The 230,686-nt window shown below is 39.2% G+C and carries 221 protein-coding genes, 1 tRNA gene, 1 other RNA gene, 6 pseudogenes, 1 CRISPR repeat array, 1 riboswitch and 1 other annotated feature (1 of these 232 cut by a window edge); of the genes and pseudogenes, 182 read left to right on the plus strand and 47 right to left on the minus strand.

The annotated features are described in order from the left end of the window. Positions 1-107: 107 nt before the first annotated feature. Positions 108-2,060 carry a DNA topoisomerase (ATP-hydrolyzing) subunit B gene (gene gyrB / locus L6410_RS03485; RefSeq protein WP_160864571.1) on the plus strand — a complete coding sequence of 651 codons (1,953 nt, stop codon included), beginning with the start codon at positions 108-110 and terminating at the stop codon, positions 2,058-2,060. A gap of 88 nt (positions 2,061-2,148) precedes the next feature. Then, the gene (gene ezrA / locus L6410_RS03490) at positions 2,149-3,873 is read left to right on the plus strand and encodes a septation ring formation regulator EzrA (RefSeq protein ID WP_172075853.1); all 1,725 of its coding nucleotides are present in this window, start codon (positions 2,149-2,151) and stop codon (positions 3,871-3,873) included. Positions 3,874-3,937: 64 nt separating this feature from the next. Here the strand turns inward: ezrA and L6410_RS03495 are convergent, their stop codons facing one another. Beyond that, positions 3,938-4,681, minus strand: a complete 744-nt coding sequence (locus tag L6410_RS03495) for a PHP domain-containing protein (protein WP_237396088.1) — start codon at positions 4,679-4,681, stop codon at positions 3,938-3,940. 404 nt (positions 4,682-5,085) lie between these two features. Here L6410_RS03495 and hisC point away from each other — a divergent pair, with 404 nt between their 5' ends. The 11 genes from hisC to hisE are packed head-to-tail and all read left to right on the plus strand — an operon-like array spanning position 5,086 to position 12,999. Continuing rightward, positions 5,086-6,168: a histidinol-phosphate transaminase gene (gene hisC, locus L6410_RS03500; protein WP_172055701.1), complete on the plus strand. Its 1,083-nt coding sequence runs from the start codon at positions 5,086-5,088 to the stop codon at positions 6,166-6,168. Further along, positions 6,134-7,108, plus strand: a complete 975-nt coding sequence (locus L6410_RS03505) for an ATP phosphoribosyltransferase regulatory subunit (RefSeq protein WP_024404924.1) — start codon at positions 6,134-6,136, stop codon at positions 7,106-7,108. The genes hisC and L6410_RS03505 overlap by 35 nt, the downstream gene beginning before the upstream one ends. Before the next feature lies 1 nt (position 7,109). Next, on the plus strand, positions 7,110-7,757 hold the full coding sequence (hisG, locus tag L6410_RS03510) for an ATP phosphoribosyltransferase (protein ID WP_160864567.1): 648 nt from the start codon (positions 7,110-7,112) through the stop codon (positions 7,755-7,757). Continuing rightward, positions 7,754-9,037, plus strand: coding sequence for a histidinol dehydrogenase (gene hisD / locus L6410_RS03515; RefSeq protein WP_237396090.1), 1,284 nt, complete (start codon positions 7,754-7,756; stop codon positions 9,035-9,037). The genes hisG and hisD overlap by 4 nt, the downstream gene beginning before the upstream one ends. Further along, complete coding sequence (gene serB / locus L6410_RS03520; protein WP_024396300.1) at positions 9,024-9,671, plus strand: phosphoserine phosphatase SerB; 648 nt, start codon at positions 9,024-9,026, stop codon at positions 9,669-9,671. Before hisD ends, serB begins: the two co-directional genes overlap by 14 nt. Further along, positions 9,668-10,252, plus strand: a complete 585-nt coding sequence (gene hisB / locus L6410_RS03525; protein ID WP_237396099.1) for an imidazoleglycerol-phosphate dehydratase HisB — start codon at positions 9,668-9,670, stop codon at positions 10,250-10,252. The genes serB and hisB overlap by 4 nt, the downstream gene beginning before the upstream one ends. Before the next feature lies 1 nt (position 10,253). Next, complete coding sequence (gene hisH, locus L6410_RS03530) at positions 10,254-10,880, plus strand: imidazole glycerol phosphate synthase subunit HisH (RefSeq protein ID WP_172016723.1); 627 nt, start codon at positions 10,254-10,256, stop codon at positions 10,878-10,880. Next, positions 10,877-11,596 carry a 1-(5-phosphoribosyl)-5-[(5-phosphoribosylamino)methylideneamino]imidazole-4-carboxamide isomerase gene (gene hisA, locus L6410_RS03535; RefSeq protein ID WP_237396101.1) on the plus strand — a complete coding sequence of 240 codons (720 nt, stop codon included), beginning with the start codon at positions 10,877-10,879 and terminating at the stop codon, positions 11,594-11,596. Before hisH ends, hisA begins: the two co-directional genes overlap by 4 nt. Before the next feature lies 1 nt (position 11,597). After that, complete coding sequence (hisF, locus tag L6410_RS03540; RefSeq protein ID WP_024392398.1) at positions 11,598-12,356, plus strand: imidazole glycerol phosphate synthase subunit HisF; 759 nt, start codon at positions 11,598-11,600, stop codon at positions 12,354-12,356. Continuing rightward, on the plus strand, positions 12,356-12,670 hold the full coding sequence (hisI, locus tag L6410_RS03545; RefSeq protein ID WP_160864561.1) for a phosphoribosyl-AMP cyclohydrolase: 315 nt from the start codon (positions 12,356-12,358) through the stop codon (positions 12,668-12,670). Before hisF ends, hisI begins: the two co-directional genes overlap by 1 nt. A 14-nt stretch (positions 12,671-12,684) precedes the next feature. Continuing rightward, positions 12,685-12,999 (plus strand): phosphoribosyl-ATP diphosphatase, encoded by a 315-nt coding sequence (hisE, locus tag L6410_RS03550; protein WP_160864560.1) that lies wholly within the window; start codon positions 12,685-12,687, stop codon positions 12,997-12,999. 727 nt (positions 13,000-13,726) lie between these two features. Here hisE and gatD read toward each other — a convergent pair. Next, entirely contained in the window at positions 13,727-14,512 is a 786-nt protein-coding gene (gene gatD / locus L6410_RS03555) for a lipid II isoglutaminyl synthase subunit GatD (RefSeq protein WP_024392402.1), read from the minus strand. After that, a complete protein-coding gene (gene murT, locus L6410_RS03560) occupies positions 14,512-15,855 on the minus strand; it encodes a lipid II isoglutaminyl synthase subunit MurT (RefSeq protein WP_024396295.1) in 1,344 nt (447 codons plus the stop codon). Before murT ends, gatD begins: the two co-directional genes overlap by 1 nt. 172 nt (positions 15,856-16,027) lie before the next feature. Between murT and cdaA the strand changes: the two genes are divergently transcribed. Genes cdaA through L6410_RS03580 form a run of 4 tightly spaced genes read left to right on the plus strand, consistent with a single transcriptional unit; the run spans position 16,028 to position 20,537 of the window. Further along, the gene (gene cdaA / locus L6410_RS03565) at positions 16,028-16,879 is read left to right on the plus strand and encodes a diadenylate cyclase CdaA (protein ID WP_160864559.1); all 852 of its coding nucleotides are present in this window, start codon (positions 16,028-16,030) and stop codon (positions 16,877-16,879) included. Continuing rightward, positions 16,872-17,576 (plus strand): CdaR family protein, encoded by a 705-nt coding sequence (locus L6410_RS03570; protein WP_024396293.1) that lies wholly within the window; start codon positions 16,872-16,874, stop codon positions 17,574-17,576. Before cdaA ends, L6410_RS03570 begins: the two co-directional genes overlap by 8 nt. A 13-nt stretch (positions 17,577-17,589) precedes the next feature. Then, on the plus strand, positions 17,590-18,942 hold the full coding sequence (glmM, locus tag L6410_RS03575) for a phosphoglucosamine mutase (protein ID WP_024392406.1): 1,353 nt from the start codon (positions 17,590-17,592) through the stop codon (positions 18,940-18,942). Between the two features lie 50 nt (positions 18,943-18,992). Beyond that, the gene (locus tag L6410_RS03580) at positions 18,993-20,537 is read left to right on the plus strand and encodes an ABC-F family ATP-binding cassette domain-containing protein (RefSeq protein WP_237396103.1); all 1,545 of its coding nucleotides are present in this window, start codon (positions 18,993-18,995) and stop codon (positions 20,535-20,537) included. 98 nt (positions 20,538-20,635) lie between these two features. On the opposite strand, the gene L6410_RS03585 is transcribed toward L6410_RS03580, so the two are convergent. Then, entirely contained in the window at positions 20,636-22,387 is a 1,752-nt protein-coding gene (locus L6410_RS03585; protein ID WP_237395190.1) for an IS1634 family transposase, read from the minus strand. 118 nt (positions 22,388-22,505) lie between these two features. Here L6410_RS03585 and L6410_RS03590 point away from each other — a divergent pair. The 11 genes and pseudogenes from L6410_RS03590 to L6410_RS03640 all read left to right on the plus strand — a co-directional run. Then, positions 22,506-22,835: pseudogene (locus tag L6410_RS03590) on the plus strand (ATP-binding cassette domain-containing protein); the annotation flags it as partial. A gap of 212 nt (positions 22,836-23,047) precedes the next feature. Further along, a pseudogene (locus tag L6410_RS03595) lies at positions 23,048-23,707 on the plus strand (class I SAM-dependent methyltransferase); the annotation flags it as partial. Between the two features lie 151 nt (positions 23,708-23,858). Continuing rightward, positions 23,859-24,239, plus strand: coding sequence for a DUF4825 domain-containing protein (locus L6410_RS03600; RefSeq protein ID WP_024392409.1), 381 nt, complete (start codon positions 23,859-23,861; stop codon positions 24,237-24,239). A gap of 142 nt (positions 24,240-24,381) precedes the next feature. Continuing rightward, complete coding sequence (locus tag L6410_RS03605; RefSeq protein ID WP_202593196.1) at positions 24,382-24,816, plus strand: cupin domain-containing protein; 435 nt, start codon at positions 24,382-24,384, stop codon at positions 24,814-24,816. Beyond that, the gene (locus L6410_RS03610; RefSeq protein ID WP_029749919.1) at positions 24,806-25,456 is read left to right on the plus strand and encodes an ABC transporter ATP-binding protein; all 651 of its coding nucleotides are present in this window, start codon (positions 24,806-24,808) and stop codon (positions 25,454-25,456) included. Before L6410_RS03605 ends, L6410_RS03610 begins: the two co-directional genes overlap by 11 nt. Further along, positions 25,453-26,217, plus strand: a complete 765-nt coding sequence (locus tag L6410_RS03615; RefSeq protein WP_024396290.1) for an ABC transporter permease — start codon at positions 25,453-25,455, stop codon at positions 26,215-26,217. The genes L6410_RS03610 and L6410_RS03615 overlap by 4 nt, the downstream gene beginning before the upstream one ends. Positions 26,218-26,472: 255 nt before the next feature. Continuing rightward, a complete protein-coding gene (pepV, locus tag L6410_RS03620) occupies positions 26,473-27,873 on the plus strand; it encodes a dipeptidase PepV (protein ID WP_172040232.1) in 1,401 nt (466 codons plus the stop codon). A 519-nt stretch (positions 27,874-28,392) separates the two neighbouring features. Continuing rightward, entirely contained in the window at positions 28,393-28,851 is a 459-nt protein-coding gene (locus tag L6410_RS03625) for a GNAT family N-acetyltransferase (protein WP_172040233.1), read from the plus strand. Then, complete coding sequence (locus tag L6410_RS03630; protein WP_024392415.1) at positions 28,838-29,419, plus strand: uracil-DNA glycosylase family protein; 582 nt, start codon at positions 28,838-28,840, stop codon at positions 29,417-29,419. The genes L6410_RS03625 and L6410_RS03630 overlap by 14 nt, the downstream gene beginning before the upstream one ends. A 68-nt stretch (positions 29,420-29,487) precedes the next feature. Then, positions 29,488-30,267, plus strand: coding sequence for a TPM domain-containing protein (locus L6410_RS03635; RefSeq protein ID WP_237396114.1), 780 nt, complete (start codon positions 29,488-29,490; stop codon positions 30,265-30,267). 70 nt (positions 30,268-30,337) lie between these two features. After that, positions 30,338-30,919, plus strand: a complete 582-nt coding sequence (locus L6410_RS03640; RefSeq protein ID WP_024396286.1) for a LemA family protein — start codon at positions 30,338-30,340, stop codon at positions 30,917-30,919. Positions 30,920-30,989: 70 nt separating this feature from the next. On the opposite strand, the gene L6410_RS03645 is transcribed toward L6410_RS03640, so the two are convergent. Next, on the minus strand, positions 30,990-32,066 hold the full coding sequence (locus L6410_RS03645; protein ID WP_024396285.1) for a hypothetical protein: 1,077 nt from the start codon (positions 32,064-32,066) through the stop codon (positions 30,990-30,992). A 110-nt stretch (positions 32,067-32,176) separates the two neighbouring features. Next, positions 32,177-33,550 carry a tRNA uridine-5-carboxymethylaminomethyl(34) synthesis GTPase MnmE gene (gene mnmE, locus L6410_RS03650; RefSeq protein WP_172016685.1) on the minus strand — a complete coding sequence of 458 codons (1,374 nt, stop codon included), beginning with the start codon at positions 33,548-33,550 and terminating at the stop codon, positions 32,177-32,179. A 156-nt stretch (positions 33,551-33,706) separates the two neighbouring features. Between mnmE and cas9 the strand changes: the two genes are divergently transcribed. The 17 genes from cas9 to L6410_RS03735 all read left to right on the plus strand — a co-directional run bounded on the left by cas9 (position 33,707) and on the right by L6410_RS03735 (position 52,185). Beyond that, positions 33,707-37,078, plus strand: coding sequence for a type II CRISPR RNA-guided endonuclease Cas9 (gene cas9 / locus L6410_RS03655; RefSeq protein ID WP_237396129.1), 3,372 nt, complete (start codon positions 33,707-33,709; stop codon positions 37,076-37,078). Between the two features lie 166 nt (positions 37,079-37,244). Then, positions 37,245-38,159: a type II CRISPR-associated endonuclease Cas1 gene (cas1, locus tag L6410_RS03660; protein ID WP_237396136.1), complete on the plus strand. Its 915-nt coding sequence runs from the start codon at positions 37,245-37,247 to the stop codon at positions 38,157-38,159. Continuing rightward, positions 38,156-38,479 carry a CRISPR-associated endonuclease Cas2 gene (gene cas2 / locus L6410_RS03665; RefSeq protein ID WP_237396144.1) on the plus strand — a complete coding sequence of 108 codons (324 nt, stop codon included), beginning with the start codon at positions 38,156-38,158 and terminating at the stop codon, positions 38,477-38,479. Before cas1 ends, cas2 begins: the two co-directional genes overlap by 4 nt. Beyond that, a complete protein-coding gene (csn2-St, locus tag L6410_RS03670) occupies positions 38,476-39,522 on the plus strand; it encodes a CRISPR-associated protein Csn2-St (protein WP_237396145.1) in 1,047 nt (348 codons plus the stop codon). Before cas2 ends, csn2-St begins: the two co-directional genes overlap by 4 nt. Before the next feature lie 60 nt (positions 39,523-39,582). After that, positions 39,583-41,003: a CRISPR direct-repeat array (repeat unit 36 nt; unit sequence GTTTTTGTACTCTCAAGATTTAAGTAACAGTAAAAC). A gap of 73 nt (positions 41,004-41,076) precedes the next feature. After that, a complete protein-coding gene (locus L6410_RS03675; protein WP_237396146.1) occupies positions 41,077-41,862 on the plus strand; it encodes a hypothetical protein in 786 nt (261 codons plus the stop codon). Further along, a complete protein-coding gene (locus L6410_RS03680; protein ID WP_237396147.1) occupies positions 41,855-42,649 on the plus strand; it encodes a hypothetical protein in 795 nt (264 codons plus the stop codon). Before L6410_RS03675 ends, L6410_RS03680 begins: the two co-directional genes overlap by 8 nt. A gap of 11 nt (positions 42,650-42,660) precedes the next feature. Continuing rightward, positions 42,661-43,062: an HIRAN domain-containing protein gene (locus tag L6410_RS03685; protein ID WP_237396149.1), complete on the plus strand. Its 402-nt coding sequence runs from the start codon at positions 42,661-42,663 to the stop codon at positions 43,060-43,062. A 69-nt stretch (positions 43,063-43,131) separates the two neighbouring features. After that, on the plus strand, positions 43,132-43,803 hold the full coding sequence (rpiA, locus tag L6410_RS03690; protein WP_172130116.1) for a ribose-5-phosphate isomerase RpiA: 672 nt from the start codon (positions 43,132-43,134) through the stop codon (positions 43,801-43,803). Between the two features lie 314 nt (positions 43,804-44,117). Then, positions 44,118-45,329 carry a phosphopentomutase gene (locus L6410_RS03695; RefSeq protein ID WP_237396158.1) on the plus strand — a complete coding sequence of 404 codons (1,212 nt, stop codon included), beginning with the start codon at positions 44,118-44,120 and terminating at the stop codon, positions 45,327-45,329. Further along, positions 45,329-45,733 carry an arsenate reductase (glutaredoxin) gene (gene arsC / locus L6410_RS03700; protein ID WP_237396166.1) on the plus strand — a complete coding sequence of 135 codons (405 nt, stop codon included), beginning with the start codon at positions 45,329-45,331 and terminating at the stop codon, positions 45,731-45,733. The genes L6410_RS03695 and arsC overlap by 1 nt, the downstream gene beginning before the upstream one ends. A gap of 96 nt (positions 45,734-45,829) precedes the next feature. Continuing rightward, positions 45,830-46,639 (plus strand): purine-nucleoside phosphorylase, encoded by an 810-nt coding sequence (locus L6410_RS03705; RefSeq protein WP_237396169.1) that lies wholly within the window; start codon positions 45,830-45,832, stop codon positions 46,637-46,639. A gap of 109 nt (positions 46,640-46,748) precedes the next feature. Next, positions 46,749-47,465 carry a purine-nucleoside phosphorylase gene (deoD, locus tag L6410_RS03710; protein WP_024392431.1) on the plus strand — a complete coding sequence of 239 codons (717 nt, stop codon included), beginning with the start codon at positions 46,749-46,751 and terminating at the stop codon, positions 47,463-47,465. A 177-nt stretch (positions 47,466-47,642) separates the two neighbouring features. Continuing rightward, a complete protein-coding gene (gene glgP, locus L6410_RS03715; RefSeq protein ID WP_237396171.1) occupies positions 47,643-49,910 on the plus strand; it encodes a glycogen/starch/alpha-glucan family phosphorylase in 2,268 nt (755 codons plus the stop codon). 195 nt (positions 49,911-50,105) lie between these two features. Continuing rightward, entirely contained in the window at positions 50,106-50,291 is a 186-nt protein-coding gene (locus L6410_RS03720) for a hypothetical protein (RefSeq protein ID WP_024404060.1), read from the plus strand. Further along, positions 50,272-50,622 carry an IS66 family insertion sequence element accessory protein TnpB gene (gene tnpB, locus L6410_RS03725; RefSeq protein ID WP_024407179.1) on the plus strand — a complete coding sequence of 117 codons (351 nt, stop codon included), beginning with the start codon at positions 50,272-50,274 and terminating at the stop codon, positions 50,620-50,622. Before L6410_RS03720 ends, tnpB begins: the two co-directional genes overlap by 20 nt. A gap of 50 nt (positions 50,623-50,672) precedes the next feature. Then, positions 50,673-50,879, plus strand: coding sequence for an IS66 family transposase (locus tag L6410_RS03730; RefSeq protein WP_105126552.1), 207 nt, complete (start codon positions 50,673-50,675; stop codon positions 50,877-50,879). Continuing rightward, complete coding sequence (locus L6410_RS03735; RefSeq protein ID WP_172006064.1) at positions 50,833-52,185, plus strand: IS66-like element short variant transposase; 1,353 nt, start codon at positions 50,833-50,835, stop codon at positions 52,183-52,185. The genes L6410_RS03730 and L6410_RS03735 overlap by 47 nt, the downstream gene beginning before the upstream one ends. A 198-nt stretch (positions 52,186-52,383) precedes the next feature. On the opposite strand, the gene L6410_RS03740 is transcribed toward L6410_RS03735, so the two are convergent. Then, complete coding sequence (locus L6410_RS03740) at positions 52,384-52,956, minus strand: VanZ family protein (RefSeq protein ID WP_172090109.1); 573 nt, start codon at positions 52,954-52,956, stop codon at positions 52,384-52,386. A gap of 99 nt (positions 52,957-53,055) precedes the next feature. Here L6410_RS03740 and hemW point away from each other — a divergent pair, with 99 nt between their 5' ends. From hemW to galE, 7 genes are all read left to right on the plus strand, one after another. Then, positions 53,056-54,195: a radical SAM family heme chaperone HemW gene (gene hemW, locus L6410_RS03745; RefSeq protein WP_237396173.1), complete on the plus strand. Its 1,140-nt coding sequence runs from the start codon at positions 53,056-53,058 to the stop codon at positions 54,193-54,195. Between the two features lie 13 nt (positions 54,196-54,208). Beyond that, a complete protein-coding gene (locus L6410_RS03750) occupies positions 54,209-54,949 on the plus strand; it encodes an acyl-ACP thioesterase domain-containing protein (protein WP_172036639.1) in 741 nt (246 codons plus the stop codon). Further along, entirely contained in the window at positions 54,936-55,553 is a 618-nt protein-coding gene (locus tag L6410_RS03755; protein WP_237396180.1) for an NUDIX hydrolase N-terminal domain-containing protein, read from the plus strand. Before L6410_RS03750 ends, L6410_RS03755 begins: the two co-directional genes overlap by 14 nt. Before the next feature lie 9 nt (positions 55,554-55,562). Further along, on the plus strand, positions 55,563-56,336 hold the full coding sequence (locus L6410_RS03760; protein WP_024392437.1) for a TIGR01457 family HAD-type hydrolase: 774 nt from the start codon (positions 55,563-55,565) through the stop codon (positions 56,334-56,336). Next, a complete protein-coding gene (locus tag L6410_RS03765; protein ID WP_237396182.1) occupies positions 56,326-56,958 on the plus strand; it encodes a TIGR01906 family membrane protein in 633 nt (210 codons plus the stop codon). Before L6410_RS03760 ends, L6410_RS03765 begins: the two co-directional genes overlap by 11 nt. Before the next feature lie 100 nt (positions 56,959-57,058). Continuing rightward, a complete protein-coding gene (gene rpsU / locus L6410_RS03770; protein WP_000048054.1) occupies positions 57,059-57,235 on the plus strand; it encodes a 30S ribosomal protein S21 in 177 nt (58 codons plus the stop codon). Positions 57,236-57,349: 114 nt separating this feature from the next. Next, positions 57,350-58,363: a UDP-glucose 4-epimerase GalE gene (gene galE, locus L6410_RS03775; RefSeq protein ID WP_024392439.1), complete on the plus strand. Its 1,014-nt coding sequence runs from the start codon at positions 57,350-57,352 to the stop codon at positions 58,361-58,363. A 102-nt stretch (positions 58,364-58,465) separates the two neighbouring features. On the opposite strand, the gene mscL is transcribed toward galE, so the two are convergent. Then, entirely contained in the window at positions 58,466-58,831 is a 366-nt protein-coding gene (mscL, locus tag L6410_RS03780) for a large conductance mechanosensitive channel protein MscL (RefSeq protein WP_024392440.1), read from the minus strand. A gap of 161 nt (positions 58,832-58,992) precedes the next feature. Here mscL and dnaG point away from each other — a divergent pair, with 161 nt between their 5' ends. From dnaG to aguB, 9 genes are all read left to right on the plus strand, one after another. Further along, complete coding sequence (gene dnaG / locus L6410_RS03785) at positions 58,993-60,780, plus strand: DNA primase (protein WP_024392441.1); 1,788 nt, start codon at positions 58,993-58,995, stop codon at positions 60,778-60,780. A gap of 2 nt (positions 60,781-60,782) precedes the next feature. Then, positions 60,783-61,901, plus strand: coding sequence for an RNA polymerase sigma factor RpoD (gene rpoD / locus L6410_RS03790; RefSeq protein ID WP_024392442.1), 1,119 nt, complete (start codon positions 60,783-60,785; stop codon positions 61,899-61,901). 421 nt (positions 61,902-62,322) lie between these two features. Beyond that, positions 62,323-62,646, plus strand: coding sequence for a metal-sulfur cluster assembly factor (locus L6410_RS03795; protein ID WP_024392443.1), 324 nt, complete (start codon positions 62,323-62,325; stop codon positions 62,644-62,646). A gap of 528 nt (positions 62,647-63,174) precedes the next feature. Next, positions 63,175-64,623, plus strand: coding sequence for an aminotransferase class I/II-fold pyridoxal phosphate-dependent enzyme (locus L6410_RS03800; protein WP_172075632.1), 1,449 nt, complete (start codon positions 63,175-63,177; stop codon positions 64,621-64,623). 2 nt (positions 64,624-64,625) lie between these two features. Next, positions 64,626-65,486 carry a polyamine aminopropyltransferase gene (gene speE, locus L6410_RS03805; protein WP_024392685.1) on the plus strand — a complete coding sequence of 287 codons (861 nt, stop codon included), beginning with the start codon at positions 64,626-64,628 and terminating at the stop codon, positions 65,484-65,486. Beyond that, positions 65,483-66,742, plus strand: a complete 1,260-nt coding sequence (locus L6410_RS03810) for a saccharopine dehydrogenase family protein (RefSeq protein WP_170239141.1) — start codon at positions 65,483-65,485, stop codon at positions 66,740-66,742. Before speE ends, L6410_RS03810 begins: the two co-directional genes overlap by 4 nt. Then, the gene (nspC, locus tag L6410_RS03815; protein WP_172075631.1) at positions 66,743-67,870 is read left to right on the plus strand and encodes a carboxynorspermidine decarboxylase; all 1,128 of its coding nucleotides are present in this window, start codon (positions 66,743-66,745) and stop codon (positions 67,868-67,870) included. Then, positions 67,867-68,970 carry an agmatine deiminase gene (gene aguA, locus L6410_RS03820; protein ID WP_172040266.1) on the plus strand — a complete coding sequence of 368 codons (1,104 nt, stop codon included), beginning with the start codon at positions 67,867-67,869 and terminating at the stop codon, positions 68,968-68,970. Before nspC ends, aguA begins: the two co-directional genes overlap by 4 nt. Before the next feature lie 50 nt (positions 68,971-69,020). Then, complete coding sequence (aguB, locus tag L6410_RS03825) at positions 69,021-69,896, plus strand: N-carbamoylputrescine amidase (protein WP_237396677.1); 876 nt, start codon at positions 69,021-69,023, stop codon at positions 69,894-69,896. Positions 69,897-69,953: 57 nt separating this feature from the next. Here the strand turns inward: aguB and L6410_RS03830 are convergent, their stop codons facing one another. Next, positions 69,954-70,547 (minus strand): TVP38/TMEM64 family protein, encoded by a 594-nt coding sequence (locus L6410_RS03830; RefSeq protein WP_172085777.1) that lies wholly within the window; start codon positions 70,545-70,547, stop codon positions 69,954-69,956. Positions 70,548-70,655: 108 nt separating this feature from the next. Between L6410_RS03830 and ssrA the strand changes: the two genes are divergently transcribed. The 3 genes from ssrA to add all read left to right on the plus strand — a co-directional run bounded on the left by ssrA (position 70,656) and on the right by add (position 72,249). Continuing rightward, positions 70,656-71,003: a transfer-messenger RNA gene (ssrA, locus tag L6410_RS03835) on the plus strand. Between the two features lie 2 nt (positions 71,004-71,005). Further along, positions 71,006-71,093, plus strand: a tRNA-Ser gene (locus L6410_RS03840). A 139-nt stretch (positions 71,094-71,232) separates the two neighbouring features. Then, the gene (gene add, locus L6410_RS03845; RefSeq protein WP_419580010.1) at positions 71,233-72,249 is read left to right on the plus strand and encodes an adenosine deaminase; all 1,017 of its coding nucleotides are present in this window, start codon (positions 71,233-71,235) and stop codon (positions 72,247-72,249) included. Between the two features lie 54 nt (positions 72,250-72,303). On the opposite strand, the gene L6410_RS03850 is transcribed toward add, so the two are convergent. The 3 genes from L6410_RS03850 to L6410_RS03860 are packed head-to-tail and all read right to left on the minus strand — an operon-like array spanning position 72,304 to position 74,178. Then, positions 72,304-73,086 (minus strand): hypothetical protein, encoded by a 783-nt coding sequence (locus L6410_RS03850; protein ID WP_024396258.1) that lies wholly within the window; start codon positions 73,084-73,086, stop codon positions 72,304-72,306. Next, positions 73,086-73,811, minus strand: a complete 726-nt coding sequence (locus L6410_RS03855; protein WP_024392693.1) for an ABC transporter ATP-binding protein — start codon at positions 73,809-73,811, stop codon at positions 73,086-73,088. The genes L6410_RS03850 and L6410_RS03855 overlap by 1 nt, the downstream gene beginning before the upstream one ends. Then, positions 73,804-74,178, minus strand: coding sequence for a GntR family transcriptional regulator (locus L6410_RS03860; RefSeq protein ID WP_024396256.1), 375 nt, complete (start codon positions 74,176-74,178; stop codon positions 73,804-73,806). The genes L6410_RS03855 and L6410_RS03860 overlap by 8 nt, the downstream gene beginning before the upstream one ends. A gap of 263 nt (positions 74,179-74,441) precedes the next feature. On the opposite strand from L6410_RS03860, the gene L6410_RS03865 reads away from it, so the two are divergent. From L6410_RS03865 to pyk, 3 genes are all read left to right on the plus strand, one after another. Beyond that, on the plus strand, positions 74,442-77,552 hold the full coding sequence (locus tag L6410_RS03865; protein ID WP_237396191.1) for a DNA polymerase III subunit alpha: 3,111 nt from the start codon (positions 74,442-74,444) through the stop codon (positions 77,550-77,552). 84 nt (positions 77,553-77,636) lie between these two features. Next, entirely contained in the window at positions 77,637-78,647 is a 1,011-nt protein-coding gene (pfkA, locus tag L6410_RS03870) for a 6-phosphofructokinase (protein ID WP_172055473.1), read from the plus strand. A gap of 68 nt (positions 78,648-78,715) precedes the next feature. Further along, positions 78,716-80,221 carry a pyruvate kinase gene (gene pyk, locus L6410_RS03875; protein ID WP_172024567.1) on the plus strand — a complete coding sequence of 502 codons (1,506 nt, stop codon included), beginning with the start codon at positions 78,716-78,718 and terminating at the stop codon, positions 80,219-80,221. 135 nt (positions 80,222-80,356) lie between these two features. On the opposite strand, the gene L6410_RS03880 is transcribed toward pyk, so the two are convergent. Together L6410_RS03880 and L6410_RS03885 are read right to left on the minus strand one after the other, a co-directional pair. Next, a protein-coding gene (locus tag L6410_RS03880; RefSeq protein WP_237396194.1) for an IS630 family transposase occupies positions 80,357-81,204 on the minus strand; the annotation gives its coding sequence in 2 pieces (ribosomal slippage) (positions 80,357-80,901 and positions 80,901-81,204; 849 coding nt in all). Between the two features lie 60 nt (positions 81,205-81,264). Beyond that, positions 81,265-82,380, minus strand: coding sequence for an NAD(P)/FAD-dependent oxidoreductase (locus L6410_RS03885; RefSeq protein WP_237396196.1), 1,116 nt, complete (start codon positions 82,378-82,380; stop codon positions 81,265-81,267). Between the two features lie 84 nt (positions 82,381-82,464). Between L6410_RS03885 and L6410_RS03890 the strand changes: the two genes are divergently transcribed. The 6 genes from L6410_RS03890 to L6410_RS03915 all read left to right on the plus strand — a co-directional run bounded on the left by L6410_RS03890 (position 82,465) and on the right by L6410_RS03915 (position 87,932). Continuing rightward, positions 82,465-83,091: a GDSL-type esterase/lipase family protein gene (locus L6410_RS03890; RefSeq protein ID WP_024396252.1), complete on the plus strand. Its 627-nt coding sequence runs from the start codon at positions 82,465-82,467 to the stop codon at positions 83,089-83,091. A 34-nt stretch (positions 83,092-83,125) separates the two neighbouring features. Next, on the plus strand, positions 83,126-83,674 hold the full coding sequence (gene lepB, locus L6410_RS03895) for a signal peptidase I (RefSeq protein WP_237396198.1): 549 nt from the start codon (positions 83,126-83,128) through the stop codon (positions 83,672-83,674). Positions 83,675-83,837: 163 nt separating this feature from the next. After that, positions 83,838-85,649 carry a glutamine--fructose-6-phosphate transaminase (isomerizing) gene (glmS, locus tag L6410_RS03900; protein ID WP_237396200.1) on the plus strand — a complete coding sequence of 604 codons (1,812 nt, stop codon included), beginning with the start codon at positions 83,838-83,840 and terminating at the stop codon, positions 85,647-85,649. Positions 85,650-85,798: 149 nt separating this feature from the next. Further along, positions 85,799-86,440: an amino acid ABC transporter permease gene (locus L6410_RS03905; protein ID WP_024392702.1), complete on the plus strand. Its 642-nt coding sequence runs from the start codon at positions 85,799-85,801 to the stop codon at positions 86,438-86,440. Positions 86,441-86,449: 9 nt separating this feature from the next. Continuing rightward, on the plus strand, positions 86,450-87,082 hold the full coding sequence (locus tag L6410_RS03910; RefSeq protein WP_024396247.1) for an amino acid ABC transporter ATP-binding protein: 633 nt from the start codon (positions 86,450-86,452) through the stop codon (positions 87,080-87,082). 13 nt (positions 87,083-87,095) lie between these two features. After that, on the plus strand, positions 87,096-87,932 hold the full coding sequence (locus L6410_RS03915) for an amino acid ABC transporter substrate-binding protein (protein ID WP_237396679.1): 837 nt from the start codon (positions 87,096-87,098) through the stop codon (positions 87,930-87,932). A gap of 60 nt (positions 87,933-87,992) precedes the next feature. Here the strand turns inward: L6410_RS03915 and L6410_RS03920 are convergent, their stop codons facing one another. The 3 genes from L6410_RS03920 to L6410_RS03930 are packed head-to-tail and all read right to left on the minus strand — an operon-like array spanning position 87,993 to position 90,457. Then, positions 87,993-89,186 (minus strand): cation diffusion facilitator family transporter, encoded by a 1,194-nt coding sequence (locus L6410_RS03920; RefSeq protein WP_237396208.1) that lies wholly within the window; start codon positions 89,184-89,186, stop codon positions 87,993-87,995. A gap of 56 nt (positions 89,187-89,242) precedes the next feature. Further along, on the minus strand, positions 89,243-89,695 hold the full coding sequence (locus tag L6410_RS03925) for a threonine/serine exporter family protein (RefSeq protein WP_074391097.1): 453 nt from the start codon (positions 89,693-89,695) through the stop codon (positions 89,243-89,245). Between the two features lie 3 nt (positions 89,696-89,698). Further along, complete coding sequence (locus L6410_RS03930) at positions 89,699-90,457, minus strand: threonine/serine exporter family protein (RefSeq protein ID WP_202105951.1); 759 nt, start codon at positions 90,455-90,457, stop codon at positions 89,699-89,701. 161 nt (positions 90,458-90,618) lie between these two features. Here L6410_RS03930 and L6410_RS03935 point away from each other — a divergent pair, with 161 nt between their 5' ends. Together L6410_RS03935 and L6410_RS03940 are read left to right on the plus strand one after the other, a co-directional pair. Then, entirely contained in the window at positions 90,619-91,032 is a 414-nt protein-coding gene (locus L6410_RS03935) for a MarR family winged helix-turn-helix transcriptional regulator (RefSeq protein WP_044692590.1), read from the plus strand. Between the two features lie 18 nt (positions 91,033-91,050). Next, entirely contained in the window at positions 91,051-91,410 is a 360-nt protein-coding gene (locus tag L6410_RS03940) for a DUF1304 domain-containing protein (protein ID WP_014637833.1), read from the plus strand. Positions 91,411-91,445: 35 nt separating this feature from the next. Here L6410_RS03940 and L6410_RS03945 read toward each other — a convergent pair whose 3' ends face one another. The 4 genes from L6410_RS03945 to L6410_RS03960 are packed head-to-tail and all read right to left on the minus strand — an operon-like array spanning position 91,446 to position 94,315. Further along, positions 91,446-92,300, minus strand: a complete 855-nt coding sequence (locus L6410_RS03945; protein WP_237396210.1) for a DUF4097 family beta strand repeat-containing protein — start codon at positions 92,298-92,300, stop codon at positions 91,446-91,448. Next, positions 92,287-92,871 (minus strand): DUF1700 domain-containing protein, encoded by a 585-nt coding sequence (locus L6410_RS03950; protein WP_237396213.1) that lies wholly within the window; start codon positions 92,869-92,871, stop codon positions 92,287-92,289. Before L6410_RS03950 ends, L6410_RS03945 begins: the two co-directional genes overlap by 14 nt. An 11-nt stretch (positions 92,872-92,882) precedes the next feature. Further along, positions 92,883-94,001 (minus strand): DUF1700 domain-containing protein, encoded by a 1,119-nt coding sequence (locus tag L6410_RS03955; protein ID WP_237396215.1) that lies wholly within the window; start codon positions 93,999-94,001, stop codon positions 92,883-92,885. Next, entirely contained in the window at positions 93,998-94,315 is a 318-nt protein-coding gene (locus L6410_RS03960) for a PadR family transcriptional regulator (RefSeq protein ID WP_172006200.1), read from the minus strand. Before L6410_RS03960 ends, L6410_RS03955 begins: the two co-directional genes overlap by 4 nt. A 299-nt stretch (positions 94,316-94,614) precedes the next feature. On the opposite strand from L6410_RS03960, the gene L6410_RS03965 reads away from it, so the two are divergent. Continuing rightward, on the plus strand, positions 94,615-95,529 hold the full coding sequence (locus L6410_RS03965) for an AEC family transporter (RefSeq protein ID WP_237396216.1): 915 nt from the start codon (positions 94,615-94,617) through the stop codon (positions 95,527-95,529). 258 nt (positions 95,530-95,787) lie between these two features. Here the strand turns inward: L6410_RS03965 and L6410_RS03970 are convergent, their stop codons facing one another. From L6410_RS03970 to L6410_RS03980, 3 genes are all read right to left on the minus strand, one after another. Continuing rightward, a complete protein-coding gene (locus L6410_RS03970) occupies positions 95,788-96,186 on the minus strand; it encodes a DUF5684 domain-containing protein (protein WP_172024554.1) in 399 nt (132 codons plus the stop codon). Between the two features lie 134 nt (positions 96,187-96,320). Next, on the minus strand, positions 96,321-97,541 hold the full coding sequence (gene pepT / locus L6410_RS03975) for a peptidase T (protein ID WP_172089919.1): 1,221 nt from the start codon (positions 97,539-97,541) through the stop codon (positions 96,321-96,323). A gap of 9 nt (positions 97,542-97,550) precedes the next feature. Further along, on the minus strand, positions 97,551-98,366 hold the full coding sequence (locus L6410_RS03980; RefSeq protein ID WP_237396223.1) for a Cof-type HAD-IIB family hydrolase: 816 nt from the start codon (positions 98,364-98,366) through the stop codon (positions 97,551-97,553). 228 nt (positions 98,367-98,594) lie between these two features. Between L6410_RS03980 and L6410_RS03985 the strand changes: the two genes are divergently transcribed. From L6410_RS03985 to L6410_RS04025, 9 genes are all read left to right on the plus strand, one after another. Further along, on the plus strand, positions 98,595-99,038 hold the full coding sequence (locus tag L6410_RS03985; protein ID WP_237396225.1) for a DUF2798 domain-containing protein: 444 nt from the start codon (positions 98,595-98,597) through the stop codon (positions 99,036-99,038). Positions 99,039-99,353: 315 nt separating this feature from the next. Then, on the plus strand, positions 99,354-99,560 hold the full coding sequence (locus tag L6410_RS03990; protein WP_237396232.1) for a hypothetical protein: 207 nt from the start codon (positions 99,354-99,356) through the stop codon (positions 99,558-99,560). Positions 99,561-99,632: 72 nt separating this feature from the next. Continuing rightward, the gene (locus L6410_RS03995; RefSeq protein WP_237396234.1) at positions 99,633-99,824 is read left to right on the plus strand and encodes a hypothetical protein; all 192 of its coding nucleotides are present in this window, start codon (positions 99,633-99,635) and stop codon (positions 99,822-99,824) included. 15 nt (positions 99,825-99,839) lie between these two features. Beyond that, positions 99,840-101,099, plus strand: coding sequence for a DUF2130 domain-containing protein (locus tag L6410_RS04000; RefSeq protein ID WP_237396236.1), 1,260 nt, complete (start codon positions 99,840-99,842; stop codon positions 101,097-101,099). Between the two features lie 47 nt (positions 101,100-101,146). Beyond that, complete coding sequence (locus L6410_RS04005) at positions 101,147-101,761, plus strand: hypothetical protein (RefSeq protein WP_237396238.1); 615 nt, start codon at positions 101,147-101,149, stop codon at positions 101,759-101,761. After that, complete coding sequence (locus tag L6410_RS04010) at positions 101,758-101,991, plus strand: DUF1858 domain-containing protein (RefSeq protein WP_024392721.1); 234 nt, start codon at positions 101,758-101,760, stop codon at positions 101,989-101,991. Before L6410_RS04005 ends, L6410_RS04010 begins: the two co-directional genes overlap by 4 nt. Then, positions 101,988-103,313 (plus strand): DUF438 domain-containing protein, encoded by a 1,326-nt coding sequence (locus L6410_RS04015; RefSeq protein ID WP_172006193.1) that lies wholly within the window; start codon positions 101,988-101,990, stop codon positions 103,311-103,313. Before L6410_RS04010 ends, L6410_RS04015 begins: the two co-directional genes overlap by 4 nt. Before the next feature lie 48 nt (positions 103,314-103,361). Further along, positions 103,362-104,240 carry a tRNA pseudouridine(55) synthase TruB gene (gene truB, locus L6410_RS04020; protein WP_336512756.1) on the plus strand — a complete coding sequence of 293 codons (879 nt, stop codon included), beginning with the start codon at positions 103,362-103,364 and terminating at the stop codon, positions 104,238-104,240. A 34-nt stretch (positions 104,241-104,274) separates the two neighbouring features. Further along, positions 104,275-105,195, plus strand: coding sequence for a bifunctional riboflavin kinase/FAD synthetase (locus L6410_RS04025; RefSeq protein WP_237396240.1), 921 nt, complete (start codon positions 104,275-104,277; stop codon positions 105,193-105,195). Between the two features lie 168 nt (positions 105,196-105,363). Here the strand turns inward: L6410_RS04025 and L6410_RS04030 are convergent, their stop codons facing one another. Beyond that, positions 105,364-107,115 (minus strand): IS1634 family transposase, encoded by a 1,752-nt coding sequence (locus L6410_RS04030; RefSeq protein ID WP_237395190.1) that lies wholly within the window; start codon positions 107,113-107,115, stop codon positions 105,364-105,366. A gap of 207 nt (positions 107,116-107,322) precedes the next feature. On the opposite strand from L6410_RS04030, the pseudogene L6410_RS04035 reads away from it, so the two are divergent. The 11 genes and pseudogenes from L6410_RS04035 to phoU all read left to right on the plus strand — a co-directional run. Continuing rightward, positions 107,323-107,496 (plus strand): annotated as a pseudogene (locus L6410_RS04035) (riboflavin kinase); the annotation flags it as partial. Between the two features lie 156 nt (positions 107,497-107,652). Next, positions 107,653-108,054 (plus strand): Spx/MgsR family RNA polymerase-binding regulatory protein, encoded by a 402-nt coding sequence (locus L6410_RS04040; protein WP_024392725.1) that lies wholly within the window; start codon positions 107,653-107,655, stop codon positions 108,052-108,054. A 4-nt stretch (positions 108,055-108,058) separates the two neighbouring features. After that, positions 108,059-108,337 carry a UPF0223 family protein gene (locus L6410_RS04045; protein WP_172007061.1) on the plus strand — a complete coding sequence of 93 codons (279 nt, stop codon included), beginning with the start codon at positions 108,059-108,061 and terminating at the stop codon, positions 108,335-108,337. After that, the gene (locus L6410_RS04050) at positions 108,327-109,085 is read left to right on the plus strand and encodes an inositol monophosphatase family protein (protein ID WP_237396241.1); all 759 of its coding nucleotides are present in this window, start codon (positions 108,327-108,329) and stop codon (positions 109,083-109,085) included. Before L6410_RS04045 ends, L6410_RS04050 begins: the two co-directional genes overlap by 11 nt. Continuing rightward, on the plus strand, positions 109,085-110,386 hold the full coding sequence (locus tag L6410_RS04055; protein ID WP_172007076.1) for an RsmF rRNA methyltransferase first C-terminal domain-containing protein: 1,302 nt from the start codon (positions 109,085-109,087) through the stop codon (positions 110,384-110,386). The genes L6410_RS04050 and L6410_RS04055 overlap by 1 nt, the downstream gene beginning before the upstream one ends. 138 nt (positions 110,387-110,524) lie before the next feature. After that, entirely contained in the window at positions 110,525-111,394 is an 870-nt protein-coding gene (locus L6410_RS04060; RefSeq protein ID WP_172040283.1) for a phosphate ABC transporter substrate-binding protein PstS family protein, read from the plus strand. Between the two features lie 2 nt (positions 111,395-111,396). After that, on the plus strand, positions 111,397-112,314 hold the full coding sequence (gene pstC / locus L6410_RS04065) for a phosphate ABC transporter permease subunit PstC (RefSeq protein ID WP_172040284.1): 918 nt from the start codon (positions 111,397-111,399) through the stop codon (positions 112,312-112,314). Next, positions 112,304-113,191 (plus strand): phosphate ABC transporter permease PstA, encoded by an 888-nt coding sequence (gene pstA, locus L6410_RS04070; protein ID WP_105127565.1) that lies wholly within the window; start codon positions 112,304-112,306, stop codon positions 113,189-113,191. Before pstC ends, pstA begins: the two co-directional genes overlap by 11 nt. Before the next feature lie 24 nt (positions 113,192-113,215). Beyond that, positions 113,216-114,019, plus strand: a complete 804-nt coding sequence (gene pstB / locus L6410_RS04075; protein WP_172040285.1) for a phosphate ABC transporter ATP-binding protein PstB — start codon at positions 113,216-113,218, stop codon at positions 114,017-114,019. An 11-nt stretch (positions 114,020-114,030) separates the two neighbouring features. Then, complete coding sequence (gene pstB, locus L6410_RS04080) at positions 114,031-114,789, plus strand: phosphate ABC transporter ATP-binding protein PstB (protein WP_172075386.1); 759 nt, start codon at positions 114,031-114,033, stop codon at positions 114,787-114,789. Between the two features lie 45 nt (positions 114,790-114,834). Then, positions 114,835-115,491, plus strand: a complete 657-nt coding sequence (gene phoU / locus L6410_RS04085) for a phosphate signaling complex protein PhoU (protein WP_024392734.1) — start codon at positions 114,835-114,837, stop codon at positions 115,489-115,491. Between the two features lie 147 nt (positions 115,492-115,638). On the opposite strand, the gene L6410_RS04090 is transcribed toward phoU, so the two are convergent. Then, on the minus strand, positions 115,639-116,895 hold the full coding sequence (locus tag L6410_RS04090; RefSeq protein WP_237395183.1) for an ISL3 family transposase: 1,257 nt from the start codon (positions 116,893-116,895) through the stop codon (positions 115,639-115,641). 180 nt (positions 116,896-117,075) lie between these two features. Between L6410_RS04090 and L6410_RS04095 the strand changes: the two genes are divergently transcribed. Beyond that, positions 117,076-117,561, plus strand: a complete 486-nt coding sequence (locus tag L6410_RS04095; RefSeq protein WP_172075390.1) for an EbsA family protein — start codon at positions 117,076-117,078, stop codon at positions 117,559-117,561. Here the strand turns inward: L6410_RS04095 and L6410_RS04100 are convergent. Beyond that, complete coding sequence (locus L6410_RS04100; RefSeq protein WP_172075392.1) at positions 117,553-117,747, minus strand: ferredoxin; 195 nt, start codon at positions 117,745-117,747, stop codon at positions 117,553-117,555. The genes L6410_RS04095 and L6410_RS04100 overlap by 9 nt on opposite strands. 50 nt (positions 117,748-117,797) lie before the next feature. Here L6410_RS04100 and L6410_RS04105 point away from each other — a divergent pair, with 50 nt between their 5' ends. The 5 genes from L6410_RS04105 (at position 117,798) to rplT (ending at position 120,292) form a co-directional block, all read left to right on the plus strand. Beyond that, positions 117,798-118,277, plus strand: coding sequence for an SAG1386/EF1546 family surface-associated protein (locus L6410_RS04105; protein ID WP_172089927.1), 480 nt, complete (start codon positions 117,798-117,800; stop codon positions 118,275-118,277). Positions 118,278-118,285: 8 nt separating this feature from the next. Next, positions 118,286-118,963, plus strand: a complete 678-nt coding sequence (cmk, locus tag L6410_RS04110) for a (d)CMP kinase (RefSeq protein WP_172040286.1) — start codon at positions 118,286-118,288, stop codon at positions 118,961-118,963. A gap of 26 nt (positions 118,964-118,989) precedes the next feature. Next, positions 118,990-119,118, plus strand: a sequence feature (ribosomal protein L20 leader region). A 40-nt stretch (positions 119,119-119,158) separates the two neighbouring features. Continuing rightward, the gene (infC, locus tag L6410_RS04115) at positions 119,159-119,665 is read left to right on the plus strand and encodes a translation initiation factor IF-3 (protein WP_024392739.1); all 507 of its coding nucleotides are present in this window, start codon (positions 119,159-119,161) and stop codon (positions 119,663-119,665) included. 27 nt (positions 119,666-119,692) lie between these two features. Continuing rightward, on the plus strand, positions 119,693-119,893 hold the full coding sequence (gene rpmI / locus L6410_RS04120) for a 50S ribosomal protein L35 (protein WP_024392740.1): 201 nt from the start codon (positions 119,693-119,695) through the stop codon (positions 119,891-119,893). 39 nt (positions 119,894-119,932) lie between these two features. After that, complete coding sequence (gene rplT / locus L6410_RS04125; RefSeq protein WP_012028296.1) at positions 119,933-120,292, plus strand: 50S ribosomal protein L20; 360 nt, start codon at positions 119,933-119,935, stop codon at positions 120,290-120,292. A gap of 546 nt (positions 120,293-120,838) precedes the next feature. Here rplT and L6410_RS04130 read toward each other — a convergent pair. After that, positions 120,839-123,025: an LTA synthase family protein gene (locus tag L6410_RS04130; RefSeq protein ID WP_237396242.1), complete on the minus strand. Its 2,187-nt coding sequence runs from the start codon at positions 123,023-123,025 to the stop codon at positions 120,839-120,841. A gap of 122 nt (positions 123,026-123,147) precedes the next feature. Here L6410_RS04130 and L6410_RS04135 point away from each other — a divergent pair, with 122 nt between their 5' ends. The 9 genes from L6410_RS04135 (at position 123,148) to L6410_RS04175 (ending at position 131,770) form a co-directional block, all read left to right on the plus strand. Further along, on the plus strand, positions 123,148-124,311 hold the full coding sequence (locus L6410_RS04135; RefSeq protein WP_237396243.1) for a class I SAM-dependent rRNA methyltransferase: 1,164 nt from the start codon (positions 123,148-123,150) through the stop codon (positions 124,309-124,311). Next, positions 124,308-124,982 carry a type I 3-dehydroquinate dehydratase gene (gene aroD, locus L6410_RS04140; RefSeq protein WP_172038476.1) on the plus strand — a complete coding sequence of 225 codons (675 nt, stop codon included), beginning with the start codon at positions 124,308-124,310 and terminating at the stop codon, positions 124,980-124,982. Before L6410_RS04135 ends, aroD begins: the two co-directional genes overlap by 4 nt. 1 nt (position 124,983) lies before the next feature. Then, the gene (gene aroC / locus L6410_RS04145; RefSeq protein ID WP_237396244.1) at positions 124,984-126,150 is read left to right on the plus strand and encodes a chorismate synthase; all 1,167 of its coding nucleotides are present in this window, start codon (positions 124,984-124,986) and stop codon (positions 126,148-126,150) included. Between the two features lie 8 nt (positions 126,151-126,158). Then, the gene (locus L6410_RS04150) at positions 126,159-127,262 is read left to right on the plus strand and encodes a prephenate dehydrogenase (protein ID WP_237396253.1); all 1,104 of its coding nucleotides are present in this window, start codon (positions 126,159-126,161) and stop codon (positions 127,260-127,262) included. Positions 127,263-127,272: 10 nt separating this feature from the next. Next, positions 127,273-127,614: a YlbF/YmcA family competence regulator gene (locus tag L6410_RS04155; protein ID WP_172075402.1), complete on the plus strand. Its 342-nt coding sequence runs from the start codon at positions 127,273-127,275 to the stop codon at positions 127,612-127,614. 438 nt (positions 127,615-128,052) lie between these two features. Further along, the gene (locus tag L6410_RS04160) at positions 128,053-129,015 is read left to right on the plus strand and encodes an ABC transporter substrate-binding protein (protein ID WP_237396255.1); all 963 of its coding nucleotides are present in this window, start codon (positions 128,053-128,055) and stop codon (positions 129,013-129,015) included. A 27-nt stretch (positions 129,016-129,042) separates the two neighbouring features. After that, a complete protein-coding gene (locus L6410_RS04165) occupies positions 129,043-130,020 on the plus strand; it encodes an ABC transporter substrate-binding protein (RefSeq protein WP_237396681.1) in 978 nt (325 codons plus the stop codon). Between the two features lie 46 nt (positions 130,021-130,066). Beyond that, entirely contained in the window at positions 130,067-130,960 is an 894-nt protein-coding gene (locus L6410_RS04170; protein WP_024392749.1) for an ABC transporter permease, read from the plus strand. A 9-nt stretch (positions 130,961-130,969) separates the two neighbouring features. After that, positions 130,970-131,770 (plus strand): ABC transporter ATP-binding protein, encoded by an 801-nt coding sequence (locus L6410_RS04175; RefSeq protein ID WP_024396220.1) that lies wholly within the window; start codon positions 130,970-130,972, stop codon positions 131,768-131,770. A gap of 52 nt (positions 131,771-131,822) precedes the next feature. Here the strand turns inward: L6410_RS04175 and aroB are convergent, their stop codons facing one another. The 4 genes from aroB to L6410_RS04195 are packed head-to-tail and all read right to left on the minus strand — an operon-like array spanning position 131,823 to position 135,889. Beyond that, the gene (gene aroB, locus L6410_RS04180; RefSeq protein ID WP_024392751.1) at positions 131,823-132,887 is read right to left on the minus strand and encodes a 3-dehydroquinate synthase; all 1,065 of its coding nucleotides are present in this window, start codon (positions 132,885-132,887) and stop codon (positions 131,823-131,825) included. A gap of 12 nt (positions 132,888-132,899) precedes the next feature. Then, positions 132,900-133,769, minus strand: a complete 870-nt coding sequence (locus L6410_RS04185) for a shikimate dehydrogenase (RefSeq protein WP_237396257.1) — start codon at positions 133,767-133,769, stop codon at positions 132,900-132,902. Positions 133,770-133,816: 47 nt separating this feature from the next. Next, the gene (locus L6410_RS04190; RefSeq protein ID WP_237396683.1) at positions 133,817-134,842 is read right to left on the minus strand and encodes a 3-deoxy-7-phosphoheptulonate synthase; all 1,026 of its coding nucleotides are present in this window, start codon (positions 134,840-134,842) and stop codon (positions 133,817-133,819) included. 9 nt (positions 134,843-134,851) lie between these two features. Beyond that, on the minus strand, positions 134,852-135,889 hold the full coding sequence (locus L6410_RS04195) for a 3-deoxy-7-phosphoheptulonate synthase (RefSeq protein WP_024403539.1): 1,038 nt from the start codon (positions 135,887-135,889) through the stop codon (positions 134,852-134,854). 341 nt (positions 135,890-136,230) lie between these two features. Between L6410_RS04195 and aroA the strand changes: the two genes are divergently transcribed. The 10 genes from aroA (at position 136,231) to L6410_RS04245 (ending at position 145,570) form a co-directional block, all read left to right on the plus strand. Next, on the plus strand, positions 136,231-137,511 hold the full coding sequence (aroA, locus tag L6410_RS04200) for a 3-phosphoshikimate 1-carboxyvinyltransferase (RefSeq protein ID WP_237396258.1): 1,281 nt from the start codon (positions 136,231-136,233) through the stop codon (positions 137,509-137,511). 8 nt (positions 137,512-137,519) lie between these two features. Then, on the plus strand, positions 137,520-138,011 hold the full coding sequence (locus L6410_RS04205) for a shikimate kinase (RefSeq protein ID WP_237396259.1): 492 nt from the start codon (positions 137,520-137,522) through the stop codon (positions 138,009-138,011). Continuing rightward, entirely contained in the window at positions 138,002-138,829 is an 828-nt protein-coding gene (pheA, locus tag L6410_RS04210) for a prephenate dehydratase (RefSeq protein ID WP_237396261.1), read from the plus strand. Before L6410_RS04205 ends, pheA begins: the two co-directional genes overlap by 10 nt. A 15-nt stretch (positions 138,830-138,844) precedes the next feature. Next, positions 138,845-140,164 (plus strand): LCP family protein, encoded by a 1,320-nt coding sequence (locus L6410_RS04215; protein WP_237396269.1) that lies wholly within the window; start codon positions 138,845-138,847, stop codon positions 140,162-140,164. Between the two features lie 64 nt (positions 140,165-140,228). Next, positions 140,229-141,587 carry a 23S rRNA (uracil(1939)-C(5))-methyltransferase RlmD gene (rlmD, locus tag L6410_RS04220; RefSeq protein WP_237396271.1) on the plus strand — a complete coding sequence of 453 codons (1,359 nt, stop codon included), beginning with the start codon at positions 140,229-140,231 and terminating at the stop codon, positions 141,585-141,587. Between the two features lie 50 nt (positions 141,588-141,637). After that, positions 141,638-142,129, plus strand: a complete 492-nt coding sequence (locus L6410_RS04225) for a hypothetical protein (RefSeq protein ID WP_237396281.1) — start codon at positions 141,638-141,640, stop codon at positions 142,127-142,129. A 627-nt stretch (positions 142,130-142,756) separates the two neighbouring features. Continuing rightward, positions 142,757-144,034 carry a group II intron reverse transcriptase/maturase gene (gene ltrA, locus L6410_RS04230; protein WP_172006496.1) on the plus strand — a complete coding sequence of 426 codons (1,278 nt, stop codon included), beginning with the start codon at positions 142,757-142,759 and terminating at the stop codon, positions 144,032-144,034. Positions 144,035-144,160: 126 nt separating this feature from the next. Beyond that, entirely contained in the window at positions 144,161-144,643 is a 483-nt protein-coding gene (locus L6410_RS04235) for a MarR family winged helix-turn-helix transcriptional regulator (RefSeq protein WP_172090073.1), read from the plus strand. Next, the gene (locus L6410_RS04240) at positions 144,636-145,166 is read left to right on the plus strand and encodes a flavodoxin domain-containing protein (RefSeq protein WP_237396289.1); all 531 of its coding nucleotides are present in this window, start codon (positions 144,636-144,638) and stop codon (positions 145,164-145,166) included. Before L6410_RS04235 ends, L6410_RS04240 begins: the two co-directional genes overlap by 8 nt. Before the next feature lie 50 nt (positions 145,167-145,216). Then, positions 145,217-145,570, plus strand: coding sequence for a hypothetical protein (locus tag L6410_RS04245; RefSeq protein WP_172090071.1), 354 nt, complete (start codon positions 145,217-145,219; stop codon positions 145,568-145,570). A gap of 390 nt (positions 145,571-145,960) precedes the next feature. Here L6410_RS04245 and L6410_RS11080 read toward each other — a convergent pair whose 3' ends face one another. After that, a complete protein-coding gene (locus L6410_RS11080; RefSeq protein ID WP_172090070.1) occupies positions 145,961-146,305 on the minus strand; it encodes a helix-turn-helix domain-containing protein in 345 nt (114 codons plus the stop codon). Here L6410_RS11080 and L6410_RS04250 point away from each other — a divergent pair. The 4 genes from L6410_RS04250 (at position 146,187) to L6410_RS04265 (ending at position 149,317) form a co-directional block, all read left to right on the plus strand. Further along, positions 146,187-146,522, plus strand: a complete 336-nt coding sequence (locus tag L6410_RS04250; protein WP_237396291.1) for a DUF6040 family protein — start codon at positions 146,187-146,189, stop codon at positions 146,520-146,522. The genes L6410_RS11080 and L6410_RS04250 overlap by 119 nt on opposite strands. A gap of 375 nt (positions 146,523-146,897) precedes the next feature. After that, positions 146,898-147,479, plus strand: coding sequence for a TetR/AcrR family transcriptional regulator (locus L6410_RS04255; protein ID WP_237396292.1), 582 nt, complete (start codon positions 146,898-146,900; stop codon positions 147,477-147,479). Further along, positions 147,472-148,164, plus strand: coding sequence for an ABC transporter ATP-binding protein (locus tag L6410_RS04260; RefSeq protein ID WP_172089185.1), 693 nt, complete (start codon positions 147,472-147,474; stop codon positions 148,162-148,164). The genes L6410_RS04255 and L6410_RS04260 overlap by 8 nt, the downstream gene beginning before the upstream one ends. A 4-nt stretch (positions 148,165-148,168) precedes the next feature. Continuing rightward, the gene (locus tag L6410_RS04265) at positions 148,169-149,317 is read left to right on the plus strand and encodes an FtsX-like permease family protein (RefSeq protein ID WP_172089186.1); all 1,149 of its coding nucleotides are present in this window, start codon (positions 148,169-148,171) and stop codon (positions 149,315-149,317) included. Here L6410_RS04265 and L6410_RS04270 read toward each other — a convergent pair. Further along, positions 149,304-149,579 carry a hypothetical protein gene (locus tag L6410_RS04270; RefSeq protein WP_237396295.1) on the minus strand — a complete coding sequence of 92 codons (276 nt, stop codon included), beginning with the start codon at positions 149,577-149,579 and terminating at the stop codon, positions 149,304-149,306. The genes L6410_RS04265 and L6410_RS04270 overlap by 14 nt on opposite strands. A 54-nt stretch (positions 149,580-149,633) precedes the next feature. On the opposite strand from L6410_RS04270, the pseudogene L6410_RS04275 reads away from it, so the two are divergent. The 3 genes and pseudogenes from L6410_RS04275 to L6410_RS04285 all read left to right on the plus strand — a co-directional run. Beyond that, positions 149,634-149,714, plus strand: a pseudogene (locus tag L6410_RS04275) (IS200/IS605 family transposase); the annotation flags it as partial. A gap of 104 nt (positions 149,715-149,818) precedes the next feature. Continuing rightward, the gene (locus L6410_RS04280) at positions 149,819-150,385 is read left to right on the plus strand and encodes a hypothetical protein (protein ID WP_237396297.1); all 567 of its coding nucleotides are present in this window, start codon (positions 149,819-149,821) and stop codon (positions 150,383-150,385) included. Then, entirely contained in the window at positions 150,386-151,195 is an 810-nt protein-coding gene (locus L6410_RS04285; RefSeq protein WP_237396304.1) for an Nmad3 family putative nucleotide modification protein, read from the plus strand. A gap of 672 nt (positions 151,196-151,867) precedes the next feature. Here the strand turns inward: L6410_RS04285 and L6410_RS04290 are convergent. The 3 genes from L6410_RS04290 to L6410_RS04300 are packed head-to-tail and all read right to left on the minus strand — an operon-like array spanning position 151,868 to position 152,734. Beyond that, the gene (locus tag L6410_RS04290) at positions 151,868-152,167 is read right to left on the minus strand and encodes a DUF5960 family protein (protein ID WP_172089190.1); all 300 of its coding nucleotides are present in this window, start codon (positions 152,165-152,167) and stop codon (positions 151,868-151,870) included. After that, entirely contained in the window at positions 152,154-152,522 is a 369-nt protein-coding gene (locus L6410_RS04295) for a hypothetical protein (protein WP_237396306.1), read from the minus strand. Before L6410_RS04295 ends, L6410_RS04290 begins: the two co-directional genes overlap by 14 nt. Next, positions 152,519-152,734: a hypothetical protein gene (locus tag L6410_RS04300; RefSeq protein ID WP_237396308.1), complete on the minus strand. Its 216-nt coding sequence runs from the start codon at positions 152,732-152,734 to the stop codon at positions 152,519-152,521. The genes L6410_RS04295 and L6410_RS04300 overlap by 4 nt, the downstream gene beginning before the upstream one ends. 40 nt (positions 152,735-152,774) lie before the next feature. Between L6410_RS04300 and L6410_RS04305 the strand changes: the two genes are divergently transcribed. From L6410_RS04305 to L6410_RS04370, 14 genes and pseudogenes are all read left to right on the plus strand, one after another. After that, positions 152,775-152,996: a helix-turn-helix domain-containing protein gene (locus L6410_RS04305; RefSeq protein ID WP_172089191.1), complete on the plus strand. Its 222-nt coding sequence runs from the start codon at positions 152,775-152,777 to the stop codon at positions 152,994-152,996. A 21-nt stretch (positions 152,997-153,017) separates the two neighbouring features. After that, on the plus strand, positions 153,018-153,260 hold the full coding sequence (locus tag L6410_RS04310; RefSeq protein WP_237396310.1) for a hypothetical protein: 243 nt from the start codon (positions 153,018-153,020) through the stop codon (positions 153,258-153,260). 14 nt (positions 153,261-153,274) lie between these two features. Continuing rightward, a complete protein-coding gene (locus tag L6410_RS04315; RefSeq protein WP_419580014.1) occupies positions 153,275-154,021 on the plus strand; it encodes a Crp/Fnr family transcriptional regulator in 747 nt (248 codons plus the stop codon). 148 nt (positions 154,022-154,169) lie between these two features. Continuing rightward, the gene (locus L6410_RS04320; RefSeq protein ID WP_237396314.1) at positions 154,170-154,472 is read left to right on the plus strand and encodes an iron-sulfur cluster repair di-iron protein, ric; all 303 of its coding nucleotides are present in this window, start codon (positions 154,170-154,172) and stop codon (positions 154,470-154,472) included. Between the two features lie 58 nt (positions 154,473-154,530). Further along, positions 154,531-156,384 carry a heavy metal translocating P-type ATPase gene (locus L6410_RS04325; protein ID WP_237396316.1) on the plus strand — a complete coding sequence of 618 codons (1,854 nt, stop codon included), beginning with the start codon at positions 154,531-154,533 and terminating at the stop codon, positions 156,382-156,384. Positions 156,385-156,467: 83 nt separating this feature from the next. After that, positions 156,468-156,701, plus strand: a complete 234-nt coding sequence (locus L6410_RS04330; RefSeq protein ID WP_237396317.1) for a heavy-metal-associated domain-containing protein — start codon at positions 156,468-156,470, stop codon at positions 156,699-156,701. A gap of 422 nt (positions 156,702-157,123) precedes the next feature. Continuing rightward, positions 157,124-157,308: pseudogene (locus L6410_RS04335) on the plus strand (terminase large subunit); the annotation flags it as partial. A 65-nt stretch (positions 157,309-157,373) separates the two neighbouring features. After that, positions 157,374-157,667 (plus strand): type II toxin-antitoxin system RelB/ParD family antitoxin, encoded by a 294-nt coding sequence (gene relB / locus L6410_RS04340; RefSeq protein WP_024392798.1) that lies wholly within the window; start codon positions 157,374-157,376, stop codon positions 157,665-157,667. Continuing rightward, positions 157,660-157,998, plus strand: a complete 339-nt coding sequence (locus tag L6410_RS04345; protein WP_237396320.1) for a type II toxin-antitoxin system RelE/ParE family toxin — start codon at positions 157,660-157,662, stop codon at positions 157,996-157,998. The genes relB and L6410_RS04345 overlap by 8 nt, the downstream gene beginning before the upstream one ends. A gap of 788 nt (positions 157,999-158,786) precedes the next feature. Next, the gene (locus L6410_RS04350; RefSeq protein ID WP_237396331.1) at positions 158,787-160,406 is read left to right on the plus strand and encodes a PD-(D/E)XK nuclease family protein; all 1,620 of its coding nucleotides are present in this window, start codon (positions 158,787-158,789) and stop codon (positions 160,404-160,406) included. 404 nt (positions 160,407-160,810) lie between these two features. Next, positions 160,811-161,983: an IS110 family RNA-guided transposase gene (locus L6410_RS04355; protein WP_237395142.1), complete on the plus strand. Its 1,173-nt coding sequence runs from the start codon at positions 160,811-160,813 to the stop codon at positions 161,981-161,983. A gap of 561 nt (positions 161,984-162,544) precedes the next feature. Continuing rightward, positions 162,545-162,820 (plus strand): YciI family protein, encoded by a 276-nt coding sequence (locus L6410_RS04360; protein ID WP_172006647.1) that lies wholly within the window; start codon positions 162,545-162,547, stop codon positions 162,818-162,820. 298 nt (positions 162,821-163,118) lie between these two features. Then, a complete protein-coding gene (locus L6410_RS04365; RefSeq protein WP_237396333.1) occupies positions 163,119-164,081 on the plus strand; it encodes a DNA/RNA non-specific endonuclease in 963 nt (320 codons plus the stop codon). 514 nt (positions 164,082-164,595) lie between these two features. After that, positions 164,596-165,510, plus strand: a complete 915-nt coding sequence (locus tag L6410_RS04370) for a magnesium transporter CorA family protein (RefSeq protein WP_172089199.1) — start codon at positions 164,596-164,598, stop codon at positions 165,508-165,510. Positions 165,511-165,998: 488 nt separating this feature from the next. On the opposite strand, the gene L6410_RS04375 is transcribed toward L6410_RS04370, so the two are convergent. The 4 genes from L6410_RS04375 to L6410_RS04390 form a co-directional block, all read right to left on the minus strand. Next, positions 165,999-167,717 (minus strand): phospho-sugar mutase, encoded by a 1,719-nt coding sequence (locus L6410_RS04375; RefSeq protein ID WP_237396335.1) that lies wholly within the window; start codon positions 167,715-167,717, stop codon positions 165,999-166,001. Positions 167,718-167,808: 91 nt separating this feature from the next. Beyond that, positions 167,809-168,378 carry an ECF transporter S component gene (locus L6410_RS04380; RefSeq protein ID WP_024397095.1) on the minus strand — a complete coding sequence of 190 codons (570 nt, stop codon included), beginning with the start codon at positions 168,376-168,378 and terminating at the stop codon, positions 167,809-167,811. Beyond that, entirely contained in the window at positions 168,365-168,913 is a 549-nt protein-coding gene (gene coaC / locus L6410_RS04385) for a phosphopantothenoylcysteine decarboxylase (RefSeq protein ID WP_024397096.1), read from the minus strand. The genes L6410_RS04380 and coaC overlap by 14 nt, the downstream gene beginning before the upstream one ends. After that, entirely contained in the window at positions 168,906-169,601 is a 696-nt protein-coding gene (locus tag L6410_RS04390; RefSeq protein ID WP_172089202.1) for a phosphopantothenate--cysteine ligase, read from the minus strand. The genes coaC and L6410_RS04390 overlap by 8 nt, the downstream gene beginning before the upstream one ends. 198 nt (positions 169,602-169,799) lie before the next feature. Between L6410_RS04390 and L6410_RS04395 the strand changes: the two genes are divergently transcribed. Continuing rightward, a complete protein-coding gene (locus tag L6410_RS04395; protein ID WP_172054982.1) occupies positions 169,800-171,470 on the plus strand; it encodes a formate--tetrahydrofolate ligase in 1,671 nt (556 codons plus the stop codon). Between the two features lie 304 nt (positions 171,471-171,774). Here the strand turns inward: L6410_RS04395 and L6410_RS04400 are convergent, their stop codons facing one another. Beyond that, positions 171,775-172,599 (minus strand): PrsW family glutamic-type intramembrane protease, encoded by an 825-nt coding sequence (locus tag L6410_RS04400; protein WP_237396338.1) that lies wholly within the window; start codon positions 172,597-172,599, stop codon positions 171,775-171,777. Positions 172,600-172,793: 194 nt separating this feature from the next. Here L6410_RS04400 and L6410_RS04405 point away from each other — a divergent pair, with 194 nt between their 5' ends. The 14 genes from L6410_RS04405 (at position 172,794) to L6410_RS04470 (ending at position 188,789) form a co-directional block, all read left to right on the plus strand. Further along, on the plus strand, positions 172,794-174,110 hold the full coding sequence (locus L6410_RS04405) for an FAD-containing oxidoreductase (protein ID WP_237396340.1): 1,317 nt from the start codon (positions 172,794-172,796) through the stop codon (positions 174,108-174,110). 529 nt (positions 174,111-174,639) lie between these two features. After that, positions 174,640-175,257, plus strand: a complete 618-nt coding sequence (locus tag L6410_RS04410) for a DUF5052 family protein (protein ID WP_237396347.1) — start codon at positions 174,640-174,642, stop codon at positions 175,255-175,257. Next, positions 175,258-175,755 carry a GNAT family N-acetyltransferase gene (locus tag L6410_RS04415; RefSeq protein ID WP_237396349.1) on the plus strand — a complete coding sequence of 166 codons (498 nt, stop codon included), beginning with the start codon at positions 175,258-175,260 and terminating at the stop codon, positions 175,753-175,755. A 1-nt stretch (position 175,756) separates the two neighbouring features. Next, positions 175,757-176,410, plus strand: coding sequence for a DNA alkylation repair protein (locus L6410_RS04420; RefSeq protein ID WP_237396351.1), 654 nt, complete (start codon positions 175,757-175,759; stop codon positions 176,408-176,410). A gap of 8 nt (positions 176,411-176,418) precedes the next feature. Continuing rightward, entirely contained in the window at positions 176,419-176,706 is a 288-nt protein-coding gene (locus L6410_RS04425) for a DUF1905 domain-containing protein (protein WP_237396685.1), read from the plus strand. Positions 176,707-176,993: 287 nt separating this feature from the next. Then, the gene (locus L6410_RS04430) at positions 176,994-178,070 is read left to right on the plus strand and encodes an aspartate-semialdehyde dehydrogenase (RefSeq protein ID WP_237396354.1); all 1,077 of its coding nucleotides are present in this window, start codon (positions 176,994-176,996) and stop codon (positions 178,068-178,070) included. A 70-nt stretch (positions 178,071-178,140) separates the two neighbouring features. Continuing rightward, positions 178,141-179,076, plus strand: coding sequence for a 4-hydroxy-tetrahydrodipicolinate synthase (gene dapA / locus L6410_RS04435; RefSeq protein ID WP_024392817.1), 936 nt, complete (start codon positions 178,141-178,143; stop codon positions 179,074-179,076). A 488-nt stretch (positions 179,077-179,564) separates the two neighbouring features. After that, entirely contained in the window at positions 179,565-180,914 is a 1,350-nt protein-coding gene (locus L6410_RS04440; protein ID WP_172055712.1) for an NAD(P)/FAD-dependent oxidoreductase, read from the plus strand. Beyond that, positions 180,904-182,370 (plus strand): AcpB/EbpR/MafR family transcriptional regulator, encoded by a 1,467-nt coding sequence (locus L6410_RS04445; RefSeq protein WP_172055713.1) that lies wholly within the window; start codon positions 180,904-180,906, stop codon positions 182,368-182,370. Before L6410_RS04440 ends, L6410_RS04445 begins: the two co-directional genes overlap by 11 nt. A 211-nt stretch (positions 182,371-182,581) precedes the next feature. Continuing rightward, entirely contained in the window at positions 182,582-184,096 is a 1,515-nt protein-coding gene (gene glpK, locus L6410_RS04450; protein ID WP_172039091.1) for a glycerol kinase GlpK, read from the plus strand. A 75-nt stretch (positions 184,097-184,171) separates the two neighbouring features. Then, on the plus strand, positions 184,172-186,001 hold the full coding sequence (glpO, locus tag L6410_RS04455; protein WP_172025537.1) for a type 1 glycerol-3-phosphate oxidase: 1,830 nt from the start codon (positions 184,172-184,174) through the stop codon (positions 185,999-186,001). 13 nt (positions 186,002-186,014) lie between these two features. Then, positions 186,015-186,722 (plus strand): MIP/aquaporin family protein, encoded by a 708-nt coding sequence (locus L6410_RS04460; protein WP_160864177.1) that lies wholly within the window; start codon positions 186,015-186,017, stop codon positions 186,720-186,722. Positions 186,723-186,851: 129 nt separating this feature from the next. After that, complete coding sequence (locus L6410_RS04465) at positions 186,852-187,820, plus strand: VOC family protein (RefSeq protein WP_172040315.1); 969 nt, start codon at positions 186,852-186,854, stop codon at positions 187,818-187,820. Positions 187,821-188,186: 366 nt separating this feature from the next. Beyond that, a complete protein-coding gene (locus tag L6410_RS04470) occupies positions 188,187-188,789 on the plus strand; it encodes an alpha/beta hydrolase (RefSeq protein ID WP_237396355.1) in 603 nt (200 codons plus the stop codon). A 28-nt stretch (positions 188,790-188,817) separates the two neighbouring features. Here the strand turns inward: L6410_RS04470 and pepF are convergent, their stop codons facing one another. Further along, positions 188,818-190,608: an oligoendopeptidase F gene (gene pepF, locus L6410_RS04475; protein WP_172025539.1), complete on the minus strand. Its 1,791-nt coding sequence runs from the start codon at positions 190,606-190,608 to the stop codon at positions 188,818-188,820. A 128-nt stretch (positions 190,609-190,736) separates the two neighbouring features. On the opposite strand from pepF, the gene L6410_RS04480 reads away from it, so the two are divergent. Further along, entirely contained in the window at positions 190,737-191,075 is a 339-nt protein-coding gene (locus L6410_RS04480) for an ATP cone domain-containing protein (protein ID WP_024397113.1), read from the plus strand. A 120-nt stretch (positions 191,076-191,195) separates the two neighbouring features. Here the strand turns inward: L6410_RS04480 and L6410_RS04485 are convergent. After that, positions 191,196-192,753, minus strand: a pseudogene (locus tag L6410_RS04485) (IS1182 family transposase); the annotation flags it as partial. A gap of 268 nt (positions 192,754-193,021) precedes the next feature. Between L6410_RS04485 and nox the strand changes: the two are divergent. The 16 genes from nox (at position 193,022) to L6410_RS04565 (ending at position 217,269) form a co-directional block, all read left to right on the plus strand. Then, on the plus strand, positions 193,022-194,389 hold the full coding sequence (gene nox / locus L6410_RS04490; protein WP_024397114.1) for a H2O-forming NADH oxidase: 1,368 nt from the start codon (positions 193,022-193,024) through the stop codon (positions 194,387-194,389). 128 nt (positions 194,390-194,517) lie between these two features. Beyond that, positions 194,518-196,797: a DNA helicase PcrA gene (pcrA, locus tag L6410_RS04495; protein ID WP_237396356.1), complete on the plus strand. Its 2,280-nt coding sequence runs from the start codon at positions 194,518-194,520 to the stop codon at positions 196,795-196,797. Between the two features lie 62 nt (positions 196,798-196,859). Continuing rightward, a riboswitch (TPP riboswitch) is annotated at positions 196,860-196,949 on the plus strand. Positions 196,950-197,281: 332 nt separating this feature from the next. Next, positions 197,282-197,929: an HAD family hydrolase gene (locus tag L6410_RS04500; RefSeq protein ID WP_237396357.1), complete on the plus strand. Its 648-nt coding sequence runs from the start codon at positions 197,282-197,284 to the stop codon at positions 197,927-197,929. Beyond that, positions 197,926-198,723, plus strand: coding sequence for a bifunctional hydroxymethylpyrimidine kinase/phosphomethylpyrimidine kinase (gene thiD, locus L6410_RS04505; protein ID WP_024397173.1), 798 nt, complete (start codon positions 197,926-197,928; stop codon positions 198,721-198,723). The genes L6410_RS04500 and thiD overlap by 4 nt, the downstream gene beginning before the upstream one ends. 4 nt (positions 198,724-198,727) lie before the next feature. Continuing rightward, complete coding sequence (gene thiM, locus L6410_RS04510) at positions 198,728-199,510, plus strand: hydroxyethylthiazole kinase (RefSeq protein ID WP_237396358.1); 783 nt, start codon at positions 198,728-198,730, stop codon at positions 199,508-199,510. Continuing rightward, a complete protein-coding gene (thiE, locus tag L6410_RS04515) occupies positions 199,507-200,151 on the plus strand; it encodes a thiamine phosphate synthase (RefSeq protein WP_237396360.1) in 645 nt (214 codons plus the stop codon). Before thiM ends, thiE begins: the two co-directional genes overlap by 4 nt. Before the next feature lie 502 nt (positions 200,152-200,653). Further along, on the plus strand, positions 200,654-201,337 hold the full coding sequence (locus tag L6410_RS04520) for a class B sortase (protein WP_237396362.1): 684 nt from the start codon (positions 200,654-200,656) through the stop codon (positions 201,335-201,337). Position 201,338: 1 nt separating this feature from the next. Continuing rightward, a complete protein-coding gene (locus L6410_RS04525; RefSeq protein WP_237396365.1) occupies positions 201,339-201,938 on the plus strand; it encodes a hypothetical protein in 600 nt (199 codons plus the stop codon). 14 nt (positions 201,939-201,952) lie between these two features. After that, positions 201,953-211,342 (plus strand): DNRLRE domain-containing protein, encoded by a 9,390-nt coding sequence (locus L6410_RS04530; protein WP_237396366.1) that lies wholly within the window; start codon positions 201,953-201,955, stop codon positions 211,340-211,342. 77 nt (positions 211,343-211,419) lie between these two features. Then, positions 211,420-211,830 (plus strand): hypothetical protein, encoded by a 411-nt coding sequence (locus L6410_RS04535; RefSeq protein ID WP_153309016.1) that lies wholly within the window; start codon positions 211,420-211,422, stop codon positions 211,828-211,830. Positions 211,831-211,952: 122 nt separating this feature from the next. Then, the gene (locus L6410_RS04540; protein WP_024392644.1) at positions 211,953-212,540 is read left to right on the plus strand and encodes a TipC family immunity protein; all 588 of its coding nucleotides are present in this window, start codon (positions 211,953-211,955) and stop codon (positions 212,538-212,540) included. A gap of 234 nt (positions 212,541-212,774) precedes the next feature. Continuing rightward, a complete protein-coding gene (locus L6410_RS04545; protein WP_024392643.1) occupies positions 212,775-213,278 on the plus strand; it encodes a hypothetical protein in 504 nt (167 codons plus the stop codon). 302 nt (positions 213,279-213,580) lie between these two features. Continuing rightward, complete coding sequence (locus tag L6410_RS04550) at positions 213,581-214,306, plus strand: TipC family immunity protein (protein ID WP_024392642.1); 726 nt, start codon at positions 213,581-213,583, stop codon at positions 214,304-214,306. Between the two features lie 289 nt (positions 214,307-214,595). After that, positions 214,596-215,339: a hypothetical protein gene (locus L6410_RS04555; protein ID WP_024392641.1), complete on the plus strand. Its 744-nt coding sequence runs from the start codon at positions 214,596-214,598 to the stop codon at positions 215,337-215,339. 432 nt (positions 215,340-215,771) lie between these two features. Beyond that, the gene (pynA, locus tag L6410_RS04560; protein WP_024392640.1) at positions 215,772-216,455 is read left to right on the plus strand and encodes a pyrimidine 5'-nucleotidase PynA; all 684 of its coding nucleotides are present in this window, start codon (positions 215,772-215,774) and stop codon (positions 216,453-216,455) included. Between the two features lie 52 nt (positions 216,456-216,507). Next, positions 216,508-217,269, plus strand: a complete 762-nt coding sequence (locus tag L6410_RS04565) for a CPBP family intramembrane glutamic endopeptidase (protein ID WP_024392639.1) — start codon at positions 216,508-216,510, stop codon at positions 217,267-217,269. 245 nt (positions 217,270-217,514) lie between these two features. On the opposite strand, the gene L6410_RS04570 is transcribed toward L6410_RS04565, so the two are convergent. After that, positions 217,515-219,085, minus strand: a protein-coding gene (locus tag L6410_RS04570; protein WP_237396368.1) for an IS3 family transposase whose coding sequence is annotated in 2 segments (ribosomal slippage) — positions 217,515-218,440 and positions 218,440-219,085 — 1,572 coding nt in all. Because the reading frame shifts where the segments join, the coding sequence is not laid out codon by codon here. A gap of 96 nt (positions 219,086-219,181) precedes the next feature. Then, positions 219,182-220,330: a cobalamin-independent methionine synthase II family protein gene (locus L6410_RS04575; protein WP_024392636.1), complete on the minus strand. Its 1,149-nt coding sequence runs from the start codon at positions 220,328-220,330 to the stop codon at positions 219,182-219,184. Between the two features lie 202 nt (positions 220,331-220,532). On the opposite strand from L6410_RS04575, the gene L6410_RS04580 reads away from it, so the two are divergent. Then, a complete protein-coding gene (locus tag L6410_RS04580; RefSeq protein ID WP_024392635.1) occupies positions 220,533-221,699 on the plus strand; it encodes an MFS transporter in 1,167 nt (388 codons plus the stop codon). 75 nt (positions 221,700-221,774) lie between these two features. On the opposite strand, the gene L6410_RS04585 is transcribed toward L6410_RS04580, so the two are convergent. Beyond that, positions 221,775-221,945, minus strand: a complete 171-nt coding sequence (locus L6410_RS04585) for a DUF3042 family protein (RefSeq protein ID WP_032535785.1) — start codon at positions 221,943-221,945, stop codon at positions 221,775-221,777. 68 nt (positions 221,946-222,013) lie between these two features. On the opposite strand from L6410_RS04585, the gene miaA reads away from it, so the two are divergent. The 7 genes from miaA to recJ form a co-directional block, all read left to right on the plus strand. Then, positions 222,014-222,898, plus strand: coding sequence for a tRNA (adenosine(37)-N6)-dimethylallyltransferase MiaA (gene miaA, locus L6410_RS04590; protein ID WP_237396369.1), 885 nt, complete (start codon positions 222,014-222,016; stop codon positions 222,896-222,898). Beyond that, on the plus strand, positions 222,891-224,141 hold the full coding sequence (gene hflX / locus L6410_RS04595; RefSeq protein ID WP_237396370.1) for a GTPase HflX: 1,251 nt from the start codon (positions 222,891-222,893) through the stop codon (positions 224,139-224,141). The genes miaA and hflX overlap by 8 nt, the downstream gene beginning before the upstream one ends. Then, positions 224,125-224,760: a cystathionine beta-lyase gene (locus L6410_RS04600; protein ID WP_237396375.1), complete on the plus strand. Its 636-nt coding sequence runs from the start codon at positions 224,125-224,127 to the stop codon at positions 224,758-224,760. The genes hflX and L6410_RS04600 overlap by 17 nt, the downstream gene beginning before the upstream one ends. Beyond that, positions 224,760-225,689: a ribonuclease Z gene (gene rnz, locus L6410_RS04605; protein WP_105126649.1), complete on the plus strand. Its 930-nt coding sequence runs from the start codon at positions 224,760-224,762 to the stop codon at positions 225,687-225,689. Before L6410_RS04600 ends, rnz begins: the two co-directional genes overlap by 1 nt. Further along, positions 225,686-226,441: an SDR family NAD(P)-dependent oxidoreductase gene (locus L6410_RS04610; protein ID WP_237396377.1), complete on the plus strand. Its 756-nt coding sequence runs from the start codon at positions 225,686-225,688 to the stop codon at positions 226,439-226,441. The genes rnz and L6410_RS04610 overlap by 4 nt, the downstream gene beginning before the upstream one ends. Before the next feature lie 293 nt (positions 226,442-226,734). Further along, positions 226,735-228,282, plus strand: coding sequence for a cardiolipin synthase (gene cls / locus L6410_RS04615; RefSeq protein WP_024392058.1), 1,548 nt, complete (start codon positions 226,735-226,737; stop codon positions 228,280-228,282). 454 nt (positions 228,283-228,736) lie between these two features. Next, on the plus strand, positions 228,737-230,686 hold the 5' portion of the coding sequence (gene recJ, locus L6410_RS04620) for a single-stranded-DNA-specific exonuclease RecJ (protein WP_237396379.1). It continues 264 nt past the right edge of the window; the window shows 1,950 of its 2,214 coding nt (coding positions 1-1,950); its start codon is at positions 228,737-228,739; the stop codon falls past the right edge of the window.

The raw sequence follows: 230,686 nt of genomic DNA on the forward strand, positions 1-230,686 counted from the left end.
TAGAATGAGAGTCATCTACCTTTCTTTTTTACTGTTAAATTAGTAAAAAATATGCTATAATGAAAGGTATTCACTAGAATGTTTTTAATAGCGATAAAGGAAGAAAAATGACAGAAGAAATCAAAGATTTACAAGAAAAAGCTCAAGAGTATGATGCCAGTCAAATCCAAGTTCTAGAAGGTCTGGAAGCTGTTCGTATGCGTCCAGGGATGTATATTGGTTCTACATCTAAAGAAGGTCTACATCATTTGGTGTGGGAAATTGTCGATAACTCGATTGACGAGGCGTTAGCGGGATTTGCGAACAAAATTGAAGTTTTCATTGAGCCAGATAATTCTATTACCGTTATTGATAATGGACGCGGTATTCCTGTTGATATTCAGGAAAAAACGGGTCGTCCAGCTGTTGAGACTGTCTTCACAGTGCTCCATGCCGGAGGTAAGTTTGGCGGAGGTGGCTACAAGGTATCTGGTGGTTTGCACGGCGTTGGTTCTTCTGTTGTAAATGCCTTGTCTACTCAATTGGATGTACGAGTCTATAAAAATGGTCAAGTTTATTACCAAGAATACCGAAGAGGTGAAGTTGTTGCAGATTTGAAAGTAATAGGTGATACAGACCGTTCTGGTACAACTGTTCATTTCACACCAGACCCTGAGATTTTTACTGAAACAACTGAATTTGAATTTGCTAAATTAAACAAGCGGATTCAAGAACTTGCATTTCTAAACCGTGGTTTAAATCTTTCAATTACTGACAAACGGGAGGGCTTGGAACAAACCAAGGAATACCATTATGAAGGCGGGATTGCCTCTTATGTTGAATACCTCAATGAAAATAAAGATGTGATTTTTGAGACACCAATTTACACTGAGGGTGAGATGGAGGATATTACTGTTGAGGTTGCTATGCAATATACAACAAGTTACCATGAAAATGTCATCAGTTTCGCCAATAATATCCATACTCATGAAGGCGGTACTCACGAACAAGGTTTCCGTACAGCATTGACTCGTGTCATCAATGATTACGCTAAAAAGAATAAAATCCTAAAGGAAAATGAAGACAATCTAACTGGTGAAGATGTTCGAGAAGGTTTGACAGCAGTCATTTCTGTTAAGCATCCTGCACCGCAATTTGAAGGACAAACAAAGACAAAACTTGGAAATAGCGAAGTTGTAAAAATAACAAATCGCCTCTTTTCTGATGCTTTTGCAGAGTTTCTGTTGGAAAATCCACAGATTGCTCGACGGATTGTTGAGAAAGGGATTCTGGCAAGCAAGGCTCGTATTGCAGCCAAGCGTGCGCGTGAAGTCACTCGCAAGAAGTCAGGTCTTGAGATTTCCAACCTTCCCGGTAAGTTAGCTGATTGTTCATCGAATGATGCAACAAAGACAGAGTTGTTTATCGTTGAGGGGGATTCAGCTGGCGGATCAGCAAAATCTGGACGTAATCGTGAGTTTCAGGCAATCTTGCCAATTCGTGGTAAAATCTTGAACGTTGAAAAAGCGAGTATGGATAAGATTTTGGCTAATGAAGAAATCCGTAGCTTATTTACTGCTATGGGGACTGGGTTTGGAGCGGATTTTGATGTTACCAAGGCTCGTTACCAAAAATTAGTCATCATGACGGATGCCGATGTGGATGGTGCTCATATTCGTACTCTCCTTTTGACTTTATTCTACCGCTACATGCGTCCGATTGTTGAAGCAGGATATGTCTACATTGCACAACCACCTATCTATGGTGTTAAGGTTGGAAGCGATATTAAAGAGTATATTCAACCAGGTGTCAATCAAGAGCAGGAATTACAAGACGCTTTAGAGAGACATAGTACAGGACGCTCTAAGCCAACTATTCAGCGTTATAAAGGTTTGGGAGAGATGGATGATCATCAATTATGGGAGACAACCATGAATCCAGAAAACCGTTTAATGGCGCGTGTTTCAGTTGATGATGCTGCAGAAGCTGACAAGATATTTGATATGCTGATGGGGGATAAGGTTGAACCTCGTCGAGAGTTTATCGAAGAAAATGCCGTGTATTCAACACTAGATGTGTAAAAATGAAAAAAATAGTGCAATCGCTAGTAAGATATGGTATAATTAAGCGATATTTACTCGTAATCATTATGAAACTAAGGAGATTTACATGCCTACTGGAACAATCATTTTAATCATTTCGATTGTTATTATTTTAATCATTGCCTATGTAGCCTGTCTGATTGTTCGCAAACGTAATGATAACCTTTTGGTTGCATTAGAAGAGCGCAAGGAAGATTTATTTAATCTGCCAGTGAATCAGGAAGTGGAGGCCGTTAAGGCACTTCATTTGATTGGTCAAAGCCAAGTTACATTCCGTGAGTGGAATCAAAAATGGGTGGATTTATCACTCAATTCATTTGCTGATATTGAAAATCATATTTTTGAAGCTGAAGGTTTTAACAATTCTTTCCGATTCATTAGCGCAAAAAATGCAATTGATAGTATTGAAAGCCAGATTAATTTGGTTGAGGAAGATATTGAAGCTATTCGCCACGGACTGGTTGAGTTAAAAGAACAAGAGGAGAAAAATTCTGGTCGCGTGAAACATGCATTGAATCTCTTCGATAGTTTACAGGAAACAGTTCGAGATAATGCTGATAGTTTTGGTGAAACCTTGCCAGAATTAGAGAAACTGTTGAAGAATATTGAAGTCGAATTCTCTGAGTTTGTCATGTTAAATTCATCTGGTGACCCAATCGAGGCGTCTGAAATTCTTGATAAGACGGAAGAACATATGATTGCCCTGAATCAAATTATGGATCGTATTCCTAATTTGATTGAAAAGGTTGAAAAATCATTCCCAGATCAATTAGATGATTTGGAAACTGGGTATCGCAAGTTAGTGGAACAAAACTACCTGTTTACTGATAGTGATGTTGAGTCCCAATTCCAGAATATTCGTGTCTCTATTCGTGAAAATACAGCATTGGTTGTATCTTTTGATTTGGATGCAGCTGAAGTTGAAAATGAAGAGATTCAAGCTAAACTGGATAACCTTTATCAATTGTTCACTCGTGAAATCGAAGCTCATAAAGCAGTTGTGAAGATTAGTAATACCTTGCCAAAATTCTTGGCGCATGTCACAGAAAATACTGCGAAACTTGACGAAGAAGCTTCTCGTTTAAATGCAAGTTATTTGTTGGCAGAAAGTAAATTGTCTCGTATTAATCAATTGAAAAAACGTTTGGAGTCCATTGAAATAGTTGTGACTGAAAGTGTTGATGAGATTGAGACTCCACAAGTTGCTTATTCAATTGTAAAAGAGCGTCTAGAACATGCTTTATCAACATTGAAAGAAATCGAAGAAGAGCAATTGGTACTTGCAGAGTATCTGAAGTCACAAGAAATTTCAGAAAATGCAGCGCGTAAAAAAGCTACACTTTATATCAATAAGCTTCATACCTTGAAACGCTACATGGAAAAACGCAATATGCCAGGCATTCCTGGTGAGTTCTTAGCAAGTTTCTTCAGAACAAGCGATCATGTTGAGGCATTGATTTCTGAATTGGACTATAAACGAATTAACATCGAAGTGGTTAACCGTTTATTAGAAAATGCTACTTACGATATGAATCAACTGGAAGAGTTAGCTTATTTAATTGTACAAAATGCAACTTTGACAGAGCAACTCTTACAATATTCTAACCGTTACCGTTCATTCGATGAGAATGTTCAAAAAGCTTTTAATCGTTCTTTAGCTATTTTTGAAAAAGAGTTTGATTATCAAGCCTCTTTTGAAGAAATTTCATTTGCATTGGAGACAGTTGAGCCTGGTGTAACAGAACGTTTCGTTCGTTCATATGAAAAAACTCGCGAAGCCATTCGCTATTAAACAAAGACGAAAAGACCAGTATATCGCATTAGGAAAAGCGATGTACTGGTCTTTTTTGTAAGTCCTATTGGTAATTGATGACTTCTTCTCTAGAAATAGAGTATTCTTCTAATAAGGATTCGAGCTGATCAAAGCCTAATCTGAAGTGGGCCAGTTTATGACCATCAGATCCAATTGAGTAGCGCTGGCATCCCAATTGTTGAACCAGAGAAAGTGCATAACGGTAAAGGTCTTCGTGATGGTAGAGGTAGATACTCTTTGCATTTAATTCAAATGCAAGATTATTTTCGATCATTTTTTGAAAAATACGAATTAACTGTGGTTCATATTTCTGTAAATCCTTGACGGATAAGTCGAAGAGACGAAATCCATAGTCAAAATGGGCAAGAACATCAGCCTCAACGCGTCCGATAGCGTATTCTAGTCGATCTAAGTAGTCACTTATGATGGTATGCATATCCATGTCAGCTACTTCATCGTCTAAGTAGTCATTTACTCCATTATGGTGGACGGAGAGTAGTTTTAGATCAAACTCTTTATCAGCCAGATAAGAAAGAATATCTGCTTCGCGTGGCTGGAAGTAGCCAATTTCAATTCCTTTTTTGATGCGGTTATTGTATTGTTTGTTTAGCTCAGCTATTTCTTTAGAATAGGCTTCATAGTCGGGTACATCGTCCTGTTTGCTGTAAGGGTTGGATAAGTCAAAATGTTCTGTTGTCACAATTTCGCCATCGTACTGATCCAAATAATCTTTAAAATCTGTTTCTGAGTCATAGGAATGATGAGTGTGCAAATGGTTATCTCGCATGGCAAACCTCCTTTTTTCTATTGTAACAGAAGCTGGAATCTTGAGCAAGACTTACTTTAAAGGCGAAGGTTAGGATTATCATAAAAAATTCTGATAATTCTTGCAATTTCTTAAAAATTTGGTAAAATAGTACAAAATAGAAAATCGAAGATAGAAACAATCCCAAATCACTTGCAGAGAGTATCTAGTTGCTGAAAGGATACAATGATTAGGGCACACATTCTTGAGTGCAGTTGTGAACGGTTGAAAGACTCAATAGCAATTGACGTCTGCTCACGTTACGAGCTGAAGTCTTAGACTTCCTGAGGGATATGTGGCGACATATATCTGAATGAAGGTGGAACCACGTGCAAACGTCCTGATACAAGGACTTCGCATGTGGTTTTTTGATTTTGGAGGATAAAATGGAACTAAAAGGACTGAGAAAAATTGAACCTTACATAGCTGGAAAACAGCCAAAGGTAGAAAATATGATTAAGCTTAATACAAATGAAAATGCCTATGGTCCAAGTCCAGCTGTTATAGATGCATTGGCGAAATTTGAAGGAAAACACCTCCGGCGCTACTCTAGCTTAGATCAGGCTGAGTTGCGTCAGGCACTTGCGCATCAGCATGGGTTGGATCCGGAGCAGTTTGTGATAGGAAATGGTTCAGATGATATTCTTTCCATGGCTTTCCTTGCTTTTTTTCAAACTGAATCACCTGTGTTATTTCCAGATCTAACCTATGGGTTCTATAAGGTATGGGCTCAACTCTATGGTGTTCCTTATGAGGAGGTTCCTTTGAGAAATGATTTTAGTTGGCATGTAGCTGACTATCAGAGGGAATGTGGAGGTATTATTCTAACCAATCCAAATGCACCGACAGGGCGTTTTCAGACCTTAGATGAGATTGAGGCTGTATTGAAAGCCAACTCACAAGTAGTGGTTATAGTTGATGAAGCCTACGTCAATTTTGGTGGACAGTCAGCATTGGGGCTTCTTGATAAATATCCGAATTTATTTATTACTCGTACATTTTCTAAAGATGCTTCTCTAGCAGGATTGCGAGTTGGATACGGTGTAGGCTCTAAGCAACTCATAAGTGTGATTCAAGCTGTTCGCAATTCGATCAATCCCTATAATGTTGATGCAATTTCAGAAACACTTGCACTTGCAGCAGTGGAAGATTGGTCATATTATCAAGAATCTTGCCAAGCCATTATGGAAACACGTGATTGGTTTGCAAATGAATTAGGTGGCTTAAACTTCGATGTCTTACCTTCATCAACAAATTTTCTTTTAGTCAAACCCTCGTTGGTTAAGGCGGAGGAGCTGTTTGCCTATTTAGAAAAAGAAAATATTTATATACGCTATTTTCCTTCCCAGGAACGAATTCAGGATTGGCTTCGTATTTCCATTGGAACGCAGAAGGAAATGGAAACTGTCCTATTAAAAATAAAGGAATATTGTCATGAACAAACGAACATTGCCACAGGGCTTACATGATAAACTGTTTAAACGGGCCAAAGCAACTTATGAAATTGAAAGAACTGTTAGTGATCTCTTAATGGAACGAGGATTTCATCGGATTGAGACACCAACATTGGAACATTTTGAAGTATTTTCTGATCAAGTAAATAGAGATAATTACCATTTATTTGATAAAGAAGGTCAATTACTTAGCCTACGCCCAGATATTACCAGTCAAATTGCCAGAGTAATTGCCTCAACACGGGTGCACACACCAATTAAATTTTCATACTCTGGCAAGGTTTTTCAAAGTCAGGAGTTGATGCGGGGGTTGGAAAATGAGCGAACCCAGGCTGGTATCGAAATTATTGGCTTTCCTGCTCAAGTAGCATATCAGGATGCCATTTCTAGTGCGAAGGAAGCTCTTGATAAGCTTGGATTAAAGGGATATAAATTTGAGTTTTCTCATGCGGCAATTTTAAGGACCATCTTCGATCATCTTGAATTGACTGGTGAACTTGCAAATGAACTCTCCCTCCATATTCGAGATAAAAATATCACTAAGTTGAATGAATTTACCAAGCGACACCCTAGTGAATTTGATGGCTTTATTCGCAGGCTTCCTTATTTATTTGGAGTGAGTGGGACGGTCTTGAGACAAGCTCGGGAAGTAGTGACTAATTCTCAATTACTCAAGGCCTTTGATCAATTAGAAGAATTGATTGCCTTCATTGAGAAAGACTTAGGTATCGTAACTGTAGATTTAGCGCAACTGCCAACTGTTCCATACTATACCGGTATGATGTTTAAGGTTTTTGATCAGCAGGTACCGGATGCCTTCTTATCTGGAGGGCGATATGATAAATTATTTGAGCGATTTGGTGCTCAGAAACTGACAGCGGTTGGATGGGCTTTAGAGATTGATGCGGTTTATCAAGCAATCCGTAAGAATATTGATTATGAAGGAGGCCAGTAAGATGGTGGAACAAGTAACCATTGCTCTAACCAAAGGGCGGATTGAGAAAGAAACGCTTGCTTTACTTGAAAAAGCTGGATTTGATATGTCCTTTATGATGGAAAAAGGGAGAAACTTGATTTTTGAAAGTCCAGATGGGCAGTTTCGATTTTTATTGGTCAAGGCTCCTGATGTTACGACCTATGTTCGACATGGAGTTGCAGATTTAGGGATTGTTGGCAAGGATGTGCTGATTGAGCACCCAACTGGTTTTCTTGAAATGCTGGATTTAAATTTTGGACTTTGTAAATTTTCAGTAGCTTCCATTCCTACATACAATCCAAGTGACCATAAGCGCAAGCGTATTGCGACCAAATATCCAACTGTTGCCATGGAACATTTTAATAAAAAAGGTGAAGATGTTGAAATCATTTCTATACAAGGCAGTGTGGAAATTGCTCCAGTATTAGGGTTGGCAGATGCTATTGTGGATATTGTGGAAACTGGAAATACCTTAGTTGCTAATGGTCTTGTAGTTTTCGAAGATATTTGTCGCATTTCGACAAGATTGATTGTCAATAAGGCGAGTATAAAGAACAAACCCCAAATTCGAGAGTTTATTGAAAAATTAGAATCGATTGTTGGAAATGAGGAGGTACCCTTTACATGAAACGATTAAGTGGAAAAAGTCAAGAAATTGCACAGCTTCTCTATGAAGAACAGATTGCACTAAATGCAGAAACTGTATCTGTTGAAGAAGTTGTTAAAGACATCATGGCCGATGTTGCTCAAAATGGTGATGAGGCTCTTAGACGTTACAATCAACAGTTTGATGGTATTCATGTGGAACAACTGGCTGTTTCTGATGAGATGATTGATGAAGCCTTTGCGGCTATTGATCCGCAAATCTTTTCTGCCTTACAAAAAGCGAAGGCGAATATTGAATCCTACCATCTGCAACAGGTTGAAAGGGGATTTGAAGATCAACCATCAACTGGTGTTATCCGTGGTCAGTTGATTCGTCCATTGGAGAGGGTTGGAGTCTACGTCCCAGGTGGTACTGCTGCCTATCCTTCATCTGTCTTAATGAATGTTGTTCCAGCTAAAATTGCTGGTGTTTCAGAAATTGTAATGATTACTCCTCCACAGGAAACCTATCATCCAGCTATATTGGTTGCAGCAAAACTAGCTGGTGTAGACAAGATTTATCAGGTGGGTGGGGCTCATGGCATTGCTGCTCTTGCATATGGAACGGAGTCTATTCCCAAGGTAGATAAGATAACCGGTCCGGGCAATATTTATGTAGCAACGGCAAAAAAACTAGTTTATGGTTTGGTTGGAATTGATATGATAGCTGGACCATCCGAAATTGGGGTGATTGCGGATGAAACAGCTAACCCTGTCTATGTTGCTGCGGATTTATTATCACAAGCTGAACATGATAAGTTGGCACGAGCTATTTTAGTGACTAATTCGGCCAAACTGGCTCAAGAAGTAGAACAAGAAATTGAACGGCAGCTTGAATCACTACCTAGAAAGGAAATTGCAGCAGCATCAATTGCTGATAATGGACGGATTATCCTCACAGAAACAGTAGATGAAATGTTTGAGCTGATGAATTTGGTTGCTCCAGAACATTTGGAAATTGCAATGGAAAATGCCTATGAATATCTTCCATTTGTCAAACATGCAGGCTCTATCTTTTTAGGACATTTTACTAGCGAGCCTATTGGAGATTATTTTGCAGGGACCAATCACGTCCTTCCTACATCTGGAACCAGCCGTTTTTATTCAGCATTGGGAGTTCATGATTTTATCAAGCGTATTCAGTATACACAATATAGTAAGGAAGCTGTACAAGCAGCCAGTCAGGCCATTACAACCTTGGCATATTCAGAAGGTTTGGCTGCTCATGCACGTGCAATTGAGGTGAGAAATGAAGAAAGTTAAAGGATTATTGGTCATGGATGTGGATAGCACCTTGATCATGGAAGAAGGAATTGATTTATTAGGCGAGGAAGCAGGGGTAGGCGAACAGGTTGCAAGTATTACCGAGCGTGCCATGCGGGGAGAGTTAGATTTTGAAGAAGCACTTCGGGAACGTGTTGCCCTGTTAAAAGGCTTGCCAGAAACAGTTCTGGATACTATCTTAGGACGTATTCATTTCACACCTGGGGCAGAAGAACTGGTAGCAGAGTTGCATAAGCGAGGTTATAAGGTTGCAGTTGTTTCAGGCGGCTTCCATCAAACGGTGGATATTCTAGCGGAGCGACTCAATCTCGATTATGTTAAAGCTAACCACTTGGAAATTATCAATGGTAAATTAACAGGTCGTGTTCTTGGTGAAATTGTGACTAAGGATGTAAAAAAAACTCAGTTGAAAGCTTGGGCTTTAGACAATGACTTAGAACTGAAGGATACGGTTGCCATGGGAGACGGAGCCAATGACCTACCTATGATTCAGGTGGCGGGTATTGGAATTGCTTTTTGTGCTAAACCAATTGTTGAACAAGCCGCTCCTTACCGTATCACAGAGAAAAATTTGTATAAGGCGATTGAAATTATTGATGAGGTAACTGCATGAGACAAGCATGTATTGAACGTAACACTTTTGAAACAAAAATCAAGTTGACGGTAAATCTGGATCAGCAAGAACCTGTTGAGATTGCAACAGGTGTAGGTTTTTTTGACCATATGCTGACGCTTTTCGCCCGTCATAGTCGCATTTCACTCCTTGTTACTGTAGATGGAGATACTTGGGTGGATAGTCACCATACTGTTGAGGATGTGGGAATTGTTTTAGGACAAGCTATAAGAGAAGCCTTAGGTAAAAAAGAAGGCATCAACCGCTATGGAACTAGCTTTGTACCCATGGATGAAACGCTTGGAATGGCTAGTCTTGATCTTTCTGGTCGTTCTTACCTGGTTTTTGATGCTCATTTTGACAATCCAAAATTAGGAGATTTTGATACTGAATTAGTGGAAGAATTCTTTCAAGCGTTGGCCTTCAATCTACAAATGAATCTCCACTTAAAAATATTACATGGAAAGAATAGTCATCACAAATCAGAAAGTTTATTCAAGGCTACTGGTCGTGCTTTACGAGAAGCAATCACGATAAACCCTGAGATTCAAGGGGTTAACTCAACAAAAGGGATCTTGTAAGATGATGATTGTAATTGATTATGATGCTGGAAATACTGCAAATGTATTGCGAGCTTTAAAGAGTATTGGGGTAGAAGCAGTATTGTCTGCAAATCCAGAGAAAATTCGGAAGGCCCAAGGATTAATATTGCCTGGAGTAGGAGCCTTTCCTTCTGCAATGGCGGAGTTGGAAAAACGCCAACTCATCCCAGCCATTAAGGAGGCTGTAGCTGGTGGAACACCACTCTTGGGAATTTGTCTCGGGATGCAGTTGCTTCTTGAAGAAGGATTGGAACACCAGCCAACTCAAGGTTTAGGACTGATTCCTGGAACGTGTCGGCCAATCCTACCAGAGGCTGGATATCCTGTCCCCCACATGGGATGGAATGTTTTGCAAACGAGACAACAGAATCCACTCACTAGTGATTTAGATGGAAAATCTGTCTATTTTGTCCATAGTTATTTTACAGATATTCCCAATAAATATTTGGATGTAACGGCCTCTTATAGCCAAGAAATTCCAGCTATGATATCCAAAGAAAAAGTGTATGGTGCGCAATTTCACCCTGAAAAATCAGGTGAGATTGGCCTAGGTATTTTGCGGAATTTTGCTCAAGTTTGTCAACTAGAAAGTAGAGGTGGGATATGAAGATTTATCCAGCCATAGATATAAGAGAAGGTCGCGCTGTTCGTCTGTTCAAAGGAGACTTTCGTCAAGAGACAGTTGTTAATCCAGATGTGATTGGACAAGCTAAACTATTCAAAGAAGCTGGTATTGATTTTATCCATGTTGTGGATTTGGATGGAGCTTTGGAAGGGCGGGCTGCCAACCGTGATTTAATTGCTCAGTTAAAACAGGAGACCGATTTGAACATACAAGTTGGTGGGGGAATTCGCACCATTGAGCAGATTGCGGACTATTTGGAAGTTGGTATTGATCGTGTGATTATTGGTTCTATGGCTGTCAAAAATCCTTCTTTTGTGCAAGAGGCACTAGCTCAGTTTGGCAGTGATAGAATCGTTGTAGGGATTGATGCAAAATTTGGTCGTGTCGCAACGGAAGGGTGGCTTGAAACCAGTGATGTAGACTTTGTTCAGCTTGCTTTAGAAATGGAAAAAATTGGTGTCCGCTTATTTGTTTATACAGATGTAGATCGCGATGGAACGCTAGCAGGTCCCAACTTTGCTCATTACAAAGAGTTAATTGCAAAACTCACAAGTGCTAAAGTAATTGCTTCTGGTGGTATTCATGCTCTCAGTGATTTGGAACAATTAAAAGCAATTGGTGTTTACGGTACGATCGTAGGCAAGGCTTATTATAGTGGAAGAATTAGCCTTGCTGAACTGGTTGAAGTGGAGGAATAATATGTTAGCGAAACGCATTATTCCTTGCCTTGATGTCAAAGACGGCCGAGTGGTTAAAGGCGTTAATTTTGTCAATTTAACTGATGTGGGGGATCCTGTTGATGCTGCCAAAGCCTATTATGAAGCTGGTTGTGATGAACTAGTTTTCCTTGATATTACGGCAACCCATGAAGAACGAGATACGACTGTTGATATGGTACGCCGAGTTGCAGAGCAGGTTTTTATTCCTTTTACAGTTGGTGGAGGTATTCGGTCGGTCGAAGATATGAATAAGATGCTAAAGGCTGGTGCCGACAAGGTTTCTGTAAATTCATCAGCTGTTGCAAATCCACAACTCATTGCGGACTGTGCAGAAAAGTTTGGTAATCAATGTGTAGTGGTGGCAATAGATGCAAAAAAAGTAGAGGATGGTTCCTGGCATGTCTTTGTAGCAGGTGGTAGAAAAGATACAGGTATTGACCTACTTGACTGGGCCAAAAAGGTAGTTTCCCTTGGTGCTGGTGAAATCCTTTTAACCAGCATGGATAAGGATGGCACCAAGTCTGGTTTTGATATCGAAATGCTCAATGCTGTGGCTAATGTAGTGACGGTTCCGATCATTGCTTCAGGTGGTGCGGGCAATAGCCAACATATCTTAGAGGTTTTTGAACAAACTCCTGCTACTGGAGCGTTGGCTGCTTCTATATTTCACTATGGTGAAGTGAGCATTGCTGATACTAAGCAGGCTATGCGACAAAGTGGAATAGAGGTAAGAGTGTGATGGTACAGTTAAATTTTGAAAAGCAGGGGGGACTGATACCTGTGATTGTTACAGACTACCAAACAGGTCAGGTCCTCATGCTCGCTTACATGAATCAAGATGCCTATGAAAAAACACTAAGTACCAGGCAAATGCACTACTGGAGTCGTTCTCGCCAGGAGCTTTGGCATAAAGGCGCAACGAGTGGACATTTTCAAGAGGTAGTCTCCATAAAAACGGATTGTGACAATGATACTCTCCTGGTATCCGTTCGACAAACAGTTGCTGCCTGCCACACAGGTGCATACAGTTGTTTCTTTAATGATATTTTGTAAGGAAAGGAAAAAAGATGCTCAATACCCTATATCAAGAAGCTCTAGATCGTAAAACCAACCCCAGAGAGGGTTCTTATACCAATTACCTTTATACCAAAGGCTTGGATAAAATCTTGAAAAAAGTCGGAGAAGAATCGACAGAAGTTGTACTCGCTGCAAAAAATGCAGATAAAGATGAAATTTCTCAAGAAGTTGCTGATTTGCTCTACCATTTAGCAGTACTTTTAGTGGAAACAGAAGTATCACCTCAAGATGTAGAAGCTGTATTAATTGAACGTCAAGGAAAAATAAGTAAAACAACCGACAGAAAAGAAATCAGCAATTACTAGTGAATTTAGGGGAGCTAATTTAGGGGAACTAATCGAAAGAAATTAATATCTTTGATTTCCGTTACTTCCAGTTAACCAATATGTTTAAGTTAGGCTAGGGTAGGGTAGTAAATCTTTGACTTACACTCTTCGAAAATCAAAATTATCCGTTGACAAGAGCCTTGATGAGTGGAGTGGGAAAGACATTGACCAGGTCAAAAAGAGTTCCTCTCACTTCCAAATATGTAGGTTCGGGCTTCTGTGGTCACCTTCTAATTTTACGGTGACCAGCTGGAACAGTTCACTAAACAAGCCTCACTTTTCTTTTTTAGCTCGGGTTAAAACAGTCACTTCCCTGACTGTTTTAATCCACTCCACTGGACTATTTTGACACAAACTTCGCTTGTTTTATTTCCTACCGCTAATAATCTCCCAGATTGTAAGTGCAATCAGATATGTTGACACGAACTCTGAGAAGTGGCTCTGGGTTTGAGCCCAGCCTTAGCCTGTTATAGTCGAATGAGAAAGTAACAGAGTAATATCTTCGGTTTCATGTCCCGAAGACAGTTCGCAATATTTCCAGACTTCAACTGTCTACCAGATAGTTGAAACTAGGCTATTTTCGATTTTCATAGAATTAGATAGTTGATGGAAATAAAAATCAGATGTTCATTGTTATGAGCATCTGATTTTTTTGGCTGAAAAAATTTCTCGAGTATAATATCGAAAAATCAATCTCTGATTGAAATTACTTTTCAAATTCTGCTTTGCTTTTAACATCGCCGTATTCTTCAGCAACTTCTTTACTGAGAATGTCTGCGTAGCTTGCAAGTGGGATGTCTTGACCATATTTTTTACGGAGAGCTGTTGTGACTAACCGATACGCTAAGTTGGCATTGCGAGACAAGATGGGACCATGGAAGTAGCTACCAAAGGTATTTTTGTAATGCATACCCTCTCCTCCATCTTCCTTGTTGTTCCCATTACCATAGACAACATTACCTAGCGGTTTCTGATTATCAGCCAAGAAAGTTCGACCTTGGTGATTTTCAAATCCATAGTAGGTCTCATTAAATTCATCATTATGAATTTTGATATCCCCAATATAGCGATTATTAGTCTGGTTGAGTGTATAATGACCTAAAATGCCTAAACCGTCAATTTTACGTCCACCTGCTTCAATATAATATTGACCGAGTAATTGGAATCCTCCACATATGGCTAGCATGACACCATCGTTTTCGATGAAGTCTGCCAGGCTGTCTTTTTTAGTTGGTAAATCTTTTGCAAGAATAGATTGTTCATAGTCCTGTCCACCGCCGAAAAAGGCGATGTCGTAGAAATCCTTGTCAAATTCATCTGTCAGGGAAACGATGTCCACCTGAACTCGCGCCCCCAGCTTTTCAGCAACATATTTGAGCATAAGAATATTGCCATTATCACCATAGGTATTCATCAAGTCGCCGTAAAGGTGAGCGATATGGAGATCGTATTGATAGTCTTTATCAGGGCTTTTTAAAGAGGTATAGACCATTATTTCATCTCCTTTCCAACGGCTTGACGCTGAGCGAGTAGGTCACGAAATTCCAACATAGCTGTATATGTAGCCAATATATAGGCGTGTTGGCTACTAGATTGCTCTATTAAGCTCACGATGTCTTCCAGTTTAGGTGTTTCAGCAATCTGGTTTTCAGGAAAACCAGTCACACGTAGGCGACGGGCAATCTCTGATGAACGAACCCCACCAGCAAACACTTGTGGAATGTCCATTTGGGTTATTTGCTCAAAGTCTGCATCCCAAATCCAGCTGGTATCAATACCGTCAGCGTAGTTGGCGTTAAGTAGGACTGACAAACTAAAGTCATATGGGGCCAATTTCATCATTTCAATGGCTTGAGTTGCACCTACTGGATTTTTGATAAGGACAAGTGTGCAATCCTTATCTCCTAACTTAAAGGTTTCTTGGCGACCAAACACTGCCTTAGATTTATCAAAACCGGCCTTGATTTTTTCCGGTGCAACACCGAAAAATTCAGCGACACTGACTGCTGCAAGAGCATTATAAATATTGTATAAACCACCGATATTGATTTTATAGTCTTGACCATCAATCACGAACGTAGAAGAAGTATTGGTAATTTCCTTTAACTCAGTCAACTTGTAGTCCAGCTCAGGTCTGCTAAAGCCACAGTTGGTACAAATATAGTTTCCTAAGTTAGCATAGGTATTGAGCTTGTACTGGATAATCTGGTGGCAATGTGGGCAAAGAACGCCTTCAGTATTGTAATGGGCCAGTCGTGGCTCATGCTCTTCCGTTGCAAAACCGTAGTATTTAACTGGATTGATAACAGAAGTTGAATTGAAGAGCGGGCTATCACCATTTGCCAATATAGTTGCTTGAGGAGCCTTGGCTGCCCCGTCCAAAATCATCTGATAGGTTGTATAAATTTCACCGTAGCGATCCATTTGATCACGGAAGATATTGGTAAAAACGATTAAGCTTGGTTTAATAAAGTCTGTAACACGTGCAAGGCTGGCTTCGTCAATTTCCAAGACAGCAATTTTTTTGCCATTCTTATTTTTCTTAGCTGACAAAAAAGTGGCTGTAATCCCGGTAATCATATTGGCACCACTTGTGTTGGTTGTGATTTCTCCAAATGCTTCTTGGAGAATTCCAACTGTTAATGCGGTTGTCAACGTCTTGCCATTTGTTCCAGTAATGACGACAACTTCATAATCCTTAGCTAAACTATCTAAAATATGTTTATCGAATTTGAGGGCAATTTTGCCAGGAAGGGTCGTTCCACGTCCAAGTTTTTTTAAGATAAATTGACTGGATTTCCCTGCTGCAATCCCTAGTAATGTATTTATTTTCATGGGACTATTTTAACATAAAATATACTGTTTATCTATTATGGAACTATGAGATACTTCACAATGATATGTCACTTTTTTTATCAGTTAAAGAGAGCTCGGTCTCATATTTGTGACTAATTTGTGATATAATAGAAACACTACTGTGTTATACTTTAGAAAGTGTGAGGTATACATGATAAACTTAAACCAATTATTTGATTCAGGCTATTGGTCAAGTTTGATAGCAAGTCCATGGACTGCTCTTCTTCACCTAATAGATATTAGTATTGTTGCTTATTTGATTTATAATTTTAGTAAGGCCATCGCTGGAACTAAGATTATGACCCTCATTCGAGGAGTATTTCTTTTTATTATTGCTCAAATCGTAGCAAGTATTTTTGGCTTACAAACGATAGCTTGGTTGATTAACCAAGTTATCACTTATGGTGTCATTGCAGCGGTTGTTATCTTTGCTCCTGAATTTCGAGCTATGTTGGAAAAGCTTGGGCGAACAACTCAGATTTTTACGACAAATACCGTCAGTGCGGAAGAAAAATTAATAGTTGCCTTTCTTAAGTCGGTAGCTTACATGTCCCCACGGAAAATCGGAGCCTTAGTGGCGGTTGAGCAAGCGCAAACCTTGCAGGAGTATCGTTCTACCGGAATTCCATTAAATGCAGATGTGTCCAGGGAATTGTTAATTAATATTTTTATTCCCAATACACCTTTGCATGATGGGGCAGTTATCGTTAAGGAGGACAAAATCGCAGTAGCTTGTGCCTATTTGCCTCTGTCTGAAAGTGCAGGGATATCTAAGGAATTTGGGACGCGACACCGCGCTGCGATTGGATTATCGGAAGTGTCAGACGCCTTTGTCTTTATTGTTTCAGAGGAAACGGGCAGTATCTCTATTGCACATAATGGCATTTTCAAACATGATCTGACCTTAGAAGAGTTTGAAGCAGAGTTACGGGCTACTTTTATTCGAGAACCTGATGTCAAACAATCTGTATGGAAACGATTGAGGGGAGGCAAGAATGAATAAAAAGTTTAGAACAGTTGGCCATCTCGCCCTATCTATTTTTTTAGCCCTCTTACTCTTTTTCTATGCTACGACAACCAATTATAAAAATTCAGAGTCATCTGCGAGTAATACCGAATCAGAAACCTATGTTCATACTTTAAGTGGCGTCCCAATTGACATTGAATACGACACGAATAAGTATTTTATATCTGGTTTCTCCTCAACTGTAGCTGTCGAGTTACGAGGATCCAACCGTGTACTTCTACAACGAGAATCTGATGAATCGACTCGCACTTTTCAAGTTATTGCAGATTTAAGAGAGCTTACGGATGGCACGCAAACAGTTAAATTACAATTAGCTAATCTACCAGCGGGTGTCAGTGCCACCTTGGCACCAGATGCTATTACTGTTAAAATCGGGAAAAAAGTTAGTCAGAGTTTAGCCGTTGAAGGGGTCATTTATAGCAATCAATTGGCAAGTGGATATAGTGTGTCTAAAGTTACTATGGATGTCAGCTCTGTAAAGGTGACTACTGATGAAGAAACCATGGCAAAAATTGATCATGTGGAAGCAGTTGCGGTTGATATTAGTAATTTAGACTCAAATTATAGTGGTACAGCCAAGCTACAGGCAGTTGATAGTGATGGAAATGTCTTGCCAGTGGTTTTATCTGAAACAGAAGCAAATATGCAAGTCGTTGTTACACAAACAAAATAAGGAATGAATAAAAATGGGTAAATATTTTGGTACGGACGGTGTCCGTGGAGAAGCAAACGTAGAATTGACGCCAGAATTGGCATTTAAACTAGGTCGTTTTGGTGGCTATGTCCTTAGTCAACATGAAACGGATGTACCTCGAGTTTTCGTGGCGCGTGACACGCGTATTTCAGGACAAATGCTTGAGTCTGCTTTGGTTGCAGGTCTTTTATCAGTAGGTATTCATGTATATAAACTTGGTGTGCTCGCAACACCTGGTGTTGCCCACTTAGTCAAAGCAGAAAAAGCTAGCGCAGGGGTTATGATTTCTGCAAGCCACAATCCAGCACAGGATAATGGAATTAAGTTCTTTGCTGGTGATGGTTTCAAATTAGATGATGCATTGGAAGCAGAGATAGAAGCTCTTCTTGATGCGGAAGAAGATACATTACCTCGTCCATCTGCCCAAGGTTTGGGAGATGTAGTGGAGTATCCAGAAGGTCTACGCAAGTATCAACAATTTTTAGTGTCAACTGGTACTGAATTAGAAGGTATGAAAGTTGCTTTGGATACAGCTAACGGTGCAGCGGCAACATCTGCTCGCCAAATTTTTGCAGACCTAGGTGCAGATTTGACGGTTATGGCTGAAAATCCAGACGGTTTGAATATCAATGAGGGCGTTGGTTCTACGCATCCTGAAAAATTGCAAGAATTAGTTAAGGAAACAGGTAGTCAAATCGGTCTTGCTTTTGATGGTGATAGCGATCGCTTGATTGCTGTAGACGAAAATGGTGATTTAGTAGATGGCGATCGCATCATGTATATCATTGGTAAATACCTTGCTGATCGTGGTCTATTGGCTAAAAATACAATTGTGACCACAGTTATGTCCAATCTCGGATTCCATAAGGCCTTGGATCGCGAAGGAATAGAAAAAGCTGTGACAGCAGTTGGAGACCGTTATGTGGTTGAGGAAATGCGCAAAGAAGGTTACAATATTGGTGGTGAACAATCTGGTCACGTAATTCTTATGGATTATAACACCACAGGTGATGGCCAATTGACCGCTGTGCAACTGACTAAAATCATGAAAGAAACAGGTAAAACCTTGTCAGAATTGGCAGCAGAAGTTACGATTTATCCACAAAAATTAGTCAATATTCGTGTTGAAAACAGCATGAAGGATAAATCTATGGAGGTTCCTGCTATTGCAGCTATCATTGAAAAGATGGAGGCAGAGATGGCAGGGAATGGTCGTATTTTAGTTCGTCCAAGTGGGACTGAGCCACTATTGCGTGTTATGGCGGAAGCCCCAACAGATGCAGAGGTTGACTATTATGTAGATACAATCGCAGATGTGGTTCGTGCTGAAATCGGTTTAGATTAAAAGAGTAAACAGAGACTGGAAGAATTTCCAGCCTCTTTTGTGAGGAATTTATGAGTATTTTAGAAGTAAAGAATTTGAGCCATGGTTTTGGTGACCGTGCAATTTTTGAAAATGTCTCCTTTCGTCTCTTGAAAGGGGAACATATCGGACTCGTCGGTGCCAATGGTGAAGGAAAATCGACCTTCATGTCCATCGTGACAGGTCAAATGCAACCAGATGAAGGTAAGGTTGAATGGTCACGTTATGTAACGGCAGGTTATTTAGATCAGCATGCTAAATTAGAAAAGGGTCAATCAGTCCGTGACGTCTTACGCACAGCCTTTGATGAATTATTCAAAACCGAAGCTCGTATCAATGATATTTATATGTCAATGGCTGAAGACGGGGTTGATATTGATGCTCTTATGGAAGAGGTTGGAGAACTCCAAGATCGCTTGGAAAGTCGTGATTTCTATACTTTAGATGCCAAAATTGATGAAGTAGCTCGTGCTCTTGGTGTCATGGAATACGGTATGGACAAGGATGTGACGGAATTGTCTGGAGGTCAACGGACCAAGGTACTCTTGGCTAAGTTGCTTTTAGAGAAACCAGATATCTTGCTCTTAGATGAACCAACCAACTACTTGGATGCTGAACATATTGATTGGCTCAAACGATATTTGCAGAACTATGAAAATGCCTTTGTCTTGATTTCGCACGACATTCCTTTCTTGAATGATGTGATTAATATTGTCTACCATGTGGAAAATCAGCTTTTGACTCGCTACACAGGTGATTACTACCAATTCCAAGAAGTCCATGCCATGAAGCGGGCTCAGTTGGAGGCAGCTTATGAGCGCCAGCAGAAGGAAATTGCAGACTTGCAGGACTTCGTTAACCGTAACAAGGCACGTGTTGCAACTCGAAACATGGCCATGTCTCGCCAGAAGAAGTTGGATAAGATGGAGATTATCGAACTTCAGTCCGAAAAACCAAAGCCATCCTTCGACTTCAAAATGGCACGCACACCAAGTCGATTTATCTTCCAGACCAATAATTTGGAAATAGGATACGATCGCGTTTTAACACGTAAATCGCTCAATTTAACCTTTGAGCGTAACCAAAAGATTGCCATTGTCGGTGCCAACGGTATTGGTAAATCCACCCTTCTCAAAAGTCTTCTAGGCATTATTCCACCGCTCGGTGGCTCTGTGGAGCGCGGGGAGTATCTGGAACTAGGCTATTTCGAGCAAGAAGTAGCTGGCGGCAATCGTCAGACGCCACTTGAAGCGGTATGGGATGCCTTTCCTGCACTTAATCAAGCGGAAGTCCGTGCTGCCTTAGCTCGCTGCGGTTTAACCTCTAAACATATCGAAAGCCAGATTCAAGTCCTTTCAGGTGGAGAACAGGCTAAGGTTCGTTTCTGTTTGCTTATGAACCGTGAAAACAATGTACTTATCCTTGACGAGCCGACCAACCATTTAGATGTGGATGCCAAAGATGAACTTAAACGAGCTCTCAAAGCCTACAAGGGTTCTATTCTCATGGTCTGCCATGAGCCTGATTTCTATGAGGGCTGGGTTGACGATGTTTGGGATTTTAATGACCTGACTTAAGAAACAAGCTATCGAAAGGTAGCTTTTTCTTTATGCTTATACTATAATCTCGAGTTTATCAGTTAAAAAATGAAAAAAGCTCCCTAAACGCTGTCAAATCAACGTTTAGGGAGCTTTTTTGAGTCATAAATTGTGTTGTGTATGCAGTTTTTCCCTAACTTTTGAATATCTTCATGTCTGACAGTTCCACGATCCCAAGTGATTCCTAATAAATGAAGTAACTCACTTGCTTCATGGTTCTGCTTGACTCTATATATCCCTTGTCCCATATCTGCAGCTAACATACTGTTTAAGCCCTCTATCATTCGAGCAGGACTCATTTTCTTATCGGTAATGTAATACAATAAGCGTATCATCACTAAACTGATAAAGCAGGTTAGGAAATGGCCTTCAATATGTTCATTTTTTCGTACATAAACAGGTCTCGTTTCAAACTCTGTTTTTGTAATTCGGAAACAATTCTCAATCGCAGATAATTCTTGATAGGCCTCTAATATGGCATCATCTTCCATCTCAATCTCACTGGTCACAAGGACATGAACCCCATCAAATTGAGCATCAAATTCGACCTGTTCTTGGTCAATTCGGATAAGTGGCGAAAATGGTTTAACCTCTCCGGTTTCCTTATCCAAATAGCTCAACTCAAGGTATTTCTTTCCACCCTTCTTGCTCGTTTGTCGAAACAATTCCGCATCAGTTAGCTTATTGGCATAGTCAAGAGCCCCTTCACGTCGAATCCGTTCTCTATCTTCATATTTCTTTGACCAGGTCAGTAGTACTTTTTCTTTAACGGTTGGAGAATCCTTCTTGGTCCCAAGTTTTCTCTCTCGAATGTAAGACTTTTTAGCGAAAGTGATATCTTGATTAAACTGCCAACCAGATTCTTCCAATATTTTTTCTTGAATATCCTTCGGAGCACCTCGTTTCCCACGGTGCTTTTGCGAGAAGATCCAGCCGTCATTGTTCTTTATAGTGGCATTCAGGTTATTTGTGCTGTTCATCGCTTTGTCTGCGACCACTACCAACCGTTCAATCCCAAACTGTTTCTTTACTTGCTCAATTGCTGGAATATAAGTGATAGGGTCTGTAAGGTTTCCTCGAAATAGTTTATAAGCGATAGGAATACCGTTCATATCCATGAATAATCCCATTTGGATAATGGGGTCTTTCCTATATTCTTTACTAGCTCCTCTTCGACGAAGCCCCTCGACAAGAAGGTCTCCATTTTCATCACGGATATCTTCATCAGGAACATCAATTTCAAAAAAATAGTTGGTAACATCATAAAACACTAAGGTTCCAGTTCGATTCGTTAATTGGCTAACTTCTTGATGTAAGTGCTGTTGAATTTCTGATTGAAAGGTATTTAAGATATCTAGTGACCGATAAACTGAATTATATGGAACATTCCAATCTCCGAATAGGGAAGCTTGGTGGTAGAAAGTTTTATATTTACTTCCCGGATTAAGAATTCGTTGAAAAATCAGTAGTTTAACTGTTTCATCTAAGTCCATCGTCATTTTTGACGGCTTATTCTTTTTAAAGAATTGATGTAACTTAAGTGTAGTATAAAGATCTTCTAAAATCTTCCAACCAATGTTTTCGTCAGGTTTGTTCATTGGATCTTTCAAAGAAAGTTTTATCAGAAATTCCTCAGACTTAGCTTGTGAGTTTTCCTTTGCTTCACGTTTTAATCGCTCAAGAATGCCTGGTTCTTTCGCTTCCAATTCGTCCAACAAACCATATTTATAAAGAATCCGTTGTTTTGACTTTCCGTTCTCACGATATCCTTCAACAAGATAAACATGTTTACGGCCTTCTCTGTTTTTTGTAATTCGAATAAATGCCATAAATATATTATAACATACACCGCCGTTCACAACAACAAAAATATCAATAAAATGTTAAAAAAATACCGCTGTTATCGCAAAAACAGCGGTTGTGAAATGAATTAACTGATAAACTCGAGAAGCGGTATGGGATGCCTTTCCTGCACTTAATCAAGCGGAAGTCCGTGCTGCCTTAGCTCGCTGCGGTTTAACCTCTAAACATATCGAAAGCCAGATTCAAGTCCTTTCAGGTGGAGAACAGGCTAAGGTTCGTTTCTGTTTGCTTATGAACCGTGAAAACAATGTACTTATCCTTGACGAGCCGACCAACCATTTAGATGTGGATGCCAAAGATGAACTTAAACGAGCTCTCAAAGCCTACAAGGGTTCTATTCTCATGGTCTGCCATGAGCCTGATTTCTATGAGGGCTGGGTTGACGATGTTTGGGATTTTAATGACCTGACTTAAGAAACAAGCTATCGAAAGGTAGCTTTTTCTTTATGCTTATACTATAATAGAATGAGCATAGTAAAGGAGGTAAAAACATGAACAGAATAGAACGTGGTCACACTGGCTAGACCTCTCAGAGGAGTAAAACGGTCTGGGGATAGACCGTTTTAGCTCAACAACTAGAAATAAAGACTTGTTGACGAACTCTTTTTGACCAGTCGGGTTCTTTCCCCCTCACCGTCGCTCTGACAGTTGGAAAGACAGTTCCACTTGACTGGTTTGAAAAAGCTAGAGGAAAAAAATTATTGGGACTAGCTTGTGGTGGTGGTCAACAGGGGCCGATGTTTGCGGCTCATGGTTATGAAACGACTATAATGGATTTTTCTCTGAAACAGTTGGAAAAAGATAGGTTCGTTGCAGAGCGAGAGAATTTAGATTTACAGACGATTCAGGCAGATATGACACAAGCTTTTCCTTTTGAGGATGAAACTTTCGATATTATTTTTTGCCCTGTTTCAAATGTTTATATTGAAGATTTGACCAATATGTGGCAAGAATCCTTTCGTGTTTCGAAAAAGGGTGGCCTGCTTATGGTTGGCTATATGAATCCATGGATTTATGTCTTTGATGCTGATGATGTTTGGAAACATCCGGAAAATTCTTTGACCCCAAAATATAGCCTGCCATTCAATTCACGCCAATTAGAAGAAGAAGGCCAAATTACGATTGACCCAGAATATGGTTATGAATTTAGCCACACCTTAGAAGAACAGATTGCTGGACAATTAAGAGCTGGTTTTGCCATGATCGATTTTTATGAATCAAAGGATCAGCGCAATCGTCTATCCCGATTTGGTTCAGACTATCTGGCGAATTTGTCCATAAAATGATAGAGTTAAGCTACCGAAAGGTAGTTTTTTCTATAGTTGATTGAGTGTTTTACAATAGGATCTCAAATATTTTGACTAGTTAATTGAAATATATTAGTATATATTTGATAGTAATGTAACTGATAATAAAGGATTGAAAGGAAGATTTAACATGAAGCACCAATTTAAACGGATTATATTGATGATATTTCCAACTACCATATTCTTATTTGCATGCCAGCCAGCTAAAAACGAAATGGATTCTCTTGAGCAGTATAGGACCGAATATATCGGAGATAATAACAATGTAGTTAAGATTGCAAGTTTACAGGATTACCCAGCAGGTTACACCTATGATCATATTGAAATACGTTCAGATGAAGAACCATATGAGCTTATCATCTATTTGAAAGTAACTGAGATGCCTGACTCTGACTATTTAGATTTAGAGCAGAATAGTAATTCCATTTTTGACTTGATTGCTAATTTAGGAAAGGTAACCTTTATCAATGAAGAAACCCAGAAAGAAATAGTTTCATATAATAAAGAATGACCTGCCTTATGTAGGTCATTTCTCAATTATGAGTATCGTCTGAATTTTATCAGATACTTTCAAAATACTTGACATATTGATAGATAGGAGTATAATTAGAATTGTTCTAAAGAAAGTTTAGAATCATTATAAATTGGAGGCGATAACTATGACAATGAAAGATTATGGAAAAGATCCATTTGTAACCAATATTGAAACTGCTACGCTAGAAAATACAAACTATCGAACAGCAATTTGGACTGGTGAATTGCTTCAAGTGACCTTGATGTCCATTCCAGTCGGAGAAGATATTGGTGCGGAAGTGCACAATGAAAACGATCAGTTCCTCCGCATTGAACAAGGTCATGGCCGAGTTATCATGGGTAAATCTGCTGAACAGATTACCTTGGATAGAGAAGTTGGACCAGAAGATGTTATCTTGATTCCTAACGGTACCTACCATAATGTCATCAATATTGGCCAAGAAGACCTCAAAATCTATTCTATCTATGGACCAGCCCATCACGCTCATGGTACGGTTCATGAAACACAAGCTATTGCACTTGCTGCGGAAGAAGCTGAAGAACATGGTCACTAATACACCGATTTTTGAACTAAAATCCGTCGGCTTATCTGATAAAGGTAAGTCGATTTTGACTGATATTCATTTTTCTGTTAGTGAAGGTGAGCGTCTAACCTTGGTTGGGCCTTCGGGTAGCGGAAAAAGTAGCATCTTAAAATTATTGGCAGGGCTTACTTCAGCAACTCAAGGCCAGATTCTTTTTAGAGGAAAGGAAATAGAGAAGCTGGATATGCCCACCTATCGAAGAGAAGTTTCCTATTGCTTTCAACAACCAGTACTTTTTGGAAATACAGTCGAAGACAATCTGCGTTTTCCATTCACAGTGAGGCAGTTAGAATTTGATAAATCAAAAGCAATTACAGCCTTAAAAAATGTAAATTTAGGTGAAGATTTTCTTACCCAAGGGATTACAGAATTATCAGGTGGTGAAAAACAACGTGTCGCTCTTATACGCAATTTACTTTTTGAACCTCAAGTTTTGCTTTTAGACGAAGTTAGTGCAGGGTTAGATGCGGAGACCAAAGCTATTGTGAATCAACTACTTACTGATTACCACGCAACTGGAAAAACATTAATTGAAGTGACACATGACCAATCAGAAATTGATGGGGCTAAGCATATTTTGAGAATGAAAGATGGGAGGATGCAACAATGAACTCTGTTTCAGTAGATAATTTATCCCTAGTCTTAATTTTCGGCTTGGTTCTACTTGCGATGGGGATAAGTCAAAAAGAGAAACTAGGGCTGACGAAAGATATTTTAGTAGCGGTTGTCCGTACGATTGTTCAATTATTCGTTGTTGGCTATATTTTAAAATTTATTTTTCAAGTTTCGAATGTTTTCCTCAGTTTGGGTATGGTGTTGATTATTCTTTATAATGCCAGTGTACAAGCAAATAAACGCAATCCAAACAAGAACAAAAAGCTGATTTATCCTTTTCTTGCTTTGCTCACTTCCACCAGTATCACTTTAGGATTATTACTGTTATCAGGGGCCATTCAATTAATACCTTCTCAAGTCATTCCAATTTCAGGGATGTTGGCTAGTAATGCAATGACAGCAATCGGTCTATCCTATCGAGCAATGTACCGGTCCTTTACTGATAACCGCCAACAGGTGTTGGAAAAATTAAGTCTAGGGGCAACGAGTAAATTGGCTTCACAGGAAATTTTGCGAGAATCCATTCGGACTGGTATGCAACCGACAATTGACTCAGCCAAAACTGTTGGTTTAGTCAGTTTACCAGGAATGATGTCTGGGCTGATTTTTGCAGGAGTAGACCCTGTCCAAGCCATCCGCTATCAGATTATGGTAATGTTCATGCTGCTATCAGCAACCAGTCTCGCATCTGTTATAGCCTCATATGCGGCCTATAAGACTTACTTTACAGATAGGACTCAGTTAGATTTTGAATAAGGAAAATGATCTTTCTGTGTGAAAGGTCATTTTTTAACAGTGAAGTCTGCGAAAATATGATAAAATAGACTTACTTTGATATAGTCTTTTGGTTTACTTTTATTACTAGCTTCAAAGGTTCGGGGAACCTTTGAAGGTCGGAGATGAAACAAACGAAGTTTGTGTCAACAGCCGCAGGCATACCTGAAGTACGGCAAAACGAGTTAACGATGTAATAAAAGATAAACCAAATGACGATACTGAAAAGGAGAACACATGACAGTTAATTTTAGAGCAGAGTTTGATAAACGCAAAGATGAGTTTCTAGCGGACCTCTTTGACCTTTTACGCATCAATTCTGAGCGTGACGACAGCCAGGCAGATGCCCAGCATCCATTTGGACCTGGCCCAGTGCGTGCCTTGGATAAGTTTTTAGAAATCGCTCAGCGTGATGGCTATCCAACCAAGAACGTTGACAACTACGCAGGTCACTTTGAATTCGGCGAGGGCGACGAAGTCCTCGGTATCTTTGGTCACTTGGACGTGGTGCCAGCAGGAAGTGGCTGGAATACCGACCCATACGAGCCGCAAATCATCGACGGTAAGCTCTTTGCCCGCGGATCCTCTGACGACAAGGGACCGACCATGGCTTGCTACTATGGCTTGAAAATCATCAAGGAGTTGGGTCTTCCGACCTCTAAAAAAGTCCGTTTCATAGTTGGTACCGATGAAGAGTCAGGCTGGGCGGACATGGATTACTACTTCGAGCACGTCGGCCTTCCTTTGCCAGATTTCGGATTTTCTCCAGATGCTGAGTTCCCGATTATCAACGGCGAAAAGGGCAATATCACAGCTTATTTGCATTTTGCAGGGGAAAATAGCGGAGCTGCTAAACTGCATTCCTTCACAGGTGGTTTGCGTGAGAACATGGTGCCTGAGTCTGCGACAGCTATTATCTCTGGCGACCTAGCAGACTTGGACAGCAAGTTAGCAGCATTCACAGCCACTTATGGCCTAAAAGCTGACGCGGAAAACCTTGAAAACGGTCAAGTTCAAGTCACCGTCATCGGAAAATCAGCCCACGGTTCAACCCCAGAAGAAGGTGTCAATGGAGCAACCTATTTGGCAAAATTCCTCAGCCAATTCGCCTTTGATGGAGCAGCTAAAGCCTATCTTGATTTGGCTGGTCAAGTCCTTCTGGAAGACCACGATGGACAAAAACTTGGCGTAGCCATCTACGATGAACAAATGGGTGCCCTTTCTATGAACGCAGGTGTCTTTAAGTTTGATGAAAACTCATCTGACAACACCATTGCCCTCAACTTCCGTTATCCCAAAAATACTAACCCTGAAACCATCAAGGCTGATTTGGAAAAACTTGGCGTAGAAGCTGTGAGCTTGTCTGAGCATGGTCACACTCCACATTATTGCCCAATCGATGACCCAATGGTCGCAACTCTTTTGTCTGTTTATGAAAAACACACAGGTTTGAAAGGTCACGAACAAGTAATCGGTGGTGGTACATTCGGCCGCTTACTCAAACGTGGTGTTGCCTACGGAGCCATGTTCCCGGGCGATGTCAATACCATGCACCAAGCCAACGAATTTATCGAAGTTGAGCAACTCTACCGCGCCGCTGCCATTTACGCAGAAGCTATCTATGAATTAATCAAATAGTACGAACCCATATTTACAGTACAGCACTTTTATCTAAGGCTAGTTTTTCAGCTACTCATCGTTCGTTTTTTGGGAGTGAGAAAGAACTCGATTGGTCTCAAAACGAGTTCGTCAACAAATTTTCGTTTCAAGTTGTTGACCTGAAACAGTCTATCCCCAGACTGTTTCACTCCCACCCCCGCACAGCTCCAACAGTCAGAGTAGTGACTGTTGGAGGTTGGAAATGAAGCGAACTTGTTCGCAACAGTCGTAGAGGTCGGATTTGGAGTGTAAAACACGAATTGCAGAGATTTGCTTCACAAATCTTATCTCCAACCTTTAACAGTCCACTGGACTGTTAAACCCAATCAACCACTGCGCTGAGATGTTGATACAAACTCTGAGAAGTGGCGCTGGGCTTGAGCCCAGCCCCAAAAAACTGCCTTGATTAGCGAAAAACTATCTCTTATATCAAAGTACTTTACTTGTGAATACGGGTTCATATCAAGACGGGTTTGCCCGTCTTTTTTAGGAGGGAAAATGGAACTGAAAGAACTCACAGTTGCAGATATGGAAATGGTCAAAGAGTTGTTCTTATCTGTATTTAGTCAGGAGCCTTGGAATGACGACTGGTCGGATGAGGAACAATTAGACCGTTATATAGGTGATTTACTGGAGCACCCTAGAGCACTTTGTTTTGGATTGCTTGACCAAGGTAGCCTCATTGCCCTTTCTCTCGGTCATATTCGCTACTGGTATGAGGGGACCGAATACCGTATTGAAGAGCTCTGTATTGCTCGCAACTACCAGGGACGAGGAATCGGGCAAGACTTCCTAAAAAGAATTGAGGAGCAGCTGGTCGAGAGAAAGATTGTTCATATTCTCCTGCAAACTGAACGCACTCTTCCAGCCTTTTTCTTTTATAAAAAATGCGGTTTTCATGCTCTAGAAGCAGATGTAACAATGGTCAAGAAAGTAGGACATCATGGAACTTGCTGATATTCGTCAGGCGATTATGGAAGATTTACCCAATCAAGCTTTTACGAAAAATGGGATAAAGCCGCTTTTCCAAGCATCTTCTACCGCAAAAATCCTCATTATTGGACAGGCACCGGGATTAAAAACACAAGAAAAAGGTCGTTTATTTGATGATGCCAGTGGAGAGAATCTTCGCAAATGGTTGGGAGTAGATAGGGAATTCTTCTATGAATCTGGCTATTTTGCTATTCTTCCTATGGATTTCTATTATCCAGGAAAAGGGAAGTCTGGGGATTTGCCGCCTCGTAAGGATTTTGCGTCCAAATGGCACCCGCTCATTATGAAGCAACTACCCCAGATTGAGCTGACCTTGTTGATTGGTAAGTATGCCCAGGACTATTATTTAGGAGAATCCCACAGGACTGTAACTGAGAGAGTGGAGAATGCAGCTGATTACCTACCCACCTATTTTCCTCTACCTCATCCATCGCCAAGGAACAATATTTGGCAAGCTAAACATCCTTGGTTTGTTGAAGAGATTTTGCCATTGCTGAAAAACAACATAAATATATTGATAAAGCAAAACTAACATGATATAATTGTATATATATACCTAATAAATTTTTCTTATCTTTGTTCATCGAAGGAGGTGTTCTGATGAGAAAATGGAAAACACTGATTGTCACTTGTCTAACTATTTTAGCGGTTTGGTTGTTAATTCCACCTGCCTTAGTAAATGCAAATCAGATTCCTGACCGACCGATAGATACAACAGTAGTAGATGATACTCAATTACTTTCTAGTGAGACTATTGCTGAAATTGATCAGCTTAATCTCGATTGGTCAACAACGGAACAAGGTTTACAGGTCGGTGTCTATATGACGAATAGTCTTTGGACAGATATCGAAAGTTTGGCCAATGAGACATTCCGTCAGTGGCAAGTTGGATTTTCAGGCACAAATAATGGAATACTTCTGGTTATTGCAATAGAAGATAGGGAATTTCGGATTGAAACGTCAGATAATGCTGCGACAGTCTTGACAGATGTAGAAGCCAAAGAAATTCTCGAAAATGCAAGAGAATTATTTCGACAGGAAGACTACAATGGCGGTGTAACCTATATTGTTCAATCCATTGGTGATCAGTTTTATGGTACCAGCGTTGGTCAGAGCCAGTTAGCCACCTTAGATGAGGGAACATCGGAAGAGGATCAGGGCTTTTTCGCTTTCTTAACTGTTGTTGTAGTGATTATTATTTTTGTGATCATTGAAAAATCCAGTCGTGGTGGTGGACCAGGCAATTTGCTCTGGATGTTGGTGGATGATCAGCATCACTACCGCAATCATCACTCGTCTAATTCCTCATCGTCCAGCTTCGGTGGCGGTGGTTGGTCCGGTGGTGGCGGAGGAGGTGGAGGTGCCTCTTCCGGTTGGTAAGGAATCTTGTAAAGATTCTGATAGCTATTCTTTTTTTAGAATGTATAATCATTGTTAGAAAGGAAATCATATGAAAAAGAAATGGTTGGTTCTCCTCATTCCAGTCCTAGCTCTGCTATTTTTAGGAATGGGAGCAGTCGGGCAATACAATGGCTTGGTGGACAGTTATGCTGAAGTTGAAAATGCGCAAGCCAATGTAGACACACAGTTGCAACGACGCTATGACTTGATACCTAATGTAGTCGCAGCTGTCAAAGGAGCCATGGAACACGAGGAAGAAATATTTACTGCTATTGCAGAAGCGCGTGCTAAAATCGGCTCCAGTCAACAGGGAACGAGTGAATATTACCAAGCTCAAAGTCAGTTGGATTCTGCAGTTTCTCGACTATTGGTAGTGGCAGAAAACTATCCACAATTGACAGCTAATCAACAGGTTTCAGACTTGATTACAGAGCTTGAAGGTACCGAGAATCGAATCTTAGTTGCCCGTAAAGATTATAACGCAGTGGCAACATCTTACAATAAAAAAATCAAACGCTTCCCAACATCAATCTTTGCAGGTCTATTCGGATATGAAAAAGTTGAACTTTTCCAAGCCACAAATGATGCGGCAACCACTGTGCCAAGTGTTGATTTGAGTGATGAAGAGTAGAATAGGATTCTTGTTTTCATTAGATTAGAAATAACAAAATAGAACTCGGCAAAAAACGAGTTCTATTTTGTTATGGATTGACCCAAACACCACTCACATAATCTTCTGATAAGGTCGTTTTATTGGTTATCTTTTTAGTCTGCAAATCATAAATGATAAGAGTATCCGAAAGAATCATCATCAAACGACGATCGTCTATTTGACGGACATGTTCAAGATGGTGGGGTCGAGGATTTAACTCCTTCAATGAATGAAAAACTTGTTCCCCAGTTTCTGTATTGTAAATGGTAAATGAGATGGGACTGAACTGGTAATCAGTGTGTTCGATAAAAAGTAAATTTTTATCTTTTAGTGGATAGAGTGCGCTCGGTGAAGAATGTTCTAATGTAATTGATGAAAATGTCCGTTTTGAAGTATCAAAGGTCAGAAGTTGAGACATCCTTTCAATTTTTTCATATTCCATTGTTTTATTTCCAAAGACAGGGAGATAAATGATTCCATTTGCCATAACGCCCTCTCCAGTGGCAAGGTTATTATCGTATTTATAAACTTTCTGTTTGAAGAAATTTTGTTTATCACAGACTAATAAGACATTTTCTTCAGTATCAGCTTGATATAATTCCCTTTTAAGTCCAGTCATGTAGACCGAATCATCATCTACATAAATAGCTGGAAAGGGAATGAAGTCATCATTTAACACAAGTGTTTGGGAGGTTTCAAATTTCTTATCGAATTGTGCCAGAGTATGGTAAGGACCAGCAGTATAGAAATATTGACCGTCAGTGCCACTTAAGTAAGAAGCATACTGACTAGCTTTACGAAGAATCTTTCCACTTTTGAAGTCAATTGAAACGAGATTATCATTGACTACTTTGTGTTGATCATTGGCATAAACTAGATATCGATTATCTAAAATATAATTTTTTCCCGATCCAAAATAGTTCTCAGAGTTCATTTTTTGAGTATTGAGGAGGATAGGGCCATCACTAGATAACTGAAAGGTTTCGATTTTATCTGGATAAACAAGGTAAAAATCAGCATCCTTAGATAATGTTACATCGCCATGTTGGTAAGAATTTACTTTCCAACCAATATAAGAAAAAACAAGGCAAAATGCAGCTAGTAAAGCAACAACTAATTTTTTCATCGTAGAGTCTCCTTTCTATTTTTTAGTATAATATAATTTACAGCAATCAACAAGTATTTTTGTGTTTTTTTGTATATAAAAGTCATGCAAATATTTTTGCATGACTATATTTATTTTCCAAGACAAAATTGGCTAAAGAGTTGTGTAATTAATTCATCTGGAGCAGCATCTCCTGTGATCTCGCCCAATATTTGCCAACAACGTGTTAGGTCTACCTGTAACAAGTCGACAGGCATACCCATTTCCAATCCCTCATTAACTGCCTGAAGACTTTGGACAGCTTGTTCTATCAATGATATATGTCGTGAATTAGATAAGTAGGTAGCATCTTGTTCCACCAAACCTGCATTTTCAAAGAAGAGTTGATTGATTTTTTCTTCGATTTGATCAATGTTTTGATTTTCTAAGACAGAAATGCGGATGACATCCTCAGGTAGTTGATCAGCTTCAATTTTTTCTTCTAGGTCTGTTTTATTGAGCAAGATTATCCGATTTGCCATGTCTGAAATGGCTAATAGATTTCGGTCTTGCTCGGTAAGTGGCTCGGATGCGTTGAGGACTAGCAGGATGAGGTCGGCCTCCTCAAGGGCTTTTTTAGACCGTTCCACACCGATCTTTTCAACGATGTCATCTGTTTCACGGATACCAGCGGTATCAATCAGCTTGAGAGGGACGCCTTTGATGTTGACGTATTCTTCGATAACGTCGCGAGTTGTCCCTGCAATATCTGTAACGATGGCTTTTTCCTCACGGAGGAGATTATTGAGTAGGCTGGATTTTCCCACATTTGGTCGACCGATAATAGCTGTTGCGATACCTTCACGTAAAATCCTACCTCGACGAGCGGTTCGGAGAAGATTTTCCAAAAGAGCTTGAAACTGGAGAGTCTTCTCACGGACTAAGTCTGTGGTTGCCTCTTCAACATCATCATACTCTGGATAATCAATATTCACTTCGACTTGAGCCAAAGTATTGAGGATTTCCTGACGTGTTTCATTGATCAGTTGAGAGAGAGAGCCATCCAACTGACGGACTGCGTTGTGCATAGCCTTGTCGGTCTTGGCACGGATGACATCCATGACAGCCTCTGCCTGGGTCAAATCCACACGTCCGTTGAGAAAGGCCCGCTTGGTAAATTCCCCAGGCTCAGCCATTCGGGCACCTTGTCTAATCAACAATTGAAGAATTTCATTCGTGACGGCGATACCCCCATGCGTATTGATTTCAATAACATCTTCGCGCGTAAAGGTCTTTGGAGATCGCATGGCACCGAGCATCACTTCATCTAGTACCTGTCCAGACGCCGGATCAATAATATGTCCATAGTTCAGACTATGACTTGGCACAGTCGCTAAGTCCTTTCCTTTAAAAACTTTGCTTGCAATGGCAAATGCATCTGTACCAGACAGACGAACAATCCCAATTGCCCCCTCACCGAGAGGAGTAGAAATAGCAGTTATTGTATCGAATTCTTTGGTGATCATAGAGTTTGGCTTTCTAAAAAAATCTTACTTATTAGTTTAACATGGAAAGACAAAAAAAGCATGTTTGAAAGATGAGATAACATAAATAGATATTGAAAACGGTTTACAAAAGGGGTAAAATAGATTTGAGATAATAAAGAGAAAGCAGGTTTTTATATGACAAACGGTAAAATTTTAGGCCTTGATATTGGTATTGCTTCTGTCGGAGTAGGCGTCATAGATGCACAGACGGGAGAAATCATTCATGCAAGCTCTCGTATTTTTCCATCTGCAAATGCTGCTAATAATGCAGAACGCCGAACTTTTCGTGGAAGTCGTCGATTGATTAGGAGAAAAAAACACAGAATTAAAAGATTAGATGATTTATTTAATGATTTTCATATTAATTTAGATGGAGAAATGTCGTCAGATAATCCATATGTTCTTCGCGTGAAAGGCCTCTCTCAAAAACTAACAGTTGAAGAATTATATATTTCTATAAAGAATATTATGAAGCGCAGGGGAATATCCTATCTAGATGATGCAGAGTCAGATAACGAAGCGGGAAGAAGTGATTATGCTAAAGCTATCGAGCGTAATAGACAGTTATTGACTTGTAAAACACCAGGAGAAATTCAGTTAGAGCGCTTGGAGAAGTACGGTCAGTTGCGTGGAAATTTTACGATAATTGATGAGGATGGGCAATCTCAACAAATTATCAATGTTTTTTCAACATCAGATTATGTCAAGGAAGTTGAGAAAATTTTAGATTGTCAAAAAATGTATCATAAATTTATATCTGATGAATTTTGCGATAAGCTAATCGAGCTATTAAGAGAAAAAAGAAAGTATTATGTTGGTCCAGGGAATGAGAAATCTAGAACTGACTATGGTATTTATAGAACAGATGGGACAACTCTAGAGAATTTATTTGGAATTCTTATTGGTAAATGTACGTTTTATCCAGATCAATTTCGTTCTTCGAGAGCGTCCTATACAGCACAAGAATTTAATTTTTTAAACGATTTAAACAATTTAACAGTGCCTACTGAAACGAAAAAGTTAAGTCAGGAACAAAAAGAATTTTTAGTAAATTATGCTAAAGAAACGTCGGTTTTAGGGGCTGGAAAAATATTGCAACAGATTGCGAAACTTGCGGATTGTAAGATTGAAGATATTAGGGGGTATCGTTTAGATAATAAGGATAAACCCGAAATACATACCTTCGAAATCTATCGAGCAATGAAAGGGCTAGCTCCGTTAGTAAGCATTGAAGAAATGTCACGAGAACAGCTTGATACATTGGCTGATATTCTAACCCTTAATACCGATTTTGAAGGAATTCGAGAGGCCTTGCAAAATCAATTGCCAAATGTATTTGATGAAGAACAAGTCAAGGGGTTAGCAAGTTTTAGAAAGTCGAAAAGCCAATTATTTGCAAAAGGCTGGCACAATTTATCTCAAAAAATTATGCTGGAGTTAATTCCAGAATTATATGCAACATCTGATGAACAAATGACAATCTTAACGCGATTAGGAAAGTTTGAGAAAAGTATTTCTTCTAGACCTACTTCCTCAATTAATGTAGATGAAATTGCAGATGAAATATATAATCCTGTCGTTGCAAAATCGATTCGTCAGACTCTTAAAATCATCAATGCAGCAATCAAAAAATGGGGGGAATTTGAACAAATTGTAATCGAGATGCCGCGCGATCGTAACGAGGATGAGGAAAAGAAAAGGATTGCGGATGGGCAGAAGGCTAATGCGAAGGAAAAAGAAGATTCAATCCGTCGTGCTGCTGAATTGTATTGTGGTGAGAAGAAACTTCCTGGCAATGTATATCATGGACACAATCAGTTAGCAACGAAGATTCGTCTCTGGTATCAGCAAGGACAGCGTTGTATATATACTGGTCTGCCAATCTCAATTCATGATTTGATTCACAACCAGAGTCAGTATGAAATTGATCATATCTTACCACTTTCATTGACATTTGATGATAGTTTATCAAATAAAGTCTTGGTTCTAGCAACTGCTAACCAAGAAAAGGGTCAACGTACACCATATAACTATCTGCAAAGTACAACAACAGCTTGGTCCTATCGAGAATTTAAAGACTATGTGATTAAATGTAAAGGAATTGGAAAGAAAAAACGTGAATATCTGACGTTTGAAGAAGATATAGATGTATTTGAGGTACGGAGTAAATTTATTCAACGTAATTTAGTAGATACCCGTTATGCGTCTAAAGTAATACTTAATTCTTTGCAGGATTATTATAGAACAGCTGGGAAATCAACCAAGGTATCAGTGGTCAGAGGTCAGTTTACTGCTCAGCTACGTCATAAATGGGGAATCGAAAAGACGCGTGATACATATCATCACCATGCAGTTGATGCCCTGATTGTTGCAGCATCAAGTCAATTAAAGTTATGGAATAAACAGGAAAATCCACTCATTTTTGACTATACAGAAGGGCGTCAAGTCGATTTAGAAACCGGGGAAATCCTCGAGTTAACGGATGATCAATATAAAGAACTTGTTTACCAACCTCCTTATCAAGGATTTGTGAATACAATATCTAGTTCAGCTTTTGACGATGAGATCTTGTTCTCATACCAAGTTGATTCCAAAGTGAATCGTAAAATTTCGGATGCTACAATTTATGCAACTAGAAAAGCACAGCTTGGAAAAGATAAAGTAGAAGAGACATATGTTCTTGGTAAAATTAAAGATATATACACACAAGCTGGCTATGAAATGTTCTTGAAGCGGTACAACAAGGATAAAGCATCTTTCTTAATGTACAATAAAGATTCAGAGACTTGGGAAAAAGTAATAGAGATTGTTTTACGGGATTATAGGGAATATGATGAGAAAGGAAATGAAGTGGGCAATCCCTTCGAAAGATACTACAAAGAAAATGGTTATCTAAAAAAATATAGCCGAAAAGGTAACGGTCCTGCAATTAAGTCCTTGAAATACTATGATAATAAATTGGGTAATCATATCAATATTACTCCAACTAATTGCCGAAATTTAGTTGTTTTACAATCTTTGTATCCATGGAGAGCAGATGTCTATTTCAATTTACAGACAGGGAAATATGAGATTTTAGGTTTGAAATATTCGGACTTAAAATATCAGAAAGGGACAGGAGAATATGGTATTACCCAAGAAAAATATGGCCTTATCAAATCTCAAGAAGGTATTTCGAATGAATCACAATTCAAATTTAGTTTATATAAAAATGATTTATTACTTATTTGCGATAGTGTAAATAGAGAGCAACAATTATTCCGCTTTCTTTCTAGAACCAAACCTAATCAAAAACATTATGTAGAATTGAAGCCATTTGATCAGGCTAAGTTTGAAGGAGGTCAAGAATTAATGAGTATTTTTGGAGCAGTGGATAAAGTAGGTCGATGTATAAAAGGTCTCAATAAACCAAACCTATCAATTTATAAAGTCAGAACAGATATTTTAGGGTTTAAACACTTTATAAAGCAAGAGGGAGAGCGACCTCAGTTAACATTTAAAAAATAAGTAAGAAAGGGGTTGCATTTTTTAAGTAAAAGGTGTAAACTGTAAGTGTAAGGGACGCCTTACACTGTTACTTAAATCTTGCTGAGCCTACAAAGATAAGGCTTCATGCCGAAATCAAGCACCCCGTTTCGTACGGGGTGCTTTTCGTTATGCTTAGGAGTTTAATATGACTTGGAGAATTGTACATATCCACCAAAGTGAAAAAATGCGCTTAAAACTCGATAACCTAGTTATAAAGAAACAAGGTGAAGAGTTTACTATTCCATTGAGTGACATTTCAATCATCGTTGCAGAAGGAGGGGATACGGTTGTCACATTGCGTCTATTAAGTGTATTGAGCAAGTATAATATTGCTTTGATTGTGTGTGATAGTCATCACTTACCTACAGGTATTTATCATTCACAAAATGGACACTTTAGAGCCTATAAAAAATTACAAGCCCAACTATCGTGGTCGCAGTTGCAGAAGGATAAGTTGTGGCAAATCATAACTTACTTTAAGATTTCTAATCAGCAAGATACCCTAGCAATGTTCGAAAAAGATTTATCAGCTATTCAATTACTGTCGGATTATAAAGAACAGATTGAACTGGGAGATAGGACTAACCGAGAGGGTCATGCAGCAAAGGTTTATTTTAATGAACTCTTTGGTAAGCAGTTTGTTCGACAGACTCAAAAAGAAACTGACGCTGTGAATGCTGGTTTGAATTATGGCTATACCATTTTCAGAGCACAGTTAGCACGAATCGTAGCAGGCTATGGTCTGAATGCTCTTATAGGAGTTTTTCACAAAAATGAATACAATCAGTTTAATTTAGTAGATGACCTTATGGAGCCTTTTAGACAGATTATTGATGTGTGGGTTTATTTAAATTTAAGGGAAGCTGATTTTTTAACATATCAGCATCGGTTGGATTTGACAAATCTATTGAATGCAAAAATAAAATATGGAAAAGAAAAATGTAGTGTCACTGTAGCAATGGATAAGTTTGTTAAGGGATTTATCCGTTGTATCGAAGACAGAGATACCAATCAATTCTTCTGTCCAATTGTTTCAAGTCTAGAAATGGAGAAATTATGAGGTACGATGCCATGCGCCTACTATGCTTTTTTGATTTACCAATGGAAACAACTCAAGAAAAACGTCAGTATCGTTTGTTTAGAAAGGAGCTAATAGCAAATGGATTTGAAATGTTACAGTTCTCTGTCTACTATCGCACCTGTCCGAATAGAAGTTTTGCTAGTAAATTTTATAAAAAACTACAACAAAGTTATTTACCTGCTGGTAATGTGAGGTTGCTTGCAGTCACAGAGAAACAATTTTCTGAAATGGTTTTAATCGTTGGGGGCAAGACAAGGCAAGAAGAAACAGTCAGTGATAGGAAGTTGGTAATTATATGAATTGGTCAATTCCTCACCATACATTGAACAATATCCCTATTCATGTTGGACAATTTACGCAAATTGTTGGACAAAATGTTGAATTAAAGTATTATATTTGGCAACTTTTGATCTGGTATTTTGGTGGGAAAAAATACAAAGAGGAGGATTTAACACTTTTTCACCAAATTGAACTTATTATTTTAAAAGATGATGAGACTATAAATAGAAATGCCTTTCAGATTATTTCAATAGCAGAAATAGGAGATATCGCAGAACAAATTTTATACAAGAAGGGAACTGTTGGTTTTTCCTATCTTTCCTCTAAAATGCAGAGCCTAGAGGCTATAGAAGAGCTTGAAATGATAAATTATCACTTGCAGAAAATTGCTCAAAAAGTAAATGCAACTATTTCCTTAACTTATGATGAAATAGAATATGAAGTTGGAAATATTGATTTTATTCCAGAACAAATTATCACTAAGCAGTTTGTTCCATTTTTTAAATATTCAAGAGATCAAATTGCTTTTGAATTTGTCCCTAATGAAAAGAAATTGTGGTTTCTGTTACAAATGTTAGACTATCTATTAGAAGTGCAAGCTAAACCAATCTTGCTTATTTTTAAAAATTTAGATGATTATTTGAAATATGATTCTTTTGTCCGAATAGTACATTATTTAGAAATGCTTTGTGATAAGTATCCCTATTTTCATGTTATGTTATTTCCTTCACAGGAGGGGTATCTATACTTAACTGAATCGACTATTGAAACGGTCAATATATATTCTGATCAAATAGAGCACTATCCTGATTTTTCCTTCTTGTATCATAGTTATCTGAATTCTTACCCCTCAACGCACCCATTAGATACAAAGGAATTTTTGGATTCTCTCCGAAAAATTAGTCCGTATTTATTTTCTAATGATGTAAAGAAAGTTGTTAGTTTATCTGATGTAGATTTGATAACTTTGAAAATTATCAATTCACTTTATAATTATGATGTAAAAATGGAGTATGCCAATAAATCTATTTCAAAATTAGAGGAAAATTACCTTATATCCTAAATTTGACAAGTATTTTAATAGATATTATAATTAGAAAAGAGAGTATAAAAACAATTTGAGGTTTTTGTACTCTCAAGATTTAAGTAACAGTAAAACAAGAACTCGTAATCTTGTTCAACATGATATGTTTTTGTACTCTCAAGATTTAAGTAACAGTAAAACATAAAGGCATTTCAAGAAAACGGTCAGTCTGTTTTTGTACTCTCAAGATTTAAGTAACAGTAAAACCTGCAACCAAAGTTGGTGATTCGATGTCTCGTTTTTGTACTCTCAAGATTTAAGTAACAGTAAAACATTGATTGACTGTAGTTTGAAGTATGAGTGGTTTTTGTACTCTCAAGATTTAAGTAACAGTAAAACATGCCTTTGTAAAAGTCCAACGACCTGCCAGTTTTTGTACTCTCAAGATTTAAGTAACAGTAAAACCTGCAACCAAAGTTGGTGATTCGATGTCTCGTTTTTGTACTCTCAAGATTTAAGTAACAGTAAAACATTGATTGACTGTAGTTTGAAGTATGAGTGGTTTTTGTACTCTCAAGATTTAAGTAACAGTAAAACATGCCTTTGTAAAAGTCCAACGACCTGCCAGTTTTTGTACTCTCAAGATTTAAGTAACAGTAAAACCAAGCAATCAAAACGTAGAGTCCCTTATGGTTTTTGTACTCTCAAGATTTAAGTAACAGTAAAACCTGTCAAAGAAACGACAAGTCTTTATGAGCGTTTTTGTACTCTCAAGATTTAAGTAACAGTAAAACCGCCAAAGGCAACAACTAAAGCAACAACGCAGTTTTTGTACTCTCAAGATTTAAGTAACAGTAAAACATTCCGATGACATTTCCATAAGTAAGTCTAGTTTTTGTACTCTCAAGATTTAAGTAACAGTAAAACTCATCGGTCTGATTGTTTGGACTGTCTACAGTTTTTGTACTCTCAAGATTTAAGTAACAGTAAAACGGAACAAGTGCAAGCTATCTGTATCAGCATGTTTTTGTACTCTCAAGATTTAAGTAACAGTAAAACGTGGGCGTGGTATCGGAAAAACTTTCAGCAGTTTTTGTACTCTCAAGATTTAAGTAACAGTAAAACTTTGATAGCCTCGTACTGTTCCTTTGTAAGTTTTTGTACTCTCAAGATTTAAGTAACAGTAAAACTTTTAACAGCGATAACAATGCATTAGTGAGGTTTTTGTACTCTCAAGATTTAAGTAACAGTAAAACCTCCTGATTTTTTCAAGCACGCAACTGGCGGTTTTTGTACTCTCAAGATTTAAGTAACAGTAAAACGAGAGCTCAAAGCTTTTATGGATTGGTGTGGTTTTTGTACTCTCAAGATTTAAGTAACAGTAAAACTCATTATACTCTCTCTGCTTGATTTAGTCAGTTTTTGTACTCTCAAGATTTAAGTAACAGTAAAACTATTTTTTTTGCGAATAGAATAAGTGACCAGTTTTTGTACTCTCAAGATTTAAGTAACAGAAAATTAACAAATTTAATGAATTTTTAGATACATTTTAATATACTTATTGTAAGAAAAGAGTGATTAGAGGTAGACTGAATGACCAACATTATCCCATTTATACCGCACGATGACTTGCAAAAAGATATTGACCGGCTACGAGTTGAAATTTCAATGAAATTTCTAGAGCGTGATGATTTAATTTTACAACAATGTCCTGCCATTGAGTCTGCATTCCTTTTACGCTTTGGTGCATTGGAATACAAGATAATTGATGCAGAATATAAGTGGAGACGATTGAGAAGAAAGTTACAAATTCTTATTGCGGCTAGAAATCGTCAAGAAAACATTGATGAAAAGAAAATTGAGGATTTGCTAGACACGGAATTTCAAGCATACAAAGAAAAATTAGAAGAAAAGATTCAGGAAATTAATGCAGCGTTCGATTGGAGTAAACGAGATATTCTTACTGAAAAAGAAGCAAAACTTCTAAAAACAATGTATCGTAAAATTGTAAAATTACTCCATCCAGACTTGAATCTAAACCTAACAGAAGCCCAGAGAGAATTGTTTTTCAGAGCTGTTGAAGCTTACGAAGAAGGAAATCTGGTAAAATTGGAATTTATCTACAACATGATAGACAATCTTGATGAGTCAGTCAATGATGCAACATCACTTTTACAGGAAAAACAACGTCTTGAGGAAGTTTTGCAATCGCTTAAAGAGTCGATAGAAGTAATCAAAAATTCTTTTCCGTACAAATTTAAGTTTTTATTGGCTGATGAAGAAGCCTGTTTAGAAAGAGAGGAGCAGTTGAAGACAGAACTGCGAATTCTTGACGAAGAGATAGAACGTTGTCAGAAGGAGCTTGAGCGGTATGTCTAAAGGGAATGAAAGGAAATTTTATCAAGTCCTAAATTATTTTTCAAAAAGGGAGAACATTCTAGATTGGGGAGATCACCTCTATTCTAATTCTTGTGGATTGCCTATTTTTGAAATAGTGGAAGGAAAAGATTCTCAGGGGATTCCATATATTAAAGTCGAATATTTTTCGGACTTGGATAAAAGTCAACAGCTAGATCAGGACTATTTTAGCGAAGACTTCGAAACGGAGCAAATCTGTTTAGTGGTTGAAGAAAAAGTGATGTCGAAAAAGTGGTGGCTACAAGCTGAAAATTATGTTGGCAATAAAATTTTTGGTTTAATGACTCCGTTAGGAACACTCAAACTAAATCATTTTCAAACAGGTATTCGTCATCCATTTTCTTGTATAGTTCGTGAGGGTTGTGATGGCAATCCTTTGAATAACCTTTCTTGCCACTTTGAGATAGCTTTAGAAACTAAACTATTAAAAATTGGAGACTGGTATGAGATTTACCTCGATGAAGTCCAAAGGATAATGTGTGATTGGGGTGAAACGGAGAAAGTACATTATTTTTTGTGGCATTCTAGCAAATGGGTACAAGGGATGAGTACTATTAAGCCGGAATATATAGCAAAACTGCAGGAATGGTTGCAAATTGAAAAATCACCTAAAAGAGACGGTTTTCGCTTTCGTATTCACACTGAAATTCAGGAAGAAAATCATATCTGGTTGCGGTTTTCATGGTTATTATTGGATGGGGTACCCCGACAAGAAGCGACCACTTTTCTATACAATCAATTAAAATAGGGTGAGGGAACATGAACGAACTAACAAATGTAAGTCAACAATCCATTTTAAAAGTAAAATTAGACGGCCAAAATGAACTAGGTAATCTTAAACCTTTTCAACGTGATATATTTCTATTTGATACCTTGGTGGCTGGTACTTCACATGTTGAAGGAATTGAGGAGTTAGAACCCTATATTCAGGTAGATGATCGCTTAGAATTTTTCAGAGATATTCACAATTCATTTGATAAGAATGCGATTGAAATTCGAAATATGGACGGTATAAAAATTGGTTTTGTACCTCAGAAAGACAATGTCATATTCTCAAGGTTAATGGATGCAGGAAAATTGTTGTTTGGAAAGGTGACTAATAAGGAGCTACAAGGAAATTGGGTCAAAATTTACATTGGCATCTATCTCCAAGACTTATAATTTCCTTGTACATCCGTGGGTATTTTATGATATACTATATGTAATCGTTTTACTTCAAAGGAGACAAAGATGACAAACCTAAAAGAGCAGGTTGGTATTAAGGCGGCGGAATTTGTAACGGATGGTATGGTTGTTGGTCTAGGGACTGGTTCTACAGCTTACTATTTTGTGAAAGAAATTGGCCGTCGGGTTGTGGAGGAGGGGTTACAAATTATTGGTGTAACGACCTCGCATGCTACGGCAGAGCATGCTGCGTCCCTTGGGATTCCACTAAAAAATATTGATGAAGTTGAGTATGTAGACTTAACGGTAGATGGGGCTGATGAAGTAGATGGAGCCTTTAATGGAATCAAAGGTGGCGGTGCGGCCTTATTAATGGAGAAAATTGTTGCGGTTAATAGTAAAGATTGCATCTGGATTGTTGATGAATCCAAAGTAGTTGAAACGCTAGGAGCATTTAAATTGCCAGTAGAAGTGGTTCAATACGGTTCTGAAAATCTATTTCGCTTGTTCGAATCAAAAGGATATCGCCCAAGTTTCCGAATGAGTGATGGTGAAAAACTTGTAACGGATATGAAAAATTATATTATTGACCTCGATTTACATCGGATTGAAGATTCAGTTGCATTGGCGGAAGAATTGGATCGGACAGTCGGAGTTGTTGAACATGGACTCTTTATTGGTTTGATTTCCAAGGTAATCGTTGGTACACCTGACGGTCCTCAAATAGTCAAAAAATAAATAAAGTGAAAACGCTTCTCAATTACTAACAATGAGAGGCGTTTTTATGGTATAATGAAAACACGAACGTTTGAAGTTAAAGAGAATTCATTTCCAATTGTATAGATGTCTTTCGCTATCCATTGCTTGCAAACCCTATGAATGAGTATAGATTTTCTAGAATGGAATCTATGCTCTAGGTGTTCGGGAATGAACCGAGCACGAATAAGGCAGCAGATAATGCATTTATTAAAAGATGTAATTCCAGATATGTTACTGGTACTATGGTTGGAAATTGATTTTCTGTAACTCGTGATTCAAAGAAGGAGACAATTATGCCTAAATTTAAACGTGTTCACTTGGTAGTTATGGACTCTGTCGGAATCGGCGCAGCACCAGACTCAGATAAATTTTTCAATGCGGGTGTAGCAGATACAGAATCTGATACTCTCGGTCACATTTCTGAAAAAGCTGGGCTTGAGGTGCCTAATATGACCAAGATTGGTCTTGGAAATATCCCTCGAGATACAGCGCTTGCGACAGTTCCTGCTGAAAGCCATCCAACTGGTTACGTGACCAAGTTGGAAGAAGTATCGCTCGGCAAGGATACCATGACTGGACACTGGGAAATTATGGGTCTCAATATTACTGAGCCATTTGATACATTCTGGGATGGTTTCCCTGAAGAGATTTTGACAAAAATCGAAGAATTCTCAGGTCGTAAAATCATCCGCGAAGCAAACAAGCCGTATTCAGGTACAGCTGTCATTGATGACTTTGGTCCTCGCCAAATGGAAACAGGGGAGTTGATCGTCTATACCTCCGCAGACCCTGTGCTTCAGATTGCAGCCCATGAAGACATTATTCCACTTGATGAGTTATATCGTATCTGTGAATACGCTCGTTCCATTACCCTTGAACGCCCAGCTCTTCTAGGCCGTATCATCGCCCGTCCATACGTTGGTGAGCCAGGGAATTTCTCACGGACTGCAAACCGTCATGACTATGCAGTGTCACCGTTTGAAGCAACAGTCCTCAACAAACTAGCAGATGCAGGTGTACCAACTTACTCAGTTGGTAAAATCAGTGATATTTTCAATGGCTCAGGTATTACCAACGATATGGGTCATACCAAGTCCAACATGCACGGTGTCGATGTCTTGCTTGAAACTTTGCAATTACCTGAATTCGAGGAAGGATTTACTTTTACAAACCTAGTTGACTTTGATGCTGTCTATGGTCACCGTCGCAACATCGAAGGCTACCGCGATTGTTTGCAAGAGTTTGATGCACGTATTCCAGAGCTTATTGATGCGATGCGTGAAGATGACCTGCTCTTGATTACTGCAGACCACGGAAATGATCCATCTTATGCTGGAACAGACCATACACGTGAATATGTGCCACTCTTGGCATACAGCAAGGCTTTCAAAGGAAATGGAGTCTTGCCAGTCGGTCACTTTGCGGATATTTCAGCCACAGTTGCTGAAAACTTTGGTGTGGAAACAGCCATGATAGGTGAAAGTTTCTTAGGAGCTTTAGTTTAATGGAAAAAGTTGTGATTTATCATAATCCTGCATGTGGAACATCGCGCAACGTCCTTGCTATTATCCGACATGTTGGAATTGAACCTGAAATTGTTCATTATTTGGATACCCCACCGAGTGAGGAAGAATTGCATGATTTATTGTTCAAAATGGGAATAACAGCTAAAGATTTGTTACGAACCAATGTACCACCATATCATGAAATGGGGATTGATTGGGAAAGTGCATCTGAGGATACTATCATTTCGGCAATGGTTGTTGAACCAATTCTTATCAATCGACCAATTGTTGTGAGCTCAAAGGGTGTTAAATTATGTCGTCCTTCAGAGACAGTTTTGGAATTATTGCCACCAATGAAAACACCCTATGTTAAAGAAGATGGTGAAGTAGTTTTGCCTTTATAAATAGTTAGATTCTTAGGGTTTATCAAAGATTATAGAAAGGAAGTTTAATTAGCTAGGCTAATTGAATTTGGACGACAGTCCAGTATCATTGAACTTATGACATTAGTAGAAAAAATTTATGAAACAAAAGCGTTCTTGGAAGAAAAAGGTCTAGTGAAACCTGAATTCGGTTTGATCTTGGGGTCTGGCTTGGGTGAATTAGCTCAAGAAGTTGAAAATGCCATTGTCATCGACTATGCAGAAATTCCTAACTGGGGCAAATCAACGGTTGTTGGTCATGCTGGTAAGTTGGTTTACGGTGATTTGGCAGGACGTAAAGTCTTGGCTCTTCAAGGTCGTTTCCACTTTTATGAAGGAAATCCCATGGAGGTCGTGACCTTCCCTGTTCGTGTTATGAAAGCACTCGGTTGTGAAGGTGTCATTGTGACAAATGCCGCAGGTGGTATCGGCTATGGTCCAGGTACCTTGATGGCCATTACCGATCACATCAACATGACAGGTCAAAACCCATTGATTGGTGCAAACTTGGATGAATTTGGTCCACGTTTCCCCGATATGTCCAATGCCTACACTAAAGAATACCGTGAAAAAGCCCATGCCATTGCGGAAAAATTGGGCATCAAGTTGGACGATGGTGTCTATCTAGGTGTGACAGGTCCTACCTATGAAACACCTGCAGAAATCTTGGCATTCAAGACTATGGGTGCTCATGCTGTTGGTATGTCGACAGTACCAGAAGTTATCGTGGCAGCTCACTCAGGTATGAAAGTCTTGGGAATTTCTGCTATTACAAACTTTGCGGCCGGTTTCCAATCGGAACTCAATCACGAAGAAGTTGTAGAAGTAACCGAGCAAATCAAGGACAACTTCAAAGGCTTGGTCAAAGCTATCTTGGCTGAGTTGTAAATTGGTGAAAGTGAGAGTACAATAATCACTTTTCACACTCTTACTTCAGTACTTTTATCGTTTTCCAATCCAATAAGAAGAATAATTATCAAGAAAGGTAAGGCTCTACATGTCTATCCATATCTCCGCAAAACCAGGTGAAATCGCTGATAAGATTTTACTGCCTGGTGATCCACTTCGTGCTAAATTTATCGCTGAAAACTTCCTTGAAGATGCTGTTTGTTTCAATGAAGTCCGCAATATGTTTGGCTATACAGGTACGTACAAAGGTCATCGTGTTTCTGTGATGGGAACAGGAATGGGTATGCCATCTATTTCTATTTATGCACATGAACTGATTAACGAATATGGCGTAAAAAAATTGATTCGTGTGGGAACAGCCGGTTCTTTAAATAAGGATGTTCATGTCCGTGAATTGGTACTTGCTCAAGGGGCAGCCACTAATTCAAAAATGATGAATATTGACTGGCCAGAATATGATTTGCCACAAATTGCTGATTTTGAATTGTTGGATAAGGCTTATCATATTGCTAAGGAACTTAACTTGACAACCCATGTCGGCAATGTCTTGTCATCAGATAGTTTCTATTCTCCAAAGCTATTCAGTCGGAACTTAGAATTAGGGAAATTGGGTGTGAAAGCTGTAGAAATGGAAGCAGCCGCACTTTACTATTTAGGTGCTAAGTTTGGTGTTCAAACCCTTGCCATTATGACAATTTCTGATAGTTTGGTGAATCCAGAGGAAGACACTACAGCTGAAGAGCGTCAAAACACATTCACTGATATGATGAAGGTTGGGTTGGAAACTCTGATTGCTGATGAATGATAATAAATCTTGATTGCTATAAAACGCAATCGTTTGAAAGGCGAACCAATTTCTATTTGTACGGAACTTGGCTTGTCTTTTTTTGTTGAATAAGGTATAATATAGAAAACGGTTACATTTTTTAACAGAAACATTCGTGAATACTTACATAAATAAGTTTCCAAAAGGAGGAAAAGAATGATCAACTTACAAAACTTTGTCCAGTCTATGTATGCCAAACGTATCGAAGATTGTACAGACCAAGAACTCTATTATGCTTTATTAGCCTTTACTAAACAACAAAGTGAAGCCAAGTATACCAACGATCAGAAGAAAAAAGTTTACTACATTTCAGCTGAATTCTTGATTGGTAAATTATTATCGAACAACCTAATCAATCTTGGACTTTATGATGAAGTGAAAAGTCAGTTGGTTGCAGCTGGCAAAGATTTGATTACCATTGAAGATATGGAACTAGAACCGTCACTTGGCAATGGTGGTTTAGGTCGTTTAGCTGCCTGTTTCTTAGACTCGATTGCAAGTCTTGGTTTAAATGGTGATGGTGTTGGCCTCAACTATCATTTTGGTCTCTTTCGTCAATTATTTGCCTACCATCAACAGACAGCCGTTCCAAATGAATGGATTACTCCGCATTCATGGTTAACAGAATCACCGATTTCTTATCAGGTGCCATTTGCTCACTTCACCCTGACTTCAAAGCTCTATGATATTGATGTACCAGGTTTTAAAATGGAACGGAAAAACCGTCTGCGCTTGTTTGACCTAGGCTCAGTAGATGACAATATCATTTATGATGGTATAGAATTTGATAAAGAGGACATTTTCCGCAATTTGACGCTCTTCTTATATCCAGATGATTCGACAGATGAAGGAAAAGTCCTTCGGATTTTCCAACAATATTTCATGGTGTCCAATGCTGCGCAATTATTGATTGATGAAGCGATTGCCAAAGGTTCTAATCTGCATGATTTGCCTGATTACGCTGTCGTTCAAATCAATGATACCCATCCTTCATTGGTCATTCCTGAATTGATTCGTTTGTTAGAACTTCGTGGTATTTCATTTGATGAAGCGGTTGAAATCGTGAAAAAGATGACGGCCTATACCAACCATACCATTTTGTCAGAGGCTTTGGAAAAATGGCCACTTGATTTCTTAAACCGTGTTGTGCCTCATCTGGTACCATTTATCGAAGAATTGGACCGTCGTGCGAAAGCTGTCAAGAACGATCCAGCGGTGAACATTATTGATGAACAAGGACGTGTTCATATGGCTCACATGGATATTCATTATGGCTATTCCATCAATGGAGTGGCGGCCCTTCACACAGAAATCCTGAAAACTTCAGAATTGAAGGCTTTTTACGAGCTTTATCCAGAGAAATTCAACAACAAAACAAATGGGATTACCTTCCGACGTTGGCTGATGCATGCGAACCCAAGTCTGGCAAGCTACTTTGATGGCTTAATCGGACATGGCTATCACCATGATGCGAGTGAATTGGAAAAACTTTTGGATTTCAAGGGAAACAAGGAACTTAAAGACTGGTTAGAAGAAACCAAACAACATAATAAACGCAAATTGCAACGTCATATTGCGAAAACTCAAGGTGTACAGGTTAACCCTGAATCCATTTTTGATGTGCAAATCAAGCGCATGCATGAGTACAAGCGGCAACAAATGAACGTATTATATGTCATTTACAAATATCTGGATATCAAAGCTGGAAATATCCCAACTCGACCATTAACCGTATTCTTCGGAGGAAAAGCAGCGCCAGCCTATACAACTGCCCAAGATATTATTCACTTAATATTAGTACTGTCACAAGTTATTCAAAATGACCCTGATGTTGCCCCACATTTGCAAGTGGTGATGATTGAAAATTATAATGTAACCGAGGCGAGTTATATTATCCCAGCAGCAGATATTTCCGAACAGATTTCTCTTGCATCTAAGGAAGCATCTGGTACTGGCAATATGAAATTCATGTTGAATGGTGCGTTGACAATTGGTACGGATGATGGTGCCAATGTAGAAATCCATGAATTGGTTGGTGATGAAAACATCTACATTTTTGGTCAAGACAGTCAAACTGTAATTGATCATTATGCAAATGGAACCTACCACCCATACGCTTACTACGAACGCAATACAATCCGTCCATTGATTGATTTCATTACTAGTGATGTCGTACGTCATGCGGGTGGTATCGATGAACGTCTATGGTGCTTACAAGATAATTTGAAACACAATGACCACTTTATGACCCTCTTAGACTTGGAAGATTACATTTTAACCAAGGAACGCATGTTGACAGATTATGAAGACCGTAATAGCTGGCTTGAAAAAGTGATTGTCAACATTGCCAAATCTGGATTCTTCTCATCAGATCGTACGATTCAACAGTATAATGAAGATATCTGGCATTTGGAAGCTAAATAGCATAAAAGTAGACAGATAATCTAAAAAATCTCACTCTGAACAACATTAGAATAAAAAAATAGCTTAGAATCAACGTTGCTGATGACGTCATTTTAAGCTATTTTTTATGTTAAAGGTAAGCGCCCCATAACAAGGTACCTATCCAATCATTCACTCCTCCAGTATACTGTAATAAAAAAACTGGAGGATTTTTTTATGTCACAACCCATTGTCCCATTGACTGTTCCCAAATCACGACGCTTTAAAAAGAAAAGTAGAAATGAGATTCTGATGAAAATTCGTCTCGAAAAAGTAGAACTCACTTTCTTTCACTCTATCAACCAAGAGGTATTGGAAACAATCTTGGATAAGGTACTGTTCTATGACAATCCGGCTCAGTGATTTAGGTCAAGTCTATTTGGTTTGCGGGAAAACAGATATGCGTCAAGGGATTGATTCTCTCGCCTACCTTGTCAAAAGTCAATTCAATCTGGATCCCTTTTCAGGTCAGGTCTATCTCTTCTGCGGAGGTCGAAAAGACCGGTTCAAAGCTCTTTACTGGGATGGACAGGGATTTTGGTTATTGTATAAACGTTTTGAAAATGGGAAATTGACCTGGCCAAACAATGAAGAGGAGGTTAAAGCCCTCACTTCCGAACAGGTGGACTGGCTCATGAAAGGTTTTTCTATCAGTCCAAAAATAAATGTTTCAAAAAGTCGTGATTTCTATTGAAATCATGGCTTTTCTTTGTGTATAATAAGACAAAAAGAAGGAGATTGGTTATGTCATCACTAGAAAAAATTATTGAAACACAGTCAAAAACGATAGAGATGATGGCTAATGAACTCACTCTCCTTCGTGAACAGGTTGAGTATCTGAGACAGAAACTCTACGGAAAATCATCAGAGAAGGTTGTGTATCAACCCGGTCAGCTGAGCTTGTTTGGGGAGGAAAGTCTCCCTGAAGAAGAAGCTGACTTACCCAGTTGAAACAGAAACGATTACCTATAAACGCAAGAAAGCTAAGGGAGTTCGTCAGGCTATTTTTAGTCAGTTCACTCCAGAGATTGTTCATCACGAACTGCAGGGTGAAGACTGCACTTGTCCAGACTGTCATGGACAGTTGAAAGAGATTGGTTCTACTGTTCAACGACAAGAGTTGGTCTTTATTCCCGCACAATTAAAGCGGATTGACCATGTTCAACACGCATACAAGTGTCAGGCATGTAGTCAGAAGAATCTAAGCGATAAGATTATCAAGGCTCCCGTTCCTAAGGCACCTTTGGCACACAGCTTGGGTTCGGCTTCTATTATCGCCCATACTATTCATCAGAAGTTCAATCTTAAGGTGCCCAATTACCGTCAGGAAGAGGACTGGCATAAGCTTGGTCTGCCAATCAGTCGGAAGGAAATAGCCAACTGGCACATCAAGTCTAGTCAGTATTATTTCGAACCAATTTATGACCTGTTGCACGAGAAATTGTTGGAGCAGCCTATTCTTCATGCGGATGAGACCTCCTACAAGGTCTTAGAAAATGATAGTGAGTTAACCTTCTACTGGACCTTCTTGTCTGGTAAGCATGAGAAAAAGGGTATCACCCTCTATCATCACGACAAACGACGGAGTGGCTTAGTTGTGGAGAAATTTCTTGGGGACTATGCGGGCTACGTTCATTGTGACATGTGGAGTGCTTATCGTCAATTAGACAAGGCTCAGCTGGTTGGCTGTTGGGCTCACGTCAGACGAAAGTTTTTTGAGGCGACTCCTAAGAAGACCGACAAGACTTCATTAGGAGCCAAGGGATTAGCCTATTGCGACCGCCTATTTGCCTTAGAGAATGACTGGGCTGACTTGTCTAGCGAGGAGCGACTGCATAAACGCCAGACAGAGTTGGCTCCCTTGATGGACGAATTCTTTGACTGGTGTCGTGAGCAATCTGTTTTGCCAGGCTCCAAATTGGGCACTGCAATAGAGTATAGCCTCAACTACGAAACCACTTTCCGAACCGTTCTCTCGGACGGTGACTTAGTCTTGTCTAACAATATGGCTGAGAGGGCAATGAAGACCTTAGTGATTGGCAGAAAAAATTGGTTATTCTCTCAGAGCTTTGAGGGAGCCAAATCGACAGCTGTCATTCTGAGTCTTTTGGAAACTGCTAAACGACATGGCCTTGATGCAGAAAAATATATGACCTATCTTCTAGAACACTTACCTAACGAGGAGACGCTCGCAAAAAAAGAGGTGCTAGAGGCTTATTTGCCATGGAAGGAAAAAATTAAAAGAGCATGTAAATAGAAAAAGGTTCCAGAGTCGACAGGACTTTGGAGCCTTTTTCAATATACTTTGTTATTGGGCGCTTACTGTTAAAGACTAGTTATCCAGATTTATTTTTTTGAATTTTATAGTCGAATGAATTAACTTTCAGACAAGGAGCTGAGACGCAGGCTGTACTAGAGTACGGCAAGGCGAAAGCGACGATGTATCAAAGCTAATTCAAATGACTATATTTTTGAAGAATTGACCAATTACTGATTGTCCAAGGAAATTTCCAAGGACAAAACCGATTGTATTGAGCAGGATATCACCAAGATCAAAGAAACCTAATGAGAAAGTGTACTGGCAGACTTCAATTATCAGAATTACACCAATAAAAAGAGTTAATTTTTTCCAAGAAAAGGGAACGAGCAATCCTAGAGGTAAAAATAATAAGAGGTTAAAGACTAAGATAGCTGGGTTGAGAAAGAGGTCTTGTGTGAAGGTGGAAAAGAGATTCCAGTTGAAACCTTTGACGCCAATACTTTTGAAAAATAGGAGATAAATGAGGAGAAGTAAATAGCTAGAATAGAAAAAGTAGAGAATTGGTCTAGAAATTTTTGGTCTATAAATTAATCGAAATATGTTAAAGCAAAATGCAGTCATTAACAGGATTGCCGCAAGTGTCGGAATGACATCATAGGTCATAAATATAGTCGAAAACTGGAAAAAAAGAAAAGTCATAAAAATCCAGCGGCAGACTAAAAATGACAGGATGAGATTGATGCTATCGTATATTCTTTCTTTGTTCATTAAAAGTCTCCTTTCATCTTTATTATACGAATATTTTAGAGTGAAGTAAAGTGTGGCTCCAAAAAAAGTTTTCATTGACAATGTGCTATAATAGATTTTATGAATAAACGACCGACATCAGCCTACATTCACATTCCATTTTGTACTCAAATTTGTTACTATTGTGACTTTTCCAAGGTATTTATCAAAAACCAACCTGTCGATGAGTATTTGTCCGCCCTCATGGAAGAGGTCAAGTTTTACGACCTCCCAGCCCTTCGGACCCTATATATTGGTGGTGGAACACCTTCGGCTTTATCAGCAGATCAATTAGACTATCTCTTGACCAATCTTGAGAATTTGTTGGATTTATCTCAACTGGAGGAATTTACTATTGAGGCTAACCCTGGTGACCTGACAGCAGACAAAATTGAAGTTCTAGAAAAATCTAAGTGTAACCGCGTATCATTGGGGGTTCAAACCTTTGATGACCGTATGTTAAAAAAAATTGGTCGTAGTCATAATCAAGCCCAAATTTATGAAACCATTACTTCACTAAAAGCAGCTGGTTTTCATAATATTTCCATAGATCTTATCTATGCGTTACCTGGTCAGACAATGGAGCAAGTCAAAGACAATGTTGCAAAGGCCTTAGAATTGGATATTCCCCATATGAGTCTCTATAGCTTGATTTTGGAAAATCATACGGTCTTTATGAATCGCCAACGCCGTGGAAATCTTCATCTGCCCAATGAGGACGTAGAATCTGATATGTTTGATTACATCCTTCGGGAGTTAGAAAAAAATGGTTTTGAGCACTATGAGATTTCTAATTTTACCAAACCAGGATTTGAAAGTCGTCATAATCTCATGTACTGGGATAATGCGGAGTATTATGGATTAGGGGCAGGGGCTTCAGGCTATTTGGATGGCATGCGTTATCGTAACCGAGGCCCGATTCAGCACTATCTCAAATCAATTCGTGAGAAAGGCCATTCACGTTTACATGAGGAATTCCTCAGTAAAACGGAGCAGATGGAAGAAGAGATGTTTTTAGGCCTGAGAAAGAAAACGGGTGTCTCGATTGAACGATTTGAAGAAAAATTTGGTATCTCATTTGAAGAACGATATGGTCAGGTTGTTAGAGACTTAATAAATGAAGGTCTCTTACAGGAGGAGAACCATTGGCTTAGAATGACGAAAAAAGGATTATTTCTTGGAGATACAGTAGCTGAACGGTTTATTATTGAAGAGTTGTAGAGGGGTGAGCTAAATGGGATTAAAATACCAAGAAAATCTAACTATTCCATTTGATATGTGTGATGTGCAACATGAAATTAAATTACCAGCTTTTATTTCATATTGTTTGGGAGTGTCAGGACGTCAATCAGAGTCAGTTGGAAGAAGTGATGTATTTATTTTTGAAGAATTTGGATTAATCTGGGTAGTGACTGATTATGAGCTGAACATTCATCGCTTACCAACTTATAATGAGACCATCACCATTGTGACAGAAGCGATTGCCTATAATAAATTTTTCTGCCATCGGATGTTCTATATTTATGATGAAAATGGCAATCTTTTACTCGATATTCTCTGCTATTTTGTGTTGATTGATTTTGAAACTCGAAAGGTAGCTCCAGTTCCAGAAGTATTGATTGAGCCATTTCAATCTGAACAGGTCAAAAAATTACCACGGGCACCCAAATACCATGAGCTGGATGCACCATTTGTTCAGGAGTTTTCGGTTCGTTATTTTGATTTGGATATGAATGGTCATGTCAACAATAGTAAGTACTTAGAATGGATGTGTGAATCGCTAGGATACGATTTTCTACTCTGCCATGTTCCTAAAAAAATTCAATTAAAATACATCAAGGAAGTAGCTCCTACAAGTCAAGTGAGTTCTCGATTGGTTACAACAGCATTACATAGCCAACATGAAATCGTTGTAGAGGGGCATATTCATGCACAAGCTACAATTGAATGGAGGAAAAGAGATGACGCAAGATAAGTGGTTGGACTGGGCTGTGCGTCTACAAGCCATCGCTCAAACAGGTTTAGCCTATGGGAAAGATGTTTATGATATTGAACTTTTTGAAGAAGTGCGGCAAATTGCGGCAGAAATGTTAGTGGAGACTTCAGGGCAACCTTTGGAAGTAGTGAAAGAGCTATTTTGTAATGAATCTGGCTATCAGACACCGAAACTTGATACTCGCGCAGCCATTTTTCAGGATAACAAAATTTTGTTGGTTCAGGAAAATGATGGACTTTGGTCTTTGCCTGGTGGTTGGTGTGACGTAGATCAATCGGTTAAGGATAATGTGATTAAAGAAGTAAAAGAAGAAGCGGGACTCGAGGTTGAAGCAAAACGGGTTGTGGCGATTTTGGACAAACATAAGAATAATCCAGCCAAGTCTGCACACCGTGTAACAAAGGTATTTATTCTTTGCAAGGTTATTGGTGGGGAATTTCAACCAAATTTGGAAACAATCGGCTCAGCTTATTTTGAACTTAACGACTTGCCACAGCTATCTTTAGGGAAAAATACACCAGAACAAATAGCCCTTTGTTTTGAAGCTTGTCATGCCAAACATTGGGAAACACGATTTGATTAAGGAGGAAAAATGACGTACCAAGGATACTTGATTGATTTAGATGGGACAATTTATGAAGGGAAAAAGCGCATACCAGCTGGGGAACGATTTGTACATCGATTGCAAGAACGACAAATTCCCTATTTATTCGTGACCAATAATACCACCCGCAGACCTGAAACGGTGCAGGCCATGCTGGCTGAGCAATTCAATATTGTGACGCCACTTGAAACCATATACACTGCAAGTCTTGCTACCATCGATTATATGAATGATTTGGGTAAAGACAAGACCGTTTATGTAATCGGTGAAGATGGGCTAAAATCAGCTATTTATGAAGCAGGTTACGTTGAGGATACAAATAATCCTGCCTATGTCGTTGTTGGGCTAGACACTGATTTGACTTATGAAAAACTCACGATTGCTACATTAGCGATCCAAAAAGGAGCAACCTTTATTGGCACCAATCCAGATTTGAATATTCCAACTGAGCGTGGGCATTTACCGGGAGCAGGTTCATTATTGGCGCTATTAGAAGCTGCAACTCGAATCAAACCAGCCATCATTGGAAAACCAAAATCCATCATTATGGATAAGGCCTTGGAGATACTGGGAACTGAAAAGAGTCAGACAATCATGGTTGGTGATAATTACTTGACAGATATTCGGGCAGGTATTGATAATGGCTTTTCAACCCTTTTGGTACTTACTGGTTTTACAAAGCCAGAAGAAGTAGCTCATTTACCAATTGCGCCAACCCATGTGTTGAATAGTTTAGATGAATGGAGCTTTGATGAAAACTAAACTACAAGTATTTGGAACGGTTTTATTTGTGCTGTCGGGTGCAATCCTTGCTACCATTTATTTGGCATGGCTAGTGTTCCCTATTGAAATTTCTTATCTAGGGCTGGAAAAAATCGTCTATTTGAAATCGGCAGATATCTCATATAATTTCAATATTTTGATGAACTATTTAACCAATCCATTTCAGACAGTTTTAGACATGCCTAACTTTTCTTCCTCAGTTGATGGTCTCAAACATTTCGCTGATGTGAAAAAACTATTTCATTTAGCGCAAGGTGTGTTTGTTCTAAGTTTTCCCGCTTTTTTCTTGTTCATCAAACAGATTCTTTTAAAAGGCCATGGCTGGTTGGTTCAAAAAACCTTCTTGTGGATGATGCTTGCACCGGTTGTCATCGGCTTAATGGGGCTTCTTATGGGATTTGACCAATTCTTTGTTCTGTTTCATACGGTCCTTTTTCCTGGTGATTCTACTTGGTTATTTGACCCGGCCAAGGATCCTGTCATTTATATTTTACCTGAGGAATTTTTCTTGCATTGCTTTATATTATTTTTTGTTCTTTACGAAGTGTTCTTTGGGGCAATGCTTGCGTGGTCTCGAAAAAGCAATCGATGGGCAAGTTGACCTAGGACAGATTTTTATGATTTAAAATCAAAAAAGATTGACAAACGGATGCATTCATAGTACAATGATAAAGACTTTGAAATTGAGGGGAGTGAAAAAAATGTCAAAAACAGTAGTACGCAAGAACGAATCACTTGATGATGCTCTTCGTCGTTTCAAACGTGCGGTTACTAAAGCTGGTACTCTTCAAGAAACACGTAAACGTGAATTCTACGAAAAACCATCTGTAAAACGTAAACGTAAATCAGAAGCAGCTCGCAAGCGTAAAAAATTCTAATTGAATTTAAAACAGCTTTAGGGCTGTTTTTTATTTACATTTTACCTTACCTAACTTATAATAGATATGTAGAATTGAATCAAGTCATATTGTTCATGAAAAAAGGAGTTTTGCATGAGTATTTTAGTAACGGGTGGTGCTGGGTATATTGGTAGCCATACAGTTGTTGAATTGTTAAAATTGGGTAAAGAAGTAGTCATTGTTGACAATCTTTCTAATTCAAGTATTTTGGTTTTGGATCGTATCGAGGAGATTACTGGAAAGAGACCGACTTTTTATGAATTGGATGTAGCTGATAAGGCAGCTCTCCGTTCGGTTTTTGAAAAAGAATCGATTGAAGCAGCCATCCATTTTGCAGGATACAAGGCAGTTGGTGAGTCTGTAGAAAAACCAGTAATGTATTATGAAAATAATATCATGTCAACGCTTGCTCTGGTAGAGGTGATGGCTGAATTTGGAATTAAGAAAATTGTCTTTTCTTCCAGTGCTACTGTATATGGTTTGAACAATCCATCTCCATTGGTGGAAAATATGCCAACAAGTGCGACTAACCCTTATGGCTATACAAAGGTGATGTTGGAACAGATTTTGCGCGACCTCGAAGTTTCTGATAAAGAATGGAGTGTTGCTCTTCTTCGTTATTTCAACCCAATTGGTGCTCATGAATCAGGTTTGATTGGTGAAGATCCTGCTGGTATCCCAAATAACCTTATGCCATTTATTGCACAAGTAGCTGTTGGTAAACGGGCAGAGTTGAGTGTATTTGGGAATGACTATGATACTGTTGATGGTACAGGTGTTCGTGACTACATTCACGTAGTTGACTTAGCACTTGGGCACATTAAAGCCCTTGAAAAGATTTCGGATACGACAGGTGTATATACTTATAATTTAGGTTCAGGACAAGGAACAAGTGTATTAGAACTCGTACAAGCTTTTGAAAAGGTAAATGGAGTTCCGGTACCTTACAAAATTGTTGATCGTCGTCCTGGGGATGTAGCAACTTGTTATGCAAATGCTGACAAGGCGCTTACTGAACTCAATTGGAAAACCGAAAAAACAATTGAAGATATGTGTCGAGACACATGGAATTGGCAATCTAAAAATCCAAATGGTTACAAGGGTTAATGGTGATTTTAAAAATACATAAAGGTGTGGGTGTCGTGCTCACATCTTCTTTTTGGTGTTACAAAAAAAGACAGGTGATTCACCTGTCTCTCCAATCAAGAATTATTTTTTCAATAAATCACGGATTTCAGTAAGCAATTCTTCCTGAGTTGGTCCAGCAGGAGCTGGTTCTTCAACTTTTTTAGGCATTGCTTTCTCAGCTGCTTTAACAACGAAGAACATTGAAGTACCAATGATAAGGAAGTTAATAACAGCGCTCAAGAAACTACCGTACTTTACACCGTTCCATGCAAGGTCAGCAATATTTTGTACACTTGCTGCTTTCAGAGCGGGATTCAAAATCAATGGAGTGATGATGTCATCCACAAAAGAAGTGATAATAGCGCCAAACGCACCACCAATTACAACCGCTACAGCAAGGTCAACAATGTTTCCACGGAACAAAAATGCTTTTAAATCTTTTAACATATCCTAAATATGTCCTTTCATAAATATTTTCCTTTTCTATTATAACCGCTTTTCTTTTTTTTACAAGTATAACGACTTGAAAGTTTTACTTTTCAAGAAATTTATTATACAATATAGAATGTTAAAATGTGCAGATTCCCTGAATTTTATGGAGGTAACCGATGTTAGCAAAAGAAAAAATAAATGAGCTTAAGCAATCGGTTAACATTGTAGATATTATTGGTGAGTCGGTTGCGCTTACCAAAGCGGGACGTAATTATTTAGGTTTATGTCCTTTTCATGGGGAAAAAACACCTTCTTTTAACGTAGTTGAAGATAAGCAGTTTTATCATTGTTTCGGTTGTGGTAAATCAGGAGATGTTTTCAAATTTATTGAGGAGTTTCGTGGCGTTTCATTTGCTGATGCCGTGGCAATTATTGCTGAAAAAGCTGGTTTTCAAACTGAATTCATTCCCACTAATCAGCAGGCGGAATCAAGACAGCATCCCCATCAGGTTCTTTTCGATATACACAAGGATGCTGCAAAATTTTATCATGCCTTCTTAATGACGACGAAGATGGGTGAAGAGGCAAGGAGATACTTGCATCAACGTGGTTTGACTGATGAAGTGATTCAAACTTTTCAAATCGGTCTCTCACCACCTGAGCAAAATATCCTTTATCAAAAATTATCAGCAGAGTACAATGAGGAAAACTTACTACAGTCGGGCTTATTTAACCCAAGTGAAGGCGCAATGATTTACGATGCGTTTCAAGGGCGTATTATTTTTCCTTTGAGTGATGAATATGGTAGAGTTATTGCATTCTCGGGTCGTATTTGGACGAAAAAAGACCAAGAAAATAAGCAACTAGCCAAGTATAAAAACTCTCGCAGCACGCCGATTTTTAATAAGAGCTATGAGCTGTATCATTTGGATCAGGCTAAGGCTACTATCAAAAAGCAACGGGAAGTGTATTTGATGGAAGGTTTCTTGGATGTCATTGCGGCGCATCGCGCTGGTATTGAAAATGCCGTTGCCTCCATGGGAACAGCATTGACACAAGAACATGTTGGTCACCTTTCTAAATTTTGTAAAAAAGTTGTCCTTACATACGATGGAGATAAAGCTGGCCAGGCTGCAACTATGAAAGCACTGGACGAATTGCAAAATTTTCAGATAGATATAGTCAAGCTTCCTGATAATATGGACCCGGATGAATTTTTACAGAAGAATTCTCCAGAGGCACTGCAACAGATATTGGAAAAATCAAGGATGAGTGATGTTGAGTTTTTAATTCAGTACCTCAAACCTGAAAATCCTGATAACTTGCAAATGCAAATTGAATTTGTTGATAAGATTGCACCGATTATTGCAAAAACACCATCCATTACTGCTCAAAATTCTTATATATACAAAGTGGCAGAGTTATTGTCTGATTTTGACTACACACAAGTTGAGTTAGCGGTCAACAATGCACGACTGCAACAACGGCAGGCAAGAGTTGGTAGTGGAAATGAGCAAGTTGTTCCAAGAAAGCTGCTTCCTGAACAACCTTTCCTTCGTATTACAAGTCTTATTCGGACAGAGAACCATTTATTATATAGGATGGTTGAACACGCTTATATTTTAAATGAATTTCGATTACGAGATGATTTTTATTTTGTTACACCAGAACTTCAAGTTATTTATGAAACACTGAGTGAACAGGGCGAAATTACAAGTTATGAATTGTCTCAAATGGATGCCTCGGTTCAACAAGCCTGGTATCGGATGCTGGAAGAACGTTTGCCAGAAGAAGTTGCTCAGGGTGAAATAGAAGAATTGGAGAATAAGCGAGATAAGGAGCTTTTAAAAAAAGAAAATCAATTAATTTCACGAAATATTCGTGAACACTCCCATATGGGAAATAGTGATGTTGCACTTAATGAGTTGCAACAGTTGCTGGATAAAAGAAAACTAATGGAGTAAGCATGACAAATAATAAAGATAAAAAAACTGAAGTAACAACCTTTGACGTCCAAGTTGCAGAATTTATTCGCAACCATAAGAAGCAAGGGTCTGCTACCGACGATGAGATCAATGACCAATTAGTCATTCCCTTTACATTGGATGCGGATGGTATTGACGATTTGCTTCAGCGTATTCAAGATGCCGGAATTTCGATTGTTGATAAAGAAGGTAATCCATCGGCACGGGCATTACAAGTTGAAGAAGAACCTGAATTATCTGATGAAGAATTGCTTGGAAGTAATTCGGCAAAAGTAAATGATCCTGTTCGGATGTATTTGAAAGAGATTGGTGTTGTTCCACTTTTGACCAACGAAGAGGAACAGGAATTAGCCTTGGCAGTAGAAGCTGGTGATCCAGAAGCAAAACAACGTCTGGCAGAAGCTAACTTACGTTTAGTTGTTTCTATTGCGAAGCGATATGTTGGTCGTGGTATGCAGTTTCTTGATTTGATCCAAGAAGGAAATATGGGCTTGATGAAAGCCGTTGACAAATTTGATTACTCAAAAGGATTCAAATTTTCAACATATGCGACATGGTGGATCCGTCAGGCCATTACTCGTGCTATCGCAGATCAGGCTCGTACTATTCGTATTCCAGTACATATGGTGGAAACAATCAACAAATTGGTCCGTGAACAACGTAATCTTCTCCAAGAATTAGGTCAGGATCCGACTCCAGAACAAATTGCAGAACGTATGGACATGACACCTGAAAAAGTTCGTGAAATTCTCAAGATTGCACAAGAACCAGTTTCCCTTGAAACACCTATCGGTGAAGAGGATGATAGTCATCTTGGAGATTTTATTGAAGATGAAGTGATTGAAAATCCTGTTGACTACACCACACGTGTCGTACTACGTGAACAACTAGATGAGGTATTGGATACTCTTACAGATCGTGAAGAAAACGTATTACGTCTTCGTTTTGGTTTAGATGATGGTAAAATGCGCACGTTGGAAGATGTTGGTAAGGTCTTTAACGTAACCCGTGAACGTATCCGCCAAATTGAAGCCAAAGCCCTCCGCAAACTCCGCCACCCATCCCGAAGTAAACCACTCAGAGACTTTATTGAGGATTGATTTTGTCTGGGAGACAAAATCAACCGCTCGCTGAAAATTAGAAACGAGCGTACTCAACGCCTGCCCAGAAATATGAAAGCAGGCTAACCTTTGGTGTTTTAACCCGATCCTAGAAATAGGAAAGCGTGGAATAAGCCTACGGATAGGCTTTCTCAACGTCCGCCTAGAAACACGAAAGCGGACAAGGTTCGGGGAACCTTTTTAACCGCTCCCCTTGAAATTAGAAAGGGAGCGTAACCTCCAGTGGACTAATTTGACACAAACTTCGTTTATTTCATCTCAAACTTCAGTCCTATTCCCAGCTAACTATTTGATATAAAGAATGAATAACTTATTTTCCTATTATAGCCAAGTTTTGGGAAGATAATGAGCAAATAAAATTTCATTGCATTTTTAACATTAGAAAGAGAGTGATTGAAAAATGGCGTATACAGAAGATCAAATTAAAGATATCCAGGAGCGTATTTTTCAAGCTCTTGAAGATGTGATTGACCCTGAACTAGGGATAGATATTATCAATCTAGGGCTAATCTATGAAATTCGTTTTATTGATGGCAAAGCTGAAATTGATATGACTTTGACCACAATGGGCTGTCCCTTAGCTGATTTGATCACAGATCAAATACATGATGTTTTAAAAGATGTCCCAGAAGTGACTGAAGTGGATGTGAGACTGGTCTGGTCACCGGCTTGGACTGTTCAAAAAATGAGTCGTTATGCTCGTATTGCATTAGGAATTAAGTAGTATAGATATGTGATGGTTTCGAACGTTCGAAACCATTTTTTAAAGAATGTTTGTTGTTTTTGAATAAAATATTACAAATTCTACTTGTCAAAGGGCAGTTTCCGTGTTACAATAAACAGGCCTAGGAAAAGTAGCGATACCTATTCTAGCAAATATCAGACCTATATGGGACAGAAAATTGTCATAACCAAAGCCTACGGACAGGCGGGTCGAATGCCGAAGCGTGGCGCAAGCCACATTATTGATTGAGTTAAAAGCTCAAATTTTATAAGTTGATTTTAGGGTTTACCCTAATTCTTACATCAAATTTTAGTGTGGTGAAAGCACACGTCATCTTGTGAAACGGTCAATAAAGTACGTATATATTTGCACTGGAGAGTAGGAAACGGTAGGCACATAAACTCAAGAGAAGAATAAAAAACGTCAATAACGATTGTAGAGCAGGATTTTACCCTGCTCTTTTTACTTGTTTAAAAAGGGCAAAGATAAGATGTTGTACTATAAGTAAAAGCAAAGGAGTTTTTCTACATGAAAAATCAATACCAGGCCCCAATTTATGAGGGATTGGTCAAATTAAGACGCAAACGGATAGTTCCTTTTGATGTTCCGGGTCATAAACGGGGACGCGGAAATCCAGAGCTTGTTGAGCTTCTAGGTGAAAAGTGTGTTGGCATTGATGTCAATTCCATGAAACCCTTAGATAATTTAGGACATCCTGTTTCGATCATTCGTGAAGCAGAAGAATTGGCAGCAGAAGCATTTGGAGCCAGTCATGCTTTTCTTATGGTTGGAGGAACTACGTCTTCAGTCCAGACCATGATTTTAGCAACATGTAAGGCAGGGGATAAAATTATCCTTCCTCGAAATGTTCATAAATCAGCCTTGAATGCCTTGGTTTTATGTGGGGCTATTCCTGTTTATGTTGATATGACCGTTCAGCCAAGGATTGGAATTGCTCTTGGACTGGAGAACGATTCATTTGCACGGGCGATTGTTGAGCATCCAGATGCAGTCGCAGTTTTGATAAATAATCCAACTTATTATGGTATTTGTTCGGATGTAAAAACTCTCACTGAGATGGCCCATAAAGCTGGCATGAAAGTTCTAGTAGATGAGGCTCATGGGGCTCACTTGCATTTTTCTGATCAACTTCCATTATCCGCTATGGATGCTGGTGCCGATATGGCTGCTGTTTCCATGCATAAATCAGGTGGTAGTTTGACACAGAGTTCCCTTTTGTTGGTAGGTTCTGAAATGAATGTTGAATATGTTCGTCAAATTATCAACTTAACTCAGTCTACCTCAGCATCTTACTTACTCTTGTCTAGCTTAGATATTTCAAGGAGAAATCTAGCACTCCGTGGGAAAGAGTCTTTTGAAAAAGTCATAGAAATGGCTGAATATGCCCGTAGAGAAATCAATGCAATTGGTGGTTATTATGCCTATTCGAAAGAATTGATTGATGGACAGTCAGTGTATGATTTTGATGTGACGAAACTTTCTATTTACACACAAGGCATTGGCTTAACTGGTATCGAAGTCTACGATCTTCTACGAGATGAATATGATATTCAGATTGAATTTGGTGATATTGGAAATATCTTGGCATATATTTCTATTGGTGACCGTCTGCAAGATATTGAGCGGTTGGTGGGTGCTTTAGCGGATATTAAGCGCTTGTATTCACGTGATGGTTCTGATTTAATTTCAGGGGAATACATCCAGCCTCAATTGGTCTTATCCCCTCAGCAAGCATTTTATGCAGAACGTGAAAGTCTCTCGCTACAAGATGCTGTTGGACAGGTATGTGGGGAATTTGTTATGTGCTACCCGCCTGGCATTCCGCTTTTGGCACCAGGTGAACGAGTGACCCAAGAAATTGTAGACTATATTATTTTTGCCAAGGAACGTGGCTGTTCTGTTCAAGGAACAGAAGATCCGGATGTTAATTTTATCAATGTTATTAAGGAGAAATAGGCATGGAAATGTGGTTTTCAGAAGTTCAAACACCTGATGTAAAATTGTCCATTCGCACCAGTCAACAACTTTATGCTGGAAAAAGCGAATACCAAGATATAGCTGTGTTGGACTCGCCAGCCTTTGGAAAAATATTAACCCTTAATGGTCGTGTTTTATTCTCGGATGCAGATGACTTTGTCTACAATGAGATGGCAGTACATGTACCAATGGCAGTTCATCCAAATCCTAAGAAAATCTTGATTTTAGGTGGTGGAGATGGTGGAGTTGCTCAAGTTCTCAGTATGTATCCTGAAATCGAACGCATTGATGTAGTAGAGCCAGACGAGTTGTTGGTTGAAGTGTGTCGTCAGTATTTCCCTGACTATGCATCAGGACTTGAAGATGAGCGTGTAGAGGTCTATTTGCAGGACGGTTTGCGGTTCTTGCGCAATTGTGAAAATGAATATGACATTATCATCAATGATGCGACAGATCCATTTGGACACACGGAAGGGTTGTTTACCAAGGAATTTTATGGTAATGCATATAGGGCTTTGAAGGAAGATGGCATTATGGTCTACCAACATGGTTCCCCATTCTATGATGAAGATGAGTCGGCTTTTCGTTCCATGCATCGCAAGGCTAGTCAATCATTTCCCATTAGTCGTGTCTATCAAGCCCATATCCCAACTTCAGCAGCAGGTTATTGGTTATTTGGATTTGCTTCTAAAAAATACCATCCAATTGAAGATTATGATAAGGAAAAATGGAAAGCGCGCGAGCTTTTTACAGAATATTATACAGCTAACCTTCATGTGGGAGCATTTCTCTTGCCCCGCTATGTAGAAGACATTTTAGAAGAAGAGGAGAAAAGAAAATGAGTCGTTTATTAGTCATTGGTTGCGGTGGTGTAGCCCAAGTGGCCATCAGTAAAGTGTGTCAGGCAGAAGATACTTTCAAAGAGGTCATGATTGCCAGCCGTACCAAGTCAAAGTGTGATGATTTGAAGGCTGCCTTGGAAGGAAAAACTTCGGTCAAAATCGAAACTGCTCAAGTGGATGCGGACAAGGTGGAAGAAGTAATCGCTTTGATTGAAAGCTACCAGCCAAAAGCTGTTTTGAACGTTGCCCTCCCATACCAAGATTTGACCATTATGGACGCTTGCTTGGCGACTGGTGTGGACTACATTGATACAGCCAATTATGAAAGTGAAGATACTGAAAATCCTGAATGGCGTGCTATTTACGAAAAACGTTGTGCTGAAGAGGGCTTTACAGCCTACTTTGATTACTCATGGCAGTGGGCTTATAAGGAGCGTTTTGAACAAGCAGGGCTGACAGCACTTTTGGGCTCCGGATTTGATCCAGGTGTGACCAGTGTATTTTCTGCTTACGCATTGAAACACTATTTCGATGAAATCCACTATATCGATATCTTAGATTGTAATGGAGGAGACCACGGCTACCCATTTGCGACCAACTTTAACCCTGAAATCAACTTGCGTGAGGTTTCAGCACCAGGTTCCTACTGGGAAAATGGAAAATGGGTGGAAGTCGAAGCCATGTCCATCAAGCGAGAATATGATTTCCCAGAAGTGGGTCAGAAAGACATGTATCTTCTCCACCATGAAGAAATTGAATCTCTAGCTAAAAATATTCCAGGTGTGAAGCGGATTCGCTTCTTTATGACCTTCGGTCAATCCTACTTGACTCACATGAAATGCTTGGAAAATGTTGGTCTCTTGCGGACTGACCCAATCAACTTTAATGGACAAGAAGTAGTGCCTATTCAATTCCTCAAAGCCCTCTTGCCTGATCCAGCCAGCCTTGGCCTACGTACTGTTGGGAAAACCAATATTGGTTGTATTTTCACAGGGGTCAAAGATGGTGTGGAGAAAACCATCTACATCTACAACGTATGTGACCATCAAGAGTGCTATAAGGAAGTCGGTTCACAGGCTATTTCTTACACAACTGGTGTTCCTGCTATGATTGGAACCAAGCTGGTCATGGATGGAACCTGGAAAAAACCAGGTGTATATAACTTGGAAGAATTGGATCCAGATCCATTCATGGACTTGCTCAATCAATACGGATTGCCTTGGCAGGTAGTAGAAAATCCAGTTTTGGTGGACTAAATGAGAATTGATCAAGTCCCAACACCAGCTTATGTCATTGACGAGGCCAAGCTGGTCAACAATTTAGAAATTCTCAAGTCGGTCCAAGAGCGCACAGGCTGTAAGGTCCTTTTGGCCCAAAAAGCCTTCTCCATGTATGCCACCTATCCGCTCATCAGCCAATACCTAGCTGGAACAACTGCATCAGGACTATATGAAGCCAAGCTGGGTCGTGAGGAGTTTGGGGGCGAAGTCCATGTCTTTGCTCCAGCCTTCAAGGATGCGGATTTGGAGGAGATTTTGGAAATTGCGGACCATATCGTCTTTAACTCAGAGCGCCAACTCCGCAAGCACGTGGACAAATGTCGAGCAGCTGGAGTCAGTGTTGGCCTGCGGATTAATCCAGAGTGCTCGACCCAAGGTGACCATGCCCTCTACGATCCCTGCGCAGCAGGTTCTCGCTTCGGTGTTCGTATTGACCACTTTTCAGAAGACCTGCTGGACTTGGTGGACGGTCTGCATTTCCATACCCTCTGTGAGCAAAATTCGGATGATTTGAAAACAACCTTGGGTGCTGTTGAGGCCAAATTCGGTCCCTATCTACACCGTATTAAATGGCTCAATATGGGCGGAGGCCATCATGTGACCACAGAGGATTATGATCTGGACTTGCTGATTTCCTCTATCCAGCACATGCATGAAACCTATGGATTAGAAGTCTACATTGAGCCTGGTGAAGCCATTGCCCTCAATGCAGGCTATTTGGTGACAGAAGTTTTAGACATTGTCGAAAATGGCATTGAGACGCTTGTGTTAGATGCATCGGCTACTTGCCATATGCCAGATGTCTTGGAAATGCCCTATCGCCCACCACTACGAAACGGCTTTGAAGCTGGGGAGAAGGACTATACTTACAGACTGTCTTCCAATACTTGTCTGACGGGCGACATCATCGGCGATTATTCCTTTGAAAAGCCTGTGGAGATTGGTGACAAACTCTATTTTGAAGATATGGCCATCTATTCCTTTGTAAAAAACAATACCTTCAACGGCATCGGTCTGCCAAGTTTGGTTTTGATGGATCAGACAGGCGACTGTCGGATTATCAAAAGCTTTGGCTATGAAGATTTCAAGGGGAGGTTGTCATGATAGAAAGTCCAAAAGCAGCGGGTTACCGTATGCCTGCTGAGTATGAGCCCCATCACGGTACCCTAATGGTGTGGCCGACCCGCCCAGGTTCTTGGCCCTTTGATGGTCAGGGGGCAAAAAAAGCCTTCAGCCAGGTCATTAAAACCATTGCTGAAAGCGAGCAGGTCTATCTCTTGGTGGATGAGACACACCGTGAGGAGGCTCAATCCATGCTGGGTGATGGTGTAACCTACCTGGACATCCCTACCAATGACGCTTGGGCGCGTGATACAGGTCCGACGGTTTTGGTTCATGAAAATGGCAGAGCTTTGTCTGTCGATTGGGCCTTTAACGCTTGGGGCGGAAGCTATGATGGTCTTTATCAGGACTATGAGGCAGATGATCAGGTGGCTAGTCGCTTTAGTCAGGCCATCGGTCTGCCAGTCCACGATGCCCATCCCTTTGTCCTAGAAGGAGGAGCCATCCATAGCGACGGTGAGGGAACCATCTTGGTGACAGAATCTTGTTTACTGAGCCCAGGCCGCAATCCTCATCTGACCAAGGACCAGATTGAGCAAGTGCTTCTAGATAGTCTAGGTGCTGAAAAGGTTCTCTGGCTTCCATACGGAATTTTCAATGATGAAACCAATGAACATGTGGACAATGTTGCGGCCTTTGTTGGTCCAGCCGAGATAGTTTTAGCTTGGACTGATGATGAGTCGGACCCTCAATATGCTATGTCCAAGGCTGATTTGGACTACTTGGATGAGCAAGTAGATGCTAAGGGCAGAAAGTTGACCGTCCATAAACTGTCTATTCCTAAACATCCTATTCTAGTAACAGAAGAGGATTTGCCAGGCTATACCTATGAAGAAGGGGAAGAAGAACGGACTGCTGGCGAACGCTTGGCAGCTTCCTATGTGAATTTTTACGTCAGCAACGGTGCGGTTTTAGTGCCCCAGTTTGATGATGAGCATGATGCGCAGGCACTGCATCTCCTAGCGCAGCTTTTTCCAACCAGAAAAGTCGTCGGCATACCAGCCCGCGACATCCTGCTAGGAGGTGGGAATATTCACTGTATCACCCAGCAAATTCCATTATATGGGGCTAAATGTCCCTGATACGACGTTGTTGAATTGCCCATCATGAATTTATGAAAAGGATCAAAAAAATGAGAAATGTTACTGTTGCTGCTGTTCAAATGCAATGCAGTCATGTTTTAGCTGAAAATCTGGCAACTGCAGAGCGTTTGGTCAGACAGGCTGCTGGTCAGGGAGCGCAGATTATTCTTCTGCCGGAACTCTTTGAGCGTCCTTATTTTTGTCAAGAACGCCAGTATGATTATTATAACTATGCCAAGTCTGTAGAGGAAAATGATGCTGTTCAGCACTTTATTCCTATCGCCAAAGAATTACAGGTGGTATTGCCTATTTCATTCTATGAAAAAGATGGAAATAGCCTCTATAATTCCATTGCGGTTATTGATGCGGATGGTAGTGTTTTGGGAGTTTACCGTAAGACTCATATTCCTGACGACCATTATTATCAGGAGAAGTTTTACTTCACACCGGGAAATACTGGGTTTAAGGTCTGGGAAACTCGCTATGCCAAGATTGGTATTGGCATCTGTTGGGATCAATGGTTTCCAGAAACTGCTCGCTGTTTGGCACTAAATGGGGCAGAATTGCTTTTTTACCCAACAGCTATCGGCTCAGAGCCGATTTTGGATACAGATAGCCAAGGACATTGGCAACGGACCATGCAAGGACACGCTGCGGCCAATATCATGCCAGTTATTGCAGCTAACCGTATTGGCTTGGAAGAAGTGCAGCCATCTGACGAAAATGGTGGACAGTCTTCCAGCTTGTGTTTCTATGGTTCCTCTTTCTTGACTGATGAGACAGGAGAACTTTTAACAAAGGCGGGACGTGATGAAGAAGTTGTCTTGCTTGCAACGTATGATTTGGATAAGGGAGCGCGTGAACGTTTGGATTGGGGACTCTTTAGAGATCGCAGACCGCATATGTATCGACGTATTTCGGAATAAGAAGCAGAAAGAATTCTTCAAAATACTAAAAAAACTTGGTTGATTGAACCAAGTTTTTTATTTCAAAAAATGATGTAGCCAGTAGCTACCGTAGATCCAAAAATAGCTGTATGCAATGATGGAAAATGGTCGACAGATTAGGATAATCGAAATGAACTTCCGATAGCTCATACTTGTCAGTCCAGAAATCATCACAACAATATCGGCTGGAGTGAAAGGGAATAACATACAGAAAACGAAGAATAATTCATAACCTCGCTTGTTGTCAACTTTCTTTTCATATTTATCGAACGTTTCCTCGTTCATAAATAAGAGACAGAATTTTTTACCATATCTCCGAGCGAGCCAGAATAAAATAATACTTCCAATATTTATACCAATGTAATTTAGGATGAAACCCCACCAAAATTTAAAGACAAGGAAACCAACGACAGTTGTTACCCCACCAGGAATGATAGGGAAAACAACTTGAATAATTTGTAATCCTATGAAAGTTAAGCTGCCATAGACACCTTGATTTTGTAATAAATTGGATAATGCATTCTGATCATTTAATATTCCAATTTTGTAAAGCCAAAAAAGGAATATAGCTGTTCCGATCAATACAAGCACACTTAGAACTTGTATAACTTTTTGAAAGAATTTATACATAATTTCATTCTACCATATTTCTTTTGTAATTAAAATTTAGGAACATAAATAAATATTTTTTGCAATTCGTTCAAGAATCTGATATAATAACTCTCGTATCTAACCCACGGGGTTGTTACGGATTCGACAGGCATTATGAGGCTTGTTCTGCAACTCATCGGCAGATGTAAAAATGCCAGTTAAATATAACTGCAAAAAATACAAATTCTTACGCATTAGCAGCTTAATAACCTGCCTGCGTGACCATTCACAAATTGCTTGTGTTTGTTGATTGGTCTTAATTTTACAAGCTACGTTGGAATTGAGTCAGGCTGTTCCAAAAGAGATTTACTGACTCGCTTGTACTCGGTTTGAGTTATGTATCAAGTCCAAGTTAAAGTAAGACATAACCTATGGTTGTAGACGAATAAGTTAGCAGGTGTTTGGACGTGGGTTCGACTCCCACCAGCTCCATATATGGAAGATTACTCAAGAGGCTCAAGAGGCCGTGTTGGAAACGCGGTAGGCGTGTAACAGCGTGCGTGGGTTCGAATCCCATGTCTTCCGTATTGCAAGAACGATTTTAAATCGTTCTTTTTTATTTTTCAAACGAGTCTTTCCATCAAAAACGTTCATTTTAAGGCACATACAACTTGATTTTTAAGTAAAATGTGGTATGATAAGTAACAATATACTCATGAAAGAGATGGAAAGACTATTGAATGTTCAGAAATTAGCCAAAGTCGAGTTGCATTGTCATCTAGATGGTTCATTGTCGCTTTCACTTATTCAAAAACTTGCTCAATTAGCTAGTATCTCTCTCCCAGAAGAAGATAGTGATTTACGTCAGCTAGTTAGTGTTGATGGCAAGGTGGATAGTTTGATGACCTATTTGAAAAAGTTTGATTTTATTCGTCCACTGTTACAAACTTCTAAGGCTCTCGAGTTAGCTGCGTACGATGTTGTGCAACAAGCTGCAATGGATAATATTTTGTATATTGAAATTCGTTTTGCACCCGAGTTATCAACGGATGGAGGTCTCACTGTCCTAGAGGCCGTAGAAGCAGTTTTGGCTGGATTAGAGCGCGCTCAGAAAGATTTTCATATTATGGCTAAATTATTGGTCTGTGGATTAAAACAAACCAATCCAAGCCAGACTAAAGAAATCTTTTCAGCCATTGCAGATTTGGCTCCTAAAGGCTTAGTTGGTTTTGATTTTGCAGGAAATGAGGCAGAATATCCAACGGAGGATTTAGAAGAGCTTATCCAATTTACACAATCCTTGGGCTACCCCATCACATTTCATGCTGGTGAATGTGGCTGTGTGACCAATGTTGCCCATGCTCTGGCACTTGGTATTAAGAGGATTGGACACGGGACCGCCCTCTATAAGAACCCGGAGGTTATTCAGGAACTTATTCATAGTGGAGCAACGGTCGAAATGTGTCTAACATCAAACCTCCAAACTGGAGCTGCCTCATCACTGTCAAGCTTTCCTTATTCTCAACTGATAGAGGCGGGAGCAAAAATCACAATCAATACCGATAATCGAACCGTTTCAAATACAAACTTAAATAAAGAGTACCAACTGTTTGTCGAACATTTCGATACAACTAAAGAAGATTTTTATCAATTTAATCGTCACGCCATTCAAGCAAGTTTTGCTAGTGAGCAAGAAAAGGAAATATTATTACACTTCCTTTCACTAGCCTACCAACAATAACCTGTAAAAAGAAAGCTCTAGACCACATCCGAGTGACATGGGAAGAGCTTTTTATTATTGTAGGTTCAACTTCTTGGTCATGATATAATGGGTACCAAAGTAATAACCAAAGGCCAAGACAATATTTAATAATACAAAGAATGGATTTGGATATAAAGAGCTAATAGTCTCTGCATATACATCTCCTTGGTTGATATAATAGAACATACTGATTGAGCCTGACAAAATACTGATACCGATGTAAGTTAAAATGGCAAATAGTAATCGATGATCTCGAAATAGTTGACCAACTGAAATAGAGAAGTAGATAAGTAGGATTCCCCTTATACTCTCAATCAATGTACTAAGAGCATATGCGATGAATACACCGATATCAACTTGCTGAAACACGTATTGCAGTTCAGGAATTAATAATTCATTCGTTGACATAAGCACGAAACTGATTACTATTCCAATAGCTAGGAGAGCAGTTATTCCTGCCAAGAAGTACCATACTAAAGAGGCAACTAGTTTACTAAGGATCAGTTGGTGACTATTGACAGGAAGGGTCATGGTTAAGTATCCTTGTCTTCCGTAAATATTGCTTCTAAAACGGTTGATGACCAGAACGAAAGTTGATAGAAAGAGCGCTGCAATTAGAATACCGAATACCATTGATGAAGTACCGAAAAGGAACATTTCTGCGTTTGCAGTATTCACAGCAGATGTAGTTGATTTTAATACCAAAGCCTGTATCCAAAAACCTAATACGACTGAAAGAATAATGACTCCCAAGTAGATTCCTAAATACCATTTTCCAACGGATTTGAATTCATATTTTAATAGTTTTTTAAACATTACAATCCCCTTACATGTTCTGCTTTAAAATCTTGACGGAAGAGTGAATCAATAGATTCTCCTGTTTCAATTCTCAAATCATCTACGTTCCCTTGTCGGATAACACTACCGTACTGTAGGAAAATGACTTCATCTAATATTTGTTCAACATCAGCAATTAAATGAGTAGAGATGATAACGGAAGCCGTCGGAGAATAATTATTGATAATCGTACGTAAAATATAATCACGTGCTGCAGGATCAACTCCGCCAATTGGTTCATCTAATACATACAATTGCGCTTGTCGACTCATAACCAATATCAGTTGAACTTTTTCTTTGTTCCCTTTTGAGAGATGTTTCATTCGACTATTCAAATCAATTTGCAACTCCGCTAAGAGGGTGCAGGCACGTTCCATATCAAAATCTTTGTAAAAATCTGCAAAAAAATGTACAGCTTCAATTACTTTCATTTGTTCGTCCAAATAGGTTGTATCTGGAAGATAGGAAACGATAGCTTTTGTTTCTGGTGAGGGGGTACGACCATTAATGAGAACTTGACCATACTCAGGTTGAAGTAAGCCGTTGATAATCTTAATCATGGTTGTTTTTCCTGAACCATTTGGACCTAACAAGCCAATTATTTTTCCAGCTGGTAATTTCAAGTTAACATTGTTCAGTGCGACAGCACCTCCATATGACTTGGAAACTTGTTGTAACTCGACCAGTGTAAACGCATTATTCATAAGAAACTCCCTTCAAGAAATCATCTAGTTGTTTAACTAATTCGTCTTGCTTGAAACCTAAATCAAGCATATTTGTAACAAAATTATCTAATTCATTCTGTGCTAATCGGAGACGAGTTCGCCGGATTAGTTCGTCGTTATCTGTCACATATCTGCCAGTGGTTCTAACGGAGTAAACGAATCCTTCTGTTTCTAAGTCAGACAAGGCCCGTTGGACTGTGTTGGGGTTTACACCAGCAGTCTCAGCTAAATCTCGGACAGTAGGAAGTTTGTCTCCTGATTTTAATTGGTTTGTTACTATTTGTAATTTTATGGTATTACTTATCTGGATGTATATTGGGATGTTATTATCAAATTTCCAAGCCATGATTAGTGCCTCTCTATAGGTTAGGTTATGTTTGTATTTTTGTTCTATATACATAATACAATAAAATTTCTTGGACTGCAAGAGAAAAGTTTTATCAAGATGTATTTTTGACAATAAATAAGAGGTTAGAATGATTTTTAAATTGAAAATATGGTGAAGATAGGTTGTAAAACTTGAACTTTGAATTTTGGAATTACCGAACCACGCAATGCGTGGTATCGATATTTTTGGTATAATGAATATAACAATAAAAGGAGAACTCCATGCTAGCGCAATTAGATACAAAAACCGTCTATACCTTTATGGATAGCATGGTTACAATTGAAGAATACGTTAAACGTGCAAAAAATCTTGGCTATCAGACTATAGGAATCATGGATATTCATTCTTTGTACGCTGCATATGGATTTTTGGAAACCTGTCAAAAAGAAGGGCTCAGACCCATCATTGGTTGTGAATTGGACTGGAAATATAATAACGGCCAGTCAGAAATTTTAACGAAACTGATCGCATTATCGACAAAGGGTTACCAAAACCTGATGAAAATCTCTACCGCAAAAATGACCGGTCAAGATGATTTTGATTCGATTCGTCAATTTCTTCAAGATATTGCAGTTATTGTCCCTTTTAAAGATGGTGTCGATAAACTTGATTTGGGGGTAGACTATTATATAGGTATTTATTCAGATACACCAGTTCAGTCTTTTGACCATCCTGTCCTTCCGTTACATACAGTGCGTTATTTTCAAGAAAATCAACTAGAGAGTCTTCAAGTTTTACGTGCTATCAGAGACAATATTCCTCTTAATCAAGTAAACGAAATTGAACACCAGCAAGTTTTACTATCTGCTGAAAGATTAACGATGATCTTCAAGGAGCGATATCCTCAGGCAATCTCCAATCTTGCACAATTAGTGGAAAATGTTTCTTATCATCTTGATAAAAAAGTTAAACTTCCTCGATTTAATCGTCAGCGACCTGCAGTTGAGGAATTGAGAGAAAAAGCACAAGCAGGCTTAGCGGAAAAACAATTGGATTTCCCCCTTTATCAAGAACGTTTGGATAAGGAATTGGCCATCATTCATCAGATGGGATTTGATGATTATTTCCTGATTGTATGGGATTTACTTCGATTTGGTCGTAGCCAGGGTTACTATATGGGAATGGGACGAGGATCAGCTGTAGGAAGTTTGGTTGCTTATGCATTAAATATTACAGGTATTGATCCTGTCAAACACAACTTGCTATTTGAACGGTTTCTAAATAGTGAACGGTATTCTATGCCCGATATAGATATTGATATACCGGATGTCCATCGCTCGGATTTTATCCGTTATGTTCGTGATCGCTATGGTACGACGCATGCGGCTCAAATTGTGACCTATTCTACTTTTGGAGCCAAGCAAGCTATCCGCGATGTCTTTAAGCGTTTTGGAACACCGGAATATGAACTGACCAATATTACTAAAAAAATTTCTTTTCGTGATAGTCTGGAGTCCGCTTATCAGAGAAACGCCGCATTTCGCCAAATCATCAATAGTAAAATAGAGTATCAAAAAGCCTTTGCTATTGCTAGACAAATTGAAGGCCAGCCAAGGCAAACATCAATTCATGCTGCTGGTGTTGTGGTTAGTGACGAGGACTTGACGGATACTATTCCATTAAAAATCGGCGACGATATGCTGATAACACAGTATGATGCTCACGCGGTTGAAGCTAATGGACTTCTAAAGATGGATTTTCTGGGGTTAAGAAACCTGACATTTGTTCAGAAAATGGCGGAATTGGTCAAGAAGAAATATAATAAAACGATTGATATTGCTGCAATTGATTTGGAGGATTCGGCAACTTTAGAATTATTTGCCAAAGGGCTGACCAAAGGTATTTTTCAATTTGAACAGCCAGGTGCCATTAGTTTATTAAAACGTGTAAAACCTAATCGTTTTGAGGATATCGTAGCTACAACAAGTTTGAACCGCCCGGGTGCGAGTGATTATTCAGAGAATTTTGTTCAACGAAAACAGGGCAAAGAAGCAGTCGTCTTGTTAGATCCATCAATTGCTTCTATACTTGAACCGACCTACGGGATTATGCTTTATCAAGAACAGGTCATGCAGATTGCTCAAGTGTATGCTGGATTTACGCTTGGGAAAGCTGACTTGCTCCGTCGAGCCATGTCTAAGAAAAATGTTCAGGAAATGCAAGCGATGGAGGCTGATTTTTTAATAGGAGCTGAAAAGAATGGCCATGAGAAGTCAAAAGCCAAAGATATTTTTGCGATGATGGCCAAGTTTGCTGGATACGGTTTTAATAGAAGTCATGCCTATGCGTATTCAGCCCTTGCCTTTCAGATGGCTTATTTTAAAACTCATTATCCAGATGTATTTTTTGAAGTGATGTTGAATTATTCGAATGTAGCTTATATTCATGATGCCTTGCAATTCGAATTTCAGATTGCCCCATTGTACATCAATACCATTCCTTACCATGATAAATTTGAGCAAGATAAAATCTACATTGGTTTAAAAACTATTAAAGGATTATCTAGAGATTTCGCTATTTGGATAATAGAAAATCGACCATTCATTACATTCGAAGATTTTATTCTACGACTACCTCATCAATATAGAAAAAAAGAACAGTTATTGCCGTTGATACAACTTGGTTTATTTGATGAGATTGAGTCGAATCGGAAGAAAATAGTTGAAAATCTTGAAAATCTGTTCGTTTTTGCGGAAGCATTTGGGACTTTTTTTGCGGAGGAAGCCTATAGTTGGAAGCATGTGGATGACTATTCCAATATCGAGAAATACAACATGGAACAAGAAATAATTGGTTTGGGAATTAGTCCACACCCTCTCATTCAATTACAAAAAGAATCTTCCCAAAGACTTACTGACATTGTAGATTTAGAAACTGAAAGCAAGGCAACAGTTTTGGTTCAAATTCAATCTGTGCGTGTTATTCGAACCAAAAAAACTGGGGAGCAAATGGCCTTTCTACAAGTAACCGATACAAAACATAAATTGGATGTTACTTTATTTCCTGAAACTTACAGAAAATATCAATCGTTTTTAAAAGAAAATGTCATTTGTTATTTGACTGGAAGGGTTCAGGAACGGGATAATCAACACCAACTCGTGCTGGATTATTTAGAATTGGTCGCACAAGAAAAACTTTGGATATTGTTAGAAAACAAAGAGAATGATTTTGCAATTGCTCGCATTTTAGAAAAATATAGGGGAACTATTCCCGTTGTTCTACACTATCAAGATAGTAATCAGACAATTCAAGCTGAGACATATTTGGTAATGAAAACGCCTCAATTAGAAGAAGAATTGGCAGAATTTGTTATGAAAGCGATTTTTCGATAAAAAATTAGCAAAAAGTCAAGCAAGTTTATCTTAAGTATGTTATAATAGGGCAGTTAAAATGAAAAGTTAAAGGAGCATAAACGAATGAAACGTATTGCTGTTTTGACCAGTGGTGGTGATGCCCCTGGTATGAATGCTGCTATTCGTGCAGTTGTTCGCCAAGCAATTTCAGAAGGAATGGAAGTTTATGGAATCAATGAAGGTTACGCAGGTATGGTTGCGGGTGATATCCACGAATTGTCTGCACGTTCTGTAGGTGATGTAATTTCACGTGGAGGAACATTCCTTGGTTCAGCTCGTTATCCAGAATTTGCCAAATTAGAAGGGCAACTTAAAGGGATTGAGCAATTGAAAAAACATGGTATCGAAGGTGTAGTTGTCATTGGTGGTGACGGTTCTTACCATGGTGCAATGCGCTTAACAGAACATGGTTTCCCAGCTATTGGTCTTCCGGGAACAATTGATAATGACATTGTAGGTACAGATTTTACAATCGGTTTTGATACAGCTGTAACTACTGCTATGGACGCGATTGATAAGATCCGTGACACTTCTTCAAGTCACCGACGTACCTTTGTTGTCGAAGTAATGGGTCGCCATGCAGGTGACATTGCTCTTTGGGCTGGTATTGCATCTGGTGCTGATGTCATAGTGGTTCCAGAAGAAGAATATAATATCAGTGAAATTGTAGAGCGTATAAAAGCTGGCTACGAAAATGGTAAGAAACATAGCATTATTGTCTTGGCTGAAGGAGTTATGCCTGCTGCTAAATTTGCTGAAGAGTTGAAGGCAGCTGGTGATACTAGCGATCTTCGTGTGACTGAACTCGGTCATATTCAACGTGGTGGTTCACCAACAGCACGTGATCGTGTACTTGCATCTCGTATGGGAGCTCATGCGGTTAAACTATTGAAAGAAGGTCGTGGAGGCCTTGCAGTAGGTATCCGCAATGAACAAATGGTAGAAAATCCAATTCTAGGAACTGCAGAAGAAGGTGCCTTGTTCAGCTTGACTGCTGACGGTAAGATTGTTGTAAATAATCCACACAAAGCAGATTTGGAATTGGCTGATTTAAATCGTAACTTGTCTATTTAAAGTAACGTTGTTTTATAGTGTTAATTTAGGGTCATAAGACCATAAAAATAAAAGGAGTTTTATTTATCATGAACAAACGTGTCAAAATCGTTGCAACTCTTGGTCCTGCGGTTGAAATCCGCGGTGGTAAAAAATTCGGTGACGATGGTTACTGGGGCGAAAAATTAGATGTTGAAGCATCTGCTCAAAAAATTGCCCAATTGATTACTGAAGGTGCTAACGTATTCCGTTTCAACTTCTCACATGGTGACCACCAAGAGCAAGGTGAACGTATGGCAACTGTACGTCGAGCTGAAGAAATTGCTGGTAAAAAAGTAGCTTTCTTGTTGGATACAAAAGGTCCTGAAATTCGTACTGAGTTATTCGAAGGTGATGCAAAAGAGTTTTCTTATACAACTGGTGAGCAACTTCGCGTAGCAACAAAACAAGGCATCAAATCAACTAAAGAAGTGATTGCTTTGAACGTCGCTGGTGGTCTTGATGTATTCGACGACGTTGAAGTTGGTAAACAAATCCTTGTAGACGATGGTAAACTTGGATTGACAGTTATTGCTAAAGATGAAGAAACTCGTGAATTCATCGTTGGTGTTGAAAATGATGGTGTTATCGCAAAACAAAAAGGTGTAAACATTCCTTACACTAAAATTCCTTTCCCAGCTCTTGCAGATCGTGATAACGCAGATATTCGTTTTGGTCTTGAGCAAGGTTTGAACTTCATCGCAATTTCATTTGTACGTACTGCAAAAGACGTTGAAGAAGTGCGTAACATCTGTAAAGAAACTGGTAACGATCATGTTCAATTGTTCGCAAAAATTGAAAACCAACAAGGTATCGATAATATTGATGAAATCATCGAAGCAGCTGATGGTATCATGATTGCGCGTGGTGACATGGGTATTGAAGTACCGTTTGAAATGGTTCCAGTTTACCAAAAAATGATTATCACTAAAGTGAATGCGGCTGGTAAAGCAGTTATTACGGCAACAAACATGTTGGAAACAATGACTGAAAAACCACGTGCAACTCGTTCAGAAGTTTCAGACGTGTTCAACGCAGTTATCGATGGTACAGATGCTACAATGCTTTCTGGTGAGTCAGCAAATGGTAAATACCCTGTTGAATCAGTACGCACAATGGCAACTATTGCTAAGAATGCTCAAACATTGTTGAATGAATATGGTCGTTTGAATTCAGATCACTTTAACCGTGCTTCTAAAACTGAAGTTATCGCATCTGCAGTTAAAGATGCTTGTCATTCAATGAACATCAAATTGGTGGTAACTGTGACAGAAACTGGTTTCTCAGCTCGTCAAATTTCTAAATACCGCCCAGATGCAGACATTCTTGCAATTACTTTCACAGAGAAAGTTCAAAAATCATTGATGGTGAACTGGGGGGTTATTCCAGTAGTAACTGAAAAACCAGACTCAACTGATGATATGTTCGAATTGGCTGAAAAAGTTGCTTTGGAACAAGGTCTTGTTGAATCAGGTGACGATATTGTTATCGTTGCTGGTGTGCCAGTTGGTGTATCAGGTTCAACAAACACAATGCGTGTTCGCACTGTAAAATAATCTATAAAGAAAAAGCCTATTGTATCAACGATTATTCGTTGTACAGTAGGTTTTTATTTGTTTAGCAATATCAAGAAGTATGAATCAGTTCTCAAATCTATTAAATAAAGGGAATAAATAAAGTGAAAAATATAGTTAATTGAAACAAGAACAGGACAAAAGTGCCTCAAGAAAAGTATCGCAATTTGGCAATACTTTTCTGAGGTGTTTTTTAATCTGAGCCCATGTTTTCTCACTGGGATTATACTCAGGTGAGTAAGGAGGAAGTGGTAAAAGTCTATGACCCTGCTCCTTGCATAACTCTTTTAGCTTACTCATCCGATGAAACCTTGCATTGTCCATAATGATAACAGATGGTCTATCTAAAGTGGGTAGTAAGAATGTTTTAAACCAAGCTTCGAAAAAGTCACTAGTCATGGTTTCTTTGTAGGTCATTGGGGCTATAATCTCACCGTTTATAAGACCTGCGACTAAAGATAGCCGCTGGAATCTTCTTCCAGAGACCTGACCAGTGATCAACTGACCTTTCAAAGATCGACCATATTCTCGATGAAAATATGTCTCAAACCCTGTCTCGTCAATATAAACAGGTGTCAAGTGACTTAAGTTATTAAATTCTTTAAGGAACTGATTTACTTTCTCAGGGTCTTGTTCATAGTAGGTACAGCTCTTTTTTTTCGAGTATACCCCATAGCTTTGAGAGCGTAATGAATAGCTGTTGGATGACAGCCAAATTCAGAAGCTATTTCAGTCAAAAAAGCATCTGGATGAGCTTTAAGATAGTTCTTTAATTTTTCTCTATCAACTTTTCTTGGTTTGGTTCCCTTAACTTGGTGATGAAGCTCGCCTGTACTCTCCATTAATTTTAGCCATTGATAGATGGTGTTGCGGGAAATATCGAAAACAACAGATGCTTCAGTAATACTGCCGGTTTTCTCACAGTATGCGAGAACTTTTTTACGAAAATCTAATGAATATGCCATAAGTATATTATACCACAAATGTACTATTTTTGTTTCATTTTACTATAAAAGAGTCAAAGGCTAGTTTTTGACTCTTTTTATATAATTATTAGGTGAGTATGGTGTTCGATCTAAGTTTGATTCGTATCCAAGAATTTCGTTTGCGATTTGCCAACCGATAATTGGCCCATTTGTTAAACCAGTAGAGCCTAGACCGCTAGCTACCCAGACATTAGGCATATCCTCAATATTTCCGTAGAATGGAGAATAAGTTGAAGTATAGGCTCGCGTTCCAATGCGAGTTCTGGCTACAGGATAATTTGCCAAATCAGGCATGAATTCAGCTATTTTATCATGCATGGCTTGGATTTTTTCAGGGTCTAGTTCTAAATCGTAGCCCATATCATCTTCATGAGTTGCACCAATAATGATTTTTCCATTTTCAAATGGTAGGATGTCAATCTCTCCGTATGGCATACAAACTGGCCAATTGTCGGTATCGAATTCTGTATCTAATTCGAACAATTGTCCTTTTTGTGGTCGAACATCCACTTGATAACCAAGAGGTTCAAGAATATGTGGCAACCAGGCTCCTGTGGCTAAGATTATATGGTCAGCACTAAGCACTTGATTATCTACTTCGACTCTATTGGCATCTAACAGTTTTGCCTGTCCTTGTAGAAGCGCTCCGCCATTTTTTAACACTTGCTCTTGAAGGATATCAATTAAACGCCCACCATCAATACGACCGCCACCTTCTAAATGGATACCAAAATAGTCTGGTTTAAGTAGTGGCAGGTACTGGCTGATTTCTGCGCCAATTAAAGGGGTGATTTTCCCGATAGTTGGAGTGTCAGCACGACGGTCCTCCGCTATTTTTTGGATTTTATCAAGTAGTTCAGGCTTGCTTTTTAGTCCGATAGTTCCAGTCTGTTTGAAGGGAATCTCAGTAGCACCCGATTTTTCCAAATCGGCTACCAATTGACGGTAGAAAACAGCACCATCGGATGTTAACTTATACCAGTCTTTATTTTTCTTTTGAGCCATCCATGGGCAAATGATACCAGCAGCAGCTCGAGTAGCTGTTCCTACCCCAGAGTCTACTAGTGTAAGGTCAATTTGTTCTTCTTGGGAGAGATAGAAGGCAGCTGTTGAACCGACTATTCCTCCGCCTATAATAATAACTTGTTTTTTCATAAGTTAATTATATCACAAATTCATAAGTTTATTTATTTTTTTCAACATGATACAATAGAAAATAAGAAAAATTGAGGAGTTCGTGTGTCAGATATAATGTATCCTGAGGTCCTAACCGTTGGAAGTGGGGCCGTAAAAGTTGCAACAGTCGGAGATAGTTTGACTTATGGATATGGCTTAGAGAATCGTGAAAAAGATGCCTATCCTTGTATTCTAGCTGAGAAACTTGGCTCACATTATCAAGTTTCAAATTATGGTTTGAGTGGGCGTTCACTTCAGTCAACTGCAGATTTTCCTTATTTTAATGAGAAAAATGCTCAGTTATCTTTAGATAGCGAAGCGGATATTGTGATCATCATGATAGGCAGTAATGATAGCCGAGCGCCTTATTGGAATAGAGAACGGTTTGTCCGGGAATATAAAGAAATGGCAGAGCGTTATGCTAATCTTTCAAGTCAGCCAGATGTCTATCTTGTTATTCCACCTTTCGTTCCAACCAGTCGCTTTGGATTGAATAATCAAATTGTTGAAGCAGAACTTCAAACAATTATTACTGAAATAGGGAATCAATTGGATCTACCAGTTATAAATCTCTATTCGGTAACAAAAGGTCATAATGAGTATTATAGTGATGGGCTCCATTTGAATCCACTAGGAAACCAAGTAATTGCTTCTGAAATTTACCGTCATCTCGTCAATGAAATAGTTTGAAATATGATATAATGTTAAGTGAAAGGGTGAGATTATGGTTAAGAGAGATTTTGTAAAACACATTGTATTGTTATTATTGTTACTAACGGGAATCATTGGTTTACGTGTTTGGTTTTTTGAGCCAGTAACAATTACCAAAGATGAATCAAATACTTATTTACATGAAAATGATTCCATTATTGCATTTAAAAATGCAACGATTGAACATGGAGATTTCATTTTGTATTCGGTTGATGGTCACGAGTATGTCAGCAGAGTCATTGCGATGACTAATGAGAGAGTCACTTATATGGATGATGTATTATATCGAAATGATGTCGTAGTGGATGAAACTTATTTGGATGCTCCTCAATTTCAAGAATATTATACGGAGGATTTAACGGTGGCTACCATCACAGATGGAAAGCTTCAAGTAATTCCAAGGGATTATTTTTTGGTTTTGAATGATAATCGCACAAATAAAGATGATAGTAGGACTTTTGGTTTGATTCCTAAAAAAAATGTGATTGGTCGATTAACATTTAGAATTAGTCCGCTTTCAGATTTTGGTTTTATAAAAACAGGATTAGTAAATGGAAACTAGTCCTTTTTTACTTACATAAAGAAAAGGGCTATACCAATTTTTGTGTTGACAATCCAAAATGCTTATTGTATACTGTTTTTACTGGTTTATCGGCCTGAAATAGGACTATACCAATTTTATTAATAATGAAAGAAAATGTTAGTTAACATCTTAGGTAAATAATATGTGTGGAATCGTTGGGGTTGTAGGAAATACAAACGCAACTGATATTTTGATTCAAGGACTGGAAAAATTAGAATACCGTGGTTATGATTCAGCAGGTATTTTTATCACAGGTGGTGAGCAAGCTCATCTTGTGAAAGCTGTTGGTCGCATTGCAGAATTGTCTGCAAAAGTTGGCGATAAGACTGAAGGGACAACAGGGATCGGTCATACTCGCTGGGCGACTCATGGGAAACCAACTGAGAATAACGCTCATCCTCATACATCTCAAACTGCTGGACATATCCTTGTTCACAACGGTGTGATTGAAAACTATGCAGAAATCAAGGAAGAGTATCTTGCAGGACATGACTTGAAAGGGCAGACTGATACAGAGATTGCTGTCCACTTGATTGGTCAATTTGCAGAAGAAGGTTTGTCAACTCTAGAAGCCTTCAAAAAAGCATTGAAGATTATTCAAGGTTCATATGCCTTTGCCTTGATTGATGCTACGGATGCAGATACTATCTATGTTGCCAAAAATAAATCTCCACTTTTGATTGGATTGGGCGATGGCTATAACATGGTTTGCTCAGATGCCATGGCTATGATTCGTGAGACAAGTGAATATATGGAAATTCACGATAAGGAATTGGTTATCGTGAAAAAAGATAGTGTTGAAGTCATGGACTATGATGGCAATGCGATTGAACGTGGTAGTTATACAGCTGAGCTCGATTTGTCAGATATTGGTAAGGGAACTTATCCATACTACATGCTCAAGGAAATCGACGAGCAACCAACTGTTATGCGTAAATTGATTAGCGCATATACTAATGAAGCTGGTCAGGTAACGGTTGATGCGGATATTATCAAGGCAGTACAAGAAGCTGACCGTATCTATATCTTGGCTGCTGGAACTTCCTATCACGCAGGATTTGCCTCAAAAGACTTCTTGGAAAAATTGACAGATACACCAGTAGAACTGGGAATTTCATCAGAGTGGGGCTACAATATGCCGCTTTTGAGTAAAAAGCCGCTCTTTGTCATGATTAGCCAGTCAGGTGAAACTGCTGATAGCCGTCAGGTATTGGTTAAAGCTAATGAAATGGGCATTCCAAGTTTGACTGTGACCAACGTTCCTGGTTCTACCCTATCACGTGAGGCAACTTACACCATGTTGCTCCATGCAGGACCAGAAATTGCGGTAGCTTCTACAAAAGCCTACACTGCACAGATTGCGACTTTGGCAATCTTGGCTAAGGCTGTTGGTGATGCAAATGGCAATGCCTACGCGAAAGAATTTGACTTGGTGCATGAATTGTCCATCGTAGCTCAATCTATCGAGGCCAGCTTGTCAGAAAAAGATGTGATTGCTGAAAAAGTTGAAAAACTCTTATCAACCACTCGCAACGCATTCTATATCGGTCGTGGTAGTGACTACTACGTTTCTATGGAAGCCAGCTTGAAATTGAAAGAAATTTCATACATCCAATGTGAAGGCTTTGCGGCAGGTGAATTGAAACACGGTACCATTTCATTGATTGAAGACGGTGTTCCTGTCTTGGCCTTGATTTCAAATCATCCACACCTTGCAAGCCATACTCGAGGCAATATTCAGGAAGTAGTGGCGCGTGGTGCCAAAGTCTTGACAATAGTAGATGAAGCAGTAGCTAAGGAAGAAGATGACATCACTGTTACAACTGTTCATCCATTCTTGTCAGCGATTGCTATGGTCGTTCCAACACAGTTGATTGCTTACTATGCAACATTACAACGCGGTTTGGATGTTGATAAACCACGTAATTTGGCGAAATCAGTAACAGTTGAATAATTTGTAGAGGAGGTTTGGTGAATCCAAATCTTCTTTTTGCAAAAATATTGCAATAATATACAATCCGATGGAGAATTTATTAAAAATTCTTTGAAATAAAGGATATTTTTTGATATACTAGAACCTACTAATTCTTTTAGGAGAACTCTATGGATTATGTTTTGGAAGTCCTACCCAGCCTATTGAGTGGGGCGGTTGTCTCCTTGCAGGTATTTTTTTTCGTATTAATTTTATCCCTGCCTTTAGGAGCAGTTTTTGCGTTTTTGATGCAGATTCGATTTAAACCCTTGCAGTGGTTGTTGCATATCTATGTACTAATTATGCGTGGAACACCGTTGCTGTTACAATTAATCTTTGTTTACTACGTTTTACCAAGTGTGGGTATTACTTTTGATCGAATGCCAGCGGTTATTCTTGCTTTCACCCTAAATTATGCGGCTTATTTCTCAGAAATTTTCCGAGGGGGGATTGAAGCCATCCCTGCCGGCCAATACGAAGCTGCTAAAGTATTAAAATTTACACCCGTTCAGACGATTCGATATATCGTTTTACCACAGGTAGTAAAAATAGTACTACCTAGTGTTTTCAATGAAGTAATGACATTAGTGAAGGACACTTCATTGGTTTATGCTCTTGGGGTGAGCGATCTCTTGCTAGCTAGTCGAACGGCTGCCAACCGAGATGCAAGCCTAGCACCAATGTTTATTGCAGGGGCCATCTACCTTTTGATGATTGGAGTTGTGACACTCGTTTCTAAACAGGTAGAAAAGAAATTTGACTACTATAGATAGGAGGAAGCCATGTTAGAATTACGTAATCTTACAAAACGTTTTGGTAACAAACAGATTTTCTCCAACTATGATTTAGTTATTCCTGAGGGGAAAATTGTAGCTATTGTTGGTCAATCAGGTGGTGGTAAAACGACCTTATTGAGGATGTTGGCAGGATTGGAAACCATTGATTCAGGAACATTGATTTACAATGGTCAGACTTTACCGCTTGAAGAATTAGAGAAGCGACATTTGCTGGGCTTTGTCTTTCAAGATTTCCAGCTTTTTCCACACTTATCCGTTTTGGAAAATTTGATTCTTTCTCCAATAAAGACACAGAACATGTCTCGTTCAGATGCGGAAGACAAGGCCCGTAAACTATTGGATACTCTTGGGTTAGCCAACCATGCGACTGCTTATCCATTTTCCTTATCGGGTGGACAAAAGCAACGAGTGGCCCTAGCCCGTGCTATGATGATTGATCCTGAGATTATTGGTTATGATGAACCAACTTCAGCCTTGGACCCCGAATTGAGAAAAGAAGTTGAAAAATTGATTCTTGAAAATCGGGCGACAGGTATAACGCAAATCGTAGTGACTCACGATATGCAGTTTGCTGAAAATATCGCAGATGAAATCATCAAAATTGAACCAAAACATTGAGGTAATTAATATGATGAATATGAAAAAGATTGTTTTAGGAGCAGTTGCTCTCGTATCGAGTTTCGCTTTAGTAGCATGTGGGTCTAGCGACTCAGCAACCAAATCAGATAACTGGTCTACCTACGAATCTGAAAAATCTATTACGATTGGGTTTGATAAAACCTTCGTTCCTATGGGATTTGAACAAACAGATGGTTCTTACACAGGTTTTGATATTGATTTAGCAAATGCTGTGTTTGAAAAATATGGAATATCTGTTGAATGGCAGCCAATTGACTGGGACTTGAAGGAAACGGAATTAACGAATGGCAATATCGATTTAATTTGGAATGGGTATTCAATTACGGATGAACGGAAAGATAAAGTTCTTTTTACCAATCCTTACATGGACAACCAACAAGTTCTTGTCACCAAAAAATCTTCCAATATCAGTCAGGTAACTGATATGAAAGACAAGGTGCTGGGCGCGCAAGCCGGTTCTTCAGGATATTCAGTGTTTGAAGGCCAGCCTGCTATCCTAAAAGATATTGTGCAAAATAATGATGCAAGCCAATATGCAACATTCAATGAAGCCTTGATTGACTTGAAAAATGATCGTATTGATGGTCTCTTGATTGACCGAGTATATGCTAATTACTACTTGCAACAAGAGGGAATCATTGATGACTATCATATCATTGATGCTGGATTTGAAAATGAAGCATTCGCTGTCGGAGCTCGTCAGTCAGATACGACACTTGTAGAAAATATCAATAAAACATTTACTGAATTGTACAAAGAAGGTAAGTTCCAGGAAATATCTCAAAAATGGTTTGGTGAGGATGTTGCAACCGATGCAGTAAAAAACTAATAATATAAGAAAAAGAGCCACGTGCTCTTTTTTGGTGCAAAAGAAAAGCCAGTCGTTCGACTAGGCTTGTTTCTTTGATATTTGGTGGAAAATGACAGTCCAATTTTCATGACGACGCCAGAGGGATGTATGGACAAAATCGCCAATTTCAAATGTAACTAGTTTAGACTTTTGACTAATAGAAATCATCTGATAGTTGGAAAGATAGGTTGTTTGAACAGGGTGACTTTCAAGCATTTGAGTTTTATCTTGATACCGACCTTTGGCATCGATGAGAAGGTAGTTCTCATCAATTAAAGTCTCATATCCAGTAGCATGTGCTTGTATCTCTGTTTCAAATCGGAAGAGTTTATCATAAATGTGTTCATACATCTCATCGTGTGGAATTTCAGATGGTTCTACGTGTATATCTACATCAAAAACACCATGTTTGAGTGTTAGGAGTTGCTCAACCTGCTCAGTCACTTCATGACTTTCATAAACGGATAAGTCTGGATTCATTTCTAAAACAACATCAAGATAGATATTGGCTCCATAAGTCCGACCACGTTGTGATTTGACAGAAACGATTTTTGGGAGTTTGAGAATATCTTCCTCGTACTTTTTCAATAAATTTTCATCAAATCCATCAGACAGGGTAAAGAAGCTTTCCATAAAAATATCGTAGGCTGTTTTTAGGATAAAGAAGGTAATGATGATGGCTGCAATTTTATCGACAATAGGGAAGTTGAAAGCCGCAGCAAAGATTGCGATAGAAGTTCCTATGGAAGTGACTGCATCGGATAGATTATCCTTGGCAGCTGCTTCTAAGGCCTTGGAACGTACTTTTTTTGCCAAGCGGTTATTATATAAATAAACAGCTAACATAACTAGTGCAGAAAAGATTCCGACAATGGCCCCCATAATGTCTACTTCGATAGAAGAATTGCTGATTAGTTTTTGGAGGGTATCATAGAGTACTTGGAAACCAACGATAAACATGATGAAGGATGTAATCAAGCTTGCTAAATCTTCCATTTTCCAGTGTCCAAATTTATGATCGGTATCAGCTGGTTTCTGTGCCATTTTTAGTCCAATAAGTACAGCGATATTACCGATAATATCAGAAATATTATTGAAGGCATCTGCTCGTAAGGCATCTGAATGAAAGAGCTGTCCTGCAACGAGTTTGATACCTGATAAGATAATATAGGCACCGATAGATAGCAAGGCACCACGTTCAGCAAGTTTTAAATTGGTTACGTTTTGGTTCATAGCATCTCCTTTGATAAGTTTTCATTTTAACAAAAAGGCCCCTTATTTTCAAGGGGTTAGGCTGTTTTTTTGCCTGTTCGAAGAACCTTATAAAGGCGTAATAATATTGTTCCGCTGGCCATACCGATGGGAATGACTAAGGCTAAAGTTAAGACGGTAGTGATATTGGTTAGGGCTTGAGCGTGGTCACCAGAAACGAAATAAGTCGTGGTCATGTAGGCTCGATAGCCTGGAACAAGCGGTGCTAGGATAGCAAGTGAAAAAATAACAGATGGTGTTTTAAGTAAAATACTCATGATTTGACTAATGCAAGATCCGATAATTGCTGCAAGGAAGGTTGCAATCAGTACATTAGTTGGTCCTAATAATGAAAGATAGATGAGCCAGACTAGCATGCCTAGGAGTCCACCAGGGACCAGCATTTTTCTTTGAACATTGAGAACAATTAAGAAGGCTGCGATAGCGATATAAGAGGCGAGTGCCTGTAATAAGAAGTTAACTAGTGTCATAGATTACCTCACAAGCATAAAGGCCACAGTTGTACCTGCACCGAGCGATAAGATAATAAGCGCTGTTTGGAAAAATTTAGTCATCCCTGTATTGATATGATTGGTCATAAGGTCTCTTACAGCATTTGTAAAAGCAATCCCTGGTACAAAAGGCATGACTGCCCCTGCGTTAATTAAGTTGGGATTAATGGGGAGAGTAGTGGTTGTGCTTAATAAGTAAGAGGTAAGTGAGAAGATAAAGGCGCCAACGAAGGTGGTAACAAAATCAATTCCAACGTAGCGCTCGACAATCAGTGAGATAGGGAAAGCCAAAGCCGTTGCGAGGACAGCACCTGCTGCATCTAAAAGAGAACCTCCGAACATAATGGTAAAAAATGGTGCGGCTACTACGGCAGCTAAGGTTATTTGGATATTGTTATAAGGTGGCTTTTGTTGTTTGATTGCATTTAATTGGCTCCAAGCGTCTTCTAGGCTGATTTCTTCATTGGCTAGGGAACGGGAGATTTGGTTGACGTCACAAACTTTCTGCATGTCGTAATTTGAATTTACGATGCGTTTCATACGCGAAATATTCGTATGGTCGATGGAGAAAAAGATAGCAGCAGGGATGGCAAGGACATTGGCCTGTTCAATTCCTTGTGAATGTGCAATCCGAATCATGGTATCTTCAACTCGGTGAATTTCTGCACCGCTTTGTGCCAAAATCGCACCAGCGAGCATGAGCACGTCTATGACCAAGTTTAGTCTAGGAGTGTTTTCCATAAGTAAGTCCCATCCCTCTGCTAGTTATTTTCTTAATTATAACAAAATATAGGTGTAGGCAACATATTTTTTTAATAGATAGGCAAAATAGTTGAAAATTGTTCGGATTGTAGTATAATTGACTTATCAACGATTGATTAATCAATCAAAAGAGGTAGATAATGCAAGAAATGGAAGATTTGTTATACAGATTGAAAGTGGCAGATGAGACGATTTCCAATCTTTTTGAAAAGCAGTTGGGAATCAGTTTGACACGCTATTCAATATTGCAAACATTATTAAAAGATGCACCCCTGCATCAGTTGGCTTTGCAGGAGAGGCTTCAGATAGACCGCGCAGCGGTTACGCGTCATCTCAAATTGTTGGAGGAGAGCGGCTATATCATTCGCAAGCGAAATCCTGACAATCAGAGAGAAGTACTTGTCTGGCCAACTGAGCAGGCTAGGGAAGCGCTAATCGCCCACCACCAAGCTATCAAAACTTCGATGAATCAGATTCTAACTGTTGAGGAGAGCGAGCAATTCCTAGCCACTCTTGATAAACTGTTGATTGGCTTGCAAAATTTACCTATATAATTTTTGAGAGGAGACATTATGTCTATTTTTACCACTATTCTAGCTAGTATCGTAGCTATTGAGCACCTATATATCATGTACTTGGAAACCTTTGCGACCCACTCAGACTCTACTAGTCGCGTATTCAATATGGAGAAGGAAGAATTACAACGTAAGTCTGTGACTGCCTTGTTCAAGAATCAAGGAATTTATAATGGCTTGTTGGCGGTTTTCTTGTTCTACGGTATTTTTACTGGTAATTTAGAAATTACAAGCATTTTTGTTCTATATGTTATTGCTGCAGCAGCTTATGGTGCTATTACAGCAAGTCCAAAAATCATCTTAACCCAAGGTGGACCAGCTATCTTGGCCTTGATTTCTATTTTGTTGTTTAAATAAGTTAAAAAGCCTTCCGTGAGGAGGGCTTTTAGCGATTACCGAATGCTCAATTCACCATCTAGTGTAGAGATATAGAGGTAATTAGTGGCTTGGGGATTGGAATAGGTTGGAAGGTCAATTCCCAGATTATTTTGACTGGCATCTATATGGATGTCAGTTTTTGTTTTGGGATGAAGAGAAATGTCAATGGAACCATTGTAATTACTGATGTTATGTCTTCCTTCTAGTCTTAGGTTTTCTGCTTTAAAATCCCCATCCTCAACAGTTAGAATACTCCCGAAAGTATCTGTGATGTCCGCTGGACTTATTAATGTGGACTGCTTGATTGTAACTTCTCCATTGATGTGTAATAGCCTACTAAGGCTGATGTGACTGTTTTCAATCAAGATGTCCCCATCTTCTGCAGTGAGTTCAAGATTTTGAATCGTCACTTTATCCAAATAAAGGTCTCCTTGAAGGGTGCCTGAAAGTGTTTCGATTGTGCTATTTTTAGGGACCTGTAAGACAGGTTGGTAGTAGGCAACATTCTGGTCATTGACAAGATTTAAGATAGGTTCGAGTAAACCATCATAAGTAACGATGCCTTGATAGGCACTAGAAATGGTTAATTTTCCATCTTGGACTTGGTGGCTGAGGAGGTCGATGTCTTTATGCTGATTTCGATAGTAGTGGAGGTGGAATTGGTTGTCAGGCGATGGCATGATAGACAGTCGTTCATTGACTTCAATAGCTCTAATGTCGCTAAAGCTTAGAGTTTGAGGCTGGTAGTAGTTTTCTGAAACTGTTTTCAGATTTTTCCATCCCCCACCTAGGTAGCCGATGAGGGTGAGAATGGTTCCAAGTGTGAGCAGGACAAGATTAATTCTCGTAAATGGTTTAAGCTTTCTCATGATAATCTCCTTTGCGAATTGTTCTTTGTATCCAGTGTAAAATAAGCAAGAAGGATTTGCTACTCCAATCAAGCGTGAGCTTGCTGCCGAGAAGTGAGAGTGCAAAACAGATGAGGGCTAGTCCTGTGAAGAGAAGCGAGGAAGACCAGGAGAGTGAGAAAAGGTCGAATGCGAGGAGTAGCTGGGCGATACCTAGGCTTAGGAGTACTATCCAAAGTGAGATGAGGATTAGAATAGCACTGAGTATGAGCAGGATTAGGGTAATGAAGAGGGCGACTAAGGTAATTGCTAGGGGAATGCCGATAGGAGCTGCGAGGATGGATAAGATTATGAGCCAAACCATGTTACGTGTGTTTGGTTTTTTCTCGGATTTTTCCTTGTTATATAAGTGTGCGAGAATATCCCGTGCAGCCTCTTTGGGAGTACCCAGTTCTTGGATAATGGCCTGTTCATTTTCAGGTCCGGCTTCATCAAAATGTTCATTGAAATAGTCAAGCGTATCTTGAAAGTCTTCTTTAGGTAGATGTTTCAGCTGCTTTTCAAGTTTCTGCAAATATTCCTTCCGATTCATAGTCATCTCCTTTATCCAAAGCTAACTTGACAGTCTTCACATTGGATGACCAACTGTGCGGGACTATTAGCTTGTTTGTAGCTAAGATGAGTGGTATCATCATCTTTTATCATTGTAAATGTCATATCCTTTGGCAGTTTTAGGCTGGAATCTTCTTCTGTGATGTCTAAGTTAATATCCTTAATTGGTCCAAATGATAAGACAGAATCTTGAGCATGGCAACTAAAGGTGTTGTTTAAGTTAAATTCTTTATGATTCCAGACACAATCTTCTAATTCTGCGCGTGCTGTGGACAGGTTGACACTTGTTAGATGAACTACCGCATCATTCGCTCTACATGTAAACTCGTCGAATTGACTATCCGTGAGAGTGAGACTGGTATCTTCTAGTTGAACTGATGTGGCAGGACTTTGAACCTTGGTCAATGTTAGATTGCTATCTTCCGAATTTATTTCGAGCAGTTTTTCCAATTGCATATCTACAATTGTTAAGCTACTGTCGATTAGTTTCAGATGAACAGTTCTCAGAGGGAATAGACTTTTTGGGATTTTGAGAATAGCAGAGCTAATTTGATTATTAGAAAAGTTTAGATTATCTGGTATTGGCTTGCTGCTGATATATAAATGATCATTGACAAGTTGGTATTCAAATGATTGGTAGCTGTCAACTAAGGAAGTTGGATATGAGAATAAGACAACCTCATCATCCCAAGCCTGTACAGTCAGGCTATTGTCCTCTAAGTAAATATGAATCTCTTTACAATTTGGAAGTTTCTCAACCTTAGTTTTCAAGCTGTTCTGTTTACTAGTTTGATTGGATGAAAATCTGAAATTTTTGAAGAATTCATCCCAGTCAAACTGAAAATCAAAATCGAAATCAAAATCAAAATTGAACGGGTTTGTGCTGTCTGAAGAAGACTGGTCGTGAGGATCTTGTAGGGCATCCTCTGGTAAATTGGCAATGATTTCTTTGGCAACTTCCTCAGGTGAACCTAATTCTTGAATGGCAACTTGGTCATCAGCTTTTTCATCAAAAAATTCGTTAAAATAGTCTAATGCTTCTTGCTTTGCAGTTGGGTGAAGTTGTGCAAGTGCTTGTTCCAATTGTTCAAAATAATCGTTGCGGGTCATTTTCGTAGGCTCCCTTCTATAATTCCATCTATATTTGTTTTGTAGGCATCCCATTCTGCCTGGAGGAAGGGGATATGATCTCGACCATTCGGGGTAATGGTGTAATATTTTCGTTTTCTCCCCTGAAATTCTTGAGTATAGGTTGTTACAAATCCTGCTTTCTCCAGTTTTTTCAGAATGGGGTAAAGTGTCGACTCTTTAATATCAGCGACTATCTTGATGGTCTGACTAATTTCATATCCATATGAATCTTGTTTTTCAACAATAGATAGAATCAGAAATTCAATCAAGATAGAGGATACAGGGTAGTACATAAAATCACCTCTATGATCTTGTTTTAGTTGCTTAGTTTTCCTTTTATTACAAAGAAAATCTTAGCAGTTCGTATTGTACACTTCAACCCTGATTTATACGGCTGAAGCGAACAGATTTTGCTTCATTTTCAACCTCCAACTAACTACCAGATAGTTGGAGTATGTTGTAAAAGTAAACTAAAAGACTACATATAAAATTTTTATATATAAATTATATACCTATCATTTCCTAAAATCAAGTATTTATATAAAATTTTTATATATAATCAGAATGAACTTCTCTATGCTATACTATATCCATGAAAGAACTTGAATTATTAACTCGCGCTTTTAGTTTTATTTGCGTAATTGGTCTAGGTTACATTTTAAAAATCCAGGGAATAGTCCGAAGAGAAGATGCCACTATTTTTTCCACTCTGGTCATGAATGTAACTTTGCCAGCCTCCTTATTCATCGCCTCCTCAACAGCACAAGTATCGTTCAGTCTCTATCTCCCATTCCTTTTAGGAATTCTGTGTAATCTTCTTTTGAATCTAGTAGGATACTGGGAGGCTAAACATTCTGGACATCAAGCGTCAGTCGGGCTCATGCAATTATCTGGATACAATATAGGTACTTTCACACTACCTTTTGTTCAAGCCTTCTTTCCAGCGAGCAGTTTGCTAAGTGTCATCGTCTTTGATGCAGGAAATGCAATTATGGTTTTAGGAGGAAATTACAGTATTGCAACTGGAATTGATGTAGAAAAAGAAGGGATGTCTGTTACATCATTTTTAAAAAACATTTCGCACTCAATTCCGCTGATGGTATACTTAGTCAGTCTTTTGCTTGCTAGTTTATCCATACAACTTCCACAAGAAATCCTCTCTACTTTGACGATTGCTAGCAATGCCAATCCATTTTTAGCGATGCTGATGTTGGGAATCCTCCTTGATTTAAAACTGAATTGGAAGGAAATTGGTCGATTGTCCTACCTCTTGTTTCTGCGACTAGGGGCCAATATCTTGATGGGGGCCCTCATCTATTTTCTACTCCCAATTGAGCAGTCTATGAAAATGATGCTTCTGGTGTGCTTAGCATCTCCAATTTCGGTCATGTCACCAATTTATGCATTAAAATTAGGAAGCCGTTCTGCGGAACCTGCGAATGTCAATTCCCTATCTATACTTGTTAGCCTTGCTGTGATGGTACTTCTTATTTTTCTATTCGTATAAAAAAGCCTTCGCTTGTGCGAGGGCTTAAAATCTGTCTCATACTCAATGAAAATCAAAAGTAGCCTGGTTTCAGCTATCTGGGAGATCTTGAAATCTGGAAATTGAGAGAACTGTGTTTGCGTCATTAAGCTAAAGATATAGCTCTGTTACTATCTCATTTCAAAGTTTAGTCATTTGAATTAGCTTTGATACATCGTCACTATCGGCTTGTCGTACTCTACGATAGTGACTTGTTTCGAAAGTCTTATTTCCAATATATTAATCAATAAAGAATTCCTGCGGGCCTTGGTAACGACTTCCGTCATTGAAGGCTAGGTAGAGGTTGAAGATTGGTGTAAAGAAAACATACAAGACAGCTTGTAGGGCTGATAGTCCAAAACTACGGCCAAAAGAGTAAACCAGATAGATGCCGTATAGAGGTCCTACTAGTGGAATCAGTAAAAGGAGGATGAACCATCTTTTTTCATAGCCAAATGTGATACATTGTTGGGTATAGAGATTGTAAAATGGAATCAATGATTTCCAACCTGCATAGCCTGCTTTTTTAAAAAGAAGGTAGTTTGAAATAGCAACCAGGATATACCAAATAAGTGAGAAAAGAAGTGCTGTTCCCCAAATACCGATAAGAATACCTTGTAGTAATGTTTCGTTTGTCATAATAATTCTCCATTTCTATTTGATAATTCTATTATATTAGTATTAGTTCAATAATACAATATATTTTTGCATTTTTTTATTTATTTTTTTAACATTATAAAAAATCGGCTATCATTTGATAACCGATTTAAATCTTATTTAGCAGTAACAATTCCAAGGATGACATCTACAGCTTGTTCCATGGTTTCAAGACTAACGAATTCGAAGCGACCGTGCATGTTTTCACCACCTGCGAAGATATTTGGTGTTGGAATGCCCATGAAAGAAATCTTAGACCCATCTGTTCCCCCGCGAACAGGTTCAATGAGAGGTTTGATACCAAGATTTTCCATAACTTCTTTGGCAATGTTGATTGGAGTCATGTCTTTTTCGATGATTTTCTTCATATTGTAGTACTGATCATGCAAGTGGACAATGACACGTGGAGTGTCAAAGTTGGCATTCATTTTCTCAGCAATGTCCAGCATGAGTTCTTTTCGTGCCTGAAAATCTTTTTCCTCAAAGTCACGGATGATGTAGCTAGTCGAAGCGGTATCAACACTACCTTCCATGTTCATCAAGTGGAAGAAGCCTTGATACCCTTCCGTTTTTTCAGGGCGGTCTTCTTCAGGAAGAGCATTGTGGAAGTCGATAGCTAGTTGGAAAGCGTTGATCATTTGATCTTTGGCTGAACCTGGGTGCACATTGCGTCCAAGAAAATCAACTTTAGCAGCTGCAGCTGAGAAGGTCTCGTACTGGAGCTCGCCTAGCGGTCCACCGTCCATCGTATAGGCAAAGTCTACATCAAAATCTTCCACATCAAACTTGTCTGCACCGACACCGATTTCTTCGTCAGGACCAAAGCCGACACGGATTTCACAGTGTTTGATGTCAGGGTTCTGCACCAAGTACTCAATTGCCGTCATGATTTCTGCAATGCCTGACTTGTCATCAGATCCTAGCAAGGTAGTACCATCTGTGGTAATCAGGGTTTGACCCTGGTAGTTGGTAAGTTGTGGGAAGTCTTTTGGATGCAATTCATAGCCAGATGTGCCCAAGGCAATAGGATTTCCGTCGTAGTTTTCGATGATTTGTGGGTTGACACCTTCTGCGTTGAAATCAGCCGTATCCATGTGTGCAATAAAACCAATCTTGCGTGTCAAACTTGGATCATTGGCAGGCAGTGTTCCTACCGCAAAACCATTTGGTAGATAGTGGACATTCTGTAAACCAATGCGTTCCATTTCAGGCAAGAGAATGTTTTGTGCAAACTCAACTTGATTATAGGTAGAAGGTGTAGTTGTTGAGCTTTCATCAGAGCGTGTATTTTCTTTGACATAAACTAAAAAACGGTCTAAAAGTGTAGGGTATTTCATGTTGTCTCCTTATTTGTTCAAAATATGTTTTTCAATGGCTTTTGCAACACCATTGTTTTCATTGGTATCTGTAATGTCTTGGGCAATAGCCTTGACTTGTTCATTGGCGTTGCCCATGGCGATTCCCAGACCTGCAAATGCTATCATTTCAAGGTCGTTGTTGGCGTCACCTATGGCCATAATTTCCTCAGGAAGAATACCGAGTCGGTCCGCTAGCTTTTTCAAACCAGAAGCTTTGCTTGCTCCGTTTGGTAGAATTTCCAAGAGATAGTCCTGTGAACGAACGGTGGAATAGCGTTGGCTGAGCACAGTGTTATATTGATTTTCAAATGCATCAATGGCATTTTTTTCACCGACGAACATGGCTTCGAAGAAACGATGTTTACCTGATGTAGCCTCTGTAAGATCAATTGGTAATGGTGTCATACCAACTAATCCAGCATCTAAGGACACGGTCGCATTTGCTTGTTCTGCTAATACAAAGTATTCCTCTTCATCAAAAAGGGAGATTTGGACAGCATCATTAGTTGTGAAGGTACTGAGATATTCAACGTCTGAAATAGCTAATTCCTCCCAGTCAACTAGGGCCCAATTTTTTGTAGAATGTGTCGAACAACCATTATTGACAATGATATATTCTTCTTCCGTATCAAACCCTAGTTGTTTGACAAAGGGTTTGACGCCAACTAAAGGACGTCCTGTGCATAAAACCACTGTGACACCAGCTTTAACAGCTTTATGAATAGCGTCAATCTCTGCTTGTTTCAACTCTTTTTTCTCATTTAAAAGCGTTCCGTCCATATCAAGGGCGATGAGTTTTATCATAATATCCTCCTTGTTTTCAATAAGACTAGTATAGCACAAATTAATAATAGAAAGTAATCTAGAGGGGTATGGGATTGGGGATAAACCGCTTCTTCAGTTTTGATTTGATTCACGGAGTCTTATTTTGTAAAAAGTCTATAAGGTTTTTGATAAAATTTTTATCATTAACTAGTGATTCATGGTATAATTAATGTATCGAAAGTAATAAATTGTTTTGGAGGGAAGTAAATGTCGAAAAGCATAAAAGATAGGCTGATTTTTGCAGGTTTAATGTCATTAATGATGTCATCAGTGATGACTGCCTGGAACTTATGGTGGGCAGATCGGTTAAGCTTCCAGATATTTGTACCTGCCTATTTGACAGCGGTTCTCGTCTCATTTATTGTTGTACAAATTGTTAATCCACTGGTGTCTATATGGACAGTTTATTTACAAACCAAGATTTCAAATGTGAAACAAATGAACTTTCTAATTAGCGGTTTTCGTTCCATTCTTATGGGGCTTGCAATGGGGTTATTTGGTCTATACATGAGCAAGCTACCCTTTCAAATACCTTTGTATCTTACTCGTTTTTCTAGAAATATCATTATCTCATTTCCACTAAGTTATTTTCTAGTCCGTCCTTTAGCTGGAAAAATTGTCGTAAGATTTCATCATAATATAAATAATTAGTTGAATTTTTCAACATGATAAAATTTGAAAAGCTGACTTTTGAAAATTGAAATTGTTACATATGTTTGGATAATTAATAGGAATAGTTAATAAAATAATATATGGGGATGTAGGTGCCTTCATGACATTACTATGTTGCTCGAATATTTGTGTTCTATTAAAGAACAAAACTGTTGATAATTCAATGATGAAATTTTTGTTTCGATTTATTACAGAATCCATGTTTTGTAAGGATTAAAAAAATATAGATAATGGAAACATCGGTTATTGGCCGGTGTTTTTTGGTATAATAAGAAAATAGAAGAGGAGTCACGTATGAAGATTAATGTCCAGAAAGAATTAGATACCTATTTACTAACTATCTCTTATATTGTTCCAGCTGGTTTGGCTGAAACGTGGAATCTGTTGGCGACCGATTCTGGATTTGCACGCTGGTTTCCACAGTTGAGAGTTGAGGGCGATAAGCTGGTTTTTGAAATGGAAGGATTCCGTGAAGTGATGGTTCTTCTTGACTATCGATAAAACCAGAAAATTGCCTACACGTGGGATTCAGCAACAGTTTCATTTACACTGTCCCAGCTAGAAAATCAGACCTTGATTACTTTTGAGGAACGAATTCCAGAAGATTTTGGTAATGAATTTACGAACGCTCAAAAAGACATGACTGGTTGGCTCGTTCAGAACGAATGCATCCAGGCGCTCTTACATCTAGAGGACTTACCTGAGCGCAAAAACTTACAGGAGAAGTGGACATTGTTTTTAGAAGAACAATTGAAAGATTACTGATTAGAGGAGAAAAAGATGACTCATAATATTACCTGCCCCCATTGTGGGACGGCCTTTCAGGTCAATGAAACAGAATATAGTCAGCTTTTAGCCCAGGTGCGTGGTGCGGAGTTTGATAAGGAAATCCATGAACGATTGGAGCGGGAACGGGAATTATTAAGCCAGAAGGCTGAAAATGATTTGCAGGCTAGATTGAGTGATAAGGATAAGGAGATTCTGGAACTGACCGCAAAACTGGATACATTTGCTAGTCAGACGGAACTCGAACTCAGCTCTGCCATTTCTAAAAAAGACCAAGAAATCCAAGAACTTAAGGCTCAGTTGGGGCAAATCGGTCTTGCCAAGGACTTGGAGTTGCAGCAGGCGATAGCTCAGGTGGAGAAGGAGCGGGATGCGGCGCAAAATGCTTTGGTTTTGCAGGAACAAAAGCAAGAGTTAGCCCTGGCGACCACTCGTCAGGAGTACGAAGTACGGCTCAAGGCGGCGGATGAGCAGGTGGAATTTTACAAAAATTTCAAGGCCCAGCAGTCTACTAAGGCAATTGGAGAGAGCTTGGAGCAATTTGCTGAGGCGGAGTTTAACAAGGTTCGTTCCTATGCTTTTCCACGTGCCAAATTTGCGAAGGACAACGAAGTATCAGCGTCCGGTTCAAAAGGAGATTTCATCTTCCGTGATTTTGACGAGTCGGGCTTGGAATTTATTTCCATCATGTTCGAAATGAAAAACGAGGCAGATACGACCAAGACCAAGCATAAAAACGCTGATTTCTTTAAGGAGTTGGATAAGGACCGTCGGGAGAAAAAGTGCGAATATGCTGTATTAGTCAGCATGCTAGAGGCGGACAATGACTATTACAATACAGGGATTGTGGATGTTAGTCATGAATATGAGAAGATGTATGTTATTCGACCACAGTTCTTTATCCAATTAATCGGAATTTTACGAAATGCTGCGCTCAATAGTCTGCAATATCAGCAGGAGTTAGCCTTGGTTAAGGAGCAGAATATCGATATTACTCATTTTGAAGAAGATTTGGAAATTTTCAAGAATGCTTTTGCCAAAAACTATCAATCGGCCAGCAACAATTTCCAAAAAGCTATTGATGAAATCGACAAGGCAATCAAGCGAATGGAAGCTGTCAAAGCAGCCCTGACCACCAGCGAAAACCAGCTTCGCCTAGCCAATAATAAACTAGATGACGTCTCCGTCAAAAAACTAACCCGCAATAACCCAACCATGAAAGCTAAGTTTGAGGCCTTGGAGGGGGAAGATTAGCATCAACATTCTAGTTTAGGTCAACAACAAATAGAAAGGAACTTTGTATGAATTTGTTCGAAGGTTTAGAACTCATTGCAGATAGTAATATAGAGAAGTTTGCAATTCCTGGAGTATGGGCATTGTTTGGTAAAAGAAAACTCACATCTTCTGAAAATGATTCCATGTCTATAGATGATCGATATTATTGTTTGCAGGTTGCCGCAACTAAGAATATAAAAGATGAGATACTGAAGGATAAGGAGTTACTTAAAACGCAAATTTGTACAGATCCCGTCATTAAAAACTATGTTAATCAATTTAAGGAGAAATTGTTTGAGTATCCGGAGTATCCTTCTGCTAGAGAGTATCTTTATTCTGAGATAAGCCAGTGCTTTTCAAAAGACGATTTTGTATTTCTTTTAATTTGCCAAGAAGATAATGCAGATGTTAGAAAGAAAATCGAAAAAGTATTTGCACACAAAACAAAGACTATCTATTGGAGAAACGGTGGCTCTTTCAAAGATGGAGATTTTATCAATTTTACTAATAGGCAACCACTTTCAGTTGACATTGAAGATATCATGAACGACTTAGTGGAAAGTCAGCAAGAGAAGATTAAGATGATTTCAGAACGATACAATAAACAATTTAATAGTATTTCAACGGAGAAGGTAAAATGAACACCATCGACCTAAATCTGCCTGTGGCAGAGATTATCAACCAGCACCCAGAAGTCAAGGAGATTCTGGTGGAGCTTGGTTTCAAGCCCTTGGCTAATCCAGCCATGTTGAACACGGTTGGCAAAGTGACCAGCCTTAAGAATGGATCCAAGATGACCAAGATTCCGTTAGACCGTATTCAGCAGGTCTTGGAATGCAACGGCTACGAGGTAATAGGAGGAGAAGCATGACAGACCAACGGATTGACATTCTGAAGAATATTCTCTTGGACCTGCATAATGGTGCCAGCCCAGAGTCTGTTCAGGACCAGTTTAATCAGCATTTTACAGGAGTTTCTGCCCTAGAAATTTCCATGATGGAGCATGAACTCATGTCCAGCGACACAGGTATCACTTTTGAAGACGTCATGGGGCTCTGTAATATTCATGCCAACCTTTTCAAAGGAGCGATTACAGATGTGGAAGTGGCGGATATTGACCAGGAGGGTCATCCTGTCTATGTCTTTAAGCAGGAAAACCTTGCACTGCGGGCGGCTCTCTTACGCATCCGCCGGATCCTAGACCAATACGAGCAGACAGAAGATGCGGAACTGCAAGACCAGCTCCAGCAAGGCTTGACACGCCAGTTTGGGCTCCTTGGTCAGTTTGAAAACCACTATACCCGCAAGGAAAAGGTCTTCTTTCCGATTATGGAACGCTACGGTCACGATGCACCACCTAAGGTCATGTGGGGCGTGGACGACGAGATTCGCGACCTCTTTAAGGCGGCTCGCAAAACACTTGAAGGAGGCGACATAGCTGCGACACATGCTCACTTTGAAAACTTCGCCAAGGAGTTCGAGGAGATGATTTTCAAGGAAGAAGCCATACTTCTCATGATTCTATTGGAGACATTCACTCAGGATGATTGGCTTCAAGTGGCAGCGGACAGCGACGCCTACGGTTACGCCATTGTCAAGCCGACAGCCAAGTGGGTGCCTCATCGGGAGGATTTTGGAGAAATAGCAGAGCAGACAGCAGACAGTCTTGCTCCACAACCAGCTGGGTCAAACCAGCAGATAATTGATACGCCTGAAGGTCAGTTTACCATTACCTTCACACCGAAGAAGAAATCAGAATCTGTTCAAGATAGGACCAGTCCGCAGACCTTTGGCAATGGGTATTTGTCTGTTGAACAGGCCAATCTTATTCTCAATCATTTACCGCTAGAACTCACCTTTGTCAACAAGGATGATATTTTCCAATATTATAATGACAGCCATCCTGTTGAAGATATGATTTTCAAACGTACTCCGAGCCAGATTGGACGCCATGTGGAGCTCTGCCATCCACCCAAAATCTTAGACAAGGTCAAGAAGATTTTTGAATTGCTCCGCACAGGGCAAAAAGACCAGGTTACCATGTGGTTCAAGTCCGAAAGTATGGGCAAGTTTGTCTATGTGGTCTATAAGGCCGTGCATGATGACCAGGGAGAGTTTCAAGGCGTCTTGGAATACGTCCAAGATATCCAACCATTTTTTGAAATTGACAGCGATTTTCATCGGGATATTTAATCCAACCGGACCGCCCACAAGAGCGGTCCTTTGTGTTATAATGAAAACATGATTTCAGGAATTATTAATTTAAAAAAAGAGGCGGGGATGACCTCGCATGATGCAGTATTTCAACTCCGGAAGATTCTGCAGGAGAAAAAGATTGGACACGGGGGGACGCTAGATCCAGATGTGACTGGCGTCCTGCCCATTGCAGTCGGAAAGGCTACTCGCATGATTGAGTTCATGCAGGAAGAAGGTAAAATCTACGAGGGGGAGATTACCATTGGTTACTCTACCACGACAGAGGATGCTTCTGGTGAGATTGTTGAGCAGACACCGGTTTTGGACATAGCAGAGCAGGCAGTTGATGAGGCTATGGCTAGTTTTGTCGGTACTATTACCCAGATTCCGCCTATGTACTCTGCTGTCAAGGTCAAGGGCCGTAAACTTTACGAATACGCACGGGCGGGCGAAGAAGTTGAGCGTCCTCAACGCCAAATTGAGATTTACAGTTTTGAACGGACTAGCCCGATTGAACTAGCAGATGACTGTGCTCGGTTCACCTTCCGCGTTCGTTGTGGAAAGGGCACCTATGTCCGTACTCTTTCTGTTGACTTAGGGGCTAAGCTAGGCTACGCTAGCCACATGTCCAAGTTGGAACGAACTGGTTCTGCTGGAATGGATCTAGCGGACGCCTTGACTTTGGAAGAAATTTCTTCGCTGGTAGCTGAAAATGATTTTTCATTTCTCCAACCTATTGAACGTGGTATCGGGGATTTACCTGTTGTAGAATTGAAGGTAGAGCAGATGAAAGATGCTATATTTGGTCGATTTGTAGAATTGAATGCAGAAGCGGAGCGTTTAGCAGGCTTTCATGATGGTCAGTTGATTGCTATTTTTGAAAAACGCGACCAGCTGTATAAACCAAGCAAAGTTTTGGTCTAAGAAATTTCTCGATAACTGTGATAAAATAAAAGACATGAATATAAGAACAATTAATGATTTTAACGAATTGCAAAATGAAGAACCAACTGTTTTGGTACTTGGCTATTTTGACGGAATTCACCTGGGGCATAAAGCCCTTTTTGAACGTGCACGAAAGGTGGCAGATGAGCGAGGGCTGACGGTAACTGTTTTGACTTTTCCAGAATCGCCTCGGTTGGCCTTTTCGCGTTTTACGCCAGAATTATTGCTACATTTAACAAGTCAGGAACAGCGCTATCTCTTATTGGAGAAATATGGTGTGGATCAACTGGTAATGACGCCATTTACTAGTGAATTTGCTAATAATACTCCTGCAGAATTTATTGAGCGGTATGTGAAAAGGTTAAATGCTCAAGTCTTGGTTGCTGGTTTTGATTATCATTTTGGAAATTGCAGAGCAGATGTTCAGGACTTGATGGAACTGTTTGATGGTCAGGTAGAAATTGTAAGTGAAGTGAGCTTGAGCGGAGAAAAAGTTTCTTCAACTCGTATTCGTCAAGCTATCCAGGCAGGGGATGTCTCTCTAGCTAATCAACTTTTAGGATATCCATTTATGACGGAGGGAATTGTTGTTCATGGAGATGCCAGAGGGCGCACCATCGGCTATCCAACTGCAAATCTAGCTCCTTTTGACCGTGTCCATTTACCATCTGAGGGAGTCTACGTCGCAGATGTTGAAGTAGATGGGAAACGCTATCGAGCCATGACAAGCGTTGGGAAAAATGTTACTTTTGATGGAACAGAGATGCGGATAGAAGCCCATATTTTTGGGTTTGACCGCTTTATCTACGGAGAAAAAATAACTATTTTTTGGCTTGAAAAAATTCGAGATATGGTCAAGTTTGATGGAATTGAGAGCTTAATGGAGCAGATGAAGTCCGATGAAAGCTACGCCTTGCATTGGACAAGTAAGTAAACCTATAGATTTCAAAGAACTTGCCAATACATTTGTGTTAACAGTCATTAAATTTTATGAAAAATTAATATAATCCCTTTGGTTCCCTATTGAAAAAAACAACAAAATAAGATATAATCTCGAGTTTATCAGTTAAAAAATGAAAAAAGCTCCCTAAACGCTGTCAAATCAACGTTTAGGGAGCTTTTTTGAGTCATAAATTGTGTTGTGTATGCAGTTTTTCCCTAACTTTTGAATATCTTCATGTCTGACAGTTCCACGATCCCAAGTGATTCCTAATAAATGAAGTAACTCACTTGCTTCATGGTTCTGCTTGACTCTATATATCCCTTGTCCCATATCTGCAGCTAACATACTGTTTAAGCCCTCTATCATTCGAGCAGGACTCATTTTCTTATCGGTAATGTAATACAATAAGCGTATCATCACTAAACTGATAAAGCAGGTTAGGAAATGGCCTTCAATATGTTCATTTTTTCGTACATAAACAGGTCTCGTTTCAAACTCTGTTTTTGTAATTCGGAAACAATTCTCAATCGCAGATAATTCTTGATAGGCCTCTAATATGGCATCATCTTCCATCTCAATCTCACTGGTCACAAGGACATGAACCCCATCAAATTGAGCATCAAATTCGACCTGTTCTTGGTCAATTCGGATAAGTGGCGAAAATGGTTTAACCTCTCCGGTTTCCTTATCCAAATAGCTCAACTCAAGGTATTTCTTTCCACCCTTCTTGCTCGTTTGTCGAAACAATTCCGCATCAGTTAGCTTATTGGCATAGTCAAGAGCCCCTTCACGTCGAATCCGTTCTCTATCTTCATATTTCTTTGACCAGGTCAGTAGTACTTTTTCTTTAACGGTTGGAGAATCCTTCTTGGTCCCAAGTTTTCTCTCTCGAATGTAAGACTTTTTAGCGAAAGTGATATCTTGATTAAACTGCCAACCAGATTCTTCCAATATTTTTTCTTGAATATCCTTCGGAGCACCTCGTTTCCCACGGTGCTTTTGCGAGAAGATCCAGCCGTCATTGTTCTTTATAGTGGCATTCAGGTTATTTGTGCTGTTCATCGCTTTGTCTGCGACCACTACCAACCGTTCAATCCCAAACTGTTTCTTTACTTGCTCAATTGCTGGAATATAAGTGATAGGGTCTGTAAGGTTTCCTCGAAATAGTTTATAAGCGATAGGAATACCGTTCATATCCATGAATAATCCCATTTGGATAATGGGGTCTTTCCTATATTCTTTACTAGCTCCTCTTCGACGAAGCCCCTCGACAAGAAGGTCTCCATTTTCATCACGGATATCTTCATCAGGAACATCAATTTCAAAAAAATAGTTGGTAACATCATAAAACACTAAGGTTCCAGTTCGATTCGTTAATTGGCTAACTTCTTGATGTAAGTGCTGTTGAATTTCTGATTGAAAGGTATTTAAGATATCTAGTGACCGATAAACTGAATTATATGGAACATTCCAATCTCCGAATAGGGAAGCTTGGTGGTAGAAAGTTTTATATTTACTTCCCGGATTAAGAATTCGTTGAAAAATCAGTAGTTTAACTGTTTCATCTAAGTCCATCGTCATTTTTGACGGCTTATTCTTTTTAAAGAATTGATGTAACTTAAGTGTAGTATAAAGATCTTCTAAAATCTTCCAACCAATGTTTTCGTCAGGTTTGTTCATTGGATCTTTCAAAGAAAGTTTTATCAGAAATTCCTCAGACTTAGCTTGTGAGTTTTCCTTTGCTTCACGTTTTAATCGCTCAAGAATGCCTGGTTCTTTCGCTTCCAATTCGTCCAACAAACCATATTTATAAAGAATCCGTTGTTTTGACTTTCCGTTCTCACGATATCCTTCAACAAGATAAACATGTTTACGGCCTTCTCTGTTTTTTGTAATTCGAATAAATGCCATAAATATATTATAACATACACCGCCGTTCACAACAACAAAAATATCAATAAAATGTTAAAAAAATACCGCTGTTATCGCAAAAACAGCGGTTGTGAAATGAATTAACTGATAAACTCGAGAACTTGCCAATACATTTGTGTTAACAGTCATTAAATTTTATGAAAAATTAATATAATCCCTTTGGTTCCCTATTGAAAAAAACAACAAAAGATGCGGATAGAAGCCCATATTTTTGGGTTTGACCGCTTTATCTACGGAGAAAAAATAACTATTTTTTGGCTTGAAAAAATTCGAGATATGGTCAAGTTTGATGGAATTGAGAGCTTAATGGAGCAGATGAAGTCCGATGAAAGCTACGCCTTGCATTGGACAAGTAAGTAAACCTATAGATTTCAAAGAACTTGCCAATACATTTGTGTTAACAGTCATTAAATTTTATGAAAAATTAATATAATCCCTTTGGTTCCCTATTGAAAAAAACAACAAAATAAGATATAATATACTAGAAAAAGCTTGTATAGAAGGGAATGGACGGGCATGATAACCTTATTTTTGTCACCAAGTTGTACGAGTTGTCGTAAAGCTAGAGCATGGCTGACTAGCCACGAGGTGCCTTTTAATGAGCATAACATCATGACTAGTCCGTTAACTGCAGATGAATTACAGCAAATTTTATCACTGACAGAAAATGGTACTGATGATTTAATTTCAACACGATCAAAAGTGTTTCAAAAGTTAGATATTGACGTGGATGAACTGTCCGTGAGACAGCTTATTGAGTTAATCGAGCTATATCCGAGTTTACTTCGGCGTCCGATTATCCTTGATGAAAAACGGATGCAGATAGGGTTTAATGAGGATGAAATTCGGGCATTTCTACCGCGAAACTATCGCAAGCAAGAATTAAAGAATGCAACATTACGAGCAGAAATAGGATAGAGACATGGATAAACAATACTCATATCCGCTTGATTTTTCGTGGAGCACAGAGGAAATTTCCTCAGTGCTTTCTTTTTTGAATCGAGTGGAAGAAGCATATGAAAAGGGTGTAGAAGCAAGAGTCGTTCTTGAACAGTATAAAAAGTTTAAAGAAGTTGTAAGAAGCAAAGGGCAAGAAAGACAAATTGATCGAGATTTCGAAGAAGCGTCGGGTTACTCGAGCTATCGAGTTGTAAAGGCTGCCCAAGAAAAACAGAAAGGAATGATCCGATTTGGAAACTAAATATCATTTTGCCAAGCAGATTATTCTTGAAGCGGGTGAGTTCTTACGGAATCATTTAGATGACCCTCTTGTTATAGATGAAAAAACCAATCCTCAAGATTTAGTCACGCACTTAGATAAACAAGTGCAAGACCAATTGAGCCAAAAGATTCTTTCGGAATTTCCAATGGATAGCGTATTTGGTGAAGAAGGTGGTCAAACTGGTTCCATAAAAGAGGGAAAGGTATGGGTGCTGGATCCGATTGATGGGACAACGAATTTTATCGCTCAAAAAAATGACTTTTCCATTCTTTTGGCATATTTTGAAGATGGTGTAGGTCAATTCGCAATCATATATGATGTGATGCAAGATAAATTATTTCATGGTGGAGGGCAATTTCCAGTTTATCTCAATCATCAACTACTTGAGATTCCCAAAGCTACATCTTTGGTAAGAAGCTTGATTGGATTAAATGCAACCTTATATGCTACGAATCAGTATGGCTTAGGTGACTTAGCTGATCATTCATTAGGGACTCGTTCTGTTGGCAGTGCTGGAATTGGTTTCTCTCACGTCTTAGAAGGACGTTTATTAGCTTATGCTTCGAATCTTTATCCATGGGATTATGCGGCGGCGAGTATTTTAGGGGAAGGTTTAGATTGTCAGTTATTGAGCTTAGAAGGTGATGCGCCCCAGTTTTCTGGTCGAGAACATGTGATGTTGGTCCCAAAAGCTAGTTTGAGTGAGATTAAGAGGTTTATCCATTGATACAATTACCACAGGAATTTATTGAAAAATATACGTACTTGCTTGGCCCAGATGCCCAAGCATTTTTTGAGAGTTTTGAATCTTCTGCAGTTTCTGGCTTTCGTACGAATCCTTTAAAAGAACAACAGAAGGAATTCCCAGATGCAATACCGAATATGCCTTGGTCTTACTACGGTAAGGTTTCTGGAAAGTCAATCGAACATGTGACAGGTTTGGTTTATTCCCAAGAACCTGCTGCACAGATTGTTGGGCAAGTTGCTGCTCCTGAAAAAGGGATGAAGGTACTGGATTTAGCAGCAGCTCCTGGAGGAAAGACCACCCATTTACTTTCATATTTAGAGAATACAGGGATTTTAGTTAGTAATGAGATTTCAGCCAAACGTTCTAAAATTCTCGCAGAAAATATTGAGAGATTCGGAGCACGGAATGTGGTTGTCACAAATGAGTCAGCTCAGCGATTAGCAAGCGTTTTTTCAGATTATTTTGATATGATTGTCTTGGATGCACCTTGTTCTGGCGAAGGAATGTTTAGAAAAGACCCGGATGCTATTCAGTATTGGTCTAAAAACTATCCTGCTCAGTGTGCGCAGTTGCAAAAGGAAATCTTGGAATCAGCTCTTGAAATGCTTGCACCTAATGGACAACTCATTTACTCTACCTGTACGTGGTCGCCTGAAGAAAATGAAGATATTGTTCGATGGTTATTGGAGCAATATGCTTTAGAATTAATTGATATTCCGAAAATAAATGGTATGGTTCAAGGGATTGGCTATCCTGAGACGGCTCGGATGTATCCTCATCGTTTTAAAGGAGAAGGACAGTTTGTAGCGAAATTTCGATATAAAGGGGAAGGTTCCACGAAAAAAAGGAAATTTGGGAAGTCAAATTTAAATCGTGAACAGCAACAATTATGGCAGTCTTTCAAACAAGAACACCTGACGATACAATTTGACGGTGTTTTACAAGCTTTTGGGGATAATCTCTATTTATTACCCAAAGAGCTTCCTGATTTATCTAAAATTAAAATTGCACGAAATGGTTTACATCTGGGTGTGTTTAAGAAAAAGCGCTTTGAACCCAGTTTTGCTCTCGGCCTTGCATTACAGAGTGATGAAGTGATGAAGCGAGTTGAAATTACAGCGGAAGATTTTCAAAATTATACTGCAGGTCAGACGATTGAGGTGCCTAAAGAATTACCAAATGGTTGGTATCAAGTTACCGTTGCTGGAAATGGGCTAGGCTTTTCAAAAATCGTTTCTGGAGTATTGAAAAATAGCTTCCCCAAAGGACTAAGATTTTAAGTCCGAAGAAGCAAATTATTTTTGCAACTTGTCTTGTTATATGTTATAGTTGATAAGTGGAAATATCTTGTAAATTCTATGTAAAATACAGAGTTAATTTTAGGAGATTCCACTGAAAAATGTAAAGGAAAAAACGAAATGAAAAAAAAGCAGAAGCTTGGAATTGTAGCTTTGTTTCTTTTGAGTAGTATGGCTCTTTCAGGTTGTTCTTCTTGGATCGATCGAGGAGAGTCTATTACAGCCGTAGGTTCGACAGCGCTTCAACCACTTGTTGAGGCAGCAGCAGATGAATTTGGTAGTGTCAATATCGGTAAATCCATCAACGTTCAGGGTGGAGGGTCAGGTACTGGCTTGTCACAAGTTCAGTCTGGAGCTGTTCAGATTGGTAACTCTGACGTATTTGCTGAGGAAAAAGATGGTATTGATGCAAGTAAACTTGTTGACCATCAAGTAGCAGTAGCTGGTTTGGCCGTTATTGTAAATGAACAGGTATCGGTTAAAGATGTTACTACAGAAGATCTGCGTAAAATTTTTACTGGTGAGATTACCAACTGGAAAGAACTGGGTGGTAAGGATTTGGAAATTTCAATCATTAACCGTGCGGCTAGTTCAGGTTCACGTGCGACCTTTGATAGTGTTATCATGGATGGACAAACCGCAGTTCAGAGTCAAGAACAAGATTCTAACGGTATGGTAAAATCTATTGTTGCTCAGACACCAGGTGCAATTTCCTATCTATCATTTGCTTATCTAGATGATTCAGTTAAAACAATTAAGTTAAACGGTTTTGAACCAACCGCTGAAAATGTAGCAACAAATGATTGGCCAATTTGGTCCTATGAGCATATGTATACGATGGGAAAAGCGACTGACTTGACAGAAGAATTTTTAGATTACATGATGTCAGATGAAGTTCAAAATGGTATCGTTGAAAGTATGGGATACATTTCTATCAACGATATGAAAGTTGTGAAAAGTGCTGATGGCACGGTGACTGAGAAGGAGTAAGCATGAAAAACGAACAACTAGCAAAAGAGTTATCGTCTCCATCTAAAAACTCTCGATTAGAGAAGTTTGGTAAGGTAATTACATTCCTTTGTCTGTCATTGATTGTCTTTATTGTTGCAATGATTTTGATTTTCGTTGCACAGCGTGGATTATCGACTTTCTTTGTTGACGGTGTGAGCATCACTGATTTCTTATTTGGAAGCAAGTGGGAACCAAGCTCGAAAATATTTGGTGCCCTGCCAATGATTTCAGGTTCGTTCATTGTTACCATCTTGTCAGCAATTATCGCCACTCCGATAGCGATTGGAGCAGCTGTTTTTATGACTGAAATTTCTCCAAAGCGTGGTGCAAAAATTTTACAACCTGTTATTGAACTTTTGGTAGGTATTCCATCAGTCGTCTATGGTTTCATTGGACTCCAAGTTGTTGTACCATTTGTACGTTCTATTTTTGGTGGTACTGGTTTTGGTATCTTATCAGGGGTATGTGTTCTCTTTGTTATGATTTTACCGACAGTAACATTTATGACCGTTGATAGTTTGCGAGCTGTACCTCGTCATTATCGTGAAGCTAGTCTTGCGATGGGAGCGACGCGTTGGCAAACAATTTGGCGTGTTATCTTGAATGCAGCTAAGCCAGGTATTTTTACCGCTGTCATTTTTGGTATGGCTCGTGCATTCGGTGAAGCTCTTGCAATTCAAATGGTAGTTGGTAACTCAGCAGTTATTCCTACGTCATTGACTACACCAGCAGCGACATTGACCTCCGTTTTAACGATGGGTATCGGTAACACTGTTATGGGTACCGTCCAAAATAATGTGCTTTGGTCATTGGCTCTTGTCTTGCTCTTGATGAGCCTTGTCTTTAACATGATTATGAAATTTATTACAAGAGAGGGTAAGAAAAACTATGCACGCTAAGAAAATGGATAAACTTGCGACAGGAGTTCTATACTCAATCGCAACAGTGATTGTTATTATCTTAACAGCGCTTATCCTCTTTATCCTTGTGAGAGGGTTGCCACATGTCAACTGGCATTTTTTGACAAGCAAGTCATCTTCCTATAAAGCTGGAGGAGGGGTTGGGATACAGTTATACAACTCATTTTTCCTCTTAGTTATTACGCTGTTGATTTCTGTTCCCCTATCAACTGGAGCAGGTATCTATTTAGCTGAATATGCAAAAAAAGGACCTTTGACAAACTTTATTCGTACCTGTATTGAGATTTTGTCTTCTCTGCCATCTGTAGTAGTTGGTTTGTTTGGTTACTTAATCTTTGTTGTACAATTTGAATATGGTTTCTCTATTTTATCAGGCGCTTTGGCATTAACAGTCTTTAATTTACCACAGATGACACGTAATGTAGAGGATAGCCTTCGCCATGTGCATCATACACAACGTGAAGCAGGATTAGCACTCGGCTTATCTCGTTGGGAAACTGTACTTCACGTTGTTATCCCAGAAGCCCTTCCAGGTATCGTGACAGGTATCGTATTGGCATCTGGTCGTATTTTTGGTGAAGCTGCTGCTCTAATTTACACAGCTGGTCAGTCCGCACCAGCTCTTGACTGGTCTAACTGGAATCCATTAAGTGTTACAAGTCCGATTTCAATCTTCCGTCAATCAGAAACCCTAGCGGTACATATTTGGAAGGTAAACAGTGAGGGTACAATTCCTGATGCGACTCAAGTTTCTGCTGGATCTGCAGCAATTCTCTTGATTTTCATCTTACTCTTTAACCTCTCTGCACGATACATTGGTAAAAAACTTCATGCGAAAATGACTTCTGCAGCGTAGAAGTTGGCATAATAAGGAGAAAAAATGGCAGATTACAACTGGAATGAACGCCATATCATTACATTTCCAGAGGAAAAAATAGCCCTTTCAACAAAAGATGTTCATGTTTACTATGGTAAAAATGAAGCAATCAAGGGGATTGATATGCAGTTCGAGAAAAATAAAATCACAGCTTTGATTGGACCATCGGGTTGTGGGAAATCAACTTATCTTCGCAGTTTGAATCGAATGAATGATACGATTGATATTGCAAAAGTAACTGGTCAAATCCTTTATGAGGGAATTGATATCAATAAACCAAATATGAATGTCTACGAGATTCGTAAGCATATTGGAATGGTTTTCCAACGTCCAAATCCTTTTGCGAAATCCATTTATCGTAATATCACTTTTGCACATGAGCGTGCAGGTGTAAAAGATAAGAAAGTTTTGGATGAAATTGTTGAGACATCATTGAAACAAGCTGCACTTTGGGATCAGGTAAAAGATGATTTGCATAAGTCAGCCTTCACCTTATCAGGTGGTCAACAACAACGTTTGTGTATTGCCCGAGCTATCTCAGTGAAACCTCAAATTTTGCTCATGGATGAACCGGCGTCAGCACTTGATCCGATAGCGACAATGCAATTGGAAGAAACCATGTTCGAGTTGAAGAAGAATTATACCATTATTATCGTGACACACAACATGCAACAAGCAGCACGTGCGAGTGATTATACAGCGTTCTTCTATTTAGGCGATTTAATTGAGTATGATAAGACGGCAAATGTCTTCCAAAATGCGAAACTTAAATCTACTAGCGACTATGTTTCAGGTCATTTCGGATAGAAAGGAAAACTATGACATCCCCTATTTTACAAGTAAAAGATTTGTCTGTTTACTATAATAAGAAAAAGGCCTTAAATAGTGTTTCAATTGATTTCTATCCAAATGAAATTACTGCCTTGATTGGTCCTTCAGGTTCTGGGAAGTCCACTCTATTGCGATCTATTAATCGCATGGGAGACTTGAATCCTGAAGTGACTCTGACGGGTGCGATTGATTATAATGGGAAAAACATTTATAGTCCACGTACAGATACTGTAGATTTGCGTAAGGAAATTGGAATGGTTTTCCAACAGCCAAACCCATTTCCAATGTCAATTTATGAGAACGTTGTCTATGGTCTTAGAATCAATGGTATTAAAGACAAGCATGTTTTAGACGAAGCTGTTGAAAAATCCTTGATTGGTGCATCCATTTGGGATGAGGTAAAGGATCGTCTCCATGATTCAGCATTAGGTCTTTCAGGTGGTCAGCAGCAGCGTGTATGTGTTGCTCGTGTATTGGCAACTAGTCCCAAAATCATTTTGTTAGACGAACCGACTTCAGCCTTAGACCCTATTTCAGCAGGTAAGATTGAAGATACACTTTACGGATTGAAAGAACGGTATACAATGATTTTAGTGACGCGTTCTATGCAACAAGCTTCACGTATTTCAGATCGTACAGGCTTCTTCTTAGATGGCGACTTAATTGAATACAATGACACCAAAGAAATGTTCCTAAATCCTATTCACAAAGAGACTGAAGATTATATCACAGGTAAATTTGGATAAACCATCTAACCAGAGTGTTTAAAAAGATATAGAAAAGAGATTCATATGCTAAGAGCACAATTTGAAGTAGAACTAGGCAAGCTTCACAATCAATTTTATGCTATGGGTAATGAAGTATTAGGACAGATTAACAATACTGTTCGTGCATTCACGACTCATGACCGCGAATTAGCGAAGGAAGTAATTGAAGCAGACAAAAAAATTAATGAGTTTGAAGTAAAACTCGAGAAAAAATCTCTTGAGATTATTGCGCTTCAACAACCTGTTTCAACTGACCTACGTCGAGTGATTACAGTCTTAAAAGCAACCAGTGATTTAGAAAGAATGGGCGATCATGCTGTTTCAATTGCAAAAGCAGCCATTCGCATGAAAGGTGAAGTTCGTATTCCTATAGTCGAGGAAGAAATTAAGAATATGGGCAAAGAAGTCCGTCGTTTAGTTGAGTCCTCACTCGATTTGTATTTAAATTCTGGCGATATTGAAACTGCGTACGAAATTGCGGCCAGTGACGAAATTATCAATGAATATTATTCTAAAATTCAAGAATTGACAACTGAAGAGATTAAAAAGAATCCAGATTCACTTATTGCAGGTAGAGATTACTTCCAAGTGTTAACTTATTTGGAACGTATCGGTGACTATGCGAAAAACATTTGTGAATGGGTTGTGTATCTTCGTACTGGTGATATCACTGAGTTGTAAAACCAGTTATTCTTCAAGAAGTTAAAGAAGGAAAAATATTACTGATTGGTTACATTTTTACTAAAATTTGTAATGAAAATGTAATAAAAATTTCCAAATGTTAGAGATTTTCAGGCTCTTTGTCAACTGTAGTGGGTAGATGAAAAGCTAACACCTAGAGAGGACGAACTTCGTTCTCTCTTTCTTTATGTTCAAAGCAATCAAAATCCGTTTTTTAAAATTTTCAAAGTTCCTGAAACCAAAGGCATTTCTTTTAATGACTTTGATGAGATTATTGGTAGCTTCCAGTTTGGCGTTGGAATAAGGCAATTCCATGGCGTTTAAAACCTTGTCTTTATCCTTTAGAAATGTCTTAAATACCGTCTGAAAAATAAGATTAACAGTGGCTACTTCCTGTTCGATGAGGTCAAAGAAATGGTCTGAGTTCTTCTCTTGGAAATGGAATAAGAGCAATTGATAGAGTTCATAGTGCTGTCGTAGTTCCTTGGAGAAAGACAGGAGTTTTTCTAGGATTTCCTTGTTAGTCAAATGCATTCGAAACATAGGGCGATAAAATCGTTTATCGCTGAGTTTACGGCTATCTTGTTGTATCAATTTCCAGTAGCGTTTCAAGACTCGGTATTCCTGCGATGTTCTGTCGAATTGATTCATAATTTGAATACGGACACGGTTCATAGCCCGGCTAAGGTGTTGAACAATATGAAAGCGGTCTAGTACGATTTTTGCATTCGGAAAAAGCTGTTTAGCAAGTTGATAATAGGGACTAAACATATCCATGGTAATCACTTTGACCTGATTTCTAACCTTTCTAGGATAGCGTAGAAAGTGGTTTCGGATGGTTGCTTGAGTTCTTCCGTCGAGAATGGCGATGACATTTAGGGAGTTGAAATCTTGAGCGATGAAGCTCATTTTCCCCTTCTTGAAGGCATACTCGTCCCAACTCATCACCTCAGGTAGGGTATTCCAATCCGTTTCAAACTTGAACTCATTGAGCTTTCTCATAACTGATGATGTTGAGATAGCTAGCCTGTGTGCGATATGTGTCATTGCTTGATTTTCGATGAGTAATTGGGCAATTTTCTGGTTAACAGCGACAGATATTTGATGGTTTTTCTTAACAAGAGGAGTTTCAGCGACCGCCATTTTCCCACATTCTTTACACTTGAAACGACGCTTTTTAAGGCGGATAAGGAGTGGATAACCAGCGGTTTCTAGGTAGGGAATTTTTGATGCTTTCTGGTAGTCGTACTTAGCCATTTGTCCCTTGCATTTTGGGCATTTAGGAGCCATGTAATCCAAGTAACCGTGGAGTTCTAAGTGAGTTCCCATATCATATTCATCAGTGATAGTGATATTTTTGTCTTTAATTCTGAGAAAATTTGTGATAAGATTTAGTTGTTCCATATGAGTCTTTCTAAAATGATAGTTTGAGCACTTTTCATTATAGGTCATATGGGACTTTTTTTCTATACTCAAAAAGGCTCCATAATCTCCACGGTGGTTTTACCCACTACAGAAATTATAGAGCCGATTTTCATAGGAAAATCTCTTTTTTTATGCTAGAATAATAGTTGGAGGATAGCAATGATAAAAATTTTTGGGAAAATACGTTATCACTGGCAACCAGAATTTTCGTGGGGAATCATATACTGGACAATGGCATTTACCCCGCTATTTATCGCTTTGTCGCTTCTATTAGAAAAGCTAAAAATGTCCACCTTATTTTTTGTGTTAGTCAGCCTTTCTGTTTTAATGTGCCTTCTTGGGACAAGACGGTATTTTGAAATAAAAGAACATCATTTAAGAATTTCCACTGCTAATCCTTTTAAAACAAAAAAACTACTGATGAAGGATATCAGTAGAATCGAAGTGTCCTATTTGGCGATTCGTATTTATTCAACAAGCTCTCCTGAGGGAGAACTCTATCATATGCGTAAATGGCCAAAAAAATATTTTGTGAATCACATAGCACTACATCCAGAGTTTTCAGGAGAGGTAGTATTAGTTGATCACCTAATCAAACAGGACTATTTTGAGGAGTATTATAGTAAGCAAGCAACCTCAGTCTAATCGAATCGCTTTTGTGGGACATGATTTTGCTGCTTTCAAGATGCTATCTGTTAGTGGGTGTTCTTTTTCTAAAGCTTCGCTATCAGAAAAGATGACAATTCCGTCATCATTGTAATCAAAAAGTTCTGAGTAGGTTTGGCAAAGACCACATGCAATGCATCTTTCCGGAATTATTTTTATATTCATATTGATATTTTAATCGTATTGTACGAAAAACACAAGGAGAAACTAGGCTCATGTCAAAAGAACCATGGAATGAAGAAGTTTATACCTCACGATCTGCGAGTCGCAAAGATCGAATAAAAAATGGTGTTGCGAGTACGCGAATTTTCACAGTACTGGCTATTATTTTCTTTATCATTATGCTTGTTGTTTTAGTGATTGCCATCTACCTATCAACAGGTGGTAGTACAACTAATTCAAATCAAGAATTTTACAATGCAAGCAATGCTAGTAGTGCCGTTTCCTCTTCTTCAACAACGAGTGAGGAAAGTACAACATCTGAAAGTACTACAGATTCTAGCACAGAAACTACGACTTCGTCAGAAGCAGGAGATGGTTCAACCATTACTGTTGAAGCTGGGGAAGGAATTGGGAGTATCGCGGCCCGTGCTGGTATTTCAATTTCAGAGCTAGAACGTTTAAATCCGGATAAAATGGTTGGACCTGGTGGAACATGGTGGGCCAATCCTGGTGACATTGTTCGTATTAGATAAGAGGGGTTATGAAATCAATTCAAATCGCTATTGATGGTCCTGCTTCGAGCGGGAAATCAACAGTAGCTAAAATTATTGCAAAACAATTAGGATATACCTATTTAGACACTGGGGCCATGTATCGTTCAGCTACATTTCTAGCGTTGAAGAATGGTATAGAGGTGTCAAATCAAGAGAAAATCGTTCAGTTGCTTGAATCCAATCCAATTCGATTTGGCAGGGATGAGAATGGAGAGCAACTTGTATTTGTTGGTGAATGTGACGTCACGTTACCTATACGTGATAACCAAGTGACTAATAATGTTTCGGCAGTAGCGGCACTTCCTTTGGTAAGGGAAAAATTGGTCCATTTACAACAGGAAATTGCACAAGCTGGCGGTATCGTCATGGATGGTCGTGATATTGGCACTGTGGTACTTCCTCAAGCGGAGTTAAAAATCTTTCTCATTGCATCGGTTGAGGAACGGGCTTTACGTCGTTTTAAGGAAAATACGGAACGTGGTATCGAAACTGATTTGGAAACCTTAAAGGAGGAGATTGCAGCTCGTGATTTTAAGGATTCAAACCGAGCAGTTTCGCCATTAAAAGCAGCAGATGATGCAATCACTTTTGATACGACCGGAGTGTCCATTGAAGGTGTTGTGAAATTTATTTCAGAAAAAGCGAAAGAAATTCTTGACAAGTAGTTGGAGAGATGATAAAATAGTCGTATTGAGAAAAGCAGAAGTGAGAGCTTCTCGCCTTGCGACTAACGTTGTCTGGCCCTACGATTTAAGATTTCTTCGGAAAGAATAATGGTGTAGTGCGGACTTGTTTAGCAGGTCCGTTTTGTTTTTCTCGAAAAAAATAAAATGAGGTGAAAAGCCATAGCAAAGCAAGATTTGTTCATCAATGATGAAATTCGAGTGCGTGAAGTTCGTCTTATCGGTCTTGAGGGTGAACAGTTGGGAATCAAACCGCTCAATGAGGCTCAGGCCATTGCTGATAATTCAAATGTGGATTTAGTATTGATTCAACCACAAGCTAAACCGCCAGTAGCTAAAATCATGGACTACGGTAAGTTTAAGTTTGAATATCAGAAAAAACAGAAAGAACAACGCAAGAAACAAAGTGTTGTTACTGTAAAAGAAGTACGTCTAAGTCCAGTAATTGATAAAGGGGATTTTGAGACAAAACTTCGTAATGCCCGTAAATTCCTTGAAAAAGGAAATAAAGTCAAGGTTTCGATCCGTTTTAAGGGTCGTATGATTACCCACAAAGAAGTTGGAGCGAAAGTATTAGCTGAGTTCGCCGAAGCAACCCAAGATATTGCGATTATTGAACAACGTGCTAAGATGGACGGTCGTCAAATGTTTATGCAATTGGCCCCAGCTTCAGAAAAAAAATAAGCTTTTTACGCTAAAAGGAGAATTAAAATGCCAAAACAAAAAACTCACCGCGCATCAGCTAAACGTTTTAAACGTACAGGTTCTGGTGGATTGAAACGCTTCCGCGCTTATACTTCACACCGCTTCCACGGTAAAACTAAAAAACAACGTCGTCACCTTCGTAAAGCAGGTTTGGTGCATGCTGGTGACTTTAAGCGTATCAAATCAATGCTTACTGGTTTGAAATAAGTCGACTACTAGAATTTAGATTATTTGGAGGAAAATTAAATGGCACGTGTTAAAGGTGGCGTTGTTTCTCGTAAACGCCGTAAACGTATTTTAAAATTAGCTAAAGGTTACTATGGAGCTAAACATCTCTTGTTCCGCACTGCGAAAGAACAAGTTATGAACTCTTACTACTATGCATACCGTGACCGCCGTCAGAAAAAACGTGATTTCCGTAAATTGTGGATCACTCGTATCAATGCGGCTGCTCGTATGAATGGTTTGTCTTACTCACAATTGATGCACGGTTTGAAATTGGCTGAAATTGAAGTAAACCGTAAAATGCTTGCTGATTTAGCAGTAAACGATGCAGCAGCTTTCACAGCTCTTGCAGATGCTGCTAAAGCAAAACTTGCTAAATAAGCATATAGGATTTGAAAAAAGCTTGGAAAACTTCCAAGTTTTTTCTTTACATATTTTTGTATATTTTGATTTTGAAGATAATGGAGGAGGTGCAGGTAGCTAGAACAGCCTAAAGGCTGTTTTGGGTTGGAAATAAGACTTGCGAAAAAGTCACTTTCGTAGAGTAGGGTAAGCTGAAAATGACGATATATCAAAGCTAATTCAAATGACCATACTTTTAAAAATTCAATATTTTTCATTGTCACCGTAATACTGATTGAAGGTTATTAGCGGAGTTTTCAAGCACTTTATTGAAATATAAAACAAATATTGGCCTATCCTCTGCATGGAGACGAGGTTGAGCAAAAAGCCTTAGTACAACTTCTCAGGGTATATGACACAACATAGCGATATGCTTGATAGGGGTTTTATTAGTCTGTGAGCGTGATGCTGTTTGAAGCTATACTCTTTTCATTTTATGAGTATGCGTGAGGTTGTCAAGGTAATGAGAATTTTTTCTAGAAGTAAAAGGACATTGACGTGTGATTGGTCAATGTCCTATTTTTATTATTCACTAGAGCTAGTCTTTGTTGAGGAACTTGTGGAAGTAGTAGTGCTTGAGCTCGAGGCATCACTGGATGATGAACTACTGTTTAATTCCAGATAACTTGGTGCTTTAAAGAGGTCAACAGTTGATTGATTATTGTTTTTGCTATATAAGCTTGTTGATTTGGTTCCAAGTTCTTTTTCTAAAGCTAATTCAGTTGCGAGTGAATCTATGTAATTGTATTGACTTGCATCTAAGGCAGTTAAACCATTGTCATAGAATCGGATAAGATCCCCAGTTTGAATGGCGTCACTGGCAGATAATTGCGCCGCTGCAGAGGCTTTTATATCATCAATTTCTTTTTGAGTAACTTCATCTGGATTGGTTATTTCAACTCCAGTTTCAGTATAGTATATTTTTCCGCCATAACTGGTATATTTTGGTGTGATAAAGTTTCCTGCGGTTCTGAGGGCAACGACTTGACTGTGTTCGCTAGAGAGCATATCTTGTCCAACTTGAAGATAATTGTTTGCTTCAATTCCTAAGAGGTGTTCGAGAGTCGGTAAGGCATCTATTTCACCACCAAAAGTATCGATAATTCCGCCATTTGTCATTCCAGGTACTACAATCATATATGGAACTCGTTGCATCATTGCATTGTCAAAATCTGACCAAGTTTGAGAATCTTTTCCGATTAATGGAGCTAAGTCAGGGTTGCGGGAATTTGAAATCCCATAGTGGTCACCATATAGGACAATGATTGAATTTTCATACAAACCAGTAGCTTTCAAATAGTCAAAGAATGCCTTAATTGAGGCATCTAAATAGTTGGCTGTAGCAAAGTAACCGTTGATAGTTTCATCAGGTGTATCTGCCAAAGGGAAGCCAATTTCATCGCCAATTAGACTGGAAGTGTAGGGATAGTGGTTTGACACCGTGATGAATTTAGCATAAAAAGGTTGTTGCATATGTTCAAGATACTGAATTGAATCTGCAAACATGATTTTATCATTCAAACCATACTGGAATGAGTTTTCAGCAGTCGCCTCAGAGAAATAGGATTGGTCAAAGAAGTAATTGTAACCCCATTGTTTATAGGTATTGTTTCGGTTCCAGAAGCTGGCTGAATTACCGTGGAAAACAGCGGAAGTATAGCCTCCATTCTGAGAAAGGATATAAGGCGCAGCCTGCTGTGTATTGCTTCCTCCATATTGAACCATGAATGAGCCTTGATTGAGACCAAAAAGAGATGTCTCAATCATAGTTTCAGCATCAGAAGTCTTTCCTGCTTTAACTTGATTAAAGAAATTTGAAAAGGCCAAAGTAGACTGTGAATGGTAGAGAGAGTTGAGAAATGGTGTTACTTCATATTCAACGCCATCAACATTCAGTTTATAATCAATTACAAATTGTTGCAAACTTTCTAAGTGGAGATAAATGACATTCCGTCCTTTGGCGATACCAAAATAGTCACTATTGGGTGAGGCGTAATGTTCTTGAACGTACGCTTCTACAGGAACAAGGTCCTCTGCTGTCGCATCAGAACGATCCTTTTCCGTAGTGTAAGTCTGATGTGCATTATAAGTAAAGAATGCAGGTAATCCTAAAGCCCGTACAATATACGTATTTGAAAATCCACGAGTTAGTAATTCTGGGCGGTCAATCTCAGCAGAAAAAAGGTTTACTGAAAATAATAAGATTGCTAAAGAAGAAACTGCAAAACTAGCTCTTTTTGAGAAAGGTTTAGGGTTTAGTTTGTATGGTTTTTTTCTTAATACTATTGCAATGATAATAAAATCCGCAAAATATACTAAATCCCATAAGTTGAATAGCTCGAGTGCTGTTTCACCAAGACCAGTGGAAACACTCGATGTTGCCATCATTGTAGAAACTGAAATGTAATCAGCAAATTCTCTATAATAGACGACATTTGAGAAAAGCCATAGGAACAAAATAAGATAGATGGTTATGGCAATTCCATAAAATAGCTTAGTATTTTTTATATAAAGTGCTAGTCCGAGTAAAAGAAGGGCTAGCGGAATTGGATTAAAAATAGCAATTGAATATTGCAATAAACTAGATAAATCTAAATGAAAATCAACAAAATAAGCCCAAAGGGATTTTGTCCAATAACTTAATAATAGTAAAACTATGAATCCAATACGAGTCTGATAGTTCTTTTTTATGATGTCAATTAGTTTTTTCACAAGTAGTAGTCTCCACATCCCTTTCTAAAATCTTTGTACATTATATCATATTTTATAAAAAAACCTGCAATAATACGAGTTTTTTTGGCATATAGTTTGATTCATGATATAATAGAAAATGTATGAAAATAATAGTTAGTACCATAGCAGAAAAAAAGATTAATAAAGGAATCAGCCTTTTAGACAGTTCAGATTTCAAGGAAAACCAAAACCTACCTGATGGTCAAGTGTCATTGTTTTCTAAGAGTAGAAGATATTTAGGCGAGGCTTACTTGTCTCCACAAAATAAGGGAATTGGTTGGCTTTTTAGTCGTAATAAAATAGCATTGTCTGTAGATTTTTTTATTAATCTTTTTAATAAGGCAAAAATAGTACGCCAGCCGTTCTACCATTCAAATTTGACAACAGCTTTTCGCTTATTTAACCAAGATGGTGACGGTTTTGGTGGATTGACAATTGATTTATATGGAGATTATGCTGTTTTTTCTTGGTATAATACTTTTGTCTATTCCATTAGGCAGTTGGTTATTGAGGCCTTTCAAATTGTATTTCCTGAGGTAGTTGGAGCTTACGAGAAAATTCGTTTTCAGTCAGAATTAAGTGATTCTAATTTTCTGTATGGAAATCAGGCCCCGGATACATTTACTGTTAACGAAAATGGTGTTGCTTATCAGGTTTTTTTAAATGATGGATTGATGACTGGAATTTTCTTGGATCAGCATGATGTTAGAGCTTCACTGGTTGATGGACTTGCTAGCGGTAAAAAAGTGCTAAATATGTTTTCATATACAGCTGCTTTTTCGGTTGCAGCAGCTATGGGTGGGGCGAGTGAGACTGTTTCAGTTGATTTGGCGAAACGATCACGCGATCTATCTAAAGCACATTTTATGGCAAATGGTTTGCCTCTTGATCACCATCAATTCGTTGTAATGGATGTTTTTGAATATTTTAATTATGCAAAGAGAAAGGGAATGAAGTTTGATATGATCATTCTGGATCCACCGAGCTTCGCTCGAAATAAAAAGCATACATTCACAGTGGCGAAAGATTATTACAAACTGATTGAACAATCACTTGAAATCTTACATTCAGATGGCATGATTATTGCCTCAACCAATGCTGCAAACATTTCGATAGACAAGTTTAAACAGCAAGTTCAGAAGGGACTTGGAAAAGTTAAGTATCGCTTTTTGCAAACTTATCGCTTGCCAATTGATTTTACAGTTAATAAAAATGATGAAAGTAGTAATTACCTTAAGGTCTTTACGATACAGGTGCAAAAATGAAAATTGTTGTTCCAATTATGCCAAGAAGTATAGAGGAAATAGAAGCAATTGATGTGGAACGATTATCTGATGCAGATATCATTGAGTGGAGAGCTGATTATCTTCCTAAAGACGAAATTTTAAAAGTTGCGCCCGCTATTTTTGAAGTATGCAATGGTAAAGAGGTATTATTTACGCTTCGAACCACACGTGAGGGTGGACACCTAGATTTAGAAGATCAAGAATATGTCAATCTAATTAAGGAAGTTGCAGCAATTTACCAACCAGACTATATTGATTTTGAGTACTATTCTTATCAGTCTGTATTTGATCAAATGTTGGATTTCCCAAACTTAGTTTTAAGTTACCACAATTTCACGGAAACACCTTCCAATTATTTGGAAATTATTTCGGAGCTCACACGTTTTTCTCCTGCGGTTGTGAAAATTGCCGTTATGGCAAACTCTGAGCAGGATGTACTTGATGTGATGAATTATACTCGTGGGTTTAAAACATTGAATTCTGAGCAAGAGTTTGCTACAATTTCAATGGGGGCATTAGGAAAATTATCTCGGATATCAGGATTTGTAACGGGTTCAAATTGGACTTTTGCAAGTTTAGATGAAGCTTCTGCCCCTGGTCAGATCTCATTGGCAAATACACGAAAATTTTTAGATATATTGGAGAACTAGTATGAGGTATTTAACAGCAGGCGAGTCGCATGGCCCACGTTTAACAGCCATTATTGAGGGGGTTCCAGCAGGTCTTCCTTTAACAGCTGAAGATATTAATAGAGACTTGAAACGCCGTCAAGGTGGTTATGGTCGAGGAAGTCGTATGCAAATTGAAACGGACCGTGTGGAAATTACTGCTGGAGTTCGTCATGGTAAAACAACTGGTGCACCAATCACTCTGAATGTAACAAACAAGGACCATCAGAAGTGGTTGGATATTATGGCTGTTGAGGATATTGAAGAGAAACTTAAAAGCAAGCGTCGTATCAAACACCCACGTCCAGGACATGCCGATTTGGTCGGTGGGATGAAATACCGTTTTAGTGATTTACGAAACTCTTTAGAGCGTTCAAGTGCCCGTGAAACCACAATGAGAGTGGCAGTTGGGGCTGTTGCAAAACGTATTTTGGAAGAACTTGATATTGAGATTGCAAATCATGTTGTTGTTTTTGGTGGAAAAGAAATTGATGTACCAGATGGATTAACTGTTGCTCAGATTCGTGAACGCGCGGCCGCATCAGAAGTGTCCATTGTCAATCAAGAGCGTGAAGAGGAAATCAAGGCTTACATTGACCAAGTGAAACGTGATGGTGATACGATTGGTGGAGTCGTTGAAACAATCGTTGGCGGTGTTCCAGCTGGTTTGGGTTCCTATGTACAATGGGACCGGAAACTAGATGCGAAACTAGCACAGGCTGTTGTGTCGATTAATGCCTTTAAAGGTGCCGAATTTGGTCTTGGTTTTAAAACTGGCTATCTCCAAGGTAGTCAAGTAATGGACGAAATACTTTGGACTGAAGAGGATGGATATACTCGACGGACAAACCATTTGGGTGGTTTTGAAGGTGGTATGACAAACGGTCAACCATTAATTATCAGAGGGGTGATGAAGCCAATTCCAACCCTTTACAAACCGCTTATGTCAGTCGATATTGATACTCACGAGCCTTATAAAGCAACTGTAGAGCGCTCGGATCCAACAGCTCTTCCTGCTGCGGGTGTTGTGATGGAATCTGTTGTTGCGACGGTTATTGCAAATGAAATGTTGGAAAAATTCTCTTCAGATAATTTAGAGGAACTAAAAGCTGCTGTTGCTAGCCACCGTGACTATGTTAAGAATTTCTAGGTGATAAGATGACTAAGACAGTATATATTGCCGGTCTCGGTCTTATCGGTGGCTCTCTAGCACTCGGTATACGGAAACACCATCCAGATTACACCATACTTGGTTATAATCGAGGAGAAAAATCTCGTCATATAGCTTTACAAAGAAATATGGTAGATGAGGTGACTGATGATTTCTCACTATTTGCGGGTCGTGCAGATGTTATCATTTTATGCGTGCCAATTCAGCAAACCATTGAGTTTATCAAACAGTTAGGACAAATCGATTTAAAACCAAACGTATTGGTGACAGATGCTGGTTCCACAAAAACAGAGATTATACAAGCTGCGGAGGCTTATCTCTCAGAAAAAAGAATCAACTTTATCGGAAGTCATCCAATGGCTGGTAGTCATAAATCTGGTGCGGAAGCTGGAGATATTTTATTATTTGAAAATGCATATTACATTATGACACCTTGTTCATTGACCCAGGCAGACGCAGTTCCTAGACTAACTGACCTCCTTTCGGGAACTGGTGCGCGATTCGTACAGATTGATGCCCAGGAACATGATTTTGTAACGAGTCAAATATCGCATTTTCCCCATGTGCTGGCTTCAAGCCTGATGAATCAGGCGGGTGATTATGCCGTAGAACACCCCTTTACGAATAACTTTGCGGCAGGTGGATTTCGAGATATGACTCGAATTGCAGAGAGTGAACCAGGTATGTGGACGAGCATCTTGATGACAAATTCAGAGCCAATTATTGAACGTATAGAAGATTTTAAAGGTCGCTTAAGCTATATTAGTCAACTTTTAAAAGAAAAAAGACAGGACGATATTTGGGACTTTTTTGCCAGAGGTAGTCAAACACGAAAAGAGATGGAAATCCATAAGCGTGGTGGTGTTGATTCGTTTTTCGATATATTTATCAATGTACCTGATGAAGAGGACTCAGTTCTAAAAGTTTTAGAGGTCCTGAGAGGAATCTCTATCGTAAATATTCGTATTAACGAAGAAAACCGTGAAGACACATATGGTATCTTACAGATCACATTTAAAAATAAGGAACATCTAGAAGAAGCTGCAAAGCGCTTATCTGAGCAGACTTCTTATCAAATATACTTAAATTAGGAGGTTGTTTATGACCACAAATATCTATGATATTGCCAATCAATTGGAGCGCGCTATTCGCAATCTACCGGAATATAAGGCAGTGGAAGCAGTGAAAGTATCTGTTGAAGCGAATGCAGAAGCGAAAAGTACCCTAGATGCCTATATTTCTTTCCAAAAAGGTATTCAGGAAAAATTGCAAGCTGGTGACATTCCAACTGAAGCTGATCAAAAGCAAATGCTAGACTTTAATAAAAAAGTTCAAGCCAATCCATTGTTGACAGAGTATTTTACGAAGCAACAACAATTAGGAACCTATGTGGCAGATTTGGAACGGATTATCTTTAAACCATTAAATGAATTGCTTCAATAAACGGCTCAAGTAGTCGTTTATTTTTTAGAATTTCATCAATTGTATGAATTTTATTAAAAAATCTGAAAATTTACGCAATTATCTATTGACAAATGATTTTAAAACAGTTATCATAGTTACAAATCAAAAAATGAAAGGAAAACAGATATGCCACGTATGTGTCGAAAACAAACAGTTACTCGTACATATTTCTACAGCTATTTTAGATAGTGTTTGTAGACATGGAAGACATGGATGCAAACACGGGAACGTAAAGTTTGTATCTATGTGGCTGTAGTCATTTTGACATGTGCCTCATAGATGAATACATCTAAATGGCGCGAGTTGTTCAGTCTGTTTTTACTATACAGTTGAAGCATTGGGGCCGTTTAGAATGTCATCTTCTAGACGGTCCCTTTCTTTTTGGCTTAACTACTTATACATTTAAAGGAGATTGAAATGGTTAGATTAAAAAAATTTTTTCTTAGCTCGGTTGTAGCACTATCAGCGCTAACATTGGCAGCATGTAGTTCTAATAGTGAAGATTCTGGATCAGTTAAGGTTGGTATTATCCAATATGCAGAACATGAGGCATTAACGTCAGCTCGTGAAGGATTTATTGAAGCATTGGAAGATGCGGGATTCAAGGAAGGCGAGAATCTGACAATTGACTTCCAGAATTCCCAAGGAGACCAAGCCAATTTACAAACAATGGTAGGACAGCTTGCAGGGAAAAATGATTTGAACTTTGCAATAGCAACACCTGCAGCCCAAGCATTGTTAAATGCGGATGGTGAGACACCAAGTGTGTTTACAGCTGTAACTGATCCAGTTGAAGCAGGACTGGTTGACAGTTTGGATGCACCCGGCGGTTCAATGACAGGTTCTATTGATGCAACAGATGTAGAAGGTCAGATTGACATGTTACTCAAAGTGGTTCCTTCTGCCAAAACGGTTGGTATCTTCTACAATTCAAGTGAAGTTAATTCTGAGGTGCAAGCTGACCAAGCTAAACAAGCCCTTGAAGCGAAAGGAGTCAAAGTAGAGGTAGCAACTGTTACTTCAACAAATGACGTTCAACAAGCAATGACCTCTCTGGCTGCTAAGGTCGATGCTATCTATCTCCCGACAGATAATACAGTTGCTTCAACTGCTTCAACGATTGGTGAAATTTTACAAGAAGCAAAGGTTCCAGCAATGGGAAGTGATGCCGCAGTTATTGATGCTACTCTATTTACTTATGGGGTTGACTATCATGCAATTGGTGTACAGGCTGGCGAACTAGCTGTGAAAATCTTGAAAGGTGATAAGCCAGCTGACTTGCCAGTTGAAAAACCAAATACAGCTGCTGTTACTGTGAATGAAGAAATGGCGACAGTTCTCGGTTTTGATGCTGAAACCATTAAAGCATTGGAAAAATAAAAGTTGGAAAGATAGGAGTATCATATGATGAAAACTAAATTCATGAAAAAAATAGCAGCGATTTCCCTGGTTAGTGTTGGAATTTTGACGCTGGCAGCTTGCTCTTCCGCAAGTTCAGACAAATCTTCTTCTGAAACAGTTAAAGTTGGGATTCTACAATATATGGAACATGAATCCTTGACTGCAGCCCGAGAAGGGTTTGTAGCAGAGTTAGAGGCGAACGGCTACAAAGAAGGAGAAAAATTAGTCTTAGATTATCAGAATGCACAAGGTGAACAAGCAAACCTACAAACTATATCAGAACAATTAATCGATGGAAATGATATTGTGTTAGCTATTGCAACACCTGCTGCACAAAGTTTGGCAACCGTATCAACTGAGACTCCCATCTTATTCACTGCCGTTACGGATCCATTATCAGCAGATTTGGTAGAGTCTATTGAAAAACCAGGGGGACTCTTGACTGGAACCTCAGACCAAGCTCCAATTGATAAACAAGTTGAATTATTAGGCCAGGCCGTTCCAGATGCGAAAACAGTTGGTATCCTATATACCACTAGCGAGCGGAACTCTGAGGTTCAAGTAGAACAAGCTAAAGAATTGTTTGAAAAAGCAGGCTATAAGGTGGTTGTAAAGGGAATCACTTCAACAAATGAAGTGCAAGATGCCACTACAAGCTTGATGAAGGATGTAGATGCTATTTTTGTTCCAACTGATAATACTATTGCCTCAACAATGACCATGATTGGTGAATTGTCTGTTGAGCATCAAATACCAGTTATCGGTGGTTCAACTGATATGGTGGATGAAGGTGGTTTACTAACTTATGGTACTAATTATGAGGCTCTAGGACGTCAAACCGCAAAAATGGCAATCAAAATCATTGAAGGTGCGGATGTTTCTGAAACCGCAGTGGAATACCCTGAAACAGTTAGTCTTCATGTAAATGAAGACATTGCCAAACAACTCGGAATTGATACTAGTAAACTTTCTGTATCTGAGTAAACGTGCAAGAAGAGAGATTCTTCCATAACCTACAAAGGAGAAAATCGTGGATATTATTTTATCAAGTATTTCGCAAGGCTTGCTTTGGTCAGTCATGGCGATTGGTGTTTACTTGACTTTTCGTATTTTGGATATTGCTGATATGACAGCAGAGGGATCTTATCCCCTTGGAGCTGCTGTTTGTGCAACAGGAATTGTAAATGGTCTAAACCCTCTACTTGCAACTTTTCTTGCAATGATAGCTGGTATGGGAGCTGGATTAATTTCTGGTTTACTCCACACAAAGTTAAAAATTCCTGCTCTCTTGACAGGTATTGTCACCTTGACAGGTCTTTATTCGATTAACTTGAAAATATTAGGTAAGGCCAATGTGGCTTTGCTTAAGCAGGAGACCTTGGTCACTCAATTGCAGGATTTTGGTTTGACTAAAACGAATGCTGTACTGGTGATTGGTATCATCTTTGTTTTAGCAGTTGTCGGAGTGTTAACGCTTTTACTCAATACACAAATTGGTTTGGCTATTCGTTCAACAGGGGATAATATTCCAATGAGTGAAGCAAATGGCATTAACGTAGACAGAATGAAAATCTATGGCTATATGATGTCAAATGGGTTAATTGCTCTCTGTGGTGCCTTGTTGACCCAAAATAATGGTTATGCAGATCTTAACTCTGGTACGGGTACTATCGTTATCGGTTTGGCATCTGTCATTATTGCTGAAGTCATATTACGGAATCTCCGATTAGGTTGGAGATTGCTGTCAGTTGTGCTGGGTGCAGTCGTATACCGCTTGATTATCCTTGCGATTTTGGAAATACCTGGGATGGATGCAGACCTTGTTAAACTCTTCTCTGCAATCCTATTGGCAACTGTACTTTATGTTCCTGAATTGCAGAAGAAACTCAATATTCGTCGTCCCAAATTAAATGGACATGCTTAGGAGGAAATAATGACAACAATTTTATCAATAGAAAATATTCATAAAACCTTCGAAGCAGGGACTGTCAATGAAAATCATGTTCTTCGTGGGTTAAGCTTAGATGTGAAAGAAGGAGACTTTATCTCTATTATCGGTGGTAATGGTGCTGGTAAGTCAACATTTATGAACTCACTTGCTGGAGCACTAACAGTTGACTCGGGTGATATTTTACTTGAAGGGAAATCCATCAAGCATGTCTCAGCTGCAAAACGTTCTAAGGACATTAGCCGTGTTTTCCAAGATCCGAAGATGGGAACTGCTTCTCGCCTAACTATTGAAGAAAACATGGCCATTGCTTATCGTCGCGGATTATCACGTGGTCTCGGTTGGGGTGTAAAAGATAGTGAACGTGCTATTTTTAAGGAAGCATTGAAAGAGCTTGGTCTGGGATTGGAAAACCGTATGAAAGTTGATACTCAATTTCTTTCAGGTGGCCAACGTCAAGCTTTGACCTTGATGATGGCTTCACTTGTTAAGCCCAAGGTACTCTTGCTAGATGAACATACGGCTGCCCTTGATCCAAAAACCAGTGATATGGTAATGGAATTGACGAAGAAAATCGTTGAAGGACACCAATTAACGGCGTTGATGATTACGCACAATATGGAAAACGCTATTGCATATGGCAATCGATTGGTGATGTTACATCGTGGTCAAATCGTTGTTGATGTTGAGGGGGAAGAGAAGAAGAACTTAACTGTTCAAGACTTGATGGATCTTTTCTACCAGAATAGTGGCGAAAAATTGACTGATGATGATATGATATTGTAAAAATAGGCTACTGAGTTTATTGCTTCAACTCAGTAGCCTTTTGTCATATAATCTATTGCAAGAATTCTCTCATTTCTTCTAATGGAATTTGATGGATTGCAGCCTGTCCAAGCTGTGGCACGATAACAAGCTTAATAGTTTTTCCTCTTGCTTTCTTATCGTGAGTTAAGGCTGTATATAATTCCTCGCTATTCCAAGGTTGATGTGCAGTTGGCAAACCAAATTTCTCACACATAGCGATAATTTTTTCAGTTATACCTGCTGGCATTAAACCTTTTTTCTCAGAAGCACGTGAGATTTGAACCATTCCGATAGCGACAGCTTCACCGTGCATGACTTGACCATAGCCAGCGGTAGCTTCAATCGCATGACCGATTGTGTGACCAAAGTTTAGATATAAGCGGACTCCATTGTCCAACTCATCTTCGACTACAACCTTGCGTTTAACTTCGCAGGAGTGGTAGATGATATAGTCGGCATTCTCCAAAATACTTTCTACAGAGCCATCTAATCGGTCAAGTGTATCCCAGAGTTCCACATCATCAATCAAGCCATATTTAACGACTTCGCCCATTCCTTCAATCAATTCACGTTTGCCAAGTGTTTTTAGGGTATTAGGGTCAATGAGGACACCATCAGGTTGGCAGAAGCTACCGACCATATTCTTAGCGAATGGTGTGTTCACGCCAGTTTTCCCACCAATTGAAGAATCAACTTGGGCAGTTAGACTCGTTGGAACCTGGAGAAAATGGATACCCCGCATATAAGTCGAGGCAACGTAGCCAGCTAAATCTCCAACCACACCACCACCAAGAGCTAAAATTCCATCACTCCGTGTCATCCCATTTTTTACGAGAAATTCGTAGGCTTGATAAACAGTTTCAAGATTTTTTGATGCTTCACCTTCTGGAAATTCAAATACAATGGTATCAAAACCAGCTTGTTCTAAACTAGCTTGGACCGTTTGACCATACAGTCTACCAACCAGGTCATCTGTAATGATGGCAATTTTTTGAGGGTTCCAGAGTTCTTTGACCCAGGAACCAACCTGCGACAAGCTACCTCTTTCAATGAGGATGTCATATGGATTGTGGGGAAGGTTAACAGTTAGTTTCATACCCGTTCCTCTCTATTTGATATCGTATTTCTGTACTAATTGTTGCCAAATCAAATCTGTCGGCATTTCTTTTCCCGTCCAGAGTTCAAAGGCTTCCGCTGCTTGAAAGAGTAGCATACCCAGACCGTTGATGGTGGGATTTCCTTGTGAATTTGCCATTTTCAATAAAGGTGTTTCAAATGGTTGATATATCACATCCGCAACCAATAGTTCCTCTGGAAAACCAATGGTAGCTGGGAGTGGTAGGGAAGTGCCATCCATTCCCACACTGGTTCCATTGATGAGTAAGTCTGAATTGTTTATGTGCTCTGCGAGTAACTGGCTATCATTGTTGGGGAGTACTTGTAGAGAAACTCCAGTAGATTGTGCAATAGTTTGGACTGTTACAACTGTTCTTTCCACACTTTGTGGGCGACAAAAAATAGTGATTTCCTTTGCGCCATCTATTGCAGCTTGGGCGATAATGGCAGTTGAAGCACCACCTCCACCTAAGATTGTCAGCCGTTTGTTTCGTACATGGAATTCTCTAAGAGTTTCCAAACTTTTGAAAAATCCGATGCCGTCTGTATTGTGACCAATAAGCAGGCCGTCTTGATGAAGAACAGTATTAACGGCCCCTATCAAGCGAGCAGACTCTGTTAAATCATCTAGGTAGGGTATTACAGCCTGTTTATAAGGCATGGAAAGATTAATTCCAAACATGTTATATCGTTTGATATTTTCAAGTGTGACTGCTAGATCATCTTCCGGAATTTCCCATGCTAGGTAGACTCCATTTACACCCGTTTCTTCAAAAGCAAGATTGTGGATGAAGGGTGAAATGGAATGTTTTATTGGCTTTGCAACTACAGCTGCAAGGCGAGTATATCCATCAATATTCACAAAATGCCTCCAATTCTAATCATTCTTGCTTTGCAATTATAAAATAATTATAGTGTCTGATGAATTTCACGGATGAGTTCTTCGGTTTTTTCCCATCCCAAGCAAGGATCAGTGATGGACTTCCCATAGACTTCAGGGCTATCTTGACGGCCGTCTTCTAAGTAGGATTCAATCATGAAACCACGGACGTATTTACGAATGGATTCGTTCCAATCACGATTAATAAGCGTTTGGCGAACGATGCGAATTTGCTCCAAGTAATTTTTACCAGAATTATCATGGTTGGTATCGATGACAATGAATGGATTTTCAAGACCAAATTGCTCATATTGCTTGATGGTTTTCAAAAGAATGTCATAGTAGTAGTTCGGCTCATAACCACCTTTTTCAGTATTGGCACCGCGAAGAATAGCGTGGGCAAGTGGATTACCGTCCGTATCAACTTCGGCATCTCGGTAGATAAAATTTTGTTTATTTTGTGCAGCATAGATACCATTGAACATGACAGTCAAATTGCCTGAAGTCGGGTTTTTCATGCCTGTAGGCATATCGATTCCAGAAGCAACGAAACGGTGTTCTTGGTCTTCGACGGAGCGAGCTCCGATAGCATGATAAGATACCAAATCTTCTACCAAAGGATAATTTGCAGAATAGAGCATTTCGTCCGCCGTTGTCAAACCTGTCTCAGTAATAACACGGTAATGCAGATGACGTACAGCAGCAATACCATTAATTAAATCAGGTAATTTAGACGTATCTGGTTGATGCATCAAACCCTTGTATCCTTCACCATTTGTACGCGGTTTTGCAGTATAGACTCGCATAACGATAAAGATTTTATCTTTAACCTCTTCCTGGAGTTTTGACAAACGGTTTGCATAATCTAAAACAGCATCTTCATTATCAGAAGAGCAAGGTCCGATGACGAGGAGAAGACGTTGATCTTCACCCCTAATCACTCGTTTTAGTTCTTCATCACGCTGGTTTTTTGCTACTAAAAAGTCGCCTTCAAGTTTTGAAAGTTCTTTAACTTGTTCGATATCAATACTAGTACTTTTTCTATGTATTCCCATCATTATTTCCTATCTATTATATATTTCTCGGATTAATTCTTGTGTTTTTTCCCAACCTAAACATGGATCAGTGATTGATTTTCCATAAATGTCTGGATTGTCCTGACGACCGTCCTCAATATAGGATTCAATCATAAATCCACGGACATAGTTACGGATGGACTCGTTCCAGTCTCGGTTAATCAAGGTTTGGCGTACGATTCGTATTTGTTCTAAATAGTTTTTACCAGAGTTATCATGGTTTGTGTCAATCAAAATGAATGGATTTTTTAATCCGAATTGTTGATAAATCTCAATCGTTTCCAAAAGGTTATCATAGTAGTAGTTCGGCAGGTATTTTCCATTTTCGTTCACTGCACCGCGGAGAATGACATGGGCAAGTGGGTTACCAGAAGTTTCAACCTCTGTGTTGTTGAAAAGGAAAGATTGTTTCTTCTGAGCTGCAAAAATTCCATTAAACATGACTTTCAGGTTGCCCGAAGTTGGATTTTTAAAGCCTGTTGGAACATCAATACCAGAAGCAACAAAGCGGTGTTGCTGGTTTTCAACAGAGCGAGCACCAATCGCAATATAGGAAACTAGATCATCTACAAGTGGTAGATTTTCAGGATACAGCATTTCGTCAGCAGTCGTTAAACCAGTTTCCGTAATCACACGATAGTGCAGGTTACGAACGGCTTTAATACCATTAATAAGACTAGGGGCGGCATCTGTATCAGGTTGATGCATGAGTCCCTTGTAGCCATCCCCATTAGTACGTGGCTTGGCAGTATATACACGCATGACCATGAAGATTTTATCCTTGACTTCCTCTTGGAGTTTTGCCAAGCGATGCGCATAATCAAGGACAGCTTCCTCATTATCAGATGAACATGGACCGATGACCAATAATAGACGATCGTCTTCACCTTTGAGAATTGCTTCGAGCTCACGGTCTCGTGCTTGTTTTTTTGCCAGTGTTTCAGGTGATAATTTAGAATGTTCCCGAACCTGGTCGATATTAATTTTTTCGCTGATTGGTGTAAACAATAGATCTTCCTCTTTCATTAGTAGATTTCCTAATTATATCATTATTCTGACGATTTTTAAATATAGATTAGTGAATTTACGGTAAATTTACAGCAAATTCAGAATATTTCTTTTCTAGATTATGAAAATCTGAGATACTGACCGATTTTGGATTGATTTCGAAATGAAGGTTTAAAACATGTAGTTTGGTAAACGATGTCTAAAACCGATAAAAATAGACTTGATTAGCTTCTATAAATACATTTTAACGTTTGTTTTAAATCACGAATAATCGTATTTTTCCTACAAATTGTCAAAAAAATCAGAAAATATTCTGTAAATATGGTAAAATGGGAATGAAACTATTTTGAGGTAAGGATATGAGATTAAGAAGCAATGTAGAACATTTAAAGGGGACCATTCGTGTTCCAGGTGATAAATCAATTAGTCATCGTTCGATTATTTTTGGTAGCTTGGCTAAGGGTGTCACAACAGTTCATGATATTCTTCGAGGAGAAGATGTCCTATCAACTATGCAAGTTTTCCGTGATCTTGGAGTTGAAATAGAAGATAAAGGGGACACTGTAGAGATTCATGGTGTTGGTTTTGATGGCTTTCAGGCTCCCAAAAATGATTTGGACATGGGAAATTCGGGAACATCGATTCGCTTGATATCAGGTGTTTTAGCTGGTCAGGACTTCGAGGCAACCATGTTTGGTGATGATTCTCTGTCCAAACGTCCAATGGATCGTGTAACTGTCCCACTCAGTCAAATGGGTGTGGAGATTTCAGGACAAACTGACCGTGATTTGCCACCTTTAACAATAAAAGGTAGTAAGCATTTAAAACCGATTCATTACAAACTTCCTGTAGCATCAGCTCAAGTTAAGTCAGCTCTGCTATTTGCTGCCTTACAGGCAGAAGGGGAATCCGTCATCGTTGAAAAGGAATTGACGCGAAATCATACGGAAGATATGATTGTTCAATTTGGTGGGCAATTGGATGTTCATGGAAAAGAAATTCGCATTCAAGGTGGTCAGGAGTTTACAGCGCAAGAAATCACAGTTCCTGGTGACATTTCAAGTGCAGCATTCTGGTTGGTTGCTGGTTTGGTTGTTCCAGGATCAAAGATTACACTAGAAAATGTTGGTATTAATGAGACGCGTACAGGAATTTTAGATGTCATTAAGGCCATGGGCGGGATAATGACCTTGTCGAATGTTGATGAACTCGCTAAATCTGCCACCATTACAGTTGAATATTCAGACCTACATGCCACAGAAATTGGTGGTGAATTAATTCCACGTTTAATAGATGAACTGCCTATCATTGCCTTATTAGCAACTCAAGCAAATGGTACAACTGTGATTCAGGATGCTGAAGAACTCAAGGTTAAAGAAACAGATCGAATTCAAGTAGTCGCGGACGCTTTGAATAGCATGGGTGCGAATATTGAGCCGACTGAGGATGGTATGATTATTCATGGACCAACATCTTTACATGGTGCTACAGTCAATACCTTTGGTGATCATCGTATTGGTATGATGACAGCTATTGCGGCATTATTGGCTAAAAATGGAGAAGTCGAATTAGAGAGAGCGGAAGCGATCAATACAAGCTACCCAGCTTTCTTTGAACACTTAAATAGTTTGATTGATTAGGAGTAAATATGCCAATCGTATTACTAGGATTTATGGGAGTTGGGAAAACTACAACTGCCAGTTTGTTAGAACTCCCAGTCTATGATATGGACCAGATCATAGAGGAACGGATTGGTATGTCAATCGCTGATTATTTTAGTCTGAAGGGAGAAACTGCCTTTCGCAAGATTGAGACCGAGGTGCTAAAAGAATTATTAACACTACCAGCAGATTGCATTATTTCAACGGGTGGTGGTGTTGTAAAATCTGAAGTAAACAGGAAGTTATTGCTGGAAAATAAGGATAATAATGTACTTCTTACAGCCTCCTTTGAGGTTGCTTATCAGAGAATTAGCATGGATGATCAATCTCTAAGGCCTCTCTTTTTGCAACATAGCAAAGATGAATTTAAAGCCATTTATCAAGAACGGATGTCACTTTATCAAGGATTGGCAACAACAGTTATTGATACAGATCATGTACGTCCAGAACAAGTAGCAAGGAAAATTCTATGCAAGTAGCCTATTTGGGACCTCGAGGTTCCTTCACCCATCAAGTTGCCCAGGAGGCATTTCCAACTGCTGATTTGAAGGCTTTCGGAACGATTACAGAAGTGATTAAAGCTTATGAAAATGGACAAGTTACCTATTCCGTCATTCCAGTAGAAAACTCGATTGAAGGAAGTGTTCATGAGACCATAGACTATCTTTTTCATCAGGCAGAAATACATGCAGTTGCGGAAATTGTTCAGCCAATTGCTCAGCAGTTATTGGCAACCAATGCACATAAATCAATCGAAGTGATTTATTCCCATCCTCAAGCTATTGCTCAGGGGAAAAAATACATTCAGGAGCATTTTCCTCAGGCTCGGATTGAAGTAACAGCAAGCACTGCTTACGCAGCTCGATTTGTCGCTGAACATGCGGACCAACCTTTCGCAGCCATTGCACCTCATGCTGCTGCAGATGAGTATGGTTTGGTGGTGATTGGACAAGATATCCAGGAAATTAGTGAAAACTTTACCCGGTTTTGGATCTTGGGAACAGTAGCTCCAGATGTACAGTTGAGAAAGGTGGCACAAAAAGTTAGCTTAGCACTGACCTTGCCAGATAATTTACCGGGTGCCCTCTATAAGGCAATGTCTGTTTTTTCATGGCGCGGGATTAACCTGACAAAAATAGAAAGTCGTCCTTTAAAAACAGCACTGGGAGAGTATTTTTTCATATTAGATATTGATCATCAATCCGATGAATTGCTAGCTTATTCACAAGATGAATTGACTAGTTTAGGAATATCATGTAAAATACTAGGGAATTACCTGGTTTATATGACCAGCTAGGATGAAATGAGACAAATGAATAATAATGATAGTATCCTAACCCATCATGAACAATTGAGGTTAGATTATTTACAAAAAAATATCCACTATTTAAACGAAAAAGAGAGTCGTGAATTAGAATATTTACTGTATAAAAAAGAGCTTAGAGAACGTCATGCATCTTCTCAACAACCAAAGCCACGTCATGTAGCATCTGCTTATGAGGATGACTTTGAGAGTGATTATTTTGATGATGATATTGAACAGGAGGCTATCCTACCTCAGTATCCTGAACGTAGATCAAGAAGCAGAAAGCAGCCCCATAAGCGGATACAACCAGAAAAATCAGTACCTAAAATCAAGTTAAAAAAACAGAAAAAACCTAGAAAACGCGGTCGGTTGAAACGAATTTTCTTTTATTTGATTTTGGCTCTGCTGTTCATAATTGGAGCGATGGGCTATAATTTTTTCAAAGGTATGAATAGCGTTAGCGAGAAACCAGTTGCCGAAGTATTTAATGGTGTAAAGACTACTGATGGAACAAACATCCTGATTTTGGGGACTGATGGGCGCCTCGGTGAAAATTCTGGTGAAACCCGTACCGATACCATAATGGTCTTGAACGTCAATAATAAGGACAATAAGGTTAAACTCGTCAGTTTCATGCGTGATACCTTGGTGGATATTGATGGTTACGAATACAAGTTAAATAACGCCTATACCCTAGGTGAGCAAGATAATCAACAGGGTGCTGAACAAGTACGTAAGACCTTAAAGGATAATTTTGACATTGATATTCAATATTATGCAATGGTTGATTTTGCAACATTTGCTACCACAATTGATACGCTTTTCCCTGAGGGAGTTACAATAGACGCACAGTTCTCTACAATTGATGGAGAAGAAGTCAGTTCTGTTGAAGTTCCTAATGACTTAGGACTTGAGGAGAACGCACCTGCCTACCAGACTATTCAAGTAGGTGTGCAACAGATGGACGGAAAAACACTTTTAAACTATGCCCGTTATCGTTACGATGATGAGGGGGACTATGGTCGAACCAGACGTCAGCAGCAGGTGTTGTCAGCCATCATGTCACAGGCAAAAAATCCAATGAAACTATTTTCTGGTTCTGAGGCAATCGGGAAAGTAGTCGCAATGACGCCTACAACAGTTCCACAAAGTTTTATGTGGTTACAAGGTCCTAGCATTGTTTTAGATGCCGCAAATGGTATTGAACGAATGACCATCCCTGAAAATGGAGACTGGATTGATGATTATGATATGTTTGGTGGTATGGCTTTACGAATTGATCTTGACAAATATCAACAACGCTTAGCAGAATTGGGCTTGCGTTAGGAAATATGGTATACTAGAAGTGACTTCGGTCACTTTTTTAGTGCCCAAAATAGAAAGTAGAACTATGTTTAAGAAAAATGATATTGTTGAAGTAGAAATTATTGACCTGACCCATGAGGGACAAGGTGTCGCAAAATTAGACGGCTTCGTCTTTTTTATAGACAATGCTCTACCGGGTGAAATTATTCGGATGAAAATTTTAAAACTGAAGAAAAATATTGGGTTTGGTAAGGTGGAAGAATGGCTGAGCTTTTCACCAAATCGCAATCAGAGCCTTGATTTGACCTATTTAAGAACAGGTATTGCTGATTTGGGGCATTTGAATTATGCTGCTCAACTTGAATTTAAAAGAAAGCAAGTTGAAACTAGTTTGAGAAAGATTGCAGGTATCTCAAATATTGAGGTGAACGATACAATCGGGATGGATCATCCTGTGGCTTACCGTAACAAGGCAGCTGTGCCTGTTCGTCGTGTCAACGGCCAATTAGAAACAGGTTTTTTCCGGAAAAATTCTCACGATTTAGTGCCAATTGAAGATTTTTATATCCAGCACAAGGACATTGATTCCTTGATTTTGGCTACTCGTAATCTTATGCGTCAATTGGATTTAAAACCTTACGATGAAATAGAACAAACAGGTCTGGTCAGAAATATTGTCGTTCGTCGTGGCCATTATTCAGGGCAGTTGATGCTAGTTTTAGTTACGACTCGTCCGAAGATTTTCCGTGTTGAAACCCTTATTGAGCGTTTGACAAGCCAATTTCCAAATCTTGTTTCTATCGTTCAGAATATTAATGACCAGAATACCAATGCTATATTCGGTCAAGAATTCCGTCTTTTGCATGGCAGTGAAACTATTGCAGATACCATGCTGGGCAATGAATTTGAAATTTCTGCACCGTCTTTCTATCAAGTCAATACAGAAATGGCAGAAAAACTCTATCAGACCGCCATTGACTTTGCAGAATTGTCGGCAGATGATGTTGTGATTGATGCCTATTCCGGAATCGGGACGATCGGTCTATCTTTTGCAAGACAAGTCCAGCATGTCTATGGAGTGGAAGTGGTTGAAAAGGCTGTCCTTGATAGCCAGAAGAATGCTGCTCGAAATGGGATTGACAATGTTACCTACGTCTGTGATAGCGCTGAATCGGCTATGAAAAAATGGGTGGCAGATGGAGTAAAACCAACTGTGATTTTTGTCGACCCACCACGAAAAGGTTTGACGGATAGTTTTATTCGTGCCAGTGCATCTGTTGAGTCTGAAAAAATTGTCTACATTTCCTGTAATGTAGCCACGATGGCGCGTGATGTAAAGCTCTATGAAGAGTTAGGGTATCGATTAACCAAAGTACAGCCGACGGATTTATTTCCGAATACGCATCATATAGAAGTAGTCGGTTTGTTAGAAAAATGCATTTAGGTTGTCCAGCTTGCTTACCTGTTTTCCGGCAAGCTGCTTCAGCAGAGGATTTGTTTTCACACATTGAAGGGAATTCAGACGATGTGATAGATACTCCGAATGAAACAAAGGATTATAAAATTACCATTGATTACAAAAAGAGTCCACATCGTGTTATCGGAGGAAGCTATGATAAAAATGGTCTTCCGGAGGACTTTGCGGATTTTGCAGAGACGGTATTTGAGTTTATAAGATTTTATGGATTGGGAGAGGTTCTCGATCCATCGGTTTACGGCAAGGCAAAACGCCGCAAATCGGAATACATTTTTTGCAGCGTTACCTTTGATGTTGGATACAAGAGTTATTATTATCTGACGGACGATGACAGCATCGAGATTGGTGATTTTGTTCTCGTTCCGGCTGGAAAGGATAATTATGAGGCTGTTGTAGAGGTAGTGAACATCGAATACTTCAGGGAAGAAAATGTGCCACTGCCTATCGAGAAAACAAAGAGAATCATCCGTAAGTGTACGGACGAGGATTTTGAACTTCCTGTTGAATAGGCGAAACTTTGAATTTTCTGTTTTGATAAAGGCGGATATTTTGTCCGTCTTTTTCTATGTACGACGGGCATGTCGTACATCTGAGGTGAAAGTCCTCCGTGGACACCCGCTACCGGTGAACCCCAAAGCGACTCCCAAGCCTGACTATCGTGAGGTAGCGGGGAGAGGAAGGGATAGCGAAATCGTGGCTCTACGAACAGAAACGTGATAACAAGGCGTATATAGGGGATGAGGGGGCATACAACTCTAAAGTCCAAAAAGGTAGTCGTAACCTATAGACGTAAATCACGAGAGTAAACGAGGAAAGATGTACGACTTATCCCGTGAGGTCTCATGAGCGTCAAAGACGTAGTAACAACGAATCATGAGAAGTCAGCCGAGGCCATAGTAGCGATGAAACTTCTGTAATAGAGGTGGAGCGAAGGGCTGAATATTTCAACAGTCAGGGGAGTGACTGTTGAAAGTTTGACATTGAAAATAAAGGCTGTCAAACCGAAGTATACCTACTTCACTTGTGTCTGTAAAACTAGCGGTCTGATAGAACTGGGTGCGGTCACGTATTGACTAGAGGAAAGTTCACCAATATAAGACGTCCCTCAGACACCGAAACAAGAAAGGAATACGCACATGTCACAGTTACTAGATAATATCCTATCTCGGTCCAATATGCTTGAAGCCTACAATCAAGTTAGAGCCAATAAAGGTTCAGCAGGAATTGACGGCGTAACTATTGACGAAATAGATGACTATCTCCGCAAACACTGGCGTTCAACTAAAGAACTCATAAAGCAGAGGAAGTACAAACCTCAGCCAGTCTTACGAGTTGAAATTCCCAAACCTAACGGCGGAGACCGTCAGTTAGGTATCCCAACGGTCATGGATAGAATGATACAACAAGCTATTGTCCAAGTCATTAGTCCTATTTGTGAACCCTATTTCTCTGAGAGGAGTTACGGATTCAGACCCAATCGGTCATGCGAACAAGCTATTATCCAGTTATTAGAATACCTTAATGACGGTTATGAGTGGATAGTAGACATAGACCTGGAGAAGTTCTTTGATACCGTTCCTCAAGATAGACTGATGTCGCTTGTTCATAACATTATCCAAGATGGAGATACAGAATCTTTAATTCGTAAGTACCTTCATTCAGGTGTAGTCATCAACGGACAACGGTATAAAACACTAGTTGGAACTCCACAGGGAGGAAACCTATCACCGCTCCTGTCCAATATCATGCTTAATGAGCTAGATAAAGAGTTGGAAAATCGTGGACTTCGCTTCGTTCGCTACGCAGATGACTGCGTCATCACAGTCGGTAGTGAGGCGGCGGCTAAACGTGTGATGCATTCAATTAGTCGTTATATTGAAAAACGATTAGGTTTGAAAGTCAACATGACCAAGACCAAGATTGTGAGACCGAGCAAATTAAAGTACCTAGGATTTGGGTTCTGGAAATCATCTGAGGGCTGGAAAAGTCGTCCGCATCAGGATAGCGTACAGAGTTTCAAGAGAAAACTCAAGAAACTAACGGCCCGTAAGTGGAGTATTGACTTAGACAGCCGAATTGAGCGACTAAACTGGGTCATCCGAGGTTGGATAAACTACTTTTCTATGACGAACATGAAATCAGTCATGGAAAGCATTGATGAACGACTAAGAACTCGAATAAGAGTTATTATCTGGAAACAATGGAAGAAGAAATCTAGGCGATTATGGGGACTTCTCAAATTAGGAGTACCGAAGTGGATAGCGGATAAAGTATCTGGCTGGGGAGACCATTATCAATTAGTGGCTCAGAGGTCTGTACTGAAACGTGCCATATCAAAACCAGTCCTCGCTAAACGTGGACTGGTTTCTTGCCTAGATTATTATCTAAAACGACATGCGTTAAAAGTTAGTTGAACCGCCGTGTGCCGAACGGCACGCACGGTGGTGTGAGAGGGACTAGAAATTAGTCCCTACTCGATTGACAAAGAAAAGGTAATGTGTTATCTTGAAAAAGTAACATATTACCTATTGGAGGGCGTAATGAATTTACAGGAAGTAATCAGAAGTGATAAAGTGAATTTTACAGGCATTGAATCATCATATTTTCTTTTAGGCTTGCTAAGTGCCTTTGAGAACAGATTTCAGACAATGGCGGATAGTACTATGAAGGAAATTAGCTGGAAACAGTTTTTTGCAATCATATGTATCAACTTATGCAAAACTCCTCCTACAGTTAAGGAGTTAGCGGAAATCATGGGTAGCTCTCATCAGAATGTAAAGCAGATCCTCTTGAAACTGGAGAAGAAGGGCTTTGTAAGTATTTCTGTGGATGAGCAGGATAAGAGAAAACAACGCATTGAACTTACTGATTATTGCCAAGAGTTTTGTGAGAAAAACGATGAAATGAGTAGGGCTCTTTTGAAGAGAATGTTTGCGGGAGTGTCTGAGGAACAGTTACAGACTACTATACAGACCATTATACAAATTGAAGATAATTTAAAGGAGATTCGAAATTATGAGTAGAGGTATTATTCTATATCAATCTAAATATGGAGCAACGAAAAAGTATGTAGATTGGTTAGTGGAGGAACTTGGCTATGATTATGCAGAAACTAAGAATTCTAAAGCTGCTAATTTGCTGAATTATGATGTTATCATTCTAGGTGGAGGTGTTTATGCTTCTGGTATTGCAGGGCTGCAATTCTTAAGGAAAAATATAGGGCAGTTGACAGATAAGAAGATTGTAGTATTTGCAGTTGGTGCTTCTCCATATGATGAGAAAGCAATACAACAGGTAAGGGAGTTGCATTTTAAAGATACACTTAGTAATATTCCATTGTTCTATTGTCGTGGAGCATGGGATGAAGAGAAAATGAAGTTTACGGATAGAACTATTTGCAAGATGTTACAGAAAGCAGTTGCAAAGCAAAATCCAAACGAATATGAACCTTGGCAAAAAGCATTGATGTGTGCAGTGGGGCAAAAGTGTGATTGGACAGATAAGTCGTATTTAGAACCATTGTTGAAGTACATTGAAGAATTATAGTTTTGGAGGTCTATACGAAAAAGTATGTGTTTGCATTTTTGATTTGGGTTATGATTATACCGATTGAAATATTAAATGGGGGATTTCGAGAATACGTACTCGTTAATCTTGGTGTGTTAGCACGCCCGCTAAGTGGAATTATTTTAAGTGTATGCATTTTTATTGTTGCCTATCTGCTAGTACCTAAAATAAAGAACTGTGTGAAAAGAGATTATATTATATTCGGCATAATGTGGTTTATACTGACAAATTTATTTGATTTATCATCATACATCAAAGCTGGAGATGGATTTGCAGGTTTATTACAATCATATAATATTTTTACAGGAAATCTATGGTTGTTGGTAGTATTATCAGCATTATTTTCACCTATTATTGTGATGAAAATAAAAGAAAAGAAATAAGGTGAAAATTTCAGTTTTATTGATATATTCCCGCAAACGGCACGAACAAGAAAAAGACTGTGGACTTGTTCCCTTAAACGGGAAAATAGCAAAGACATTCTGCATACCCAGACGAGCCATATAGAAGTAGTCGGTTTGTTAGAAAAACGCATTTAGGTTGTCCAGCTTGCTTACCTGTTTTCCGGCAAGCTGCTTCAAAGGTCCACTGGACCTTTGAACTCCCAAATACGCATCACGTCGAGTGTGTTGCTCTGCTCGTAAAAGCCTAGAAACCTTGGAACGAAAGGGATACTGAAAAGCCTTGATTGCAAGGCTTTTTGCTTTATGGTGGGGAAGTATCAGAGTAAGGAAATTTTTGGAATGAGTAGAAGTGATAGCTAGAAATTATACTCATTTAATTTTTTGAAATAATTTACGATATTGTTTTGGAGTTTGATTCATCTGTTTTCTAAATTGCTTGATATAGTATGAATCACTTTCATATCCGCAATCTAGTGCAATTTCAATCATATATTTATTTGTTTGCTCTAATAAATATATGGATTTGTGTATTCTATATTGGTTTAAATACTGAAAGATAGTTTGACCTGTTCTTTCCTTGAAATACTTGCATAATGTGGCACAGATTAGTAATGGAATATCTAATCCTGTCGTTGCCGGAATTATATACTGGCTGATAAGATTATTGATTTGCGGTGGCTGTCTGGTGGGTGCAGAAATACTTTTAGCATTCATCGGGATAAAGATTGCCGGGCTATATAAGAAATACTGCTGGGATATGATTACAATACTGGTAACACTTATAAGCATGGCAATAGCAATCTATTTTGGAGATTGGATAAAGACAGTATTGCCGATCAATCTGCTATTTTTCTTATTATTCGTGCAACTGGTATCTGTTGGAATCAGGTGGTATGTAAAAGGCTGGCGGGAAACAAGGGGATATTATTAAAAATCCGATTGCAAACAAACAATTATATATATGTGCTTAATCACACCTCTTTGTATTTTAATAAAATCCTACAAAAGCTTTGAAAACAAAGGATTCATTGTAATGTGTTCGCTTTATCCCTTTATATGATTTCACACTATATTCCCCTTGCCCTGACTGCTCATAATGGCAAAAGCAAGGGCTGGAAAATCGCATAACGCAATACAACAAAGTGTAGCAATTGTGATATTATGAACGAAGAAATCATCTTTGCAAAGAAGTCAATAAGGCTGAATGAATTAATCTCTGCCCCTTATTGACTTTCAGGTGGGCTTCAATTATAATTAAATCAACCGATTTAAAACAAGCGATTTAGTAAAAGGAGAGATAAAGAGTATGCCACCAAAAGCAAAATTTACAAAAGCAGAAATTATTGAAGCTGCATTAAATATTGTTAGGGCAGACGGATATGAGGCTTTGACTTCAAGAGCGTTAGGAACATACCTCGGTAGTTCGGCAAGACCCATTTTTACTGTATTTAAAAATATGGAGGAGGTTCAGCAGGATATGATTAAATCTGCTAAAGCTCTGTATAAAGAATATGTCAATAAAGGACTAACAGCAGAGCCCCCGTTTAAAGGGGTGGGTACACAATATATTCTCTTCGCTGTTAATGAGCCTAAGCTTTTTCAACTCCTCTTTATGACGGAGCAAAAACAAATTCCTGACTTATCAGGTGTACTTCCGCTGATAGATGAAAGTTATGAGCAAATTCTATTGTCAATTCAAGATGATTACAAAATTTGCAAGGCATCTGGGAAAAAACTGTATCATCATCTTTGGATATATACACACGGAATTGCAACGCTTTGTGCCACAAAAATGTGCCGATTTACAGACGAAGAAATCAGTACAATGATTACTGAGGTATGTATGAGTATTTTGAAAAAGCTGAAGGAAGGAGAAAATAATGATTAAAGCGAGAAATATAATAAAATCCTACCGAAACGGAGAAAGCCGATTCCAAGTATTAAAGGACATCAGTCTTGATATTAAGGATAATGATTTTGTGGTTATTCTCGGCGCATCTGGTTCTGGCAAGTCAACCTTTTTGAATGTAATTTCAGGTCTTGAACACCCTGACAGCGGTAAAGTGTTTTATGACGGAAAGGATATTACAGCACTTTCTGATAATGAATTAACTTCATTTCGTAAGGAAAATGTCGGATTTATTTTTCAGCAGTATTATTTGCTACCTAATTTGAGCGTTGATAAAAATGTAAAAATGGGTGCTGATTTAGCAAATAATAAAGATTATAAAAATGTCATTAGGGCGGTTGGACTCGGAGAAAAACTACATAAATATCCCAGCGAACTTTCGGGTGGCGAACAGCAAAGAGTATCTATTGCAAGAGCTTTGGCAAAAAAACCAAGAGTATTATTTCTTGACGAACCGACAGGAGCATTAGACGAACAAACAGGACGACAGGTTCTTGATTATATATGTAAACTTCAAAAGGATTATGATTTTACAATAGTAATGGTAACACACAATTTAAATATTGCGGAAATGGCAAACACAGTTATAAAAATGAATAGCGGAAAAATATCTGAAATTTACACAAATGAAGCACAAAAGACCGCTTATGAGATAGGGTGGTGATGGTATGCTTGTTGGAATAAAAAATGTTTCAAAACTCATCGGTATTTCCATTATAGCCAGTTGTGCTGTCCTTGTTTGTACAATGTTTCTGAACTTTTATTTTGATGTTCGATTAATTGAGAGTGAAATCACATCTGAATTATCAATGTTTTTTTATAATGCTCAGGTTTCTATGGCAAAAGTCGTTTGCCTTGTAAGTGGCGGATGCTTGCTTTTAACTGAGATTGTTATGTTGTTGTTTTATATTAAGCATTATATTGACATGCATAAGAAGGAACTTGGGATATTAAAGGCATTGGGATATTCAAATATCAAAATTGCAAAAAGCTTTTGGGTATTCGGAATTAGTATATTTATTGGGACTGTAATCGGATATGCAGGAGCATTTCTTATAATGCCGTGGTTTTATGCTCTACAAAATGAAGATAAAATGCTTCCTGAGATAACTATCAATTTTCATCCAAGCATTTTATTTTATTTTGTGGTATTGCCGACTGTTTGTTTTTCGGCACTTTCAGTTTATTATGCCTGGTACAAATTCAAAAAACCTGTGTTGCTGCTTTTGAAAGATAATACGCAAACTGCTTCTAAAACACAAAATCATAGAATCGAAAAAAGCAGTGAATTGTCGTTTGTAGAGTATTTGAAAAGGAATACCTTGAAATCTAAAAAGGCACTTGTATTCTTCATTATTTTTGCTTCATTTTGCTTTTCAGCTATGACACAAATGTCGTTTAGTATGAAAGATTTATCAAGTGAAATGATGGGTGTGATGATGTTGGTCATCGGACTTGTATTAGCGTTTACAACTCTGTTTCTTGCTATAACTACAGTAATAAACGGAAATACAAAAACTATTGCTATGATGAGAGTATTCGGCTATTCACAGAAAGAATGTTGCAGGGCAATTTTAGGAGGATACAGACCGCTGTCTTATATTGGTTTTATAATCGGAACAGTATATCAGTATGGATTGCTTCGGCTTATGGTGGATATTGTATTTAAGGATGTCGCGGGTGTACCTACGTATAAATTTGACTTTCCAACTATGCTTATTTCTCTTGCTTGTTTTATCACGATTTATGAAATTATGATGTATATATATTCTGAAAAAATTAAGAAGATTTCTATCAAGGAAATTATGATTGAGTAACAGGGGAAAATACATACAAACAAAATGGATACAATGCCCTGTCTGGTGCAATAAAAACTGAACAATGATACTGGAAAATACCAAATTTAAAAGTTTCATCTGCATTGTCAGAAGTGAAAAAATATAGAATAATAGGGACAAATAAATCTAAAAGGGTTATTTGTCCCTTATTTATATTATGGCTTCGAGCCAGTTTTTCTCGTAGAGAAAAACAAGAAAACCACCAGCTATGCTGGTGGCTGACAAGGCTTTGAGCTTCCATTTCTTTTTCCTGTTATAATCTAAGTGTTCAGGTTAGATAAAGGAGGAAAAAGAAATGGCTAAAACCAGTTACAGTTTATCACATACCAAATGGATGTGCAAATATCACATAGTTTTCATACCTAAGTACCGTAGAATATAATCTATTGTTATCGAATGACGCATGATTATGGTATCAATCCTTGCGTTTTTACGGAAGAGTATGAGGCAACACCGGAGTTGTTGACTGAAGGAGGTTGTATGTTACAACTACGTAGAAATTTGAGAAAAAATTGGGCAGATAGAATAAATTCTGGAGAAGTGGATGCTTATGTTATGGCAGTTGCAGGGCATTCACATGATGGTGGTAAATGGAGAGATGATCAAGGTTTATTTATTTCTCCAAAATATAATCATTTAGTATTTGTTGCAAAAATATCTAAAGTTGATTCAATAAGGAATTATTTAAAATCAGACAGTTCAATCAATCGTCGGGATGCCTACACTTATAATTATTGTATCGATCATGAATGGTGGAATTCAAAAACTATGAATGATCCGATTATCATTTCGGAAAGATTTAAGTATTTTGGTAAGTCACCTTTAGAGTTGCCAAAAAACATTTTAGACTTTTTTCCAATGGGAAGTCGATCAAGGTTAGCAGGTAAACCATTTCCAAGGTGGAATACAAAAAATGGTTTTTATAATTCTAATGAAAGACCAGAAGATACAAAAGAACTTATGAATTACATCACAGAATTGTTCGGAGAAAAAAATGAAGTTGTAGATTTACCCTATCATCCGATGTATATAAAAGGAGAGAACTAAATGAAAGTTATCTTATCACGAAAGGGATTTGACAGTAAGGCAGGTGGCGTGCCTAATCCAATTTTACCCGATGGTACTCTTTTGTCTTTTCCAATTCCTGCAAAAATCGATCAACTAACGTATCAAGATTTACAATATGAAGGGGTAGCATATTCAGATATCTTAACACAGTTAAAGCCAAAAGATTTAAAAATAAGAGATTGGAATTGCCATCTGGATCCAGATATTAGACCAGAAGCACATCTAAATTTACCTCAAGATTGGATTGCAGGATTTGGACAAATTAATCAATCTCAGAGCTATCTAAGGAATCAAAATGTTGGAATTGGAGATCTTTTTCTCTTTTTCGGGTGGTTTAAACAAACGGAAGGCAATCCATGTGAAGGCACATTGCGATATGTAAAAGGTGCCCCAAATCTACACATTTTGTATGGTTATTTGCAAGTTGGTGAACTTATCTCGGAACAAGATACGTTAAAAAAAAAATATCAATGGCATCCACATGCTCATCCTGAACGTGCTAAGCAAAAGACAAATATGTTGTATTTACCAACTAAGGAATTATCTTTTGACAATTCTCGTAGTGGGTCCGGAGTATTCACATTCACTGAAAAAAGAATTCTTACGAAAGAAGGTTGTTCCAAAGCTATTTGGAATGAAGTAGAAGCTTTGCTTCCAACTAATATCAGTAAACGGGTTAAAAATTCAGCTAAGAAGGAAGGGATATATTACGCAGGACAATGGCAGGAGTTGGTTCTAAAAGAGAATGAGATTTCTGAAAACTGGGCTAAGAGTGTATTTTTAACGTGACTAGGCAATTAATAAGGCTTTTGTTTTTGAATTGAAGGATTTTGAGGAACTATCTGACTTTCGTAAAAACGACAATAAATAGTAAGGAACGAAGATAAAAATTATTGGTGGGAGTACAACTATTGTATTCCTGCCATTTTCATATTTTTGCAAGGGGGGTCATGTTAAAAGAGGTGTACCAATGATTTGTTTTTTATTAGTTCAGCTTCTTCAGCGGTGGTTCTGATCGTTATTTTTTATCTCTAACAAGGCCTGTTGGTGGTCTACCTCTTGGGCGCTTCTTTTCTTGTATTCGTTTACCTCTTATGATACAATATTTACAAGGATAGCAAGCGGAAGAAGTTCCGCCTGCTTTGTGAGGTTTAGAGATGTTTTATTATCTCCAAAATGATTTGGGCAACGATTGAAAGAATCTAGCTATTGCAGTAGCGAGTTCAATCAGTTTGAGATGGTAAACATCTCTTTTCTTTTGCCTTTTCAAGAGCCTCACCCCCTTTCCTTGTATGATATAAGGGGCGAAACAATTCATTAAAAAGGAAGAAGTACCAGTACATTCGGCGCAATTAGATATTATAGAAAAATAATTGGTAAGAATCTATTTACTTTAATAAAATAGTGGTTTTAATTATATAATGAGACGATAGAAAATAGGAGTGGTCTTTTGCATCACTCCTATTTTTGTACTAAATATGTTGTAGTTTTCTTATACGAATATCGGCAAATTAGTGGATTTTCATCTATGGTACTTACCTCAAAAATGAAGAAATGATCACCATTATCTCTGGACTTCTCCTTATTCAGGACAAAGTAATTCTTACGTGAAGTCGCCATTGTTTTGAGGATATCATCGGTCAGGAAGGTCAATGGAATATTCATGTTAGAGTAGCGGTAGAAGTCATGTTCAAAATCTTGGTAGCTCTCGCTGTAATAGTCCATTTGCAGGTGATTATGCTGAAACTCAAGCTGATTCATAAAGCACCTCCTCTACAAGTTCAATACTAACTATGTCTTTCAATTTCAAATTGATGTGACCTGTTGTAGTTTTTATCAAAATGAAATCCTTATTCAGACTTGGTATTGTCCCAGTGTAGTAAACACGCTTGTTTTTTTCAATCACTTGAATGCGCGTGTGTAGCTGCCCAGCGTATACTTGACTGAGGAGTAATAATTTCTTCTCTAGTGATAAATCTGACATGTACGTTACTTTGTTTGTATCATCGGAGAGTGCTGATGTATGCTCAGATAGGAAAAAGCCCATCCATTTTTGCATCTTAGTATCTTGGTACTCTCTTGCTGACTGAAATGGTAAGTATGAACGGTCAATCATTTTAATCCCTCTAATCCACCAGCGGAATGACCGCCGATAAGTTTACTGCGTTCAATATTTCTGGAACCTTCAGTTAGGACGGTTCCTTTTTGTATGGCTAAAAAGCCAAACTGTTCTCTGACAACATCAATTGCTGTCTGAAGTCTATTTTCTTTTTCAATTTGTTCTATATCATCAAAGAGTGATAGTAGAGTATTGTATTTATCAACCAAACGGTTTATACTATTATTAGTGTAAACTTGGAGGTGCTGTATGACTACGGCAGAAATGATTAAAAAACTGTGTGAGCAAATGAATATAAGTGTTTCCGAACTTGCTAGACGTATTGGACAGACACCACAAAATTTCAACAAGAAATTGAAACGAGAAACAGTAACCTTGGATGAGTTGAAAGCTATCGCAGACGTACTGGGTGTCAGGTTTGAGCAGGCATTTGTTTTACCTGATGGTGATGAGATAAAAATATCTAACTAATAAAGGAGACGGTCTAATATAATGATTATTCCGGAAAGTTACTATAAAGAGTATCTCAAAGGAAAGACAAAGGAAGAAATAATGACCGCCATCCGAGGACTTAAGCAAGAGATAGGACGTCTAAAAAGTACACTAGAAAATCCTGACTATGATGATAACGCAATTATTCATCCGGATAAGTTTACCTGCATTTACTGGACTTGTGGGTACTTGGAAAAAGCTAAAGAGATCTTAAGAGAGAATATGAAAGGGGCATTCAAATGAAAAAAAAGGATTTGATGCATGAAATTAAAAATCAATATACAGAAAAACAAGGGTATCACGATGTTACTCACACTCATCATCAAGGACATGAGTCAGTTTCACACGCTTCATGTATCACTGTAGTTCCGATCTTTAATCATTTAGAAGGAGAACAGATGGAGGAAATTATGAAAGTAACGAAATCGACCTCTTTTAAAAAAGGTGAAGTAATTTACCGAGAGGGAGATATATCCGACTGCTTATATATTGTAAGTAAAGGGAAAATTCGAATTTACCGTTTGTCTGAATCAGGAAAAGAACAATTAGTGAGAATATTAAATCCAGGCGATTTCACTGGAGAGCTTGCCTTGTTTCGCGAATCAATTCAGGAAGCATATGCAGAAGCAATGAGTGATACCGATGTATGTATGATTAGTAGAAATGATTTGCAAGAATTTTTATTAAAGTATCCTACTATATCTTTGAAGATTTTATCGGAATTCTCTAATCGATTAGAAACATCAGAAAAACAAACAACTAGATTTGCCACAGAGAAGGTAGATACTAGATTAGCACTGTTTCTTGCAGAATGTATGGAAAGCGGAGATGGTCCAATGGAAATTGAATTGCCAATGAGTAAAAAGGATTTAGCCTCTTATCTAGGAACTACTCCAGAAACTATTAGTAGAAAGTTAGCTGATCTTGAAAATGAAGGATATATAAAACAAAAATCAGGTAGAAAGATTGAGATTTTGGATTTAGATGGATTGTTGTTGGTATAGATGTGATCATATAAAGTACAATAGTAGAAAAAATATTAAAACATTTAAAAAAGACTAAACTTGATTTAGATCAATTTAATTTCGTTCAATATATAGTATTATTTAATCAAGATAAAGAAAAAATAAAATAAGAAAGAAGGAAAAAAATATGTCAAGACAATTAAATTTTAATCAAGTAAAGGAAACTCATTTAAAAACTTTAGCACAATATGTTCCAGTTGTAGCAAAAGTTCATGGTGAAAATCATCCAGAATTCTACCAGGTTCGTAAAGTATATGATGAACTTGTAAAGAAAACAAAAGATGCGGGAGTAGAAAAGCCGGACTTAAAAGAGGAATTTGTAAAATTACGTGAAATCACAAATAATTATACAGTTCCAGGTGATGTATGCGAAAGTTATGAAGCAGTATATAACATGTTAGCAGAATTAGATAAAGCATATGAAGCATAAAAGAAAATAAACAAAGCAATGAAAAGATATAAACAATCTAATAGGGAGGAGTATGAATATGCAAAAATTTATATTAGGAAGAAAAAACCATATTACAATAGTAAGTGCTATTTTAATAATAATTGCATTTGTCAGTAAATTAGGCTTCGAAAACGAACAAATAGCCATCTGGGCACTAGTAATTGCTTCAATTTTGGGAGTTTCACCTATTGCGATTCAAGCCTATCAAGCATTAAAAGTCAAAGTAGTTAGTATTGATGTTTTAGTTACCATTGCAGTAGTCGGAGCCTTTGTAATTAGAAACTACGAAGAATCAGCAATTGTTACATTTTTATTTCTATTTGGAGCTTATCTAGAACAAAGGACACTTAATAAAACACGTTCTGCAATTAAAGAATTAACTCAAATGGCACCAGAAAGTGCCTTAAAACAAGTGGGAAATGGTGAATTTGAAGAAGTAGAAATAGATGAAGTCGATGTAGGAGATATTTTACTTGTTAAAACGGGTGCAAAAATCCCTGTTGATGGGACAGTTTTAACAGGAGAAGGGCACATTAATGAAGCAAGTATTACAGGTGAAGCTGTTTCAGTAAGCAAAAAGAAAGATTCAGGAGTATATGCGGGAACAATTTTAGAAAATGGAACACTGCGAATCACTGCTGACCGTGTAGGTGAAGACACTACTTTTGGTAAAATCATTGAGTTAGTGGAAGAAGCACAGGATTCAAAATCAGAGGCAGAACGCTTTATTGATAGATTCTCTAAATATTATACACCAGCAGTTCTAGTTCTCTCTTTTATTGTATGGATATTTTCAAGGGATATTGAACTGGCAATTACGATATTAGTTTTAGGATGTCCAGGAGCATTGGTAATCGGTGTACCGGTTTCAAACGTCGCGGGGATTGGAAATGGAGCACGTCACGGAGTCCTTCTAAAAGGTAGTGAGGTTATTAGTGACTTTAGCAGACTAGATACCATGGTATTTGACAAAACAGGTACATTAACAATAGGAAATCCTAAAGTAGCTGATAAAGAAATTTATGCAGATAATGTATATGAAGTATTAGGGTATCTAGCAAGTGTTGAAAAGGAATCAGATCATCCATTAGCGAAAGCAGTTGTAGAATATATTGGAGATATAAAATTATATACAGTTGAAAAAACAGAGGTTGTAAAAGGTGGAGGAATTGTAGCTCATGTAGAAGGTCATAAAGTCGCCGTCGGTAATGTGGCACTAATGGAGCAAGAAAGGATTCTTTTAAGTGAAAAAGCGCGTGCAGATATTGCCAGATTTGAGAAAAATGGAAATTCACTTGTTTTAACATCAGTTGATGGTGAATTAAAAGTATTGATGGGTATTCGTGATCAAATTCGCCCGGGTGTAAAAGATGATCTTAAAAAGTTGAAAAAACTTGGTGTTAAAAATCTAGTAGTTCTTTCTGGTGATAACCAAGGAACAGTTGATGTAGTAGCACGTGAACTAGGACTTACAGAAGCTCATGGACATATGTTGCCAGAAGATAAAGCAACATATATTAAAGAGTTACAAGAAAAAGGTCAAATTGTGGCATTTGTTGGAGATGGAGTAAATGATAGTCCTTCACTAGCTCTAGCACAAATTGGAATTGCTATGGGGAATGGAACAGATGTAGCAATCGAAACTTCAGATGTTGTTTTAATGAATTCAGATTTCAGCCGCTTGCCACATGCATTAGGTTTAACAAAAGCAACCGCTAATAACATGCTTCAAAATATTATTATTGCAGTAGGGGTTGTATTAGTCCTTCTTGCCAGCGTATTCTTTAGTGAATGGATGAACATGTCAATCGGTATGTTAGTACATGAAGCAAGCATATTAGTAGTGATTTTAAATGGTATGAGACTTCTTCGCTATAAATTGAGAAAATAAATAAAATTCTTGATGTAAATCAATTTATTAAAGATAATAATAGCATATAATACAATTAACATAAACTAAAGGAGAGATGAAAAATGCAAAAAGCAACAATTCAATTAGAAACATTAACATGTCCATCATGTATGCAAAAAATAGAAAATGGAGTTAAATCATTAGATGGAGTAGACGAAAAAAGTATAAAGGTTCTATTTAATTCAAGTAAAGTAAGAGTGGAATATGATGATGAAAAAGTATCTATAAAAGATATTGAAAACACCATAGATAAATTAGGGTATGAAGTTATAAAATCTCAAGTAAAGGCTTTATAAAAAAAGAGGGAATAAGTTTGGTTTTAATGATATCAGATGCTGGTTAATGTCATCTACGGCAAAGGACACAGTTACCAAGTTATTGTTTTGTTGATATCTTCCCACACACGAAAGCCCACAGTGGATATGTTCTCACAAAGAGAATTTCTGATAAAAATATTTTGGTTACTAGTATTTGACAGCTATAACTTCCGCTCAAGCCATGTCGAAGTAGTCGGTTTGTTGTCCAAACTTCAAGTCCACCAGACAATTGATGTAGATATTAATTTGGATGAAATTAATTTTTCTCTCAAACGAGAGAATATCTTTAAATAACCCCGGTTGAGAATGCTACCTGTCTATCATTTGTTTACTTGATGATACATGGCACTGAGATATCGCAGTGCCATGTTCTGTATGATGTTTGGGCACATCAGTGCTACCTCAAAACTTCAAAGGTCAAGTTGGTCATAAGATATGACTTCGTTAACAATATTAAGCCTAATGAGGAAAACTCAGTCAAAAAATTGACGGTATTGTGGCATTCATAATAGTACTGGACCCTTGTATTCGTCTTCAAATCGATAATGGAAGTATTTATGATGAACGTGGAATTTTGAGTTTTTAGTTGAATTTAGAAGGTAAGCATGATAGAATGTATTTACAAATCATCTTTACAATGAGGTAAGAACTATGGCAAGCACACAGCCCGTCAACTTTAGAGCGGATTCAACTTTTTATAAACAAACTAAAGAAATTTTAGCAGATGAAAAGCTGACTCTGTCTGATATCTTCAATGCTGCTCTTCGTAAAATTGCGACTGGAGCGGTTGATCCCAAAGAGTTCGTTAACAGTGATTTACAAGAGACGCAGTATCAAGTTGCTTTTGAAGACTTGAAAAAGGAAATTCTAATCGGCCATCAAGAAATTGAGCAAGGTAAACTAACATCTTTGGCTGATGTGAGAAAGGAATTTGGACTTGAATAATTATAAACGATACCATGTTTCCCTTACGGATCAAGCCAAAAGGGACTTAAAAGGGATTCATGACTATATTTTACATAATTACTACAGTCAACAATCTGCCGACAGCAAAATAGACCTAATCCTAACTGCACTTGAAATTCTAGAGACCTTCCCTGAAGCTTGTCCTTTGGTGTCTAGTCGTGGTTACGGGGAATTAACAGATGATGGCAAACGGTACCGATATATGCCAATTGAGAATTATCTAGCTTTTTATTATATTGATAACCATGAAGTTTATGTTGCAAGGATTTTGAACTCTAAGCAAAATTGGGCTAAATTATTCAATAAATAACGACCATTTTTCTATGCGAAAAATAAGGAAAAGGTATCCTCAGTAGTTATAAAAAATAATATTCCCATTAATAAATTTGATGATGGTCATAGTTTATTAGATATGGATTAAGATAAAATACCGAATGTAGAACAAACAACATTGGATGATGTTGCGACTTCAGTATTACCAGGTTATCTTGATGCATATAAAGAATTAGTAAAATGAGAATACTAACTGTTGAATAGGTTATTGAATGATACAGTAGGTTTCTTCAAGTAACTAGTAGTTAGATGCTTTAGGGAAATTAGTTTAATTGTATCTTATTTATCATATACTTTTAGTATATATTTTGATTTTGAAAACTATCCGAGTATTGAAAAAATGGTAGTTAGACTTAATGAAATTAGAGTACGACAGACTGTGGCTACAATGAAGTAATTTTGGAGCTTCAGTCTTGTTTTGCTTTTAAGAAAAATCAAAAATTGATTTGTTATTTGAATCCCTAAACATAGCTAAAATATATCAGCAAACACTGAGAGCATATCTTTGCTTGTAATGGCCTATCTATTATTGGACATAAGTGATAATAAATAGCTCTATCTTATTGATTTTTTAGAGTAATTGAAAACGAGTTTATATAAACAGAAAAGCACCGGTGCATCAGGAGTCATCATTTGGATTGTATATTGACAAAATCAGCCAAAATTATTGGAGATAATTCAGATTTATTTTATTTTGATAAATTCTGGATGATACTAGGATATGATATTGCTGAGGATGATGGAGAGAAATAAAGGAGGGATATTTTGGATTTAATAGGTATGAAAGCCTTATCGTATGAGGAACTGCGGGCTTTATATAAAAATTTTCTACTTCGTCAGAAAATTTCTAAAGCGACCATCAACACTGCTTATACTGATACATTTTACCTTTGGAGAAAAGGAAGCAAAGAGCTTTTTTGGAGAACAGTGACTGCTAGCGATTTTGAAAGTGAAGCAAGGAAGACCTTAATAACAGCTCTCTCTGAGAATTCTAAAGGGAATAGTAAATTGCGGGTAAGTGGTTATCTATCTCATCTTAGGAGATTTCGTATGTTTTTGTCCTCAGAAGAATTGATTAATCCTATTGAAACTAAACACCAGGACATATCGAAGCCAAAAACAGCATGTCGTGAAATCATTTTAAATAAAATGTATGTTGGAGGCTATTTGTCTGAGGGAACTAATATAGGTCATGAAATCATTAACCTTTATAAAGCAGATGATGGAAAAAATTATATCTACCTTAACTCACAAGGAACAATAGAGTTATCTCATGGTGAAAATAGTCTTACTATTTTGTTGGTTCGCAAATTTGCCTCGAAAATATATAAAGTACTAGCTAAAGCAGAGGGGATTACGATTCTTGATTTTGCGGACAACAAACTTTCTCGAAAAGAGAGATATGAAGGACAAGTTGCATTAGGATTGACCTATGGTGGAGTGAGGCTTGTTGATTTATTTAATGAAAATTCCTTTCGTGGCAGTCTGGATAATGAAAAAAATGTATATACTACATTTATTGCTGAAAGAGTTATTAAGCCCAAAAATCAGATTTATATTACTGACGATGAATCTGTTAGCGGAGATAATACTTTTTTCATTCGTACAAATAAAGGATTTGGCAAGCAAACGTTAAGGGAATTCTTCAACGAAAATGAAAAGCCAGAATCTTTCATTGATTTGAATCAAATAATTGAAAACGAAGATTTGTGGGAAGAATCCAATACGACGCAAGTAATGTCCGAAGTAGTCGAACCTCAAACCAACCCGTACTTTAATTTCCTGAAAATAATCAGGCAAGAAGATAGTGAACTCGCTTTTTCAAATATGTTTGCTTACTTTTTTAATATCAATAGAACTGCTTTTTCTAGGTTCGCAAAAAAAGTTTTATCTATCGATATACAAACTGATTTTACAATTGAGAGAGAGAAGAAAAATATTGACCTACTCATTTGTGATAAAAATAATGCTATCGTAATCGAGAATAAAATAAAATCAAGCATTAATGGTATTAATGATAGGCATAATATATACAGCAATCTAGTCCAGTCTCAACTAAAAACATACTATCAATTTGTTACAACTGATGCTGAGTATTCTAAGAAAACGGTTAGTTGCTTTATTTTTTCGCCCAATTATAACCACATTGATTTGAGCAAGTTTTCATGCGGTGAAAAATATACTGTGGTTTATTACAGAGAAATCTATCATTTCTTTCTTGAAAATAGAGACTTGTATGACAATATTCCTTATTTTGAAGATTTTATAAATGCCCTGCAAAAGCATACAATGGACTATGATAATGAGTTGGAGGAAGAAATGCAAAGAAGATTCCAAAATACTATTTACAAAGCCAAAAAAAGAGCATCAGATGGGATTAAATAATATGTATTAAATAAAAGAGGTTGATTGAAATTGAATGCAAAAATAAAAATATATCATTTAAACAGAAGAGAAAAAATGCTAAAATAAAGTAAGTTAAGGTGTTTCTCCATCATTTAGATGGGAGGTATCGTATACTTGAAACATGCGATTGATAGGGAGTGGGAAAGACATCCATGATGGCTCCGCCCTCACCCACAGAATAATGAAAACGAACATAAAGCCCTCACTAGGTGTATAATCATAGTGAGGGCTTTGTGGTTGACGAGTTAATGATGTTAAACATCGAGGGAAAAACTGATCCACTCTACTGACGAGCACCCCAAAATATGCGATAGGCATGAGTATAAAAATACGACTAAAATTCGGTAGATAAGCTCTCTAATTTTTAGAAGGAGGGAATTATCATGGATGTTCTCTATCAATCTTGTGCAGGTATTGATGTCCATCAAGCCAATATTGTCGTTTGTATCCTACACGGATCTCTCACCTCAACTCGTCCAAAGCGTGAGATGGCTACATTTGATACAACGACTAAAGGCCTACGTACTTGCCACGATTTTCTCAGTCAATTTCATGTGGAAGCTGTTGGTATGGAAAGCACAGGTGTCTATTGGCGACCTGTCTGGCATGCTCTCTGTGATGACTTCGAGTTGATACTCGCACAACCAGCCCACATGAAGGCAATTCCAGGTCAGAAAACTGACAAGAAAGATGCTCTCTGGATTGCCAAATTAACACGGATTGGTCTACTACCTCGGAGTTTCGTTCCCGATGAAACCATTCAAGAATTGAGGGAGTTGACCAGACAACGAAAACATTATGTGGAAAGTCGTAATAAGGAGACCAATCGTATCCATAAAATTCTTCAGTCAGGTGGTATCAAGCTAACGACCTATATCGAAGATATTATGGGTGCTTCAGGTCGTAATCTCCTTCAACTACTGATTGACAAGACGCCTATCACGCCTCGCATTGTTCATCAATCAGTTTATACAAGCTTGAAGAAGGAGGTACCTCAACTTCTTAATGCTATGGATGGTTATTTCTCTGACCATCATGGCTTCATGTTAAAGCAATCCTTAGAGCTTCATGATTTTTATCAGAAGCAGATTGAAATATTGGAGGACCGAATTAATGACTATCTATCACAATACGAGAAGCAGGTAGAAATTCTGGATTCTATCCCAGGTATTGATGTCATTACAGCCTCTGTCATTATCTCTGAAGTTGGAGCTGACATGAGTCAATTTCCAACTGCTGGACATCTAGCCTCTTGGGCAGGACTCTGTCCAGGTAACAATGAGAGTGCTGGTAAGAAACGAAGTACCAAGATTCGACATGGTAATTCATATCTAAAGAAATGTTTATGCCAGGCCGCTTTCGCTATCAAAAGACAAAAAGGAAGTCCTCTAGCTGAACGATTTTATCAGATTCAAAGTCGACGTGGTTCACAAAAAGCAACAATCGCCCTCGCACATCAATTATTAAAAATAGCTTATATTCTCTTAAAAGAGCAGATAACGTATCCTGAATTTTTAGCACAGAAAAAGACTACTAGGGACGAGCTAGTAGCCTAACATAAAAAATTTTTTCGCTTTGATTATATCATAGGGAGGGAGTTTTTGCATTCTTTTGAGTTTTCGTATAAGAACTCGACTAGTTAAAAAAGAGTTCGTCAACAAGTCTTTATTTCTAGTTGTTGAGCTGAAACAGTCTATCCCCAGACTGTTTCACTCCCACCCCCGCACAGCTCAAACTGTCTGGTAGACAGTTTGAGGTTGGAGATAAAGCGAACTTTGTTCGCAACAGTCGTAATGGTCAGATTTGGAGTGTAAAACACGAACTGCTGAGATTTGCTTCGCAAATCTTATCTCCAACCTCTAACAGTCCACTGGACTGTTAAACCCAATCAACCACTGCGCTGAGATGTTGACACGAACTCTGAAGAGTGGTGCTAGGCTTTTTGCCCAGCCTCAGTCTACTATGGAAATCAATCTGGCCTATCTGTCCTGAACGAAAAATGTTTTAAAATTTTCTTATTTCAATGAAATAACTGAATATGTTTATCTAGAGTCAGTTGATTGTAGGCATTTACTTTCAAAAACAGATACTAAGTATAAACGACAAGGAGGTATACTATGCTTTATTTGTATTTAATGACAAATAAGAATGAATTGACTGAACAGTTGATTAAGGACCATGTTGAACATTTGAAGCAACTGGATGCGGAAAATAAGCTTATTCTATGTGGACCTTTTCATGATTATCCTGGTGGAATGGTTGTTTTTAACGCTGACAGTTATGACCAGGCTTTTTTGATTGCTGAAAGTGACCCGTTTATCCATTCTGGTTGTAAAACCTATGAATTAAGAAGTTTAGAAGTTGCCAACAAAGATAATCATTATCTACTTTGAGGGTGTAAAGGTATCAATAGTCAGTTTTATGGGGGGGGGGGTCAAGCAAATGTCTAGCATTTTAATTACCTCTTTCATCCGTTATTGGTCGGTGTTCCAATGCTCTCCTCTATTAACTTTTGGCAATTTAAAATCTAATACTAAAAACAAAAACCAGATATGAGTTATTGCAATATTTATATACTAAGTGATATACTATAAGTATTGGAGAAAGTAAGTGATGGAAACTTGGTTCACTCCTCATTTGCTATCCAATTTATAATATATCCTTATATGTCATTGTTTTCAAAGGATTCCTATGATTATGAAAAAGATACGAATTATTCACCTCCTTATTTTAGTTTTTGTTTTTTCTAGTATTCCAGTCCATGCTAATCAAACGAATATTGATTACCCAAGCCTTAACTTGCTTACCTTTAAAAAGGAAAAACAGCTGGTTCTTGGAGAGTTTGATAGTCTAGGTAGAGCTACATCAGCTCACATTCAGTTACAAGATAAAGATGAGCCTAAAAAACGGAGAGAACCCAAAATAAAATACAATCCTGTCGGTTGGCATAACTATAAACTAGCTTATGGGAATCAAGGCAAGAAGTCATGGTTATTTAATAGGGGACACCTGATAGGATATCAGTTTAGTGGCCTGACAGATGAGGGAAAAAATCTGGTTCCGTTGACTGCTTGGACCAATAGCGGTCATTATAAGGGGACTGATGCCAATAATAGTGAAGGAATGCTCTACTATGAGAAACGACTGGACAGTTGGCTGGCGACTCATCCCAATTTTTGGTTAGACTATCAAGTGAAACCGATTTATACTGGAAATGAATTGATACCACGTCAAGTAGTTCTTCAGTATGTTGGTCTTGATGAGTCAGGGAATCTGATCAATATTCAACTCGGCGGTTCAAAAGAATCTGTAGATAGCAATGGAATTACTACGGTCGTTTTAGAGAATTACTCTAAAAATGCCACAATTGATTACTTGAAAGGAACTGCAACACCGTCCCTGGTTCCAACTGAGGAAAGTAGTCAGTCCTCTACTTCTAGCTCTGCGGTTGAATCGCAACCAAGTGAGAGTGTAGAAGCGTCTCAACCATCCCCTCAGCTGGCAGCTGTTGTGTATATTGCAAGGAACGGAAGTGCAGATGTCTATTGGTATTCAAAAGAGAACATGCCATCTAATACTAATTTTTCAAAAGTAATAGAAATGTCAGAAGAGCAAGCAATCAGTCTAGGAAAACGTCATACGACGAAAGAATAGTTAAACTCTTGTACTGGATAGAATTTGTAAAAAGAACTAAAGATATATATAAAACGCATAAAATTGATGTGATTGAAACATGATTTTATGCGTTTTATGATGTTGAGTGTTTTGTAGTCTTATACTCTATGAAAATCAAAATCAGAATAGGCGACGTCGATGCAAATAGAACTGAAGTACATCAAATCAAGTCAAAAACGTCTGATTTTGGTTTTCGAAGACTATTATTGATTCTCAATGAGTAAGAAGATATTTATTTAAGTCGTTCCTTACTATTCCTTGACCTACAGTTCCGTTTTAAATACACTGATCATCCAGTAGAAAGATATTTGGAAGGTTATTTGAGAGAGTGTGTTTCACTCGCAAGTATCGCAGTGAATGCTATTTTTCCAAGTTTATAGGAAGGGTTGTCGATGTAATAATTTTTAAGAAATATTTATTTTTCCTAACCATACTTGCCAATCCGTAAATGATACAATAGAATAGAGATGAATCAGTGTGGAGGAACAAATTTATGATTGAAAAACGTTTTGGTAACAACAACGAACTGAGCTGGATTATTATCCATTCTGGGAGAGAAATCATTGATAAAAAGTTAGTAGATGAATATGACTTAGATAATGAATTAATTTCGTACGCTCTTGATAAAAATGAACGGGCCCATTTAGAATACAATATCAAAACTGATCGCTTATTATTGATTTTTAATCTTCTTGATATAACCAAAGAGGATAATTATTATGAAACCACTCCGATGGCCTTTATCGTGCAACAAAATCAGTTTATTACGATTTTCAATGCGAGAAATGCTTACTTGCTGGAAAAATTAGAAAACTATTTGGCTAATAATACAGTTTTGACCTGTCAACAGTTCCTATTCGCCACCTTAACGATTGCTTCCAAAGAATATTTCCCTGTTTTGGATCAATTGGATCGTGATAAAGATACGCTCAATGCTAAGTTAAGAAAGAGGACGACCAAACAACTGCTATTAGAACTGTCTGACTTAGAAACTGGGTTAGTCTATTTACTAACCGCAGGAAATCAAAATGTGCTCGTGTTGGAACAATTGCGGAACCACCCACATATTCAAAAACTTGGTAGCATTGAATTGGAAGAGCTGGACGATGCATTAATTGAAGCTCGTCAGCTAGCTGCCATGACGCAGTTGGATTCTCAGATTCTTCAACAATTGTCAGGCGCCTACAATAATATCTTGAACAATAACTTGAATGACAACCTGACTATTTTAACGATAATATCCATTTTACTCGCAGTTCTTGCTGTAATCACTGGATTCTTTGGGATGAATGTTCAGTTGCCATGGCAAAACGAGCCACAAGCGTGGATTTGGATTGTCATTCTAGCACTTGTATTATGGCTGATTATTGCTCAAGTATTGAAACTCGTCATGCGTCGACAAGGTTGAAAAAAGATTATATAGAGAGATTTGAGGGGAGACTCTCAATTTTTTTTTGTACTAAATGGTAATTGATAGGCATCAACTGTCATTCATCTTTTTCTGAACAAGGAGTAAATTAATGTCATCAAGTTGATAAAGACTTGAAAGAATCATTCAGAAAGAGGTGCTAGAGGCTTATTTGCCATGGGACAAAATCATTAAGAAAGCTTGTAAATAGAAAAGGTTCCAGAGTCGACAGGACTTTGGAGCCTTTTTCAATATACTTTGTTATTGGGCACTTACGGTACTGCTCTTCATTATTACAACACTATTAAACCGGATAATGTCAAGAAAAAATTATCTTAACTAGATAAATATGCACATCAAAAATGGAATTTACCGATAATTCAAATATGAAAAGCAAAAAACAAAAAAGCGAACGATACAGAACTTTCGGAGTAGTTTGTCCTGTACCGGTCGCAATTTTCATTTTAAGTAATCTTGATCGTAATAACTTAACCAACAAATTCGTTGATTTCTTTTTCGATATTAGCGACTTTTTCTTCTGCTTCAGCCAGTGTTTCACCGACAGTCGCGATGTAGAATTTGATTTTTGGTTCTGTTCCAGAAGGACGTACTGCAAACCATGAATCATCAGCCAAGGTATATTTCAAAACATCAGATGGAGGAGTAGTGAGTTTTTCGACATTTCCATCTTTGTCAGTCTTGGTTTGAAGGGCAAAGTCTTCAAAGACTGCGACATCTGTTGCGTTAAATTGTTCTGGTGAGTTATCACGGAATTTAGCCATGATAGCCTTGATTTGTTCTGCACCATCTTTACCAGAAAGAGTAACAGAAATGGTTTTCTCAGCAAAGTAGCCATATTCTTTGAAGATTTCATCAATACCATCAGCTAATGTCATGCCACGAGAACGATAGTATGCAGCAATCTCAGCAACGATTAAAACGGCTTGGATAGCGTCTTTATCACGTACAAATGGCTTGATGAGGTAACCAAAGCTTTCTTCAAAACCAAACATGTAAGTGTAGTTGTGTTTTTCTTCAAATTCTTGAATTTTTTCAGCAATGAATTTGAAACCTGTCAAGACGTTGAACATGGTTGCGCCGTAGCTTTCAGCAATCTTAGTAACCAACTCTGTTGATACGATTGATTTAGCAAGGGCAGCATTTGCAGGAAGTGTGCCCGCTTGTTTGTGAGCTTCTAAAATATATTTGGCGATAATAGCACCGATTTGGTTACCAGAAAGGTTCCAGTAAGAACCATCTGCTTGGCGTACTTCAACACCAACACGGTCCGCATCAGGGTCTGTTGCAAGAAGAACGTCAGCATCTACTTCGCGACCTAATTCTTCTGCCAATGCAAAAGCAGCTTGGCTTTCTGGGTTTGGAGAAGCAACAGTTGAGAAATCAGGATCTGGTGTTGCTTGAGCTTCTACGACTTGCACAGATTCAAAACCAGCTTGTGCAAGAGCACGACGAGCCAACATTTCCCCAGTACCATGAAGAGGTGTGTAGACAATCTTCATATCTTTGCCATATTCAGCAATCAATTCAGGATTGATACTCAAATCTTTTAATTCTTCAAGGTATTTTACGTCTGTTTCTTCACCAAGTACGGTGATTAAGCCATTTTCTTTACTTGCTTCAAGATCAGCCAATTCAACAGCAAATGGATTCTCAATGGCACGGATATAGTCGGTCAAAGCAGCAGCGTCTGCTGGTGGCATTTGTCCGCCGTCTTCACCATATACTTTGTAACCATTGAATTCTTTCGGGTTGTGGCTGGCAGTCACCATGATACCTGCGATAGCATTATAATGACGAACTGCAAATGAGAGTTCAGGAGTTGGGCGAAGGCTTTCAAAGACGTATGATTTGATACCATGTGCTGCCAAAACTTGAGCCGATTCAAAGGCAAATTCTGGCGAGAAGTGACGTGAATCATAAGCAATTGCAACACCACGTTTTTTAGCTTCTTCGCCTTTGGATTCTACCAACTTGGCCAAACCTTCAGTAGCTTGACGAACAACAAATACGTTAATGCGGTTAGTACCAGCACCGATATAACCACGCATACCAGCAGTACCAAATTCAAGGTTTGTGTAAAATGCATCTTCCTTTGTCTTTTCATCCATTGCAACTAATTCTTCGCGCAAATAGTCTGGTAGATCAGCAAAGTCGAGCCAAGTTTGATAGGATTCTTGATAAGTCATTGTAGTGTCTCCTTAAAAATTTTTCTATTAAACGCTTTCATTATACCATTTTTGAAAGAAAAAATCACGCTTTCACGTGATTTTCTGATATTTATTTTTGAATTTTCTGTAAAGTTGGAACAAGCGCTGCAGTTAATACAGAAGAAATAATCATTTCTGCAATTGAATTAGTACCTAAAACAGTTGCTAACATTGCTTGAATATTACCATCAAAGACAGAGGAGAAGAGGAAGAAAATACCTCCAAGTACAAAAATAGTATTAGTCATTGAACCAATTGCACCAGCAATGAACAAACCTTTGCGATTTTTTATCCATTTGTATACGAAATAAGGTGTAATTCCGATTAATATACGAGGGACAACTGCAATGATGATTGAATAAACATTACCATTTTCAACAAATGGGGAGAAAAGATAGCTAGTTGGTAGTCTGATGATAGTATTATGGGTAATACTCATCAAGCCCATGAGAGCCCCTAAACAAGCCCCAACCCGTGGGCCGTATATAATAGAAGCAATAATGACTGGGATATGTACGATGGTGGGTTTTATTGGAACAGGCAATATATTAAAAATAATTGAACTCAATATATTGATGACAATCATGACAGCAAAGAAGATTGCAATTGTAGCAATTTGATTTGATTTATTTTTTTTCATCAAGGGTGTTACTCACTTTCTCTAAAATATCAGTTACCTCAGCCAAGGCCCCAGTTCCAAAATCTCCACAAGCTAGTAGTGCTTCCCGTGGTTTGATTTCTTCAAATCCATACTCTACTAGGGTATTCAAATTTTTCTGTGTTGCAGGATTGATATACATATTTGTATTCATAGCAGGGGCAATCAATTTTGGGGTTCCAATTGGCAAAGCCAATGCTGTGGCCGTAACAATATTGTCAGCCATACCGTGGGCCAATTTTGCAATGGTATTGGCTGAAGCTGGCGCAACTAGGAATAAATCCGTTTCTTTTGCAATATCAATATGTTTAATGAGACTTGGATCTTCTTCCACCATGACATCAGTATGGACAAGATTTTTGGACAGTGATTGAAGTGTAAGTGGAGTAATGAAGTCCATAGCAGAGCGACTCATGAGCACGGTCACCTTATGGCCAAGTTTTGTTAATTGACTGGTCAAATCAGCAGCCTTATAGGCTGAAATAGAGCCTGTCACGGCAAGTGTTATATTAGCCATTTTGTTCACCTTTTTCTAGGGTATCTAAAATCAGCTGGGCAATGTCTTCCTTTGTGTTTGCCTGCAATTCTGTAGTCGGACTCACTAAAAATCCAATATGCTGATTTTCGCTGATGTCGTTCAAATCATTCGCAAGGATAAAATCAGCACCATTACGAGCAATACTCTGACGTGCCACCGCAAATAATTCTTCCTTTGGAACACCAACTAAAAGCTTAAATCCTATCAGCGTGATAGTCGGATTCCATTCCTTAACATAGGATATAACCTTGGGTGTTTTTTTCAGAAAAAGAACTTGAAACTCATCGTTGGAGGAAATCTTGCTTTCTGTATTTTGTTTATCCAGCAAGCTAGCAATGTCATCCGTATTTTTAAGTTCATCTAATCCAGTCATGTAAACAGGTGTATAGTCAGAAACAGCCATACTATGGATGAGAGCCTGGTGTGTATTGACCAAAGGTTCTAATGTAGCTTTCAAACTCTCTACATTGGTAATCTGGACAATGGTTAATCGCTCGTGAGGCGCTGGCTTTACAGCCTGCTTCGTCGTAACCAGAGTAACCTCGTGCCCTGCATCCAAGGCTTTTTCAGCAATTAATTTTCCTAAATGACCAGAGGCGTGGTTTGTTATGGCTCGGACTTGATCGATGGCTTCACTAGTCCCGCCAGAAGTAATCAATAATTTCATGTTCATATTTTACTATAATTTCTATTTTTCGTAAAGTTTTAGAGACCGTTTTCAATTAGAAAATTGCCAAATATGTCATTTATATTGGAAATAAGACTAGTAAAATACGTACGTTTTAAACCAATGATATTGAAATAATACATGATTTATGAAATCTATGCTATACTATATCTATATAAAAGGAATATAGGAGATGTTATGAAGTCAGATATCGAAATTGCACAAAGTGTAACCTTGAAACCAATCACAGAAATCGTTGAAAAAGTTGGTATCAGCTTTGATGATATTGAACTTTACGGAAAATACAAGGCAAAATTGTCTTTCGATAAAATCAATGCAGTCAAGGAAAATGCGTCTGGAAAGTTGATTTTAGTAACAGCTATCAACCCAACGCCAGCTGGTGAAGGTAAGTCGACCATTACCATCGGTTTGGCTGATGCTCTTTCTAAAATTGGAAAGAAAACCATGATTGCCCTCCGTGAGCCTTCATTGGGTCCAGTGATGGGGATCAAGGGTGGCGCTGCAGGTGGAGGTTTTGCGCAAGTCTTGCCAATGGAAGACATCAACTTGCATTTTACTGGCGATATGCATGCCATTACGACAGCAAACAATGCTCTTTCAGCCTTGATTGATAACCATCTCCATCAGGGAAATGCATTAGGTATTGACCAACGCCGTATCATCTGGAAACGCGTTGTTGATTTAAATGACCGTGCTCTTCGTAAGGTAACTGTTGGCTTGGGCGGTCCGCTCAATGGTATTCCTCGTGAAGATGGATTTGATATTACCGTAGCTTCTGAAATCATGGCAATTTTGTGTTTGGCGACAGACATTAATGACTTGAAAGAACGGTTGGCAAATATTGTTATCGGATATCGTTTCGATCGTAGTCCTGTCTACGTGCGTGATTTGGCGGTGGAAGGTGCTTTGACCCTCATATTGAAAGACGCTATCAAGCCAAACCTTGTCCAAACCATCTATGGCACGCCAGCTTTTGTTCACGGTGGACCATTTGCGAATATTGCTCATGGCTGTAACTCAGTTCTTGCAACTACAACAGCTCTGCGCTTAGCAGACTATACTGTGACTGAGGCAGGCTTCGGTGCAGACCTAGGCGCAGAAAAATTCCTAGATATCAAAGTTCCAAATCTTCCAAAAGCACCAGATGCTGTGGTAATTGTAGCGACACTTCGTGCCCTTAAAATGCATGGTGGTGTAGCTAAGTCAGATCTTTCTATTGAAAACGTAGAGGCTGTGAAAGCTGGTTTTGCGAATTTGAAACGCCACGTTGAAAATATTAAGAAATTTGGTATTCCAGCAATTGTTGCCATTAATGAATTTGTATCAGATACTGCTGATGAGATTGCAACCTTGAAAGAACTGTGTGCTGAAATCGGTGTACCAGTCGAATTGGCAAGTGTTTGGGCAAATGGTGCTGATGGTGGTGTTGAGTTGGCTGAGACAGTTGTTGCAACAATTGAAAATCAGATTGCAAACTACCAACGCCTTTACAAATCAGAAGATAGTCTAGAAGAGAAAGTGACTAAGATTGTCACAGAAATCTATGGTGGTACAGGTGTTGTCTTTGAGAAGAAAGCACGAAATCAATTGGCTGAATTTGCCAAGAATGGATGGGATCAATTGCCAGTCTGCATGGCCAAGACCCAATACAGTTTTTCAGATAATCAATTTGCACTGGGTGCTCCAACTGGATTTGAAATCACCGTTCGTGAATTTGTTCCAAAATTGGGAGCTGGCTTCATTGTTGCCTTAACTGGTGACGTTATGACCATGCCAGGCTTACCAAAGGCACCTGCCGCACTTAATATGGATGTAGCAGAAGACGGCACTGCAATTGGATTGTTCTAAGATGAAACAAAAAATCCGCTTTTTTCGCGGATTTTTTTCTATATTCATACTTTTACTTCTATACTCGAATGAAGACAGTTCAGATAAGGAACTGATACTCATTTAGAATCATAATCAGACTCGCTCCAAAGGTTCGGGGAACCTTTGGAGGTTGTAAATTGAGCGAACATAGTTCGAATCGATATGATACAGATAGAACTGAAGTTCATCAAATCAAGTCAACAACGTTTACTTTTGAATTTTGAAGAGTATGAGTTGCAGAAGTACTAAAGTAGGCCAAGCCGAAAGTGCCAATGTTTCAAAGCTAATTCAAATCTCTATATTCAGGGAGTTTATCTACCATGTGATAGGCAAGCAAACCAAGTAAGATACTCATTACTGGGAACACTGTACTGAGGATACCTGTATTGAAGGGAGAATTAAACAGGAAGTGGAGTCCCATGCTAGCAAATAGCCAACCTGCTCCTTGTGCTTTTGACATACCTGAATCTTTAGTCAATAGGGCAACTAGACCAATTGCAAAGAGCATTGTAAATACCCAATGGGTCCAACCAGCTTGACCAACGCGCTCGATGATGGTTTCGAATCCATCTAATTTACCCATGAACATATCACGGAAGGTAAACATGCAGTCCTCTATGAGTTGGAAACCAAGTCCAGCAATGATTCCGCTGACTAAAGCATGTTTTAGGGTTAGTTTTCTACAAATCAGTAAGACAAGCAAAACAACCAAACCTTTAGCAAATTCTTCAGCAAATGGAGCAGCAACTGCGGCTCCCCAATTAGCTCTAAAGGAGTCACTTACTTTGACAATTTCTAGTAAAAAGTAGCCGATTGCTACATGACCAACTTCTGAGAATGCCATACCAGCAGTTAAACCAAGTAGCCAAGATAGATTTGTAACTTTTTTGGAAATATGATAACGTTTAGCCAAGTAGCGAGTGAGAAAGAGAAGAGGGAGAAGATAAATTGCAACTAATGATATCGTTAGGAAGAAGAGAGGGTATTTATCCTCCATACCATTGGGTTTTCCAAATTCTCCGAAGACAATTTTACATCCACTGACAAATCCAATCGCTGCCAGCAAGATAGGGAAGTAGGTTTTACAAGAATGAAGTAGTTGTTTCATGTTGTGTCCTTTCTGTATTAATAAACTAATGCATGAGTACATTGTAACAAAGAAAAAAAGTTTTGTCTAGTAATTATCGGTTTTTCCGAACATTTTTTTACTATGTTCTTTCATTTTTTCACAGCGTAGCAGTTTTATGCTAAATTGATTCATTTTTGATAGACTAAGAGTAAACAGAAAAAAAGGAGCATCCTATGGAACAATATGATTTAGTAGTCATTGGTTTTGGAAAGGCTGGTAAGACCTTGGCAGGTAAGCTGTCAGCAGCTGGGAAGAAGGTTGCCTTAGTAGAGGAAAATCCTGCTATGTTTGGCGGGACTTGTATCAATATTGGCTGTATTCCAACCAAGACTCTTTTAGTTGCAGCAGATAAAAACTGGACTTTCGAGCAGGTCATGGAACAAAAAGAAACAGTCACTACTCGCTTGCGAAACAAAAACGAGGCAGTCTTGAAAGGCAGTGGTGCTAGTTTGTATCAAGGACACGCGCGTTTTGTGGCGGATAAGGTTGTGGAAGTATCAGCAGGTGAGGAATCCATCCAACTGACTGCGGAAACTATTGTCATCAATACAGGTGCTAAGTCGCGCGTGCTTCCAATTCCAGGTTTGTTGGATACAGCTCACGTTTATGATAGTACAGGCATTCAGAACTTGGAAACTCGTCCTGATAGGTTGGCTATTATCGGCGGAGGCAACATTGGACTGGAATTTGCTGGACTCTACAGCAAACTCGGTAGTCAGGTGACGGTATATGAAGCCAGCTCTGCTATTTTACCAAGAGAAGAGGAAGTAGTCGCTCAGTTAGCCAAGGAGTATATGGAAGAAGCTGGCGTGACCTTCGTTTTGGGTGCTAAAATTGAGCAAGTCGCAGCTACGGGCGAGCAGGTTGCCCTGACGGTTAATGGAGAATCGGCAGTCTTTGATGCTGTCCTCTATGCGACAGGTCGTGTGCCGAACACTGCTGACTTGGGCTTGGGAAATACGGCGATTGAGCTTCTGGAAAATGGTGCTGTTAAGGTGGATGACTACTGTGAAACCACGGTTCCAGGTGTCTACGCAGTGGGCGATGTCAATGGCGGTCCACAATTCACTTACACATCCCTAGACGACTTCCGTATCGTCTTCGGCAAGTTGACTGGGACTGGAACTTATAGCTTGAGCCAACGCAAGTCTATTCCAACCAGCGTCTTTATTACGCCTGTGCTGTCTCGTGTTGGTCTGACCGAGAAGGAAGCCAAGGAAGCAGGTTACGACTACATTGCCAATGAATTGCCTGTTGCCAATATGCCACGTGCCCATGTCAATAATGACCTCAAAGGCATTTTCAAGGTCATCGTGGATAAGGAAAGCAAGCTTATTCTAGGTGCGACTCTCTTTGGTCGCAATTCTGAGGAGCTGATTAACTTGATTGCTATGGCAATCGACAATAAGATTCCTTATACCTACTTCAAAATGCAGATTTTCACCCATCCGACTATGGCTGAGAATTTGAATGATGTCTTTAATTTTTAAATAGTCGGGTCTATTAGATACTGAACAATAAAAAAACAGATGCTCGCTGCTTGGTGAACATCTGTTTTTGTGTTGAAAATTATCTAGCAAGTAAATTAAATTTTCAGCTATTATTTACATTATGTTGTAATACGCTTGGACCAACTGAACAAAATCGTCAACTTGCTAAAAGTGATAGTGCGATAATTCCCCATTTAAATGGGAATGATTTTTTTCGATTTTTTCTTTGGTATGACATGGTTAAAAGAATACCAATAGAACATTAAAAAAGTCTTAAAAATGAGTAGAAGATGGCCTGAAAGAACAGGTAGAGTGATAAGCAGGTGTATTCATATTTGTAGACACATGTGGGGGTAGGTGTGATATGATCATAATAAACTTACTCAGATTCCAATTTGTTCACTTATTTGTTTCCGAATGGGTTAGAAAGAAATATTTTTTTACTGATGATTGAACAAAATATAGTTGAATTTTTAGTACCACAGCCCTTTCCATGTTACAATAAGGTATCACACTTTGGAGGTGTTATATGAAATGGAATAAAAAACTAGCACTTAGTGCTATCTTAGTCGCAAGTTTGTTTACTTTGTCAGCCTGTCAATCGATTACGAACTGGTGGAAGAACACCAAGGAAGAATGGATTGGTCTAGAAATGACCGTTCGAACTTTTGATGAAAATTCTCAATTAATTGATGAAATGTCTGGGAAATCCTTGTCAATTTCTCGCAACCAAGAGTTTGACTCTGTGGATGCTGAAGGCTATTCAAATGCAGATTCGTCTGTTTTAAAAGTAACCTTAGGTCAATATGAGATTGATCATGTTGGTTCATCCTTGATTGCGGCGGAAGAGGGATTGGAAGACCTATATGCCAAATACCAAACAACGGTAGATATTGCCAATTATGACCGTTCGATCCCCTTGGTGAATCGCATGGTTTCAAGTTTGAAAAATGATTTTACTGGTAAGGCAAAGGTGGTGCTTATTCGGTCACAAAATGGTACACCTTTGGCAACCTATGTTGGAGATAAAGTTTCGCTATATGCTTCAGATGCACCAAAGACTTCTGAGCTTTTAGTTGATGGCAAACGGTTGATTATCTATCGTTGTGACTATACCATTTATGACAGAGAGCTATTGGAGAATTAAATGATAGAGATTCGGAATGCGCAGGTTGAAGATGCGGCAAATTTGGTGGCCATTTATGCCCCGTATGTTGAAAAAACTGCCATTACTTTTGAAACACAAGTACCTGCAGTAGAAGATTTTGCGAATAGAATTGAAAAAACATTGAAAAAATTCCCCTATCTGGTCGCAGTCGAAGAGGGACAGATAGTGGGATATGCCTATGCATCGACCTATTATGCACGTGCAGCCTATGATTGGACGGTAGAAATGTCGGTCTATGTTCAAAAAGAAGCGCGTGGAAAAGGGATTGGGAACTTGCTCTACACTGCTTTGGAGGAGGAATTGACTGCGCGTGGGTTCAAAAACTTTTTAGCCTGCATTGCCTTACCAAATCCTGCTTCCATTGCCTTGCATGAAAAGAGAGGATATCAGCAGGTGGCTCATTTTAAAAAAGTTGGATATAAATTTGGCACTTGGCATGATATCGTCTGGCTCCAAAAGTCTCTTGTAGGTGACTAAAATGGATATTGTAGAATTGGAAAAACGATTGTTGGCCCTGGCAGAAAAAGGGCAGGCACAGCCTATGAAGGCCTACATGAAAAACAATTTTGACTTTCTAGGTGTTCGGACACCTGACCGTCGAAAAGTTGCTAGGCAATTTTTCAAAGAATCTAAGGCTCAGGGAATTGACTGGGACTTTGTAGAGGCTTGCTGGGTCAAACCCTACCGTGAGTTTCAATATATCGCCATTGATTATCTGGTTACCAAGAAAAAAGACTTGGTTCTAGCTGATTTACCCCGTTTGAAAAAACTGGCTCAAAGTAAGTCTTGGTGGGATAGTATTGATGGATTAGATAAACTAGTCGGTAAGATTGTTTTGGACAATCCAGAGGCCAAGCAGACAATCTTGGAATGGAGTTTGGATGACGATTTCTGGTTGAGACGGATTGCCATTGACCACCAGCTTCTCCAAAAAGAAAAGACGAATACGGAACTGTTGGAACAAATCCTGATCAATAATCTCAATCAGACAGAATTTTTTATCAATAAGGCAATTGGCTGGAGTTTGCGGGATTATTCCAAGACCAATCCTGAATGGGTACGAGACTTTCTGGGAAAATACCAACATCAAATGGCAAGTTTATCGATTCGTGAAGCAAGTAAGTATTTATAGGTTGAATGATGACAAAAGTATATGAATTTGATGCAGTTATCCATCCTGTCCCGGATAAGGGTGGAGCATATATTATTTTCCCATATGATATCCGTCAGGAATTTGGGAAGGGGAGAGTAAAAGTACATGCGACTTTTGATGGGCATCCCTATGATGGCTCTATTGTCAATATGGGAATGAAGGATGAAGAGGGCAATATTTGTTATATCCTCGGTATCCAGAAGGCTATTAGAGCTACAATCGGTAAGCAACCTGGAGATACGGTGTTCGTAACCATTCGAGAGCGGTTTGAGTAGTTAGACTTGCAAAACTGTCAAATTATGATAGAATAGGTTCATGCGATGAGCCGAGTAGTGACTTAGTCACATTCGACGCTAGGGAGGTCTTCATTTAATTGAAACGCAGGAGCGGACCTTGAATAGTTGTTGTGAACCTGCTATTCTCATCAGCAATGATGCCCTTACCCACCATTTTTGGTGGGCTTTTTTTCATTTTTATACTTTTCATTTGTATAAAATGTGGTATAATTAAGAAATAATAAATTTTTTGAAAATTTTGAAGAATTGATCTAAAGGAGATACTTATGGCATATGTAGTGGCTGTCGTTGGTGCGACAGGTGCAGTTGGTGCGCAAATGATTAAAATGTTGGAAGAATCAACTCTTCCAATCGAAAAAGTACGTTTATTAGCTTCTGCTCGCTCTGCGGGAAAAACCCTTCAATTTAAAGGACAAGAGATTGTTATCGAAGAAACGACTGAAACTGCCTTTGAAGGTGTTGATATTGCACTTTTCTCAGCTGGTGGTTCTACATCTGCTAAGTTCGCTCCATACGCGGTTAAGGCGGGTGCAGTTGTTGTAGATAATACATCTTATTTCCGTCAAAATCCTGATGTTCCTTTGGTTGTTCCTGAGGTTAATGCACATGCTTTGGATGCACATAATGGAATTATCTCTTGTCCAAACTGTTCAACTATTCAAATGATGGTTGCTTTGGAACCAATTCGTCAGAAGTGGGGCTTGGAACGGATTATCGTTTCAACTTATCAAGCTGTATCTGGTGCAGGTATGGGTGCAATCCTAGAAACGCAGGCTCAACTTCGAGCTGTATTGAATGATGGTGTTGATCCAAAAGCTGTTGAAGCGAACATTCTTCCTTCTGGTGGTGATAAGAAACATTACCCAATTGGATTCAATGCACTTCCTCAAATTGACCTCTTCACTGAAAATGACTATACTTACGAAGAGATGAAAATGACGAAGGAAACGAAGAAAATCATGGAAGATGATAGTATTGCCGTTTCTGCAACCTGTGTTCGTATTCCAGTTTTGTCAGCTCACTCAGAATCTGTTTACATTGAGACAAAAGAGATTGCTCCGATTGATGAAGTCAAAGCAGCAATCGCTGATTTCCCAGGTGCTGTTCTCGAAGATGATGTTGCTAACCAAATTTATCCTCAAGCGGTCAATGCGGTTGGAAGTCGTGATACCTTTGTTGGTCGTATTCGTAAGGATTTGGACAAGGAAAATGGTATCCATATGTGGGTTGTTTCAGATAACTTGTTGAAAGGTGCTGCGTGGAACTCAGTTCAAATCGCAGAAACACTTCATGAACGTGGTCTTGTTCGTCCAACAACAGAGCTGAAATTTGAATTGAAATAAGAACTTATTAACAGAAGTACACAAAAGGCTGCGCTCAGCCTTTTTTAGCAACAAGAAGAGAGGAAGTACGATGTCTATTCAAGATTTACGTGATGTAAAAATTATCACAGCGATGATTACCCCTTTCAAAGAAGATGGTTCTATCAATTTTGACGTTTTACCAGAATTAATTGAGCATTTGTTGGCACATCATACGGAAGGTATTTTATTAGCAGGTACAACAGCCGAAAGTCCGACATTGACACACGAAGAAGAATTGGAGTTGTTTGGTGCAGTTCAAAAAATTGTCAATGGCCGTGTTCCTCTAATTGCTGGTATTGGTACTAACGATACCCGTGACTCAATTGAGTTTGCCAAAGAAGTCGCAGCTTTTGGCGGTTTTGCAGCTGGTTTGGCTATTGTTCCTTATTACAATAAGCCATCTCAAGAGGGAATGTATCAGCACTTTAAGGCCATTGCTGACGCTTCTGATTTACCAATAATCATTTACAATATTCCTGGACGTGTAGTGGTGGAAATGACTCCTGAAACCATGTTGCGTTTGGCTGAACATCCTAATATTATCGGCGTCAAGGAGTGTACTAGCCTTGCCAATATGGCTTATTTGATTGAGCACAAACCAGAAGATTTCTTAGTCTATACTGGTGAAGATGGTGATGCTTTCCATGCAATGAATCTGGGAGCTGATGGGGTCATCTCTGTCGCGTCCCATACCAATGGTGATGAGATGTACGAAATGATTTCCGCTATCGCCCAGCAAGATATCAAAACAGCGGCAGCCATTCAACGGAAATTTATTCCGAAAGTCAATGCCTTATTCTCATATCCAAGCCCTGCACCGGTGAAAGCAGTATTAAATTATCTAGGATTTGAAGTTGGACCGCTTCGCCTACCACTCGTACCATGTCCTGTTGAAGATGCAAAACGCATCATCAAGGTCGTTGTAGACGGCGATTACGAAGCAACAAAAGCCACCGTCACAGGAGTAGTCAGACCGGATTATTAAAAACGTCCAGTGGACGTTTTTAACCCGAGCCTAGAAATTCAAAAGCGAGGACAGTCAGGGGATACGAATAGTCCAGTGGAGTGAAACAGTTCGGGGAACTGTTTCAGCTGGTCACCAAGAAATACGAAAGTGACCAAAGAGACCTGAGCCTGAAAAATAAAAAAGCGAAGTATATTAGCTGGTCACCAAGAAATACGAAAGTGACCACAGAGACCTGAGCCTGAAAACCCAAAAGCGAAGTGTTTTAACGCGAGCCTAAAAACAAAAAATAAACAATGACTGTTTGTTTTCTGAAAATTATTAGAAAGAACACAGATTTTTAAATCAGTAATTTGAAAATCCGTGTTTTTATTTTTTTCTTAGATAAACAAATATTAGAAAGCACAACATTTCTAAAAATCATTTTTTATTCTCCATTTTCCAGTTGCAAGCCTTTCCATTCTTGTTGATTTCTTGTTATAATGACAAAAAAGGATGAAGGAGCAAGTATGAAAATTGTTATTATTGGAGCTTCATTTGCTGGATTGAGTGCAGCTTTGGAGTGTAGAAAATTGTATAAAGATGCTCAGATTACATTGATTGATCGAGAAACGGATGTTGCCTTTTTTCCAAATGCCTTAAACTGGAAATTGTCAAATCGCATGACCGAATGGGAGGAAGCAAGGATTTCTTTGTACAAGGAACTATTGCAGACTACCATTACCTGTCTCTTTGAAACTGAGTGTTTAGCCATTAATCCTGAAACGAGTCGGCTTAAATTGAGACAGCAAAATGTCATCAGTGAACTAAGCTATGATCGTCTGATCTTAGCTATGGGTGCCAGTCAAACGTGGGAATGGGGCCAGGAAGAACTTCAGGACTACTTGATTCGATCTAAGACCCTTACTCAAGCGCAAAGTAGTCTAGAAAAAATAAAGCAAGCAAAAACTATTGCAGTGATTGGAGCGGGTCAGATTGGCTTGGAAAGCTTAGATGCACTGAGTCAACGGAATTTGAAGTTACTTGTGTTTGAGGCGCAAGATTCCCTGTTGGCGAAGTATCTTGATGAGGAGATGGTTGAGCCCATTCGTCTGGAAATGGAACAAAGAGGAATTCAGGTACATTTATCTGAAACTGTGAATCAGATTGAGATAGATGAACAGGATAAGCAACTGATTTGCCAGACTGTAAATGGAAATTATCGAGCTGATTTTGTTCTTCCATCAACCAATTTGATACCCAATATTCAGTTGGTAAAAAGTCTCCTGAGAATAAATGTTGAAGGAACTGTTTGGGTAAATGAATTTCTTGAAACGAGCCAGAAAAATATTTTTGCTGTGGGAGATTTGATAAGTTTACCAGTAGAATATTTTGGTCAAGCTTATCTTCCAATGATTCATCATGCTATTCGAACTGGTAGACTAGCTGCTCAGAACCTAGTGATGCAAAGTATTCCATTGAAAAAAACTCAACGGATTGTATCGAGTCGCTTGTTTGGCTATTATGTGACTAGTATTGGGTTAACAGAAAGTGAAGCAAATTTATGGCTGAAGTGTAAGTCGATTCGGATGAGGAGCCCATACAGTCAATGGGAATCAGAAATGGCTGATTTAAAATTGATTGTAGATGAAAATGGACGGATCGTAGGAGGTCAACTCGTTTCTGTTGTCGATCATATTGAACAAATGGATGCCTTGTCACTTGCCATTTCAAATGGTTTAACAGTATTTGATTTAGTCCAACAATCTTGGTTATGTCTTCCAGGTAAGACTCCCTTGGTGCCAATGATGGTAGAAGCAGCTCAGGAATATATTCGGCAAGAAAACCTAGCACATATGGAGGTTGACTATGCAGATTGATTCCCTATTGGAAAAACGCGAACGAGCTATTTATCAGTTACTCCTGTTTGTGGAAAACAGAAAAGACGCTCCCTTGCTGAAAGATGTATGTCGCCATTTAGATCTGACAAAATCAACTTTATTGCGCTATATAGAATCATTTAATGAAGAGTCGCATGCTGCCGAATTGGGTCTTTTATTTCACCTTGAGGAAGAAAAGGTTTCTCTACAAAAAGATGCTCAACTAAGTCAAGAACAAATATTATCTTATCTTTTTCAACCAAGTATAAAGTATCAGATCATTGTATTTTTATTGGATAAAGAAGATGTTTCTTTACAGACATTGTCTCAAGAATTACTAATTAGTGAGGCAACGCTCAATCGCCATATCGCATCACTAAACCAATTACTGGCTGAATTCGGCATCGCCATTAAAAGCGGTCGGTTAAAAGGAAGCGAGCTTCAAATTCGGTATTTATTACACCAAATCCTCCTCTTGACAACTGTTAGCTCCAAATACCAAGAGGAATTTGCCAGACGCCATTTGGACGCCTTATTACCCTTATTTGAACGCTTTTATCAGTCAAAACTCAATCCTAAACAGGCCTATCGTCTTTTATTATGGTTGATGATTTCACAACAACGGTCTAAGTTACAACAGTTGGATTATAAGGCACTGTATAGCCTTATGAGACCTTATCAGGACCATAAATTTTATCGACAATTGCGGAAGATGTATCTGACAGTGGGACAACAACAATCTGCTTCCTTTCAGGAAGGTGAGATCATGGCATTATTTGCATTTTTGTTTAGTCATTTTATTTTAGAACCACATCAGTTGGAACAGGTTCTGGGCTTTGGTGGTCCAATTATGGAAGCAACGTCACTTGCTTTGCACGTTTTTCGTTCACACCTAGGAGAGTCCTTGTCGATTTCAGAAGAGGCCCTTTATCATTTGAATCAGACCATGAGTCAATTGTATTTCTTTCAATCTACGCTTGAACTTGAAGTGGTACAAGAACTTTCATTTGAAGACGAAGCAGCCCAATTATTAAAAAATGTCTTTAAAACAGCTTTTCATAGAAGTTTAGATGCTGATCAGGTAATGGCTGGCTATTATCCAAAAATCATAGCCTTATATGTATATTTTAGTCAGGTACAGCCGATACAGGTCAAAATTGGTTTCGCATCTTCTTTGCATGAGGTTTTATCCTATCCTTTATTAATGCAGTTGAGAGAAAAGCTTGAAGGCAATCGTCAGGTGCTTATAGACCCCTATCAGAATGGAGAATCTTATGATTTCATTATCACTGACTACCTAAACGAATCGCCATGCCCTATTTATTATTTAGGAACTCAATTAAAAATGCATGACGTTGTACAATTGAAATCTATTATACAAGACCTGTACAATCAAAAGGCAAGACAATCAGAAAAAATTGCAACTCAAACACCTTTTCCAATAGAACATCGGTAACTGATTGAAAAAATATCTTTAGCAGGAACAAAATAGTTGCTTGAAAAAATTTGATATATGTTGATTTGCTGGACTTTCTAGCTCACTTATATCAAATTTTTTTATTTTTTAAAAAAAATTGATAGGATACATTGCCGGGAATGGGTTAGAATAGAGTTACCAAGAAAACGGAAGCGTTTTCAAAAAAGATAAACAAACAGGAGGGAGACCTATGTCTACTGAAAAATACATCATGGCCATTGACCAAGGAACTACAAGTTCACGTGCCATTATCTTCAATAAAAAAGGTGAAAAAGTTGGCAGTTACCAAAAAGAGTTTACGCAAATTTTCCCTAAACCAGGTTGGGTTGAACATAACGCAAATGAAATTTGGAATTCTGTTCAGTCTGTGATTGCAGGTTCCTTTATTGAAAGCGGTGTTCGTCCTGATCAAATCGAAGGAATTGGTATTACCAACCAACGGGAAACAACGGTGGTCTGGGATAAGGAAACAGGCCTTCCGATTTACAATGCAATTGTCTGGCAATCTCGTCAAACAGCTCATATTGCTGACCAGCTGAAGGCGGATGGTTACGCAGATATGATTCATAAAAAAACAGGACTTGTAGTCGACGCCTACTTCTCAGCAACCAAAGTTCGTTGGATTTTAGACCAAGTCCCTGGAGCACAGGAACGTGCTGAAAAAGGTGAGATTCTGTTCGGAACCATTGATACTTGGTTAGTGTGGAAGTTAACAGATGGCAAACAGCATGTGACGGATTATTCAAACGCAGCTCGTACCATGCTCTACAACATTGAAGAGTTGAAATGGGATGATGAAATTTTATCTCTTCTCAATATTCCAAAAGCCATGTTGCCGGAAGTTCGTTCAAACTCTGAAGTTTACGGTACAACAGCTCCATTCCATTTCTATGGCGCAGAAGTGCCAATCTCAGGTATGGCAGGTGACCAACAGGCAGCTCTATTTGGACAATTGGCATTTGAGCCAGGTATGGTGAAAAATACTTACGGAACTGGTTCCTTCATCGTGATGAATACAGGTGAAGAGATGCAGTTGTCACAGAACAACCTTCTCACAACAATTGGCTATGGTATCGGCGGCAAAGTCTACTATGCTTTGGAAGGCTCTATCTTTATCGCTGGTTCTGCGGTTCAATGGCTCCGTGACAGCATGCGAATGGTGACTACATCACCTGAGTCAGAAGAGCTTGCTCGGAAGTCTACCAGCAATGATGAAGTCTATGTTGTTCCAGCCTTTACAGGACTTGGAGCTCCGTATTGGAACTCAGATGCGCGTGGATCAGTCTTTGGATTGACACGTGGTACAACAAAAGAAGACTTCGTCAAAGCAACGCTTCAATCCATTGCTTACCAGGTTCGTGATGTCATTGATACCATGCAAATAGACACAGATATTGATATTTCTGTCTTGAAGGTTGACGGTGGTGCAGCTATGAATAGCCTCCTCATGCAATTCCAAGCAGATATCTTGGGTATCGAAATCGCACGCGCACAAAACCTTGAAACTACAGCTCTTGGAGCAGCATTCCTAGCAGGTTTAGCAGTTGGTTTCTGGAAAGATTTGGATGAATTGAAAGAACTCAACGCTGTCGGCCAATCTTTCCAACCAACCATGAACGAAGCTCGTAAGGAACAACTTTACAAGGGATGGAAAAAAGCTGTTGCAGCAACTCAACTATTTGCAGAAGTGGATGAGGAGCAATAAAGGACTTGTTAGCTAGGGGAATGAAGGTTTTCCTCTTGCTAGACAGTCCTATTCGAAAGTTAGGAAGTGAATCGTATGGAATTTTCAAAAGAAACAAGACGCTTAGCCATTGAACGAATGCAGGATCGTCAACTAGATCTCCTCATTATCGGGGGAGGTATTACAGGTGCTGGTGTGGCTTTACAGGCAGCGGCAAGTGGCATGGAAACAGCCTTGATTGAGATGCAAGACTTTGCAGAAGGCACTTCAAGTCGCTCAACTAAATTGGTCCATGGTGGATTACGATATTTGAAACAATTTGACGTGGAAGTGGTATCCGATACTGTATCTGAACGCGCAGTAGTACAAAATATTGCCCCACATATTCCAAAGCCAGACCCAATGCTTTTACCAGTTTATGATGAGCCTGGTTCTACCTTCAGCCTCTTCCGTTTGAAAGTAGCCATGGACCTGTATGATCTCTTGGCTGGCGTCAACAATACTGCAATGGCCAATAAGGTCTTGACAAAAGAAGAAGTTCTTGAACGTGAACCAAACTTGAAGCAAGAAGGATTGATTGGTGGTGGTGTCTACCTCGACTTCCGCAATAATGATGCACGCTTGGTCATTGAGAACATCAAACGTGCAGCCAAAGATGGTGCCTTGATTGCCAGCCGTGTCAAAGCTGAGAAATTCATCAAAGATGAGGCTGGAAAAGTTATCGGAATTGTTGCTCGTGATTTGCTGACAGATAGCACCTTTGAAATTCATGCTCGTTTGGTCATCAATACAACAGGACCTTGGAGTGACGAAGTGCGTAACCTCGGTGGCGAAGGTTCAGGCGTTCTCCAGATGCGTCCAACCAAGGGTGTGCACCTAGTTGTCGACAGCTCTCGCTTGTCTGTGCCACAGCCGACTTATTTTGATACAGGTCACGCAGATGGTCGCATGGTCTTTGTACTTCCACGTGAAAATAAAACCTATTTTGGTACAACAGATACAGATTATACTGGTGATTTGGCGAATCCAATGGTAACCCAAGAAGACGTTGACTACCTGCTTGATATTGTCAACAATCGCTTTCCAGAAGCAAACTTGACCTTGGATGACATCGAGAGCGGCTGGGCAGGTCTTCGTCCCCTCTTGTCTGGAAATGGAGCTTCTGACTACAACGGTGGAAATAATGGTAAGCTCAGTGATGATAGCTTTAATAGCTTGATTGAAACGGTTAAAGGCTATTTGAACAATGAAAAGACACGAGACGATGTGGAACATGATTTGACGCATTTGGAAGGCAGTGTTTCTGAAAAACACTTGGATCCTTCAGCTGTATCACGCGGTTCTGCCCTTGATCGCGATGAAAATGGGTTGCTGACTCTTGCAGGTGGTAAAATTACAGACTTCCGTAAGATGGCTGAAGGAGCAATGGAAAAGGTTGCAGATATCCTCAAAGAAGAACATGGTCGCAGCTTCAAACTCATCAATTCTAAGACCTATCCAGTATCAGGTGGTGAATTGAACCCGGCAAACGTTGTAGAAGAAATCGAACATCTTGCTCAACTAGGTGTGAAGAAAGGTCTTGTCTATGATGATGCGCTTTACTTGGCAAACTTGTACGGCTCAAATGCTCCAAAAGTTTTTGCATTGAACCATAAAGTAGAAGCCGTCTCTGACTTGAACAAGCGTGACTTGCTTTCCCTTCACTATGCTATGAAGGAAGAGATGACCTTGACTGCAGTTGACTATCTTCTCCGTCGTACCAACTACATGCTCTTTATGCGTGAGCAGTTGGATGCAGTAGCACCAGACATTTTGAAAGAAATGGCAGCTTATTATGCATGGTCTGAGGAAGAAGTTGCTCAACAGGAACAATTGTTAGCAGAAACACTTGTTAAGAATGATTTGACCTATTTAAAAGAAAAATAGAAAGAGGTGCATGATGACAAATGAATTAATCGGTGAAGTATTGGGAACCGCCTTACTAGTCTTACTAGGTAATGGTGTGGTAGCAGGAGTAGTACTAGATAAGAGTAAGGCCAAGGATGCTGGTTGGATTGTAATCACAATTGGTTGGGGTCTAGCAGTAGCCATGGCAGCTTTTGTGAGTGGTTTATTGGGACCTGCCCACCTCAATCCAGCTGTATCAATTGCAATGGCCTTTGCAGGAAATCTCCCATGGGGGTCTGTAGTCCCTTATATCCTTGCTCAATTTATCGGAGCCTTTATCGGAAGTATCTTGGTTTACCTCATGTACAAAGACCACTACGACGCAACAGAGGACACTGGTGCTGTATTGGCAACTTTCTCTACTGGACCTGCCATCCGCAACTTAGTTTCTAATACAATTAGTGAAGCAATCGGAACCTTTGTTTTGGTCTTGGGATTACTGGCTTTCGGTCAGTATGATTTTCCAACAGGTCTTGGCACTTTAATCGTCGGCGGTTTGATTGTTTCCCTCGGTGTTTCTCTTGGTGGTCCAACAGGATATGCCCTAAACCCTGCGCGTGACCTTGGTCCTCGTATCATGCATGCCATTCTTCCATTGAAGCACAAGGGAGATTCAGATTGGGGTTATGCATGGGTACCAGTAGTTGGTCCAATCATCGGCGGCTTGCTGGCGGCTATCCTATATGGTCTCATATTTTAAGAAATATCCTTCTCTAATCAGCAATGGTTAGGGAAGTTTTTTTACTTGGCTGTCAATCGTGAGCAAAAGATTGTAATCTATCAATAATTAGTGATAAAATAACCTTATCATAATCAAAGAGGTATTCTTATGAACAATACAGGTATTCATCACATTTCAAGCTTGGTTGGAAATATTCATCAAGCCTATCATTTTTATCATCATATTCTCGGCTTAAAATTAACCTTAAAGACGGTAAATCAGGACGATTCTTCTATGTATCATTTGTTTTTTGGAGATGCCGAAGGCCGCTTTGGAACGGAATTCACCATTTTTGATATGCCGACACTACCTCGACAACGGGAGGGGGCAAATCGTTTGGAACGAACCATTTTTCTAGTCAAAGATTTTGCTGCCTTGGAATTTTGGCAGAAAAGATTGACAGAGTTTGAAGTGGAAAATGAAGGAATTCAGGCCTTTGGAAATGGGCATATCTTGAATTTCCAAGATGAGGATGGCCAGTTACTTGGATTAACCTATTATGAATCCACTGGTGACATGCTTCCAGTCGAGACCAAGGATATACCGGTTGATGTGGCAATTCTAGGTATAGCGGGCATACAGATGCGGGTTCGTGAAGAAAAAGCTCTAATTGACTTACTTGAGGACCGTTTTGGTTTTGTGGAAGAATATCGATTTGAATACCAAGGACAAGAAGTGATTTCACTAGTGTTTGATAACGAATTTCAACACCGAGTGCAGGTTATGGTTGATAAGGAATCAAAAATAAGTGTAATTGGTGTTGGTGGCATACATCATGTTGCTTTCGGCGTGCTTGATGAATCTGATTTAGAAGAAATGGTTGACCATTTGAACCATCAAAATCGTCCACATTCTGGTATTATCAATCGAGATTTCATGTATTCCTTGTACTTCCGAGCGCCAAATTATCTCATGTTTGAGGTTGCAACGATGACAGGTGAACGGGAAGCTCCTATGCCAACTCAAAAAGATCAACTGGATGAAGTCGAGTTATTCTTGCCAAGTTTCTTTGAAGAGGACAGACAGGAAATCGAAAAAAATCTCTCCCACCGTTATAGTCTTTCAGTTTGCATTTAGTACTCGCTCCAACTATCTGGGAGATAGTTGGAGGTTGGAAATAGAGCGAACAAAGTTCGCATCAACAGCTGCAGGCAGTACTGGAGTACGGCAAAGCGAGTTCAAATGGGAGTGGGAAAGAACTCGACCAAGATAAAAAGAGTTCGTCTTCCCACCCCCGCACAGTTGATTAGGCCAGATTTGGAGTGCAAAACACGAACAAATCTGCCAATCAACCACTGCGCTGAGATGTTGACACGAACTCTGAGTAGTGGTCCTGGGCTTTTTGCCCAGCCTCGTTTGAAGTTGGAAATAGGGAAACGAAGTTTCCTCGTACGTCGAAGTAATAAAAGATAAACTGAATGACGATATTAGGAGAAAAGAGATATGGATTATTGCTTTATCAAAGGGACCAGTCCCCGTCTCTTGGTCTTTTTCCATGGTACAGGTGGCAACAAGGAATCAATGCTCTTTCTTCGCCAACAGCTGGATCCAGAAGACTCTGTCCTTTCCTTGGATGGAAGTTGGGGCCAGGGTAGGGACAGGCGTTTCTTTGCTCCGCTGATTGACGGTCAGCTGGATCTTGTCGATTTTGAACTGCGCTTGTCGGCTTTTCTGGATTTTTGGCAGGACTTAGCTACTCAATCCTACCAGCAGATTACCTTCGTTGGCTTTTCAAATGGTGCTAACTTCATCATGGGCTTGTTAACCAAACAGTCAAATTTGGCGGATAATTATATCTTGCTCCACCCCTCGGCTTTAGATTATGCGTTTCCTATGGAAAATAGCAGAGCAGAGATTTTGTTTACACTGGGGCAGAATGACCATCTCGTCGACCAAGTTGCTCTTGAAAATTTTGTAGATGACTGGCAAGCGTCAGCCTTTCCCAAAGCCAACCTAGCTCGTTTTGACAAAGGGCACTTTCTAAGTCAAGACGAATTGACCTATGTGAGAAATTGGTACCAAGAAAGAATAAACGAAAAGGCCTGAACCAATATGTTCAAGCCTTTAAGAGTTATTAGATTAAGGATTCTAATTTGTCAACCAATGAACCAACATAGGCGATGGTTTCTTTAAGAGGTTGATCTGTTGAAACGTCAACACCAGCGTGTTTAGCAAGGTCTTGGGCAGAAAGACTTGCACCGAGTGACAAGGTTTCCAACCATTTTTCAACAACTTCTTCAGGATGTTCTTCCAATTGTTTCGCCATAGCCGTACCGATGGTCAAACCAGCTGAGTAGGTATATGGATACAAACCAATGTAGTAGTGTGGTTGACGCATCCAGATAAGACCTGCATCGTCACCGATTTCAAAGTCTTCACCCCAGAATTCCTTGATGATGTCTAGCTTGATTTGACAGAGAATGTCCCCATTTAGATATTCATCATTATCAAGGCGAGTGTAAACTTCACGTTGGAAGGCGGCTTCAAGCAAGTGAGTCACCATGTTGTGGAAGTAGGTACGACTAATTAATTCACTAATCAAATAGGCTTGGAAACCAGGATCTTGATTGTTTTTCAAGAGTGTATTACATGTCAAGACCTCATTTGCAGTAGATGGAGCTTCGATGAAGTATAGTGATGGTTCATAGCTCAGCACACTTTGTTTCTTAGCTAATTGGAAATGACCAGCGTGTCCCAATTCGTGAGCCAATACCAAGACCTCATTCATCAAACCTGTCCATGATAGTAGGATATATGATGGTCCATCGTAAAGAGTAGCACAGAAGCCACCTGTTGCCTTGCCTTCGTTTTGAGCAAAGTCAATCCAACGCTCATCAAAAGATTGTTCAATCATTTTTACATAATCTTCTCCAAGAATACCCAAGCAGTCAATCAAGAATTGTTTGGATTCTTCAGGTGTGATGCGTTGGTTATATTCAGAAGGAAGACTGATTTTCAAGTCAGCGTGTGTGATTTTGTCCAAACCATGAGCCTTAGCAACCAATTTCACATAGCGACGCATGTGAGGAGCCAATTCCTTCATGATGACATCAATCTGACGGTCGAAGAGATCGCGGGAGACATTTTGACTGTGCAAGAGGAAGTCGATCGTATTGTCAAAACCACGTAAGCGAGCTTCGATTTGTTCGTTTTTGATATGAGACAAATAAGTTGCAGCAGTTGTATTTTTGTATTTCTTCAAGGTTGAATAGAAGCCAGCAGCTGAATTGCGACGGATTTCGGTATCATGACTGAGTTCATAATCATTTTCAAAGAGAACATAGCTGTTTCCAAGTGTTTCACCATTGGCTTCAAAACTATCAAAGGTCATATCTTCAAACTTGGTCACACCGTAATTGTTATAAGGCTGACCAAATGTTGGTGCAAAGTTTGCAAGTAACTCTTCTTGTAAAGGATGAAGCTGGTATGGTTTTTGACGAATAATATTTTGGATGTATGATTCCCACTGAGGTTGGTCAGCAATCACACTTTCCAATACATCTTGATCTAATAAACTCAGTTCTGTAGGTAAGAAAGACAATTTTGGAATTGTGTAGGCAATTGTCAAGTCAAAGTCATTTGACAAACTGGCTAACTCGGTGTTCATTTTATCAACTTCAAGCGGTAGGAAAGCGTAGTGTGATAATTTACTCTCTAAAATAGCTAAGCCTTCGTATTCTTTTAGAGCAGAAACAATGGTTTCAAGTGTTGATAATTTTCCTTTGTAACTTGCTTCAAAATTCTCAACTTGTTTTTTATAGGTTACCAAGGCATCTTTATAGGCCTGATTATCTGGAAAAATCAGATTGGTATTCCAAGTAAGTTGAACGTCAATTTCATGACGCTTTGGCATTGCATTAGACATGGTATTCTCCTTTATGTTGTAATATTGACATTATATCACAGAATGAAAAAAGAAACTTGACAAAACCGTGAAAAACATAGATAATTATTAGTATGAAAGGGTTTACTGAAAACCAGAAAGGAGCTTTTATGCAAGTCATTAAACGTAGCGGAGAAATTGTTGAATTTGATCCAGAAAAAATTTATCAAGCTATTCTCAAGGCAGCCCAAACAGTTTATGTTATTGATGAAACTTGGCGGAAGAATCTTGCTCAGGTAACCAAAAAAGTTGTTCTTGACTTGGAAGAAGCTCATACAGAGCGACCAACGATTAGTATGGTTCAATCTCAGGTTGAACATCGTTTGCTTGATGCGGGTTATATCTCAATTGCAGAACATTATATTTCTTATCGTTTACAACGTGATTTGGAACGTAATGGTTATGCTGATAAGATTATTGTACATTTGCGTTTTGAACAAGTACGTTAAGCTGAGGAGGCTGGGCAAAAACTAGCCAGTAAATAAAAAACACAGATAGATTCAAGCTGATTTTGATGAAATTCAGCCGAACTGTCTGTGTTTTTCTTTTATCTCTATTATCTTGGACTATTTTCTTAGCCAATTTCGTTAGATTCATGCTCATTAGGAGAAATCCTATCTCTGTTTCAACCACTTTTTGTCCTCTGACATGAACTCTGCGCACGCCAAAAACACCCTTCATCCTACCAAATACAGGTTCGACATCCACCTTGCGTTTGGCATAAATGCGGGTTCCCACTTTACTTGTCAATTCATCTTTGACTAAGTTCTTGAAATAGTTCCACGTAGGATTATACTGAATTTGTTTGAGATTTCCTTTTTCCGTCCGTGCTAATTGGTCTAATTCCTCACTAGCTTGTACTGGATCAGCTTCGTAAATCTTAATATCTCTCTCAAATCCATACTTATCCGTTCTTCGTGAATAATTCTTGAATGAATACACAACCCCATCTGGCTTTATCCACTGATCAGAATCTTCTAGATAGGTCCAGTTTTCAGGATTGGCATCACTCTTCTTATAGCTTTTCTTCTGCTCTTTCTGATAAGTTCCGTAAGGAATCAGAGGTGTTTTCTCCAGGTCATCAACGATAAAGCTATAATTTTCTTCACTACCATAACCTGCATCCGCGACAATGTGTTGAAAGAGTTCTAAGGTTTGGATGGATTGAAGAAAAGGCTTGAGTGTACGAGTGTCAGTTGGATTCGGATACAATCCGTAAGCTAAGGCAAACTGGCTGTTTGTGCCAAGTTGTAGGTTGTAGCCTGGTTTGAGCTGACCGTTCTTCATATGATCTTCTTTCATTCGCATGAATGTTGCATCGTGATCCGTTTTAGAATAGGAATTTCGCTCTTGTAGAATCTGCTTATCTCGTTCGTACTTCTGTTTCCGAACAAGAAAATCCTCTTTCAACTTTCTCTTTAGTTTTTTAATTCTTCTTCGTTTCTGTTTGTTGGCAGAGCCACCTTTGATGACTTTAGGCTCTTGTGAGATAGCTTCTTCCACCTCGTCCAATACTTGTTCGGTTTCTTGTAGGAGTTGTTTGAGCCCCTCGCTAGTGAGGCATTCTTCCTTGGACAAGGCAGTATTCACCCCTTCTTGAACTAGTTTGTCATAAAGGGCAGAAATGTTTCCATTCAAGGCATCTTCATAGCGTTCAACGGCCTTTTTCCACGTGAAAGAATACTTGTTGGCATCAGCTTCTACCTTAGTCCCGTCAATGAAGAGAGCCTCATCTTCAATCAATCCATTCTCTCTGAGGAGGAGGGTGAAGTAGATGAAGGCAGTTTTGATGAGCTGATTGGCGTGTGTGCTAGCCCGAAAGCTATTTATGGTCCGATAACAGACATAGGTATCCTGACTCAGCCATTTCATAGGAATAACTTCTTCATTCATTTGAACGATTTTCCGACCAGAGAATACCTGACGAGCATAGGCGAACAGTGTCATTTTAAGCAACATAGCTGGATGAAAGGCTGGACGACCAGTATGGGAAGTTTCTTCCAATAGAATGGATTGAGGAATAGTATCCACAAACTGACTAATCAGACGAGCCTCATGCGTTGCAGGTAAGTCCCAAGCAATATTTAATTCCAAACTAAGCTGATTTGTGTTATACTGTTTATACATTTTCATGCCTTTCTAGTTGTTTTGTGGTTATTATAATTATAAAGCATGAAATGGAAAACGAGCAACTCCTAATTGGAATTGCTCGTTTTTTTATTGTGAGAAGCTAGTTTTTGCCCAGCCTCTTTTTGGCATATCAGCAAATATATATATTGGCAAATATCAATTGAATTTAAAAAATGTGATATTCTGAGCATATATTTTGTAATCGGTAACATTTTTGGTGTATAATGAATCTCGTAAAAATATATTTCGAAAGTGAGATTTTTCTATGTCTAAAATCGTTGTTGTCGGTGCGAACCATGCTGGTACTGCCGCAATCAAAACTATGTTAACAAATTATGGTCAAGAAAATGAAATCGTTGTATTTGACCAAAACTCAAATATTTCATTCTTGGGTTGTGGGATGGCTTTATGGATTGGTGAGCAAATTGCAGGTCCAGAAGGTCTATTCTATTCAAATAAAGAAGAGTTAGAAAGCTTGGGCGCAACAGTTTACATGGAGTCACCTGTTACAGCTATTGATTATGAAGCAAAAACAGTTACTGCGCTTGTAAACGGTCAAGACCATGTTGAATCATTTGACAAACTTCTTTTTGCAACTGGTTCACAACCAATCTTGCCACCAATCAAAGGAGCTGCCATCAAAGAAGGTTCTCTTGAATTTGAAGCAACTCTTGAAAACTTGCAATTTGTTAAATTGTACCAAAACTCAGCTGATGTTATCGAAAAATTGAAGAACAAAGACATCAACCGCGTTGCAGTTGTAGGTGCTGGTTATATCGGTGTTGAGCTTGCGGAAGCATTCCAACGTAAAGGTAAAGAAGTAGTCCTTATCGATGTTGTTGATACATGCTTGGCTGGTTACTATGACCGCGACTTGTCAGACCTTATGGCTAAAAACTTGGAAGACAATGGTATCAAACTTGCTTTCGGTGAAACTGTTAAAGAAGTTGCTGGTGATGGCAAAGTTGAAAAAATCATCACTGATAAAAACGAATATGATGTTGACATGGTTATCTTGGCAGTTGGTTTCCGTCCAAACACTGCATTTGCTGGTGAAGGAATTGAGCGTTTCCGCAATGGTGCCTTCCTTGTAAACAAGCGCCAAGAGACTTCAATCCCAGGCGTTTATGCTATTGGTGACTGTGCAACAATCTACGACAACGCTACTGGCGACACAAGCTACATCGCATTGGCTTCAAACGCTGTACGTACTGGTATCGTAGCAGCACACAACATTTGTGGTACTGACCTTGAAGGTATCGGTGTACAAGGGTCTAACGGTATCTCTATCTATGGATTAAACCTTGTATCAACTGGTTTGACTCTTGAAAAAGCTACTCGTCTTGGATTTAACGCAGCAGTTACAGAAGTGACAGACAACCAAAAACCAGAATTCATGGAGCATGGTAACTTCCCAGTTACAATCAAGATTGTTTACGATAAAGATTCACGTCGTGTTCTTGGTGCACAAATGGCTGCTCGTGAAGATATTTCATTGGGTATCCACCTCTTCTCATTGGCAATCCAAGAAGGTGTTACAATCGAAAAATTGGCATTGACAGACTTGTTCTTCTTGCCACACTTCAACAAACCTTACAACTACATCACAGTAGCTGCCTTGGGTGCTGAATAATTAATTGAATACAAAAGCTCAGAGATTGCTCTGGGCTTTTTTGCTTGCCATCTATCACATTGCAACTGCCTATTGAGAGTTTTTTTGGTATAATGGAGAGAATGATTTTTTAGAGAGTGTATGAGAAAATGAACCCATTATTAAACGGAATGAATGACAGACAGGCAGAAGCGGTGCAGACGACAGAAGGACCGCTTTTGATTATGGCAGGAGCTGGTTCGGGTAAGACGCGAGTCCTGACCCACCGTATCGCGTATTTGATTGATGAAAAAATGGTCAATCCTTGGAATATCTTAGCCATTACCTTTACCAATAAAGCGGCGCGTGAGATGAAGGAGCGGGCCTATGCCCTCAATCCTGCAACTCAAGATTGTTTGATAGCTACCTTCCACTCCATGTGTGTCCGCATTTTGCGTCGGGATGCTGACCATATTGGCTATAATCGCAATTTTACGATTGTCGATCCAGGTGAGCAACGCAGTCTCATGAAACGGATTTTGAAAAATCTCAATTTAGACCCGAAAAAATGGAGTGAACGTTCTATCCTGGGAACTATTTCCAATGCCAAAAACGATTTGATTGATGACAAGGCATTTGAAGCACAGGCAGGCGACCTATACACGCAGATTGTTGCTAAATGCTACACGGCTTATCAAAAGGAACTAAGACAGTCAGAGGCCGTTGACTTTGATGATTTGATCATGTTGACGCTCCGCCTTTTTGACCAAAATCCAGAGGTCCTGACCTATTACCAGCAGAAATTCCAGTACATACATGTCGATGAGTATCAGGATACCAACCATGCCCAGTACCAATTGGTCAAGCTCCTGGCATCTCGTTTCAAGAATATCTGCGTTGTCGGAGATGCGGACCAGTCTATCTATGGTTGGCGTGGTGCGGATATGCAAAATATCCTGGACTTTGAAAAGGATTATCCAGAGAGCAAGGTTGTGCTTTTGGAGGAAAACTATCGTTCGACCAAGAACGTCTTGCAGGCTGCCAATGAGGTTATCGAAAACAACCGCAATCGCCGTCCGAAAAAACTCTGGACACAGAATGCCCAAGGGGATTTGATTACCTATTATCGTGCTCGGGATGAAAATGACGAGGCGATATTTGTAGCGAGTCAGATTGACCAGTTGCACCGAGAAGGTAAGGCCTATAAGGATTTTGCAGTTCTCTACCGGACCAATGCTCAATCCCGTACCATTGAAGAAGCTTTGCTCAAGTCCAATATCCCTTATACCATGGTCGGCGGTACCAAGTTCTACAGCCGTAAGGAAATTCGGGATGTCATTTCCTACTTGAACCTCATTGCCAACCCATCAGACAATATTTCTTATGAACGCATTGTCAATGAGCCAAAGCGTGGTGTTGGCCCCGGAACGGTTGAAAAGATACGTGATTTTGCGACCAGTCATGGCATGTCCTTGCTGGAAGCATCACAAGATATTATTCTGTCACCAATCAAAGGGAAGGCAGCACAGGCAGTCTTTGACCTAGCCAATCTCCTCTACAATCTCCGTAATCAATTAGACAACTTGACGGTTACCCAGGTAGTCGAGGCAGTATTGAACCAAACAGGCTATATTGATGCCCTTGCAGCACAAAACACGTTGGAAGCCAATGCTCGCATTGAAAACATCCAGGAATTCCTTTCTGTTACCAAAAACTTTGACGAAAAGGATGCTGAGGAAGAAGAGACAGGTCTAGATAAATTAACACGCTTCCTGCTTGATTTGGCACTGATTGCTGACACAGATGATGGCGATAGCGAATCTTCAGAAGTGACCCTTATGACCCTCCACGCAGCTAAAGGTCTGGAATTTCCTGTTGTCTTCTTGATTGGTATGGAGGAGAATGTCTTCCCGCTCAGCCGTGCAGCAGAAGAAGAGGACGAATTGGAAGAAGAACGTCGTTTGGCTTACGTAGGTATCACACGGGCAGAACAGATTCTCTACCTGACAAATGCTAATTCACGCCTCCTTTTTGGTCGCAGTAATTACAACCAACCTAGCCGCTTTATACGTGAAATTTCCAGTGATCTCCTTGACTACCAAGGCCTCGCTCGTCCAGCCAATACTAGCTTTAAGGCTTCTTATGTCAATGGCAGAGCGACACAGTTTGGACAAGGCATGAGCTTGCAACAAGCCCTACAAAGTCGAAAAGCATCCGTACAACCATCTGCCAAGCTCGGAGGCAGTATGCCTTTCGCATCAAGCAACCAATCGTCAAGCTCAGGCACCAACTGGTCAGTTGGTGACATCGCAGTCCACAAGAAATGGGGACGCGGTACAGTCCTTGAAGTTTCAGGCTCAGGCAGCAATCAAGAACTCAAAATCAATTTCCCTGACATGGGACTCAAAAAAGTCTTGGCAAGCTTAGCGCCGATAAGTAAAGAAGATTAAATTTAGTTAAAAAACAATTGCAGTAAGCTCGAAAATATGATAAAGTATTTTTGTAAAATTGAATAGAACATTTGGGGTGCCAAGAGGCTGAGATTATACCCATCGAACCTGATGCAGTTAGGACTGCCGAAGGGAAATGTGTATCAACAAATTTTGTTGACAAGTATTATATTTGTATTTTAGTTTAGAATACTGTATTTACTGGTCATCAATCATCGTAGGTGTAACTCCATTTGATAAACCATCAGATGGAGTTTTTTCTATAGTCGAATGAAGACTTTCAGAAAAAGGAACTGGGAGCAGGTAGCTTGGCCAGCCTAGTGGCTGTTCTAGGTTGGAAATATGATATGCTCAACAAGTCACTTTCGTAGAGTTCGGCAAGGCGAGAGTGATGTTAAAGCTAATACAAATAACAATATTTTCAAAAATACCCTCAGCCCCTTCAATTTACATTTTCAACGAGAAAAAGAGAAAGGAGATATAGATGAACAAAATGGTCATTTGGTTTGACCTTGATGGAGTTATTTTTGATTCCTATGAGGTCTGGGATCAGGTGGTTCAAGGGATTTTGAAACATCACGGGGTTGCTTATACCCAGCAGATAAGGGAAGAACTTTGGCGGATTCCAATGGAAGATGTCAACGAGTATTTATTGCAACTTGTGGAAAATTCCTTAGAAGAGAATGAACTTGAAAGGCAAAAAATGAATCAACTGCAATCACTATATAGAGATATTTCCTTGATGGATGGTGTGCATGAACTCTTATCTACATTGAAGTCAAAAGGTGCAGTCATGTACGCAGTCACTTCAAACTATCTGGAGCTGGCTGAACTAGGTTTGTCATCCCACCATCTTTCTAACTATTTTGTGAAACTATTTAGCAGTTTGGATCTGTTTGGAAGCGATAAAAATAGGGAGTTTTACCAATTCATCCTACATCAGGAAGGGATGGATCCAGCCAATATTGTAATGGTCGAGGATAATATGAACAATCTTCGTATTGGACACGAGTTAGGAATAGCGGGAGTTTATATAGAACATCCAAATTCCCCTTTTTCTGATGAGAATACCGGAATAGTTAGCATCAAGCAATTAAGTGAATTGATACCAATTTTGGAGGATAGAAAATGACATCTTTACATGTAGCATTATCAATAGCAGGAACAGATCCGACAGGCGGAGCAGGTATTATGGCTGATTTGAAGAGCTTTCAGGCTAGATCAGTTTATGGTATGGCAGTCGTGACGAGTGTCGTTGCTCAAAATACCAAAGGGGTGCAACTAATTCGTCATCTTGATCAGGAAATTTTAGAAGAACAATTGAAAAGTGTCTTTCAGGACATTGTTCCAGATGCAATAAAAACGGGAATGTTAGCACAAGTCGAGACCATTGAGCTCGTCGCAAGCTATCTTACAAAACAGAAGTGTCCATATGTCTTGGATCCTGTTATGGTCGCAACGAGTGGAGACCGTTTGATTGAAGAGGATGCCATCCAAGCGCTGAAAACAAAATTACTGCCTCTTGCTACCATCATTACACCGAATCTACCAGAAGCAGAAGTTCTAGTCGGTAGAACACTGAAAAGTGAAAATGACATCATGAATGCGGGCCGTTGGATCCGGAAAGAACTTGGGGTAAAAAATGTGGTCATTAAGGGTGGTCATTTGGCAAAGGTGGCATCTGACTACTTATTTTTAGAAGATGATGAGATCAGTATCATCAGTGCAGCACGCATTTCTACGAACCATACCCATGGTACAGGTTGTACCTATGCGGCAGTCATTACTGCAGAGTTGGCGAAAGGTCGGACAGTAGCACAAGCAGTCGAAACCGCCAAACGATTTATTACAGAAGCAATTCAGACTGCTCCAGAACTGGGTCATGGAAATGGTCCTGTCAATCATACCACCTACAGAGGAGAGTAACTAGATGTATTTGGAAAAATTACGTAGCCAAAATCCCTTGACCATTTGTATTACGAATGATGTAGTCAAAAATTTTACAGCCAATGGCTTGCTTGCTCTCGGTGCCTCACCTGCAATGAGCGAGTATCCAGAAGATTTGGAGGATCTACTTCCCTATGCAAAGGGGTTATTGATTAATACAGGAACCTTGACCAATGAAACTTGGGAACTATACAAATCTGCATTGGATATTGCTGAGAAATATGGTGTACCTACCGTCTTAGATCCTGTTGCGGCAGGTGCAGGTAGTTATCGCAAGAAAGTTGCCTTGAATCTGTTACATCATCATTCTATTTCACTCGTTCGTGGGAATGCAGGAGAAATTGCAGCCTTGATTGGTGAAAGAATTGAAACGAAAGGGGTAGATTCTGCTCAGATAGACAATGTTGGTGAACTAGCCCTCAGAGCCAACCAACAATTAGGAATTCCTGTTGTGATAACTGGAAAAAAAGATGCTATCGCTGTGAATCATCAGGTTCGGATTTTGGAAAATGGCAGTGAGTTAATGCCACTAGTGACAGGGACAGGATGCCTACTGGGAGCAGTTCTGGCTGCCTCTATTCACCTAGCTGATGAGGATTCATTATTGGATTGTTTGGAAGAGGTCCTATCGGCTTATTCGATCGCTGGAGAAATGGCAGAGCAGAAAACCTCACTACCAGGAACCTTCCAGATTGAGTTTATAAATAGCCTCTATGCAATTCAGTCAGAAGAGGTTGAAGAAAATAAAAAAGGTCATTCATTATGAATAGAAAAATGCTTCAAGTTTACTTTATTTGTGGCACGACAGATTGTTCAAAAGGCAATTTTTTGGATGTCCTGGAAAAGGCATTGCAGGCAGGAATCACTTGCTTTCAATTTCGTGAAAAAGGTGAGCAGGCTTTAATAGGGTCTGAAAAACTATCGTTGGCAAAACAAGTTCAACACCTGTGTCACCGCTATCAGGTTCCATTAATCATCAATGATGATATTGAGTTAGCCCGTGCTATTGATGCTGATGGAATACACCTTGGACAGGAAGATTTATCAGTGGTAGAAGCGAGACAGCTCTTCCCAGAGAAAATAATTGGACTATCAGTTGGAACAGAGGAAGAATACCTCAATTCGCCTATTGAACTAGTAGATTATATCGGAAGTGGACCTGTTTTTCCCACTTTATCTAAAGATGATGCTAGTCCATCCATTGGAATGGATGGATTAAAGCATCTAAGGAAACTCAATTCCGATATTCCCATGGTTGCGATAGGAGGGTTATCTGCCAAAGATTGCAAGAATGTTTTCCAAGCAGGTGCAGATGGCATAGCAGTAATCTCCGCCATTTCCCGTGCTGAAGACGCATACAAAGCAACCAAGATATTGGTGGATGGGATCCAAGCAATGTCTGTCTAAATTATTGGAAAAATATATATTATAGGGCGGTGGGATTAAAATGAGGAGTTGAATCCTCTTTTTGTATTACTTGTGAACATGGACGAGTGATGTACAGTGTAAAGTTGCTAAATTTTTAGGCATAATATGGAACTGTTGAACAGTAGATATGAAGATATTCAAAAGTTAGGGAAAAACTTCATACACAACACAACTTATTAGTTAAAAAAAAGCTCTATAAACGCTGATTTTTCAGCATTTATAGAGCTTTTTATTTTTAAACTGATAAACTTGAGAAAATAAAATTCATCCATTATGTATAAGAATTTAACTAAATTGGCTAAGAAATTAGTTTTACATAACAAAAACGAAAGAAATATACAGATAGTTCAGTGCAAACTAATAAATAAGCATGAATCTGTCTTTTTATTATTGGCTTGGACTTGTCCAGTCTGCCATAGTTGTTGAAAACGCTACCCTAACCGATAATCTTGTGGTAAAATATTATGGAAAAGGAGATTTCGTGAAAAGATTTAGACAAGTATTTGGACTAGCACTTCTTATCATAACTGTGTTCCTATTCCTGTATGGGATAGGTGATTTGGAAAAGGCCGAAGAAGTACGTTTACAAAGAAAAAATATTGAACAAATATTTCAAAAAAACTCAGATGCCTATGCTTGGATTCGGGTGGAAGGAACGAAAATTAACTACCCTGTTCTGCAACATCCGACAGACGACGCCTACTATTTAACCCATGATGCAGAAGGAAATGAGACTCAGTATGGTGCTATTTTTACTGAAAGGGTAAATCAGACTAGTTTTGAGGATTCTGTGACGATTATCTATGGACATGCCATGCGTGATGATTCCATGTTTGGTAGCCTAGACTATTTAGCAGAGCCTTCTACATTTGAATCAATCCAGACAGTAACGATTACCAAAGACGGGAAAGACTTTCTATACCAGATTGTTGCAGCATATTCCTTTACTGATGATCACCTGTATCACACCTTTGGACTAGGCGATACGAAGCAGGTGGAGTCATATGTCTCTCTGTTAGAAGCCTGGGCAAATGAATATGGTGGATTCTATCGCTCGTTTGATTTTGATGTTACTCGGGATAAGTTATTGATTTTATCTACTTGTGACGTGGCAGGAAATGAGAGACGGTTTGTAGTTCATGCCGTCAGAAAAGGAGGAAGCTAACATGGTTATTTTTAAAGAGAATAGAAAATTTTTTGAGTTTGCGATTGGATATATTTTTGTGGGTATAGGGCAAAAATTGATAGGAGTCGGTCTATTGAAACCCTGGTCTGAAAATGCTCCGGTCCTTTTGTGGCTAGGGTTGGTAGGACTTTCCTTGTTTGGGATTGGATTATTTTTTATTGGAAAATTAGCCATTTGGTTTCTAAGGCAGTTCAATCAGGAGCAACGAGTAGCGAAAGTCGTTGGTCTAGCATTAGCAGTTAGCGTGCTTGGAGGCTTGCTGCTTGGAGGATTAGGGCAGCTAATCTATGATTACACTTCATTTGGCTATCAAGAAGTAAAAAATGCCATCTGGCTAGTGACGAGCCTATTTCAGACATTTATCAAAGTAACGGTTATCTTTAACCTTTACTGCTTTTATAAAGATAGTAACTTTTCTTGGAAGAAGGGGGACTTCCGAAGAATAATTGCCATTGTCTTACTGGGAATTCTTATAGCAGCCAGCATAGGATTGATATGGTCTGCCATATCAGACATCTTGTTGGGGCTTGCAGATATGATTGTTATTTTAGGGACAGTGTATTATTTACTTGAAAAATAATTAGGATGATATATATGAAAAAGAGAAGAAAAATTGTTAGTTGGCTGATGCTTTCGACTATTTTATTGGCCAATAGTCCCCTGGTCTATGCGCAGGAAATTCAAGAAATTGTTGAAACTTCGCAAAGTCAGGCCTATTATGAAGAAGCAGTGGAGGAAGCGCGTGAGACGACTGTCGGTGGTGATAATGCAAATACAACTAATGCATCAAACTCCGACCAGACAACCGCAGCAAGTGCCACTGATGGCGGAGATGCCATTCAGCAGCCTAAAATCACTGAAGAAGGGCAAAATCCAGAAGAGGCAGCTTTACGGGCGCAGTATGGAGAACCAGTTCTCGAAAGTGGTCAAGAACAACTTTACAAGGTGGACGAGACACGCTTTGTAACCTATATTGGTAGCCAGGCTAAGACCTATATTGACCACGAGGGACGGGAAGTTCCGATTGACCTTGATCTGTATTCCTATCATGCAGATGGTACGCATTATTATCTACCGAAAGAATCTCCTGTTGATGTAGTGCTTCCCGCTAAGGTGACCGAGACTACGCCGATTGATGTTATCAGTCAGGAAGATAAAATATCGCTCTATCCTTTGGATAAAACCTACGAGCATGCGACTGTAGAGGACAATGCTATCCTTTATAATAACGTTGACGGTGCGACAGATGTCCAATATACAGTACAGTCAAACGGCGTTAAAGAAGAAATCGTTCTGAGTAAATGGGAAGAAAAGAACCGTTTTACTTACGTTCTAGAGGCAGGAAATTATGATGTAAGTCTTGAAACCAATCAAATCTTGGTTCGCCAAAAAGGTAAAAAAGAAATACTTTTTGTCTTAAATGCTCCTCTTATGGTGGATGCTGCAGGAGAAACCAGTCAAGATATAAAATTGGAACTGGTTGAAAAAGATGGACACTACAATATTACTGTCGTAGCAGGGAAAGAATGGTTGTCTGATAAGACACGTCACTATCCTGTTCGTATCGATCCGACCATTACTGTCCCACGGGAAAATATTCTAGATTCTGTTACCAGTACTGTACATGGTCAATACCAAGGTATATCCTATGGTTATGTCGGTTATATCACAGTTGAACTGATGGGCTTGGCAGGTGTTCCTTATGTCAAGGACTTCGGTCGTAGCCGTATGTATTTTAAGGTCAACTATGACTTTAAGCAGAATATCCCTTCAGAAGCTAAAATTGATAGCGCAACACTCAATCTCTATGAGTACACAGCTCCTGGAAATCAGGGTACCCAGTTTGGAGCCTATCGCCTAACTGAAGATTTTGACATCAATAGTGTGACCTGGAACTCGTCTGCTAATCTCGGTCGTGAAATTGCTGGAGAAGGAGCGATTTCAACCAAAAAGGTAGGAATGCACAACTTTGATATTCGTGATGCGGTCAATGGCTGGGTGCAAGGAATCTATCCAAACTATGGTTTAGTTGTCGCTGCAACAGATGAGGGAGCAGATGGCGGTGCCTTTTATACGACTGAAGCCACAGCCTCCAATGCTGGTCAAATTGGCTTTACTCCTGAAAAAGCGCCAAGTATTACGATTAATTGGTCCGTCCCAGATCCAGTAGATATCAATTATGCTATCGGTGATACGACTATCAATCTCCGGACAATGGTGAAGACAGATAAGTCTGGTAAACTCCAATTCCAAGGAGTTTTTGCGGATGGTCTGACTAGCCCTGCTGCACAGGTTGGCTACCAGCTCAGTGACCCTGCTAAGAATTATACTGGTCAGAGTACAGCCAGCTTTTCATACAAATACCCTGACACGGCTTCCTTTATTTCAGCATTTGAAAAAGGAACAACACAATACAAAGATAAATTGTCTAACTGGCAAACGCTCGTTCCGTTTACAGAGCCGGAATTAAATACGCTCTATACCATTGATGCGGAAAGCCAGAAAGATGGTCAAACGAGTGGGAAGAAGAGTAGTGACTCTTTCATCATTTACAAGGTAACCCAATATGATACTCTTCCTAAGATAGCCAGCTACTATGGCGTACCGCTAAAACAGATTGCCTTTGACAACCGGATTCAAGATATGCTTCTGGTCAAAAACAACACACTCTTTATCCGCAATCCAAGTAAAAATGCGAACAAGCCTTATAACCCACCTGCTCTGACTGATAAGGTCAAAGCCGACGTGGATATGCTGTTGATGGGACGTGGCTTACACTGTGAATTTGGTTTTGAACCGATAAATCTTAATACAGGTAATTTCTACTTGGAACGGACAGATGTATCTATCTCAGACCTAGGTGGAGACTTTGCGATTGTCCGCAATTATAACTCCAAAGCAGCAGGTATCAATAGTCTATTTGGTCGAGGATGGTCTTTTGCCTTCAACGAACAACTTTCACTTGATGACGAGGGCAATATTAACTATATCCGTACAGATGGTTCTATTTTGACCTTTATCAAAGAAGGTGATACCTATAAGGCGCCAGAGGGCTATGATCTAAGCTTGACGGTAAAGGAAATAGAGACTAAAAAAGCTGATTTTGGGAATGGCGAAGAGGATTACGCTGTCAAGGAATACCACATTACCGATAGCAATCAGCAGGAAAAAATCTTCAATTTCCATGGGCTCTTGACCAGTCAAACAGATGAAAAAGGGAATAAAACTAGCCTTTCCTATAACGAACAGGCTCAACTGACTAAGATTACATCACCGACAGGTCTTGTATATGGTGTGACCCAAAATGATTCAGGCTATATCGGAGCAATCCAGTTACCGAATGGTTTGACACTAGCTTATGACTATGATGAAGCGGGAAATCTTATTTCTTACACGGACGCAGCAGGAGCTAAGACGCGTTACGACTATGACGAACAAGGGCGGATGATAGCTTGGTATGATGCCAATGGGACCAAGATTATCGAGAATGTCTATGATGAACAGCATCGTGTCATCCAGCAGACTGACGGAACAGGAGCAGTCTCCACTCTTTCCTATAGTGATGGACAGACAGTAACGACAGATGCTAATGGTCAAGTGACGACTTATACCTATGACAAACATTATCGTACAACAGCCATTACTTATCCTGATGGAAGCAGTATTCGTAAGGCTTATGACGATGATAACCGCTTAGTGAGTGAGACCAATGAATTGGGTCAAACGACTAGCTACACTCACGATAGTCAAGGAAATATTCTCACGGAAACTCGTTTTGACGGAGCGGTCAAAACCTCTACTTATGACCAAAACAACCATCTCCTTTCCGTAACAGATTTTGCAGGACAGACTACTAGCCATACTTATGATGCGAAAGGAAACCTTCTTTCTACAAGTTTGGCAGACGGTACTAGCATTACCCACACAGTTGATGAGCAAGGACGCATTCTTTCAACCACCGATGCTCTAGGAAACACAGTCCAGCTATCCTATGATGGGGCTAATTTGGTCAAAGTGACCAATGCAGCTGGTGGAGTGACCACTCTTACCTATAACGCTCATAATCAAGTCACCTCCATCACCAACCCTCGTGGTGGTGTGACAACGATGACCTATGATGCCGAAGGTCGTAAACTAAGTGAAAAAGATGCGGATGGTGTCGGTACAAGTCAGACATTTGACCCAGCAGGGCAAGTGATTGCAGTGACCGAAGGAAATGGGAATACTAGCAGCTTTACTTACGATGCCTTTGGACGCAAGATTGCGGCAAGTAACGGTGAAGGTGGTCAGTATAACTACGAGTATGATGGTGTTGGAAACCTCCTTCGTTTGACAGATGCCGAAGGCCGTACGACGAGCTATAGTTATGATAGCAGGGGTCGTCTTCTGACAGAGACGGATGCTGCTGGACAAAAGGTGCATTACAAACGTGACGCAATTGGTCGTGTCTTGGAACGGACCAATGAAGCTGGTCAGACAACATCATATACCTATGATGAGACAGTCAACCAAATCGCAAGCATTACAGATGCTTTAGGGCAGGTGACCAGCTATAGCTATGACAAGGCAGGGAATGTGACTCAAGTCACCTATCCAATTGGTACGAGTACGACCAGCACTTACGATGCTTTAGGTCGTCGTCTCAGCTACCAAGACCAAGCAGGCCGCACGGTTAGCTATACATACGATGCGCTAGGAAATAAACTGACCGAAAGCCTGGATGAACGTACGACCAGCTATAGCTACGATGTACTTGGTAATGTGACCAAGGTCATCTATCCAGATAAGACGAGCGTTTCCTACCGATATGATAGCATGGGAAATGTTCTCGAGCAGACAGATGCCAAGGGCATATCCACTCAGTATGACTATACTGCCGCTGGTCGTTTGAGCAGTACGACAAATGCTCTCGGTCAAATAACCACGATGACCTATGATGCGAACGGAAATCAAATCAGCTTGACCGATGCGGCAGGAAATACTGCCAGCACACGCTATACAGGGCAAAACCAAGTTGGTCAAGTCACCGATGCACTTGGTCATACAACTCACTTTAGCTACAACCAAATGGAGCAACTTCGTGAGGAAATTGATGCTCTAGGTGGAAAAACAAGCTATCAGTATAATGAACTTGGCTACCTGACCCAAGTGACCAATCCAAATGGTCATGCAACTCAGCTGAGCTATACCCCAACGGCTCAGGTTAAAGAAGTTATCCAGGCAGATGGCAGTAGTATTGTCAATGAATACGATGCTCTTGATCGCCTCATTAAGGAGACGCAGTCTAGCGGTCTCATTACTGAGTATAGCTATGATGCTGCCAATCGTCTGATAGCTGCGAAGGATAATCAATCTCTAAATGAAAGTTACACCTATGACGCTGCAGGCAATCGCCTGACGACAACCAACAGCCTTGGTCAGACCACAAGCATGACCTATGACAGCTACAATCAGTTGACCAAGGTCACTTATGCAGATGGAAGTAGTGAAAGCTACACCTATGATTTATCAGGTAATCTAGCGACTAAGACGGATGTAGAAGGATATGAGACTAGCTACCATTATGATGAAAATGGAAATTTACAGAAGAAGGTAGACCATCTTGGACGTGAAACCAGCTACAGTTATGACCAACTCAACCGTGTCGTGACAGAAACGGACCCTGAGGGGCATGAGACCAACTATGAGTACGATGTATTGGGGAATGTCGCAAGTGTCACAGATGCCAACGGACACCAATCTACCTACGGATATGATGCTAATGAACGCCTGGTTCTATACAAAGATCCAAAGGGACAGGAAACCGTCCTGAAATACGACCCACTCGGTCGCTTACTGGAGACAGTGGCTCCTACAGGTGCCAGCCAGACCTACACTTACGACGCAGTGGGCAATCGTCTGTCTGAAACAACAGGCGAGGGAAATACCACTAGCTATACCTACGATAGTCTCAACCGTCTGCTTAGCCTAACCAAGCCAACTGGCGGTAAGACAAGCTATACCTATGACCAAACTGGTAGTCTCTCGACAGAGACAGACCCGAGTGGGGATGTGACAAGCTATGTCAATGACCTCTACGGTCGTGCGACTAGTCGAACTCTTCCAAATCAGGCGACTTTCAGCTATAGTTATGACGCTCTTGGTCGTCTGGAGAAACAGACGGCGCCACAAGGCTTGTCCAAGACCTATACCTACGATGTAGCTGGTAATCTTATCAAGGAAGTAGACCAGTCGGATCGAGGGACTAGCTACAGCTACGATGTTGCCGGTCGTCTCTTGACGGAGAAGAATGCTCTGGATCTAGAAAAGACCTATGCCTACGATGAGATGGGCAATCTGACCAGCATCACCAGTCCGAGCGGTGCTAAGACCAATCTGTCCTATACGAAGCTGGATCAGCTTAAAACGATCACCAGTCCGACAGGTCGTGAGACAGAGCTGAGCTATGATCCTGTAGGGCAAGTGACCAAGCGAGTCATCAATGGTAAGCGGGAGACAACCTATGCCTATGACCCAAATGGCAACCTCCTAGAGGAAGTCAACCCACTTGGTCAGGTGACCAAGCGAACCTACGATGCAGGCAATCGTCTGACAGCCGAGACCAATACCGCAGGTCAGACCAGTCTCTATAGTTATGACAAGGATAACCGCCTAACCAAGGTGTCCAGTCCTACAGGCGCAAGCAGTAGCCTCACCTATGATGGCAATGGCAATCTAACCAGTGTTCTCTCAGGAAGCAAGCGCCTTTCCAGCTACACCTACGACCAAGAAGACCAACTACTGACCGCCACCAAGGGAAGTGGTGATGAAGCATCAACCAGCAGCTACACCTATGATAGTGTGGGCAATCTCACCTCCATCACCAATGGCAATGGTCAGGTGACGAAGTATAGCTATGACCAGCTAGGAAATGTCATCGAAAAGATGAATGCGCTGGGAGACAGCGAGACCTACACCTACGATGTCAATAACCAACTCTCCAAGATTACTAAGGCTGATGGTCAGACCATTAGCTACGACTACAACAAGCTGGACCAACTGCTGACCAAGAAGACTTCTACCGAGTCAGAAGGTCAGGTCCTCTACAGCTATGATGCGGATGGTCGCAGAGTGGCGATGAGTGACTTGACGGGTCAGACCCGCTACGCTTATAATGAAGAGGGTGAATTGACCGGTGTTCGTCAGGGTGATGGCAGTCTGATTACCTACACCTACGACGACTATGGCAATCTCACCAAGATGGTCTATCCAGATGGTAGCGAGGTAGCCTATAGCTATGACGAGCTCGATCGCCTGACCAAGGTGACCGACCGTGACGGCAAGGTGACCACCTACGCCTATGATAAGGCTGGTGACATGACCAAGATTGAGCGTGGAGATGGCACGACAAGTGCTCTGACCTACGACGCAGCCCATCGTGTGACAGAGATTGTTCATCGTGACAAGAAAGGCAAGCTGATTTCCAGCTATGCCTACGAGTACGACGATGGCAACTACATCGCCAAGGAGACCATCACGCAGAATGGGGAAACTCTGGTCCAAACTTACACCTACGATAGTCTAGGTCAAATCGTCCAGATGACCGTTTCAAGTAAGGATGGCAAGGAACTAAGTCAGTTTAGCTACACCTATGACCATGCAGGAAACAAGCTGACCAGCACGGAGACGGTGGATGGTAAGGAAAGCAAGACAGAGTTTAGCTATGATGCCGAGAATCGCCTGCTTGAAATGAAGTCTGGCGACAAGACCATCACCTACACCTATGATAAGAATGGCAACCGCACATCGTCTGGTGCTGGTGATGCCAAGCTGGACTATATCTATGACACGGAAAATCGCTTACTTGCGGTCAAGGATAAGGAAGGCCTGCTTTTCGCTGCCCTCTATGATGGGGATGATAACCGTGTCTTCACTGCCAGCAGGACCCAAGCGACCAACACCTACCAGCTCTTCAAACGCAAGCCAGCGGATAAGAAGCGCAAATCTCCGTATACTGCACCAGATGGCGAAGCCAACAGTCTCTTCTGGTATGGGTTCACGCAGAATGTCGTCCAGTTCTTCTCGAGCTTCACGACCAGTGAGGGCTATGACTGGATTGAAACCTTCGATACCGTCTCAACTGCCTATCATCAGAAGGTAGCCAAGGACCGAGCGACGGAAGAAGGGCTTGTGGTCAATCCGCCGAGCGAGGACAACCTACCGGGTGAAGACGAGGTGCTCTACAGGAGTCAAGTGCAGGATGTCCTCATCCCTTACACGACCAAGGAAGATACCTACAACTATTACGAAACCCGAAACTATGTCAACGATGTCAATCAGCAGCACACCCAAGTCCTGCAAACCTATGACGACCAGCTCCAGAAACAGGAGACCTATGTCTATGGCAATGGCAGAGCTACCTATACTAACGAGAGCACTGGCGACAGCTATCACTATCTGACCAGCCAGTCTGGCTCTGTGACAGGTCTGACTCAGAATGGCAATTCTGTTGCATCTAGCTCTTACAATCTCTACGGAGCGACCAAACAGACCACAGATACCACAGGCAATCCATTTGCCTACAATGGCGAAGCACGGGATGTGACAGGTTTGGACTACCTCCGTGCACGATACTATGACAACCAAGCAGGCACCTTCCTGACGGCTGACAGCTACCAAGGTAGTCAAACAGACCCGATCAGTCAAAATCTCTATGCCTATGTGCAGAACAACCCAGCCAACTATACCGATCCGAGCGGGCATATCTGGAAGGCTTTGACAAATGCATATAATACTGCTAAAAAAGCAGTGTCCAAGGTCAATAACGCCGCTAAGAAAGTAGTTGTCGATACCTATAATACTGTCAAAAAAGCAGTGGTAAACACCTATAACACCATTAAGAGCGCAGTCGGTCACGCAGTCAACTGGGCTGGCAATGCGGTAAGGCAGACTACTAATTGGATTGGGCAGCAATGGAATAATTTCCAAACCTCGGCTTACCAAGCGGGTAGAAGTATATATAACAGCGCTAGTCAATATGTCTCTCACCAATACCAGCAAGCAAAGCAAACCGTTTCAAATGCATGGGAACAGGCTAAAGCAATGGGGCAATCTGTTTATAACTGGGGAGTATCTAAGTCGAGAGAGGCAATGAATATTGCACGTAGTTGGACGAAATCATTGGAAGAAACTTTCCGACATAGTTGTGAAACTGCAAGCTTTGCGAATGGCGGAACTACTGTATATGCTAGTGAGATAGATTTTACGAGTGTAAAAAATACAGCTCAAGATCTCCGTCTTCAGAGTGAGATAGAAGATGCAAAAAACAGCAAGCTTTCCGATATAGAAAAGTCTGACTTGATTGTAAAAGCATACGAAGATTATCTCTACAATAAAAATAAAGAGGCGTTTGATGAATATTGGAGTGCTAGGAAAGGATACAAACAATGGAAACCTGAAAATGGAAACTATGCTGACACTGTGGAGAGACGACTTGGAAGAAAACTACAAAATTCAGGTATTAATATGAAAGAGCTCATGCAGGAAATGGGCGATGAAATCCTATCTGCCAACTCTAATGCTAGCTATATTCCATTCGTGGCGGGAAGTAAAGTATCGGCAAGTATTCAAGATAATTACCAGTTTTATAATTTAGTTAATACTGGACAGCCCTTGGATTTAAAGAGCAGGGCTTATCAATCCGATGGAGATAAAGGATATTCAATATGGAGTAGAGATTGGGGGGATGGAGTCAAGGATGATTATGCAGGAAATTATCTATATGGCTATGTTGGAAAAGGTTATCTAAATTCTTCGGATACTTATCTAAAAATTTCAGCAGGCGCTGCACAAGAAATGTCAGATATTAAAAAAATGGGACTTTTTGCAGCGGACTGGAAAGCATTTAAGAGTTTTATAACGGGTAATTATTTTGATAATTCTGGAGACTCGAAGATGATACAAGATGGAATAGATGATTATAAACTTAAAGGAGGTAGCGAATAGAAATGAAAAATAACTCGTTTTTTAAGTGGTGTTTTTTGTCTATTTTAATAGTATTTCTGATATTTTTGTACATTCAGATGAACAGTACAACCTATATTTTACAACCTAATTCAGAAAGAAAAGTGATAATTAAGGGAAATTCAGAGAGTTTAGATTCTGTCATTAGTGTTACTATAACAAGTAAGACTGATGATGGGAAGATTAAGTTAATATGTGGAGATAGTTGGGTTGACACTAAAGAGGATGTTCACTATAACATTATTACTTCTCAAATCGAAAAATGGAACTATGATTCATCTTCAGGAAAGAGAACGGTAATGATTTTACAAAATCCACTAAATGGTATTAAAGTGGATGAAGAAGGTATAAGCATAAATACTCCAAAAGATATTACATTTAGTTTTCAATCAAAAAAAGACTTTACTGTAAGAATCAAGAATTTATCAGATAAGAATGTATCAGTCGAAGTTAATGTAGTATATAGGTGAAAGAAATTCTTTGACCATATTTCAGCACTTGACCTTGAAAAGTTTGTAGCAAACTTGGAAGAAGTAACTGCTTAAACATCCGAAATCATCTTCATATTGAAATTAGAGGAGGGGGCGAAGTGATGAAACATATAATTAAAGTTCTAATCCTTGTTCTAGCTATTGTCGTAGTTTATCTAACATATAATTACTATCAATTTCGTAATCCAATAGATGAAATTATCTATTCAGAGATGACAAGTATAAAAGTTATTCCGATAAAATCGTATAGTCAGCTTATAAAAAGTGATACCAGTTATGATTTTTCTGATAATACAGGATTTGTGACTCTACACTATAAATTGCGCGAGTTACTCAAACCAGAAGAAACAGTAACAGTGTATATGGACGATACAAAAGGTTTCATTTTCTCGTACCAGCATGACTTCAAAAATGGTAGGAAATTACAGATAAATTATATATATGATGGCGTTGAGAATGTCACACAGTCTATTGTTGTAATTGAGAATGACGGTAGCGAAAAAAAGACTCGAGAAGAGATATTAGACTTGTTGAGAGATGATGACCTTGATAGTACATGGCTTAGTAGACAATCAACCTATGTCTGGAAGACATTGTTGCTGTCGGTTTGGTTTGAAAAAGGTAGCCACCGATATTCCTTTGATAATATAGGGAACATTCAGATTATCAAATCAAATATCCTTGGGTGAGGAAACCCTAGTTTGTCGTTTTAGCTACGATACTATCGCTCTGTCAAATATCTCTATACTCATGTAACGATTTACCTTGAGTTCTTTGAAGTGTTGAAGAAATATCAGTAAGGCAGATAAAATTTTCCTATTTGTAATCTCTGAAATCATCTAGACTTTTTCTAGGTGATTTCTTTTTTTGTGTTAAAATAAATGTGTAGACCTTTGATAACAAAATATCAGGTGGAAACTGTAATGAATTTAATAAAAAATAAGAAGAACTACTTTCTGTGTGTTCTTGCAATCTTTCTAGTACTATTTATTACTATTACTTGCTCAAGAGTTTTTTCAAATAATGTGTATTATTTAGATGCAGGAGGGAGAATTGAATTAAATATTAAGGGAAACTATGATAATCTTGATGCATATATGACGTTTGAGATTGCTAGTGAGTCGAAAAATGGAAAGATACGACTATCAGGTAGAAATATTTTGGCAGATATAGACTCCAATATTATTTATAATATTGAAAAACAGCAAATTGAAAAATGGATAGATACAGATAACGACGGGGTATCAGAATTAACTATTTTACCAAATGATACTTCGCAAAGTATATATATAGATTCAAAAGGACTTGTTATAAAGCTACCGAATCAATATCGTTTTTCAATAAATTCTCCTAAAGATTTTTCAATTGTAGTTGAGAATATATCAAATACTTCAGTATCGTTTTTTAAAAATGTAAAATATAACTAGTAGGTTAGGTTGTTGCGGATACCTACGATGCCTTCCTGTTTTACAATATACAATAATTATTTTACAGATTAAGTACTTATTGGCTTATGCTAAAGTATTGGTGAGGGGCAGTCGGATTAGTTTTAACATTTGAAACGCTATCAATAATTTTATCGACTTGAAATCATCTAGACTTTTCTAGGTGATTTCTTTTTGGTATGGTAGAATAAATTTGTAAATTTTTGATAACAAAATATCAGGTGGAAACTGTTAAGTCGCTCATCAATTTATTCAAGATTTGAGCCAATGATGTGGAGGTATATATGAAGCATAAATTTTCAAAATATTTTTTTATAATTGTCATAATTGTCACGAGCTCATTTCTGATTTTTAAAGTTTTTAATTACTATAGTCAGAAGATAAAATATAATTCCTTAGAGAATGTATTCTTAGAGATGAACTATGCCGAGGTATATAGTGGGGCACTGAAAGGCTTACCAGATTTGAGTACTGTTTTAGGAAGTCCGCAATCATTTAGAGAACCAGATAGAATAACAGAGTTGCCCGTTCTTGTTAATGCCCCAGATGGAGGGGAGGTATCTATATTTGTTGGTCTGGAACAAGCGTTCAGTATTGAGTATTCAAAAAAATTAGGGAATGATACTTATTTATATATAGACTATGAGTATAGGGATAAGAAATTACTAGGAAGCATTGAAATTTCCAATTCAGATGATTCATTGGCGTGGGGAGAATCAGGTTATTGGATAGATAAAAAAAGAGGTGAAACGGTCAATTTGCAAGAATATTTAGAGAGTACCTATTGGTTTTCTTCCTCCAAAGGTCTCCCTTCTTTGCAATTAACTGAAAAAGAAGAAGTATTAAATTATTTGAAAACGTATGGTATAGATGCTACTTGGTTAAGGGAAAAATCATCCTATATTTTGAATGATGTTGTTCTCAAGACTTGGTTTGAAAAGGGGAGTCAACGATATTCCTTTGACAATCTTGGGGATGTTAAAATTATAGAATCAAGTGTATTAAAATGAATTGTAAACTTATCTATTGTAGTACAGATTTCTTCATTTTAGAGTCTAAAATCTGACAGTTTCATTCAAAGTCCATGTTTCTCATTGATAAACCACAAATATAGAAAAAAACGGATAGCTCCAAGAGAAAATACTACTTGTATTGTTATACTGATAGTAGTTAAAAGTCTTTTATTTGCTAGAGACTCTCATCTTAGTAAGGAAGGGATAGCCTAGAAATGGGACGATTAGCTTGCCAATATTTTTGTAGCTAGCACAAAAATAGATCAAATAAAAGAAGGAGACTCTTATGAGCAAACGTAAAATTATATCAAGTTTATTTTTAAGTGCTACCGTATTGGGAGGATTGCTGTTTACACAGACACCAACCGTAAAAGCAATTGAGTTAGAGGATGCACAAACCATGAGTACTAGCAGTGCACAAGCACCGATTTTTTCACCCGGGGATCTTATTCAAGAAACTAATCATACTGCTCAGTTTAGAAATTCTGTATCTATTGCTGCAACTAATGGAACATCTGAAAAAGAAGTAATCTGGAAGGTGAAATTTGATTCGACCTATTGGAATTTTAAATATGATAAAGGAGGGTACTACTTTGTTGTTCCTTCAGGTATGAAATTGAAGCGAATTACTCTGGTTAACGGTCAAACGAGAGAGGAATTGCTTGATCGTTTTCCTAAAAATATAAATGATAATAATAGTTCAAATAGTTCTTATCGTTTATTTAAGAGAGGGGAAAATACCTACGATGATCGTGACTTCGATAGTCAGTGGGGATGGTCAGTTGGACGAGCAAGTAATGATAAGATAAATCAATGGAAAAATGAAAATGCTTTTTCTGATATCTATTATATCGATAGTCCTCGCCATGCAGGTCCAGTAACTTATGAATTGGAGGCAGAAGTAACTGATCAAACTAAAACTTCCTTCCCTCTGGTAGCGGTAATGAAAAACTTCTATGCTAGAACATCATACTTTAGCGAACCAACTTCGCTTGCAGGACTTGATGTGAAAGTTGAATGGCCGAAATAAGTGACTGACAATTTGCAGAACTATGCCAACCAGTGGCAATCGTGTGTAGTTAAGGCTACTACGATTGCCTTTTTCTGCGAGTCCTCATCTTTTCGCTTGAATAAACTAGTGCTTGTATAATATGATGAGGAAATGGGTGTATCCAGGGCTGCTGATACTCAATAAAAATCAAAAGTAGCCTAGGAAACGAAGCCGATGACAGAACTCTGTTGCTTTCTTATTTCAAGGCAACGGCTAAAAAGCCCCACAGGAGTTTTTCACTCATCGAGGCAAGTTGACAATGGATAATTTTGATTTGTAAAGAGTATGAAATCTGAAAAACAGTATAATAGAACCTAGGACACAGAGCTATTTTTTTAGAAACTGTGGTATACTTTAGACATACTGCCTGACATCGCTTCAGTAATTTCTGCTTAGAAAGGATTTATCATCTTGCAATACAAACACTTACTCTTTGATCTTGACCATACTCTTCTTGATTTTAGCCGTGGAGAAGAAGTAGCCTTAACCCAGTTTTTGACAGCTATGGAGGTTGAAGATATTCAAGCTTTTAAAGAAGTCTATCGACCGCTCAACCAGGCCATGTGGAAGGATTTGGAAAAAGGGAACATTACAAAGAAAGAGCTGATCAATACCCGCTTTTCACGGACCTTTGCCCACTTTGGTCGGCAAGTTGATGGAAGGGAGATGGCCTTGCGCTACCAAGAATTTATTGGGCGGCAGGGACAAATTTTTACAGGTGCAGATAAGCTTTTGCAGGAATTGACACACCGAGGCTACCAGATTTATGCGGCGACCAACGGCGTGACCTATATACAGGAAAATCGCTTGCTTCACTCACCGATTCAATCGTATTTTAAAGAAGTGTTTATTTCTGAGCAAATGGGGACGCAAAAGCCTGCGGCTGATTTTTATGAAAAAATAGCAGAGCAGATTTCAGGTTTTCAGTTTGACCAAGCCTTAATGATTGGAGATAGTTTGACAGCAGATATTCAAGGCGGCAATAATGCTGGCATGGATACTGTTTGGTATAATCCTTCTAACCTGATAAACAACAGCAAGGCCATTCCGACCTATACAATTCACAGTTATCAAGAATTACTAGAAATGTTATAAAATAGACTATTTCTATCTAAATGGTTGAGAAAAATGTAGCAAAGGAGAAAGTGTGAAGAGAATATTGAAAGCTTTTCGACCCCAAAAATCACTGAAAGAATTAAACTGGCTAGATGTGTTTGTCCTGACCGCAATCTTATTTGGCAATGCAATTTATACCTCGACCATGCAATGGATTGCATCTTTTTCTGCGACAGAAGTAGTGGAAAATGGAGTACAAACCTTTACCGCAGCAGACAATTGGTGGGCATTGACCAATCAAGGAAAACTGTTTTTGTTTGCCTTGGTTTATTTGCTGATTCGGAATTATGATTTCAAGCAACTAAAGGTAAAATTAGAATGGACCGTTTTACTCTGGGGACCACTGATTTTTATCGGTGCTGGTTTGATTAGTGACTTGGCATTTACAGCCTTTTCTTACCTTCCAGGGATTTCTGGAGGATATAACTATCTCGGATATCTCCCTTATTATAATTGGGATATCATGACGGTGATAAATCGCTTCTTAGCGGTTGATTATAGTACAGTTGTTTATGCTTTGTTTAATGGCTTTTACGAAGAATTCTTTTTCCTAGGTTTATTGTTGAGTACTGACACAAAGAAACGCTCTCTCGTATTGCTTTTTTCAACCATTGTCCGAACTTCATTCCATACCTATCAAGGATTGGTTTCAGCCTTAGTAATAGGTGTGCCGTTTGGCTTATTTTACTATTATATGTATAGAAAGAAAAATGATAATCTCATGCCTTACTTCCTAGGACATGCTCTGGCAGATATGGTTGGCACCAGCTTCTTGTCCCTATTTATTGGGTAGTATAGTCATTTGAATTAGCTTTGATACTTCGTCACTTTCGTCGTGCCGTACTCTACGAAAGTGACTTGTTTCTCAAGTCTTATTTCCAACCTAGAACAGCCTTTAGGCTGTTCTAGCAACCTGCGCCTCGGTTCCTTGTCTGAAAGCTAATTCATTCGACTATAAATAGCATTCTTCGAATAATGAAAATCCCATGGAATTCCTTGAACAGCTCCCTGTCAAGTGGACAATGAAATAATAAATGATTAGGCGACGGCCTTGTTCCTCATTTCAAGAGGGGCAAGGCCGTTGTTGCGTTCTTGAAATCGTTGATGATTATAAAAATAGATGTAGGCATCAATATCTGACACCAGCTCCTCAAAAGTCTTATACTTCTTCAAATCATAGCACTCCGTCTTAAAGTGCCCAAAGAAACTCTCAATTGGTGCATTGTCAATACACTTGCCAACACGAGACATGGAGCGGGTCATCTGATACTTGGTCGTTAAACGGTAATAATCTTTCGAAGTATATTGTGAACCTCGGTCGCTGTGAATCAATGGTGTCGCTTCAGGATTAGCTTTTCGGGCTTTACGAAGTGTTTCTAATACCAATTCATTATCATTCAACTGACCGACCACATAAGCGACAATTGAGCCGTCGTAGAGGTCCTTAATAGCACTCAAATAGGCCTTACAACTGAGACCGTACTTCAAGAAAGTCACATCTGTACACCATTTCTGATTGGGGGCAGTAGCTGTAAAATCACGGTTGAGAATGTTGTCTTCTACATTGACAAAGCTGGTCTTGGTACAGTAGCCCTTAGCTCTTCTGATAATGGAACGAATGCCTAAAATGTGCATCAATCGTCGAATCCGTTTCTTGTTGCAGCTTGTTCCAAGCTTGCTATTGACAAATAGCGTCATACGACGATAACCAAGAATACCATTATGTTGGATATGAAGTTCCTTGATGACATTCATCAATCCTAAATTTTCCTGTTCAGAAGCTGTTTCCTGATGTTGTAACCACTTATAGTAGCCTGAGCGAGATACCTTTAGAATACGGCACAAGTGGCTGATAGAAGCCTCTTCCTGTTCTTCCGCATATTCTTTAATCGCTTGGAAGGATTCCAAGTGGCGACCTAGTCTTACCATCGGTTTCGTCGCTTGATTTCTTCTAACTTTTTTAGCAGGCCGTTCTCCATTTCAAGATACTTAATCCGTTCTTCCTGTTGCTTGATTTTAAGGCGTAACTCTTCTTCCGAAGTTAGATTAGGCTTACTTTCCAAACCTTTTCCACGACGGTCGAGGAGGCCGTTAGAACCGTCCTTCTCAAACTTTCTGACCCACGAATAGACCTGTTGGTAGGAAACTCCATACTTCTCAACAGCCCCTTGATAATCTTTCTCGTGGGCAAGGGTAAAATTGACAATCTCAACCCGTTCGTCAAATGTTGTCTTGCGTCCTTGTTTCATGCGACTCATTCCTCTACTAGTAGCTTTCAGTTCTTTACCACTAGTATAACGTTTTATCCATGATCTGAGAACATGAGAGTCAGAAATTCCATGTTTTTTGGTCAGATCTTTGAGACTTCCCAAACCATTAAGATAGTCGGAAACAGCTTGTTCCTTTAGTTCCTTACTATACTTCATCCAGCGATGGCTTTCCTCTAGCCCCTCAATACCAGTTTCTTTGTACTTCCGAACCCAGTTCGATAGGGTGTCTTTAAACACACCATGGTGCCTAGCTAACCAGCTAAGTGATTTCCCAGCTTCCAAGTGGAGTAGAACAATTTCTAGTTTCTCAGAGACAGACTTTGGACTTCTTTTGGACATAATAAAACTCCCTTTATAGTTTCTAGTGAAAATTTTTGTTTTTTCACTGTCCACTATAAGGGGAGTATATCACCTCTTTGTTCCATGGGATTTTTATTATTCGTTCCAGAATTTGCTTGCAATATCTTGACCTTGTTTGATTTTAGCCCATTGTTGTGGAATGGCCAATTCATTACCAGAGTCACATGAAGCAAAACCGCATTGGTGAGAGAGGTAAAGACGTTCTTTAGGGATGATTTTACTAGCTTCTTCTAATAGTTTATAGACACGCTCTTCATCATCTAAATCGGTTGTCTTACTTGACAGAAGACCAAGAACAACTTCTGCATTTTTATCGCGTAAGCTTTCTAAGGCTTTCAAATCACCTGCACGCTCATCATCCCATTCAAGGAAGAAGCGGTCGTAGTGCTGATCACGCAAGAATTTTTCAGCGATTGCCTCATAAGTCCCACCAGCGGCATGACGACTTTCGTAGTTACCACGGCAGTTGTGAGTCCAGACAGTAAGACCAAGTGAATGTGCATAGTCAACGACTTCATTATTTATATTGACAAAGGCATCTGCTAAATCAGCTAGTCCTGCATTACCTTCAGCAAAGAAACTTGCAGGATTACTTTCATCAAAAAGTTCCCAGAGACAGTCGTCGAACTGAATAATGGTGCCACCAGCAGTTTTATAGTCATCAAGGAATTCTTTATAAGCTTGAATGAGACCGTTTTTTAAATCATCGGCAGTTGCATATACTTGACCTTCGCCATACAATCCATCAAAAACAGCAAGTTCTGTGTAGGCATGAGCTGGGCCCCATACAGTCAATTTTGTTTGCGTATCTTCAGCTAGCTCACTCACTTTTTTAAAGATTTCAATAAAGTGGTGGTTCTTACCAGATAATTCTTCAGTGATGCGGATACCTATGTCTTTTCTTGTTTCAAAGTGACCGCCATCATGGTCTTTAAAGGTATATCCATGATCAGCAATATACCGTTCAATACCTTTCAAGCCCCATACAAAGTCAAGGTGCCACATAGATTTAGAATATTCTCCGTCAGTTAGGATATCAATTCCTTTTTCTTTTTGTTCCTTTACGATTGATTCGATGGCTACTGTTTCAGTTTCTTGATATCCAGAGAAGTCACTATAAAAAGGATAATGGATATCATCTCTATGTTCGATTTGTGTCTTGTAGTCACGCAATTCTGCTGGACGTAGAAGGGAACCCACTAGTTGAAATCTTGATGTTGTCATTTGTAAATCTCTCTTTCAATTATTACTGAACTAATTCTACCCCAGTTTGCTTTATTTGAAAAATAGTTATTTTGAGTCAAAAGGTATAGTTGTTCGCTATATCTTATTATTAGATTTCTAAAATGCTTTTTCTGGGGGCAGAACTATGGTATAATTTTCTTTGCAGAAAACCGAACGTTTGGAAAAAGTTTAGGGGAGAAAAATGAAAAAACACTTTAGTTTTATTTTATTAGGGATTATGATGTTAGGTGTGGTAATGAGGGCACCCTTTACAGCCTTGCCAGCAGTCCTCACAGATATTGCCTCTGGGTTGGGTGTTGAAGTGAGTTCACTCGGCATTTTAACTTCGATTCCCTTGATCATGTTTGCACTATGTTCATCAATAGCGCCACGCATGGCGGCAAAATTTGGCTTGGAACGTTTAATGGCCATTGTACTTGTGGTTATGGTTATTGGTTCTGGATTGAGGGTGTTCAACCTCCAAACACTTTTCATCGGTACGATGATGATCGGAGCTAGTATCGCATTTATTAATGTCTTGTTGCCTAGCTTAGTTGCTGCTAATTTCCCGCATAAGATTGGGCTTTATACAACCATCTACATTACTCTGATGGGGATTGCCGGAACAGTCGCGTCAATGGTTGCAGTACCAATTGTTTCAGCTACTTCTTGGAAATTTTTTATTTATTTAATCACTGGAGTCATCCTCTTAGCTTTACTTATCTGGTTACCAAATGTGAAGAACAATCATATGTTTGTGACTGGCAACCAATCAGAGAAAACAAGTTCTCTATGGAAAAATAAGGCTGCCATTGCCTTTCTTATTTTTGGTGGGTTGCAATCCGTCTTGTTCTACACAGAAGTCACCTGGTTACCAACCATTTCGCAATCTATTGGATTTTCAAAAGCAGAAGCAGGATTGATGTCTGGAATTTATAACTTGGCTGCTATACCAATGTCTTCAATCATTACAACTCTACTTTCTCGTCAGACGAAAGAATCTCGCAGGAACATCATGCTCCTCATCTCTTTGATTACATTGGTGGGCTTGGCTCTTATGGTTATCACTCCAAAAAACTTTTTTGCTTGGACAATTATTCATATCGTCCTCAGTGTTTCCAATGCATCACTCTTCCCATATATGATGCTCAGCTTTACCATGAAAACCAGCAACAGCCAGGCAACGGCTCGCTTATCAGGTATGGTACAAACAGGTGGCTACTTGATTGCAGCGTTTGGTCCAGGTCTCTTAGGATATAGTTTTCCAATTTTTGGTAGTTGGTTACCCTTGATTCTATCATTGGCTACTGTAACCTTGGTGATGATGTGGACGATTGTACTGATTGAAAAAGAAGATATCATCATTTAGTCACAATTTCCCACAATACACTTATCCATTTTGGAATAGAATAAAAACAAAAAAAGCTGGATATTCACCAGCTTTTTAGTGTGCTACACGTTTACGAGCAGCTTTTTTACGATTTTCCTCAATGAAGGCTTCTTTCTTTTCTTCTGGTTCAATAATTGTTTTGTGAACGGTGAAGACTGCGCCCGCTGCAAGAGCAACTGTAGAAAGAACACCTGTCAAGAAACCTTTGCCAAAACTTTTAGCCATAGTGAATTCTCCTTTACTTGTGTTATAATAGATTTTAGCGAAAAAACAAAATATTTTCAAGGAAAAAGATGAAAACTAAAGTTATTGTGGTCATTGGACCGACAGCGGTAGGAAAAACTGCCCTTGGCATAGACTTGGCCCAGCGCTACAATGGAGAAATTATCAGTGGTGATAGCCAACAAGTCTATCGCAAACTAGATATCGGTACGGCAAAAGCTAGTCCTGAAGAGCAGGCTGCTGCGGTTCATCACTTGATTGATGTCCGGGATGTGAAAGCGGGCTATTCGGCTTATGAATTTGTAGCAGAAGCCAAGGCTTTGATTGCAGGCATTACCAGTCGTGGCAAGTTGCCTATTATCGTTGGAGGAACTGGGCTTTACATTCAAAGTCTGCTAGAAGGCTACCATCTGGGCGGGCAGGTTGATCAGGAGCAAGTTCTTGCTTATCGGGTAGAACTCGACTGCTTGTCTGACGAGGATTTGGAAGCAATGGCAGAGCAGGCAGGTTTGATGGTCGAAGGAAACAGCCGACGGAGAATCATTCGTGGGTTAGAGTTGAAAAAATTTGGAAAAAACTTAGAAAATACAGAGTCAGAATATGTGCCTCTTTACATCTGCCTGACGGATGACAGACAGGTTCTTTACGACCGCATCAATCAGCGAGTGGATAAGATGATGGCTTCGGGTTTACTAGATGAAGTTAGCTGGCTCTACCAAGAACACCCAGAAGCCCAAGCTGCTATGGGAATTGGCTACAAGGAGTTTTTCCCCTACTTAGCAGGTCAAATCAGCCTAGAAGAAGCAGTTGATAAGGTCAAGCAAAATAGTCGCCGCTTTGCCAAACGCCAATTGACCTGGTTTAAAAATCGGATGCAGGCCCCCTTTTACTCAGTAGGCGAGCCAGATTACAAGTCGCAGATTTTCACCGCCGTGGAGGAATTTTTAAATGATTGAAACGCAGAAAGAACAAGAACGTGCCCTCCTGGTTGGAGTGGAATTACAGCAGACGGACAATTTTGACATGTCCATGGAAGAGTTGGCAAGCCTTGCTAAGACGGCTGGGGCTCTGGTCAAGGGAGTCTACACTCAAAAACGTGAAAAATACGACAGCAAGACCTTTGTCGGCTCAGGGAAATTGGATGAAATTGCCCAGATGGTCGAAGCTGACGAGATTGATACCGTCATTGTCAATAACCGACTGACGCCCCGTCAAAATGTCAATTTGGAGGAGATTCTGGGGGTTAAGGTCATTGATCGTATGCAGTTGATCTTGGATATTTTTGCCATGCGAGCACGGAGTCACGAGGGGAAACTGCAGGTCCACCTGGCCCAGCTCAAGTATATGTTACCACGATTGGTTGGACAAGGTATCATGCTTAGCCGTCAGGCAGGTGGTATCGGCTCTCGTGGACCAGGTGAAAGCCAGTTGGAGCTCAACCGTCGAAGCATTCGCAATCAGATTCATGACATTGAGCGCCAACTCAAAACGGTGGAGAAGAACCGAGCGACTGTCCGTGAACGCCGTCTGCAATCAGGCGTGTTCAAAATTGGCTTGATTGGCTATACCAATGCTGGTAAGTCTACTATCATGAATGCCATGACGGATAAGCGACAGTACGAGGCAGATGAACTTTTTGCCACACTTGATGCCACGACCAAGCAGATTAACTTGGCAGACAAGTTCAACGTGACCTTGACCGATACGGTTGGTTTCATTCAGGACCTGCCGACTGAGTTGATTTCTGCCTTCAAATCCACCTTGGAGGAGTCCATGAACGTAGATCTCTTGCTCCATGTCATCGACGCCTCTGACCCTAATCACAGCGAGCAGGAGCAGGTGGTCTTGGACATTTTGAAGGACCTGGATATGCTGGACATTCCCCGTTTGGCTCTGTATAACAAGCTGGATAAGACCGATGACAGCTTTACCCCAAGTCAGTTTCCTCATGTCATGCTGTCCGCTAAGGATGAAAATGCCAAAGGCCATATTCAGATGATGGTCTTGGCCAAGATTAAGACCATGTTTGAACGATTTGAGGTCAGAGTGTCACTTGCTGAATCTTATAAATTGCATGATTTAGCAACACTTGCCCTGATAGAAAATCGGACCTATGAAGAAGATGTGGAAGTGATATCAGGCTATATCGCTTCCGCGAATAAATGGAAGTTGGAAGAATTTTATGACGGATTATCTTGATTTGGCAACCAAATACGGTGGCTTTACCAGTCTGGACAAGGTCTATCTGGCGAAGAAATTAGCTGATTTGACTGACCAACAAAAACTAGATTTTATCACTCCACCGCCTTCAGTTATCAACGCTTATTTTGCGGAAATCTACCAGAAACAAGGAGCAGAAGAGGCGACGGACTACTATCTGACACTTTCTCAGCAGCTCTGCCTTTTTCCAAAAGAACCCAGCTTTGAAGAAGACAAGCCTTTTGTCCGCCTGAATTTATCAGGCAAGTCTTTCGGATTTGCCTATGTGTCAGCAGACGGTCTGGCTCAAGTTTTTTCGGAAGAAGAAGAGGAGATCACTGAAGATCTGCTCTTTGAGATTGCTCAAGTCTTTCCCCACTATGTCGTTTTTGTAGAAGACGGCAAGATTTTCATGGAGACTAATGCGTTTGATGAGCGTCAGTTGCAAGTTGAGGAAACAGATTTTCTGCTAACAGAGGTGGCTAGCTCGGCTGACTTGGTCAAAATTTCGGGTCTCAATCAGGAGGAAGTTATAGAAGTAGCGGATGGTTATTCAGGTCAGCGCTATTTTGCCTGGTCGGGTCGCTCAGCTATAATATATCGATTAGAAAGTAAATAATGCAAATTCAATTTTTAGGTACAGGGGCTGGTCAGCCCTCCAAGGCCCGTAATGTGTCCAGTTTGGCCTTAAAACTGTTGGACGAAATCAATCAGATTTGGCTTTTTGATTGTGGCGAAGGAACTCAAAATCAGATTTTGGAAACCACTATTCGTCCTCGAAAAGTTGCTAAAATTTTCATAACACATTTACATGGTGATCACATTTTTGGTTTGCCAGGTTTTTTATCAAGCCGTTCGTTTCAATCGAGTGAGGAACAAACAGATATAGATATTTACGGTCCTATGGGTATTCGATCTTTTGTTTTGGCTAGTCTGAAAGCGTCTGGTTCACGCTTACCTTATCGCATTCATTTTCATGAGTTTGATGTTGAAACGGTTGGTCAGGTACTAGAAACAGACAAATTCACGGTATTCGCCGAAAAGCTGGACCATACCATTCCTTGTGTCGGCTACCGTGTCATCCAAAAGGATTTGGAAGGGACCTTGGATGCAGAGGCTCTGCGCGTGGCGGGTGTACCATTTGGCCCCCTCTTTGGAAAAATAAAAAATGGTCAGAATGTGACACTTGAGGATGGGACTGAAATTATCGCTAGTGACTATATTTCCCCTCCAAGGCCTGGTAAGGTAGTGACTATTTTAGGGGATACGCGTAAGTGCCATGCCAGTGTGCGTCTGGCTGTAAATGCTGATGTGCTGGTGCATGAGTCAACCTATGGTAAGGGTGATGAGCAGATTGCTCGTAAGCATGGGCATTCAACCAATATGGAAGCGGCTCAAGTAGCTAAGGATGCTGGTGTCAAACGACTCTTGCTCAATCATATCAGTCCGCGCTTTTTGTCCAAGGATATCAGCCAATTGCGTAATGATGCGAGAACTATATTTGAGCAGGTCCATATCGTTAAAGATTTAGAGGAAATTGAACTATGAGAACCATTTTAATAACTGGGGCATCTGGTGGTCTAGTACAGGAAATGATTCCTTTGCTAAAAGATGATTTCTTGATTTTGTTGGGGCGAGATGTAGAGAAGATAGAGCAACTCTATGCCTCTCATGAAAAAAAGGCAGTTTTTAATGTGGATCTTCGAGACGAAGCCGCGTTAATTGCATTTTTTGAAGGATTAGATAGCCAGTTTGGTCAAATCGATATTTTAGTCAATAATGCAGGCTATGCAATTTATGATGACTTTGAAAATTTTTCAAGTCAGCAGGTTCAAGCTATGTTTGACATCAATACTTTTGCTCTGATGACCATGTGCCGTTTAGTGGGTAAACGGATGAAGGCTAGACGGAGCGGGCAAATCATTAATATTGTTTCGATGTCAGGTCTGATCGCTTCAAGCAAGTCTTCCGTTTATTCTGCAACTAAGTTTGCGGCTATGGGTTTTTCAAATACTATTCGCTTGGAATTGGCCCAGTATGGTGTGACAGTAACAACTGTTAACCCAGGACCTATTGCGACTAGCTTTTTCGACCAAGCAGATCCTGATGGAAGCTATCAAGAAAGTGTCAAAGCCTTTCTCTTGCAGCCTGACTATGTAGCTAAGAAAATTGTGGCTGCCATGGGGACGAAGAAGCGTGATATCAATTTACCGTGGTCACTAGCTGCAGCTCATAAACTCTATACTCTCTTCCCAAGAGTATCAGACTACTTGGCCAGTACAGTATTTAATTTAAAATAGGCATGGAAAAAACGCTGAATTCTTGTTCGGCGTTTTAACCATCTCTCAAATAATGAAGTCATATTCTTTACATATTATACCTGGTAATGAGCACATAATAAAAGATTTCTTCTTTACTAAGCAAAATCTGTATAAAGTATCTGTTTTTTATTTTCAAAACCTAGATACAATAGGTAGGTGTAAATAAAAAAAGGTAAATAAAAAAACATAGATTATGTAGGAATGATGCATCATTTTAGTGGGATATTTGACTAAAATTTGATATAATAGTTGAAATTTGCAAGGGGGATGAAATGGAAAAGATTTGGAAGATTATTTATAGTCGAACATTTATTGTTCTTAGTTTGATTGCCTTAACAATTTTTGTTATTTTGTGGACAGTTGGTTCAGCGGCAACTTATTTTCCAGCGTTTTTAACGGTTATGCAACTTTTTTCACTAGTTGTAGCAGTTTCGATTATTAATCGGCCGATGAATGCTAGTTTTAAGTTAACCTGGATTGTCTTTGTTGTTGGAATCCCAGTATTTGGAGCACTGTTTTACTTTATTTTACAGTCAAATTTTGAAACCAGACGGTATCGCAAGACTTTTCAGCGTCAAGCTGAAATATTGAGATTGTATGGGAAGACTTCTGAAAAAGTAATGAGAGGTTTGGCTAAGGAAGACCGTGAGCAACTTAAGTTAGCTCATTATATGAGTGAATATGTGGGCTATCCTTTACATACCAACACAGACGCAGTCTATTTTCCATCTGGAGAAGCGAAATTTGAGGCGTTATTAGAAGAATTAAAAAAAGCTGAGAAATATATTTTTATGGAATACTTCATTGTCGATTTTGGCTATATGTGGGATTCTATTTTAGATATCTTAAAAGAAAAAGCTGCTCAAGGTGTAGAGGTTCGGTTTATGTATGATGGAATGAACTCGCTAAGCACTCTACCTTATAATTATTATAAATCCCTACGTCAATTTGGTATCAAGACAAAGGTTTTCTCTCAAATAATTCCTGCTCTGTCAACTATTCAGAATAATCGTGATCACAGAAAGATTGCAGTAATCGATGGAAAAGTTGCTTTTACAGGTGGTGTCAATATTGCTGATGAATACATCAATAAAAAGGAGCGATTTGGCTACTGGAAAGATGCAGCGATTATGATACGAGGTGAGGCCGTCTCAAACTTTACCTTGATGTTTTTGCAAATGTGGAATCATGATGAGAAAAAGTCAAATGATGATTTGAAATACTTGAAGGAAGCGCATGATGCTGAGACAGAGACTACAGATACAGAAGGCTATTTCTTAGCTTACGGTGAAAGTCCATTTGATGGCGATGAGGTTGCGAAACGGGTTTACTTGGATATGATCCAGTCTGCAACTGACTACATCTATATTATGACTCCTTATTTGGTTCTAGATGATGAAATGATTGATAATCTCACCTATGCAGCGAAACGTGGGGTCACTGTTCGTATCCTTCTTCCACATATTTACGATAAGCAGACGGCTTATCTGGCAGCACGAACAGATTTTAGAACCTATTTAGAATCCGGTATTGAAATCTATGAATTTACTCCTGGGTTTGTTCATTCGAAAGTGATTTTAGTTGATGATAAAAAGGCGACAGTTGGCACAGTAAACATGGATTTTCGATCTTTTTATCTCAATTTTGAATGTGGGCTTTATGTATATAACCATCGCCAAGTTTTAGAAGATATTCACAAAGATTTCATGCATTCTTTTGAACAATCTGAACGGATTACTTTCCTTGGTTTTGAAAATAATTACCCGTGGTATAAGCGTTTGGCAGGAGCGCTGTTAAATATCTTGTCACCTTTACTATAATAGTTGTTTCAAAGAAAGAAGCAGGGAGACTCAAATCAATCGTTGAGTTCCTCTGCTCCTTTTTTTCTTGGGAAATGGTATAATAGTAAGATAGTTTATACTCGAAAAAATCAATGTTTACCAGAGTGGACATTGTTGCAATTATTAGATATAGTCGAATGAATTAGCTTTCAGACAAGGAACTGAGACGCAGGCTGTACTAGAGTACGGCAAGGCGAAAGTGACGATGTATCAAAGCTAATTCAAATGACTATATTCTTCGAAAATCAAAATTGTCCCTTGTCAAGAGCTTTTAGCCTGTTACCTTGAAATGTGAATGTGACAGATTTCTACCTTCGGCTTTATGACGCGAACTCAGTTTTTTATTTTTCTAGTTTTCAACTTTCCCCAAGATTGTAAAAAGCTAGGTTACTTTTGGTTTTCATTGAGTATGAGTATTAAAGGAGTTAATAACGTGATCAAACCAAATTATGACTGGCAATTATTGACCGGTTTTTCTGATGAACACTTTATCAAATTAGCTAAAAAAGAAGGGCTGGATCCAGTAGCGGCCAAATTGTTGTATGAGCGGGGCATTCATTCGCAAGAAGAACTGCATTCCTTTATCCAACCAAGTTTAGAAGATCTCCATGATCCATACCTACTTCACGATATGGACAAGGCGGTAGAGCGGATTCGCCGTGCAATCGAAGATTACGAACAGATTTTGATTTATGGAGATTATGATGCTGATGGCATGACCTCGGCATCGATTTTGAAAGAAACTCTGGAGGAAATGGGGGCAGAAGTTCAAGTTTATCTTCCCAATCGTTTCACAGATGGCTATGGGCCGAATCAGTCAGTTTACAAGTATTTTATCGAGCAGCAGGGGATTTCTCTTATTGTGACGGTGGACAATGGCGTAGCGGGTCATGAAGCGATTGCCTATGCCCAGGAAATGGGGGTCGATGTTGTCGTGACAGACCACCATTCCATGCAGGAACCCCTTCCCAATGCCTATGCGATTGTACATCCAGAGCATCCAGAAGGAAATTATCCCTTCAAACATTTGGCGGGCTGCGGCGTGGCTTTTAAATTGGCCTGTGCTCTTCTTGAAACTGTTCATGCAGACTTGCTGGATTTGGTCGCAATTGGTACCATCGCTGATATGGTTAGCTTGACCGATGAGAATCGTATCATGGTCAAATATGGTCTCTCGCTTCTCAAACAGACCGAACGTGCAGGCCTCCAAGAATTGATGAAAATAGCTGGCATTGATATGAATAGCCTTGATGAAGAAACAGTTGGTTTCCAACTGGCTCCTAGGTTGAATGCCCTTGGTCGACTCGACGATCCTAATCCAGCCATCGAATTACTGACTGGTTTTGATGACGAAGAGGCCCATCAAATTGCTCTCATGATTGACAGTAAAAATGTAGAACGCAAAGACGTTGTCCAAGCAATTTATGATGAAGCAAAAACCATGTTGCGCCGAGATAGACCTGTTCAAGTTCTGGCTAAAGAAGGTTGGAACCCAGGTGTTTTAGGGATTGTAGCAGGACGCCTACTAGAAGAATTACACCAGCCTGTTATTGTCTTGTCGATTGAAGATGGTAAGGCAAAGGGTTCGGCTCGTTCGGTTGAAGCAGTTGACATTTTCAAGGCCCTTAAAGATCATCAGGACCTCTTTATCGCCTTTGGTGGTCATGCTGGTGCAGCAGGTATGACCTTGGAAGTTGACAAACTTGAAGAGCTTGCTCAAACCTTGGCTGACTACATTATCGAAAATAAATTGGATGTATCTAGCAAGTCTTCGCTGGTTTTGGATGAAGAATTGGATTTAGAGGAATTAACCTTAGATACCCTAAAATCCTTTGAAAAACTGGCGCCCTATGGTATGGACAATAAAAAGCCTGTCTTCTATCTCAAGGATTTTCAGGTGGAATCAGCAAGGACCATGGGGCAAAATAATGCTCACCTGAAAGTACGGATTACAAAAGGGGCTGCTGGATTTGATGTGGTTGCGTTTGGTAAAGGCAATCAAGCCTTGGAATTTTCACAGGCTAAGGAATTAGAACTAGCTGTTACCTTGTCTGTCAATCAATGGAATGGCAATACTAGTCTTCAGCTCATGTTGGTTGATGCTCGGGTCAATGGTGTTCAACTTTATAATATTCGTGGTAAGCAACATCCCATTCCTGCAGGAGTCCCAATTTTGGACATTAATCATCCTGTGACTAGTGAATCTGCTATTGTCCTTGCGACTTTGCCAGAAGATATCAGTAGTCTGCGTAGCTATTTTCAGGAAAGAGAATTTGAAGCCATTTATTTTAAAAATGAAATTGCCAAACCATACTATTTAGATGGGTATGGTAACCGAGAACAATTCGCTAAATTGTATAAGACCATTTACCAATTTGATGAG

The sequence above is a fragment of the Streptococcus parasuis genome, from assembly GCF_021654455.1.
GTDB classification, from domain to species: domain Bacteria; phylum Bacillota; class Bacilli; order Lactobacillales; family Streptococcaceae; genus Streptococcus; species Streptococcus parasuis.

Bases quoted from the DNA above. Each gene is read 5' to 3' on its own strand.
- gyrB (WP_160864571.1), top strand. From the start codon at position 108: ATGACAGAAGAAATCAAAGATTTACAAGAAAAAGCTCAAGAGTATGAT.
- ezrA (WP_172075853.1), top strand. From the start codon at position 2,149: ATGCCTACTGGAACAATCATTTTAATCATTTCGATTGTTATTATTTTA.
- L6410_RS03495 (WP_237396088.1), bottom strand. From the start codon at position 4,681: ATGCGAGATAACCATTTGCACACTCATCATTCCTATGACTCAGAAACA.
- hisC (WP_172055701.1), top strand. From the start codon at position 5,086: ATGGAACTAAAAGGACTGAGAAAAATTGAACCTTACATAGCTGGAAAA.
- L6410_RS03505 (WP_024404924.1), top strand. From the start codon at position 6,134: ATGAACAAACGAACATTGCCACAGGGCTTACATGATAAACTGTTTAAA.
- hisG (WP_160864567.1), top strand. From the start codon at position 7,110: ATGGTGGAACAAGTAACCATTGCTCTAACCAAAGGGCGGATTGAGAAA.
- hisD (WP_237396090.1), top strand. From the start codon at position 7,754: ATGAAACGATTAAGTGGAAAAAGTCAAGAAATTGCACAGCTTCTCTAT.
- serB (WP_024396300.1), top strand. From the start codon at position 9,024: ATGAAGAAAGTTAAAGGATTATTGGTCATGGATGTGGATAGCACCTTG.
- hisB (WP_237396099.1), top strand. From the start codon at position 9,668: ATGAGACAAGCATGTATTGAACGTAACACTTTTGAAACAAAAATCAAG.
- hisH (WP_172016723.1), top strand. From the start codon at position 10,254: ATGATGATTGTAATTGATTATGATGCTGGAAATACTGCAAATGTATTG.
- hisA (WP_237396101.1), top strand. From the start codon at position 10,877: ATGAAGATTTATCCAGCCATAGATATAAGAGAAGGTCGCGCTGTTCGT.
- hisF (WP_024392398.1), top strand. From the start codon at position 11,598: ATGTTAGCGAAACGCATTATTCCTTGCCTTGATGTCAAAGACGGCCGA.
- hisI (WP_160864561.1), top strand. From the start codon at position 12,356: ATGGTACAGTTAAATTTTGAAAAGCAGGGGGGACTGATACCTGTGATT.
- hisE (WP_160864560.1), top strand. From the start codon at position 12,685: ATGCTCAATACCCTATATCAAGAAGCTCTAGATCGTAAAACCAACCCC.
- gatD (WP_024392402.1), bottom strand. From the start codon at position 14,512: ATGGTCTATACCTCTTTAAAAAGCCCTGATAAAGACTATCAATACGAT.
- murT (WP_024396295.1), bottom strand. From the start codon at position 15,855: ATGAAAATAAATACATTACTAGGGATTGCAGCAGGGAAATCCAGTCAA.
- cdaA (WP_160864559.1), top strand. From the start codon at position 16,028: ATGATAAACTTAAACCAATTATTTGATTCAGGCTATTGGTCAAGTTTG.
- L6410_RS03570 (WP_024396293.1), top strand. From the start codon at position 16,872: ATGAATAAAAAGTTTAGAACAGTTGGCCATCTCGCCCTATCTATTTTT.
- glmM (WP_024392406.1), top strand. From the start codon at position 17,590: ATGGGTAAATATTTTGGTACGGACGGTGTCCGTGGAGAAGCAAACGTA.
- L6410_RS03580 (WP_237396103.1), top strand. From the start codon at position 18,993: ATGAGTATTTTAGAAGTAAAGAATTTGAGCCATGGTTTTGGTGACCGT.
- L6410_RS03585 (WP_237395190.1), bottom strand. From the start codon at position 22,387: ATGGCATTTATTCGAATTACAAAAAACAGAGAAGGCCGTAAACATGTT.
- L6410_RS03600 (WP_024392409.1), top strand. From the start codon at position 23,859: ATGAAGCACCAATTTAAACGGATTATATTGATGATATTTCCAACTACC.
- L6410_RS03610 (WP_029749919.1), top strand. From the start codon at position 24,806: ATGGTCACTAATACACCGATTTTTGAACTAAAATCCGTCGGCTTATCT.
- L6410_RS03615 (WP_024396290.1), top strand. From the start codon at position 25,453: ATGAACTCTGTTTCAGTAGATAATTTATCCCTAGTCTTAATTTTCGGC.
- pepV (WP_172040232.1), top strand. From the start codon at position 26,473: ATGACAGTTAATTTTAGAGCAGAGTTTGATAAACGCAAAGATGAGTTT.
- L6410_RS03625 (WP_172040233.1), top strand. From the start codon at position 28,393: ATGGAACTGAAAGAACTCACAGTTGCAGATATGGAAATGGTCAAAGAG.
- L6410_RS03630 (WP_024392415.1), top strand. From the start codon at position 28,838: ATGGAACTTGCTGATATTCGTCAGGCGATTATGGAAGATTTACCCAAT.
- L6410_RS03635 (WP_237396114.1), top strand. From the start codon at position 29,488: ATGAGAAAATGGAAAACACTGATTGTCACTTGTCTAACTATTTTAGCG.
- L6410_RS03640 (WP_024396286.1), top strand. From the start codon at position 30,338: ATGAAAAAGAAATGGTTGGTTCTCCTCATTCCAGTCCTAGCTCTGCTA.
- L6410_RS03645 (WP_024396285.1), bottom strand. From the start codon at position 32,066: ATGAAAAAATTAGTTGTTGCTTTACTAGCTGCATTTTGCCTTGTTTTT.
- mnmE (WP_172016685.1), bottom strand. From the start codon at position 33,550: ATGATCACCAAAGAATTCGATACAATAACTGCTATTTCTACTCCTCTC.
- cas9 (WP_237396129.1), top strand. From the start codon at position 33,707: ATGACAAACGGTAAAATTTTAGGCCTTGATATTGGTATTGCTTCTGTC.
- cas1 (WP_237396136.1), top strand. From the start codon at position 37,245: ATGACTTGGAGAATTGTACATATCCACCAAAGTGAAAAAATGCGCTTA.
- cas2 (WP_237396144.1), top strand. From the start codon at position 38,156: ATGAGGTACGATGCCATGCGCCTACTATGCTTTTTTGATTTACCAATG.
- csn2-St (WP_237396145.1), top strand. From the start codon at position 38,476: ATGAATTGGTCAATTCCTCACCATACATTGAACAATATCCCTATTCAT.
- L6410_RS03675 (WP_237396146.1), top strand. From the start codon at position 41,077: ATGACCAACATTATCCCATTTATACCGCACGATGACTTGCAAAAAGAT.
- L6410_RS03680 (WP_237396147.1), top strand. From the start codon at position 41,855: ATGTCTAAAGGGAATGAAAGGAAATTTTATCAAGTCCTAAATTATTTT.
- L6410_RS03685 (WP_237396149.1), top strand. From the start codon at position 42,661: ATGAACGAACTAACAAATGTAAGTCAACAATCCATTTTAAAAGTAAAA.
- rpiA (WP_172130116.1), top strand. From the start codon at position 43,132: ATGACAAACCTAAAAGAGCAGGTTGGTATTAAGGCGGCGGAATTTGTA.
- L6410_RS03695 (WP_237396158.1), top strand. From the start codon at position 44,118: ATGCCTAAATTTAAACGTGTTCACTTGGTAGTTATGGACTCTGTCGGA.
- arsC (WP_237396166.1), top strand. From the start codon at position 45,329: ATGGAAAAAGTTGTGATTTATCATAATCCTGCATGTGGAACATCGCGC.
- L6410_RS03705 (WP_237396169.1), top strand. From the start codon at position 45,830: ATGACATTAGTAGAAAAAATTTATGAAACAAAAGCGTTCTTGGAAGAA.
- deoD (WP_024392431.1), top strand. From the start codon at position 46,749: ATGTCTATCCATATCTCCGCAAAACCAGGTGAAATCGCTGATAAGATT.
- glgP (WP_237396171.1), top strand. From the start codon at position 47,643: ATGATCAACTTACAAAACTTTGTCCAGTCTATGTATGCCAAACGTATC.
- L6410_RS03720 (WP_024404060.1), top strand. From the start codon at position 50,106: ATGTCACAACCCATTGTCCCATTGACTGTTCCCAAATCACGACGCTTT.
- tnpB (WP_024407179.1), top strand. From the start codon at position 50,272: ATGACAATCCGGCTCAGTGATTTAGGTCAAGTCTATTTGGTTTGCGGG.
- L6410_RS03730 (WP_105126552.1), top strand. From the start codon at position 50,673: ATGTCATCACTAGAAAAAATTATTGAAACACAGTCAAAAACGATAGAG.
- L6410_RS03740 (WP_172090109.1), bottom strand. From the start codon at position 52,956: ATGAACAAAGAAAGAATATACGATAGCATCAATCTCATCCTGTCATTT.
- hemW (WP_237396173.1), top strand. From the start codon at position 53,056: ATGAATAAACGACCGACATCAGCCTACATTCACATTCCATTTTGTACT.
- L6410_RS03750 (WP_172036639.1), top strand. From the start codon at position 54,209: ATGGGATTAAAATACCAAGAAAATCTAACTATTCCATTTGATATGTGT.
- L6410_RS03755 (WP_237396180.1), top strand. From the start codon at position 54,936: ATGACGCAAGATAAGTGGTTGGACTGGGCTGTGCGTCTACAAGCCATC.
- L6410_RS03760 (WP_024392437.1), top strand. From the start codon at position 55,563: ATGACGTACCAAGGATACTTGATTGATTTAGATGGGACAATTTATGAA.
- L6410_RS03765 (WP_237396182.1), top strand. From the start codon at position 56,326: ATGAAAACTAAACTACAAGTATTTGGAACGGTTTTATTTGTGCTGTCG.
- rpsU (WP_000048054.1), top strand. From the start codon at position 57,059: ATGTCAAAAACAGTAGTACGCAAGAACGAATCACTTGATGATGCTCTT.
- galE (WP_024392439.1), top strand. From the start codon at position 57,350: ATGAGTATTTTAGTAACGGGTGGTGCTGGGTATATTGGTAGCCATACA.
- mscL (WP_024392440.1), bottom strand. From the start codon at position 58,831: ATGTTAAAAGATTTAAAAGCATTTTTGTTCCGTGGAAACATTGTTGAC.
- dnaG (WP_024392441.1), top strand. From the start codon at position 58,993: ATGTTAGCAAAAGAAAAAATAAATGAGCTTAAGCAATCGGTTAACATT.
- rpoD (WP_024392442.1), top strand. From the start codon at position 60,783: ATGACAAATAATAAAGATAAAAAAACTGAAGTAACAACCTTTGACGTC.
- L6410_RS03795 (WP_024392443.1), top strand. From the start codon at position 62,323: ATGGCGTATACAGAAGATCAAATTAAAGATATCCAGGAGCGTATTTTT.
- L6410_RS03800 (WP_172075632.1), top strand. From the start codon at position 63,175: ATGAAAAATCAATACCAGGCCCCAATTTATGAGGGATTGGTCAAATTA.
- speE (WP_024392685.1), top strand. From the start codon at position 64,626: ATGGAAATGTGGTTTTCAGAAGTTCAAACACCTGATGTAAAATTGTCC.
- L6410_RS03810 (WP_170239141.1), top strand. From the start codon at position 65,483: ATGAGTCGTTTATTAGTCATTGGTTGCGGTGGTGTAGCCCAAGTGGCC.
- nspC (WP_172075631.1), top strand. From the start codon at position 66,743: ATGAGAATTGATCAAGTCCCAACACCAGCTTATGTCATTGACGAGGCC.
- aguA (WP_172040266.1), top strand. From the start codon at position 67,867: ATGATAGAAAGTCCAAAAGCAGCGGGTTACCGTATGCCTGCTGAGTAT.
- aguB (WP_237396677.1), top strand. From the start codon at position 69,021: ATGAGAAATGTTACTGTTGCTGCTGTTCAAATGCAATGCAGTCATGTT.
- L6410_RS03830 (WP_172085777.1), bottom strand. From the start codon at position 70,547: ATGTATAAATTCTTTCAAAAAGTTATACAAGTTCTAAGTGTGCTTGTA.
- add (WP_419580010.1), top strand. From the start codon at position 71,233: ATGGAAAGACTATTGAATGTTCAGAAATTAGCCAAAGTCGAGTTGCAT.
- L6410_RS03850 (WP_024396258.1), bottom strand. From the start codon at position 73,086: ATGTTTAAAAAACTATTAAAATATGAATTCAAATCCGTTGGAAAATGG.
- L6410_RS03855 (WP_024392693.1), bottom strand. From the start codon at position 73,811: ATGAATAATGCGTTTACACTGGTCGAGTTACAACAAGTTTCCAAGTCA.
- L6410_RS03860 (WP_024396256.1), bottom strand. From the start codon at position 74,178: ATGGCTTGGAAATTTGATAATAACATCCCAATATACATCCAGATAAGT.
- L6410_RS03865 (WP_237396191.1), top strand. From the start codon at position 74,442: ATGCTAGCGCAATTAGATACAAAAACCGTCTATACCTTTATGGATAGC.
- pfkA (WP_172055473.1), top strand. From the start codon at position 77,637: ATGAAACGTATTGCTGTTTTGACCAGTGGTGGTGATGCCCCTGGTATG.
- pyk (WP_172024567.1), top strand. From the start codon at position 78,716: ATGAACAAACGTGTCAAAATCGTTGCAACTCTTGGTCCTGCGGTTGAA.
- L6410_RS03885 (WP_237396196.1), bottom strand. From the start codon at position 82,380: ATGAAAAAACAAGTTATTATTATAGGCGGAGGAATAGTCGGTTCAACA.
- lepB (WP_237396198.1), top strand. From the start codon at position 83,126: ATGGTTAAGAGAGATTTTGTAAAACACATTGTATTGTTATTATTGTTA.
- glmS (WP_237396200.1), top strand. From the start codon at position 83,838: ATGTGTGGAATCGTTGGGGTTGTAGGAAATACAAACGCAACTGATATT.
- L6410_RS03905 (WP_024392702.1), top strand. From the start codon at position 85,799: ATGGATTATGTTTTGGAAGTCCTACCCAGCCTATTGAGTGGGGCGGTT.
- L6410_RS03910 (WP_024396247.1), top strand. From the start codon at position 86,450: ATGTTAGAATTACGTAATCTTACAAAACGTTTTGGTAACAAACAGATT.
- L6410_RS03915 (WP_237396679.1), top strand. From the start codon at position 87,096: ATGAATATGAAAAAGATTGTTTTAGGAGCAGTTGCTCTCGTATCGAGT.
- L6410_RS03920 (WP_237396208.1), bottom strand. From the start codon at position 89,186: ATGAACCAAAACGTAACCAATTTAAAACTTGCTGAACGTGGTGCCTTG.
- L6410_RS03925 (WP_074391097.1), bottom strand. From the start codon at position 89,695: ATGACACTAGTTAACTTCTTATTACAGGCACTCGCCTCTTATATCGCT.
- L6410_RS03930 (WP_202105951.1), bottom strand. From the start codon at position 90,457: ATGGAAAACACTCCTAGACTAAACTTGGTCATAGACGTGCTCATGCTC.
- L6410_RS03935 (WP_044692590.1), top strand. From the start codon at position 90,619: ATGCAAGAAATGGAAGATTTGTTATACAGATTGAAAGTGGCAGATGAG.
- L6410_RS03940 (WP_014637833.1), top strand. From the start codon at position 91,051: ATGTCTATTTTTACCACTATTCTAGCTAGTATCGTAGCTATTGAGCAC.
- L6410_RS03945 (WP_237396210.1), bottom strand. From the start codon at position 92,300: ATGAGAAAGCTTAAACCATTTACGAGAATTAATCTTGTCCTGCTCACA.
- L6410_RS03950 (WP_237396213.1), bottom strand. From the start codon at position 92,871: ATGAATCGGAAGGAATATTTGCAGAAACTTGAAAAGCAGCTGAAACAT.
- L6410_RS03955 (WP_237396215.1), bottom strand. From the start codon at position 94,001: ATGACCCGCAACGATTATTTTGAACAATTGGAACAAGCACTTGCACAA.
- L6410_RS03960 (WP_172006200.1), bottom strand. From the start codon at position 94,315: ATGTACTACCCTGTATCCTCTATCTTGATTGAATTTCTGATTCTATCT.
- L6410_RS03965 (WP_237396216.1), top strand. From the start codon at position 94,615: ATGAAAGAACTTGAATTATTAACTCGCGCTTTTAGTTTTATTTGCGTA.
- L6410_RS03970 (WP_172024554.1), bottom strand. From the start codon at position 96,186: ATGACAAACGAAACATTACTACAAGGTATTCTTATCGGTATTTGGGGA.
- pepT (WP_172089919.1), bottom strand. From the start codon at position 97,541: ATGAAATACCCTACACTTTTAGACCGTTTTTTAGTTTATGTCAAAGAA.
- L6410_RS03980 (WP_237396223.1), bottom strand. From the start codon at position 98,366: ATGATAAAACTCATCGCCCTTGATATGGACGGAACGCTTTTAAATGAG.
- L6410_RS03985 (WP_237396225.1), top strand. From the start codon at position 98,595: ATGTCGAAAAGCATAAAAGATAGGCTGATTTTTGCAGGTTTAATGTCA.
- L6410_RS03990 (WP_237396232.1), top strand. From the start codon at position 99,354: ATGAAGATTAATGTCCAGAAAGAATTAGATACCTATTTACTAACTATC.
- L6410_RS04000 (WP_237396236.1), top strand. From the start codon at position 99,840: ATGACTCATAATATTACCTGCCCCCATTGTGGGACGGCCTTTCAGGTC.
- L6410_RS04005 (WP_237396238.1), top strand. From the start codon at position 101,147: ATGAATTTGTTCGAAGGTTTAGAACTCATTGCAGATAGTAATATAGAG.
- L6410_RS04010 (WP_024392721.1), top strand. From the start codon at position 101,758: ATGAACACCATCGACCTAAATCTGCCTGTGGCAGAGATTATCAACCAG.
- L6410_RS04015 (WP_172006193.1), top strand. From the start codon at position 101,988: ATGACAGACCAACGGATTGACATTCTGAAGAATATTCTCTTGGACCTG.
- truB (WP_336512756.1), top strand. From the start codon at position 103,362: ATGATTTCAGGAATTATTAATTTAAAAAAAGAGGCGGGGATGACCTCG.
- L6410_RS04025 (WP_237396240.1), top strand. From the start codon at position 104,275: ATGAATATAAGAACAATTAATGATTTTAACGAATTGCAAAATGAAGAA.
- L6410_RS04030 (WP_237395190.1), bottom strand. From the start codon at position 107,115: ATGGCATTTATTCGAATTACAAAAAACAGAGAAGGCCGTAAACATGTT.
- L6410_RS04040 (WP_024392725.1), top strand. From the start codon at position 107,653: ATGATAACCTTATTTTTGTCACCAAGTTGTACGAGTTGTCGTAAAGCT.
- L6410_RS04045 (WP_172007061.1), top strand. From the start codon at position 108,059: ATGGATAAACAATACTCATATCCGCTTGATTTTTCGTGGAGCACAGAG.
- L6410_RS04060 (WP_172040283.1), top strand. From the start codon at position 110,525: ATGAAAAAAAAGCAGAAGCTTGGAATTGTAGCTTTGTTTCTTTTGAGT.
- pstC (WP_172040284.1), top strand. From the start codon at position 111,397: ATGAAAAACGAACAACTAGCAAAAGAGTTATCGTCTCCATCTAAAAAC.
- pstA (WP_105127565.1), top strand. From the start codon at position 112,304: ATGCACGCTAAGAAAATGGATAAACTTGCGACAGGAGTTCTATACTCA.
- pstB (WP_172040285.1), top strand. From the start codon at position 113,216: ATGGCAGATTACAACTGGAATGAACGCCATATCATTACATTTCCAGAG.
- pstB (WP_172075386.1), top strand. From the start codon at position 114,031: ATGACATCCCCTATTTTACAAGTAAAAGATTTGTCTGTTTACTATAAT.
- phoU (WP_024392734.1), top strand. From the start codon at position 114,835: ATGCTAAGAGCACAATTTGAAGTAGAACTAGGCAAGCTTCACAATCAA.
- L6410_RS04090 (WP_237395183.1), bottom strand. From the start codon at position 116,895: ATGGAACAACTAAATCTTATCACAAATTTTCTCAGAATTAAAGACAAA.
- L6410_RS04095 (WP_172075390.1), top strand. From the start codon at position 117,076: ATGATAAAAATTTTTGGGAAAATACGTTATCACTGGCAACCAGAATTT.
- L6410_RS04100 (WP_172075392.1), bottom strand. From the start codon at position 117,747: ATGAATATAAAAATAATTCCGGAAAGATGCATTGCATGTGGTCTTTGC.
- L6410_RS04105 (WP_172089927.1), top strand. From the start codon at position 117,798: ATGTCAAAAGAACCATGGAATGAAGAAGTTTATACCTCACGATCTGCG.
- cmk (WP_172040286.1), top strand. From the start codon at position 118,286: ATGAAATCAATTCAAATCGCTATTGATGGTCCTGCTTCGAGCGGGAAA.
- rpmI (WP_024392740.1), top strand. From the start codon at position 119,693: ATGCCAAAACAAAAAACTCACCGCGCATCAGCTAAACGTTTTAAACGT.
- rplT (WP_012028296.1), top strand. From the start codon at position 119,933: ATGGCACGTGTTAAAGGTGGCGTTGTTTCTCGTAAACGCCGTAAACGT.
- L6410_RS04135 (WP_237396243.1), top strand. From the start codon at position 123,148: ATGAAAATAATAGTTAGTACCATAGCAGAAAAAAAGATTAATAAAGGA.
- aroD (WP_172038476.1), top strand. From the start codon at position 124,308: ATGAAAATTGTTGTTCCAATTATGCCAAGAAGTATAGAGGAAATAGAA.
- aroC (WP_237396244.1), top strand. From the start codon at position 124,984: ATGAGGTATTTAACAGCAGGCGAGTCGCATGGCCCACGTTTAACAGCC.
- L6410_RS04150 (WP_237396253.1), top strand. From the start codon at position 126,159: ATGACTAAGACAGTATATATTGCCGGTCTCGGTCTTATCGGTGGCTCT.
- L6410_RS04155 (WP_172075402.1), top strand. From the start codon at position 127,273: ATGACCACAAATATCTATGATATTGCCAATCAATTGGAGCGCGCTATT.
- L6410_RS04160 (WP_237396255.1), top strand. From the start codon at position 128,053: ATGGTTAGATTAAAAAAATTTTTTCTTAGCTCGGTTGTAGCACTATCA.
- L6410_RS04165 (WP_237396681.1), top strand. From the start codon at position 129,043: ATGAAAACTAAATTCATGAAAAAAATAGCAGCGATTTCCCTGGTTAGT.
- L6410_RS04175 (WP_024396220.1), top strand. From the start codon at position 130,970: ATGACAACAATTTTATCAATAGAAAATATTCATAAAACCTTCGAAGCA.
- aroB (WP_024392751.1), bottom strand. From the start codon at position 132,887: ATGAAACTAACTGTTAACCTTCCCCACAATCCATATGACATCCTCATT.
- L6410_RS04190 (WP_237396683.1), bottom strand. From the start codon at position 134,842: ATGGGAATACATAGAAAAAGTACTAGTATTGATATCGAACAAGTTAAA.
- L6410_RS04195 (WP_024403539.1), bottom strand. From the start codon at position 135,889: ATGAAAGAGGAAGATCTATTGTTTACACCAATCAGCGAAAAAATTAAT.
- aroA (WP_237396258.1), top strand. From the start codon at position 136,231: ATGAGATTAAGAAGCAATGTAGAACATTTAAAGGGGACCATTCGTGTT.
- L6410_RS04205 (WP_237396259.1), top strand. From the start codon at position 137,520: ATGCCAATCGTATTACTAGGATTTATGGGAGTTGGGAAAACTACAACT.
- pheA (WP_237396261.1), top strand. From the start codon at position 138,002: ATGCAAGTAGCCTATTTGGGACCTCGAGGTTCCTTCACCCATCAAGTT.
- L6410_RS04215 (WP_237396269.1), top strand. From the start codon at position 138,845: ATGAATAATAATGATAGTATCCTAACCCATCATGAACAATTGAGGTTA.
- rlmD (WP_237396271.1), top strand. From the start codon at position 140,229: ATGTTTAAGAAAAATGATATTGTTGAAGTAGAAATTATTGACCTGACC.
- ltrA (WP_172006496.1), top strand. From the start codon at position 142,757: ATGTCACAGTTACTAGATAATATCCTATCTCGGTCCAATATGCTTGAA.
- L6410_RS04235 (WP_172090073.1), top strand. From the start codon at position 144,161: ATGAATTTACAGGAAGTAATCAGAAGTGATAAAGTGAATTTTACAGGC.
- L6410_RS04240 (WP_237396289.1), top strand. From the start codon at position 144,636: ATGAGTAGAGGTATTATTCTATATCAATCTAAATATGGAGCAACGAAA.
- L6410_RS04245 (WP_172090071.1), top strand. From the start codon at position 145,217: ATGATTATACCGATTGAAATATTAAATGGGGGATTTCGAGAATACGTA.
- L6410_RS11080 (WP_172090070.1), bottom strand. From the start codon at position 146,305: ATGAATGCTAAAAGTATTTCTGCACCCACCAGACAGCCACCGCAAATC.
- L6410_RS04255 (WP_237396292.1), top strand. From the start codon at position 146,898: ATGCCACCAAAAGCAAAATTTACAAAAGCAGAAATTATTGAAGCTGCA.
- L6410_RS04260 (WP_172089185.1), top strand. From the start codon at position 147,472: ATGATTAAAGCGAGAAATATAATAAAATCCTACCGAAACGGAGAAAGC.
- L6410_RS04265 (WP_172089186.1), top strand. From the start codon at position 148,169: ATGCTTGTTGGAATAAAAAATGTTTCAAAACTCATCGGTATTTCCATT.
- L6410_RS04270 (WP_237396295.1), bottom strand. From the start codon at position 149,579: ATGGAAGCTCAAAGCCTTGTCAGCCACCAGCATAGCTGGTGGTTTTCT.
- L6410_RS04280 (WP_237396297.1), top strand. From the start codon at position 149,819: ATGTTACAACTACGTAGAAATTTGAGAAAAAATTGGGCAGATAGAATA.
- L6410_RS04285 (WP_237396304.1), top strand. From the start codon at position 150,386: ATGAAAGTTATCTTATCACGAAAGGGATTTGACAGTAAGGCAGGTGGC.
- L6410_RS04290 (WP_172089190.1), bottom strand. From the start codon at position 152,167: ATGAATCAGCTTGAGTTTCAGCATAATCACCTGCAAATGGACTATTAC.
- L6410_RS04295 (WP_237396306.1), bottom strand. From the start codon at position 152,522: ATGATTGACCGTTCATACTTACCATTTCAGTCAGCAAGAGAGTACCAA.
- L6410_RS04305 (WP_172089191.1), top strand. From the start codon at position 152,775: ATGACTACGGCAGAAATGATTAAAAAACTGTGTGAGCAAATGAATATA.
- L6410_RS04310 (WP_237396310.1), top strand. From the start codon at position 153,018: ATGATTATTCCGGAAAGTTACTATAAAGAGTATCTCAAAGGAAAGACA.
- L6410_RS04315 (WP_419580014.1), top strand. From the start codon at position 153,275: ATGCATGAAATTAAAAATCAATATACAGAAAAACAAGGGTATCACGAT.
- L6410_RS04320 (WP_237396314.1), top strand. From the start codon at position 154,170: ATGTCAAGACAATTAAATTTTAATCAAGTAAAGGAAACTCATTTAAAA.
- L6410_RS04325 (WP_237396316.1), top strand. From the start codon at position 154,531: ATGCAAAAATTTATATTAGGAAGAAAAAACCATATTACAATAGTAAGT.
- L6410_RS04330 (WP_237396317.1), top strand. From the start codon at position 156,468: ATGCAAAAAGCAACAATTCAATTAGAAACATTAACATGTCCATCATGT.
- relB (WP_024392798.1), top strand. From the start codon at position 157,374: ATGGCAAGCACACAGCCCGTCAACTTTAGAGCGGATTCAACTTTTTAT.
- L6410_RS04355 (WP_237395142.1), top strand. From the start codon at position 160,811: ATGGATGTTCTCTATCAATCTTGTGCAGGTATTGATGTCCATCAAGCC.
- L6410_RS04360 (WP_172006647.1), top strand. From the start codon at position 162,545: ATGCTTTATTTGTATTTAATGACAAATAAGAATGAATTGACTGAACAG.
- L6410_RS04365 (WP_237396333.1), top strand. From the start codon at position 163,119: ATGATTATGAAAAAGATACGAATTATTCACCTCCTTATTTTAGTTTTT.
- L6410_RS04370 (WP_172089199.1), top strand. From the start codon at position 164,596: ATGATTGAAAAACGTTTTGGTAACAACAACGAACTGAGCTGGATTATT.
- L6410_RS04375 (WP_237396335.1), bottom strand. From the start codon at position 167,717: ATGACTTATCAAGAATCCTATCAAACTTGGCTCGACTTTGCTGATCTA.
- L6410_RS04380 (WP_024397095.1), bottom strand. From the start codon at position 168,378: ATGAAAAAAAATAAATCAAATCAAATTGCTACAATTGCAATCTTCTTT.
- coaC (WP_024397096.1), bottom strand. From the start codon at position 168,913: ATGGCTAATATAACACTTGCCGTGACAGGCTCTATTTCAGCCTATAAG.
- L6410_RS04390 (WP_172089202.1), bottom strand. From the start codon at position 169,601: ATGAAATTATTGATTACTTCTGGCGGGACTAGTGAAGCCATCGATCAA.
- L6410_RS04395 (WP_172054982.1), top strand. From the start codon at position 169,800: ATGAAGTCAGATATCGAAATTGCACAAAGTGTAACCTTGAAACCAATC.
- L6410_RS04400 (WP_237396338.1), bottom strand. From the start codon at position 172,599: ATGAAACAACTACTTCATTCTTGTAAAACCTACTTCCCTATCTTGCTG.
- L6410_RS04405 (WP_237396340.1), top strand. From the start codon at position 172,794: ATGGAACAATATGATTTAGTAGTCATTGGTTTTGGAAAGGCTGGTAAG.
- L6410_RS04410 (WP_237396347.1), top strand. From the start codon at position 174,640: ATGAAATGGAATAAAAAACTAGCACTTAGTGCTATCTTAGTCGCAAGT.
- L6410_RS04415 (WP_237396349.1), top strand. From the start codon at position 175,258: ATGATAGAGATTCGGAATGCGCAGGTTGAAGATGCGGCAAATTTGGTG.
- L6410_RS04420 (WP_237396351.1), top strand. From the start codon at position 175,757: ATGGATATTGTAGAATTGGAAAAACGATTGTTGGCCCTGGCAGAAAAA.
- L6410_RS04425 (WP_237396685.1), top strand. From the start codon at position 176,419: ATGACAAAAGTATATGAATTTGATGCAGTTATCCATCCTGTCCCGGAT.
- L6410_RS04430 (WP_237396354.1), top strand. From the start codon at position 176,994: ATGGCATATGTAGTGGCTGTCGTTGGTGCGACAGGTGCAGTTGGTGCG.
- dapA (WP_024392817.1), top strand. From the start codon at position 178,141: ATGTCTATTCAAGATTTACGTGATGTAAAAATTATCACAGCGATGATT.
- L6410_RS04440 (WP_172055712.1), top strand. From the start codon at position 179,565: ATGAAAATTGTTATTATTGGAGCTTCATTTGCTGGATTGAGTGCAGCT.
- L6410_RS04445 (WP_172055713.1), top strand. From the start codon at position 180,904: ATGCAGATTGATTCCCTATTGGAAAAACGCGAACGAGCTATTTATCAG.
- glpK (WP_172039091.1), top strand. From the start codon at position 182,582: ATGTCTACTGAAAAATACATCATGGCCATTGACCAAGGAACTACAAGT.
- glpO (WP_172025537.1), top strand. From the start codon at position 184,172: ATGGAATTTTCAAAAGAAACAAGACGCTTAGCCATTGAACGAATGCAG.
- L6410_RS04460 (WP_160864177.1), top strand. From the start codon at position 186,015: ATGACAAATGAATTAATCGGTGAAGTATTGGGAACCGCCTTACTAGTC.
- L6410_RS04465 (WP_172040315.1), top strand. From the start codon at position 186,852: ATGAACAATACAGGTATTCATCACATTTCAAGCTTGGTTGGAAATATT.
- L6410_RS04470 (WP_237396355.1), top strand. From the start codon at position 188,187: ATGGATTATTGCTTTATCAAAGGGACCAGTCCCCGTCTCTTGGTCTTT.
- pepF (WP_172025539.1), bottom strand. From the start codon at position 190,608: ATGTCTAATGCAATGCCAAAGCGTCATGAAATTGACGTTCAACTTACT.
- L6410_RS04480 (WP_024397113.1), top strand. From the start codon at position 190,737: ATGCAAGTCATTAAACGTAGCGGAGAAATTGTTGAATTTGATCCAGAA.
- nox (WP_024397114.1), top strand. From the start codon at position 193,022: ATGTCTAAAATCGTTGTTGTCGGTGCGAACCATGCTGGTACTGCCGCA.
- pcrA (WP_237396356.1), top strand. From the start codon at position 194,518: ATGAACCCATTATTAAACGGAATGAATGACAGACAGGCAGAAGCGGTG.
- L6410_RS04500 (WP_237396357.1), top strand. From the start codon at position 197,282: ATGAACAAAATGGTCATTTGGTTTGACCTTGATGGAGTTATTTTTGAT.
- thiD (WP_024397173.1), top strand. From the start codon at position 197,926: ATGACATCTTTACATGTAGCATTATCAATAGCAGGAACAGATCCGACA.
- thiM (WP_237396358.1), top strand. From the start codon at position 198,728: ATGTATTTGGAAAAATTACGTAGCCAAAATCCCTTGACCATTTGTATT.
- thiE (WP_237396360.1), top strand. From the start codon at position 199,507: ATGAATAGAAAAATGCTTCAAGTTTACTTTATTTGTGGCACGACAGAT.
- L6410_RS04525 (WP_237396365.1), top strand. From the start codon at position 201,339: ATGGTTATTTTTAAAGAGAATAGAAAATTTTTTGAGTTTGCGATTGGA.
- L6410_RS04530 (WP_237396366.1), top strand. From the start codon at position 201,953: ATGAAAAAGAGAAGAAAAATTGTTAGTTGGCTGATGCTTTCGACTATT.
- L6410_RS04535 (WP_153309016.1), top strand. From the start codon at position 211,420: ATGAACAGTACAACCTATATTTTACAACCTAATTCAGAAAGAAAAGTG.
- L6410_RS04540 (WP_024392644.1), top strand. From the start codon at position 211,953: ATGAAACATATAATTAAAGTTCTAATCCTTGTTCTAGCTATTGTCGTA.
- L6410_RS04545 (WP_024392643.1), top strand. From the start codon at position 212,775: ATGAATTTAATAAAAAATAAGAAGAACTACTTTCTGTGTGTTCTTGCA.
- L6410_RS04550 (WP_024392642.1), top strand. From the start codon at position 213,581: ATGAAGCATAAATTTTCAAAATATTTTTTTATAATTGTCATAATTGTC.
- L6410_RS04555 (WP_024392641.1), top strand. From the start codon at position 214,596: ATGAGCAAACGTAAAATTATATCAAGTTTATTTTTAAGTGCTACCGTA.
- L6410_RS04575 (WP_024392636.1), bottom strand. From the start codon at position 220,330: ATGACAACATCAAGATTTCAACTAGTGGGTTCCCTTCTACGTCCAGCA.
- L6410_RS04580 (WP_024392635.1), top strand. From the start codon at position 220,533: ATGAAAAAACACTTTAGTTTTATTTTATTAGGGATTATGATGTTAGGT.
- L6410_RS04585 (WP_032535785.1), bottom strand. From the start codon at position 221,945: ATGGCTAAAAGTTTTGGCAAAGGTTTCTTGACAGGTGTTCTTTCTACA.
- miaA (WP_237396369.1), top strand. From the start codon at position 222,014: ATGAAAACTAAAGTTATTGTGGTCATTGGACCGACAGCGGTAGGAAAA.
- hflX (WP_237396370.1), top strand. From the start codon at position 222,891: ATGATTGAAACGCAGAAAGAACAAGAACGTGCCCTCCTGGTTGGAGTG.
- L6410_RS04600 (WP_237396375.1), top strand. From the start codon at position 224,125: ATGACGGATTATCTTGATTTGGCAACCAAATACGGTGGCTTTACCAGT.
- rnz (WP_105126649.1), top strand. From the start codon at position 224,760: ATGCAAATTCAATTTTTAGGTACAGGGGCTGGTCAGCCCTCCAAGGCC.
- L6410_RS04610 (WP_237396377.1), top strand. From the start codon at position 225,686: ATGAGAACCATTTTAATAACTGGGGCATCTGGTGGTCTAGTACAGGAA.
- cls (WP_024392058.1), top strand. From the start codon at position 226,735: ATGGAAAAGATTTGGAAGATTATTTATAGTCGAACATTTATTGTTCTT.